Source organism: Actinoplanes ianthinogenes (assembly GCF_018324205.1).
In the GTDB taxonomy this organism is placed as follows: domain Bacteria; phylum Actinomycetota; class Actinomycetes; order Mycobacteriales; family Micromonosporaceae; genus Actinoplanes; species Actinoplanes ianthinogenes.
Genome location: NZ_AP023356.1, coordinates 1,879,680 through 2,105,742, shown reverse-complemented (window position 1 = coordinate 2,105,742; position 226,063 = coordinate 1,879,680). Strand labels below are relative to the sequence as shown.

The window sequence follows — 226,063 nt, the reverse complement described above, 5'->3', positions numbered from 1 at the left end:
CAAGGCCCTCGGCCGGGAGCTGGGCCCGCGCGCCATCACGGTCAACCTGGTCCACCCGGGCCCGACCGACACCGACCTGAACCCGGCCGGCGGCCCGATGGCCGCCACCATCAACGGTTTCACCGCCCTCGGCCATTACGCGCAGCCGTCCGACATCGCGGCGGCGGTCGCCTTCCTGGCGTCCCCGGAAGCCCGATACGTCACCGGCGCGACCGTAAACGTCGACGGCGGTTTCACCGCCTGAGACCGTCCTCGTTGTGGACGGTGCCGGGTCACCGGTGCAGCTCGTCGCGGATCGTCTCCAGGTCGTGAATCCGCGCGGGCGGCTGGCCACGCCCGGTGCCGTGCCACAACTGCGCCGGCCGAGTCGCCATCAGCACCGCGCGCAGCTCCTCGTGCCGCCCGAACTTCGCCGACATCGCGTCGCGCATCACCGCGTTCTTACGCTCGTCCCACCGGCGCAGCTGAACGTCGTCCAGCAGCACGAGTTTGCGCTGCTTGCGCGCCGCGGCACCGTCGCCGGCCGACAGGCCGGACCCGCTCTCCAGCGCGAACCGCTCCGCCAGCACCGGATCCACCAGCGCGATCTTCGCCGCCTGAAACGCGTGCTCAACGGTGCGGTAGGTGCGCTCGCCGAGCCTGAACTCGGCGGGCCAGAAGTTCGACAACATCCGCCGCCAATGCCGCACCCCCGCCAGCGCCGCGTAGCCGGCCGGATCGGCGACCCGCTCGTGCACCCCTCCCCGGGCGGCAGGTCAGCCGACCCGGAGAAGAAGTACAGGCGATCCTCCATCATCGTCACGACCGGCACGCTACGGCCCGGGTACGACACAAACCCGCGGCCCGCTGATAGACAAAAACCATTTTCCGGTACGGGCTGACCCCTCCCCGTCCCGCCGTGATCGGGTCCGTGAGTAGGCCGTACCGTTCCGCCCGTGGGTGCGAAGACAGCGCTTCTGATGTACGCCGACGGCGAGGTGGCGCAGGCGTTGCGAGATGCCGTCGAGCTCGATCGCGCGGCGACCGAAGCGCTGGTGGCGAGGCTGCTCCCAGGGCTCGAACTGGTCACCGTCGAAGACGGCAGCCTGGGCCAGAACCGCAACCCGCCGGACGGCTTCCTCTACGCCGGAGTGTTCCGCGGTCTGACAGTGATCTGCTCTCCCGAGCTGGCCGAGATCCCGCCCGCTCTTCTCCGCCCCGGTTGGCTGGCCGAGGGCGCGGGCCGACGCGTCATCCTGCACTCGATGCACAGCGTCTCGGACTTCCTCGGCTTCGCAGTCTGGGCCGCGGACGGATCGCTCGAACGAGCGCTGTGCCTGAGCCCCGGCCAGGGAATCGTCGAGGACCGTGGTGACCGGCTGTCGTTCGAGCAGCCGTACTGGGCCGGCGAGCACCCACTCGACGACGAGGACGAGGACGACGAGCCTTATCCGCTGCTGTTCCATCCGCTGGATCTGGGCGAGGACGTGCTCGCGGCGCTGTGCGGCTTCGTCCTCGAAGGCATGCCGGTGAGGGAGATGCCCGACGTGTATCGGGTGCCGCTTGCCGGGTTCCGACTCGGCGCACCCACCATCGAGCTGCAACGGTCGCCGGGCCGCCCGATCATCCAGCCGTCAGCCCTCGACGTAGCCTCCGAGGTTGCCCGCCTCGGCAACGGTCTCCATCACCTGATCCTCGACAGAAGCCGGGAGAACTATCTCCAGGCAGCCGCCGGCGGCCGATACAACATCCCGCTCGGCAAGTTCTTGGTCGAACGCCGCGAAGGTAGCGAAGACCTACATTTCCGGTGCGAAGTCGACTCCATCGAGGAGGTAGCCGAAATCTTCGAGGGCTACCTCCTCGACCAGGACGGCTGGGGCGACCGCCACTGGGAGCAGATGTGGCCTTGACCCGGCACTAAGCGTCCTCGCGCTCTTCTCTCGCGATGAGCATTTCGGACAGCGTGACCGTTGTCTTCCAGCTTCGGATGGTCATCGACTTGTAGAGGGGCGACGTCATCATCGCGCTCAGCCGGCTCTTGGTGCGCTGGGCGCTGAGGCGCTGCGAATAGATGACACCATCGCCGGGCCACACCCTGTCGACGCCCTCGCGGGGATTGAAGATGGGCATCACCTCGGCGGCCTCCACGCCCATCAGGAAGATGGCGTCGCTGTGGTACTTGTCCGGCTGATCGCCGAAGCCCTCCGGCCGGTCCCGCACGATCGCGTGGAGCCGATCGCTCGGGAGGACCAGGACTTTGACGATCTCGCTGTCCAGCGTGAAGTGTTCGGGGAGCGCGGCTTCGATCCGGGCCGCTGTCTCGTCCGGGCTCCGGTCCGACGTCAGCATGACGTTTCCACTGGCGATGAAGGTGGAAACGTCGCGGAACCCGCACTCCTCGAGACATTTCTTGAGCTGCGCCATCGGAACCTTGTTCTTGCCGCCGACATTGATGCCGCGCAGGAGGACCACGAATGTCGTCACCCGCGCATGCTACCCACCGAGGCGGGACTCACCAGTTCGGGAACAGGTAGTGCAGGGATTGACCGGTCTCCGTGTCGACGATGCGGAACGTCTCCCACGGCCCGATCTGCTGACCCCGGGCCCGCAGCATCCGGTTGGTGGAGCCGGTGTAATCGCGCTCGACCGAGACATAGCCCTGCGAACTGGCGATGACCACGTCACCGTTGCCCAGACTCCGCATCTTGAACGTCTCCCAGGGCCCGATCTGGTCGGCCCGGGCGCGCAGCATGGCGTAGCGGGAGCCGGTGTAGCCGTACTCGGCCGACACCCATTTGCCCGCGGCCAGGGAGCCGATGATGACCTCGGCCGAGTTCAGGTGGTACGGGAAATTGAATTCCTTCCAGCAGATCACGAACTGCTCCCACGGCCCGAAGCGGTCGCCGGCGCGGGCCCGGAGCATGTTCGCATTGCTGCCGGTGTAGCCGAGTTCGGCCGACACCACCTCGTCCGAGGACGAGACGATCACGAGATTCTGCTGGCAGTGGGAGTATTCCGGCGCCGCGGCCTGCGCCACCGCCGGCGACACGACCATCGTGGTGACGGTGAGCGCGGCAGCCGTCAGCGCCGCGAACGCATACCTGAACCTATTCACGGCGATCGAGACTACCGGCCACGCTCATCACGCGTTTGCCCATGATGTGCCGCGTGATCAGGAGGTGGACCGCCACTTCTGATTCCGCCGCCAGGTGCAGTCACGCAGCCGGACCGTTCCGGAACTGTTCTCTTCGGTCAGGCACGGGCCGTAGCGGCCGCTGCGAATCACGTCGACGAACCACCACTCCTGCGCCGGATCCGTTCCGTCGCAGGCCGCCACCCGCACCACGGCACCCTCGGCCCGGATGCAGTTCTCCCCGTTGTAGAACTTGCCGGTGCTCGCCTGGAACCAGTTCTGACCCGGCGTCTCGTTCGAGCACGGCAGGACCCGCAGAATGCTGCCGATCGCCCCGCCGGTCAGACATCGGGTGTGATCCGCCTTCGTCACGATCCACCCCTGATGCAGTGGCGGCGGCGCCGGAAGGGGCGCGGCCGCCGCGAATCCGGCGGTGAGTGTGGCGATGACCCGGGCGACGCGGCGCATAAGCAAGCACTCTAGGAATTCCCGGCGCACTGCCGCAGGAAAACGGGCGGGGTGGGCACCAAAAGGCCCACCCCGGTTTCCGTACGTTCAGCGCATCACTTCTTGGCAGCCGGAGCCGCACCGGCCTCCCCGGCGTCGCCGGCCGCGCCCTGCTCGTCAGCCGCACCGGCGGCATCGCCCGCGCCCTGGTCACCAGCGTTCTGATCGTCCGCCGCACCCTGGTCACCGGCACCCTGGTCCCCGGCGCCCTGGTCACCAGCACCCTGATCCCCGGCGCCCTGATCGTCGGCACCCGCGCCGGCCGCCCCGGCCACCGCCTTGGCGTCGGCAAGCGCCAGACACGCCTGAAGGAGCGTGGCCTGCGCCGAGGTCACCGCCTGAGCAGCGGCGTCGTTACCCGCCGCCCCCTGCTCGCCGGCCGCCCCCTGGTCGCCCGCCGCCTCTTGCTCGCCGGCCGCGCCCTGCTCGTCAGCCGCGCCCTGCGAGGCCTCCGCGCCCTTGCCGCCCGCGCCCTTCCCGGCCGCACCCTTGCCGCCCGCGCCCTTGCCGGCCGCGCCCTTCCCCGCCGCCTTCTTCTTCAGCGCCTTGAGGTACTTCTTGGCCAGCTTCTTGTTCGCCGCCTTGTTCTCCGCCGCGCTCTGATCCGCGGCCTGCCCGGCCTGCTCCCCGTTCGCCGCCGCGGCATCCGCCGCGAACTGGTCACAAGCCGCCTCCAGCGCCTGCGCCGAAGCGACCGCCGCCGCCCCCGCGTCCTGCGCCGCCACCGGCTGCAACTCCTCGCCGTCGCAGATCACGCTGCCCGCGTTCACCTGCAACTGCTTGCATTGCGAGACGTCGAACTGCTGACCGTCCACGCTCACCAGGTTGGCGGCCTTGGGCTGGGTGCTCGCGTTCGCCAGCTGGACACCCGCCACGCCGGTGGCCACCAGTACTCCCGCGACCACCGCCGCGCCGATCGCCTTCCGCCGGTTTCCCGGATTTCCCTGGACTCGTCGGTACGCGCGCGACCTCATGAAGCACTCCTCGTCGTTGGACGTCGATGTTCACCGGTTGGGGGGCCATACGGGAGCCGCCGGGCGGGCGGTTCAATGCCTGTCGCCCGCAAGGGGTCCCCGGGAGCGTGGAGCGACCCGGATAACCGCAGGTCAGCGTGCTGTTCCGAAACGCTTGAAAAAGTTTGCCGGAATCCGGCGTTCGGGTGATCATCGATCCAGCGTTCTGCGCGGCGTGGCCGATATCGGTCAGAGAGGAAGCAACCCGTGGATCCGGTGGATGTCGCCCGCGAGCTCGTCCGTGATCGTTTTCCGGATGCCGAGTGGGCGATGCTGACCGGCAGCGTGCTCGGCCCGCACCGCACCGCGGGCTCCGACCTGGACATCGTCGTGCTCGACGAGACCGACCCCGGCCACCGGGAGAGCCTGACCCTCAGCGGCTGGCCGGTCGAGTTCTTCGTCCACACCCGGGAGAGGCTCGCCGGGTTCATGGCGAGCGAGCGGTCCCAGCGCAAGCCGAGCACCCACCGCATGCTGGCGCACGGCGTGGTCCTCGTCGGCGACCCGGGTGACCTGCCGGCGCACTGTGCCGAGGTGCTCGCCGCCGGTCCGGGCCCGCTCACCACCGCCGAGCGGGATTGGCTTCGGTACGCCCTGACCGACGGTCTCGACGACCTCCGCCACGCCACCGACCCGGGTGAACGCACCGTGATCGCCGCGTCCCTGTGGACCGGCGCCGCCGAGGCCCGCCTCACCCTGGCCGGCCGCTGGCTCGGCAGCGGCAAGTGGCTGCTGCGCGAACTGCGCGACCACGATCCCGCCTTCGCCGACCGCTGGCTCGCGTCCCGCGACGACCCGGCCCCACTGGTCACCGAGATCCTCCGGAGCGCGGGCGGTCCCCTCTTCGACGGCTACCGCGCGTAGTCCCGGCCGCGCGTCGGCGGATGATCGGCGTGACATCATGGCGCTCCGAGGGCGGTCGCGTGCCCGCCGCCCGGCCGGTCGGGAAAGATGGGGATCATGGCGACCATCTATGACGTCGCGCAGCGAGCGCAGGTCTCCCCGGCCACCGTCTCCCGGGTGCTCAACGGGCAGGCCACCGTCGACCCCGACCTGGCCGCCCGGGTGCAGACCGCGGTCCGCGACCTCAACTACCGGCCCAACAGCGTGGCCCGCAACCTGCGCCGCAGCCGCACCACACTGTGGGCGGTGATCATCTCCGACGTCGGGAACCCGTTCTTCACCGCGCTGGTCCGTGGCGTCGAGGACGTGGGCCAGCGCGCCGGTTACTCGGTCGTGCTCTGCAACAGCGACGAGGACCCGGCGAAGGAGGCGCGGTATGTCACGGCCGCGCTCGAGGACCAGATGGCCGGCGTGATCATCTCCAGTTCCGGCCGGTCCGCCAACGTTCAGCGGCTGATCGAGGCCGGCACCCCGGTGGTCGCGATCGACCGGCAGATCAGCGGCACCCGGGTCGACAGCGTCCTGGTCGACAACGAGCACGGCGCCGAGCTGGCCACCGCGCACCTGGCCGAGCACGGCTACCGGCGGATCGCCTGCATCACCGGCCCGCGCACGGTGTCCACCGCCGTGCAACGCCTGCGCGGTTACCAGCGGGCGCTCGCAGCCGCCGGCCTGGAGGCCCCGGACAGCCTGGTCCGGCACGCCGACTTTCGCGAGGACGGTGGCTACGCCGCGATGGCGTCCCTGCTCGACGCGGGCGACCCGCCGGACGCGGTCTTCGCCGCCAACAACCTGATGACCGTCGGCGCCGTCGAGTGCCTGGTCGACCGGGGCGTCGCCATCCCCGCCGAGATCGGCGTGGTCGGCTTCGACGAGATTCCCGGGGCACGGTTGTTCCGCCCGTCACTGACCACGATCGCCCAGCCGACGTACGAGCTGGGCCGCACCGCCGCGACGCTGCTGGCCGAGCGGATCGCCGAACCCGACCGGCCCCCTTCGACGGTCACGCTCCAGACCGACCTGAAGATCCGCGAGAGCAGCCAGCGCTAGGGCGCGCGTCCGGGGTGGACGCGCGCCCCGCGGGGTCGTCAGGCGATCGTGCAGGTGGCGCCGTTGAGGGTGAACGCCGCGGGACGCGGGTTCGTGCCGGTGGAGGTGCCGTTGAAGCCGAAGCTGGTGGAGGCTCCGGGCGCCAGGGTGCCGTTGTAGCTCAGGTTGGTGGCGGTGACCTGGGTGCCGGACTGGGTGACGGTCGCCGACCAGGCTTGGCTGACGCGCTGGCCCGCGGCGTACGCGAATTGAAGGTTCCAGGTGTTGATCGTGGTCTGGCTCGTGTTGGTGAGCGTGACGGTCGCGGTGAAGCCGCTGCTCCAGTCGGTGGTGCTGTAGCCGACCCGGCACGGGCCGCTCGGTGTCGGGCTGCTGCTGGGGGAGGTCGACGGCGACGGCGAGGTCGAGGGTGAGGCCGACGGCGAGGGCGAGGTCGACGGGGACGGGCTGGAAGTGGGGCCGCCGTCCGGTTCCTGACCCCAGACGAGCGTCGTGCCCTCATAGAGCGGCACATCCGGGTTCTGCCCGGCCGCGGCCCGGTAGGACGGGTCGTTGGCCGGATCCCACTTCCCGCCCTCGGCCACGCCGATCTTGAGCTGGACCTCCATCCGGTGCGCGGACTGCCCGGCCGGCGCGATCGTGTACCCGGTGCAGTCGACCTCGACGTACCAGAGTGAACCCGACGCCTGCTTCGCGGCCGTCGGCCCGGGACACCCCTGGGTGTAGGGCGAGGACACAGTCACCGCCGAGTCGTCGTCCCGGGTGAAGTAGTAGCGGAACCTCGCGTGCGTCAACGCCCGTGCCGGGAACGCCGACTTGTTGTAGACGACCACCTTGATCCCGGTGCTGCGCGTCTCGTTCTGCATCACCGTGGTCTCCACCGACATCTCGGCCAGGTCCGGCTTCTCGGCTTGCGGGAAGCCGGTCAGCGGGGTGCCGCCGAACTCGCCGTAGAGCGCGACCAGCGCCGAGGTGAACCCGGCGTTGTAGTCGTCGGCGACCTCGTTCATCACATAGTCGCCGCGGCTGTCGGTGTACTTGTCGTCCGGCGCCGACGGCCCGCCGACCAGCGCGCCGTACAGGGTGTGCCGGGTCTGCTCGGGCACCTGCTGGCTGTCCCACCAGGACCCGTGCGCGGTCCGGTGATGCGGGTTCTTCGGCGGGTTCGCGCCGAACCCGATGACGTAGCTCGCCTTGCGCGGGTTGTCGCCGAGCGCATAGTTGATCTGCCGGACCGCGAAGTCGTGGTACCGCGCCTTGCGCGTCTGATCGGTCAGGTAATCGCTGTAGACCAGCGCCGCGAAGGCGGTGTTGGCGGCATAACGCAGCGAGCCCCAGCTGTCCACGAAGACCTCGCCGCCGGGGGAGGTGCGCACCTTGTCGCCGTTGACCCCGACGGTGAACCAGTCCAGCCACCGGTTCGCGTCGTCGAGGTACTTCTGCTTGCCGGTCAGCTGGGCGAGCAGCACGTAGTTGCCGAACTGCTTGTTGTCCCAGGAGATCGTCCACTTGTAGGACTTGGTGGTCGTCTGCGGCTCGTTGCCCTGCGCGTCGTACCCCGCCTCGGCCTTGCTCAGATAGGTCGTGTCGCCGGTCGCCCGGTACAGCCAGATCGCGCCCCACACCAGCTCGTCGCTGTAGCCACTCCACGACTTGTAGTAGGCCGCCGCGTCGGTGATGCAGTCCGAGTAGTTGCGGCGCACCGTGTCCGCGAACGTGTACAGCTGCTTGGCGTGCGTGAGCAGCTTGTCCGCGTAGGCCGCGTCGGTCGGCCGGAAGACCATCGAGCTGGCGGCCATCGCGGCCGCCGTCTCACCGGCCAGGTCGCTGCCACCACAGGTGGCGTCGATTTTGTACGCCGGACGCGCCATCGGCATCACCTCGGCCGGTCCCCACCACTTGTGGTCGGCGTCGCCGTTGCCGACCTGCCCGTAGAGCACGGTGGCCGAGGGGTGCGCCTTGATGAAGTAGTCGTTGGGCACCCGCAGGTTGTTCAGCAGGTGGGTGAGCTGCCCGGACGCCGCGTAGGCGGCCCGGTTCTGCACCGCGCCCCAGGCCAGCATGGTGGTGCTGAACGCCATCGGCAGCCCGAACTTGACGTGGTCGCCGGCGTCGAACCAGCCGCCGGTCAGGTCGAGCCCGGCGTCGGCGCCGTCGGTCATCGCCGAGTCGCCGCGCCAGGACACCCGGTTCCAGTCGGGCTTCTTGCCGGAGACCTGTGCCTCGTAGAAGAGCAGCGACTTCTGCAGCGCCTCGCCGTAGTTGTAGGCCGGCTCGGCGGCCTGCGACGGCCGGGCCAGGACGATGATCCCGGTCATCAGCAGCAGCGCGAGTACGGCGTTGCGATACGCCCGTGGCATGGCCCCGCTCCCTTCATGGTTCGGATGGGAGCGCTCCCACCTCGTAACGTCGAGTTAATACATTGATGCCTTTCTTGTAAAGATGCCTTTCTCGATGTGGTGGCGCTCCGGCGCCCGGGCTCGACGTGCGGGCACTGTCCGGGTCGAGGCGGGCGCGGACGGCGGGCATGGTTACGACATTTCGGGAACGGGCGCGTGCTCCGGGCGTACCGAAAGCGTGTCCGCCGGAAGCCGAAGCGGACCCGGCGCGTGCCCGCGGATCGGCGGACGGATCGATGGCGATGTCCGCCCGATGGGACGAATGGGCAGGTCAACCTGGGTCTTCTGGCGATCGGCGCGGGCGCTTCGGGTTGGGTAGGGTGGAATGGGTCGCGTCTCTGCCCACGGATCGGGCACTTTTTCGATGCCGAGCCGGCGTCCGCGGGTGGCCGGGGTGCCCCAGGTTCGCCGGGTGGGGCGGCGGTGGGCACAATGGGAGGGTTGTTGGTCCGGGGACATCAGGAGGAACGGTGGCGCTAGAAGCACGGCCCACGAAGTGCGTCGTGGCGGTCGACGGCCCATCGGGCTCCGGTAAGTCCACCGTCTCCCGCCGGCTCGCGAGCGCGGTCGACGGGGTCTACCTCGACACCGGCGCGATGTACCGGGCGGTGACCTGGGCAGTCCTGCAGGCGGGCGTCGAACTGGCCGACCAGGACGCGATCGCGAAGATCGTGCTGGAGACCGAGCTGTCGATCGGCACCGACCCCACCGCGCCGCATTTCGCCGCGAACGGGACGAATGTCGACGCGCCCATCCGCGGGCCCGAGGTGACCGGCGCCGTGTCCGCCGTCGCCGCGGTGCCGGCGGTCCGCAAGCACCTGGTCGCGCTCCAGCAGGCGATCATCACGTCGCACCCGCGGATCATCGTCGAGGGCCGCGACATCGCCTCCGTGGTCGCGCCGGACGCCGACCTCAAGGTGTACCTGACCGCCTCGGCCGCCGCCCGCGCCGCGCGGCGCAGCGCCGAGGACGCCACCGAGGTGGCGGCCACCGAAGCGGACCTGGCGCGCCGCGACAAGCTGGACAGCACCCGCGCCACCGACCCGCTGCGCCAGGCCTCCGACGCCATCGAGGTGGACACCACCGGAATGGGCATCGACGAGGTCGTGCAGCACCTCCTGAGTCTGCTCGACAGCAAGGTAAGTAAGTGACTGAGTTCCCCGCCGGCCTCGATCTCAACGACTTCGAGGGCGGGTTCGATTTCTCCAGTTCTTCCGAGGACCCGTCGTCCTCCGAGGATTCCTTCTCTGGCCCGGTGCCGGTCGTCGCCGTCGTCGGCCGCCCCAACGTCGGCAAGTCGACGCTGGTCAACCGGATCATCGGGCGCCGGCAGGCGGTCGTCGAGGACGTCGCCGGGGTGACCCGGGACCGGGTTCCCTACGACGCGCAGTGGAACGGGCGGCGCTTCACCGTCGTCGACACCGGCGGGTGGGAGCCGGACGCCCGGGACCGCGCGGCCGCCATCGCGGCGCAGGCCGAGATCGCGGTGCAGACGGCCGACGTGGTGATCTTCGTGGTCGACGTGACGGTCGGCGCCACCGACGTCGACGAGGCCGCGGTCAAGATGCTGCGGCGGAGCAAGAAGCCGGTCATCCTGATCGCCAACAAGGCCGACAACCAGAACCTCGAGCTCGAGGCGGTCTCGCTGTGGTCGCTGGGACTCGGTGAGCCGCATCCGATCTCGGCGCTGCACGGGCGGGGATCCGGCGACCTGCTCGACCTGATTCTCGACTCGCTGCCGCCCACCCCGCCGGTGGTGGAGGGCGGCCCGCGCGGCCCGCGGCGGATCGCCCTGGTCGGTCGTCCCAACGTCGGGAAGTCCAGCCTGCTCAACCGCCTCGCGAACGAGGAGCGGGCGGTCGTCGACTCGGTGGCGGGCACCACCGTCGACCCGGTGGACAGCCTGGTCGAGATGGACGGCGAGATCTGGCAGCTGGTGGACACCGCCGGCCTGCGCAAGCGGGTGCACCAGGCGTCCGGCACCGAGTACTACGCGTCCCTCCGCACGGCCGGCGCCGTCGAGGCCGCCGAGGTGGCGGTGGTGCTGCTCGACTCCGGCGAGGTGATCAGCGAGCAGGATCAGCGGGTGATCTCCCAGGTCATCGAGTCCGGCCGGGCGCTGGTGATCGCGTTCAACAAGTGGGACCTCGTCGACCCGGACCGGCGGTTCTACCTGGACAAGGAGATCGACCGGGACCTCAAACGGGTGACCTGGGCGGTCCGGGTGAACATCTCGGCCAAGACCGGCCGGGCGGTGGACAAGATCGCCCCCGCGGTACGCCGAGCGCTGGCGTCGTGGGAGCAGCGCATCCCGACCGGCGCGCTGAACCAGTGGCTGACCGCGCTGACCCAGGCTACGCCGCACCCGGTCCGGGGTGGGCGGGCTCCCCGGGCGCTCTTCGTGACGCAGGCCGGGGTGGCGCCGCCCCGGTTCGTGCTGTTCACCACCGGGCCGTTCGACGCGGGGTACCTGCGGTTCATCGAGCGGAAGCTGCGGGAGGAGTTCGGGTTCGAGGGGACTCCGATCGAGCTGTCGGTGAAGCCTCGGAAGAAGACGGGGCCGGGGGGCCGGGGGAAAGCTCATGGGTGAGGTTGGTAAGCTTTAGGAGATGTCGCGCCGGGCTGAGGTTCGGGGCGGGATCGGGCTGTAGCGCAGCTTGGTAGCGCACTTGACTGGGGGTCAAGGGGTCGCAGGTTCAAATCCTGTCAGCCCGACGCAGGTCACAGGGACTTTCCCGCTTTACGCGGAGCAAGTCCCTGTTTGCGTTTGGGGGCAAGAATTCAGGCGGCGTTCTTCACCCGCCCGGTTCAGATGCCCTGTGTCCATCGCGACTTTCCTTCGCCCGTGCGGGGGCGGGTTGCCGACCGGCTGTTCCGGCCGGTCACCGTTTCCGGTGGTCGCGAGGCCCGTCGCAGCGTGGCCGTGGAAGCGCGAAGACGCAATCTCTGCGGTCGATGAGCAGCCTGGCGCGCTGGGTTCGGCGTCTTGGGGTCTTGCAGCCGACGGCCGACGCTGCTGTTCGGCGTCCTGGGTGGACGGCGAGGGGTGCTGCGTTTGGGCCTGGCGCTCCTCATAAGCGGCTCGCACTGCTTCCCGGCGGTCGCAGCCGGCTCGGCCGCAGGACCGTGACTTCTACGGCGGGTGGATCACCGCAGGCATCGTCGGCTGTTCAAGGGCAGGCGCGGGACCCTCGGCTGGTGACGGCGCCGCGCCAGCGCTGGCTCATCCGGTACGCCACCGCGCGGGACGCGTGGATGAGACCCGTCGGGTGCAGGTCGGCCGTGGTGTTGCGGACCGGGTCGAAGGCGAGCGCCTCGTCCACGGCCGGCGGCAACTCATGGCCGAGGGTGAGCCGGCCGACCGTGTGGTCGCTCGCGCGCAGCAGCAGCGTCGCGCCGGACGGCACCGTGGCCAGCGACCTGCCCAGCGATCGGCCGTCCGGGTCCGGGACCGTCTCCAGGTACAGCTTGCGGGTCGCGGAGCGGTACGGGGTGATCGCGCCGTACACGGTGTCGAAGCTGCGCCGGGGGACCGGCAGGCGTTTGGTCACCGGTGTCGTGCCGGTGGAGGAGAGCAGCAGGTCGATGCCGTCGACGCGGATGGCGACACCGCGGATGTCGCCGCGGGCGCCTTTGGTGCCCACCCCCTTGGAGATCCGGACGGTGACGCCGTAGACGGCCGGCTGGTCCAGGAGAGCCGCGCCGAGCAGCTCGCCAGCGCCCCAGATCTCCAGTGTGCCGGTGAACGAGCGGCCGGCCGGATGCAGGAAACGCCGGTGGCGCGAGCGGACGACGCGGACACCCAGCCCGATCACCAGGGCCGTGCTCAACAACCTCATGGGCGGTCATTACCCGCTCTTCGGAATATGAATCGACGCACGAATCGACGCAACTTGTTTGGCTCCCTCGCTCCCGGGTAGTCGACCGGTACCCGGAGCGAAGGAGAAGATCGTGAGCACCGTGACCGAGTCCGTCGATGTGAACGTGCCGATCGGTACGGCGTACAACCAGTGGACCCAGTTCGAGGACTTCCCGAAGTTCATGGACGGCGTCGAGTCGATCACCCAGGTCGGCGACACCCGCACCCACTGGGTGACCAAGGTCGCCGGGCAGACCCGGGAGTTCGACGCGGAGATCACCGAACAGCACCCGGACGAGCGGGTGGCGTGGAAGAGCACCGGCGGGGACACCCGGCACGCCGGCGTCGTGACGTTCCACCGCCTCGCCGACAACGAGACCAGGGTGACCATCCAGCTCGACTGGGAGCCGGAAGGGTTCGCCGAGAAGGTCGGCAGTGCGGTGGGCGTGGACAGCCACCAGGTCAAGGCAGACGCCAAGCGGTTCAAGGAGTTCATCGAGAGCCGTGGCATCGAGACCGGCTCGTGGCGCGGGGACGTCGACCACCCCGGCGCCTGACGTTTGTTCGTGGCGGACGGCGCGGATCCTCGCGCCGTCCGCTGCCGTGTTCCCTGGCGCAGACCCCGCGAGAGCGTCCGGCCCGGCGGATCGATCGTCGCGCGCGATGTGACCGCAGGACGGCTGTGCGACCGGTCACCCACCTCGCCCGAGGCGGGTGAAGGACACCGCGAAGACGGTCGAGGCGACCCAGCCGAGGATCGTGCAGAGGTTGAGCGCCCACGCCAGCAGCACGCCGTCGCCTTCGGCCACCAGGTACCAGGTGGACCGCTGATGCAGGTCGATCAGCGGCACGACGGTGTCGACGGCGTAGAAGAAGGGACTCAAGCACCGCACCCGGCAGTGGCCGAGCCCCGGCCGGGCTGAAGACCAGGGCGTTCTGGTCGGTGGCCCGCATCTGCCCCTGCACGGCGGGCAGGCTCAGCCCGGCGGTCACCGCGGCGATCAGGGCCAGCAGCAGATACAGGGCCCGAGGTGGCCGGTCCGCGGCGCCGAGGTTATCCGGCCGCGGAGTCGGCCGACTGGCGGTCGGTGTTGACCCGCAGGAGTCCTTCGATCCCGCGCAGGAAAGTCTCGACGACCAGCGCGGGGTCGAAGAGGCAGCCGGCCGCCATCGCGCCGTCGCGGAGCATGACGAAGTGGCGCGCGGCGGGGTCGGCCGTCTCCCGGTGCACCTGGGCCATCAGCGTGGTGAGCGTGTCCAGGAACCACTGCCGGTGGGCGATGATCTCCCAGTGCACGGGGTGGGCCTCGTCCGGGTATTCCGCGGCGGCGTTCAGGAAGGCGCACCCGCGGAAGTCGGGCGACTGGATCCCCGCGGCGATGGTGCCGGCGATGGCCAGTGCCTGGTCGACCGGGGACGAGCCGGCGGCCGCGACGGCCGCTTCGATCTGGCCGCGGTCCATGGCGTGAACTTCGCGCAGGTAGGCGAGGATGAGATCGTCCTTGCCGGGGAAGTGCCGGTAAAAGGTGGCCCGGGTCACCTTCGCCTCGGCGATGATCCGGTCGACGCCGACCGCGTGGATCCCCTCCGCGTAGAAAATCCTGGTGGCGGTGCTGAGGAGCCGGGTTCGCGCCTCGGAGGGTCGGATGTCGGTCGCACCGCGCGTCATGAATTCAGCCTAAACGACAGATCGTTCACTCTGCTACGAGCAGAGAGGTAGAACGTTCTGTCTTGACAGTGCCGGTTCAACGCTGCAGTCTTTGGGAGACAGAACGTTCTCCCCCTGTGGAGGCATCGACTGAAGGGGTCACCGTGACCACCACCGCTGCTTCGCCCGGCATCGCCCAGACGGCTTCCGCGCTGCGCCGGCTCTACTTCATCCGCTTCGCGTTCGCCATCGTGTGGGCCGTCGTCGCGATCACCACCGCGAAGGAGATCAACCCGCTCACGGTGACCCTGTTCGTGCTCTACCCGCTCTTCGACGTCGGCGCCGCCGTGTACGACCTGCGCACGTCACGGACGGCCACCTCGCCGGCCCTGCTCTCCGGGAACATCGTGGTCAGCCTGCTCACCGCGGTCGGCCTGGGCGCGGCCGCCGCGTCCGGCATCCCGGCCATGCTGCGGGTGTGGGGCGCCTGGGCGATCGTCGCCGGTCTGGTGCAGCTCATCGTGGCGATCCCGCGCCGCAAGCTTGGCGGCCAGTGGCCGATGATCATCAGCGGTGGTATCTCGGTGCTCGCCGGCGGCTCGTTCATCGCCGGCGCCTCCGCCGCCGACCCGGCGCTGACCAACGCGGCCGGCTACGCCGTCCCCGGCGCCATCTTCTTCCTCATCGCCGCCATCCGGCTCGGCCGCGTCGCGAAGGGCAACTGATCATGACCACCACGGAGTACGACGTCATCGTGATCGGTGCCGGCCCGGTCGGGGAGAACGTCGCCGACCGCGTGATGCAGGGCGGTCTGACCGCGGCGATCGTGGAGCGTGAACTGGTCGGGGGCGAGTGCTCCTACTGGGCGTGCATGCCGACGAAGGCGCTGCTGCGCAGTGCGGCGGCGCTGCGGGCCGCCCGGCAGCTGCCCGGCGCCCGGGAGGCGGTGACCGGCGAGCTGGACGTGGCCGCGGTCCTGAGCCGGCGCGACTCCTTCGCGTCCAACTGGAAGGACGACGGCCAGGTCTCGTGGCTGGAGTCGGCCGGGATCGACCTCTTCCGCGGCCAGGGCCGGATCAGCGGCGAGCGGACGGTCGAGGTCACCGGCGGTGGCACGGTGACCACGCTGACCGCTCGTCACGCGGTGGTCGTGGCGACCGGCAGCAGCGCGCTGGTGCCGGACATCACCGGCCTGCGCGACGCCCGGCCGTGGACCAGTCGGGAAGCGGCGTCGGCGAAACGCGTGCCGGCCCGGCTGGTGGTCATCGGCGGTGGGGTGGTCGGCGCCGAGATGGCGACCGCGTTCACGGCTCTCGGCTCGTCGGTGACGCTGCTGGCCCGCGACGGCGTGCTGCCCCTGGCCGAGCCGTTCGTGGGGGAGCGAGTCATCGCCTCGCTGCGGGCCGCCGGCGTATCCGTGCGGGTCGGCGCGGAAGCCGTCGAGGTCCGGCGAAACCCTGACGCGACGGTACGCGTCACCCTGGCCGAGGGCGGCCAGGTCGAGGCGGACGAGGTGCTGGTGGCGATCGGCCGGACGCCGAACACCCGGGACATCGGGCTGGACACGGTCGGGCTCGAACCGGGTGACTGGCTGGCGGTCGACGAGGCCCTGCGCGTCGTCGGCGCCGGGGACTGGCTGTACGCCGCCGGGGACGTCAACCGCCGGGTGCTACTCACCCACCAGGGCAAATACCAGGCACGCAACCTGGGTGACGCGATCGTGGCCCGGGCCAAGGGCGAACCGGCCGACACCGGCGCCTGGGGCCGGCACGCGGTGACCGCAGACGAACGAGCGATCCCGCAGGTCGTGTTCACCGATCCCGAGGTCGCCTCCGTCGGCCTGACCGCGGCCGCGGCCGAGGCGGCCGGGCTGCGTACCCGGGTCGTCGATTACGACCTGGGCCGGGTGGCCGGCTCCTCGTTGCACGCCGAGGGTTACCAGGGCACGGCCCGCATGGTCGTGGACGAGGACCGCCGGGTGATCGTCGGGTTCACCCTGGTCGGCCCGGATGTCGCCGAGCTGGTCCACGCGGCGACGATCGCGATCGTCGGCGAGGTTCCGCTGGACCGGCTGTGGCACGCGGTGCCGTCGTTCCCCACGGTCAGCGAGGTCTGGCTGCGGCTGCTGGAGACCTACGGCCGCTGACCGCGAGTGCACCCTCGACCGCGGGCACGCGGCACCTCCCCGAGGGGTGCCGCGTACCCATCCGCCGAGGCACCTGAGCCGAGGCGCTCGTGTGGCCGTCGGCAGCCGGTTCCCGCATGATCTATTTGCGGCGAACGTGTGTACGACCACCGAAAGGGATCAGTGCATACTTACCGCCGACCGTCGCGCCTGCCCCGGCCGTGACGGGGTGACGACGAGCGGTGGAGAGCATCCTGTGAGCAACGATGTGCCCATGCACGATTCCGCGGCCGGTGTGGTGGCGAGTCCGGCGGTGGCCGACCGTGACCTGCGGCAGTTGCTGGCTGGGCTGACCGCTGTCCGCGACGGTGACTTCGGCACCCGTCTGCCCGACGACGGTGACGGCCTGCTCGGGGAGATCGCCACGGTTTTCAACGGCATGGTGGACCAGCTGTCGCTGTTCACTTCCGAGGTGACCCGGGTCGCCCGGGAGGTCGGCACGGAAGGCCAGCTCGGTGGGCAGGCGGAGGTGCCGGGGGTCTCCGGCACCTGGAAGGACCTCACCGACTCGGTGAACGCGATGGCCGGCAACCTCACCGACCAGGTCCGCGACATCGCGCAGGTCGCCACCGCGGTCGCCCGCGGCGACCTGTCGCAGAAGATCACCGTCGACGTACGCGGTGAGATCCTCGAACTGAAGAACACCATCAACACGATGGTCGACGAGCTGTCGAGTTTCGCCGACGAGGTGACCCGGGTGGCTCGCGAGGTCGGCAGCGAGGGCCGGCTCGGCGGGCAGGCCGAGGTGCCCGGCGTCGCCGGGACCTGGCGTGACCTGACCGACTCGGTGAACTTCATGGCCGGCAACCTCACCAACCAGGTCCGCAACATCGCCCAGGTGACCACGGCCGTGGCCCGCGGTGACCTGTCGCAGAAGATCACCGTCGACGCGCGCGGCGAGATCCTCGAACTCAAGAGCACCATCAACACGATGGTCGACCAGCTCTCCAGCTTCGCCGACGAGGTGACCCGGGTGGCCCGCGAGGTCGGCACCGACGGCCGGCTCGGCGGGCAGGCCCAGGTCAGCGGCGTCGCGGGCACCTGGCGCGACCTGACCGACTCGGTGAACTCGATGGCCGGCAACCTCACCGACCAGGTCCGCAGCATCGCGCAGGTAGCCACGGCGGTGGCTCGTGGCGACCTGTCGCAGAAGATCACGGTGACCGCCCGGGGCGAGATCCTCGAGCTGAAGAACACCATCAACACGATGGTGGACCAGCTCTCCAGCTTCGCCGACGAGGTGACCCGGGTGGCCCGGGAGGTCGGCACCGAGGGCCGTCTCGGTGGCCAGGCCGACGTCAAGGGTGTCTCCGGCACGTGGAAGGACCTCACCGAGTCGGTCAACGTCATGGGTGACAACCTGACCGCTCAGGTGCGCAGCATCGCCGAGGTGACCACCGCCGTGGCCCGCGGTGATCTGACCCAGAAGATCCGGGTCGACGCCCGTGGTGAGATCGCCGAGCTGAAGGAGACCATCAACACGATGGTCGACCAGCTGTCCGCGTTCGCCGACGAGGTGACCCGGGTGGCCCGCGAGGTCGGCACCGAGGGCCGTCTCGGTGGCCAGGCACGGGTGCTCAACGTCGGCGGCACCTGGAAGGACCTCACCGACAACGTCAACGTGATGGCCTCCAACCTGACCAACCAGGTGCGCTCGATCGCGCTGGTCGCCACGGCGGTGGCCCAGGGCGACCTGAGCCGCAAGATCACCGTCGAGGCCAAGGGCGAGGTCGCCGTCCTGGCGCAGACGATCAACACGATGGTCGACACCCTGTCCGCGTTCGCCGACGAGGTGACCCGCGTGGCCCGTGAGGTGGGCACCGAGGGGCAGCTCGGCGGCCAGGCTCGGGTGCCGAACGTGGCCGGGACGTGGAAGGACCTGACCGACAACGTCAACTCGATGGCGAACAACCTCACCGGCCAGGTCCGCAACATCGCCCAGGTGACCACCGCCGTCGCGCAGGGTGATCTGACGAAGAAGATCGACGTCGACGCGCGCGGCGAGATTCTGGAACTCAAGACCACCATCAACACGATGGTCGATCAGCTGTCCAGTTTCGCCGCGGAGGTCACCCGGGTGGCCCGGGAGGTCGGCAGCGAGGGCCGGTTGGGCGGTCAGGCCGAGGTCGAAGGCGTTTCCGGTACGTGGAAGCGGCTCACCGAGAACGTCAACGAGCTCGCCGGGAACCTGACCCGTCAGGTCCGTGCCATCGCCGAGGTGACCAGCGCCGTGGCCACCGGCGACCTGACCCGCTCGATCACGGTGGACGCCTCGGGTGAGGTCGCCGAGCTCAAGGACAACATCAACTTCATGGTGGAGTCGCTGCGCGAGACCACCCGGGCCAACCAGGAACAGGACTGGCTCAAGACCAACCTGGCCCGCATCTCGTCCCTCATGCAGGGCCACCGGGACCTCGAAGTCGTCGCCTCCCTGGTGATGAACGAACTGGTCCCCCTGGTCGGCGCGCAGCTCGGCACGTTCCTGCTGGTCGACGACATCGGCCCGAGCGCGGACCTGCGTGTGGTCGGCACTTACGGACACCAGGGGGCCGGCCGGCGATACGCCCTCGGCGAGTCCCTGGTCGGTCAGGCCGCCGTGGCGAAACGGCGCATCGTGGTCGACGAGATGCCCGCGGAGTACTTCACCGTTTCCTCCAGCCTCGGCTCGCTGGCTCCGATGCAGGTGGTCGTGGTCCCGATCCTGGTCGAGGACCAGGCGCTGGGTGTCATCGAGCTGGCCGCCATGACGCCGTTCCTGCAGGTGCACCACGATTTCCTGGACCAGCTGATGGAGATCATCGGGGTCAACGTGAACACGATGGTCGCCAACGCCCGTACCGACGTGCTGCTCACCGAGTCACAGCGGCTCGCCGCCGAGCTGCAGGCCCGCTCGGAGGAGCTGCAGGCCCGCTCGGAAGAGTTGCAGCGCTCGAACGCCGAGCTGGAGGACAAGGCGTCGCTGCTGGCCCGGCAGAACCGCGACATCGAGACGAAGAACTCCGAGATCGAACAGGCCCGCCAGGAACTCGAGGCCCGCGCCCAGCAGCTCGCGCTCGCCTCGAAGTACAAGTCGGAGTTCCTGGCCAACATGAGCCACGAATTGCGTACGCCGCTGAACTCGCTGTTGATCCTCGCGCAGTTGCTGGCGCAGAACCCGAACCGGAACCTGACCGCCAAGCAGGTCGAATACGCGACCGTGATCCACTCGGCCGGCACCGACCTGCTGCAGCTGATCAACGACATCCTGGACCTGTCGAAGGTCGAGGCCGGCAAGATGGACATCGCGCCGGAGGCGTTCGAGCTGCGCAACCTGCTCGGCTACGTCGAGGCGACGTTCCGGCCGCTGACCACCTCCCGCAACCTCGACTTCGAGGTGACCACCGCCGCCGACGTTCCGGCCGGGCTGTTCACCGACGAGCAACGGCTGCGCCAGGTTCTGCGTAACCTGCTCTCCAACGCGGTCAAGTTCACCGAACAGGGCGGTGTCCGGCTACGCATCGACCGCGCCCGGCCCGACGAGCTGTCCCCGGCGCTGGCCGAGCAGGACACGGTGATCGCCTTCCGGGTGACCGACACCGGCATCGGCATCGCCGAACAGCAACTCACCGCGATCTTCGACGCCTTCCAGCAGGCCGACGGCACCACCAGCCGCCGCTACGGCGGCACCGGCCTCGGCCTGTCCATCAGCCGCGAGATCGCCTGGCTGCTCGGCGGTGAGATCGCCGCCCAGAGTGTGCTCGGGCAGGGCAGCACCTTCACCCTCTACATGCCGGTCCAGCGGGCCACCGTGCCCGCGGCGCCCATGGCGCCGGCGCTGCCCGCCTCGGAGATGGCGCCGCTCGTCGAACTGGACGGCCCCCGGCGGCTGTTGGTCGTGGAGAACAATGCCGAAGGGCTGCTGACACTGATCGCTCGGGGCGCCGCTGCGGCGGTGACCCAGACCCAGGGACCGATCGACGTGCTGACGGCGGTCGACTCGGCCGAGGCCATCGGACAGCTACGCGCACAGCCGTTCCACGCGGTCGTGATGGATCTGAACATGCCGGCCGACAGCGGCCCGAATTTCCTCAAAGCGCTGCACGACGAGGCGGAGCTGCGTGAGCTGCCGGTGCTGGTGTTCCGTAACCAGCAGGCGCCGCCGGGCAACGACACCCTGTTGCAGGCGCTCGCGCAGACCCGGCCGCTGGAGTCCTTGTCGAGCCTGGACGAATTGCGCGAGCGGATCACCCTGCACCTGTCGACCGAGGCCGGCTACCCGGTGATGCCACCACCGATGCGCATCGACACGATCGCCGGCGTCTCCGGCATCGCGCAGAACCTGGCCGGCCGCAAGGTCCTGGTGGTCGACGACGACGCCCGCAACGTGTTCGCGCTGACCAACATCCTGGAACTGCACGGGATGGAGGTCGTCTACGCCGAGAACGGCCGCAAGGGCATCGACGTGCTCGCCCAGCACGACGACATCGACCTGATCCTGATGGACGTCATGATGCCCGAGATGGACGGCTACGCCGCCACCGCCGCCATCCGCGCCATGCCCAAGTACGCGAACCTGCCGATCATCGCCGTGACCGCGAAAGCGATGCACGGCGACCGGGAGAAGAGCATCTCGTCGGGCGCCAGCGACTACGTGACCAAGCCGGTCGACGCCGAGGATCTGCTCGCCTGCATCGAGCGGTGGCTCACCCAGAGCGCCTCATCCGGTCAGTGAGTTGCCGACCGGGGGAGCACCGTCGCGTCGTACCTGATCAGGGGTTCCGGAAAGCGTCGAAACAGCTGTGAGGGTGCCGCCGCCGCTCGGCTTACGGCCGGGCGGCGGCGGCCAGCTTGGCCGGGACGTAGAGGCCCTCCCGCGCGGCGCGCAGGGCGGCCGTGATCCGGTCCGGGACGGCGAGTTTGATCCGGATGCTGTCGAGGTGCGCGTCGACGATCGGGACCGGGATGCCCCTCGCGACGGCGATGGACGCCGCTGTCGCACCGTCGATGAGCGCGCCCAGGATCTCCAGCTCGGTTCCGGTCAGTCCACGCAGGTCGCCCGGTGGGCTCACGGCGACGACGGCTCGCAGATGACGCGGGGTCCGGCTGTCGCATCCGAAAATCGTGATCCGGGCATGTCCGGCTTCGGCCGGCGGCTGGTCGTACGGTGTCAGGAATGTGGCGTAGTCCGGCTTTCCGCCGAGGTGCGCGACCGCCGTCTGGAGGACGGCCGGCTTCGCCGTCAGTAGCGGATGCGTCGGCAGCCCGGGAAGGGCCAGCGTCCCGCCGGACATGGTGAGCACCGTGGCGGCGGTCATTCCCCGGACGATCCGGGCCAGCACCGCGAGTGAGCGGAGCGGATCCACCGCGTACGCGATGGTGGGGGCCAGCAGCCGCACCAGATTGCACGCGGCCGGGCTGGGGTGTGCCGGACTGTCGGTGTTGAGTCCCAGGAAGCCGACCTGCCGGCCCTCACGGGTGATCAGACCGACACCCACACCCTCCACGAATCCGGCCGGCCGGAACAGCTCCACCCAGCTGCGGATCTCCTCCGCGGGCACCGGGAAGTCGTGGACACGGAGCGGCGTAGTCCCGTGCAGGCCCAGCGACTCGATCTCGTCGTAGTCCTCCGAGGTGGTCATGTAGGCACGGATGTGGTCGTCGTACCCATGACAGCTCAGCAAGTCGTGCCGGCGCGCCTCGGGATCGAGCAATGCGATCCGGACGGCCTGGAACGGGATCACTCGGCGAAGCGGGTCCAGGATCGCCTCCGCGCGCTCCGCGGGGCTCGCCGGCAGATCCGCCAGTGCGGTCACCTCCATGGCGACCTCGGCGGCATGTGGTGGCAGGTCCAACACCATCGGGCCCCATTCGCGGCGGCTTGATCCAGATTCACCCTACCTGTCGTGAACCGGTCCGGCACGTCTAACCGGCGCTGACCGGCACCGCACGCGACGTGCCAGTCCGTACATCGATGATCCGGTACGGGATGTACAGCCCACGGCGCATCGCCAGCACCGCGGCGGCGGTACGCGTGGGTGCGCGCAGCTTGGTCCTGATGTGTTCGAGGTGAGCCGCGGCGGTCCGTGCGGTGATGAACAGGCGCGCGGCGATGCCTTGGTTGGCGTGCCCCTCGATCACCAGGCCGAGAACGACCAGTTCCCGGAGCGTCAACGCGCAGAGGTCGTCAGCCGGCGAGATCACCACGAGTCCTACGAGGTCGTCCGACGTGCCCGGCGGACAGGCGAGACCGGTGACCCGGACGTAGCGCTCCCGGCCGTCATCCTCCCGGATCGGGCAGAGGAACGCCGTGTATCGGACCCGCTCCGTCAAACCGTCGACCGCTGTGGGCACGACGTCGGGACATCGGGTGAGCAGGGGATCGGTCTCCATCCCGGGCAGCGGGGTGACGGCGCCTCGGCAGTCGACGGCGACGGCGGCGGTTGCGCCGTGGATCAGCCGCGCCAGCCCGGCCAACGAGTTCATCGGGTCCAGAACGGCGGTGACCGTGGGCGCGATCGCACCCATCGCGTCCCGGGCCTCGGCGGTCGGCTGGCTTGCCGTGTCCGTGTGCAGCCCGAGGACGCCCAGGTGGCGGCCGTCCGGAGTGACGAGCGGGACGGCGACGCCTTCGCGGAATCCCGCCGGCCACCAGTGCTCGGACCAGCACGGCAGCTCCACCGTGCGCGGCGGAGCGTCCTGCAGGCGCATGGGTCGGTGTCGCTGCAGCAGACCCACTTTCTTCCTCAGTTCCGTCAGTTCCTCCGATCCCATGTACGCGCGGCTCACCCGGTCGTGGCCGACCGAGGTGACCGTGGTGTAGCGGCTCTGATCCCCGTCGAGCGTGCCGACCCACCCGGCTGCGAACGGAACGAGCCGTTTCATCGGATCCCACATGAATGCCAGATCCTCTGCCGGATTGTCGGTGGCCGGTGTCACCCGGTTGATCGCTGCCGCGAGCTCCAACGCCACCGCTAGCAACTCGGTCACGGCGCTCACCTCCTCACGCCGGGACGGGCGGTGCCGGTGCGGCGTACCCGCCGATGACAGCGGCAAACCGTGGGGACCGGAGCCGATTGGCGGAGCGACAGAGCGGTCCGTTCGTCGCCACCACTGATCCGCGGCATTGGCAATGATGCCAATCGACGGTGACCGCCGGACACGGTAATTCTGAGGTACCGGATGTGCCGCGGGTGCGATCACACCCCCTGACGGACCGCGTTATGCGTCACCCACGATCGGTCATAGCTGACAGGAGGTTCGCGGTGGTCGGGATCGAACGTGTCCAGGAGGGCGTCCCGCGGCAGACAGGCCGGACGTGGCTGCGGATCTTCCTCGTCGGCCTGGCGCTCTGGCTGGTCACGGTGGTGGTCACCTTTCTCACCGGCAATGCCAATCTGATACCCACCCTGGTCCTGCTCGGCAGTTTCCTCGTGCCGGTGACCTTCGTCGCGTGGGCGTTCGAACGCCGGGACACCGGCGAACTGACCGCGGGCCTGGTGCTCTCGACGTTCCTCACCGGCGGCGTCCTCGGTGTGCTCGGCGCGTCGGTGCTCGAGGCGTACCTGCTGTACCCGTCGCCGTGGTTGTTCCTCGGCGTGGGGCTGATCGAGGAAGCGGTGAAGCTCGTCGCGTTGATCGTGCTGACCCGTCACCTGCGAACCCGGTCGCTGCGCGACGGGATGATCCTCGGTGCGGCCGTCGGATTCGGCTTCGCCGCCTTCGAGTCCGCCGGTTACGCCTTCACCGCCCTCTTCACCGTCGACGGGCTGTCCATCGTCCAGCTGGTGCAGACCGAGCTGATCCGGGGCCTGCTGGCGCCGGTGGGACACGGCCTCTGGACCGCGATTCTGGGCGGGATCCTGTTCGCCACTTCGCGGCACGGCCGGATCGCCATCACGGGCAAGCTGATCCTGGCGTACCTCGGGGTGTCCGTCCTGCACGGTCTGTGGGATTCGATGGACAGCATCGCGTTGTACCTGACCATGCTGCTGACCGAGGGGGAGCGGCTGGTCCCGTCGCAGCAGGGCTGGCTGGTCGAGCCGAGCACGGAGCAGGTCAATCTGTTCTCCGGCATGCAATGGGCCGGCCTGGCGGTCATCTCGCTCATCGGGATCGTCTGGCTGGTCGTCCTGTGGCGCCGGTCGGCTCGGTTCGAGCGCGTCGCCCCGCCGATCCCCGTCCCGCCGTCGTGGCACGGCGCCGGACGCTGAGAAGGGACCACCCGTATGCCCGACCCACACCTCGACATGATTCAGTCGGTTGTGCCGCAGACGCCGGAAGGCTGCGGTGAATGCCTGCGCCTGAACACCGCGTGGGTGCATCTGCGGCTGTGCCTGACCTGTGGGCAGGTCGGCTGCTGCGACTCGTCACCGCTGCGGCACGCGCGGGCGCACGCGCACGCCGTGGGCCATCCGATCGTCCAGTCGTTCGAGCCCGGCGAGAACTGGCGCTGGTGCTACGTGGACGAGACGTTGGTCTGACCGGAACGGCACATCCAGGCGCCGCGGTGCCCGCCTCCGACGAGCACCGCGGCGGACGTACGGATCACGGGTTGACCGCGATCAGGTTCTCCACATCGGTGACGCCGGGCGCCGACCAGGCGACGCGTTCGGCCTCGCGGCGCTCCGCCCATGACCGTACGCTCCCGGTCAGGATCACCTTGCTGCCCTCGGCGGTGACGTGGATCCGTTCCGCGTCCGTCTCGGCCGTACGGATCAGGGCGTCCTCGATCCTCGTCCGGAGGTCCTCGGGCGACGGGCCGCTACTCGGCCGCACGGTGATGTGGTTGCCGACGCCGATGACGCCGGTGAGGTACCGGACCACCCGTTCCGCCTCCTGCCGTTGGTAGTCCCAGTCCACCTCGCCGCGTAAGGTGACCCAGCCGCCGGACACCGAGATCTTCACCCGGTCGTCGGGTACGAGGGAGTCCATCTCGAGCGCCTGCGTGATGGATCGGGCCAGGGCGACGTCGGTCTGCTCGTGACCGGGGCTCAGGCGTACCTCGATGTTGTTGACAGCGGCCTTGACCCCGCGGACACGAAGCGCCGCGCGTTCCGCGGCCCACTTCCTGCTGAACGTGTCCACCGAGCCGGTCAGCGTCGTCACCCCGTCCCGGACGGACACGCCGATCTCGTTCGGCGCGATCCCGGCGTCCCACTTCAGCTCGAGGAGCACCTCACGCTGGATGTCCTCATCTGTATGAGGGGTTACTGTGCTGGTCATCCCGGTCCTCCGACTCTCATCCGAGCGCACTCGCCCACGTCGTGGGGTCGTGTTCTGTCTCGATCCCACCAACGCGGCCGGGGATTTGTCGATTGGCAGGACTGCCGATCCGTGGCCGTAGCCGGGCTGCCGAGGGGTGTCGATTGGCAGATCTGCCAATCGACACCCGTAGCGGCTGCTGGTGTGGTGAAAACAGGGAGCCGGCGATCACGTGTGCATGCCGGGCGACACGGCTCCCGGATATCTCAAACCCACCCGCGATGTTGGAGGAGAGAGAGTCATGCCCAAAGCAGTCGGCATCGATCTCGGCACCACGAACTCGGTTATCGCGACCGTGGAAGGCGGGCAGCCGACCGTCATCGCCAATGCGGAGGGCGCACGGACGACCCCGTCGGTGGTGGCCTTCACCGAGCAGGGCGAGCGTCTCGTCGGTCAACTGGCACGCCGCCAGGCGATTCTCAATCCGAAAGGCACCATCTATTCGGCGAAACGTTTCATCGGACGCCGCTTCGACGAGGTGTCCAGCGAGCTCACCACGGTGACGTTCGACGTGGTTTCCGGCCCCGACGGTGCGGTCCGGTTCGAGGTCCGCGACAAGCTCTACGCGCCTGAGGAGATCTCCGCGCTGGTGCTGCGCAAGCTGGTCGAGGACGCGTCGAAGTTCCTGGGTGAGCGGGTCACCGAGGCCGTCATCACCGTGCCGGCCTACTTCAACGACGCCCAGCGCCAGGCGACGAAGGATGCCGGCCGCATCGCCGGGATAGAGGTGCTGCGGATCATCAACGAGCCGACGGCGGCGGCGCTCGCGTACGGCCTGGACAAGAAGGAACACGAGACCGTCCTGGTCTTCGACCTCGGTGGGGGTACCTTCGATGTCAGCATTCTGGACGTCGGTGACGGCGTGGTGGAGGTCCGCTCCACCGCCGGCGACACTCATCTGGGCGGCGACGACTTCGACCGCCGGCTCGTCGACCACCTGGCCGAGGAGTTCCAGAAGACCGACGGCGTCGACCTGCGTCGTGACCCTCAAGCCCTGCAACGGCTCTTCGAGGCCGCCGAACGTGCCAAGGTGGAGCTGTCGTCGGTCACCCAGACGATGATCAACCTGCCGTTCATCACGGCGGACGCCAACGGCCCCAAGCACCTCAACATGACCATGACGCGTGCGAAGTTCGACGACCTCACCAGCGATCTCGTCGAGCGGTGCCTGAGTCCGGTGGAACGCGCCATGTCGGATGCGAAGGTGACCGCGAACGACATCGACGAGGTCATCCTGGTCGGCGGCTCGACCCGGATCCCGGCCGTGCAGAAGCTGGTCCGCCGGCTCACCGGTGGCAAGGACCCGAACATGACGGTCAACCCGGACGAGGTCGTCGCGCTCGGCGCGGCGTTGCAGGCCGCGATCATCAAGGGTGAGGTCAAGGACGTCCTGCTGCTCGACGTCACCCCGCTGTCGCTGGGCATCGAGACCATGGGCGGCGTGATGACGAAGGTCATCGAGCGCAACACCACGATTCCGGCCCGGCGGACCGAGACCTTCAGCACCGCGGCCGACAACCAGCCCGCCGTCGACGTGGTGGTCCTTCAGGGCGAGCGGGAGAAGGCGGACGACAACCGGGTGCTCGGCCGGTTCCGGCTGGAGAACATCCGGCCCGCGCCCCGTGGCGAGCCGCAGATCGAGGTCACCTACGACATCGACGCGAACGGGATCCTGAGCGTGTCGGCCCGGGACAAGGACACCGGCACCGAGCAGCGCATCACCATCAGCGAGAGCTCCAACCTGGACAAGGCGGAGATCGACCGGATGGTCCAGGACGCCGAACGCCATCGTGGTGAGGACGCCCGGCTGCGCGAGATGATCGACGCCCGCAACGAGCTCGACTCGGCGGCGTACCAGGTGGAACGACGGCTGACCGAACTGGGCGACGCGGTGCCCGTGCATGAGAAGGGCCGCGCCGAGATGCTCGTCAGCGACGCACGCCAAGCGATCAAGGACGACGCGCCGCTCGACCGGCTCCGCTCGCTCACCTCGGAACTGCAACAGGTCTACCACGGCCTCGGCACCGGTGCCGGCGGCGGCCCGTCAGCCGGTGGCTCATCCGCACCGGGCGACTCGCCGGGGAGACAGGACGACGACGTGATCGACGCCGAGTTCACGACCGGATGACCGGCGATGACCGATCAGGAACGGGAGCCGGCAGCAACCGGTGCGGCCGCACCGTCCGGCCCGCCGGAACCGGCCGCTGACGGTACGGCCCCGCAGGCCCGTGACGAGACCGCGGAGCTGCGTGCCCAGTTGGCCCAGTCGGACGAGCGCTACCGGCGGGCGGTGGCCGACTACGACAACCTGCGTAAGCGGATGGCGCGCGACGTCGACCGGGAGCGCGAGGACGAGCGGGCCCGGGTGGCGGCCCGATGGCTGCCCGTCCTCGACAACCTGGAACTCGCCCTGCAGCACGCCACCGCTGAACCGGCGTCGATCATTTCGGGATTGGAGGCCGTCCGCCAGCAGGCACTCTCCGTCCTCGCCGACCTGGGTTATCCGCTGCGCGCCGACCTGAACGAGCCGTTCGACCCGAGCCGGCACGAGGCGGTGGCGGTGCTGCCGGCCACCGGCGCCGCGCCGGGCACGATCCTGCAGGTGGTCCGGCCCGGTTACGGCACCGACGAGCGTCCGCTGCGGCCCGCCGCGGTGGTCGTGGCTAAGGGATCCTGAATGGCGCCGGCCCGCGACTTCTACGACACGCTGGGCGTCGCCAGAGATGTCAGCACCGACGACATCCAGCGGGCGTATCGCAAACTGGCCCGGACCTATCACCCGGACGTCAACAAGGATCCGGGCGCGGAGGACCGGTTCAAGGACATCTCCGAGGCGTATGACGTGCTCTCCGACCCGGAGCAGCGGCGGCGTTACGACGCCTTCGGCCCGGACTTCCGCCAGGTGCCGCCGGACATGGATCAGCAGGCCTGGGCACGCGCGCGGGCGGGCGCCGGGGCTCGCGGCGGTGGACAGACACGCCGCGGCGGCGGTCCTGCGGAGCAGGCCTACACCTGGTCCGGTGGCTTCCAGGACATCGACCTGGAGAGCATGTTCGGCGGCATGTTCGGCGGTCGCGGCGGCGGCCGCTTCGGCCCTGTGCCGGGCGCGGACCAGGAGGCCGAGATCGAACTGCCGGTCGAGGAGGCGTACGCCGGCGGTCACCGGACCGTCACGCTGTCCGGCCCGGACGGCAGCCGCACGCTCGACGTGACGATTCCGCCCGGGGTCACCGACGGCCAGCGGATCCGGCTGAGCGGCCAGGGCGGCCGCGGCAGCGACGGCGCCACGGCCGGTGACCTCTACCTTGTGGTGCGGCTGGCACCGCACCCGCGGTACCGGGTCGACGGACGGGACATCACCGTCACCCTGCCGCTGGCGCCGTGGGAGGCCGCACTCGGCGCCTCCGTCGCCGTCGACACACCCGGCGGCGAGGGAAAGGTCCGGGTTCCCCCGGGCACGTCCAGCGGCCGGCGGTTGCGGCTCAAGGGACGGGGCCTGCCCGACCCCCGCGGCCGGCCGGGTGACCTGTACGCCGAGGTCCGGATCCTGGTCCCGCCGAAACCGTCCGACGAGGAACGGCGGTTGTTCGAGCAACTCGCCGCGGTCTCCACCTTCGACCCGCGGAGGCAGCAATGACCTACCCCCTCGTCCGGGCGTCAGGGCAGACGCTCGGCCGTCAGAGCTTGACCGCGTTCTGTCATTCCGGCGACGTGCACCCGGAGATGGTCCAGCGGCTCGTCACGCTGGGCATCCTGGACCCCGAACGCGACGACGCCGGCAACCTGTGGTTCGGCCGTGATCAGGTGCTCGCTCTTGCCCGCGTCCGCCGCCTGCGCGCCGGCCTGGGCGTCAACTATGCCGCCCTCGGCCTCGTGATCGACCTGCTCGACCGCGTGGCCGCCCTCGAGCACGAACTTCGTGTCACGACCTCTCGACGCACCGGAGGCAGATCGTGGACCTGAACCGGCTGACCCAGAAATCGCAGGAGGCCCTGCACGATGCCCAGACCAAGGCGCTGCGGTACGGCCACGCCGAGGTCGACGGCGAGCACCTGCTGCTCGCCCTGATCGAGCAGCCGGACGGGCTGGTGCCCAGGCTGCTCTCGGCGACCGGCGTCGACCCGGACAAGCTACGGGACCAGGTGGAGGCGGAACTGGACCGGCGTCCCCGGGTCAGTGGACCTGGCGCCGCACCCGGTCAGGTATTCGTCACCCAGCGGCTGGCCCGGCTGTTCGACGCCGCCGAGCGCGAGGCGAAACGGCTCAAGGACGAGTACGTCTCCGTCGAGCACCTGGTGATCGCCATGCTGCAGGAGGGCCGAAGCTCCACCGTCGGCCGGTTGCTCAGCGACGCGGGGCTCACCCGGGACGGCTTCCTCCAGGAGCTGACGAAGATCCGAGGCAACCAGCGGGTGACCTCGGCGATGCCGGAGGTCGCGTACGAGGCGCTGGCCAAGTACGGCCGCGACCTGGTCGCCGACGCCGCCGCCGGCACCATGGACCCGGTCATCGGGCGCGACGGCGAGATCCGCCGGGTGATCCAGATCCTGTCCCGCAAGTCCAAGAACAACCCGGTGCTCATCGGTGAACCGGGCGTCGGCAAGACCGCCATCGTGGAGGGCCTGGCCCAGCGGATCACCAACGGCGACGTGCCCGAGGGACTGCGGGACAAGGTGGTGTTCGCGCTGGACATGAGTTCCCTGGTGGCCGGCGCGAAATACCGCGGCGAGTTCGAGGAACGGCTCAAGGCCGTGCTGTCCGAGGTGAAGGCCGCCGAGGGACGGATCCTGCTGTTCATCGACGAGCTGCACACGATCGTCGGCGCCGGGGGTGGCTCCGAGGGCGCGATGGACGCCGGCAACATGCTCAAACCGATGCTCGCCCGCGGCGAACTGCACATGATCGGCGCGACGACGCTGGACGAGTACCGCAAGCACATCGAGAAGGACGCGGCGCTGGAGCGCCGCTTCCAGCCGGTGCTGGCCGAGGAGCCGACCGAGGAGGATGCCATCTCGATCCTGCGCGGACTGCGGGAACGGCTGGAAGTCTTCCACGGCGTGAAGATCCAAGACGCGGCGCTGGTCGCCGCGGTGGTCCTCAGCCGCCGGTACATCTCCGACCGTTTCCTTCCGGACAAGGCGATCGACCTGGTCGACGAGGCGTGCGCCATGCTGCGTACCGAAATCGACTCGATGCCGGCCGAACTCGACGAGCGCACCCGGCGCCTGACCCGCCTCGAGATCGAGGAAGCGGCCCTGTCCAAAGAGGAGGACGCGGCGAGCCTGGCCCGCCTCGACCAGCTCCGCAAGGAACTGGCCGACCTGCGCGCCGAAGTGGACGCGCTGCGCGCCCAGTGGGACGCCGAGCGGCAGGCCCTGCGCAGAGTCCAGGACCTGCGCCGGGAGATCGAACAGATCCGGCACGAGGCGGAACAGGCGGAACGCGACTACGACCTGAACCGGGCCGCCGAGTTGCGGCACGGCCGGTTACCGGAGCTGGAGCGCCGGCTGCAGGCCGAGGAGGAGCGGCTCACCGCGAAGCAGGGCGGCAAGCGGCTGCTCCGCGAGGTCGTCACCGAGGCCGAGATCGCCGGTATCGTCTCCCGGTGGACCGGCATCCCGGTCAGCCGGCTGACCGAGGGTGAACGCCAGAAGCTGCTGCGCCTGGACGAGATCCTGCACGAGCGGGTGATCGGACAGGACGAGGCCGTGCAGTCGGTCACCGACGCGATCATCCGCGCCCGGTCCGGCATCAAGAACCCGCGCCGGCCGATCGGGTCGTTCATCTTTCTCGGTCCCACCGGAGTCGGCAAGACGGAGCTGGCCCGCACGCTGGCCGCGGCGCTGTTCGATACCGAGGACAACATGGTCCGGATCGACATGAGCGAATATCAGGAGCGGCACACCGTGAGCCGGCTGGTCGGGGCGCCGCCCGGATACGTCGGCTACGAAGAGGGCGGGCAGCTCACCGAGGCGGTCCGGCGCAAGCCGTACTCGGTGGTGCTCTTCGACGAGATCGAGAAGGCGCACGCGGACGTGTTCAACACGCTGCTGCAAGTGCTCGACGACGGGCGTCTCACCGATGCGCAGGGCCGTACCGTCGACTTCCGCAACACCGTGATCATCATGACCTCGAACATCGGCTCCCAGTATCTGCTCGAAGGCATCTCCGACGCCGGTGAGATCAAGCCCGAGGGCCGCGAACTGGTCATGGGCGAGCTGCGGCGGCACTTCCGGCCCGAGTTCCTCAACCGTGCCGACGACATCGTGCTGTTCAAGCCGCTCACCCAGCCGGAGATCGAGCGCATCGTCGACCTGATGTTCAGCGAATTGCGCGAGCGGCTGGCCGAGCGGCGGATGACGCTGCAGGTCACCGACGAGGCACAGCGCTTCATCGCCCGCCAGGGATTCGATCCGGTGTACGGCGCCCGGCCGCTGCGCCGCTTCATCGCCCGTGAGGTGGAGACCCGTATCGGCCGGGCGCTGCTCGCCGGGGACGCCCGGGACGGCGCGGTGATCCGGGTGGACCTGATCGACGATGAGCTGACCGTCACCTACGAGCAGGCGCCGGAGGAGTGACGTGGGCAGCAAGGTGATCGAGTGCCCGAGCTGCGGGCAGAAGAACCGGGTCCTCCCGGCCGCCGAGGGCATCCCGCACTGCGGCAACTGTCACAAGCCGATGCCCTGGATCGCCGAGGCGGGCGACGACGACTTCGGTGACGTCGCCGAGCGGGCGACCATCCTGGTCCTGGTGGACATGTGGGCGACCTGGTGCGGCCCGTGCCGGCAGGTCAGTCCCGCGCTGGAACAGGTGGCCCGCGACCTGGCCGGCAAGGTCAAGCTGGTCAAGGTCGACGTGGACAAGGCGCCCAAGGTGTCCGAGCGGTTCACGATCCAGGCCGTACCCACGCTGATCCTGATGCGCGACGGCAAGGTGGTGGCGCGCCGGGCGGGCGCCGCGCCCGCCGCGGTCCTGCGCAGCTGGACCGACGAGTTCTTGCGGAGTGCGGCGTGAACCCGGACCAGGAGCGGCTCGCCGAGACGCCGGATGTGGCCGGGGCCTATCCCCGCCTGTCCGACGAACAGATCGGCCTGCTGAGCCGCCGCGGCGAGAAGCGGCCGGTGCAGGCGGGCGACGTGCTTGTCGCCGAGGGCCGGCGGGACCGCGACTTCCTCGTCGTGCTGTCCGGCACGGTCGCGGTGATCGAGGGGTACGGCACCCCGAAGGCCCGGACGGTCCGGGTGCACGGCCCGCGCCGGTTCCTCGACGAGCTCGGCCTGCTCACCGGCCAGCCGTCCTTCGTCTCGATGGTCGCGCAGGAACCGGGCGAGATTCTCGCGGTGCCCCTGCCCGGGCTGCACGAACTGGTCCGCGAGGAGCCCGACCTCGGGAACCTGATCCTGCGCAGTTTCCTTACCCGCCGGGAACTGCTGATCGGCAGCATCACCGGCATCAAGATCGTCGGCTCGCGGTTCAGCCCGGACACCCGCCGCCTGCGCGAACTCGCCGCCCGCAACCGGGTGCCGCACACCTGGATCGACCTGGAGGAGGATCCGGACGCCGAGGAGCTGTTGCATCGGCTGTCCATCAGGCCGACGGACACACCGGTGGTGATCTGGCGGGACAAGGTGCTGCGCAACCCCTCGAACGCGGAACTGGCCCGGGTCGCCGGCCTGCGGCGCTCCGGCCACGACGAGAGGATCTGCGACGTCGTCGTGGTCGGCGCGGGACCGGCCGGCCTCGCCGCCGCCGTGTACGGCGCCTCCGAGGGACTCGCGACGATCGTCCTCGACGCGGTGGCCACCGGCGGGCAGGCCGGTACCTCCTCCCGGATCGAGAACTACCTGGGTTTCCCGGCCGGTATCTCGGGTGCCGACCTGGCCGACCGTGCCGTGGTGCAGGCGAAGAAGTTCGGCGCCGAACTCAACGTGCCGGCCGAGGCGGTTCGCCTCGAATGGCACGACAGCGACCAGATGGTGCACCTCGACGACGGGGCACGGTTGCGGACCCGGACGGTGGTGATCGCCACCGGCGCGCGGTACCGGAAACTCGACGTGCCGCGCCTCGCGGAGTTCGAGGGCACCAGCGTGTACTACGCCGCCACGTTCATGGAGGCGGTCTTCTGCGAGCGGCAGCCGGTGACGGTCGTCGGCGGCGGCAACTCGGCCGGCCAGGCCACGGTCTTCCTCGCCCGGCACGCCGCGCGGGTACGGCTGATCATCCGGCACGACGACCTGAACCGCGACATGTCCCGGTACCTGGTCGACCAGATCGAGCGACTGCCCAACGTCGAGCTGCTGCGCCGCACGGAGGTCACCGAGCTGATCGGCGACGACGGCCGGCTGGAGGCGCTCGGCGTACGCGACACCAGAACCGGTGAGCGGCAGGAGTTCCCGACGACGGTGTTGTTCGTCTTCATCGGGGCGCAGCCGTGCACCGGCTGGCTGGCGTCCAGCGTCGCCCTGGACGAGCGCGGTTACGTCCTGACCGGAGCGCAGGTGCGCACCGACGCGCCGCAGCCGGTGATGCTCGAGACCAGCCGGCCCGGGGTCCTCGCCGTGGGTGACGTCCGCAGCGGCTCGATCAAACGGGTCGCGTCCGCGGTCGGCGAGGGATCCATGGCCGTTCGCCTGATCCATGACCACCTGGCCAGGTTCGGACACGCTGCCGAGCGGTAGCGGTTCCGCACCTGACGCCCGGAAGGAACCATCATGTTGGAGACACTCAGCCGTCACTGGTGGGCGGTGGCCCTCCGCGGCGCCGCTGCCACCGCCTGATCGCGTACGGCCAGGGCCCGGACGTGCGATCGGCCGCTGCCGAACCCGCCATGGAGCCGCCGCAGCGTCCTGAGGACGACCGTGCGGTCGGTGCCCTGGAACTGTTCTTCGACCTGGTCTTCGTCTACGCGATGTCGCAGGTGACGCATCTGATCGAGGAACACCGCTCGTGGGCCGGGTTCGGTCACGGGGTGCTGGCGCTGATGGCGGTCTGGTGGGCGTGGGTCTGTTTCACCTGGCTGACGAACACCTCGGCGGAGTCGGGCACCCTGGCGCGGACGCTGATCTTCCTCGCCGTGTCGGCGATGCTGGTCGCGGCGAGTTCCCTGGTCGAGGCGTTCGGCGAGGCAATGGTGTTCGCACTGGCACTGCTCACGGTGCGCCTGCTGCACGTCGTTCTGCTGATCTACTCGGCGCGCCGGGACACACGGTGGCGACGCGCCCTCGTGCGGCTGCTGCCGGTCCTGCTCATCGGCCCGGGGCTGGTCGTGCTGGCCGCGACTCAGGAGTCGCCCCTGCGAGAGGCGTTGTGGCTTAGTGCGGTGCTCGTGGATTTCGGCGGCCCGGCCGTGTTCGGCATGGGCGGCTTCCACGTGCGTCCCGGGCACTTCGTCGAACGCCACGGCTTGATGGTCATCATCGCGCTCGGCGAATCCATCTACCAGATGGGCCGGGCGGCCACCGGCGATGTGCGCAGGGCCGACGTCCTGGTCGCCGTGGTGCTCGGTGTTCTCGTCTCGGCGGCGATGTGGTGGGCGTACTTCGGGCTGAAGCACGGTGCGGCGGCCCGGCTGCGCCGGGCTCCGGCATCCGAACGCGCCCGGCTCGCCCGGGACGCGTACAGCTATCTGCACCTGCCGCTGATCGCCGGCATCATCTGGTACAGCCTCGGGGTGGGCGAGTCGATCGCCCATCCCGACGAACCGCTGCCACCGCTGTCGGGGTTGGCCCTCTGCGGCGGCGCGGCGTTGTTCTACGCCGGCGAGGTGTGGTACCGATGGCGTGATCATCACGAGATCGCGACCGACCGCCTGGTCACCGCGGTCGTCCTGATCGCGCTCGTCCCGATGGCGACGGCAGTGCCCGCGCTGAGGATCCTGGCCGCCGTCACCGCGGTCAGTGTGGCGTTCGTGGGGTGGGAGGTGTGGCGGCAGCCGGAGATCGGCGGCGCACGTCCGCAGCCGGACTGACCGCGATCCGTGACGCGTTCCCGCGCCGTCACGAGGAGGCGCTGCCGTGGCCCGCGTTGTCCACGAGGCCGTACGGGACGTAGAGGCCGGAGCGCAGTGCGAGCACAGCGGCGGCCGTACGCGTCGGCGCGCTCAACTTCGCTCGAATGTGTTCGAGGTGAGCGGCGGCGGTCCGCGCGGTGATGGACAGCCGGCTCGCGATGCCCTGGTTGGCGTACCCCTCGATCACCAGTCCGAGGACGACCAGTTCGCGAAACGTCAGACCGCGAAGGTCCCCCGCCGGCGAGAGCACGACGAGCCCGACGGGTTCCTCCGACGTGCCCGGTGGGCAGGCGAGTCCGGTGACCCGGATGTAGCGCTGCTGGCCCCCGTCCGCCGGGATCGGGAAGAGGAAGGACGTGTGCCGCACCTGGTCGCTGAGATGGCCGACCGCTGTGGTGACGATGTCGGGGCGTCCGATGAGCAAGGGATCGGAGGGCATCCCGGGCAGCGGGACGACGGTGCCCCGCCGGTCGACGGCAGCGGCGGCGACAGCGCCCTGCACCAGCCGAGCCAGCCCGCTCAACGAGTTCATCGGGTCCAGGACGGCCGTCATCGCGTGCGCGATCACCACCATCGCGTCCCGGGCATCCACGGTCGGTTGGACGGCGGTGTCGGTGTGCAGGGTCAGGACACCCAAGTGGCGGCCATCCGGTGTGACGAGCGGAGCCGCGACGACTTCCCGGAAGCCGATCGGCCACCACTGCTCGGACCAGCACGGCAACTCCATCGCGTTCGGCACGTCCTGCAACCGCACGGGCCGGCGTCGCCGCAGCAGACCGGTCGTCTTGCGCTGCGCGGTCAGATCCGCCGATTCCATGTACGCCAGGCCATCCAGGTCGTGACCCGCGGACGCCACCGTGGTGTAACCACAGTGATCCTCGTCGAGCGTGCCGATCCAGCTCGCCACGAACGGCACCAGGCGGCTCATCGGATCCCACACGAAATCCAGGTCTCGCGCCGGATCACCGCTCGGTGTCAGCCGGTGGATCTCCGCTGCCAGGTCCAATGCCATCCCGAGCGACTCAGTCACTGCCTGCATCTCCTCGAGAGGCCTGGTGAAGATGCGGCGCATACCCCTCGCGAGCGAAACCAAACCTCCATGACCCACCCGGATCAGAAATGACAGAGCACGCGAACGACCCCGGACGCGAGGGGCAGCCCGCGTCCGGGGTCGTTCCTGGCGGTGAGGCAGGTCAGGGCAGGTTGATCGGGCGCAGGACGCGGTCGATGCCGTGGGCGATCTGCCGGTTGCCCTTGTTGATGTCGAACCGGACCACCCGCGGGTTGCGGTCGCTGCGGTCGGCGTCGATCAGCGAGATCCGCTTGTGCCAGCGCGGCCCGTACACGTTGACCTTGATCGTCGAACCCGCCGCGGTGGTCAGCCGGGCGTTGTCCGACTTCAGCGCCGCCTTCTTGGTGATCGTGGCGCCCGGCACCACGTGGTAGAGCAGCACCGCCTCGACCGTGTCGATGCCGAGACCGGCGACGGCGGTGAACGCCTTCTTCTCACTCGGCAGCTTCTTGGCCTTGGTGATGTCCTTGACGAGCAGCTCGAAGGCCCGGTCGTTGGGCAGGAACGCGGTCAGGGCGGTCTTGCCGTCGGCGAGCACAGCGACCTTGCTGCCCGGCTTCGCCTTGAGCACGGCCTGCACAGCGGCGGTGAGGATGTCGTAGTCGTGACCGTTGTGGTCGAAGCCGCTCTTGTCCGCGGTCAGCACCGCGGCCAGCGACTTGGTCTTGAGCGGCTTGCTGCTGGCCTGAGCGGGTGCGGCCCCCAGGGCCGAGGCGACGACAGCGGCGGTGACGACAGCGGCGGCCTGCTTGCCGAGACGGGTGAACCTCATCGGTGAGCCTCTTTCCGATCGGGAACGGGTGGTGGCTGCGATCGCCACCACCCGTACTTCGACCCGAGCCCGCCGGATGGATGCATGACGTTCTCGGCATCGGCCCGATTCCCGGCAGGTTGCGGGTGCCCTGTTTTTCGGTGGCCCGCATCCAACCGCCGCGACCGTGGCGAAGGACATGACGTAGCCAGTCAATGAGGACGACCTGGAGGAGATCCGATGCGCATTCTGCCTTTCGGCCGCGCCGCCGCTGTCGGCGCCGTGTCCCTGCTCGCGTTCGGCGGCTTCGCGGGGTTTGCCGCGTCCCCGGCGTACGCCAAGGCGAACTCGAAGGTCACGGTGGTGCACGGGATTCCCGGCCAGCCGGTCGACGTCTATGTCAACGGCAAGAAGACCATTCCGGACTTCCAGCCCGGTAAGGTCGCCGGCCCGCTGAGCCTGCCGGCCGGGGAGTACGACATCGCGCTCACCAAGCCCGGTGACGCGATCGGTGAAGCGCTGCTGACCGTCAACGATGCCAAGGTTCCCGGTGACGCCGACATCAGCCTGGTCGCCCACCTCGACGAGGGCGGCAAGCCGGCCCTGACCCCGTTCGTCAACGACACCAGCAAGCTCGGCGCCGGCCAGGCCCGGCTGATCGTGCGGCACACCGCGGCGGCTCCGGCCGTCGACGTCCGCGCCGGCGGCAAACCGGTCTTCACCGGCGTGACCAACGGCAAGGAAGGCAAAGCCGACCTCGCCGCCGGCACCGTCTCGGCCGACGTGGTGCTGGCCGGCACCGACGACCGGGTGCTCGGCCCGGCCGACCTGGACCTCGAGGAAGGCACCGCGACCATCGTGTACGCGGTCGGCTCCGCCCAGGACAAGTCCCTGGACATCGTCTCGCAGAGCATCGAGGGACTGCACTCCGCGCCGGGCGGCGTGCCCAGCGGGGACGGCGGCGCCGCCGACGGCAACGGTTCGCTGCCCTGGTACGGCGCCGGCGGCGTCGGCATCCTGCTCGCCGTGTTCGGGCTGACCCGGCTGGTCACCGCCCGCCGATGAGTGTCACGCCCGCGGACCGCACGCCCCGGCGCTCGCCGGGGCGTGCCCTGCTGCTGACGGCACTGGGTGTGGTGCTCGCGGTCTCGGCCGCCGTGGTCATCCACCGCGCGCAGCCCCGCGAGGACTTCGGCGCCCCGGCCGTCACCGTCCTGGCGTCGTCGGCGCCTTCCGAGGCGGCCACGAGGGTGCCGGTCGTCGACGGCACCGTGCCGGCGATCACCGCCGTCGACCGGCCGGCTCGGTTACGCATCCCGGATCTCCGCCTGGACGCGGCGGTCGACGCCGTCGGCATCGAGCCGTCGACCGGCGAGTTCGCCGTTCCGCCCAGCGTGGACCGGGTGGGCTGGTACCGATACGGACCGGGCCTCTTCGCCACGGCCGGTTCCATCGTCATCGCCGGCCATGTGGACAGCGCCGCGGAAGGCAAGGGGGCCTTCTTCCGGCTCGGTTCCCTGGACAGCGGGGACCGGATCATCCTCACCGGCGACGGCGGCGAGGAGCGACAGTTCGAGGTGGTGGCCCGGGAACGCTATCGGAAGACGGCCATCCCGTTGCCGAAGTACTTCGCTCGCGACGGCGCCGTCCGGCTTACCCTCATCACCTGCGGTGGCCCGTTCGACGCGGAAACCCGTCACTACCGCGACAACGTCGTGGTGACGGCCGCGGCGCGCCCCTGACGACCGGATCCCGGATCCGGCCGCGACTGTCCTATGAGATCATCCGGCCATGGCAGAGATGGTCGTCCGGCAGATGACGCAGACCGAGTTCGACGACTGGCGCAGCAGGGCGATCAAGGTCTACGCCGAGGAACAGGTGGCGGCCGGCAACTGGGCGGCCGGTGAGGCGGAGCGGCTCGCGGCGGAAGGGCATGACGCCCTGCTGCCGGACGGCTTCGACACCCCCGGGATGCTCTTTCTCCTCGCTCACGACCCGGACGGGAACCGAGTCGGCATCCTCTGGCTCAGCCTCACTCACCCGCGCGGCGTGCCCGACTGCGGCTTCATCTACGACATCGAGGTCGACGAGGCGTACCGCGGGGCGGGTTACGGCCGTGCGCTGCTGACCGCGGCCGAGAACGAGCTGCGCTCCCGTGGGGTGAGATCGCTCGGCCTGAACGTGTTCGGGGACAACACCCCCGCGGTTCGGCTGTACGAGAGCTCCGGCTACCGCGTGGTGACCCAGCAGATGGTCAAGCCCCTCGACTGAGGCTCACGGTGCCTCCTGGAACAGCGCCGGCGGTTGCAGCAACGGTGAGGGCTCCGGGCCCGGGTCGGCGCCGGTGACGATCCCGGCGGCCTGGACGTCGAAACCGGCCGGCCAGCGGGTTTGATCACTGGCCACCGCACCGTCCAGCCGGGCGCCGTCCAGGTCGGCCGCGCTCAGGTCGGCGCCGCGCAAGTCGGCGTCGCGCAGGTCGGCGTCGCGGAACACCGCTGTCCCGGCCCGCGCTTTCCGCAACTGCGCTTTCCGCAGGTCGGCCCGGGTGAAGTCGGCGCCGGTCAGCAGGGACTCGACCAGCAGGGCGCCGCGGCAGTCGGCCAGCACACAGCGTGCCTCGGTGAGGACGGCCCGGCGCAGGCTCGCGTGCCGCAGGTTCACCGACACCAGCGAGGCCCTGGTCAGGTTGGCGGCGAACAGGCTGGCCGACTCCAGGCTCGCCCGGTCGAAGTTCATCCGGTTCAGCCACAGGCCGTCGAAATCGGCTCGGCGCAGGTCGGTCAGGCTCAGGTTGAGCCACGGGTCGGCGCGCTCGAACCGGCCGAGGACGCCGACGCAGGTCAGGGCGAGCTGGCTGTCCGGCGCGCGGGTCTCCAACGGCAGGATCTTGTTGATGTCGGGTTCGGCGGTGGACGACCAGGGCTGGTGGGTGCGCAGGAACGCGGCCATCGTCGAGATGACGGCGTCCCGGTCCCGTTCCGAATGCTCGGCCAGCCGGCGCAGAGCGAGCAGGCCCCCGATCCGTACGTCCTGCTTGTCACTGCCGAGTTGGTCGACGGCCCGGCTGAACTGCCCGGTCAGGTGCCCTTCCTGGGTGATCCGCAGGGTGGCCTGGCTGACCCTCAGCTGACGCCAGGTGGCCAGGGCGCCGAGGAACACCACGATCCCGGCGGTGGTCTGCAACAGCGTGCCCCGCACGTTGTTGATCGCGGTGAGCCGCTCCTGCGCGGTGACCGGCCGCCCGCCCAGGTCGTGGTCGACCACCATGCCCGGCAACAGCACCAGCGCGGCACCCAGCAGTACGACACCCAGCACACCCAGCGGCCAGGCGACGAGCCGACGCCAGCCGTGATCCCCCGCTGTCACGCGGTGAGCCTAATCGATTCCGCGTACGGGTGACGGGCCCTGGCGTGCTCGGCCAGGACCCGTCACCGTGCGTGGAACGGCTCCGCGTCAGCTGACGGTGAGCGCGGTGTCGTCGATGACGAACGACGTCTTCAGCGAGGCGTCCTCGACCCCGGTGAACTTGAGGGTGACGGTCTGCCCGGCGAAGGCGGCCAGGTCGTACGAGCGCAGGGTGTACCCGCCGGCGTTGAGGTTGGAGAACACCTGCAGCGTGGTGGTGCCGACCTGCACCGTCAGCTTGTCGTACTGGCTGGTGGTGGTCGTCTCCGCCGTGCTGATCTTCAGGTAGAACGACAGCGCGTAGGAGCTGCATCCGCTGGGCAGGGTCACCGACTGGGACAGGGTGTCGGTGTGTGACGAGCCGTAGCCGTCGAGATAGGCGTCGCGGGTGCCGGTTCGCGGCGATCCGTCACCGGTGTTCGCGCCGATGACTCCGGACGTGGCGGTCCACGGTGTGGTTCCGGATTCGAAGCCGGGATTGCCGAGCTTCTGTCCGGCGCCGGTGCAGCCGCCGGTCCCGGTGACCGTCAGTGTGTACGAAGCGCTGTGGGTCACCGAGCCCGCTCCCGTCACCGTGATGGTGTACGAGCCGGGAGCGGCGGCCGTGGTGGTCGCGACGGTCATGGTCGACGATCCGCCGGAGGTGACCGTCGCCGGGCTGAAGCTCACCGAGACACCCGCGGGAGCGCCGGAACTGGTCAGCGTGACGGTCTGCGCGCTGCCCGCGGTGGTCGCGGTGTTCACGGTGGCCGTGGCCGAGGAGCCCGGGTTCACCGAGCCCGCGCTCGGGCTGAGCGACACCGAGAAGTCGTTGGCCGTCGGCGTGCCGGTGGTGAGGGTCCAGAGGGCGTATTCCTCGGCGTTGGCCCACCGGCCCAGCGACGTGCTGTTGACGTTCGACGGGTACGAGTCGCAGGCCTTGTGGTAGCAGGAGTCGTACGCCTGCCCGGCGGTGCCGCCCCACTTGGTCACCTGGGCGCTGGTCTTCGTGTAGCTGGCCCCGGTGGAGTTGATCGACGACGGGATGCCGGCGTTGCGGAACGAGCCGTCGTCGCTGCAACACTCGGTGGACGTCTCGGTGGGTACGTTGATCGAGGTGAAGTACTCGCGCAGCTTCACGGCGATCGCGTCGGTGCCCGTCACGAAGTAGCCACCGTTGGTGGACGCGACCATGTCGAAGGTGCCGTACGCCTTGATCGCGGTCTTCTGGGCCGAGGTCAGCGAGTTGACGTAGAACTTGGAGCCGATCAGGCCCTGCTCCTCGCCGGCCCACCACCCGAACCGGAGGTGGTTGGTCATGGTCGGATTGTTCGCGGCCAGCGTGAGCGCGGCCGCCAGGAGGGTGGCCGAACCGGAGCCGTCGTCGTTGATGCCCGGCCCGGCTGACACGCTGTCGGAGTGGGCACCGAACATGTAGGTCTTGCTGGTGTCGCCGCCCGGCCAGTCGGCGATGATGTTCTTCGCCGAGCCGCTGCAGGTGGTGCAGGTCTGCACGGTGACGGTGAAGCCTGCCGCTTGCAGTTTCTGCTGGAGATAGGTCGTCGTCGCGGTGTGCCCCGACGTGCCGGTGGCCCGGTTGCCGCCGTTGCTGGTGGCGAAGGTCTGTAGTTGTTGCAGGTGGGCGTTGACGTCGGCGACATTGACGGTCGGCGGTGCGGCCAGCAGGGAAGTGTCGGCCGAGGCCGCCGCCGGCAGAGCGCCGACCGCCATCGTTGCCGCGACGAAAACAGCTAGGGCAGGTCTTGCCGTCACCGTTCTGAGTCTCATGAGGGGCTCCTAGGGTCGAGGCCGATGTGCGGCCCGCCGTAGGAGAACAGGAGTTCACCACCCAGCACAAGATATTGAAACACTTATATCTTTAGTTACAGGCGGTGCCGTCACCGTCGGGGTCGAGGTTTTGCACGTCGCGACCGGCCACCTTCAGGTCGGTGAAGCCGTGCGCCGCGAGCCAGGAGCAGGCATCCGTGACGCCGGCCGGAAAGGTCAGCGGGACGCATTGGGTGGGGGTGCCGTAATTGTGGTCGCAGCCGTCGGCGAAGGCCGGGACCTTCACCGGAGCGGTCGGCGACTTCTTCGCGGGCAACGGACTTGCGGTGGCCCCGTCCGCGAAATGCTGGACGAACGGGGCCGGCGAGGCGGCGGGCGCGACAGCCGGCGGCGTCGTCCCGGCCGGCTCCACGGCCGGCTTCACGGCCGGGGCCGCCGACCGTGAGGCCGCGGTGGGCGAGGGGAACGGCCACGTCGAATCGGTGATGGCGGGCGCGGCGGCAGCCACCGGTGACGGCGTGTCGAGGCCCGCCCGGACGAGCGCCACCAGCACCGCCGCGGCGGCCGCCACCAGGGCGGCCACCGCGGTGAGCGTCGTGATGCGTCGGAGGGTCATCCGACGTGGACCCACTGCGCGACCGACGGGACGCCGTTCGTGCCGACCACGAAGAGCATGTACCAGCCGGGTGGGGCGATGTTCGGGTTCGAGGTCAGGTTGAGGCCGATCGTTGCGCCGTTCACCGACATCGGCAGGTCGACGAAACGCTGGTTGGGGTCGCTGGAATGGGTCACCGCCTCGGGGCGGATCAGCTCCGCCTTGAGGATCGGGCCGTCGACCGTGATGGTCCGGGTCGACCCGTACGCCCACTGATTCGAGGACACGCTCAGGATCTGCGGCCGGGCGCCCTGGAACAGATACGGCGGCGAGTAGACCGACAGGCGCATGTCGAACGAGCCGTTGCCCGGGTTGTCGCCGACCGCCATCACCCGCCCGTCAGGCAGCAGGAACGCCGACGAGTGATAGGTCCGCGGCACCGGATCGGTGGCCATCCCGGGTGTGAACGTGTTGGTGGCCGGGTCGTACATCGACGCTTCGTACACCGGGTCGGCGCGGTTGTGCAGGCCGCCGCCGGTCTCGAAGACCTTGCCGTCCGGCAGCAGCACGGCCGAGACATACATCTTGCCCGTCGGAAGCGGCGGGCCGGCCGTGTAGACCGGGTTGGCCTGCTTCAGATCGATCACGTCGGTGAGCGCGTTGGCGTCCGGGTTGCTGTCGATGTTCCCGCCGCCCATCGTGAGCACCTTCTGATCCTGCGCGGGCGGGAGAAGCACGCTCATCGACTGATCCCGCTCGTCCTTCCTCTGCAACCCGCTGACCGGCGTAATGGAAGAGGTGTCGTAGTTGTAGATCGACGCCCCGGTCCCCGGCAGCCCGTTCCCGAACACGTGACTGCCCGAATAGAACAACCGCCCGTCCTGCATCAGGATCATCGACGGATACAGGCCCCAGAAGTTCCACGTCTGGTGCGCCTCGTCGAGCCCGAGCCAGCGCTGCTCGGCGTTCGAGAAATACTGGGTGGCCACCGTCCCGGACGAATCCTCGCCGAGCCCACCCAGCGAGATCACGTCCCCGTTCCCCATCACCGTCGCCGACGGATACCACGAGCCGGCGGTCATGTCGTTGACCCGGGTGTACGCATTGGTGGCCGGATCGAAGACGTACGAATTCCTCAGTCCCTCATAACCGTGGCTGCCGTCCGCCGCCGGATAATCCTTGTTCCCGCCCATCACCAGCACCCGCCCGTCCGGCAGCTGCACGTGCCCGGAGCAGAACAGATCGGCGGGTGTCGCCACATTGGTGAACGTCCCGCTGCTCGGGTGATAGACCGCCGTCTTGAAGGTCTTGGCGGCGAAGTCGTCCGGATTGTTGCCGGACCCGGCCACCAGCAGCACGTCCCCATTACGCAGCACCACCGAGTGAATGCCGCGCACCGGAGAATCGAACGGCATGACCGCCCAGGTGCCCTTGGTGCACGCCGCTCCCGCGCTGCACGACGTCCCGGCCGCCGGGGCGGTCACGTCGTTCACCGCGTAGTCGTCGGTCTGCAAGGTGCCGACCCCGTAGATGGTGACGCCCCAGACGATCTGGTCCGTGCCGACCGGCACCTCCGGCGTCCGGACCGTCTTCTGTGTCCAGGCCGAGGTCACCGGCAGCGTCGCCAGGTCGGTCCAGTACACCCACCCCTGCGCCACGTCGTGCCGGAACATCGTGATGACCGTGTTCGCGGTCGTCGTCTTGTACCAGACCGACAGGTCGTATTGATGGTGCGGCGTGACGTTCGGCGCGCACGACGGGTTCTCCAGCATCATCGCCTTGCGGTCGCCGTTCGGCGCGGTGGCGAGCGTGATCTGCATGGCGTTGGCGCCGGTGTGTCCGGGACCGGTCAGCCCGAAGGTGAAGCTCTGGTCACCCCACCCCGACTTCTCCCAGCACACCGGGAACCCGTTCGCGTCGAGTTTCTCCAGGCCCGGGTTGGCGATCAGGTTGGCGCTCGCCTGCGCCGCGGCCGGCACGGTCGCGGCGATCACCGCGAGGAGAACGACGATGAGGGTACGAGCGATCTGCTTGCGGTTGGTGTCACTCAGCAATGGTCGTGGGGCGGTCACGCCGTCACCGTCTTCAACACCCGCGCCCGATAGATGACCTTGTCGGAGATCAGGAACCGAGCCACGAACGAGATCACCAGCGTGATCAGGCTCGCCCAGAGCACCCCGAGGTGCGCGCCGTCGACCAGCAACGCCAGCAGCGGGATCCGCAGCAGCAGGTCCACGTTGCCGAGCAGGAAGAATCGGCTGATCCGGCCCCAGAAGCTGCGGTGCGCCCGGCGCGAGCGGTAGAGCAGCGTGTCGGTCAGGGTGAAGTTCCACCCGACCGCCACCTGGTTCGCCAGCACCGCCGCCGGCAGGTAGTGCACGCCGGCCAGGTCGTTGAGCACCCACAGCGCGATCAGGTTGGGCAGCAGTCCGGAGACACCGATCAGGCCGAACATCAGCATCCGGGCCCGCTGGGTGCCGAACCGCAGCATCCCGAGATGCTTCATGAACCGGACGCCCTCGGCCATCGACGACTTGGACTCGCCGGCGTGCCGTGGCTGGAAGGAGTACGGCACCTCGACGATCCGGCCGGGCCGGTTGCGGACCACCAGCTCCAGCAGGATCTTGTAGCCCAGCGGACGCAGCTCCTCGACCTCCAGCGAGCTGGTCCGGATCGCGAACAGCCCGCTCATCGGGTCGCTCACCTGCAACAACGAGTTCCGGAAGATCAGTTTGGTCACCGCGGTCGAGCCACCCGAGACGAGCCGCCGATACCCGCCGGACAGGCCGTCCCGGTTGCCGCCACCCGCATAGCGGCTGCCGACGACCAGGTCGGCGCCGTCCCGGGCGCCCGCCCCGATCAGGGTGGGCACGATCTCCGGCGGGTGCTGGAGGTCGGCGTCCATCACCACGATCCACTCGCCGCGGGCCAGCCGCATGCCCTCGACCACCGCGCCGCCGAGCCCGCCGACGCCGTCCTCACGGTGGTGCACGGTCACCGGGATCGGGCAGCTCAGCGCCGCCTCGGCGATGACCTCGGGGGTGTCGTCGGTGCTGTCGTCGACGAAGACGATCTCGGTCTCGTCGGCCGGCAGCGCCGCGGTGAGCCGGGCGAGCAGGGTGACGATGTTGTCCCGCTCGTTGAAGGTCGGCACCACGATGGTCTGCCGCAACGCGGTCCGCACGGGCAGCTCGCCGATGGTCCCGCGCATCGTCGCGCGCACCTTGCCGGCCCGGGCCTGAGCCGCCGAATCCGACGCCGGCGAATCCGAAACGGGCGAATCCGACACGGGGGAGGCCGACACGGGTGAGGCCGAGGCGAGCTCGGCTGGGTCGCTGGTGACGGTCATGCGGTAGCTCCCTTGTCCACACGGCGGATCTCGATCTGGCCGTCCTGTGGGCCGAACGAGGCGATCACGGTCGAGTTCGTCAGCAGGGTCCGTACGGTGGGAAGGCTGTTCGGGTCCTGGCGCATGGCCGGCGTCGACACGACGTAGTCCACGTCCCGCCAGCCACCGGGCAGCCGCTCGGCGACCGCCGAGTCAAGATCGATCTTGTAGAACCAGATGACCCGGTCGGGCGGGTATCCGGCGTCCACACAGTCGAGCCAGAGCACGTCGTCGACCACCACGGTCGCGCCCTCCCGGCCCGGCAACCGGTCGCGGATGTAGTCGGCGGCCTGCGCGTACGGCGCGTTGTCGTTCGTGGTCAGCGCCCGCTGATCACCCACGTACCAGCGCGGCGCCACCACCGCGACCGACAGCGAGATCGCCGCGCCGAGCACCGCCCACCGCCACCAGACCTGCACCGGAGGCAGGGCGGCGACGACACTGCCGATCACCCCGGCGATCGCGATCGCGAAGAACGGCAGGACCTGAACGACGTACATGGCCGGGAGGTAACCGCCCGGCCGCAGGGCGACCACGACGAGGACGGCGCCGGCCAGGGCGATCGGCCGCACCTGGCGCAGCGCGAGACCGGCGAAGCTGGCCACCGCCCCCGCGATCAGGATCACCGCGTCGTAGTAGAGCCACGAGTGCAGCAGCGACGACGCCCCCGAACCGGCCGTGAAGACGCTGCCCGACCCCGAGCGGGACCCGAGCTGGAACTGCCACGCGCCGATCAGCGAGACGTGCCCCGGACCGGGGAACAACTCGCCGCGCAGCACCGCGTAGAGCGGATAGAAGCAGCCGACCAGCACGAGACCGCTGGCGAAGGCGCCGATCGCCCACGGCCGGGTCGAGCTGCGGGCCGCGTTCTGCCACAGGGCCAGGATCACGGCCGGCAGGATGACGAGGATCGTCTCCTTCGACAGGACGGCGATCGCGGCCGCGGCGCCGGCCGCCGCGAAGTGCCACAGATGCTTGCGCGGCGACAGCGCCAGCGCGAACGCCCCGAGCATCCAGACGACCGCGAACGAGTCGAGGTAGATCTGCCGCCCCATGGTCAGGTAGAGCGGCGACAGACCGTAAGTGATCAGGGCGAGCGAGGCCGCCCAGCGCGGCAGGCCGATGCGCCGGCTCACCAGGTAGACCAGCAGCAGCCCGGCCGCCTGGACCGGCAGCATCGCGATCCGCCCGGCGGCCACCGCGGTCAGCCCGGGGGCCAGCCAGGCCGGGATCCACGCGAGTCCGGCCAGCTGGATCCAGGCCAGCGGCGGATGGTCGTACCAGTAGGTGTAATGCGCCAGCCCGCGGCCGTGCTGCACGGCCCAGGCCTGCGCCAGATAGGTGCCCTCGTCGTCGCTGGCCGTCGGGAACCCGGTGATGTTCCAGGCCAGCAGCGCCACGATCACCGCGGTCAGACCCAGCGCGATGACCAGGTCCGCTTTCGGCTTCCGGTCCTTCTTGCGTACGCCGTCAGCCGCGTCCGGGACGGCGGGCAGTGGCGCGGCGAGCTCGATCGTGGTCATGCGGGCGTCACCTCACGCAGGTGGGCGCCGACGTGGGAGGTCAGCTCCCAGTTGCGCCGGCCGGTGTACTCGCGCCAGACGGCACGCAGCGCTGCCACGGCCAGGACGATGGCGTACGGAAAAGCTCCGATGATCAAACGGGCGTAGTGGTGCCACTTGATGGACAGCCGGTATTCCTTGCCGAAGTCGCGCAGGCCGATCACCTGGAACATCAGGGTGGCCACCATCGGCAGCACCGGCAGGAACGTGAACAGGGCGACGAGCACGGGCAGCTCCGCCCAGATCGCGATCGCGACGCCGATCGGGATGACCACACCGGAGAAGGCCTGGATGAACGGGCCGGTCAGCGTGTACCGGGCCAGCAGGCGCTGGCGCATCGCGGGCAGCCGCCGCCACTCACCCTTGCGCAGCACCTGGAGGAAGCCCTGGTGCCAGCGGGTGCGCTGCTTGAGCAGGCCGTGCAGCGAGTGCGGCGTCTCCTCGCGGGTGACGATCGTCGAGTCGTAGGCGACGACCACCTTGGACCCCCGGCTCGACAGGCGCACGCCCAGGTCGCAGTCCTCGGCCAGGCAGGTGCCGTCCCAGCCGTTGGCCTTGCGCAGCACGTCGGTGCGGACGAAGACGGTGTTGCCGCCGAGCGGGATGAAGCCCTTCTTGGCGTGCAGGTGCAGCCGGCTGCGGAACCAGAAGAAGTACTCCAGGCAGTTGTGCAGGCTGTACCAGCTGGAGTGGAAGTTGATCAGCTGGACACCGCCCTGCACCACGTCGGCGCCGGTCGCGCGGAACGCGTGGTCGACGTGCTCCAGCAGCTCGGGGTGCACCTGGTCCTCGGCGTCGAACACGCCGACGACGTCACCGCGGGCGTACGGAAGTGCGGTGTTGAGCGCCCGGGGCTTGTTCTTCACCTCGTTGTGGTCGGTGACCACCAGGATCCGGCCCGGCGCCGTGCCCGCCACCCGGTGGGCCACCTCGGCGGTCTCCGGGTCGTCGTGCCCGACGATGATGATGATCTCGAAGGCCTCGTGTGTGGACTGGAGCAGCCGCTCCACTGTGTGCTCCAGGACAGCCTGTTCGTGCCGGGCCGGAACCAGGAGCGAGAAGGTCAGGTGTTGTTCCCCGTCCGGCGGCGCGAATCGCGTGGCGGCCAGGGTCTCCGGCGTGCGCCAAGCGTGCATCGTCCACCACAGCGTGACCGCTGCGAATGCCGAGAGAACCACCGAGACGAAAACCATGACGGCGGCAGCCAATGTCCTATGCCTCTTCCCGCAAATCGGCGGGCCCCACCCCCGCCGTTCGGAAAGGACCCTAACTGTCGGAGGACCATGCCTTTCAAGTCCGCTGTCGACTATTTTGCAGTGCGCGCTGAAGCGTTTTCGAAGCCGAAACGCTGCGGCAACACCAACTCGGACATGCCGGAAATGGCAGGCCAGGAGTGTTTTTCGAGTCCGAGAAGGACGGTTGATGTCAGGAATGTTTCGGATGGTGCCGCGCGCTATTCCTGCCGAAACATTCCGCCATTGTGGAACGCATCCCGCCGGACGGTCGACCGGAAGTGGTGTCCAGCGAGTCAGCCGGCCGCGGGTCGCATGTGGTGCGCGGCGACGCGTGCGGGATATCGTCGCCTTCGTTCACGTCGCGCCACGCGGTGGCTTGGGAGGATCGGTGCATCCGTTCGACCTGCACGGCCGCCGCGCCGTGGTGACCGGCGCCGGCCGTGGCCTGGGACAGGCCATCGCGCTCGGGCTCGCCCGGGCCGGCGCCGACCTGCTGCTGCTCGGCCGGCCGGGGAGCCAGTCGGGCACCGTCGAGCAGGTCGCCGGCCTCGGCCGCGACGTGGTGGCCGTCGACCTCGACGTCAGCGATCACGATGCCGTCGAGCGGGTCGCCGCCGGGATCAACCGCGACCACCGGGTGGACATCCTGGTCAACAACGCCGGCATCATCGAGCGCGAGGACTCGGTGGACGTCAGCCGGCACTCGTGGAACCGGGTGCTGGACGTCAACCTGAGCGGTCTGTTCCTGCTGTGCCAGGCGTTCGGGCGGCCGATGACCGAGCGTGGACACGGCAAGATCGTCAACGTCGCCAGCCTGCTCTCCTTCCAGGGCGGCATCCGCGTCGCGTCGTACGCCGCCAGCAAGCACGGCGTCGCCGGGATCACCAAGGCCCTGGCGAACGAGTGGGCGCCCCTCGGCGTGCAGGTCAACGCCATCGCGCCGGGCTACATGGCCACCGACAACACCACCGCGCTGCGCACCGACCCGGACCGGGCCCGATCCATCCTCGAACGCATTCCCGCCGGTCGCTGGGGAGAGGGCGCCGACATCGCCGGTGCGGCCGTCTTCCTGAGTTCCCCCGCCGCCGACTACGTCAACGGCCACGTCCTGGTCGTCGACGGTGGCTGGATGGCCCGCTGACCGAGCTGTCCGGCTCAGGCCGAGGCGGCCTCCCACACGAAGCCGTCCGGGTCGGCGCCCGGCGCGCCGCCACCGATCACCACCCGGTGTGACCCGGTGCCGTCCACCGGCACTCCGGCGGCCTTGGCCAGCGCCTTCCGCTTCAAGAGCGACATCTTTACGGTACGCGCGGGGGCCTTGAACTCGACGTACCTGCTCCCGAAGCTCCGGCCGACGGTGAAGCCGCCGGCGACGTAGTGGCGCTTGGCGGCGGCCACGTCGGCCACGCCCAGCTGGAGGACGATGTCGTCGATCTCCGTGGAGGCCGGGGCGGTGTTCTTCTTCGACGGGGACGCGACCGTCACGACAGTGCCGTCCGGGGCCCGGACGACGCCGCCGTATCCGAACAGGGACTTCTCAGCCGGCTTCACGATGGTGGCGCCGGCGGCCAGGGCGGCGTCGACGAGTGCGTCGACGTTCGCCGGCTGGGAGACGACCAGCGACAGGGTGAAACCGCGGAACCCGGTGGTCGGCGCGTCCGAGGCGCGGACGCGGACCCAGGCGCCCAGGCCGAGGACGTCGGTGTAGAAGGTCTCGGCGGCGGCGGGGTCGGCGACTTCGAGGGTGATGTGCTCGATGCTTGTCATGACGTGGTTTCCTCTCGGTGGGTGGTGGTCAGCGCTGGAGGAGGCCGAGGACGTTGCCGTTCGGGTCCTCGACGATGGCGGCGAGCCGGCCGGCGCCGACATCCTTGGCGCCCTGCCGGGTGAGCCAGCCCGCCGCGACGGCCGCGTGCAGGGTCGCGGGCACGTCGTCGACGTGGCAGTAGTTCACCGGGCCGGTCATCCCGTGGTTGTGGCCGTTGGGGTCCAGGCCGATCTCCTGGTCCCCGACCCGGAAGCCGACGTAGTACGGCTCGTCCGCGTAGGGCTCCACGCCCAGCACCGCCCGGTACAACGCGCTGGCAGCCGGCAGATCGCGTACCGGAATGATGATCGTCTTGATGGACATGCGGAAAGCTTGCCGCCGGTGGGGTGCCGCGAACATCCGTGCTGACCACGGAGACCACCCCGTAGACGCGGTACGCGAGAATGACCCGCGTGTCGAAGCAGCCAGCCACGCCGGGGATCTCGCCCCGGGAAGCCGAGATCCTGGCCCTGGTCGGGGAGCACCGGACCAACGCCGAGATCGGCGCCCAGCTGTTCATCTCGGTGCGCACCGTGGAGACACACGTGTCGTCGCTGCTGCGCAAGCTCGGCGCGGCCGACCGTCGCGAGCTCGCCGACCGTGCCCGGCCGGCACAGCGGTCCGCCGTCCTGCCGGCGCCACTGAGCGCGTTCGTCGGCCGCGTCCGGGAACGCGAGGCGCTGCGCGCGGCGGTCACCACGCGTCGCCAGGTCACCGCGGTCGGGCCCGGCGGGGTGGGCAAGACCCGGCTGGTGCTGTCGGTGGCGGCCGATCTGGGCGGGGCGTTTCCGGACGGGGTGTGGTTCGTCGACCTGGTGCCGGTCACCGACCCGGCGATGGTGGCGGCGGCGGTCGCGACCGCGCTCGGCGTCGGGGAGCAGCAGGGCCGGAGCCTCGGTGACTCGGTGGTGGCGGCGCTCGCCGAGCGGCGGGCGCTGCTGGTGCTGGACAACTGTGAGCATGTGACCGACGGGGTGGCGCCGTTCCTGGAGCGGCTGCTGGCGCGGTGCCCGCAGGTGAGCGTGCTGGCCACCAGCCGGGCGCGGCTGATGGTGCCGTTCGAGTGGGTCTACCCGGTGCCGCCGCTGTCTCTTGGCGGGGCGCCCTCCCGCGACGGGTCGCCCTCCCGTGACGGGTCGCCCTCCCGTGACGGGTCGCCCTCCCGTGACGGGTCGCCCTCCCGTGACGGCTCTCCGTCCCGTGACGGCTCTCCTTCCGGCGACGGCCCTCCTTTCGGTGACGGCTCGCTCTTTCCCGAGGGCGAGCCGGACGCGGTCGCGCTGTTCCGGGACCGGGCTGCGGCGGTGGGCTGGACCATCGAGGGTGAGCAGGTGGCACAGGTCGCCGACCTGTGCCGGAAGCTGGACGGCGTGGCGCTGGCGATCGAGCTGGCCGCCGCGCGGCTGCCGACGCTGGGGCTCGACGGGCTGGTGGCCGGCCTCTCCGACCATCTGCGGCTGCTCGTCGGTGGATACCGGGCCGACGATCGGCACCGGTCGGTGCGGGCGATGCTCGACTGGAGTCAGGCGCTGCTCAGCGGGGACGACCTGGCGCTGCTGCGGCGGATCTCGGTCTTCGTCTCGCCGTTCACCGCCGCCGCCGCTGCTGCCGTGGCCGGGTTCGATCCGCTGGCGCCCGGGCACGTCGCCGACGGCCTGGCGCGTCTCGCCGATCAGAGCCTGCTGAGCGTGACCGCGTCGGCGGGTGGGACCCGCTATCGGGTCCTGGAGACGATCCGGCAGTACGGGACCGAGCAACTCGCCGCGGCCGGCGAGCGGGAGGCCGCGCCGGCCCGGCACCTGCGCTGGTGCCTGGAAGTCGCCGAGGAGCTGGCAGCCTCGGGGGAGGAGGGCTGGCGAGTCAGGTTCGACGCGGTGGCCGACGACTTGCGGGCGGCCCTGAGCTGGGCGGCCGAGCGGCCCGACCGGCGTGCCGACGCGCACCGGCTGGCTCTGCTGCTCGGGCGGCTGGCCTTCGACCGCAACCTGATCGGCGAGTCCCAGCAGCGGTACGAACAGGCCGCCGCCCTCACCGAGGACCCCGCGGCGCTGCGTCTGGCGGCGAGCGTGGCCGCGTGCCGGATGCGCGGCGACGACGCCTACCGGTTGTGGCGGGCCGCTGCCGAGGCGGCCGGCGAGACGCCCGGCGCGGCGCGGGATCTCGCGACCGCGACCACCACGTTCTTCCGGAAGTCCGGGGCCTTCGTCCAGCGCCCGCCGCGCGAGGAGGCGGCCGCGCTGCTCGACCGGGCGCGGGAGCTGGCCGGGGACGACCTCGCCGCGCAGGCCGCGATCGCTCTCGCCGACTGCGCCGCCGCAAGCTACGCGTTCTTCGCCGAGCGGCCCGCGGCGACGCCGAACCAGGGAGAGCGAGCCGCGGCGACGCCGACCGAGGGGGAGCGGGCTGCGGAGGCCGCGGCACGGATGACCGCGCTGGCCGAGCGTGCCGTGGACCTGGCCCGCCGCCTCGACGATCCGCTCGCCGAGTGCGCCGCCCTGTTCTCGCTGATCGGGGCGCGACGCCGCGTGGGCGACGAGGCCGCCGCCGCAGCCGTCGCCCGTCGCCGCGTCGAGCTGCTGGAGCACCTGCCGCTCACCCCGGACATCGCGGACGAGCTGATCGACGCGCTCCTGATCGCCACCGCCACCAGCATCGGCACCGGCGACCTGGTGGCGGCCCACCGCTGGGGGCAGCGGCTCCGCGACCTGCCACTGCTGGCCGAGGCCGGGCACGTCGCGACGTCCCGGCTCCTGATGGCCGACGCCCTCGCCGGCCACGACACCGACGTGCTCGCGGCGAGCGGCCGGTTCCTCGACGGCTGGACGCGGGCGGGCCGCCCGCAGGCCCGCAACTTCGGCCCGGCGGCCGCCGCTGTCGCCCTGGTCCACGATCTGCGGGGCGACCGGGCGGCCCGGGACGAGTGGTTCGCCGTCCTGGACCGGATGGGCGTCACTGCCGAGGACCGGGCCGGTTACAGCCCCGCCTTCGAGGCCATCGCCCTGCTCCACCACGGGGAGCCGGCGCTCGCCCTGGAACGACTGGACGCCCCGGGCGCGTGGCGCATCGGAATCCTGAAGCAGTGGCACGTCGCCCTCCGGGTGGAGGCCGCCGTGCTGTCCGGCCACCCCAAGGCCGCCGACCTGCTGACCGAGACCCGCCCGATGGTCGCCGGGAACCCGATCGCCGGCGCGCTCCTCGACCGGGCCGCCGCCCTGCTCGACGACGATGGGGAGGGCATCCGCGCCACCGCCGCCGCGTTCGAGGCCGCGGGCTGTCCCTACCAGCAGAAACGGGCGCTCCTGCTGGCGGATGCCGGCTGAGAGGGAGGCACCGGCAGGAACGGATGCTCCCGCCGGTGGTCTCGGCGGGAAGGACTACGAAGCGTCCTTCTTCTGGTAGTTCTTCCAGGCGCCGTTGGCGTAGCCGCCGGACGCGAAGCCGCGGCGGACCGTGACCTTGATCCGGTCGATGCCGCCGACCAGGTCCGGGTCGCCGATGGTGAAGCCGAAGCAGCGGATCCCGAAATCGTCGACGGTGTCGTTCGCCGAGCGGGTGGTGCTGTCGATCTTGGTGCTGCCGGCGTAGGCCTCGAAGACGACGCCGGTGAAGTCGGCGCCGGCGAAGTTGTCGTAGACGCAACCGTCGATGCCGGCGGTGCGGTTGTACCAGGTGATCGTGGCGGCGACGTAGTTGGAGCAGGTGCCGTCCCCGATCGGCGGACCGCACTGGTCGACCTCGGAGGTGGCGGCGAAGGCGGCGGTGGGGGCGGCGAACACACCCAGCGCCGCGGCGGCGACACCGGTGGCGACGAGCGTGTGGAACTTCTTCATGCCGAAGGCTCCCTTCGAGGGGAAGAGATGATCTTCCCCGTGAGTGGGCCCATCGGATCATGACCGTCCACCGTGGTCAATGGCCGGACCCCCGGAGAGGGTCCGGCCACCTCAAGGTTTACGGGAAGTTCACGAGGTACGAATTGGTGTTGCTGGAGTTCGCCGCGGCGCCGGTGTTGTTGATGATGTGCGAGATGGTGCCCACCCCGCCCAGCGACACGATCGCCATGTTGTGGAACTTCACCCCGGCGACCGCGGGGACCTCGAAGGCCCGGGCCGACGCCACCGAGTTGTTGACGTTGAAGTAGCAGTAGCTGCCCAGGCCCCAGGCCTCGAACGTGGTGACCCCGGAGGCCACCTTGATCGCCGGGTAGCCGTTGGCCGACCCGTTCATCCAGGCGGCCTGGTTCGGCGGGTCGTACGGCATCTCGTTCTGGAAGAAGATGATCTTCCCGTTGGCGCCGTTCCAGACCACCTCGTTCTTCTGGTAGTGCTCGACGAACAGGCCGGTGGCCAGCACGTTGTCACCGTTGACGGTGAGCCCGTTGTCGGCGGTGTTGACCGTCCAGCCGATCCCGGCGCCGTGGTCGGCCCGCCACGCCCAGGTGTGGTCGACGATCGTGTTGTTGGTGTTCACCACCAGGCTGTTGGTGGCCTTGCCGGCAACCATGCCGCCGATCCGGAAGAACACGTCCTGCACCGTGGCCGGGTTCGCCGCGTGCGACACCGCGGTCTTGGCGAGGCCGACCTTGAGCAGCGTGTCGCTGTTGGTGGTGCCGGCGTCGAAGAGCAGGCCCTTGAGCCGCACGCCGTCGACGTCGGCGACGTCCATCGCGTTGACCCCGTTGTCCGGGATGATCGTCGGGTAACCGATGCCGAGCACGACCGTGTTCGCCTTGGTCACGTGCAGGGTCTGGTTCACGTGGTAGATGCCCGGCGTGAAGAAGACGTTGCAGCCGTTGGCGAGCGCGGTGTTGATCGTCGCGGCGGAGTCGCCCGGCTTCGCCACGAAGAAGGTGCTCATCGGCAGCGAGCTGCCGGGCGTGCTGCCACCCGCCCAGCTCGGCCCGCTGGCGTTGGTGCGCAGCGAGGGCAGGAAGACCCGGTACTTGCCGGCCGAGTCGAGGTACAGGTACGGCACGTCCCGCGAGATCGGCGTGGTGCCCAGCGTGGTGTACCGCGGCCCGGCGGCCGGGTTGGTGTTGAAGTTGTTGGCCGGGGCGCCGTTGGTGCCGGAGAACACCATGTTCCAGTTCGAGCCGCTCCACGAGCCGAGCGTGCTGTCCTTGGTGTACCACTGCTGCTGCGAGGCCGACTCGGCGTTCCCGTCGATCTTCGAGTCGGAGATGTACCCGCCGCTGGCCCAGCCGTAGCTGGCCGGGAAGAGGTTCAGGCCGCCGATCACGTGCATCCGGCGGTACGGCGCGGCCTGCGCCACCGCCCAGCGGTTCGTGCCGCCGAGCGTGTTGATCGACAGGTTCTCGGCCGACCGCCAGAAGTTCTGCGTGGCGTTGCCGGCGTCGCTGGCGTTGAACGCGTCGACGGTGACCGCGCCGTTGATGCGTACGTCGTCGGGGTTCTGCCCGAGCCCGAGGATCGAGGTGTTGAAGCCGATGTTCGCGCCGACCGCGTACGGCGTGGTGCTCGGCTTGAACACCAGCGCGTCGCGCCGGGTGCCGAACTGCGCCGACTGCGTGTCCTTCTGCGCGTTGAACACGCTGTCCAGCGACGACTGGATGGCGGCGTCCGACATCGAGTGGTCGTAGATGTGCACGTTCGGCCCGAAGTCCGGGGTGTCGGAGTAGGTCGGGCAGGTGCCCGGCGTCGTCGTCGTGACGGTGAACTTCTGCGCGCCGGTGCCATTGCAGTCCCAGATCTGCAGGCGGGTGCCGTTGGCGGTGGCGCCGCTGGGTGAGTCCATGCAGCGGCCGGACTGCGGGTTCTTCAGGCTGCCGTCGGCCTGCTGGGTCCACTGCTGCGCGCCGGTGCCGTTGCAGTCCCAGAGCTGGAGCTTGGTGCCGTTGGCGGTGCCGCCGCTGGTGATGTCCAGGCAGCGGCCGATGGTGGTGAGCGCGGTGCCGCTCCACGTCCAGTGCTGGTCGGCGGCGGTGGCCTGGCAGTCCCAGAGCTGGACCGCGGTGCCGTTGACGCCGGTGTCGTCGCCGCTGACGTCGACACATTTGCCGCCCGGCCCGGCGATGGTGTTACCGGCGACGGCGGCTGCCGAGGCGGGGGTGCCGACGCCGAGGGCGGCGATCACCAGCAGCGCCGATGCCGCGATGAGCACGCGGCGGCGTGGTCGAAGGACAACGTTCATGTGCCGTCCTGCCTACGAGGAGGGGAGGGCGCCCTGGGAGAGGGAGAGAGCGCTCTCAGGAAAGTTTCATCAATGTTTCATCGACGTGAATTGCTGTCAAGCAGGGAGGCGCTCATCCGGACGGGGTGGTTCCGGGACGGCGCCGCTCGGGCAGCCTGGACGGATGGGCGGCGAGCGGATGGGACGAGCGGCGGCGGCCCTCGTGCTCGCGATCGTCCCCGGGTTCGGCACCATCGACGGCGGCGGCCAGCACCGGGAACACGAGCGGATCACCCGCGCCGCGGTCGCCTGCCGGACCGCCGCCGAGCACGGCGCCGCGTGCTTCGCGCCACGGTCGATGGACCAGCTCGCCGGCCACGAGCGCAAGTTCGGCGGCGTCGGTTCCCCGGACAGCACCGAGATCTCCGACCCGGCCGCGCACTGCGACGACGCCGACTACCTCGCCGGTGGCTACCCGCGCACCCGCGACCAGGCCACCGCGGCGCTGCTGCGCTGCGTCGACCACCTGCGCGGCCGCTTCACGGAGGCGGTCCGGGCCGCCGGCGGCGTGCTCGACGACGACGGCCGGATCATCGACGCGCAGGTCGATCTCGGCACCGACTGCGAGCTGTCCCCGAAGGCCGAGCCGCGGGCCAAGTGCAAGGCGCTGGAGGCCTTCGGCCGCGCGCTGCACGGCGCCCAGGACTTCTACTCACACAGCAACTGGTCCGACGAGGCCGACCCGGACCGGCAGCCCGGCGCCGACAACCCGCCGGGTCTGGACCTGCCCGCCCCGAGCGCGGTCCTCGACCTGCGTGGCACCGGCAAACCCACGGTGCCCGGCGAACTGTCCACCGGCTGCTTCGTCCTCGACGACAGCATCCCCGGCACCGGAGCCTGCGCGAACCGGATCACCCACGCCGCCCTCAACAAGGACAACGGCATCGTCGATCCGGACACCGGCGACACGACCGATCCCACCACCCCGCGCGGCATCGTGCGCACCAACTTCGCCAAGGCGGTGACGGGCGCGATCGTCGAGACCCGGCACCAGTGGGAGGAGCTTCAGGCCGCCCTGAAGCAGACCTACGGCGCGAAGGAGGGCGCTCTGATCGCGTGCGCCCTGACCCACGACGACCCGGCGGAGTGCCGCGCGCAGAACTCCACCACTGTGCGCCGGGTCCTCGCCGGCAGCGGGATCCTCCTCGCCGGCCTCGGCATCGGGGTCTATCAGCGCCGGAGATCGCGGCGGTGAGCGCGGTCCGGTAGGGTGCTCAGCGCACCTGCGGGATGCCGTACCCCTGCTCGACGATCCGGTGGGCCATCGGCGTGTAGTCCTCGGGCGCCTGGGGCGCGAACGTGCCGAGCCCGTCGACGTAGCGGTTGAACATGCAGAACGCGGCCGCGATCAGCACCGTGTCGTGCAGCTCGACGTCGGTGGCGCCGGTCGCCCGGGCGGCGTCGACCAGCTCCGGGGTGACCGCGCGGCCGGTCTGCTGGACGGCGCCGGCGATCCGCAGCAGCGCCTTCAGCTTCGCCGGGATCGGCGCGGTGTCCAGGTCGGCGCGGGCCTGCGCCACGATCGAGGCGCCGTCGGTGACGTCCGCGGCGGCGTATTGGGCGACCGCGAACGCGGTGTGCGAGGAGCAGCAGAAGACGCACTCGTTGAGGCCGGACACGTACGCCGCGATCAGCTCGCGCTCCGCGGCCGGCAGCGAGTTCGGCGCCCGCAGCAGCACCTCGGCCAGCTCGTTGAGTGGCTTCGCGGTCTCCGGCCGGAACGCCATCGGCCCGGTGATGCCCGGGAAGCTCTTCTCGTCCACGCCGAGATCGATATAGGCCATGCCCCCAGGGTGGCAGCCACCCACCCGGCCGTACATCTTCATCCGTGCTGCCTAGGCTGGGGATATGAAGGTTCTGTCCATCCAGTCGGCGGTCGCCCACGGGCACGTCGGGAACTCCGCGGCCGTCTTCCCGCTTCAGCGCATCGGTGTCGAGGTCGTGCCGGTCCACACGGTGAACTTCTCCAACCACACCGGCTACGGCGCCTGGCGCGGGCCGCTCATCCCGCCGCCGGACGTGGCCGAGGTCCTGCTCGGCGTCGAGGAGCGGGGCGTGTTCCCGGAGATCGACGCCGTGCTCTCCGGGTATCAGGGCGGGGTGGGCATCGGCGACGTCATCATCGACGCGGTGCGCCGGGTGAAGGCCGCCAACCCCGAGGCGGTCTACGCCTGCGACCCGGTCATGGGCAACGCCAAGTCCGGCTGTTTCGTCGCGCCGGAGATCCCCGAGCTGCTGCGCGACCGGGTGGTGCCGGTCGCCGACATCATCACGCCGAACCAGTTCGAGCTGGGGTTCCTGACCGGCACCGAGCCGAGCACCATCGAGTCGACCCTGGCGTCGGCCGACCTGGCCCGGGCCATGGGCCCGTCGACCGTGCTGGTGACCAGCGTGGAGCGGCCCGACCGGCCGGCGGGCACCATCGAGATGCTGGTGGTGGACGGCACGGGCGCGTGGCTGGTGAGCACGCCGTACCTGCCGTTCAAGGCCAACGGGTCGGGTGACGTCACGGCCGCCCTGTTCACCGCGCACTACGTCGCGACCAAGGACGCCGCCCTGTCGCTGGAGCGGACCGTCTCCAGCGTGTTCGACCTGCTCGACACCACCCACCGCTCCGGCGAGCGCGAGCTGCGGCTGATCCAGGCGCAGGAGTTTTACGCCACGCCGCGCATGCAGTTCAAGGCCGAGCGGGTGCGCTGACCTGGCCGAACAAACGCTGGACCTGGTCGGCGCGCAGGCCGACGAAGGTCCCGGTGGCCGTCACCAGGGCGGTGCCCGGGTCGGCCTCGGTGGCGATGACACCGGTCGCGGTCACCCGGCGGCCGTCGACGTCGCGCACGTCGGCGGTCAGCCGCAGCGGCGTCAGCAGCGGCACCGGCGCGTGATAGCCGGTGTCCAGGCGCACGGTCATGCCGGGGTTGCCGGAGGCGACCACGGCATGCCCCAGGATCTGGTCGAGCAGCATGGCGCTGACGCCGCCGTGCGCGAACATCGGCGGGCCCTCGAAGGCCATCCCGAGCGTGCACCGGCCGATCGCCGTCCCGTCCACCACCTCGATGTGCAGCGGCGGCGCGAGGGCGCTGCCCGGGCCGATGACCGGGTTGTACATCCGGATGCCGCCGAGCAGGTCGTCGGCGCGGGACAGGGTGGCGTGGCCGCGCACCCGCTCGCCCAGCCGGTCGATGACGTCGCGGATCTCGGCGGCGGCGCGCAGCAGCTCGCCGGTCGGCGCCTCGGTGGTGGTGGCGTGCTCGACCAGTGTCCGCAGCGCGTCGCCGAGCTCGGTGATGGCCTCACGTCGATGGATCAGAGCCTGTCCCTCCATGACAACAGCATCGCTGCCCACGGCTCGCTGAGCTAGTGAATCAAGTCACACTGCTATAACCTGTTCTAGTTGCTCTACTGGAGGAGGAGCGCGATGGCCAAGGTGACCGTTGAGGCCGATGCCAAGGCGGATCCGCAGCGGGTGTGGGATGTCGTCACGGACCTGTCCCGGGTCGCGGAATGGAACACGATGCACGAGGGCTTCACCGGCGACGTGCCGGCGAGCCTCGGTACCGGCACCACGTATCGGCAGAAGGTCAAGCTGATGGGCATGCCCGCCGAGATGGCGTGGCGGGTGGTCGCGGCGGACGCGCCGGGCCGGCTCGAACAGAACGGCGACGGCCCGATGGGCGTCAAGGCGACGAACCTCTTCGTGATCGCGGCGACCGACACCGGCTCGCACATCACCTACGAGATGGAGTTCGTCGGCCCGGCACTGAAGGGCCCGATGGCCGGCATGCTGGAGAAGCAGGCCGGCGCGGCGGGTCAGCAGGCGCTGGCGAAACTGGTCGCGCTGACGGAGTGATCAGCGCAGGAGCAGACGGCTGGCCAGCTCCAGGTGGTTGATGACGTCGTTCGCCGAGGCGCGGCGGGTCACCCAGGCCACCAGGTTGGACAGCCACACGTCGCCGATGACCCGTGCCTTGGCCCGGTCGTCGGCGGTCGGCTCGCCGTCGTGCATGGCCCGGGTGAACATGTCCTCCATCAGTTGCGCGACCGCGTTGACCTCGGCGCTCGCGGACGGATCGGCGAACATGAAGGCCCGGGTCATCGCCTCGGTGAGCTGCGGCTCGCGCTGCATCGCCCGGGTCACCCGGCTCAGCACGAACTGCATCCGCTCGTGCGGGGTGTCGCCGGGGATCGGCTTGCGCTCCAGTTTCTCCCGGGTCTTCTCCAGCTCCAGGGCCAGGGCGGAGACCAGCAGGTGAATTTTCGAGGGGAAGTAGCGATAGAGCGTGCCGAGGGCGACCTCGGCGCGCTCGGCGACGGTGCGCATCTGCACCGCGTCATAGCCGCCCTTCGACGCCAGCAGCAGGGTGGCCTCGAGGATCCGGCGGCGCCGGTCGCGCTGCGCGGCGGAGCCCTGCTCGGTGTCGAGCGTGCTGCGCGCGGCGCCAATACTGGTATTCGTTCTCGGTGCTGCCATGGTTTACCCCTCGCGGCGCTGTGGTCCTACTCAGCCTAGCAACGGGATGTTGACGGTCTGTTGCGGCCGTCGATGTTCATCCGGAAGTGAAACGTGTTCTAATGGCGGCATGGGTCCGGACTTCGCGCTCGACGACGCGCAGGAGGCGATCGTCCGCCTCGCCGGCGAGGTGCTGAGCGACGATGACGGCTCCCCGCGGCGACTGTGGAAGTCGCTCGGTCAGGCCGGCCTGCCCGGCCTCGCGGTGCCGGCCGAGCTCGGGGGCGCCGGGCTCGGCGCGGTGGCGACCGGCCTGCTGCTCACCGAGATCGGCCGCCACGCCGCGCCGGTGCCGGCCTGGTCCACGTTGTCCCTCGGGGTGCTCCCGGTGGCCCGTTTCGGCAGCTCGCGCCAGCAGCGGGAGCTGCTCCCGCCGGTCCTGGAGGGTCGCGTGCTGACCGCAGCCCTCGGTGATCCGGTGACGGCCACCGACGACTGGCGGCTCACCGGAACCTGCCGCGCCGTCCCCGACGCCGACCAGGCCTGCCGCATCCTGGTCCCGGCGGGCGGGGAAGGAGCCGTTGCCCTGGTGGATCCTGCCGCTCCCGGTGTCACGCTGGAACGCACCCCGACCTCGGCCGGGACTGCCGAGTTCGCGCTGCGCCTGGAGGACGTCGCCGCCGAACCGCTCGGCGACGGCCCGGCCGACATCGAGCGGTTCGCCGTCGCGGGGGCCTGCGCGCTCGGTGACGGCGCTCTGGCCGGCGCGCTCCGGATGACCGCCGGCCACGTGCGCGACCGCCACCAGTTCGGCCGCCCCCTGGCCACCTTCCAGGCCGTCGCCCAGCAGATCGCCGACGTCTACGTCGCCTCCCGCACGATGCATCTCGCCGCCCTGGCCGCCAGCTGGCACCAAGATCAAGACCACGATTCCGGTACGCCCGCAGCCACCGACCTGTGGACCGCCGCCTACTGGCTGAGCAGCGCGGCCCTCCCCGCCCTGCGCACCTGTCACCACCTGCACGGCGGCCTCGGCCTGGACGTCGCCTACCCACTGCACCGCCACACCGCCCTGGTCCGCGACCTGGTCCGGCACCTCGGCGGCGCGGAGTACTGCCTCGACCGGCTGGGAGGCCACGGTGTTCATCGACCTGACTGAGGACCAGCTGGCATTGCGGGCGCGGCTCCGGGCGTACCTGAATCGGGTGCTGGATGAAGCGGACCGTGCGGTGATGCTGCGGCAGAGGCACGGCGAGGTTTTCCGCGGTCTGGTCCGGCGGCTGGGCCGCGACGGGTGGCTGGGCCTGGGGTTTCCGGAGCGGTTCGGGGGCGGTGGGCTCGGGCCGGTCGAGCAGCAGATCTTCGTGAACGAGGCGGCCCGCGCCGACGTGCCGCTGCCCGCCGTCACGCTGCAAACGGTGGCGCCCACGCTGCTCGCGCACGGCACGAGCGAGCAGCGGGAGTTCTTCCTGCCGCGGATCCTGGCCGGGGAGATTCACTTCGCGATCGGCTACACCGAGCCGGAGGCCGGCACCGACCTGGCCGCGCTGCGGACCCGGGCGGTGCGCGACGGCGACGCCTACCTGGTCAACGGGCAGAAGGTGTTCACCACCGGCGCGCACGACGCCGACTACCTGTGGCTGGCCTGCCGCACCGACCCGGACGCGCCACGGCACAAGGGGCTGTCGATCCTGATCGTCGACACCACCGATCCCGGCTACTCGTGGACGCCGATCATCACCTGCGACGGCGCGCACCACGTCAACGCGGTCTACCTCAACGACGTGCGGGTGCCGGTGAATCGCCTGGTCGGCGTGGAGAACGAGGGCTGGCGGCTGCTCACCGCGCAGCTCAACCACGAGCGGGTGATGCTCGGTCCGGCCGGGCGGTTCGGCGCGTTCCTCGATCGGGTCGGTGCCTGGGCCGTCGGGCACGACACTCCGGACGTGCGCCGCGCGCTGGCTCGCGCCGAGGCCTGCCGCCGGGTGAACGAGCTGCTCAACTGGCAGGTCACCGGCGGCGAGCCGAACGTGGCGGACGCCTCCGCCACCAAGGTGTTCGCCTCGGAGCGGCTGCTGCGGATCGGCCAGGAGCTGGAGGAGGTGGTCTGGCGGCACGGCGACCCGGCCGACCCGGCCACCGCCGGCCTGCTGACCTGGCTGGACGTGCAGGCCAAACGCAACCTGGTGCTGACCTTCGGCGGCGGGGTCAACGAGATCCAGCGGGAACTGATCGCGTCGGCGGGCCTCGGCCTGCCCCGGGTGCCCAGGTAGGGGGGCGGGATGTCCGAGACCATCGAGGCGGCCGCGCGGCGCATCGCCGAGGCGGGGCTGTCACCGGCGCGGCCGGCGCGGGACCCGGTGAACCGGACGGCGATCCGGGACTGGCTGGCCGCGATCGGGGACGCCAACCCGGTCTACGAGCGGGACGGGGTGGCACCGCCCGCGATGGTGCAGGTGTGGACGATGCGGGGCCTGCGACCCTCTACTCCCTCCCCCGATCCGTTGCACGACATGTCGGCGGCGCTGGACGAGGCCGGTTTCACGTCGGTGGTGGCGACCGATTGCGCCCAGACCTATCACCGCTACCTGCGCGACGGGGAGACCGTCGCGGTCCGCAGCCGGCTGACGAGTGTGGCCGGGCCGAAGCGGACCGCGCTGGGGGAGGGCTGGTTCGTCACCACGACGAGCGTCTGGGAGGTGGCCGGTGAGCCGGTGGCCGAGATGAGCTTCCGGGTGCTCAAGTTCCGCCCCGGCGTCGCCGACCAGGTGCGATCGGCGCCCCTCCGGCCGGTGATCAGCCCGGACACGTCGTTCTTCTGGGCCGGGGTCGAGGCCGGTGAGCTGCGCATCCAGAGCTGCGGTGAGTGCGGGACGCTGCGCCACCCGCCCGGCCCGGCCTGTCCGGCGTGCGGCGCCCTCAAGCCCTCCTACGTGGTGGCGGCCGGCACCGGGACCATCCACAGCTACGTCGTGCACCACCATCCGCCGCTGCCCGGACGCCGGTCACCGGTGACGGTCGCGCTGGTCGACCTGGACGAGGGGGTGCGGATGGTGGCCGAACTGCGCGGGCTCCGGCCGATCATCGGGGCGCGGGTCCAGGTGGGGTTCGCCGACGGGCTGCCGGTGTGGCGGCCGGTCGGTGTGGACCTGCCGTCCTGGGAACTCGTGGTGACCCCGACGGTGATCATCAGTACCGCGCTGGCCACCCGGGACTTCCAGGACGTGCACCACGACCGGGACGCGGCGGTGCGGCGCGGCAGCCGGGACATCTTCCTGAACATCCTGGCCACGACCGGGTTCGTGCAGCGCTACGTGACCGACTGGGCCGGGCCGGAGGTGACGCTGCGCGGCATCGCGATCCGGCTCGGGACACCGTGCTACGCCTACGACACGCTGACCTTCAGCGGGCACGCGCGCGGCGACGAGGTGACGGTCGCCGGGCGGACGGCGGCGGGCGAGCACGTCTCCGGCGTCGTGCGGATGGCGTCATGATCGCCCGGGCCGCGGCGATCGCGGGGATCGGGGCGACCGAGTTCTCCAAGGACTCCGGGCGCAGCGAGTTGCGGCTCGCGGTGGAGGCGGTGCGGGCGGCGCTCGACGACGCCGGCCTGCGGCCGTCCGACGTCGACGGGCTGACCACGTTCAGCATGGACGACACCGCGGAGATCGCGGTGGCCCGGGAGATCGGCGCGGGTCCGCTGACCTTCCTGAGCCGGATAGCGTACGGCGGGGGAGCCGCCTGCGCGGTCGTGCAGCAGGCGGTGCTCGCGGTGACGGCCGGAATCGCCCGGACGGTGGTCTGTTACCGCGCGCTGAACGAGCGGTCCGGCCGCCGGTTCGGGCGGGCCTCGGTGCCGCCCGGGCCGGACGCGAGCTGGCATCACCCGATGGGACTCGCCACGCCGGCGGCGCAGGTGGCCATGGTGGCCCAGCGCTATCTGCACGACTACGGCGCGACGACCGACGACTTCGGGCGGGTCACCGTGGCGGCGCGGCGGCACGCGGCGACCAATCCGGCCGCGTGGTTCCACGGGCGGCCGATCACCCTGGCCGACCATCGGGCGTCACGCTGGATCGCCGAGCCGCTGCGGCTGCTCGACTGCTGCCAGGAGAGCGACGGCGCGGTCGCGCTCGTGGTCACCTCGCTCGAGCGCGCTCGTGACCTGCGCCGGGCGCCCGCCGTGGTGTGCGCGGCCGCGCAGGGCAGCGCGCCGGACCAGTTCGTGATGACCAGTTATTACCGGGACGACCTCGCCGCGCTGCCGGAGATGGGGGTGGTGGCGCGGCAGCTGTGGGAGCAGTCCGGGTTCGGGCCGGCGGACGTGCGGGCCGCGGTGCTGTACGACCACTTCACGCCGTACGTCCTGATGCAGCTGGAGGAGCTCGGCTTCTGCGGCCGGGGCGAGGCGCGGCACGTGATCGCGGAGGACCGGTTGCCGATCAACCCGCACGGCGGGCAGCTGGGGGAGGCGTACATCCACGGCATGAACGGGATCGCCGAGGCGGTCCGGCAGGTCCGCGGCACCGCCGTGAACCAGGTCCCGGGCGACGGCCCGGTGCTGGTCACGGCCGGCACCGGGGTACCGACCAGCGGCCTGATCCTCAGCGGAGTTCGCCCTCCAGCAGGCCCATGATGTGCACGTCGCGCCACTGCCCGTCGCGGCGGGACGCCTGGCGCAGCCGGCCCTCGTCGACGAAGCCGACCTTCTGGTAGACGTGGTGCGCGGCGTCGTTCCCGACCACGACGGTCAGCCAGATCCGGTGCAGGCGCATCTTGTCGAAGCCGTACCGGCAGGCGGTCCGCATCGCGTCGGTGGCGTATCCCTGCCCCCAGTACTCCTTCTCGCCGAGGTAGATGGTGAGTTCGGCGTTCCCGGTCTCCGGCTCCGCACCCTGCAACCCGACCAGCCCGATCAGCTTGCCGTCCTTGCGGCTCTCCACCCCGAACAGCGTGTCGCCGTAGGCGTTGCGCCCCCGCTCGGCGAGGAACTTCTCGACGGTCTCCGGCGTCTGCGGATAACCCTCCACCATGAACCGCATGACGTCCGGGTCGTGATTCCACCGCCACAGCGAGTCGGCGTCACTCACCCGCATCGCCCGCAGAACCACCAGTTCACCCAGCACGTTCACAAACCCTCCCGGAACCACCATGATCAACCGACGCGCCAGCGTATCGACCCGGAGCCGACCCGTCGCGGCAATTCCGCCCGCGCGTGCTCACCGCCCGCCGTCCCGGTGACAGCGGCGGACCGGAAGGGGGATCAGCGGAGGGTGACGACGGCGTCGGAGAGGGCCGGGGCGTCGTTGCGGTCGGCGACGGTGGCGGTCAGCAGCAGGCGGTCGTCCTCGTACCAGATCCGGGTGCGCAGCGTCTCGCCCGGATGGACCACCCCGGCGAAGCGGGCCTGATAACCGGCGACCCGGTCCGGCTCCCCGCCGACGGCCGCTTTCAGGACCATGCCGTAGGTGCAGAGGCCGTGCAGGATCGGGCGGCCGAACCCCGCGCGGGCCGCGAACGCCGGGTCGACGTGCAGCGGGTTGCGGTCGCCGAGAAGCCGGTACCAGAGGGCCTGCCGCGGGTCGGTCGGCGTGAGCACCTCGGCGTCCGGCTCGCGGTCCGGCATCGGCACCCGGGTGTCCGGGCCGCGATCCCCGCCGAATCCGCCCGCGCCCTTGACGAAGATGCTGATCCGGCTGGTGAACAGCTCGGTGACCGTCTCGGTGACGACGACCGCCGCGCTGCCCTTGTCGTGCACCGCGACGATCCGGGACCGCGCCACGCACCGGCCCTTCACCGGGATCGGCCGGTGGATCTCCAGCTCCTGGCGGCCGTGCACCACCCGGGTCAGGTCGACGTCCACGCCGGGCATCGTCACCGACGGCGGCGCGGTGTCGCGCAGCGTGGTCGCCACGGTGGCGAAGGTGGGCAGCACCCCGCACAGCGCGTCCTCGTAGACGTAGGACAGCTCGTCCGCGCCGATCGCCAGGTGGTAGAGCAGCACGTCGGTGCTGTCCCAGCTCAGGTCGCGGCTGGGCAGCTCGGCGCCGACCGCGGTGTCAGGGTCGATGGGCATCAGTTCTCCCCGGCGAGGTCGAGGGCCGCGAGGTAGCCGAAGGTCAGCGCCGGCCCGAGGGTGGCGCCCGCGCCGGCGTAGCTGCGCCCCATCACCGCGGCGCTGACGTTGCCGGCCGCGTACAGCCCGGGGATGGCCGTGCCGTCCGGCCGCAGGACCCGGGCCCGTTCGTCGGTGCGCAGCCCACCCTTGGTCCCCAGGTCCCCGGGCACCATCCGGAACGCGTAGAACGGCGGCCGGGCCACCGCACCCAGGCACGGGTTGGGCCGCTGGCGCGGGTCGCCGTAATACCGGTCGTACGCCGAGTCCCCGCGCCCGAAGTCGTCGTCGTGCCCGCGCGCCGCGAACTCGTTGAACCGCCGCACCGTGTCCCGCAGCGCCTCGGCCGGCACGCCGATCCGCCAGGCCAGTTCGTCGAGGGTGTCCACCCGATGCGCGATCCCGGCCGCCAGCCATCGCTTCGGCAGCGGTGTCCGCGGCCCCCGCCCGGCGAACAGATATCGGTCCCGGTAGGTCTGGTCGGCCACCAGCCAGGCGGGCAGCCGCACCCCCGGGCCGAGCATCGCGTGCACTGCGTCCACATAGGGCGCCGCCTCGTTGACGAACCGCCGCCCGCTGCTGTCCACCATCAGGCAGCCCGGCTGGTTGCGCTCGGCGAGGCAGAAGTACGGCCCGCCGGTGAGCGGTATCGACGGTCCCCACCACGCCTCGTCCATCAGGTCGAGCGCCGCCCCGAGCCGCTCACCCGCCTCGATGCCGTCCCCGGTGTTCCCGGTCGCCCCGACGGTCCACTCCACCCCGAGATCGTGATGTTTCCGGCGCATCGGCTCGTTGTGCTCGAACCCGCCGCAGGCCAGCAGCACCCCTCGCCGCGCGCGAACGACCCGGGAGCCCGCGTGCACCCCGGCCACCCGCCCGTCCTCGACGAGCAGCTCGGTCATCGGCGTCCCGAGCCGGACCTCGACGCCCGCCGCGCGCAGTCCGGCCCGCAGCCCGGCCGCGAGTGCCTGCCCCATGGTCAGCGTCCGCCGCCGCGACACCCGGGCGAGCAGCCCGCGGACGGCGAGCCGGGCCGCGGTGCGGACCGCCCGCGGATGCCGGGTGCCCAGTGCCAGCCAGCGATAGTCCACCTGGGTCACCGACACACCATCAGGAGCTTTCCGGTACGGCGCGGCAAGCGTCCCGAGGTCCGCCCCGACGAGCCGGGTGTCCAACGGCCGCGGCTCGATGCTGCGCCCTCCCGCCCGTCCCCCGGGCGCCTCGGGGTAGTAGTCCGGATAACCGGGCACCCAGGCGAAGTCGAGCGGCGTGTGCGCCCGCACGAACGCCAGCATCGCCGGCGCCGCCGCCAGGAAGGCGTCCCGCCGCTCCGGCGCCACGTCCGGCCCGGCGACGTGGGCGAGATAGTCCCGCGCGTCCTCGGCGCTGTCCCGCACCCCGGCCCGGCGCAGCACCTCGTTGCCCGGCAGCCACAGGCCACCACCCGATCGCGCGGTAGAACCACCATACGTTCCGGCCTTCTCCAGCACGATCGCCCGCAGCCCGTGGTGCGCCGCCGTCAGCGCCGCGACCAGGCCGGCGCCGCCACTGCCGACCACGACCAGGTCGAACTCGTCTTCCGTCACGGTCACTAGAACAGGTTATAGTTATCGAGCATTGAGCACCACTGATCGGAGGTGCGATGACGTCATCCGCGGCCGAGACGGCCGACGTCGTGGTGGTCGGCTTCGGCGCGGCCGGGGCGTGCGCCGCCATCGAGGCCGCCGACGCGGGCGCCCGCGTGCTGGTGCTCGACCGGTTCGGCGGCGGCGGGGCCACCGCCATCTCCGGCGGGGTCGTCTACGCCGGTGGCGGCACCCGGCAGCAGCGGGCGGCCGGGGTGGCCGACACCCCGCGGGAGATGGCCGACTACCTGCGTGAGGAGGTCGGTGACACGGTCTCGGCCGGCACCCTGCGGCGGTTCTGCGAGCAGAGCGCCGGGATGCTCGACTGGCTGGCCGGGCTCGGGGTGCCGTTCGACGCGCGGCTCTGCCCGTACAAGACGTCGTATCCGACCAACCGTCACTACCTCTACTTCTCCGGCAGCGAGACGGCGTTCGGCCAGTCGGCGCCACGCGGTCACCGGGTGCTGGCGCGGGGGACGTCCGGGCGGGTGCTCTTCGCGCGGCTCGCCGACGCCGTGCGGCAGCGTGGCGTCGTGGTGCTCGCCCAGACCCGGGCCGAACGGCTGATCACCGACGCCGCCGGGCGGGTCACCGGGGTCGAGTGCCGCACCCTGGCGGGATGGGCGCGGCCCGTGCATCGGGTGCTGCATCGCTGGTCGGTCAAACCGGGCCTTTACCTGCCGGGACTGGGACGCGCGCTGCATCGGCCGGTCGCCTGGCTGGAGAGGCGGTACGCGCGCCCGCTGCGGATCGCGGCCGGCCGCACCATCCTGTGCGCCGGCGGGTTCGTCTTCGACCGCGCGATGATGCGTGAGCACGCGCCGGACTACCGGGGCGGGCTGCGGCTGGGCACGCCCGGCGACGACGGCTCGGGCATCCGGCTCGGCGTCGCGGCCGGCGGCTCCACCGCGCACCTGGACCGGGTGAGCATCTGGCGGTTCCTGAGCCCGCCGGCGGCCATGCTCGACGGGCAGCTGGTCGACCGGGACGGCAGGAAGGTCGGTGACCTGTCCCGGTACGGCGCCGCGGTCGGCGAGGCGATCCTGCGCTCACCCGGGGCGCGGGCGTGGCTGCTGCTCGACGCCGCCACCCTCGCCCGGGCCCGCCGTCAGCTGTGGTCGCAGACGCTGTGGTTCCAGCGGTGGCAGGCCCTGTGGCTGCTCACCTTCGGCAAGGTCACCGGGGCGACGCTGGAGGACGTCGCCCGGCGGGCCGGCGTCGACCCGGCCGGGCTGATCGCGACGGCCGGGGCGGCGACCGGGCTCCCGCCGTACGCCATGCTCGATGTCTCGGTCCGGAACCGGACCGCCCTCCCCGCGCCGATGCTCACCCTCGGGGGTCTGCGGGTCGACGAGGAGACCGGGCGGGTGCTGGGGGTGCCGGGCCTCTTCGCCGCCGGGCGGACCGCGGTCGGCATCTGTTCGCGCAGCTATGTGAGCGGCCTGTCGCTGGCCGACTGCGTCTTCTCCGGACGCCGGGCCGGGCGCGCCGCCGCCGCTGCCGTCCTCTCCGGGCGCCCCGGCGCCGCGGCCCACGACCTGGGAGGTCACCATGCTGACCGAGGCTGACCGGCTCGCGCTCGCCGACTGGCTGCGGGTCGCCGAGCGGGACCGCAAGCCGATCCCGCCGCTGGTGCGCGAGTGGCCGGACCTGACCGTCGCCGACGCCTACGCGATCCAGCTCGCCAACATCCGCCGCCGGGACAGCGAGGTGGTGGGGCACAAGGTCGGGCTGTCGTCGAAGGCGATGCAGCAGATGATGGGCGTCGACGAGCCGGATTACGGGCACCTGATGGCCGACATGCGGCTGTCCGAGGACGAGCCGGTCGACGCGTCGCGCTACTGCTACCCGCGGGTCGAGATCGAGGTGGCCTTCCTGCTCGGCGCGGACCTGCCCGGCGCGGACTGCACCGAGGCGGACGTGCTGGCGGCGACCGAGTTCGTCGCGCCGTCGATCGAGCTGATCGACAGCCGGATCGAGGACTGGACCATCAGCCTGGCCGACACGATCGCGGACAACGCCTCGTCGGCCGGGTTCGTGGTCGGCGCCGGGCGGGTGCCACCGGGGGAGATCGACCTCCGGGGGATCGAGGCGGTGCTGCTCGCGGACGGCACGCCGGTGGCGCGGGGGCGGTCCGACGCGGTGCTCGGCGATCCGGTGACCGCGGTCGCCTGGCTGGCGCGGACGGTCGCCGGTTTCGGGGTGCGGTTGCGCGCCGGCCATCTGGTGCTGCCGGGCGCGTGCACCCGGGCGATCGACGTGCACCCGGGATCGTCCTACCGCGGGATCTTCGCCGGGCTCGGCGAGGTGCGGCTGTCCTTCGCGGGCGACCGATGCTGACGGCCGCCATCGTCGGTTCCGGCAACATCGGCACCGACCTTCTGCACAAGCTGAGGCGCTCGGCGACGATCGAGCCGCGCTGGATGGTGGGCATCGACCCGGACAGCCCGGGACTGCGCCGCGCAGCCGATCTCGGCCTCGCCACCAGCGCGACGGGCGCCGACTGGCTGCTCGCCCAGGACCCGCTGCCCGACCTGGTCTTCGAGGCCACGTCGGCGGCGGTGCACCGGGCGGCCGCGCCGCGATACGCCGAGGCCGGGATCCGCGCGATCGACCTGACGCCGGCGGCGGTGGGGCCGCTCGTGGTGCCCGGGGTCAATCTGCGGGACCATCTCGGCGCGCCGAATCTCAACCTGATCACCTGCGGCGGGCAGGCGACGATCCCGATCGTGCACGCCGTCTCCCGGTGCACCCCCGTCAGCTACGCCGAGATCGTCGCCACCGTCGCGTCCCGCTCGGCCGGGCCCGGGACCCGCGCCAACATCGACGAGTTCACCCGCACGACCGGCCGTGCACTGGCGGTGGTCGGCGGTGCGGCCCGGGGCAAGGCGATCGTCGTGCTGAATCCCGCCGATCCGCCGCTGGTCATGCGGGACACGGTGTTCTGCGAGATCGGCCCGGACGCGGACGCCGACGCGATCGGTGAGTCGATCGTGGCGATGGTCGCGGCGGTGGCCCGTTACGTACCCGGATATCGCCTGCTGAACGAGCCGCAGTTCGATCATGGAAGGGTGGCGGTGTTCCTGGAGATCTCCGGTGCGGGAGACTTCCTCCCGAGATATGCCGGCAACCTGGACATCATGACCGCGGCAGCGGCTCGTGTGGGTGAGGAGCTGGCGGCATGAGCATCGACATCCGGATCACCGACTCCTCGCTGCGGGACGGCTCGCACGCCAAGCGCCACCAGTTCACCGTCGGCGAGGTCACCGCTGTCGTCGCCGCCCTGGACGCGGCCGGCGTCCCGGTGATCGAGGTGACCCACGGCGACGGCCTCGGCGGTTCGTCGTTCACCTACGGCCTCTCCCGCACCCCGGAACAGGAGCTGATCAAGGCGGCCGTCGCGACCGCCTCGCGCGCCAAGATCGCCTTCCTGATGCTGCCCGGGATCGGCCTGTTCGACGACATCCGCGCGGCCGCCGCCAACGGCGCCACGGTCTGCCGGATCGCCAGTCACTGCACCGAGGCCGACATCACCGAGCAGCACTTCGGACTGGCCCGCCGGCTCGGCCTGGAGACCGTCGGCTTCCTGATGATGGCCCACTCCCAGCCGCCGGAGGCGCTCGCCGCCCAGGCCCGGATCATGGCCGACGCCGGCTGCCAGTGCGTCTACGTCGTCGACTCGGCTGGGGCGCTCGTGCTCGACCAGGTCGGCGACCGGGTCGCCGCGCTGGTGGCGGAGCTCGGCGAGGACGCCCAGGTCGGCTTCCACGGCCACGAGAACCTCGGCCTCGGGGTGGCCAACTCGGTCCTCGCCGTGCGGGCCGGCGCCAGGCAGATCGACGGCAGCACCCGCCGGTTCGGCGCCGGCGCCGGCAACACGCCGGTCGAGGCGTTCGTCGGTGTCTGCGACAAGCTCGGCATCCGCACCGGCGTCGACTTCTTCGCCATCGTCGACGCGGCCGAGGAGGTGGTGCGGCCGGTCATGCCGGACGAGTGCAAGCTCGACCGGCTCGCCCTGATCATGGGGTACGCCGGGGTCTACTCCAGCTTCCTCACCCACGCCTTCACGCTGGCCGAGCGCTATCGGGTCTCCGGCGCCGAGATCCTGGTCCGGGCCGGACAGCGGCGACTGGTCGGCGGCCAGGAGGACCAGCTGATCGACATCGCGGTCGAGCTCAGCGCGTCGGCAGCCGGCGCCACCCGGGACCCGTCCTGAGCGGCCGGCGGCCGGCGTGCGGCCACCACGGCGCGAGCTGCTCGAGATGCTGCTGGAAGGCGTCGGTGTAAGCCTTCTCCAGCGGTTTGAGGGCGTCGAGGTCGACCAGGTCCAGCGGGAGGTTCATGCCGGCGTCGTCGGTGAGCGGCGGGCTCTTCCAGGCCTCACGCATCGCGCCGCCCGCGACCCGGCGCAGCTCCGCGATCAGCTTGCTGTAGGCGACCCCGACGGTGGCCGACTCGGCGTCGATCCAGGTCTCGTAGAAGGTGAGCTTGCTCTGGATCTCGCGCAGGATCTCGGAGAGGCGCACCCGCTCGGCGGCGGCGTCGTCGTGGCGGCGCCGGCGGATCGCGTACGGCATGTTCTTGTACTGCGAATACGCCTGGAACGCCTCGGCGAACAGGGTGCGCTGCCGGGCGCGCTCCTCCTCCCGGCTCTTGCGACGGGCGGTCCAGACGGCGAGCAGGGCGCCGGCCGCCGCGGTGACGATGGCGGCGATCAGGGCCCACGGGATCGTGGCGGCCGCCCCGTCCGCAGCCTCCGGCACCGGGAGGGAGATCGGATTCATCGACACCATTGTGCCGCCTCAGTAGTACGTGACCGACACCGTCTCACTGCGGGCCACCGACTGGCAGGCCAGGACGTAGCCCTCGGCGAAGTCCTCTTCCTCCAGGATCTGGTTGTCGATCATCTCGACCTTGCCGCTGAGCAGGCGGCAGGCGCAGGCGCCGCAGTGGCCCTGGCGGCAGGAGAACGGCGGGTTGAGCCCGGCCTCGATCACCACGTCGAGCATCCGCTTGCCGGTCGGCCAGGGCAGCCGGTGGGTCCGGCCGTCCAGCTCCACTTCGAGCGTGGCGTCCACGGTGCGCACCTGATCGAGCGCGAAACGCTCGATCCGGACGCGATCCCGCGGGACTCCGGCCCGGTGCAGCGCGTCGCGGGCGATCGCCACGAAGGGATCCGGACCGCAGACGTACGCCGTCCTGTCGCGCTCGCCGGTGACCAGGGCGGCGAGCGCCGCCGGCGTGGGAGCGCCGCGTTCGCTGTCCAGCCAGTGGGTGACGGTCAGCCGCTCGCCGTGGCGCGCCACGAGATCGGCCAGCTCGGCCGCGAAGATGATCGAGGCGGTGTCCCGGTTCGCGTACACCAGGGTGAGCCGCCCGCGGCCGTGCGCGAGCACCGACTTGACGATGGCCATCACCGGGGTGATCCCGCTGCCCCCGGCCAGCAGCAGCAGGTCGTCGTCGAGTGAGGCGGGGACGAACTCGCCCGCCGGTGGGAGCAGGTCGAGCATCGCGCCGGGGCGGACGTGGTCGCAGATCCAGTTGGACGCCTGCCCGTCGCGTACCCTCTTGATCGTGATCTTCAGGTCCTTGTCGGTGTGCGGGGAACTGGCCAGCGAATAGCACCGGGCGACGCCCTCGACCAGGACGGTCACATACTGTCCCGGCCGGTAGGCGAAGGTCTCGGCCAGTTCCGGCGGCACCGCGAGCACCAGCGAGCACGCGTCAGCCGTCTCGGCGATCACCTCGGTGACCCGCAGCCGGTGGTCCATCAGGCCACGTCCAGGCGTCCGGCGCGCACCGCCTGGTCGATGCTGGCGCGCAACCCGGGGCAGGTCGGCACCAGCGCGCCCAGTTCGGTGGCGCACTGCCGGACGGCCGCGGTGCTCCACTGCACGCTGGTCTGCCGCGGGCTCGACTTGCGGACCCGGACCAGGGCGGCGCAGCTCTCACAGACCAGGTCCGCCAGGCCACCCTCCAGGTACTGCTGCCGCTCGGTGCGGCTCATGACTGCTTTTCGAGGTTCGACCGCACTTCCGCGGTCCACGTCTCGACGGCCCGGGTGGTGTCGACCTCGAACTCGTAGCGCGCCACCATGTCCTCGGTGACGTCCTCGACGTCGACGTAGAACTGCTCGTACCACCGGCGGAGCTGATAGACCGGGCCATCCTCGGCGCAGAGCAGCGGGTTGTCGATCCGGGTCTTGTGCTTCCAGATCTCCACGTCCTGCTCGAAGCCGATCCCGATGCTCTGGGAGAACTTCGCCGCGGCCTTGGCGGCCTGCTCGCTGGTGAGGCCGGGCAGCCGTTTGACGATGACGCCCCACTGGAGCACGAACGCGTCCGGCGCGACCGGGTAGTGGCAGTTGATCAGCACCGACTCGACGGTGATGCCGCGGTAGTCGTTGTACAGGTAATCGATCATGTACGACGGCCCGTGGTACGCCGCCTCGGAGCGCAGCGTCGCGTCGCCCGACTGCCGCGCCGCGATCGGCACGTCCGGCCGCGGCCGGGTCTGGAGGAACTGCGCCGCCACGTGCCCCTCGAGAACGTTCTTGAAGAACGTCGGGAAGGCGAAGTGGATGTAGAAGAAGTGCGCCATGTCGACCACGTTGTCGATCACCTCGCGGCAGTTGGCGCCGTCGATCCGGAGCGAATCCCAGGTCCAGTCGCTCCACTCGTCGGAGAACGCGCCCTCGATCCGCGGGATCGTCACGTCCGGCGGGGGTGGGGCGCCCTGCGGATCGTTCCAGATGAACAGCTGCCGGTTCTGCTCCATGGCGTGCCAGGACCGGGTGCGGGCGCGGAGCGGGACGCGGTGCGCGTACGGCACCGCGGCGCACCGGCCGTCGCCGCGCCAGCGCCAGTCGTGGAACGGGCAGGCGATCTCGTCGCCCTTGACCGTGCCCATCGTCAGGTCACCGCCCATGTGCCGGCAGTACCCGTCGAGCACGTGCAGGGCGCCCGCCGAGTCGGCGAAGACCACCAGCTTGGTGCCGAACGCCTCGATCGCGTGCGGCCGCCCGTCCCGGAAGGAGTCGGCCAGACCCAGGCAGTGCCAGCCCCGCGCGAACCTGGTCGGCAGGACCCCGGTATCGATCGTTCGTGCTGTCTCACCGACCATGCCGATTCCTTAGCTAGCTCAGCAAGTAGAACGTGTTCTAGTATAGGTGCCGTCCGGTGAGCCGGCCAAGCCGATGAAGAGGTGATCGCATGGAGAGCGCCGCGGCGGTCCCGTCCCGGGTGACAGAGTTGTTACCCGTTCTACGGGACCGGGCACAGGAGGCGGAGGACCGCCGGACGATCTCCGCCGAGACGATCAAGTCGCTCGCCGCCACCGGTTTCTTCCGGCTGTTGCAGCCGGCCCGGTTCGGCGGTTACGAGGCCGATCCGGTGACGTTCTTCGGCTGCGTGCGCGACATCGCCGCCGCGTGCGGGTCCACCGGCTGGGTCGCCTCGGTGGTCGGCGTGCACAACTGGCAGATGGCGCTCTTCCCGGAGCGGGCCCAGCAGGACGTCTGGGGCGACGACCCGGGCACGCTGATGTCCTCGTCCTACGCCCCGACCGGGAAGATCACGGCGGTCGACGGGGGTTACCGGGTGAGCGGCAGGTGGAGCTTCTCGTCCGGCAGCGACCACGCGAGCTGGGTGCTGCTCGGCGGCATCGTGCCCGGCGAGGGCGACACCCCGGCCGACTTCCGCACCTTCCTGCTGCCCGCGGCGGACTACACGATCGAGGACGTCTGGCACACCATCGGGCTGCGGGGCACCGGGAGCAACGACATCGTGGTGGCGGGCGCGTTCGTCCCGGCGTACCGGTCGCTCAGCTTCGGGGACACGGCGCGCTGCGTCTGCCCCGGCCAGGAGGTCAACCCGGGGCCGCTGTACCGGATTCCGTACGGGTCGATCTTCCCGAACACGATCACCACGCCGATCATCGGGATGGCGGCCGGGGCGTACGACGCGCACGTCGGCTACATGCGCGACCGGGTCCGGGCGGCGTATGCCGGGGTGCGCGCCGCCGAGGATCCGTACTCGCAGGTGCGGGTCGCCCGCGCCGCCGCCGACGTGGACGCCGCCTGGCTCGCCCTGACCGCCGACATGACCGAGCTGATGGCGCTGGCCGCCGCGGGGGAGAAGCTGCCGATGCGGCTGCGCCTGCGAGTACGCCGTAACCAGGTCCGCGGCACCGAGCTGGCGATCCAGGCCGTCGACCGGTTGTTCGAGAACTCGGGCGGCCGGGCGATCTACACCAGCCACCCGATGCAGCGCTACTGGCGGGACGCGCACGCCGGCCGGGTGCACGCCATCAACGATCCCGAGCGGGCCCTGTCCATGTACGGGCGGGGCGAGTTCGGCCTGTCCGTCGCCGACGCCATGGTGTGAGGCACTCATGACTCTCTCGTTCCACCGGGCCGGTCCGTCCGGCGCGCGACCCGTCGTCCTGCTGCACGGCGGCGGGCCGGGCGCCTCGGCCATGAGCAACTTCGGGCGGACCGTCCCGGTCTTCGCCAAGACGTTCGACACCATCGCCGTCGACCAGCCCGGGTACGGCGAGTCGGAGCTCGGCGAGCTCACCGGGCAGTACTTCACCCACGCCGCCGGGGCGCTCGCCGCCCTGCTCGACGAGCTCGGCCTGGACCGGGTCGACCTGATCGGCAACTCGCTCGGCGGCGGCACCGCGGTCCGGTTCGCGCTGAACCACCCGTCCCGGGCCGGAAAACTGCTGCTGATGGGCCCCGGCGGGCTGAGCCTCAACGTGTTCGCCGCCGACCCGACCGAGGGGGTCAAGCGGCTCGGCGCGTTCGGCGCGGCACCGAGCCGCGAGCGGATGGCGGCGTTCCTGCGCACGCTCGTCTTCGACCCGGCGCTGATCACCGACGAGCTGATCGACGAGCGGCTGGCCGCCGCCCGGGACTCCTCGTTCCTGAGCGCCTCGTTCACCGGTCCCGCCTTCGAGGAGGGCCTGCTCTGGCGCGACGCGCACCGGCTGCGCAACGAGGTGTTGCTGGTCTGGGGACGCGAGGACCGGGTCAACCCGCTCGACGGCGCGCTGGTCGCGCTCAAGCTGATCCGCCGCTGCCGGCTGCACGTCTTCGGGGGCTGCGGCCACTGGGCCCACCTGGAGAAGTTCGACGAGTTCAACCGCCTGGCGTTCGACTTCCTGGAAGGGGACCGGCGATGAGTCTGATCCGTTCTCTCGGCTACCTGCGGGTCGAGGCCACCGACGTGCCGGCCTGGCGGCAGTTCGGCGTCAAGGTGCTCGGCATGGTCGAGGGGCGCGGCCCCGACCCGGACGCCGCATACCTGCGCATGGACGACCTGCCCGCGCGCATCGTCGTGGTGCCCGGCGACCGCGACCGGCTCGCCGCCAGCGGCTGGGAGCTGTCGTCGTTCTTCACGATGCGGGAACTCTGCGGCGTCCTGGAGTCGGCCGGGGTCGGTTTCAAGCAGGCCGGGGCCGACGAGCTCGCCGACCGGCGGGTGGCTGAGATGATCAGCGTCGACGACCCGTTCGGCAACCACCTCGAGTTCTTCTGCGGCGCCGCCCTCGACACCCGCCCCGCGATCAGCCTGTACGGGACCAGGTTCGTCACCGGCGAGCAGGGCATGGGCCACGTGGTCCTGCCGGCCTTCGACGACGAGGCCGCGCTGCGCTTCTGGACCGAGGTGCTCGGCTTCCGGCTGCGCGACTCGATGCGGCTGGACCCGGCGACGGTCGGCCTGCCGCCCAGCGACAAGCCTCTGTGGATGCGTTTCCTCGGCTGCGGGCCCCGGCACCACAGCGTCGCGCTGGCCCCGATCCCGGCGCCCACCGGCATCATCCACCTGATGACCGAGACGGCGTCGATCGACGACGTGGGCCGGGCGATCGACCGCTGCGCCCGTGCCAGGGCCCCGATGATCTCCACGCTCGGCCGGCACGCCAACGACAACATGATCTCCTTTTACGTACGCACGCCGAGCGGTTTCGACATCGAGTACGGCACAGCGGGCCTGACCGTCGACGACGAGTCCTGGGTGGCCCGGCAGACCACCGCGCACAGCGTCTGGGGTCACCGGTTCTTCCCGTCCGAACGCGGGTGAGCCGCGAGTTCCGCCGGGTCTTCGGTCACTTCTGCACCGGCGTCACGATCATCACGGCGGACGGGCCGGCCGGTTTCGCCTGTCAGGCCTTCGCCCCGCTGTCGCTGGACCCGCCGCTGGTGCTGTTCTGCCCGCAGGCCGGCTCCCGCACCTGGCAGCGGATCCGGCAGCGCGGGGTGTTCTGCGTCAACGTGCTGGCCGAGGGCCACGACGAGCTGTCCCGCGCGTTCGGCGCGAGCCGGCTGGACAAGTTCGACGGTGTGGCCTGGAGCCCGTCCCCGCTGGGCGCGCCGATCCTGCACGACGCGCTGACCTGGGCGGAGTGTTCGGTGGAGGCGGTCCATCCGGGCGGCGACCACGCGATCGTGGTGGGCCGGGTCCGGACCCTCGGCGACTGCCGCGACAGCGGTCCGTTGCTGTTCTTCAAGGGCCGGTACCGGTCCGCCGCCCCGCCACCCCCGTCCGCCGAGACGGAGGTGGTCGACACGCTGCTCGCCTGGCCCCGCCACACCGACTGGATCTAGCGGCGTCTCAAAGACCGGAGACCGCCGCCTCCACCTTCTTCGCCAGAGACGGCTTCACTTTGCCGGACACCCGCACCAGGCCTCGTTCGTCGCCGGTGAAGTAATGCCACTCGGTGCCCAGGATCGGGTTCTCCTTCTGCAGGCCCTGGATGTAATCCGAGCGACGCTTGGCGCCGTCCGCGTCGGCGAACACCTCGACGACCAGGCCGCGCTCGACGGAGTACTTCTCGCCGCTCTTGTCGCCGCCCGGCAGGTCGGCCGAGGCGCGCGACGTGTAACCGTTGGGCCGGCCGAGCAGATCGTTCGGATCCGTGTCCTCGTTCTGCTCGGCCGCGGCGGTCAGGCCGAGGCCGGCAGCCGAGAGCTTCTTCATGATGGCGCCGGCGTCCAGCGCGGTAGCGGCTTCGGTCTTGTCGACGGCCGTGGTGGCCACAGCCGCCGGGGACGGCGGTGCGCCCGTCGGGGACGGCTCGGCAGTGGACGAGCAGGCTGCCAGGACTACAACAGAGGCCGCGAGGCCGAGGATTGCGATGCGACGACGGAGCATCCCCGCACGCTAACGGCAGCCCCAGCGAGCGGAACGAACGAACCCCGCTCGGCCACGCGGGTGGCTGGAATGCGGTGGACGGTGGTTGCGCGGGTGGGGCACAGTCGACGCCGTGACTGACTCGATCGCCGTGCGCCACCGTTCGCTGGACGAGATCATGGCGGGTCTCGACGTCGTGCGGCAGGCGCCGCAGAGTGTCGGCAGCCTGGCGCTGGCCGTGCGCCGGCCGGAGGTCGGCACCCGGGAGGTGCTTGCCCGGGCCGAGCTCGATGCCACCGCCGGGCTGGTCGGCGACAACTGGAGTCAGCGGCCCAGTTCCCGGACGCCGGACCGGTCGCCGCACCCCGACATGCAGCTGAACGTCATCAGTTCCCGCTTCGCCGAGTTGATCGCCGGTGACGACCGGAACGCCTGGGCTCTCGCCGGCGACCAGCTCTACCTCGACTTCGACCTCAGCGTCGACGCCCTGCCGGCCGGTTCCCGGCTGGCGATCGGTGACCGGGCGGTGATCGAGGTGACCGACCAGCCGCACACCGGCTGTGCCAAGTTCGCGGCCCGGTTCGGGCGGGACGCGCACAAGCTCGTGTGGACCGAGGAGGGCAAGCTCCTGCGGCTGCGCGGGCTCAACGCCCGGGTGATCGTCGGCGGGCCGATCGAGGCCGGTGACACCGTCCGCCGGGTGGCGTGACCCGGACGACTCAGGCGACGCCGTAAATGCTGCGTAGCCACACCACTGCCAGCGCCTGCGCCCGGAGCCGGTCGGCCGGGTTGTCCTCAGGCCCGAGGTGCTCCAGCATCCGGTCGCTGAGCTCCAGCAGCAGCCTGGCGAGCGTCTGACTGTCCGGCCCGGCGGGAGCCCGACCCGCCGCCCGCTCGCCGTCGATGTGCTGAGCCACCGGCGCCACGAACGACTCCAGATAGCCCGTCCACATCTCCCGGATGCCGCTGCTCGTCCGGCGCGCCTCCAGCACCGCCCGGAACAGATAGTGGCGTTCCCGCACCGACGCGATCAGGTCGTCGACCATCCGCTCGATGCGCCGGGCCGGCGGCACCCCCTCGTCCGCGAGGTGACCCGCCGCCGCGAGCCCGCCCACGTAGACGTCCGCGCAGAGCGCCGCCACGCAGGCAGCCTTGTTCTCGAAGTAGAAGTAGAACGCCGACCTGGTGACGCCGGCCCGCGCCGAGATGTCCGCGATCGCGATCGCGTCCAGGGGTGTCTCGTGCAGCAGCTCGTCGAGGGCGCGCAGCAGCGCCTCGCGCCGCTGGTCGCCGGCGCCCACCGGCCGCCGGTCCATGGTCCTCTGTGGTCCGGCCATGAAGTCTCCCCGGCCCCCTGGACAACCCGTCGGGACCGAGCCTATAAAGGGGTTTGACACGCGTCAAATTTTCCAGACGCGTGTCAACCATAGGGGGCTCCGATGACCCACCTGCAGATCCGGAAGATCGACTTCGGTTTCGACGACACGATCCCGTTCCAGTGGCTGCCCAGCCATCCGAAATTCGGGCTGATGGCCAACGCGATCAGCATCATGGCGATCGCGTTCGAGAAGTTCATCGTCATCAACACCCGGGCGGCGATCCCGTTGATCCGTGACCCGGCCGCGGCCGGGGAGGCGGAGGCGTTCCTGCGTCAGGAGGCGCAGCACGCCAAGAACCATCGCCGGCACGTCGCCGCGCTGGTGCGGCGGTATCCCGGGCTCCAGGAGACCGTCGACGAGGCGTACGCGGCCTTCGACCGCCTGGTCGCGACCCGGTCGTTGAAGTTCCGGCTGGCCTACACCGCGGACCTGGAGTCGACGTTCACGCCGATCTTCAAGGTGATGCTCGACCACGAGGACGAGCTGTTCCGCCCCGGTGACGAGCGGGTCGCCTCGCTGTTCCTCTGGCACTTCGTGGAGGAGGTGGAGCACCGCAGCTCGGCGCTGGTGGTCTGCGACGCCGTGGTGCGGAACCGCTATTACCGTGCCGGCGTCGCTCGTGCCGTCTTCCGGCACATCATGAAGGTGTACCGCGACATCCTCCAGGGCTTCGAGAAACACGTGCCGGAGGCGGACCGCCAGGCGTGGTATCGCAACGTGTCACCGGACGGGGTGCGCCGCGAGGAGGTGATCTCCCGGTTGCCGCTGCGGCCGTCGTGGCGTACCCGGCTCGGGATCCGGCCGCCGTCGCCGTTCGCCCCGGCGTCGAACCGGGAGATGCTCGTCATGGCGTACCGGCTCCTGCTCTCCCAGCTGCCGCACCACCGGCCCGCCCGGCAGCCGCTGCCGCGCTTCGCCGACGTCTGGTTCCGGTGTTACGCCGACGGGCGGGACGTCACCCGGTTCTACACGGCGACCCGGTGACGGTCGTGTGCACGCCCGGATACGCGGAGGTCGCCCGGACCCTGGGTGCCATCGACTGCGCGCACGCGCCGGCCGTCGTGTCGGTCCGCCCGCCCACCGCCCTGGCCGACGGCACCATGCTCGTCGTCGAAGCGCTCATGATCATCGGTGCGATCGCCGCCGTGGTCCACGCGGTGCTCTGGTGGCGCCGCCGCGGCGACCCGACCAACCTCGGGCTGTGCTGCGCCACGGTCGTCTACCTGCTGATCCTGGAGCCGCCGCTGTACTTCCCGGACCGCTTCGGCCTCCAGGACCGGGTCGGCCTGATCTTCGTGCACAACCTGTTCTCGGTGCAGCTGCTCGGCGACCGGCTGCCGCTCTACATCGTCGCGGTCTACCCCGCGCTGACCTATCCGGCCTACGTCCTGGTCCAGCGCACCGGCCTGCTGGACCGGCACTCCCCGGTGGCGGGCGCCGCCTGCGTGGCCGTGGTGTTCCAGTGCTTCTACGAGGTCTTCGACCAGATCGGCCCGCAACTGCGCTGGTGGGCCTGGAACCCGCAGGCGCCCTCGAACTCGCCGGCGCTGGCCGCCGTCCCGCTCAGCAGCGTGACCATTTTCGCCGCAGCGGCTCCGTTCGGGATGGTGCTGCTGACCCGCCTGCTGCTCGCCCGGCGCGCCGCTCGCGGGCCGATTCCGCCGCTGTCGATGGCCCTGCGCGTCGTCGCGGTCGGCGCGCTGACGCCGCTGGCCATGGTGGCGTTCTCGATTCCGTACTTCCTGCTGACCGGACGGCCCGACCCGGTCCGCGCGCTGTCGCTCTGGGCGGTGCTCGCGGCCCTCGTCATCGCTGCCGCCGTCACGGTGCGCCGCGACCGGGGACATCCCGCGCCGCGCGAGGCGGGCGGTTTCCTCGATCGCTACGCGATCGTCGCGGGCGCGACCTTCCTGCTGGTGTTCGCCGGACTCTGGGCGGTGGCGCCGGCGAGGACCGCTTCCGGCAGTTTCCCGTACGCCCTGAGCTGCGCGCTCACCGCCGCCGTCATCCTGGTGCTGGCGGCGAGGCGGCAAGCTCTCACCCCGTCCGCCGCCGGGCGGCCTCGGTGACCCGGGTGAGCAGCTCCTTGAGCGTCGTCACCTCGTCCGCCGTCAACGCCGCGGCCAGTGTCGCGTCCAGCGCCGCGACCTGAGCGTCCGCCCGGTCGAACAGCTCTCGCCCGGCCTCGGTGGTCCGGATCTCGATCAGCGTGCCGTGCATCGGGTGCGCCGCCCTGGCGATCAGGCCGGCCTTCTCCAGCCGGCCCAGGGTGCTGTTCATCGTCTGCGGCGTGACCGCGCACTTCCGGGCGAGCTGGGCCGCTGTGATGCCGGGGTGGTCGGAGAGGATGGCCAGCGCGCTCTGCTGCGCCGGCGTCAGCCCGAACTCGCGCAGCACCAGCTCCTTCGCCGCCTGGCTGGTCTGCTCGGCGCGCTTGACATATCCGAGCAGCCGTTCCGAGTAATGCACGCCACTAAGCCTAGCTCAACGCGTAAGGATGCTGTTGGCTATCAGATATCGAATACCCGGCAGCATGCTTAAGGAGGGTCGTGATGGCGACCGATCGGCGGCGTTGGGTGGTCCTGGGGGTCGGCATGCTCGCCATGACCGCCGCGTGCACCTTCCAGTTCGGACTGCCGTTCCTGATTCCCGCCTTCCGCGACGCGGGCATGTCCCTCACCGAGGCCGGCCTGCTCGCCGCCGCGCCGACCGCCGGGCTGCTCCCGACCCTGATCGCGTGGGGCGCCGCCGCCGACCGCTGGGGTGAGCGCGTCGTGCTGACCACCGGACTCACCCTGGCCGGCGGCATCCTGCTGGCCGCCACCCAGCTCGACGACACGGTCGCGCTCGGCGTCGTGCTGCTGCTGGCCGGTGCGGCGGGCGGGTCCGTGCACGCCTCCAGCGGCCGGCTGATCCTGGGGTGGTTCGCGGCGCGGGAGCGCGGGCTGGCGATGGGTCTGCGGCAGACCGCGCAGCCGCTCGGCGTCGCGGTCGGGGCGCTGCTGCTGCCGACCCTCGCGGTCACCGGCGGGCTGCTCTTCATGGGCCTGTTCTCCCTGGTCGCGGCGGCGCTGGTCGGCATCCTGGTGCGGGACCCGGCCCCGAGCGGCGCCGCCGCCGGCGCGGACACCGGCTCGCCGTATCGGACGCCCGTGCTGTGGCGCATCCACGCGGCCAGCACGCTGCTGGTCGTCCCGCAGTTCACGGTGGCGACGTTCGCCCTGGTCTTCCTGGTGGAGGAGCACGGGTGGCGGCCGGACGCGGCCGGTCGCGTGCTGGCGATCGGCCAGGCCGCCGGCGCGGTGATGCGGCTGGTCGCCGGCTGGTGGTCCGACCGGGCCGGCTCCCGGACCCGCCCGATGCGCGTGATCACGCTGGCCATCGCGGCGGTCATGGCGCTGCTCGCCGCCACCAGCGGCGCGGCGATCTCGGTCGTCGCGCTGATGGCCGCGTCGGTGCTGACCGTCGGGCCGAACGGTCTGGCGTTCACCGCCGTCGCCGAGTACGCCGGGCGGAGCTGGGCCGGCCGGGCGCTCGGCATCCACAACACCGCGCAGAACACCGTCGCGAGCGCCACCCCACCCGCCATGGCCGCCCTGATCGGCGCCGCCGGTTACGGTGCCGCGTTCGCCGCCGCGGTGGTCTTCCCGCTGCTGGCCGCGGTCATCATCCCGATGCGGACCAGCCGGGCCGAGGAGCCGGCGCCGCGAACGATCAAGGTCCCGGCGACAACTCCAGGGCCGCGGCCAGGCGGTTGAGGTGGACGCCCGGGGAGCCGAAGAGCTCGGCGTCGGCGTACGCGCGGCGCAGGTAGCGGTGGGCGTCGTGCTCCCAGGTGATGGCGATGCCGCCGTGCATCTGGACCATCTCGGCGGTGATCGCCCGCTGCGCCTCCGAGCAGCAGACCTTGGCCATCGCCGCCGGTGTCGCGGTATCGGGGGCGCCGGCGGCCACGGCCTCGGCGGCGGTCCAGGACGCGGTGGTGGCGGCCTCCAGGCTCAGGTACGCCTCGGCCAGCCGGTGCTGGATCACCTGGAAGGAGCCGATCGGGCGGCCGAACTGGACCCGCTGCCGCACGTACTCGTGGGTCAGCTCGAAGGCCCGGGACGCGGCACCCACCTGCTCGGCGCTCAGAGCCACGCAGGCCAGGTCGCGCAGCCACGGCAGCAGGCCCGGGTCGTCGCTCAGCCGCCAGGCGGGCACGTCGTCCAGGTGCACCACGGCCAGCGGGCGGGTGGCGTCCAGCACGTCGCAGGGCAGCACGTCGACGCCGCGCGCCGTGGCCGCCACCTCCCACAGCCCGTCGCCGGTCACCGCCAGCAGGACGTCGGCCGCCGCGGTGTCCAGGACCTGGCTCGCCTCGCCGGTCAGCCGGCCCGCCACGGAGACTGTGTGATCGTCGAGGAACAGCAGGGTGGCCACGCGGTCGCCGGCACACAACGACGGCAGCAGGTCGGTGGCCCCGGCCCGCAGCAGGGCCTGGGTGGCCAGCACCGCGCTGCCCAGCATCGGGGACGGGGTGAGCCGCCGGGCCAGCTCGGTCATCACGACCTGGGACTCCAGCAGGGTCGCGTCCGCCCCGCCGTGCGAGGCCGGGACCGCCAGTCCGGCGACCCCGATCTCCTTGCAGAGCCTCGGCCACAGCGGGTCCGGGCGAGAAGCCAGCAGTCCGCGTACGGCGTCGCGCAGCGCCCGGCGTTCGTCGGTCAGTGGCATGTGCCCTCCTCGGCGAGTTCCGCCATCAGTCGTGCCCGGTGGCCGGCCGGGGTGCCCCAGGACAGGCTCAGCGCCCGCACCCTGGTCAGCAGGCGGCCGAGGCCGTGCTCCCGGGTGTAGCCGATCGCGCCGTGCACCTGGAGTGCCGCGCGGGCGGCCCGGTTCGCGGCGTCGGAGCAGGCGACCTTCGCGGCCGAGACGTCCCGGGCGGTGACGGTCACCGCGGCCGCGTAGAGCAGCGGCCGGGCGAACTCCAGCCCGACCGCGACGTCGGCGAGGCGGTGCTGCACGGCCTGGAACCGGCCGATCGGCCCGCCGAACTGCACCCGGGTCCGGGCGTGCGCCACGGCCGCCTCCAGCAGCGCCCGCGCGGCGCCGAGCAGCTGGGCCGCACAGACAAGCGCGCCGAGATCCAGCGCCCGGCCGATCGCCGGGCAAGCCTGGGGTGGCCCGCTCGGGAACACCTCGAACAGCCGCCGCGCGCGGTCCAGGGAGACATGCATGCCGCCGGCCCGGGCCGGCCCGGCCACGCCGCGATCGGCGAGCAACACCACGCCGGCGGCGTCCGCGTCGAGGGCGTAGGGCAGCCACGGCGGCGCCGCGAGGGTGCCCAGCAGACTCCCGCCGGCCAGCGCGGGCAGCCACCGGCCGGGCTGGTCGAGCCCGGCCAGCAGGGTCGGCACGGCGGCGAGGCTCTCGGCCACCGGACCGGGCACCGCGTGGTGCCCGAGTTCCTCGCCCGCGATCACCAGGTCGGCCGGGTCGGCGGCCAGACCGCCCCAGCGGACCGGCACGGCGAGACCGGTGACCCCGGCGTCGGCCAGCCGGGACCAGAGCCGACGGCCAGGGTCATGGTCACCGGCGGCCCAGCTGTCCGCGGCCGCCGGCACGTCAGCCGCGGACAGCACATCGTGCAGCGTGGCCGCGAACGCGACCTGCTCCGGCGACGGGACCAGCATCATCGCGGCCATCCCCGCGTCCGGGCGGCGACGAGCGCCGGGACCGGCATCATCGTTGCCTTCCCCGCGTCCGGGCGGCGACGAGCGCCGGGACCGGCATCATCGTTGCCTTCCCCGTGAGCGGGCGGCGACGAGCGCCGGGACCGGCATCATCGCGGCCATCCCCGGGTGCGGGCGGCGACGAGCGCCGGGACCGATCTCATCGGGGGAGACCCAGGACTCGGGTGGCGACGATGCCGCGCTGGATCTCGTTCGTCCCCGCGTAGATCGGCCCGGCCAGCGCGAACAGATATCCGTCGGTCCACGACCGGTCGACCTCGGCGTGCGGCCCGAGCAGGTCCAGGGCCGTCTCGTGCAGGGCCACGTCCAGCTCCGACCAGAACAGCTTGACCATGCTGGGCGAGCAGGGCGCCCCGGCGAAGGCGTGCATCCGATACGCCCGGGCCGCGATCCAGGCGTCCGCCACCCGATCCCGCAGCCCCGGATCCGCACCCTCCTGCCACCGGGCCACCAGCCGCCCCGCCGCCGCGGTGAATCGCCCCGGGCTGCGCAGCCCCACCCCACGCTCGTGCCCGGCCGTGCTCATCGCCACCCGCCACCCGTCACCGGGCGCGCCGATCACGTCGGCGTCCGGCACGAACACGTCGTCCAGAAAGATCTCCGCGAAACCCGCCGCACCACCGAGCTGCCGGATCGGCCGCACCGTCACCCCCGGCGCCCGCAGGTCCACCATCAGGTAGGTCAGCCCCCGATGCCGCTCCGCCGCCGGGTCGCTGCGGAACAGCCCGAACGCCCGATCCGCGACCACCGCCCGCGAACTCCACGTCTTCTGCCCGGAGAGCGCCCAGCCACCCTCGGCCCGCACCGCCCGGGACCGGATCGCGGCCAGGTCGCTCCCCGCTTCAGGCTCCGACCAGGCCTGGGCCCACACCTGCTCGGCACGGGCCATCCGGGGCAGGATCCGGTCCCGCTGCTCCGCCGTCCCGTGCGCGAGCAACGTCGGGGCGAGCAGGAACAACCCGTTCTGCCCGATCCGCACCGGCGCCCCGGCCGCGTGGTACTCCTCCTCGAACAGCAGCGCATGCAGCGGTGGAGCGTCCCGCCCGCCGTACCGCGCGGGCCACGAGACCACCGCCAGCCCGGCGTCGGCGAGCCTGCGCTCCCAGGCTCGGTGCGCCGCGTCCCCGGCCGGGGTGTCCACACCGGGCAGTGGCTCGGCGGGAACGTTCGCGGCGAGCCAGTCGCGCACCTCGTCACGGAACGCCCGCGCGCCGGGTGGCAGGTCGAGGTTCACCGCTTCATGGCCTTCGGATCCAGCCCGGCCAGCGGGTCGCCGGTGACCTCGGCGTTGTGCGCGTGGGCCAGGTGGTGCAGGCCGAAGACCGCGTCCATCCCGGCGCGCATCCCCATCAGGTCCTCGCACTGGTTCAGCGCGCGCTTGGCCAGCGCCAGCCCGAACGGGGGCATCGCGGCGACCCGCTCGGCGAGCGCGATCACCGCCGGTTCCAGGTCCGCGCGGGGCACGACCCGATTGACCATGCCTATTTCGTACGCCCGGAGCGCGTCGAAGCGGTCGCCGGTGAACAGCACCTCCCGGGCGAGGCGAGGCCCCAGCATCCACGGATGCGCGAAGTACTCCACCCCGGGAATGCCCATCCGCAGCACCGGATCGGCGAAGAACGCGTCCTCGGCCGCCACGATCAGATCGCACACCCAGGCCAGCATCATCCCGCCGGCCACGCAGGCGCCCTGCACCATGGCGACGAGCGGTTTCGGGATCTCCCGCCACCGCCGGCACATGCCCAGATAGACCTCCATCTCGCGGGCGTAGCGCCGGTCCGCCCCGGCCCGCTCGGTGTGGTCCCACCAGATCGTCGCCCGGCGCGGGAACGAGGTGTCCGCGTCCCGCCCGGGCGAGCCGATGTCGTGGCCCGCCGAGAAGTGCTCACCCGCCCCGGCCAGCACGATCACCCGTACGCCGGGGTCGTCCACGGCCCGGCTGAACGCGGCGTCCAGCGCGTAGGTCATCGCCGAGTTCTGCGCGTTGCGGTACCGCGGCCGGTTCATCGTCACGACCGCGATCCCGCCCCGGCGTTCGTAGAGCACCTCGTCAGCCATCGCCCGCCTCCGCGCGCAGCAGATATTTGAGGACCTTGCCCGACGCGTTGTGCGGCAGCTCGGTCCGCAGCTCGACGGCGCGCGGCACCTTGTAGCCGGCCAGCCGCCCCCGGCAGAACTCGATCACCTCGGGCTCGGTCAGCGACCGTCCCGGGCGGCACACCACGAACGCCCTGCCGACCTCGCCGAGCCGCCGGTCCGGCACCCCGATCACGGCGGACTCGGCGACCTGCGGCAGCCGGGCCAGGGTGCGCTCCACCTCGGCCGGATACACGTTGAAGCCGCCGCAGATGTACATGTCCTTGAGCCGGTCGGTGATCGTCAGGTAGCCGTCCTCGTCGAGCCGGCCGACGTCGCCGGTGTGCAGCCAGCCGTCGGCGTCGATCGCCTCGGCGGTGGCCTCCGGGTCGTCGAGGTAACCGAGCATCACGTTCGGCCCGCGCAGCAGCACCTGGCCGTCGGCGTCGTCGATCCGGACCTCGAACCCGGCCGCGGCGCGCCCGCAGGTCTCGGCCACGGTCCGGGCCGCGTCGCCGGGACGGCACATGGTGGCCACGACCGCTTCGGTCAATCCGTACGCCGTGAGCACCTCCGCGCCGAGCTCCTTGCGCATCCGCTCGACCAGCGCGGGCGGCACCGTGGCCGCCCCGGTCACCGCGAGCCGCAGGCTGGACAGGTCGTGGCGGCCCGCCTCCGGATGGTCCATCAGGCTGGTGTAGAGCGTGGGCGGGCCGGGCAGCACGGTGATCCGCTCGGCGCCGATCCGCTCCATCACCCGCGGCACGTCGAACACCGCCTGCGGCACGATGGTGGCGCCGCTGACCAGGCAGGCGAGGATGCCCGCCTTGAGGCCGAAGCTGTGGAAGAACGGGTTGACCACCAGGTAGCGGTCGTCCGGCCCGAGCCCGGCGATGCCGGCCCAGGCCGCGGCGACGGCCAGCGACTGCCGATGCGCGCTCATCACGCCCTTGCTCCGCCCGGTCGTCCCGGACGTGAACAGGATGTCCGCGACGTCGTCGGGCGACACCGCCGCGGCCCGCGCGTCAGCCTCACTCCCGGGCACCGACTCACCCGCCGCGAGAAAGGCAGCCCAGCCGTCAGGCGCCGCCGCGTCTCTGCCGGTCCGGGCATCGCGGTCTGCCGGGTCTCTGCCTGCCCGGGGATCGCGCTCGGCCGCGGACGACGGGGTGCGGCCCTCCGCGTCCACGGGCAGGGTCACGATCAGCCGGGGGAGGGCCACGCCCTCCTCGGCCGCGGCAGCGACCAGCGCGGCGAGCCTGTCGGTGCCGAGGAACGGCCCGACGACGACGAGCGCCCGGGCGTCGCTGCGCCGCACCACGTCGAGCGCCTCCACCCCGGTGAACCGGGTGTTGACCGGGACCAGCGTGCCGCCCGCACAACTCACCCCGAGCGCGGTCAGCACCCACTCCACCGAGTTGGGCGCCCAGAGCGCGAGCCGGTCGCCGGGCCGCAGCCCGCCCGCGATCAGGGCCCGCGCCACCCGCCGCACCTCACCGAGCAGCTCCCGATAGCTGAGCGGACCGAGGGCCGCCGCCGAGCCGAAGGAGGCGGCCGCGCGCGCCAGGGCCGCCGGGATCGTCGAGGTCATCGCACCTCCCAGACCGCTGCCGAGGCTGTGGTGACCCAAGCAAGTGCTTGGTAGGGTGAGCCTACGCGCGGAGCGGGAGGCAGACCAGTGGAGGACGACCGGGAGTTCAGACGCGAGATCCGGGACTGGCTCGCCGCGAACGTGACCGACGACCTGCGGGGCGCCGGCGGCGCGGGCCGGGAGAGCGAGGCTTTCGAGAGACGTCTCGCCTTCACCCGCCGGCTGGCCGCCGCGGGCTGGAGCACGCTGGCCTGGCCGGTCGAGCACGGTGGCCGGGGCGCCTCCCTGCACCGGCAGGTCATCTTCCACGAGGAGTATGCGATGGCCGGCGCCCCCGGCCGGGTCGACCACATCGGTGTCACCATGGTCGGTCCCACCCTCATGCAGCTCGGCACCGACCGGCAGCGGGCGCGGTTCCTGCCCGGCATCGCCGCGGCCACCGAGCTGTGGTGCCAGGGTTACTCGGAGCCCGGCGCCGGCTCCGATCTGGCCGCCGTCACCACCCGTGCCGAGCTCGACGGCGACCACTGGGTGCTCACCGGGCAGAAGGTGTGGACGTCCCTGGCCCACGTGGCCGACTGGTGCTTCGTGCTGGCCCGCACCGCGCCGGTCCCGGAGGGCGCCTCCCGCCACGCCGGTTTGTCGTACCTGTTGGTGCCGATGCGCCAGCCCGGCGTCACGGTCCGGCCGATCCGCCAGCTGACCGGGGACAGCGAGTTCAACGAGGTGTTCTTCGACGGCGCCCGCACCGAGCGGGACCTGGTCGTCGGCGAGCCCGGCCAGGGCTGGCGGGTGGCGATGGCGACGCTCGGCTTCGAACGCGGCGCGGCCACCGTCGGCCAGCAGGTCGGCTTCCAGCGTGACCTGGACGACCTGGTGGCGCTGGCCCGGCGCACCGGCGCGACCGCCGACCCGGCCGTCCGCGAGCGGCTGACCCGGGCGTGGATCGACCTGACCGTGCTGCGGGCGCACACCCTGCGGCTGCTGTCCGGGCCGCCGTCGGCGGGTGCGGCCACGGTCATCAAGCTGCTCTGGTCGCGCTGGCGGCAGGGGCTCGGCGAGCTGGCCATGACCGTGCTCGGGCCGGCCGGCGTGGCGGCGGCCCCGGGCGACGACGCGCCCGCGACGCCGGGGCGGGCCCGGGACACGACCCGGCCCACCGCCGGTGAGGTGGATCGCTGGCGGCGGTTGTTCCTGTTCAGCCGGGCCGACACGATCTACGGCGGGTCGAACGAGATCCAGCGCGGCATCCTCGCCGAGCGAGTCCTCGGCCTGCCCCGGCAGGACCGCCGATGACGCCGGCCGCGCCGGCCGGATCGCCGAGGGCGCCGGCCGGGCATGACCTGCTGACCGGCAAGGTCGTGGTGGTGACCGCGTCAGCCGGCACCGGGATCGGCGCCGCCATCGCCGAGCGCTGCCTCGCCGAGGGGGCCCGGGTGGTGCTCAGCGACCGGCACGAGCGGCGTCTGGCCGAGGCGCACGAGCGCTTGACGAAGGCGTACGCAAATCGGGTCTTGTCCCTGGTCTGTGATGTCACGGACGACCGTGACGTGCGGGGTCTCGTGAGCGGCGCGGCCCGGGAGTTCGGGCGGCTGGACGTCATGATCAACAACGCCGGGCTGGGTGGCGAGCGGGCCGTCGACGAGATGACCGACGACGAGTGGGGCCGGGTGCTGGACGTGACGCTGACCGGCACGTTCCGGTGCACGCGGGCGGCGCTGCGGCAGATGATCGCGCAGGGCGGCGGGGGAGCGGTGGTGAACAACGCCTCGGTGCTCGGCTGGCGCGCGCAGGCCGGGCAGGCACATTACGCGGCGGCGAAGGCCGGGGTGATGGCCTTCACCCGGTGTGCCGCGCTGGACGTCGCCGCGCACGGCATCCGGGTCAACGCGGTGGCTCCCAGCCTCGCCATGCACGCCAACCTGAGCAGGGTGATCGGTGAGCCGGAGCTGGCCGGGCTGGCCCGGCGCGAGGCGTTCGGCCGGGCCGCGCAGCCGTGGGAGGTGGCGACCGTGGTGGCGTTCCTGGCCAGCGACTACGCGTCCTACCTCACCGGCGAGGTGATCTCGGTGAGCAGCCAGCACCCCTGATCGGCCCGGTCGGTCAGGGCGCGCCGAGTTCGCGGGCCAGCGACTGGGCCTCGTCCTGGGACATCCGGCCCCCGATCATCGCCGTGCCGCTGGGGATGCGCTCGATGACGGTCGGGTTGCTGAGCATCTTGGACCCCATCACGATGGCGAGTTGGTTGCGCGGCTCGGGCTGGGCGCTCACCTGGGCGGTCAGGTCGCTGAAGTGGGCGCCGTCCTGGTCGGCGAAGGTCACCGAGACCGTCCAGCCGCCGAAGTCCGGATCGTTCTGCACCCGGATCTGGTCCAGCTGCCGCACCGAGAACCCGCCGGCGGCCGACACCTTCAGACAACTGCTGCCGTCGGCCGCGGTGTACTGCTGCCCCGGCGTCTCCGCCGTGCACGCCCCCGGGGTGACCTCCTGCACCACGTAGAAGTCCAGCGGCGTCTTCGCGGCCCCCGGCTTGACCTGCTGGTCGTCCTCGTCCGACCACGGGTGCGCGATCAGCAGCCCGGCGACCACCGCCACCGCGACCACGACGCCGCCCCACACCCAGAACGTCGACGACCCGCTCCGCGCGGCACGCGGCGCGGCCGGGCCGGAGCGTGCGGTGGACCGTTGCGCGATCACCAGCCCCGGCACGCCCACGACGGTCAGCACGCCGCCGATCAGGGCCAGCACGGGGATCTGTCCGATCAGGCCGATCGCAGTTCCGGCCGCTCCGAGGAGAACGACCACCCTCCAGACCGGAAGACTGCCATTACCCGACCGCGCCATGCCGCCCCCACCCTCGTCGATGGATCAAACCGCACGCAGCTTAATCCGAAGGCACAAGGCTCAGACACGTTCGAGGATGGTGGCGGTGGACATCGCGCCGCCGGCGCACATGGTGATCAGGGCGGTGGCGCCGCCCGAGCGTTCCAGCTCGTGCAGGGCCGTGGTGAGCAGCCGGGCGCCGGTGCTGCCGACCGGGTGGCCGAGGGCGATGGCGCCGCCGTTGACGTTGACCCGGTCCGGGTCGGCCTGGTGCACGCTCAGCCAGGAGAGGACCACACTGGCGAACGCCTCGTTCACCTCGACCACGTCGATGTCCTCGATCTTCATGCCGGTGCGGGCCAGCACCCGGTCGGTGGCGGCGATCGGCCCGTCCAGGTGGTAATACGGCTCCGCGCCGATCAGGCACTGCGCCCGGATCCGGGCCCGCGGCCGCAGCCCCAGCTGCCGGGCCAGGCCGTCGTCCATCAGCAGCACGGCCGCGGCGCCGTCGGAGATCTGCGAGGAGGTGCCGGCGGTGTGCCGGCCGTCCGGCAGCACCGGGCGCAACCCGGCCAGCCCGGCCAGGGTGGTCTCGCGCAGCCCCTGGTCGCGGTCGACGGTCCCGACCGGCGTCACCTCGCGGTCGAAGCGCCCCTCCCGCCACGCCCGGGCCGCGTTGGCCTGCGAGCGCACACCGAACCGGTCCAGATCCGCCCGGGTCAGCCCGCGCCGGTCGGCGATCCGCTCGGCCGCGACGTACTGGTTCGGCAGGTCGAGGTCCCACGAGCCGGGGCGGGGCAGGCCGGCGTCGCCGAGGTTGGCGCGCAGCGGGACGCGGCTCATCGACTCGACGCCGCAGGCGACGCCGGCCTCGATGGCGCCGGCCGCGATCAGTCCGGCGATCAGGTGGGTGGCGTGCTGGGCGGAGCCGCACTGGGCGTCGACGGTGGCGCAGCCGGTGGTGTGCGGCAGGCCGGCGTGCAGCCAGGCGGTACGCGTCACGTTGTTCGACTGCTCGCCGGCCTGTGTGACGCAGCCGCCGATGGCCTGCTCGACCCGGGCGGGGTCGAGCCCGGCGCGGTCGAGCAGCGCGCGCTGGGTCGTGCCGAGCAACTCGGCGGGGTGCAGGCCGGAGAGCACGCCGCCGCGGCGGCCGATCGGCGTGCGGACCGCCTCGACGAGCACTGGAGCACCCATGACGCCCTCCCGGGTGGAGACGACAAAACTAGAACGTGTTGCTATATCGAAGCACAGGAGTTTGAATCGGTAGAACCTGTTATCGAGGAGGAGCCGTGCTGGACTTCACCGACCCGGAGATCTATGTCCGCGGCATCCCGCACGCCGAGTTCGCCGAGATGCGCCGCACCGCGCCGGTGGGGTGGATCCCGCAGGCGCCCCGCAGCGCGGGGTTCGACGACGAGGGCTACTGGGCGGTGACCCGGCACGCCGACGTGATGACCGTGTCCCGGGACAGCGAGACGTTCTCCAGCTGGGAGAACACGGCGATCGTCCGGTTCCAGGCGGACATGCCCCGGGACCGGATCGAGATGCAGCGGGCGGTGATGCTCAACATGGACCCGCCGCAGCACACCCAGCAGCGCGCGATCGTCTCCCGCGGCTTCACCCCACGGGCGATCAACAGCTTGCGTACGGCCCTGACCACCCGTGCCGAGCGGATCGTCCGGGAGGCCCGGGGCGCGGCCGCGGGCGACTTCGTCACCGAGGTCGCCTGCGAGCTGCCGTTGCAGGCGATCGCCGAGCTGCTCGGCGTGCCGCAGGAGGACCGGCGCAACGTCTTCGACTGGTCGAACGCGATGATCGGTTACGACGACCCGGAGTACCGTGGCGCCGCCGACCCGCTCGAACCGGCCATGGAGCTGCTCGCGTACGCCATGAAGATGGCCGAGGACCGCCAGGTCTGCCCCCGCGACGACATCGTCTCCACGCTGGTGCACGCCGAGATCGGCGGGGAGCACCTGTCCGCCGACGAGTTCGGCTTCTTCGTGCTGATGCTGGCCGTGGCCGGCAACGAGACCACCCGCAACGCGATCTCGCACGGCATGCTGGCCCTGCTCGAACACCCCGAGCAGTGGGCGGCCTGGAAGGCGGACCGGCCGCGCACCGCGGTCGACGAGATCGTCCGCTGGGGCACCCCGGTGAACGTGTTCCAGCGCACCGCGACGCGGGACACCGAGCTCGGCGGCCAGCGGATCCGCGAGGGCGACCGGGTCGCGCTCTTCTACGGCTCGGCGAACTTCGACGAGGACGTCTTCGACCACCCGGAACGGTTCGACATCACCCGCAGCCCCAACCCGCACCTGGGCTTCGGCGGCAGCGGCGCGCACTTCTGCCTCGGCGCCAACCTGGCCCGGCTGGAGATCGATCTGATCTTCCACGCGATCGCCGACCACATGCCGGAGATCAGCCTGGCCGGCCCGCCGCAGCGGCTGCGCTCCGGCTGGCTCAACGGCATCAAGCATCTGCCGGTGCGGTACTGCTGACCACCCACATCGAGAAGAACTGCGAGCCACCGCCGTACGCGTGGCCGAGCGCCGTCCGGGCCCCGGCCACCTGGTGCTCGCCGGCCCGGCCCATCACCTGCATGGCAGCCTCGGCGAACCGCAGCATCCCGGAGGCGCCGATCGGGTTCGAGCAGAGCACCCCGCCGGACGGGTTCACCGGCAGCCGCCCGCCGATCCGGGTCTCGCCCGCCTCCACCAGCTTCCAGCCGTGCCCGGCCTCGGCGAAACCCAGGTTCTCCAGCCACATCGGCTCGAACCAGGAGAACGGCACGTAGATCTCCGCGACATCCACCTCGTCGAGCGGGTCGGTGATCCCGGCCGCCTGCCAGAGCGCCCGCGCCGCCTCGGCGCCGGCCCGCGGGTTCACGTGGTCCTTGCCGGCGAAGAAGGTCGGCTCGGTGCGCATCGCGGTCGCCCGGATCCACGCGACCGGCCGTGCCGACGCCTCGGCGGCGGCCTGGTCCCCGATCACCACGGCACACGCGCCGTCGGAGGAGGGGCAGGTCTCGTCGTACCGGATCGGGTCCCAGAGCATCGCCGACGCCTGCACCGACTCCACGGTGATGCCGGGTTGCCGCAGGTGGGCGTACTCGTTGAGGGCGCCGTTGCGGCGGTCCTTGACCGCGACCAGCGCGCCGATGTGGGCCGGCGCGTGCGAGCGCCGGATGTAGGCGCGCAGGTGCGGCGCGAAGTAGCCGCCCGCCCCGGCCCCGATCGGCGCGGTGAACGGCGGCTGGATCGACAGCGCCCACATCGCGTTCGACTCGGACTGCTTCTCGAACGCGACCGCCAGCACCCGGCGGTGCACCCCGGCCTTGACCAGCGTGGTCGCCACGTTCGCGGTGGCCCCGCCGACCGAGCCGGCGGTGTGCACCCGCAGCAGCGGACGCCCGGCCGCGCCGATCGCCCCGGCCAGGAACAGCTCCGGCATCATCACGCCCTCGAACAGGTCGGGCGCCTTGCCGAGCACCACGGCGTCGATCTGCGGCCAGTCGACGCCGGCGTCGATCAGGGCCCGGTCGATCGCCTCCCGGCACAGCCCGGCCATCGACACGTCGGTCCGCCGCGTCCGATGGTGCGTCTGCCCGGTCCCCAGCACGGCCGCTCGCACCGTTCGCATCACGACGCCTCCAGCACGCAGACGAGATTCTGTTGCAGGGCCGGCCCGCTGGTGGCGTGCCCGGCCGCCGTGCGGGCCCGGCCGGACATCACCTGCTCGGCCGCCGTGCCGATCCGGGCCAGCCCGGCCGAGAACATCGGGTTCCCGCAGAGCGCGCCACCGGACGGATTGATCCGGACCCGCTCACCGAGCCCGAGCGCGGCGCGCAGCAGCAACTCCTGGTGGGTGAAGGGAGCGTGCAACTCGGCCACGTCGAGATCGCCGGGCAGACCCGCCGCCTCGGCCGCGGCCGTCGCCGACGGCGCCGCGGTCAGGTCCCGCTCGCCGAGACCCTGCGGATCGATCCGGTGCGCCACCCCGCTGATCCAGGCGCGTCGCGGATGCCGCCGGGCCCGCTCCCCGCAGGCCAGCACCAGCGCGGCCGCACCGTCCGAGACCGGCGCGCAGTCGTGCGCCCGCAGCGGTTCGGCCAGATAGGGCCGGGCGAGAAGATCATCAAGATCAAGGACACCGGACAATTGACTGTACGGATTGGCGCTCGCGTCCGCGCGGCTGCGCACCGCCACCTCGGCCATCGCGCGCTCGGTGACCACACCGGCGTCGAGCGCGCACCGTGCCTGCAACGCGGCCACGCTCACCGAGTCCGGCCACAGCGGCGCGACCGTGTACGGGTCCAGTTGCAGGGCGAGGACCCGGCGCAGCAGCCCGGCCGAGGCCTTGCCGAAGCCGTACACCAGCGCGGTCTCCGCCTCGCCGGCCAGAATCTTCACGTACGCCTCGTAGAACGCCCACGCCGCATCCATCTCCACGTGCGACTCGCAGATCGGCGGGTACGCCCCGATCGCGTCCACGGCGTTGACGAACGAGAACGCCCGCCCGGCCAGGTAGTCCGACGAGCCGGAGCACCAGAAGTCCACCTCATGCCGGTCCAGCCCGGCCTCGGCCAGCGCCCGCCGGAACACCGGCACCAGGGTCTCCACGCCGCTGGTCGTGCCCGCCGAGGGCAGGCACGGCGCCTGCGCGAAGCCGATCACCGCGACGCTCACAGGTGTTCCCGATACGACTCGTACGGCGCGTCCGGCTCGCCGGTGGGGCGGAAGTGCACGATGTTCTCCGGGGTGGTCGTCCAGCTCTCCGGGTCGCGCCAGACCGCGGCCACCCGCATGCCCATCCGCACCTGGTCGGCGGGCAGGCCGAGGATCAGGTGCGGGATCGGGATGTCGGCGCCGTCCAGCAGGATCTGCGCCACCACGTACGGCGGGTCCAGGCGCTGCCCGGCGAACGGGACGTTCACCACGCAGAACGTCGTGACCGTGCCGTGGTCGCGGATCGCCACCTCCTCCTCGGTGGGCACGCCGTCGGCGGGGCAGACCCGGGGCGGCACGTAGACCTTGCGGCAGACCGGGCAGCGCTGCCCGAGCAGGCGGCCGTCGGCGAGGGCGTACAGATAGCGGCTCTCGTCGGCGGAGGTGGTGTGGGTGTACGACAGCCGGATCGGCGTGGTCATGACCGTGACCGGCTCGTCGTCGCGCCGGTCGGGACCGTCGGTGACCTCGCCGGGCTGGAAGCACGCGATGTCGCGGATGTGGCCGGTGCGGTCGGCGGCCCAGCGGATGCTGACCCGCATGCCGGTGCGCATCAGCTCCCGGGAGCCCGCGTCGACGGCGTGCAGCAAGGCGGTGTCGGCGCCGTCGAGCCGGATCAGCGCCCAGGCGAACGGCCGGTCCAGCGGCTGCCCGTCGAGCGGCCGGTCGGTCCAGGTCCAGCTGGTCACGGTGCCGGTGGGGCGCACCTCGACCAGGTCGATCACCGGGGCGTGGGTCGCCGGGTCATATTCGAGCGGGGGCACGTGCACCCGGCCGTCCGCGGTGCGGCTGCCGAGCACCCGCCGCTCGCGCAGAGCGGTCATGAACCGGCCCAGCACCGGCCCGAGCGACCGCGTGTAGTCGAAGCTGATGGTCAGCGGGGCGGAGAGCACGAACACAGTGAAACACGTTCTAACTCTGCGATTCAAGGCTGCTTCTGTGCGCCTGTTCCATAACTGGAACGCGTTATAGAGTGACGCTCGTGAGTGACATCGGGTTGTGGAACATCGCGCGCCGGGACCCGGACCGGGTCGCGGTCGTCGACCCGGACGGCCGCATCGTCACCTATGGCGAGCTGGCCGCCCGCGCCGACCGGATCGGGCGGGACTTCCAGGAGCGGGGGCTGGTGCCCGGCGACACCGTCGCGATGCTCCTGCCCAACGGCGCCGACCTGCTGGCCGTCGAGTTCGCGACGCTGCAGACCGGGCTGTACTCGGTGCCGTTGAACTGGCACCTGACGGCTGCCGAGATCGGGTACATCCTGCGGGACAGCGGGGCGAAGGTGTTCGTGGCCGACGAGCGCTTCACCGTCGGCGCGGCGGCCGGGCCGGGGGTGCCGGCGCCGGTGAGCGTGCGGGAGTTGGGCGGCGGCGGATCGGGGCGGCCCGAGCCGCGGACGACCGGGGCACTGATGGTCTACACGTCCGGCACGTCGGGGCGTCCCAAAGGGGTGCGGCGGCCGTTGACCGGGGCTGATCCTGACGTCGTACCCCAAGTGTCGTTGTGGTTCTTCGGTCTTTTCGGTCTGCGGCCCTTCGACGGGCACGTTCATCTGTGCTGCTCGCCGCTCTACCACACGGCGGTGATGAACTTCGCTGTCATCTCGCTCCAGTTCGGGCATCCGGTGGTGGTGATGGACCGGTGGGAGCCGGAGGAGATGCTGCGGCTCATCGAGCGGCATCGAGTCACCCACAGTCACATGGTGCCGACGCAGTTCCGGCGGTTGCTGGCGCTGCCCGCTGCGGTTCGCGACCGCTACGACCTGAGTTCGATGCGGGTGATGATCCATGGCGCCGCGCCCTGCCCGCACGAGGTCAAGCGGCGGATGCTGGAGTGGTGGGGCCCGGTGGTGGTCGAGTACTACGCCGCCAGCGAGGGCGGCGGGACACTCATCACCGCTGCTGAGTGGCTTGATCGACCGGGTTCGGTGGGACGGGCGTGGCCGGGGTCGCGGGTGCGGGTGCTCGGCGAGGACGGCGAGGACGCTCCGGTCGGGCGGCCCGGGACGGTCTACCTGCAAATGGGCGACGCCACGTTCGAATACCTGGGCGACGAGGAGAAGACGCGGCAGTCGTGGCACGGGCGGATGTTCACGGTCGGTGACATCGGATATCTCGACGCCGACGGCTATCTCTATCTATGTGACCGCAAGAGCGACGTGATCATCACGGGCGGTGTGAACGTCTATCCGGCCGAGATCGAGAACGAGCTGGCCACCCACCCGGCGGTCGCCGACGTCGCGGTCTTCGGCGTCCCGCACGACGAGTGGGGCGAGCAGATCAAGGCGGTGGTGCGGCCCGTGCCGGGGGTGAAGACCGGTCCCGAGCTGACCGAGGAGCTGCTGGCCTTCCTCGGCGGCCGGCTGGCCCGCTTCAAGCTGCCGCGCAGCGTGGACTACGCCGACGAGCTACCTCGCGACCCGAACGGCAAGCTCTACAAACGGCTCCTCCGCGACCCGTACTGGTCCGGCCGCGAGCGCGCCATCTGAATCAGGAAAAGGTGTTGTTCTGGGTGGTGCCGTCACCGATCTGCACGCCGCGTCCCCCGCGGGCGTCGACGTGATATTTGCTCGAGGGTATCGGCGTTCCGGTCAGTTCCAATAGTTTCCGGGCGGCAGCCAAGACCTGCTCGTCTTTGTCCGCGCCGGTTGAGGTCACCCATTTGCTGAGGCGGGCGTTCCACGCCGCGCTGTCGGTCTCGTCGACATCCAGCGCCTGCACTGCCTCGTCGTTGTTGCCGCCGAATATGTGCTTCAGTCGATTCTTGAGTTCGTTGTACGCGTCGCGGACCGCTGCCGAAGCCGAGTCCTGCAATCCGGCGCCTGCCCCGGCGGCCAATGCCGCTGTGATGACCTCTGTCGCAGACAAGAGCCACTCCCGTCGAACGAAACGATGCCGATGAATGATCGTAGGCGGATCCAGTGGCCGCCGGCGGTCGAATCTCGGACAGCGCGTGGCCCCCGGCCGCTTCACATTGGAGGGTGTCTACATTGAACGAGCGGACGGGAGTGGACGTGGAAAGTTCTACGGTCTCCGTATATATCTTCTGGCTACCGTTCGGTGAATCGTACGGCCGCATCGTGGCGCTGCGACGTGTTCGTCAGGAGGATGTCGCCGTCGATCTTTGGGCGTCGGATCTCACGTATCCCGTCGAGTCGGGCGATCTGCGCGAAAGGTATTCGGCCGATATCTGGAGGCGTCTGTTCTCCAATGAATGGATGCGGGTGATCGAAGGTCCGGTGCCGCTGTGGGAGTGTCTGGCCGGGACGACGGTTCGCGCGGAGATCGAGGAAAGGCTGAACGCCGGCGAGGGTGCCGCAAAGTTCATGTTCGGCGTCACGGTCGAACTCGCCGATCTTGGCTGGGGCGCGGAAGAGCGCATCCCGCCGCGGTTCACCCAATTCTTCCGTCTGAAGGACGGCGGGTTGAGCGAACTGTTCGAACGCTCGTTGTCGGAGGCGGCGGAGGAAGCCCACGCCTGGTACCGGGACGCGGAGAGGGGGGTTCCCGGCTCGAGCGAGCGGCTCGATCACGAGATCGCTGACATGATCCGGTTCGAGGGCTCCCGGGGTGCGCAGGTCGGGCGTTACAACGTCCAGATCAACACCTTCACCGCCACGTATGAGGGCGGCAGCATGGATTTCCACGAAGTCTTCCAGCGTGCTTCCGTGCGCATGGCGATTGCCAGACTCCAGCTCAGTCCTGGTGATTCACGGTTGCGGTCGGCATTGGTGAGTGCTTTCAGCCACGAGGGTTGGGGGCTGTTCGCGTCGCCTCGTTACATCACTGTCGAACGCCAGCAGCGCGGCATACTCGACTTTCTCTGCGGCCTGATCGGCATCGGCGTCGAGGGTGTGCGAGGCCTTCAGGTCGGAGATGAGAACAAGCAGATCAACTCTTTCCTCTACCAAGTGACTGCCACGCCCACGGCCGCGCAGATCTTGTCTCGCAATCACGGACTCGCCACCGCTCTTGCGGACTTCTTCTTCCCGCGCCCAGGAAACAATGTGAGTTTGGGTGAGTTGCGAGACACGGTCACCGCTCAGCTTGAGCAGATGCCCATTTCCTGGAAGGACGACATCACGCGCGGTGCCACCTATCCGCTCGGGGCTGTCCGGGTGGTCCGGGGGCACGACGGCGTCTCTGTCGGCGAGGACATCACGGTATTCAACACCGAAGCCGTATCTGTTTCTGAACTTGAGGTGGAGCTCCCCGACCTGGTTCCCTTCGTGGAATCCGACCCCCTTCCCGGCCTGCTTCTCTCCCCGCCGCTCCCTCCGGTGAGAGAGGCTCGCAAGAGGGATGTCGCCGGCCGGGACGGAGCCGATGGGCTCGATCACCCGTTTCCCGACCCGAGATCGGACACGAATCCGAGAGATCCTGATGAGATTCCAGGGCCCGGTGATGGGCTCGGGCTCTGAAAGGACCGGCTGTCAGTCGTAGAGGGCGGACACCCACAGGTGGGTCAGCGTGTCCACCAGCACCGTCCGGTCGTCGAACGGCGGGACACCGCACGCGGCCAGGTAGTAGAGGCGCTCGCCGGCCCAGGTCAGTGACGCGGCGAGGGCGTGCACGTCCACGCCGTCGAGGCGGGCCGGGTCGGCTTCGATGCGGGTGACCGCGGCCTCGGTGAACGTCGCCATCTGGGTCAGCCACAGCTCGCGCAACTGCGGGTCGGCGGCCCAGCTCTCCACGATGGCGCGCAGCACCGGCGCGTTGGACAGCCACAGATCCGCGCCCGCGTCGACCCCGGCGCGCAGGGCCTCGCGGGGATCCGACGTGCGCTCCACCCACGGCTGCGCCGCCTCGTGGCCGGCGCTGACCGCGCGGCGCACCAGCTCGGCCAGGACCGCCTGCTTGCCGGCGAAGTAGAAGTAGAAGCTCGCCCGGGACACCCCCGCCGCGGTGATGATGTCGGCCACGCTGAGGGTCTCGAAGGTGCGCTCGCGCAGCAGCTCCCGGAGTGCGTCGAGGATGCGTTCGCGCAGGCCGGCGGCCTCCTGCTGGGGTTCGTCGCGGCGCGGTGTCACGGGACGCAGCCTACCGCACAACAAATCTGGACGGTGTGACCAGACAGGTTGTATGGTCGGTCGCATGAGATATACGACGTTCGGGCGTACCGGTCTGCGGGTGTCCGAGTTGGTGCTCGGTGCGATGACCTTCGGTGAGCAGGGTGGCGTCGGCGCGCCGCTCGAGGAGTGCCGCCGCATCCTTGACGCCTATGCCGACGCGGGCGGCAATGTCGTCGACACCGCCATCAACTACCGCGGCGGCGCGAGCGAGGAGATCCTCGGCGAGCTGCTGGCCGGCCGGCGGGACAGGTTCGTCGTGGCCACGAAATACACCGTGACCCGTGACCCGGCCGACCCCAACGGCGGCGGCAACCATCGCAAGAATCTCCGGCTGTCCCTGGAGACCAGCCTGCGCCGGCTGCGCACCGACCACGTCGACGTCTACTGGGTGCACATCTGGGACCGGCACACGCCGATCGAGGAGACCATGCGGGCCCTCGACGACGCGGTCACCGCCGGCAAGGTGCTCCATGTCGGGGTCTCGGACACCCCGGCCTGGGTGGTCTCCCGGGCGAACACCCTGGCCGAGTGGCGCGGCTGGACCCCGTTCGCCGGCCTCCAGGTGTCGTACAACCTGCTCAACCGCGACGCCGAGCGTGAGCTGCTCCCGATGGCCGAGGCCTACGGCCTCGCCGTGACGGCGTGGAGCCCGCTCGGCGGCGGCGTGCTGTCCGGCAAGTACAGCACTACCCCCGCCGGGCCGACCCGGTTGGACCGGGAGGCGATCAGCGATCGGGACCTCGCGGTGGCCGGTGTCGTCCAGGAGGTCGCCGCCGAGCTGGGCGTCACCCCGGCCCAGGTCGCCCTGGCCTGGACCCGGCAGCGCACCGGCGTCCTCCCGATCATCGGCGCCCGCACCGTCGACCAGCTGCGCGACAACCTGGGCTGCACGGCGGTCACCCTGACGCCGGAGCTGGTCACCCGCTTGGAGTCGGCGACCGGCTTCAGCCTCGGCTTCCCGGCCGACTTCATCACCCAGACGACACCCTGGGTGCTGGGCGCTGCCGCGCTCTGACCAGCGGCGGGCGGTCAGCGCGCCCGGTCGTACAGCAGGCAGACCGCGCCGGAGTCGGTGCTGGACAGGTCGGCGAGGATCCAGTCGCCGGCCGGCAGGCCGTCCTCGAAGAGCCGGGCGCCGCCACCGGCGACGGCCGGGCACAGCGTGATGCTGAGCCGGTCCACCTCGTCGGCGGCCAGCAGCGCGCGGATGATGCTGGCGCTGGCCAGGACCACGATGTCGCCGCCTTCCCGCGCCCGCAGCCGGCGGATCTCGGCGGCTGGGTCCGCCGCCACGACCCGGGTGCCGGCCCAGGCCGGCGTGGTTTCGGTCAGGGTCGTGGAGAAGACCACCTTCTCCACCTCGTTGAGCCAGGCGGAGAACGCCCGGTCCCGCGGATCGGCGTTCTCGTCGGCGGCCACGGCGGGCCAGAAGCCGCCGAAACCCTGGTAGTTCTTGCGGCCCAGCACGGCCGTGGTGGCCCGGCCGGTGACCGCGACCATGTGCTCGCGGGCCGCGTCGGTCACCGCGTGCGGGACGATCCAGCCCATGTCGTAGTCGCCACCGGGGCCGTTGACCCGGCCGTCGAGCGAGAGGGAGATGTTGGCGACAACCCGTCGTGAATTCATGGGACAAGCGTCGCGGCCGACGGGCCACGGAACATCTGCCACCTGGCAGAGATGCGGAATACTCCCTCGGGTGAGATCGATCCGGCACTCTCCACCCGAGCTGGCCGCCTTCGTCGGCCGGGCGGAGGAGCTGGCCGCGCTCGACCGCCTCGCGGTGCCCGGACGGCTGCTGACCCTGGTCGGGCCCGGCGGCTGTGGCAAGACTCGCCTCGCGCTGCGGCTGGCCGCCGGACACCGCCGGGACGATCCGGACGACGCCTGCTGGATCGGCCTGGAGGACCTGTCCCATCCGGACGACGTGGCCGGCCACCTCCTCGCCGCGCTGGAGGTGACGGACGTGCGGGAGCTGCGCGACCGCCGGCTGCTGATCGTGCTGGACAACTGCGAGCACGTGCTCGACGGGGCGGCCGCGGTCGTCGCCGCGGTGCTCGGCGCCGGTTCCGGGGTGCGCGTGCTGGCCACCAGCCGCACCCCGCTCGGGGTGCCCGGTGAGCGGACCTGGCCGGTGCCGCCGCTGTCCCTGCCGGACGCGCTCGCGCTGTTCCTGGCGCGCGCGGAGCATCCGGTCGGCCAGGACCAGCGGGCCGCCGCCCGGCGCATCTGCGACCGGCTGGACCGGCTGCCCCTGGCGCTGGAGCTGGCGGCGGCGTGGACCGCGACGCTGACCCCGGCCCAGATCGCCGGCTCGCTGACCGACCCGTACGCACTGCTGGACGGCGGGCACCGGACCGCGCCGTTCCGGCAGCGCACCCTGGCCGAGTCGATGCGGTGGAGTCACGACCTGCTCGGCGCCGGCGAGCGGCTGCTGTTCCGCCGCCTCTGCGTCTTCGAGCCGGGCTTCGATGCCGGTGCGCTGCCCGCGGCAGCCGCCGGCGACCTCGACGAGCCGGCCGCGCTGCATGCTCTGCGCGGCCTGATCAGTGCCTCGCTGGTGGTGGCGGACCCGACCGGACCCGCGGCGCGGTACCGGATGCTCGCGACCGTCCGCGACTACGGCCTGGCCCGGCTGGACGAGGCCGGCGAGACCGTCGCCGCCCGTGACGCCCACCTGGAGCGGCAGCTGGCCACCCTGACCGGGCTCGCGCCGCTGCTGGACACCGATCGGGAGGCGTGGCGTTCCCGGATCGCCGCCGACTATCCGAACCTGCGCGCCGCGACCGAGTGGGGCCTGTCCCGGGACGACCCGGCCGGCGGTCGCCGGCTCGCGGCGGGCCTGGCCTGGCTGTGGCACGACGAGCAGCATGGCCGGGAGGGGCTGCGGCTGATGCGCCGGGCAGTGGAACGGGGCCGGGACGAGCGGGGCCGCGACGAGCGCACCCCGCTGCAGGCGCAGTGCCTGGTGGGTCTGGCCATGGTCGAGACGACCGCGGAGCCCGGCGGCCCGTCCTACCAGTCGGTGCGTGCGGCACTGGACCTGGCCGAGGAGGTCGGTGCCCCGGCGGCGAGCCGGCTGGCCAGGTCGATCACCGCGGTCGGTCTCCTGCCCCTCGACCTGGACCGGGCGCGGGAGCAGGCGCTGCGAGCCCGGGCCGAGGCCGACGCGGCTGGTGACGTGTTCGTCGCCGGGGCATCAGCCGCCCTGCTGGGCCTGCTGCACCTGATGCGGGACGAGCACCACGCCGCGGCGGACCTGCTCGCCCCGGCCGCGGACGCGCTCCAGGCCCTGGGCGACCGGGGCGTGGCCTCCTCGGCACTGACCTGGCTGGCCCTCGCCACCGCCTGTCTCGGACACCTCGACCGTGCCGCCGGCCTCGCGGCGCGGGCCGTGACCACCGCGACGCCACTGCGCGAGATCCACCGCGTCGGCCTCGCCCGGGCCGCGCTCGCCGAGATCCAGGTCCGACAGGGCCGGCTCGCCGCCGCAGCGGCGACACTGGCCCCGCTGGACCCGCTCACCAGCGGAGCGGACGCGGTTTTCGTGCCCGGCTGGGGCCGGGTCCACGCGCTGGTCGCCCTGGCCGGCGACGAGGTGGCCGAGGCGCTGGACTGGCTGGACCGGGAACAGGCATGGGGTGCTCCGCCCATCCCCGCCACCCAGCTCACCCGTGCCGAGGCGCTGCGCCGGGCCGGCGACCTCGGCGCCGCCACCGAGATACTGGCCGCCTTGCAGACGTCCCCGCTGCCGGCGATCCGTGCCGGAGTGCTCACCCAGCAGGCGGCTGTTCTCGCCACGGGCGGGGAGGCTGCCCTGCGACTGCAGCACGAGGCGCTGCGCGTGCGTGCCGCGCACGACCTCGTGCTGGACTGCGTGGACAGCCTGGAGGCGATCGCCGCGCTGCTGGCCGACCGCAATCTGGCCGGCGTGCTGGCCGGCGCCGCCGCACGGGCCCGCGACGAGGCCGGATACCACGGCGGGGCGGCGCGACCCGAGGAGCGGTATCCGGTCGAGGCGGTCGAGAAGGGCCGGACGACGGGTCTGGGGGACGCGGCGGCGCTGGCGCAACGCGCCCGCGGTCCACGAGGCAGGCCGGCCTCGGGCTGGGACAGCCTGACCCCGACCGAGCGATCCGTGGTGGCCCTGGCCGTGCAGGGGCTCACCAACCCGGACATCGCCACCCGGCTGTACATCGGCCGTGGCACGGTCAAGACGCACCTCGCCCACGTGTACGCCAAGCTCGGCGTGGCCAACCGCACGGAGCTGGCCCGGCTGGCCGCCGCCCGGCCGGTCAGCGGCCCTGGAAGCGGGGAGGGCGTTTCTCGGTGAAGGCTCGCGGGCCCTCCTTCGCGTCGTCGCTGCGGAACACCGCCGTGCCGATCTTCGACTCGATGGCGAACGCGTCGTTCTCGGCGAGGCCCTCGGTCTCCCGGATGGTGCGGAGGATGGCCTGGACCGCGACCGGGCCGTTCGCCGCGATCGCCCCGGCCAGGGAGAGGGCCTTGTCCAGCGCTTGACCGTCGGGTACGACGTGCCCGATCAGGCCGGCGGCCCGCGCCTCGGCCGCGCTCAGCTGCCGCCCGGTCAGCAGCATCTCGGCCGCCACCGTGTACGGGATCTGCCGCACCAGCCGCACCGCCGAACCTCCGAGCGGGAACAACCCCCACCGCGCCTCGGACACCGCGAACCGCGCACTCTCGCCGGCCACCCGCACATCGGTGGCCTGAAGGATCTCGGTGCCCCCGGCCACCGCCGGTCCCTCCACCGCGGCCACCAGCGGCTTGCTCAGCCGCCGGCCCTTCAGCAGGGCGTCGATCCGCGAGAGGTCGGCGTCCTCGAAGGTGTCGCCCGGGTGCGACGCGGTCATCGCCTTCAGGTCGGCGCCCGCGCAGAACGCGCCACCGGCGCCGGTCAGCACGGCGACCCGGATCGACGGATCGCCGTCCACCCGGTCCCAGGCGTCCCGCATGATCGCCATCATCTCGGCGGAGAGGGCGTTGCGGACCCGCGGCCGGTTCATCGTCACGATCAGGATCGGTCCGCGTTGCTCGACGAGCGCGTGCGGTTCCACAGGGCCACCTCCCGAAGTGCTTGCCACGCACGATAACAGGTTCTACTTTCGTTTGATGGCGGCAAATATTGCGGACCTGTTCGAGCACGCGGTCGACGCCTTCGCGGACCGGATCGCGGTGTGCTTCGGCGAGCAGGAGATCAGCTACGCCGAGCTGGAGCAGCGGGCCAATCGTCTGGCCCACTTCCTGCAAGATCGCGGGGTGCGCCCGGGTGATCGCGTCGGGCTCTACGCGGGCAACTCGATCGAGGCCGTGGTGGCCATGATCGCCATCTACAAGCTGCGCGCCGCGATGGTGAACGTCAACTTCCGGTATGTCGAGAACGAGTTACAGTTTCTGTTCGCGGACGCGGGGCTGGCGGCGCTCGTCCACGACCGCCGTTTCGCGCCCAGGGTGGCGGCGGTCATCAAGGAGCTGCCCGAGGTGCGGGCGGTGGTGGTGCTGCCGGACGGCACCGATGCGGCAGCCGACGGCGTCGACTACGCGGCGGCGCTGACAGCCGGCGCACCCCGGAGGGACTTCGGTGAGCGGTCCGGTGACGACATCTACCTGCTCTACACCGGCGGCACCACCGGATATCCCAAGGGTGTGCTCTGGCGGCACGAGGACGTCTGGCGCACCCTCGGCGGCGGCGTCGACTTCATGACCGGCATCCCGCTCGAGGACGAGTGGCAGCAGTCCCGGCGTGGCGCCGCCGCGGACGGCATGGTCCGGCTCTGCCTCGCCCCGCTGATCCACGGCAACGCGCAGTGGGCCGCGCTGATGGCGCTGTTCGCCGGCGACACCGTGGTGATGCTGCCGCACTTCGACGCCGACGAGGTCTGGCGCACCATCGACCGGCGCCAGGTCAACGTGGTGGTGCTGATCGGTGACGCGATGGCCCGCCCGATCATCGAGGCCTACGCGGGCGGCGGCTACGACGGCTCCTCGGTCGTCGCGGTCTCCTCCAGCGGCGCCCTGTTCTCCCCGGTGGTCAAGCGGCAGTACCTCGACCTGCTGCCGAACGTGCTGGTCACCGACGCGGTCGGCGCCTCGGAGACCGGGTTCACCGGGCTCGGCGTGGTCGCCGACGTGCCCGGCGGCGCGATCGAGGACCCCCGGGTCATGCCCGGCCCGACCACCGTGGTGCTGGGCGACGACGGCCGCCCGGTGGCGCCCGGCGAGGTGGGCCGGCTCGCCAAGAGCGGCTACCTCCCGCTCGGCTACTACAACGACCCGGAGAAGACCGCCGCCCTGCTCACCGAGGTCGACGGGGTGCGCTACGCGTTTCCCGGCGACTACGCCCGGCTGGAGGAGGACGGCACCATCACCCTGCTCGGCCGCGGCGCCACCTGCGTGAACACCGGCGGCGAGAAGGTCTTCCCGGAGGAGGTCGAGGGCGCGCTGAAGACCTGCCCCGACGTCTTCGACGCGCTGGTCATCGGCATCCCGGACGAGCGGCTCGGGCAGCGGGTGGCCGCGCTCGTGCAGCCCCGGCCCGGAGTGAAGCTGGACCTGGCCGGGGTCGAGGGGCACCTGCGCGAGCTGATCGCCGGTTACAAGGTGCCCCGGTCGGTCTGGCTGGTCGACGAGATCCATCGCACGATCAGCGGCAAGGCCGACTACCGCTGGGCACACCAGCACGCCGCCGAGGAGCCCACCCATGCGGACTGAGCTGTGCGAACGCCTCGGCATCCGGCATCCGGTGGTCGGCTTCAGCCCGTCCGAGCAGGTGGTCGCGGCGATCAGCCGGGCCGGTGGGCTCGGCGTGCTCGGCTGCGTGCGTTTCAACGACGCCGACGAGCTCGACGCGGTCCTGACCTGGCTCGACGATCAAACCCAGGGATTTCCGTACGGCGTGGACGTCGTCATGCCCAGCCACGAGCCGACCGAGGGAGTCCCCGCCGACCTCGACCGGCTGATCCCACCGGGCCATCGCGACTTCGTCGAGCGGACCCTGCAACGCCTGGGCGTTCCCCCACTGGGTGCCGGCGCGGAGAAGCGGGACGGCGTGCTCGGCTGGCTGCACTCGGTGGCCCGCTCACACGTCGAGGTGGCGCTGAACCACCCGGTGCGGCTGATCGCCAACGCGCTCGGCCCGCCACCGCCGGACGTGATCGCCCAGGCGCACCGGCACGGTCTCCAGGTCGCCGCCCTCGCCGGCCGCGCGGATCACGCCCGCGGTCACGTGGCGAGCGGCGTCGACATCGTGGTGGCCCAGGGCTACGAGGCGGGCGGGCACACCGGTGAGATCGCCAGCATGGTCCTGGTGCCCGAGGTCGTCGACGCGGTGGGGGAGGGTGTGCCGGTGCTGGCGGCCGGCGGGATCGGCAGCGGCCGGCAGGTCGCGGCCGCGCTCGCGCTCGGCGCCCGTGGCGTCTGGATGGGCTCGGTCTGGCTCGGCACCGCGGAGTACCGGAGCGCTCCCGCGCTGCGCGAGGCCCTGCTCAAGGCCGGATCGTCGGACACCGTCCGGAGCCGGATCTACTCCGGCAAGCCGGCCCGGCTGCTGCGCAACCGCTGGACCGACGCCTGGAACGCGGAGCAGGCGCCGGCGCCGCTGCCGATGCCGCTCCAGAATCTGCTGGTGTCCGAGGCGCACCTGCGGCTGATGGAGTCCGGCGACCCGACCGTGGTGCCGATGCCGGTCGGCCAGATCGTCGGCCGGATGAACGAGGTGCGCCCGGTCGCCGACGTCCTGGCCGACCTGGTCGCCGAGGCCGACGAGACCCTCGCCCGCCTGGGGAAGCTGGCCGGTTAGACGACGAGGCGGCCGCTGGAGAGGACGACGACGGCGCGGCCGGTGAGGGTGCCGGCCGCGAGCCGGTCGTAGGCCTCCCCGGCCTGCTCGAACGGGAACTCCCGCACCTGGTTGCGGATCAGCCCGGCCGCCGCCAGCGCGATCACCTCCTGGGCGTCGGCGATCGACCCGCCCTGGAACGTGAACACCTCGCCGTCACGGGGCAGCACCCCGAACCACGGCCGGTCGAGGCGCCCGCCGCCCGAGCCGATCAACCCGTAGGCTCCGCCGGGCCGGACGGCCGTGACACCGGCCGCGACGGTCTCGTCCGTGCCGACGAAGTCGAGCACCACGTCGGCCGGCTCCGTCACCGCCGCCGCCACCTCGTGCGCGCCGACCGACTCGGCGTAGGCCCGGCGATCGGGGGAGACGTCGACCGCCACCACCCGCGCGGCGGTCAGCACCCGCAGGAACTGCACCGCGAACGCGCCCAGCCCGCCCGCGCCGAGCACCACCGCTACGCTGCCCGGCGCCAGGTGCGGCAGCGCCCGCCGCACCGCGTGGTAGGCGGTGGCGCCCGCGTCGGTCAGCGGCCCGGCGTGCCGTGGATCCAGCCCGCCCAGCGGCAGCACGCTGCGCCGATCGGCGACCACGTACTCGGCCAGCCCGCCGTCCCGGCCGTACCCGCGCCCGGTCGTCCCGTCCGGGCAGGCGTTGTCCAGCCCGCGCACGCAGAGCCGGCAGGCGCCGCACGACCGCGCCGCGACCAGCGCCACCGGTGTCCCGTCGCTCAGCCAGCCGGCCGTCTCGTGGCCCAGCGTGAACGGCATCCGCCAGCCGAGCCGCTCACCGGCCGCGCGTGGCATCCGCCGCATGGTCAGGTCGGACCGGCACAGCCCGCACCCGGCCACCCGCACCAGCACCTGCCCCGGCCCGGGCACCGGCTCCGGCATCTCCCGGTGCTCCGGGGCGGCGCCCCACTCCGTCATCCGATACGCGCGCATGCCCCTCAGAATGAAACGCGTTCTACCTGACGGCAAGGATCCGTTGACGCTAAATTAGAACGCGTTCTAGCATGAGGCGTGCTCACTCAGCCGTTCGCCGACGCCATCGCGCACGCCGAGCGCGTCATCACCGAGGCGCCACACCTCCGTGGCGAGCAGGACCTGATCGAGGGCTACGACTACCTGGCCGGTGGCATCCGCGCCTCGATCCAGATGGCCTGGGCCTACGACCGCGACTTCCCCTACTTCGTGCGGTCCACCGGGCCGTACACGAAAATGGGTCTCGACAATCCGGACACGCTCTACTTCCACGCCTGGCTGCGCGACGACGCCGAGTACGTGGTCACCGGCCGCCGCGGCAGCACCGCCGACCTGAGCTTCCAGATCCTCGACGGCTCGTACTCCCCGGTCAACGTCCCGGACAGCCTCGCCGCCTTCGACGACCGCGAGATCGACATCGCCGCCGACGGCACCTTCGAGATCCGCTTCGGCCCCGGCCTGCGCGGCCGCAACGCGTTCCCGCTGGCGCCCGGCTCGGCCATGCTCGTGGTGCGCGAGGTGTTCAGCGACTGGACCCGCGAACAACCCGGGATGCTGCGCATCCATCGGGCCGACCGGTCCGGCACCGGGCCCGCGCCGCTCACCGAGCAGATCCAGAGCCGACGGTACGCGATAGCCGGCAAGATGCTCGTCGGCCGGATCCGCACCTTCCTGGCCTTCGCCGAACGCTTCTACCTCAACCTGCCGGTCAACACCCTGACCCCGCCCCGACCGACTCCCGGCGGCCTGGCCACCCAGTACTCCTCGGCCGGCCACTACGCGCTCGACGACGACCAGGCCATGGTGGTCACCGTCCCGGTCGCCGGCGCCCCCTACCAGGGCCTCCAACTCGGCAGCATGTGGTACGTCTCGCTGGACTACAGCAACCACCAGACCAGCCTCACCGTCCCGCAGGCGAGGGTCGATCCGGACGGCATGATCCGCTACGTGATCAGCGAGCGCGACCCCGGTGTGGCGAACTGGATCGAGCGCACCGGCCACGACCGCGGTTACGTGCAGTTGCGCTGGCAGCGGCTGTCCCGCGCGCTGACCGAGGCGGACGGCCCCCGGGTGGACCTGGTCGCCGTCGACGACCTGCCCAAGCAGTTGCCGTACCACGAGCCGATCGACCCGGCCGCCTGGCGGGAACGGATCGCCGCCCGGCAGGCCGCCACCGCGGCCCGGATGCTGGGCTGAGCCGTGCTCGCCGACAAGGTCGTCGTGATCGCCGGGGTCGGGCCCGGCCTGGGGCAGGCGCTCGCGGTGCGGGCCGCTCACCACGGCGCCGACGTGGTGCTCGCCGCCCGCACCGAGTCCTACCTGACCGAGGTGGCCGGGAAGGTGACCGCGGCCGGCCGCCGCGCCCTGGTGATGCCGGCCGACCTCACCGACGACGACGCGAGCGCGGCCCTGGCCGAGGCCGCTCTCGCCGAGTTCGGCCGGGTGGACGGGCTGGTCAACAACGCGTTCGCGATGCCGCCGATGCGCAGCCTCGGCAAGGTCGGCCTGGACGACCTGCGGTCGAGCTTCGAGGTGAACGTGCTCGCGGCACTGCGCCTGACCCGGCTGCTGACCCCGGCCCTGGTCGAGTCCGGTGGCGCGGTCGTGATGGTCAACTCGGCGGTGCTGCGGCACTCCCGGCGGCCGTTCGGGCCGTACAAGCTGGCGAAGGCGGGACTGCTCGCGGTCGCCCAGAACCTGGCGAGTGAGCTCGGACCGCGGGGTGTGCGGGTCAACTCGGTGGCGCCCGGCTGGATCTGGGCGGACAGCCTGCGCCTGTGGTTCGACTACCAGGCCGCGCAGCGCGAGGTGCCGCCACAGCAGATCTACGACGAGATCGCCGCGACCGTCGACCTGCGCCGGCTGCCCGAGCCGGACGAGGTGGCCGACGCCGCGTTGTTCCTGCTCTCCGGGCTCGCCCGGGGCATCACCGGGCAGTGCCTGGACGTCAACTGCGGCGAGTTCCACCACTGAGGAGGCGGCATGCGCAGCACGCGCACCGACGTCGGCACCGTGGCGGATCTGCACGCGTCGGCGACCCGGCTGACGGGACTCGACGACTTCGGGGCGGACGACTATCGCGAGGGCATGGGAGTGCTGCTCCGGGCGTACGCGAAGCAAGCCACCCTGACCCCGGACGGCAGCAGGATGAGCAGGGGCCTGGTGCGCGCAGCGCTGGTGTCACGGCTGCTCAGCGAGGCGGCGTGGAAACAGTTCCCGGAGCATGCCTCCGTGCCGATCGTGCGGCCGGTCTTCGTCACCGGGCTGCCGCGGACCGGGACGACCGCGCTGCATCGGCTGCTCGCCGCGGACCCGGCGCACCAGGGTCTGGAACTGTGGCTGACCGAGGCGCCGCAGCCGCGGCCGCCGCGGGAGTCGTGGGACGAGAATCCGGTCTACGCGATGCTGCGCGACGGCTATGCGCGGGCGGATCCGTCGCTGCTGGGGGCGCATTACATCGCGGCTGATCAGGTCGAGGAGTGCTGGCGGCTGTTGCGGCAGTCGATGATGTCGGTGTCGTTCGAGTGCCTGGCTCACGTGCCGGAATATTCGGCGTGGCTGGCCGGGCAGGATTGGACGGGCGCCTATCTCCGGCATCGGCGGAATCTGCAACTGATCGGGTTGCACGATCGGGAACGCCGGTGGGTGCTGAAGAATCCGAGTCACCTGTTCGCGCTGGATGCGCTGCTCGCGGCCTATCCGGACGCGGTGGTGATCCAGACGCATCGGGCGCCGCGGACGGTGATCGCGTCGGTGTGCAGCCTCAACGCGCGGGCGTGCGCCGGATGGTCGCCGCTGTTCCGGGGCGAGGTGCTCGGGCGGGCGCAGGTGGCGTTGTGGTCGCGGGGGTTGCGGACGTTCGCCGTGGACCGGGCCCGCCACGACCCGGCCCACTTCATCGACGTCGACTACGACGACCTGACGTCCGACCCTCAGGGGACGGTCGAGATGATCTACGACCGGCTGGGGGCGCCACCGCCCCCGGTGGCCACGGCTCCGCCGAGAGGACCGGCGCATCGGTACGACCTGGCCGACTTCGGCCTGACCGCGGCGGAGGTGGACGCGGCGTTCACGGGCTGGGCTCGTCCAGGTCCGCGGCCTTGAGGCGGGCGGTGAGCTGCTCCAGCGCGGCCAGCTCGGCGCGCAGGGCGCGGCGGCCGTCGCGGGTGAGCTTGACCCAGGTGCGTGGCCGATTGCCCTCGTAGCCCTTGGTCAGGGTGACCAGGCCGGCGTCCACCAGGACCTGCACGTGCCGGTTGAGGTTGCCGTCGGTGAGTCGCAGCTCGGTCCGCAGGGTGGCGAAGGCGACCTCGGGTATCTCGGCCAGCATGACGAGCACGCCCAGGCGCACCCGTTGATGGATGACGTCGTCGAGCCCGACAGCGGGGTGTGGCAGCGCCTCGCTCATGTCAGCCATTCGTCCGTGACCTTGCGGCATGGTAGAGACCGGCGAGGGTCAGCGGCAGCGCCATGATCAGCAGAGCCGGGGCGGGCCGGTCCAGACCGAGCACCGTCAGCTGACCGCCCAGGGCGGGCCCACCGCCCAGCACCCAGGACTGCCAGCCGAGGAGCCCCCCGACCTGGCCGGTCGCGCAGAACTGCCAGGCCAGGGCCGCCATCCAGACGCCGGCGACGGTGATCCCCTTGCTGCGCTCGACGATCCCGAGGGCGATCGCGGCGAGCGCGACGCCGAGCAGTGGCGTCAGCAGACCCTGCCACCAGGAGGTCTCCGCGCTCGCCCGATGTCCCGCCGGGGCGGCGAACAGCGCCAGCAGGCAGAGCAGTCCGGCCGCTCCCGCGACGACCGGAACGCGCCAGGGCACCCGGACACCGGCCGTGCTCTCCCGGCGGCGATACCAGAGCGCGACCAGGGCGAACGCGAGCGGCGTCGCCAGCAGCCAGAAGAGGTAGGAGCCCAGGCCGGCGCGTTGCTGCTCCGGCAGCCCGGCCCAGTAGGGGTACTCGATCACGCCGTTGCCGGTGTGGGCGGCCGGGTCCTGGTAGAGCGCGATGCTCGCCAGCGGCAGGGCGGCCAGGACGAGGGCCGGGAGCCAGAGGCCGCCGTGCGCCAGCCTCCGGCTCCGGGCTTTCAGGGTGTCCAATTCGGCCAGCATGGCGGCGGCGTCGGGTGCCTCGGTACTCATGGATCTCCTCTGCATCACAGGAAACTCTGGATTACAGAGTGGAGTGCCGGCGCGGCCGCGTCAAGTCCGGACCGCCCACTCCAGGCGGAGCAGCCACAGTTGCGGGTCGTCGGCGGGCTGTGCGGTGGCCTCGATCAGCAGCTGCCGGGACGGGGCCTGCTGGCGGACCGCCGTGATCGAGCAGTGTGGGCACTGCCAGATCCGGTCCACCGCGCCGGTCGTCGCGTCCCAGCTGTAGAGCACGTCGCCTCCGGCGTTCGGGTCCGGGGAATAGCCCGCGGTCTGCGCGAGGTGCTGGAAGAGCACGGCGTGGTCGTCCACCACGGCCTGGGCCACCGGCAGCACGCGCTTGGCGTCGGTGACCGGGACCTGGTTCACCAGGCGGCCGGTCGAGGTGTCCAGCAGGCCGATCGTGCCGTCCATGGTGGCCGCGCCCGCGGTGCGGCCGCCCGCTCCGAAGATCGCGTTGTAGGCGATCCGGCATCCGCACGGCAGCCGGGTCAGGACCGCCCGGGACTGGGAGACGTCCCACTTGTCGAGGTGGCCGGCGGCGCTCGCGTGGGTCAGCACGGTGTTCCCGGTGAAGAGCGCACTGTCGTAGAACGATCCGTCGTCGTCCGGCCCCGGTGCCGGCCTGTCCCCGGCCGACAGGCGGTGGCCGGACGCCAGGTCGTAGACGGTGACGCCGCTGCCCAGCACGGCCAGCCGGGTGCCGGTGTCGTCCAGCACCGCGGCGGTCGGGAAGGGGACGGCCGGGCCGGTGCGCCACGCCGGGCCGGCGATCGGGCGGAGGTAGACGCGGGCGTCCCAGAGGCCGGCGGCGACCAGGACGATCTGGGCGGCGGTCGGATCCGCCGGGATCAGCACGGTGGCGGTGCTGTCCATCCGGCCGCTCAGGCGGATCGCGCCGGAGGCGAGGTCGATCAGCTCCATGGTCTCGCCCTCGTCGACCTCCCGGACCACCGTGACGGCGTCCGGGCCGGACCACTGCGCCCGGAAGGACGGGCTGAGGTGGACCCCGGTGAGCTGCCGGGCCTCGGCCGCGCGCAGGTGCTGCGGGGGCGGTGGCCGCGGCTCCGAGCGGCACGCGGTCAGGGCGGTGACGAGCAGGAGCAGCGCCGCGGCCCTCAGCATGACGACTGGGTGGTCATCGTGAAGGCGGTGCCGTCGGCGCCACCGGACACGGTGCGGACGTGGTCGTAGTGCAGGGCCGGGGCGCCCGCCTGGCACAGGTCGGCGGCCACCCGGTAGGGACCGCCGGGCAGCTCCTGCGTGTAGGACCGGCCGCCGGTGGTGTAGTCGATCGCGACCCCGAAGTCGTATGCCGCGCGCAGCGTCGTGAACTCCAGCAGGAGCACGGATCGCGCGCCGGCCTGCGGCAGCGGCACGGTCTGCACCTCGAAGAACGGGCGAGCCTTCGCCGCCGCGGCCGGATCGGTGCCGGTCAGTTTCCGGGCGACCGGCTGCGGACTGTCCAGGTCGAACGCCATGCGCTCCAGCGGGGCGCCCTGATTGAGCACCGACACCACGGCGCCGTGCGGGATCGGCCGGCGGTGCAGGCGGACCGGCCGCACGTCGAAGACGGTGATGTCCTGGGTGCGGCGGCTCTCCAGGGAGACGGTGAGCTTGAGGCCGCCGCCCGCCCAGCCGCCCGCCGTCAGCAGGGCCGCCATCGTCGGCAGGTCGGGGCTCTGGAAGAACGGCTGCCAGGCCGAGGCCGGTTCGGCGGGGAAGGCGGCCACCTGTCCGTAGGAGCCGTCGACGTCGAGCACGTCGACCCGCAGCGCCGATCCGGCGGCCGGATCGGCGGCGCTCTCCTCGTCGTCGCCACCGAAGAGGCGATCGCTGAGGGCGCGCAGCCGGTCCTGGGCGGCCGGGACGTCGACGATCTGCCCGGCGGCGCCGGTGACCACCAGCACGAGAAGGGTGGTCAGGACCGTGCCGGCGGTGGCCAGCAGCGCCTTCCGGACCCGGTGCGGCCGGGGCGGCTCCGGCGCCGGTGGCGGGGCCGCCGGTGGTGGGGCCGCTCGGGTGGGGCGTCGTTTTCGTGACTTGCCCATGCCTGCCTCCGGGGCGAGCTTAGGCTCCGGGGCGTCCCGCGGGCGTGCAACGTCGCCAGTCCGACTCTTGTCAGGTGAACCGGGAGATCACCTCGTCGGCGAAGCGGCGCAGGCCGTCGCGCTTGGCGTTCAGGTCGCCGTCGAAGCCGGTGCCGTAGAACCGCCACGGCACCACGATCGCGTCGGTCACCCCGGCCTCGGCCTGCTGCCGGAAACCGTCCGGTCCGAAGCGGTCGATGCACACCGCCTGGATCTCGAAGGGCTGGCCGGCGCGGCCGTACTCGCCGCGCAGGACGGCCAGACGGTCGATCGTGGCACGCAGGTCGTCGAACCGCATCATCGCCGACGACCAGCCGTCGCCGACCCGGGCGGCGCGGCGCAGCGCCGCCTCCGCATGCCCACCCACATAGATCGGGACCGGGGCGGTGGGTGCCGGACTCATCTGGAGGCGGCCGAAATCGAAGTGCTTCCCGTGATACTCGACCATGCCACCCCCAAGAATCAATTTGAGTACGTCGATAGCCTCATCGCCGCGGGCACCCCGGTCCTCGAACGGCGCGCCGCACCACAGCGACTCCTCCGGCGACCAGCCGAGCCCGACCCCGAGGCCGAAACGGTTGCCGGTCAGGTGGGCCACCGAGCCGACCTGCCGGGCCAGCAGCACCGGGTTGCGCGGGCCGAGCTTGAGCACCTGCGTGTAGAACCGGATCCGCGACGTGGCCGCACCGAGCGCGGCGGCCGTGACGAGCGGGTCCGACCAGGGCGTCTCCGCGGTCCAGAACCGGCTGCCGTCCGGCGTGTACGGATACTTCGCGCTCACCTCCTCGGAGTAGAAGAGCGAGTCGGGCAGGGCGATGGACGCGAAGCCGCACTCCTCGGCGGTCCGCGCCAGGTCGATGAGCTGGTCGAGGGGGCTGAGCGCGATGCCGAGGCTGAACTTCATGCTTACCTCCGAACGGGAACGGTGGTGTCGGCCAGGGCCAGCAACTGCCGGGTCGCGCCGCCCAGGAGGAACTCGTGGTGCTTCGCGGCCAGGAAGTAGCGGTGCAGCGGGTAGTCGAGATCCAGGCCCACGCCGCCGTGCACGTGGACGGCGGTGTGCAGGACGCGGTGGCCGGCCTCGGCGGCCCAGAATCCGGCGGTGGCGACGGTGGCCCGGTCCGGCTCGCAAGCCGCCTGCCAGAGGGCCAGGCGCAAGGCCTCGACGTCGATGTAGGCGTCGGCGAGGCGCTGCGAGACGGCCTGGAAGGAGCCGATCGGGCGGCCGAACTGGGTCCGCGAGCGGGCGTGCCCGGCGGTCATCTCCAGGGCGCGTTCGACGACGCCGAGTTGGGTCGCGCAGACGCCGACCGTGGTGTGCGCGGCGAGCCAGGCGGCGACCTCCGGGCCGCCGATGGTGGTGTGCTGGGCGAGCCAGGCGGCGATGTCCGGGCCGCCGGGTGCCTGCTCCGAGGTCAGCACGACCCTGCCGCGTCCGGCCGGGACGGCCCAGGTGGCGACCTCCTCGTCGGTGCCGAACCGGGCGATGGCCGACGCCGCGCCGACGATCGACGGGAGGTAGGGCACGTCGGCGGCGGCGCGACCCAGTTCGATCAGGATCGCGCACTGCTCGATCAGGCCGCAGCCGTCGCCGCCCGCTCGTTCCGGCAGCGCGGCGGCGAGCACACCGGCCTCGGCGAGCGCCGGCCAGAGGGGGCGACCGGACGCGGCCAGGTCGCGGGTGAGCGTGGCGAGACCGGTCGCCTCGTCGCTGAGGGTGAAGTCCATCGAGTCCCCTGACCGTGCTCAGGACGTACCGAAATCGGGTTTTCTATCTTGTGACCGGCAGCTGGAGCGCGCCGGCCGCGATGATGTCGCGCTGCACCTCGTTCGCGCCGCCGCCGAAGGTGAGGATCAGCGACGCCCGGTGCATCCGCTCGATCCGGCCGTGCAGCAGTGCGCCGGGCGCACCGCCGCGGATCGTGGCGGCCGGGCCGAGCACCTCCATGAGCAGCCGATACGCCTCCACGGCCAGCTCGGTGCCGTACACCTTGCCGGCCGAGGCGCGCACCGCGCCGGGCGAATCGTCCCCGCCGGCCGCCACCCGCCAGTTCAGCAGCTTGAGCACCTCGGTCTTGGCGTGCACCCGGGCCAGGTGCAGCCGCACCCACTCCCGCTCGATCGCCCCGGTCTCGACGGCCCACTCGGTGACCTCGTCGAGCGAGCGGCGCAGCGGGGCGGCCGAGGTGAGCGCGACCCGCTCGTGGTTGAGCTGGTCGGTGATCAGCTGCCAGCCCGCGTTCTCCGCGCCGACCCGCGCCGACACCGGCACCCGCACGTCGGCGTAGTAGGTCGCGCTGGTGGTCGGCCCGGCCACCGTGCGCACCGGCGTCCAGGAGAAGCCGGGCGCGTCGGTCGGCACCACCAGGATCGACAGGCCCCGGTGCCGGGGCGCGTCCTGATCGGTGCGGCAGGCCAGCCAGACGAAATCGGCGTACCGGATCAGGCTGGTCCACATCTTCTGCCCGTTGATCACGTAGTCGTCGCCGTCGCGGACCGCCCGGGTGCGCAGCGCCGCGAGGTCGGTGCCGGCCTCCGGCTCCGAGTAGCCGATCGAGAAGTGCGCCTCCCCGGCCGCGATCCGGGGCAGCAGCTCGGCCCGCTGCTCGGGGGAGCCGTGCCGGGCGATGGTCGGCCCGACCGTGTAGATGGTCAGGAACGGCACCGGCACCCCGGCCATGGCTGCCTCGTCGGCGAAGATCAGCTGGTCGACGCGGGACCGCCCGCCGCCGCCGTGCTCGACCGGCCAGCCCAGTGCCAGCCAGCCGTCCCGGCCCAGCTGCCGGACCACCGCCCGGTACGCCTCGCCGTCCCCGTACTCACCGTCGTCGTCGGTGAGCGCGGCGCGCAACTCCGGCGTCATCAGACCGGCGAAATAGGCCCGCAGCTCCTGGCGGAGCTTCTCCTGCTCCGGCGTGTATCCCACGTGCATGGTGGCCACCCGATGCCATAGATTAGAACAGGTTCTAGCTTGGTCTCTCGATGAGGGGGCGTCAACCGGTGGAATCGGCATACCTCGTGTCGGCGGTCCGCACCCCGGTCGCCCGACGCGGCGGCGGCCTGTCCGGGGTGCATCCGGCCGACCTGGCCGGGCAGACCATCGCGGCCCTGCTCGACCGCGCGGGTGCCGACCCGGCGGCGATCGACGACGTGGTGCTCGGCTGCGTCGACACGCTCGGTCCGCAGTCCGGCGACATCGCCCGGACCGCCTGGCTCGCGGCCGGGCTGCCCGAGCACGTGCCGGGGGTGACCGTCGACCGGCAGTGCGGGTCCGGCCAGCAGGCCGTGCATTTCGCGGCGCAGGCGGTGATGAGCGGGACGGCGGACCTGGTCGTGGCCGGTGGGGTGCAGAGCATGAGCCAGGTGCCGATCGGCAGCGCGATGGCGCCCGCCGGGCCCTACGCCGGCTCCGCCGGGTGGGCGGCGCGTTACGGGGACTCGGAGGTCGACCAGTTCCGCAGCGCGGACGCCATCGCCGCCACGTGGGGCCTGTCCCGTGGGGAGCTGGAGGAGTGGGCCCTGACCAGCCATCGGCGGGCGGTCCAGGCGATCGACGAGGGCCGCTTCCGGGCCGAGATCGTGCCGATCGGCATCGACCAGGGCCCGTCCCGGACCGGGATCGCGCCGTCCGGTGCCGACGAGTCCCGGCGCCCGGCCGGGATCGCGCCGGTCGGCGTCGATGAGGGTCCCCGCCGGGACACGAGCGCCGAGCGGATGGCCGCGTTGGCTCCGCTGCGGCCCGGCGGTGTCACCACCGCCGCGACCGCGAGCCAGCTCGCCGACGGCGCCGCGGCCCTGCTGGTCGCGTCGGACCGGGCACTGCGCTCGCATGGCCTGCGGCCGCGGGCCGTCATCCGGCACCTGTCCGCCCGTGGCGGCGATCCGGTCCTGATGCTGACCGCACCGATCGAGGCCACGGCACACGCCCTGGCCAGAGCCGGTCTGCGCCTGGCCGACATCGACCGTTTCGAGGTCAACGAGGCCTTCGCCAGCGTGCTCCTCGCCTGGCTGCGCGAAACCGGCGCGGATCCGGCCCGGGTCAACGTCAACGGCGGCGCGATCGCCCTCGGGCACCCCCTCGGGGCCACCGGCGCCCGTCTGCTCACCGGCCTGCTCCACGAGCTGGAACGCTGCGCCGGCCGCTACGGCCTCCTGACCATGTGCGAGGGCGGTGGCCAAGCCAACGTCACCGTCATCGAACGCCTCTGACCGGTCACCCGTGCAGCACGTCCGCCAGAACGGCGCCGAGCGGGCCGGTGATGCTGTCCGGTGGGATCAGCCGATCGCCGCGGACGCGCAGGTCCTCCTCGTCGTAGCCGGAGGTGCCGGATCCGCCGAACTCGGCGCAGGAGCCGTCGAGGCTGTGCTGAGCCCACACCTCCCACATCATGGCCCCGCCCTCGCTGTCGTTCTTGGTGCCGTACGCGTCAGAGCCATGACTGCTGAGTACGGCGATGAAGTCATGGTCAGCGATGGCGCCGAGCGTGTACGCCCGCGCCGCCACACCGGCGACCACGCTGTGGAAATCCAGCCGCGGCCGATCGCCGATCTCGGCGGTGAGCTGCTCGACCAGGCGCTCCTCCGCCGCCGGGACCGCCGAGCACCCGGCGGCCAGGTCGGCGACGGCGGGCCAGTCCCCACCGGCCGCGAGCACCAGCGCGGCGACTCGCCGCCACTCGTCCGCGGTGAGCCAGCCCGACTCCGTCGCGATCGCCAGGATGACCCGGGCCAGCCCGGCTCGATCCACCCGCTTCGGTTCCTCGTCCACGACCAGCAGCCTAGGTCTGGTCATAGGTCTGGTCACCGGAGGTGGGCGAGGGCGGCCAGGCGGGCGTCGGCGTCGGCCATGATGCGGTCGATCAGTTCGGCGCAGGACGGGAGGTCGTCGATCAGGCCGGTGACCTGGCCGGCGGACATCACGCCGGACGGGCGGCCCTCGACCATCGACGCGTGCAGCATCGCCGGGGTGTTTGCGGCCATCAAGGTCTGGGACCAGGACCGGTTGTGGTGGGCGGTTCGGGCGGCTCGCAGCAGGTCGGGCCAGGACAGACCGGACTCGCGGCGGAACGAGGTGGCGCTGCGGATCGCGCGGAGCAGGGATCTGATCCGGCCGGAACGTTCCAGGGCGTCCACCAGCGGGGTGCGCAGGACGCGGTGCGGGACGCCGTCGATGCGGGTGGTGACCACCGTGCCGGTGACGTCGGCGGCCAGGTATCGGCGCTTGACGTCCAGGGCGACCGGGCTGTCCGACGTGAGCAGGAACCGGGTGCCCATGGCGATGCCGGACGCCCCGTAGGCGAGCGCGGCGACCAGGCCGCGCCCGTCGAAGAAGCCGCCGGCCGCCACCACCGGGAGATCGACCGCGTCCACGACCTGCGGCACCAGGAGCGTGGTCGGGACCGGGCCGGTGTGCCCGCCGCCCTCGCCACCCTGGACCAGGACGGCGTCGGCGCCCCAGGCGGCCACCTTTTCGGCGTGGCGGCGGGCGCCCACCGACGGCATCGTGAGCACGCCGCCGTCGGCGCAGCGGCGGAGCAGATCGCGGTTCGGGGCGAGGGCGAACGAGGCGAGACGGACCTGTTCGCGTACCAAAAGATTGATCTTGTCGGTGGCATCCGGGGCGTCGGCGCGGAGGTTGACGCCGAACGGGGCATCGGTGCGGGCGCGGATCTTGCGGACGGTGTCGCGGAGCTGGTCGAGGGTCATCGTGGCGGAGGCGACGATGCCGAAGCCGCCGGCCGCCGAGGTGGCCGCGACCAGGCCGGCGCCGGCCACGTAACCCATACCGGTCTGCACGATCGGATACGGACAGCCGAGCAACTCGGTGAGCCGGGTCCTCACCGCAGGCCGTCCGGGTCGAGGTGCTCGATGATCTCCAGTTCCGCGGGCGTCGGCTCCCGGGTGACCTCGACGAAAGCGGGCACGGTCAGCGGAAACCCGGTGGCGGCCTGGACTTCTGCCACCGACACCCCGGGGTGCACCGAACGCAGTCGCATCGAGCGGTCCGGGGTGGCGAAGTCGAGCACGGCCAGGTTCGTCACCACCACCCGGATCTCGGCGGCGCCCCGGTCGTGACCGATCCCGGACACCATGTCGACGTGCTCGACGAAGACGCGCGGTTCGTGCCGGGGCACCCAGTAGCTGGTGGTGTGGTTGACGGTGTTGCCCGGCGCGCCGCGCACGCCGAGCAGCTGGCGGGTCGGCCGGTGCCAGTCGCCGATGCAGGAGATGTTCTGGTTGCCGAAGCGGTCGAGCTGGCTCGCGCCCATCATGACGTGCCGGGTGCCGGCCGCGACCACGCCGAACACCGCGCGGTAGGGCAGCCATCCCTCCGGCTCGTCGTCGTGGAGCAGGGTCGCCTCGCCGTCGGTGAGCAGCAGGTCCGGAGCGAAGGTGAGCTGGGCGAGGCGCGCGCCGAGCCGGGGGACGACGCCGGTCGTCGAGGCCAGCACCGCGCCGTCCCCGCGCCAGGCCTCCGCGCACGCCACCACGCAAACGTCAGCTTGGCTCACGGGCCGCCACCGCCTTCTGATAGTCGTCCTCGTCGCCGTCCAGGTAGGTGGCCCGGAACGTCGCCCAGTCGGCGGTCGCGTACTCCCGCTGGAACGACTCGTCCCGGCCGTAGTCGGGGACGCAGCTGGTGAAGTGCGCGCCGTGCGGCGTCTCGACCACCCCGTCGACCATCATCCGGTTGAGCAGCAGGCCCTGCGGCGGCCCCTCGTTCACCAGCTCAGCGGTGCTGACCAGCCGTTCGCAGGAGACGAAGCGACGGCGGGCGGCCAGGCAGAACAGGTCGTCGAAGTAGGGGTCCGGGCCGAGGTAGCGCGCGTTGCCGCGCCGGTCGGCGCGATTCAGGTGGACCAGGGCCGCGTCGAGGGTCACGGCGGGCATCGCCACCAGGTCGGAGCTGTCCGCGTACGGCGACCGCACCGTGCGCAGGTGAGGGTTGACCCGCAGGACGTCGGACCCGAGCCCGGCCCGGATCGGCAGGAACGGCAGCCGGTTGGCGGCGGCGAGCAGGCCCCAGTAGAGCATGCCCTCGTCGTACTCCAGCAATGCGATCTCGCCGTGCTGCCGGGCCCGGGCGAAGTGTGGCTCCAGCGGGATGCTGTCCAGCGACACGAACCCGGTGACCACCCGTCGCACGCAGCCCGCCGCGACCAGCAGCCCGACGTCCGGCCCGCCGTAGGAGACCAGGGTCAGGTCCCGCAGCCCGGCCCGGCAGATGGCCCGGACCAGCGCCATCGGCTTGCGGCGCGACCCCCAGCCGCCGATGCCGACCGTCATCCCGTCGCGCAGCTCGCCGACCACCTCGTCGACGGACATGACCGTCATCCGCCCTCCACGAAACGCTGCCGGGCCCGGTCACCCGCGCCGTTGAGGTTGAGCTCGAAGGTGAAGCCCTGCTCGAACCGGTACGACCGCTTCACGTCGACCGGGTCGATGCCGTTGAGCGCCTCCTTGGCCCGGCGGATCACCACCGGGTCCTTGGCCGCGATCTCCTCGGCCACCGCCCGCGCCGCCGCGGGCAGCTCGGCGGCCGGCACCACCTCGTGCACGGTGCCGAAGCGGTGCAGGTCGGCGGCGGTCACCGGGCGGCAGGTGTAGACCATGGCGCGCATCAGCTGCGGTGGCACCAGCCGGGCCAGGTGGGTGGCGGCGCCGAGCGCGCCCCGGTCGACCTCGGGCAGCCCGAACGTGGCGTCGTCGGCGGCCACGATCAGGTCGGCGTTGCCCACCAGGCCGACGCCGCCGCCCAGGCAGAAGCCGTGCACCGCGGCGATCACCGGGACCGGGCAGTCGTAGACGGCGGCGAACGCGGCGGCACACCCCCGATTGGCGGCGAGCAGCACCTGGTGGCCCTCGCCGCGCTGCATCTCCTTGATGTCGACGCCGGCGCAGAAGCCGCGGCCCCGCGCCGAGAGCACCACCACCCGGGTCGCCGGGTCGGCCCCGGCCGCGGTGATCCGGTCGGCGAGGGACTGCCACCCGGCCGCCGGCACCGCGTTGACCGGCGGAAAGTCGATCACCACGTCGGCGATCCGATTTTCGCCCATGGCCCGAGGCTAACCTAGCGCTTGCTTGGTGAGCTAGCCTCGCGGCATGGACCCTCTCGACTTCGCCGGCCGCGGTGTGATCGTCACCGGCGGGACGCGGGGGATCGGCGCGGCGATCGCGGCGGCGTTCCTCGCGGCCGGGGCGCGGGTGCTGGTCTGCGGCCGCGGCTCCTACGACGGGCCGGCCGACTTCGTCCGCGCCGACGTCCGCGACCCCGGCCAGGCCGCCGCGCTGGTGGCCGCCCTGGACGGCCGCCTCGACGTGCTGGTGAACAATGCGGGCGGCGCGCCGCCGGTCGCCGCCGCCACCGCGTCGCCACGCCTGCACGCGAAGATCGTCGAGCTCAACCTGCTCGCCCCGCTGCACGTCGCCCAGGCGGCCAACGCGGTGATGCGGGCGCAGCCCGGCGGCGGCGTGATCCTGATGGTGGGCAGCGTCAGCGGGACCCGCCCGTCGCCCGGCGGCGCGGCCTACGGCGCGGCCAAGGCGGGCCTGCACCACCTGGCGACCAGCCTGGCCGCGGAGTGGGCGCCGGCCGTGCGGGTCAACAGCGTGGTGCCCGGTCCGGTCGCCGGCCTGCTCGACCCCGAGGCGGTGGCGCGGACGGTGCCGATGGGCCGGCCCGCGACACCCGAGGACGTGGCCGGGGTCTGCCTGCTGCTGGCCTCCCCGCTGGCGGCCTACGTGACCGGGGCGTCGGTGGCGGTGCACGGCGGCGGCGAGTGGCCGGGGTATCTGGCGGACCTGCGCGATGCGGCGTACCGTGCGCAGAAATAGAACCTGTTTCAGTTGGAGAGGTGCCCGATGGTTCTCTCGATCAAGACGAGGCGGGACGCGGTCGGCCTGGCCACCGGCGAGCTGCTGATCGGCGGCACGTGGCGAGCCGCGGCCGACGGGCGCACCTGGACCCATCGGCACCCGGCCACCGGCGAACAGGTCGGCGACTTCGCGGTCGCCTCGCCGGCCGACGTGGACGCGGCGGTGCGCGCCGCGCGGCAGGCGTTCGACGAGGGCTCCTGGCCGGGTTCCCGGGCCAAGCAGCGGATCACCGTGCTGCGCCGGGCCGCCGAGCTGATCCGGGCACACACCGACGAGCTGCGGACGTTGCAGGCGCTCGACAACGGGGTGCCGCTCACCTTCGGCGACGAGTACGCGATGTCCGTCGAGTGCGTCGCCGACGTCTTCGACCACCACGCCGGCTGGGTCGACAAGCTGGCCGGCGAGACGCTCCCCGGTTACCAGGGCGGCGACCACCTGGTGCTGACCCTGCGCGAGCCGGTCGGCGTGGTCGCCGCGGTGGTCCCGTGGAACGGGCCGCTGCTGCTCACCGCGCAGAAGGTCGCACCGGCCCTGGCGGCCGGCTGCACCGTCGTGCTCAAGCCGTCGGAGTTCGCCACGTTCGCGACGCTGCGCCTGGCGAAACTGCTGGAGGAGGCCGGGCTGCCGCCGGGCGTGCTCAACGTGGTGACCGGGCCGGGCGACCCGACCGGCGAGGCGCTGATCACCCACCCGCTGATCGACAAGATCACGTTCACCGGCAGCCGGGCGGTCGGCAAACGGGTGCTGGCCGCGGCGTCCGAGGGGATGAAGCGGGTCAGCCTGGAACTCGGCGGCAAGAGCCCGTCGATCGTCTTCCCGGACGCCGAGGTCTACGCGGCGGCCACGCTGACCATGGGCACGGTGACGCTCGGCCTGTCCGGCCAGGCGTGCGTGGCGCACTCCCGGGCGCTGGTCCACCGGGACGTGTACGACGAGTTCCTGGCGATCGCGCAGGGCATGACGACGCTGGTCACCTACGGCGATCCGTTCGACCCCACGGTGACCGCCGCTCCGCTGATCACCGAGCGGCAGCTGGACCGGGTGCTCGGCTACATCGAGCGCGGACAGGCCGAGGGGGCGCGGCTGGTGTGCGGCGGCGGGCGTCCGGACGGCGAGCTGTCGGCCGGCAACTTCGTCGAGCCGGTCGTCTTCGCCGACGTGCCGAACAGCGCGACCATCGCCCAGGAGGAGATCTTCGGGCCGGTGCTCGCGGTGGTGCCGTTCACCGACGAGCAGGAGGCGATCCGGCTGGCCAACGACACGTCGTACGGGCTGGCCGCCACGGTCTACACCGCGGACGTGAAGCGGGCGGTACGGATGGCCCGCGCGGTCCGAGCCGGCACCGTCGGGATCAACGGGTACCAGCTCGAACCACACGTGGCGTTCGGCGGGTTCGGGCAGTCGGGGCTCGGGCGCGAGGGCGGGCGTACCGCGATCGAGGCCTACACCGAGCTCAAGACGGTCCTGATACCGACCGGGGACGAGATGATGTGACTCAGGAGCAGAACGAGTCCATCGGGGTGAACCAGACGGTCATCTCGGTCTCCAGCGCCTTGCTGATGTCGGCCTCCGTCTTGAACTTCGCGAAGAAGGTGTCGTCGGCGGCGCTGGCGTTCATGTTCTGCTGAATCTTCGCGCCGGCGGCCTTGAGCTCCGGGTCCTGGGCCTTCGCGGTGATCGCGTTCAGCTCCGTCGCGGCGGCCTTGAGCCGGGTGCCGGCGTCGGTGCGGGCCTGCTTCGCCTTGGCGGTCGCCTTCGCCTGCTTGTACGCGATGAGCTTGCCCAGCTCCTCGCCGAACTTCTTCATCTTGTCGCCCCCGAGCAGGGTGGTGACGTCGGTGCACACCTTCTTGGTGTCCGCGGTGTAGTCGGCGGCCGGGGTGGCCGACACGGTCGTGGCCGCCGTCGTCGCCGCCGGGGTGGCGGTGGTGTCCGACTTCGAACCGCAGGCGGCGCCGGTCAGCAGCAGGGCGCCGGCGGTAACGGCCAGGATGGTGCGTCGCATGAGATGAATCCCCGTAAATAGAAAAAACCAGACGTCGTAGGGTAGCCACTCAAGATCAGCGCTGCCAGCCCGCCGTTCGGCCCGATACGGCGGCCCGATCGGGCGTTCAGGCGAGCAGACGGCGGTGGTCCCAGCTGATCACCCGGCGCGGCTCGACCAGGTAGGCGATCCGCTTGGCCGCCGTGTGGGCGACGTAACCGTCGAGTGCGGCGGCGACCTCGTCCGGCGCCAGGTCGCCGGCCACCGGGCTGGGCATCCGCGCGGCCACCAGCCGGCCGACCCCGGTCACCCCGGCCAGGTCGTCGATCGCGGTGACCACGCCGTTCACCTGCACGCCGCGCAACTCGAAGTACTCGTCGCCGTCCTCGACCAGGCACGTGACCCGTGGATCACGAGCCAGGTTGCGGGCTTTCTGCGAGGCGCGATAGGTCCAGAACGCGATCCGCCCGTCCGTCATCCCGTAGAACATGCTGACCAGGTGCGGCGTCCCGTCCGGGTTGATCGTCGCGAGGTGCAGCTTGCGGCTGCCCGCCAGCAGCGCCGCGACCTCGGCGTCCGGCATCGACACGGTGTCGCGCTGCTTCACGAGGCCTCCCGGAAGGTCTCCGCACAGACGAAGCCGGGGCTCGGCGGATCCGCCGTGAACACCTTGCCCAGCGTCGCGTCCAGCTCGTCGAGCGTCCACTGATCGCCGGCGGAGTGGAAGGCCGCCCGGACCGTCGGCGGCCCGAGCACCGCCACCAGGTCGCCGTAGGCCACGAACACCTCCCCGGTGATCCGTTCGCCACCCGGCCCGGCCAGATAGGTGACCAGCGGCGCGACCCGCGCCGGGTCGAGGGGATCCGCCCCGGACTCGGGCGCCGGACCCATCAGCTCGGCGGTCATCGCGGTCCGGGCACGCGGGCAGATCGCGTTCGCGCGCACGCCGTACCGGGCGCAGCCCCGGGCGGTGGCCAGGGTCAGCCCGACGATCCCGGCTTTGGCCGCGGCGTAGTTCGGCTGCCCGGCCGATCCGAGCAGGAACGCCTCGGAGGAGGTGTTCACGATCCGGGCGTACACCGGCCCGCCGGTCGCCTTGCTCCGCTCCCGCCAGTACGCCGTGGCCAGCCGGGTGGTCACGAAGTGTCCGCGCAGATGCACCCGGATCACCGTGTCCCACTCCTGCTCGGACATCGAGAAGATCATCCGGTCGCGCAGCACCCCGGCGTTGTTCACCAGGATGTCGATGCCACCGAACGCCGCCAGCAGCGCCTCCCCGGTCGCCCACTCGGCGATGTCACCGGGACGGACCGCGGCCTCCGGAAGCGACGCGGCCACCTCGTCGAGGCCGGGCCCGGGCAGGTCGTTGAGCACCACGCGCGCCCCGGCCGCGGCCAGCGCGCGAGCCTCCGCCGCGCCGAGACCCCGACCGGCCCCGGTCACCACCGCGATCTTGCCGTCCAACGGCCGGGCGCCCATCTCAATACCCCGGCCCGGCCAGCAGGCCGCCGTCGGCGAGGAACTCGGCCCCGGTCGTGTAGGACGACTCGTCCGAGGCCAGGAACGCCACCAGCCGGGAGATCTCGATCGGCTCGGCGAACCGGGAGATCGGCAGCGATTTCAGGAACGCCGCCGGGTCGACCTCGGTCAGCTGCCCGGCCGCCGCGAGCGTCATCGAGGTCATCACCCCGCCCGGGTGCACCGAGTTGACCCGGATCCCGGACGGCCCCAGCTCCTGCGCCGCCGACCGGGTGATCCCGCGGATCCCGAACTTGCTCGCGCTGTAGGCGGACAGCCCGGCCGCCCCGGCGAACCCCTCGATCGACGACACGTTCACGATCGACCCGCCACCGGCCGCGATCATCGCCGGCGCCACGAAGTGCACGCCCAGCCAGCACCCCACCAGGTTCACGTCGAGCACCCGGCGGAACTCGGCCGGGTCCATCTCGGCGATCCGCCCGTGCCGCAGGATCCCGGCGTTGTTGATCAGAACATCGATTTTCCCGTACGCGCTGAGCACTGTCTCCACCGCGCCGGCCCAGTCCGCCTCACTGGTCACGTCATGGTGCACGTAGACCCCGCCGACCTCGCCCGCGACCGCCGCGCCCTTGTCGTCGAGCACGTCCCCGATCACCACCCGGGCGCCCTCGGCGACGAAGTGCCGGGCGTGCGACTTGCCCATGCCCCGGGCACCGCCGGTGATGAGAGCGACCTTGCCGTCCAGCCGGCCCATGGCTACCTCCCAAGCGCTTGCTTGGGAGGGTAACACCGTCAGCGGTCGATGATGCCGTCGAAAAGCAGGCGCAGCAGACCCTCGACGATCTCGTCGGTGGTCCACGACCTGCCCCGCGCCTGCTTCCACGAGGTGGGGATCCAGAGGATGTCGCGCAGCAGCCGATAGACCAGCCGGGCGTCCAGATCGGCCCGGAACTGCCCGCTCTGCTTGCCGCGTTCCAGCTGGTCGATCCAGGTCTGCTCGATCTCCTTCATCGCCGTGCGCAGGTAGGCGAAGCGTTTCTGGGCGCTGAAGTATGCCCAGTCGTTCTGCAGCATGGTCAGCGCGGCCCGGTGCCGGCTGAGCGCCGCCGTGCTGAACCGCACCATCCGCTCGATCGCGGCGCGCGGGTCGTCGACGCCCGCCACCGCCTCCCGGTAACCACCCAGCACGTCGTCGAGGAAGCCGCGCAGGATCTCGTCGCCGATCGACTCCTTGGAGTCGAAGTGGTGGTAGAGGCTGCCGGAGAGGATGCCGGCGGCGTCCGCGATCTCCCGGACCGTGGTGGCCCGGAAGCCCTTCTCCGCGAACAGGTCGGCGGCCAGCCGGATCAGGTGGGCCCGGCGCTCCGACGGCGGCGCGGCCTTCTTCGTGGTCGTCACCTGCTCGATTATGGCCCACTCCCGGCCAATCGCTTGCTCGGGTGCGGGCTCGCGCCGTAGCCTAGAACGCGTTCTAATTTCTGAGGGAGGTGGCGAGGTGCGGGCCGCGGTACTCCACGATCTCGGCGAGAAACTCGACGTTCGCGACGACGTGACGGTGCTCGGGCCCGGCCCGGGCGAGATCCGGATCCGCGTGCGCGCGGCCGGCGTCTGCCACTCCGACCTGTCCGCCCGCGACGGCGGCCTGCCGCAGCCGGTGCCCGCGGTGCTGGGCCACGAGGCGGCCGGCGACGTCCTGGAGGTCGGCGACGGGGTCGACGACCTGGCCCCCGGCGACCGGGTCATCGTGAACTGGCTGCCCTCCTGCGGCACCTGCGCCGAGTGCCGGCGCGGCGAGCCGTTCCTGTGCATGACCCACGTGATGACCGGCTACGCGATGCCCCGCTTCCTCGCCGGTGACCTGCCGGTCTTCGGGATGGCCGGGTGCGGCGCGTTCGCCGAGGAGATGGTGGTGCCGCGGATCGGCGCGGTGCCGATCGAGGCCGACGTGCCCTACGAGGTGGCCGCGCTGGTCGGCTGCGGCGTGATGACCGGGGTGGGCGCCGTGGTCAACACCGCGCGGGTCCGGCCCGGTGACACGGTCGTGGTGATCGGCTGCGGCGGCGTCGGCATCTCCGCGATCCAGGGCGCCCGGGTGGCCGGCGCCGCGCTCATCGCCGCCGTCGACACCGTGCCCGCCAAGCTCGACGTTGCCCGCCGCTTCGGCGCCACCCACGCGGTCGCCCCCGAGCACCTCAGTGGCCTGGTCACCGAGGTCACCGGCGGCGAGGGCTTCGACTACGCGTTCGACGTGGTCGCCCTCCCGCAGACGCTGCGGACCGCCTGGAGCGCCGCCCGCCGTGGCGGCACGGTCGTCGTGGTCGGCGCCGGGCGGGCCGAGCACCAGGTGGAGTTCAACCCGTTCGAGCTGCTCTTCGAGGGCAAGCGGATCATTCCGTCGCTGTACGGCTCGGCCTACCCGCCCCGGGACTTCCCGAAGCTGATCGCGCTGTGGCGGGCCGGCCGGCTGGACCTGGACGGCATGATCTCGCACCGGCTGCGCCTGGAGCAGGTCGACGAGGCGCTCGCCGCGCTCGGCCGGGGCGACGTGATCCGGCAGGTGATCGTTTCCGACCCGGCGGCCTGACGTGCGGCTGGGCATCCAGCTCGGCTACAGCGGGGAGGGCTTCGCGCAGGCCGTGGACGAGGTCGCCGAGTGCGAGGCGGCCGGCGCCGACCTGGTGGTGGTGCCGGAGGCGTACAGCTTCGACGCGGTCAGCCAGCTCGGCTACCTCGCGGCCCGGACCCGGACGATGTGCCTGGCGTCCGGGGTCATGCAGCTCTACACCCGGACGCCGACGCTGACCGCGATGACCGCGGCCGGGCTCGACTACGTCTCCGGCGGGCGGTTCGCGCTCGGCCTCGGCGCCTCCGGCCCGCAGGTCGTCGAGGGCTTCCACGGGGTTCGCTACGACGCGCCGCTGGCCCGGACCCGGGAGGTCGTGGAGATCTGCCGATCGGTGTGGCGCCGCGAGACGCTGGTGCACGAGGGGGCGCACTACCGCATCCCGCTGGCCGGCAAGCCGCTGAAGCTGATCAACCGGCCGGTACGGGACCGGATTCCGATCCTGCTGGCGGCGATGGGGCCGCGCAACGTCGCCCTCGCGGCCGAGATCGCCGACGGCTGGCAGGCGCTGTTCCTGGACCCGGAGGCGCTGCCCGAGGTGTTCGGGCCGGCGCTGGCGCAGGGGCGGGCCCGCCGTGACCCGGCGCTCGGCCCGCTGGACATCATGGTGCCGATGCCGTTCGCGGTGGCCGAGCCCACCGAGCGGCTCCTGGCCCGGCATCGCGCGCAGCTCGCTCTGTACATCGGCGGGATGGGCTCCCGGCAGCGGAACTTCTCCAACGACCTGGTCCGCCGCTACGGCTACGCCGAGGAGGCGGCGCGGATCCAGGAGTTGTTCCTGAGCGGGCGACGCGGTGAGGCGGCTCAGGTCGTACCGAAAAAGCTCTTGGAAGCGACCGCTCTGGTCGGATCGCTGGGCGAAGTGCGGGATCGGGTGGCCGCGCTGGCCGCCGCCGGGGTGACGACGCTGCTGGTGTCGCCGCTCGCGGCGACCCGGGCCGAACGGGTCGAGGACGTGGCGAAACTGAAACGTGTTCTCGCCGAAACAAACCTTTGACATCAGGACGAGTGTGGTCGGATAGTGGAACGCGTTATAGCTCCAACCACCGAGGAGCTCCGATGTCCGCCCACCTCAATCGGCGCCAGCTTCTGGCCGCCGGCCTCGTCGTCGGCTCGGCCGCGCTCGGCAGTCCCGCGCAGGCAGCCCAGCCCTCCTACGATGTCGTGGTCATCGGGTGCGGCGCCGCCGGGATGACCGCGGCGCTGCGGGCGGCCGTGCGCGGCCTCAGCGTCCTGGTGGTGGAGAAGGCGCCGACCTTCGGCGGCTCGGCGGCCCGCTCGGGCGCCGGCATCTGGATCCCGAACAACCAGGTCATCCTCGCCGCCGGGGTGCCGGACACCCCGGCCAAGGCCGCCGCGTACCTGGCCGCGGTCGTCGGCGGCGACGTGCCGACCGCCAAGCAGCGGGCGTTCCTCGACAACGGCCCGCCGATGATCTCGTTCGTTCAGGCGTTCAGCCCGCTGCGCTTCCGCTACATGGACGGCTACTCCGACTACTACCCCGAGCTGCCGGGCGGCATCGCGCGCGGCCGTTCGATCGAGCCGGACCTGTTCGACGGCAAGCTGCTCGGCGCCGAGCTGGCCCACCTCAACCCGCCGTACCTGCCGACCCCGGACGGGCTGACCGTGTTCAGCGCCGACTACAAGTGGCTGAACCTGGCGCTGGTCAACGCCAAGGGCACCGCTGTCGCGGCCGAGTGCGTGGCCCGGTACACCGCGGCCGTGCTGGCCGGGAAGACCCCGCTGACCATGGGACAGGCGCTGGCCGGTGCCCTGCGCGCCGGGCTGGCCGCGGCCGGGGTGCCGGTCTGGCTGAACACCCCGCTCACCGACCTCCAGGTCGACACCACCGGCCGGGTCACCGGCGTCGTCGTCACCCGCGACGGCGTCGCGACCGGCATCACCGCCACCCGCGGCGTGCTGGTCGCGGCCGGCGGCTTCGAGCACAACCTCGCGATGCGCCTGGCCTACCAGCGGCAGCCGATCGGCGTGGACTGGACGGTCGGCGCCAGGGAGAACACCGGCGACGGCATCCGGGCCGGGCTGCTCGCGGGCGCGGCCACCGACTTCCTCGACGACGCCTGGTGGGGGCCGGCCATCCCGTTGCCCGGGGAGCCGTACTTCTGCCTGGCCGAGCGGACCCTGCCGGGCAGCATCCTGGTGAACAGCGCCGGCAAGCGGTTCGTCAACGAGGCCGCGCCGTACAGCGACGTCGTGCACGTCATGTACGACTTCAACGGCGTCACCCCGGACATCCCGTCCTGGCTGATCTTCGACCAGAACTACCGCAACCGGTACCTGTTCCGTGACGTCGCGCCCGGACTGCCGTTCCCCGACTCCTGGTACTCGTCCGGAGCGGTCGTCAAGGACCTCACGCTCGGCGGGCTGGCGGCGAAGATCGGCGTCCCGGGCCCGGCGCTGGCCGCGACCGTGGCCCGGTTCAACGGGTTCGCCTGGACCGGCCGGGACACCGACTTCCACCGCGGCGACAGCGCCTACGACCACTACTACACCGACCCCGCGGTCGTCCCGAACTCCTGCCTCGCACCGCTCTGGCTGCCGCCGTTCTACGCCTGCAAGATCGTGCCGGGCGACCTCGGCACCAAGGGCGGCCTGCGGACCGACCCGCGCGCCCGGGTTGTGCGGGCCGACGGCTCGGTCATCCCCGGGCTGTACGCGGCCGGCAACTCCAGCGCCGCGGTGATGGGGCACAGCTACGCGGGCGCCGGCTCCACCATCGGCCCGGCCATGACCTTCGGTTACATCGCGGCGAACGAGCTCGCGGGGGTGTGAGATGACCAGTCGGCGCACCCTGCTGCGTGCCGCCCTGCTCGGCGTCCCGGCCGCCCTGCTCGCGCTCGACGACGGCGACCACGTCCCCGCCCTGGTCATCGGCAGCGGCTACGGCGGCGCGGTCGCCGCGCTGCGCCTGACCCAGGCCGGCATCGCCACCGCCGTCGTCGAGATGGGCATGGCGTGGACCACGGCCGGCGCGGACGGCAAGGTCTTCTGCGACATGCTCGACCCGGACCACCGGTCGTACTGGTTGCGCACCCGCACCGACCAGCCGGTCGGCTACTTCCTCGGCATCGACGCGAACAAGTCGATCAGCCGGTACACCGGGGTGCTGGACTCGGAGAAGTTCGCCGGCATCCGGGTCTACCAGGGCCGGGGCGTCGGCGGCGGCTCACTCGTCAACGGCGGCATGGCGGTGGTGCCCCAGCGCGACTACTTCGCCCAGATCCTGCCGTCGGTCGACGTCACCTCGATGTACGACACCTACTTCCCGCGCGCCAACGCGGCCCTCGGCGTCAACGCCATCGACACCGCCTGGTTCGAGACCGCCGCTTGCTACCGGTACGCCCGGGTCAGCCGCGACCAGGCCAAGGCGTCCGGTTATCGCACGACGTTCCTGAACAACGTGTACGACTTCGGTTACATGCGGCAGGAGCAGGCCGGCACGGTGACCCGGTCGGCGCTGGCCAGCGAGGTCATCTACGGCAACAACTTCGGCAAGCGGTCGCTGGACAAGACGTATCTGGCCGCCGCGGCCGCCACCGGACGGCTCACCATCAGCGCCCAGCACGTGGTCACCGCCGTCGCTCCGGCGTCGCCCGCCGGCTACACGGTGACGATGAACCAGATCGACACCGCGGGCCGCACGGTCGCCGTCAAGACCGTCCGGGCCGACCGGGTGTTCTTCGCCGCCGGCAGCGTCGGCACCAGCAAACTCCTGGTCGCGATGCGCGCACAGGGCCAGTTGCCGAACCTGCCGGCCGCGGTCGGGCAGGGCTGGGGCAACAACGGCAACGTCATGGTCGCCCGGGCCCAGCACCTCTGGAACACCACCGGCGCCCTGGAGTCCGGCATGCCCGCCATGGGCATCGACAACTGGTCCGACCCGGCCGGCCCGGTCTTCGCCGAGATAGCGCCGTTCCCGGCCGGCACCGAGCTGTGGATCAGTCTCTATCTGGCCATCACCAAAAACCCCAACAGAGCACAGTTCGCGTACGACGTGACGACCGGTTCCGTGGGCCTGAGCTGGCAGACCGCCCAGAACCAGCCGGCGGTCACCGCGGCGAAACGGCTCTTCGACACCATCAACAGGGCGCAGGCCACCGTTTACCGGAGCGACCTGTTCGGGGTGAACAAGGTCTGGGGCGACGACTTCACGTACCACCCGCTCGGCGGCTGCGTCCTCGACCAGGCCACCGACAACTACGGCCGGCTGCCGGGTTACCCGGGCCTCTACGTCGTCGACGGCTCCCTGATCCCGGGCAGCACCGGCGTCAACCCGTTCGTCACCATCACCGCCCTGGCCGAACGCAACCTGGAGAAGATCCTCACCACCGACGTCAGCTGACGCCGGGCGCGCTCGAGGCGTACCGAAATGGTCAGACCCGCGGACCGCAACCGGCCTCGGTTCGGTCGGCAATCGGTGACGTCCAGCCGAGGCTGTTGCACGGCGGGCAGTACACGAACGATCGGGGTCCCTCGGGGGAGGTGGCCAGTCTGCCCGAGCCTCGGCACAGATCGCAGGTCACCGCGGTCCGCGGCCGCGCCGGCCGCAGGTGAGCGAGTTCCGCGTACAGCTCGGCCGCCCGGGCGAGCGCGAAGTCCCGCTCGGCGGCATCGGCGGCCCGCAACGGCCCGGCCTCCTCGTCGTTCAGCACGACGTCGCCGGTCGAGGTCAGGTAGGAGACGGGTCCCCAGTTGTTGAAGATCGGGAGGTGACCCGGCCGGGCATGGTGGCGACGCCAGTCCGGCGCGTGCGCGACCTCCGCGATCAGCCGATCGACCAGTTCAGCGTCCGCCACGCGCACCTCCTGCGGCGCAGCCTACGCATCAGCCGCCACCGTGCCGCTCTCGTGCGGAACCGTGGGCGGCGGCGCCGCGTCCATGAACAGGTGGACGACGAAGTGGCAGTGCGGATGAGACGGCGGGTGCGGTGGTGGTTGCCGGTCGGTGCGGCGGGACTGATCGGTGTCGCGCTGGCCGGGGGCTGCGCGTGGTCGGCGGATCCGGCGGACAGCTCGGACGGGTCGGGCAGCCGGAGCCTGCCGGGGGTGGTGGCGTGCGCGGAGACGATCGCCGTGGGGGACGTGACGGCGGTGAGTGAGCAGGGTGATCGGGTCACCGTGACGCTCGGGGCGGTGCGATATCTGAAGCCGGAGACGGGCGCGGCCACCCTCACGGCCACCGCGGCACGGCCGCCGGGCGCGCCGGTCAAGGGCGACCGTGCGCTGGTGGTGGTGCACGACGCCGGCGACGTCGACCTCTTCACCGGTGCCGACGTCGACGCCGAGTGGGCCTGGATGGAGCGGGCCTTGCCCGACTCGCGCGGGATCGACACCGGCGGGTGCGGCGGCGAGTGAACCGAGCGCGATCCGCGTGCGCACGTAGGGAGTTGGCCGGGGATTTCGGTACCCCTGACGATCGAAGGGACCCCCTATTCACACCCCTATTCCGAGGAGCAGGCATGACCATCGAGGCGAATCCGCGGGACTTCGCGCGGCAGGTGCACGGCGCGTCCGACGCCGAGCTGGAGCAGTTGGCGCGCGAGTCGGAGGGGACGTCGCTGCTGGACGGGATCTTCGCCGGGATGCCCGACGTGTTCCGGGCGGACCGGGCCGCCGGAGTGGAGGCGGTGGTGCACTGGCACGTGCTGGGGCCCGGCGACGCGGAGGGCGTCTACCAGGTGACGATCTCGGACGGCACGTGTGTGACGACGCCGGGGACGACCGGGCCGGCGCGGCTGACCCTGCGGCTGGACATCGCCAACTTCCTGCGGATGACCACCGGGAACGCGGCGGCGTGGACGCTGTTCCTGCGCGGGCGGCTGAAGGCGCGCGGTGACCTGGGTCTGGCCCGGACGTTCCCGCAGTACTTCGACGTGCCGAAGGTGTGAGCGCCGCGCGTCGAGGGCCCGTCATCACCTGGTGGCGGGCCCTGACCGTGTGCGTGACCCATGACGAGAGGCCCGTCACCGGAAGGTGGCGGGCCTCTCGTCCTGGTCAGACGCCGAGCGGAATCCGGATCCGGCTGCTGGTGGCGTGCGCCGGCGGGCGGTCGACGTAGCGGACCGGGACCCCGCGGGCGGCGGCCGCCTCGACGATGCCCGGGACGGCGCGTTCGGCCAGGGCGGCGATGGTGAAGGCCGGGTTGACGGTCAGGCCGGCCGGGACGGACGAGCCGTCGGTGACGAAGATGCCCGGGTGGCCGCGCAGCTCGTGCCGGTCGTCCAGGGCCGAGGTCTCCGGGTCGTCGCCGATCCGGCAGGACGAGAGCGGGTGCACGGTGTACGCCCCGATCGGGTCGTTGGTCCACGGCATCACCCGGGACAGGCCGTCGCGTTCCAGGATGTCCCGGACGTCGGCGTCGGCCCGTTCCCACCCGGCGAGAGTGTTCTCGGTCGGCCGGTAGCGCAGCGCGCCGCGGCTGAGCAGCTGCTGCGAGATCCGGTCGCCGTTGCCGGTCGGCGGGGGCGGCCCGAAGACGCCCTCGTTGTCGTCCTCGCTCATGATGAAGATCGTCAGCCAGGACTGCCAGCGGCGCAGGATCTCCTTCTTCTCCAGGCCGAACCAGCTGGGGCCGGTCGCGTCCGGCACCTGGGCGAGGATGGTGCCGAAGCCGGGCGGGAAGTACAGCTGCTCCAGCGAGTGCCGGCTGAACTCGGGCAGGTTGCCGTCGAGCTTGTCCCAGCTCGCGGCGACCGGGCCCTTGCCGATCTGATAGGCCTCGTACGCCTTGCCGTCCGGCCGGCTGAGCCCGAGCACCTCGCGGACCTTGTCCTCGTTGACGATCGCCGTGTTCAGCCGCTCGCCGTTGCCGGAGAAGTGCCGCCCCACCGCGGACGGCATCGCGCCCAGCGCCTCCTCGGACCGTTGCAGGATGACCGGCGTGGCCACCGCGCCGGCCGCCACGATGACGATCTTCGCGTCGATCGTGCCGCTGCCGGTCACCTCCCGGTAGTCGACCTCGTCCACGGTGTTGAAGTGCACCCGGTACCCGTTGTCCGGGGTCCGCGAGATGTACTGCACCTCGTGCAGCGGCCGGATCTGCGCGCCGTGCTCCACCGCGGCCGGGATGTAGTTGAGCAGCAGCGACCGCTTGGCGTCGAACCGGCAGCCGGACATCATCCAGTTGCAGTTGGTGCACTTGGACTTGTCGATGGCGGCCGGCACCGGGTTCGCCGTACGGCCCGCGTGGTTGCAGGCCGCGGCCCAGAGACCGCCCGAGTACGTGACGTCCGGCCAGTCGTTCTGGGTGATCGGCAGGGACTCGGCGACGGCGTCGTACCAGGGGTCGAGGGCGGCCCGGTGGACCGCCGACGGCCACAGGCGCTTGCCGATGCTGCCCTGGCGTTCGAAGGTGAACCGCGGCGCCCGGGGCATGGCCGCGAAGTAGACGACGCTGCCGCCGCCGACGCAGTTGCCGCCCAGCACGTTCATGCCGTCGCCCATGGTGAACTCGAAGGCCCGGCTGCTGGAGCTGCCGAACTTGAAGTCGTGGTCGAAGTCCTCGCCGCTGAGCCACGGGCCGCGTTCCAGGACCACCACCCGGGCCCCGCCGGCGGCCAGCCGGTACGCCGGGATCGAGCCGCCGAACCCGCTGCCGATGATGACGACGTCGGTGCTGTCGGTCGTGGTCATGCCGGATCTCCCGTCGGGGTGGTGTCGGGGTGGGACTTGGCGAGGACGCGCCCGTACGAGAAGTTCGGGAAGCGCCAGAGGCCGTCGGCGTCCGGCGGGGTGAACCCGATCTGGACGAGACCGGGATGCCCGGCGGCGAGCGCGTCGACGGTGTGCTCGGCGGCGCCGGTGTCCCAGGCCATCACGCTGAACATGGCCAGCGCCACCCACAGCTCCTGCTCCGGGTGGGCCGGCGCGACGAGCTCGCTGGTCAGCGCGGTGCGGTCGGCGAACGACAGGGCCACGAAGGGCGGCACCGCCGGGTCCAGGGTCAGGCCGGTCCGCCGCGCGTACTCGGTGGCCTGGTCGTCGAGGCCGACGGCCAGGGTGTCGAGCATGCCGGCCATGCCGCCCTCCACGGACACCAGCAGGTCCAGCGCGCCGGAGGCGACCGCGCCGCCGCCGGTCGCGGCGCCCGCGACCGCCCGGTCGCCCGGCCAGCGCCGCTCGCCCGGGATGATGGTGTCCGCGAAGGCCTCGAGTGTCATTACCTGATCCGGATCGAGCTCTACGGCGATCTCGAGCATCGGGGTACCCCTTTCTCGGGTAGGGGAGGCTCGGATCTCATCGTTGGCCGACCCCTATTTCCGGCGCATCTTCCCGTTTGCGCCCCCGGACGCCGCCGCACGTTGGGAGACGCTGCCGCCGGTCCGCCGCCGCCAAGATGGACGTCAATCGCCCGGCCGCCGGGAGAGCCGAGGCCGCTGACCGAAAGCGGGAGAAGATGACCACTACTACCGAGGCGGCCGGCGCGGCCGCACAACTCCAGGCGGAGATCGCCGCGGTCCCGGCACGGATGGTGCGGGCCTGGGCCGCGCACGACGCCGACGCGTTCGCGGACCTGTTCGCCGAGGACGGCACGCTGATCCTGCCGGGTGTGCACCGCACCGGCCGGGCCGCGATCCGGGAGTACATGGCGGACGCCTACCAGGGGATCTACCGCGGCACCACGGTCACCGGTTCGCCGATCGGGATCAAGCCGCTCGGCCCCGGCGCGGTCGCGCTGCTCACCGAGGGTGGCGTGCTGCCGCCCGGGCAGGACGAGCTGACCTCGGCGAACGCCATCCGCGCCTCGTGGATCCTGGTCAAGCGCGACGACCGGTGGGTGCTGGCGGTCTATCAGAACTGCCCGCGCGACCCGGCGGGGGCACCGGCATGACCGACGCCGCGCAGGTGACAGCCGCCCTGGCGGCGTCCGGCGACGAGGTCGACCGGATGGTGGCCGGCCTGGGACCGGACGGCTGGGCCACGCCCACGCCGGCGCCCGGGTGGACCGTCGCCCACCAGATCGCGCATCTGGCGGCGACCTTCCGGATGGCCGGGCTGGCCGCCGCCGACCCGGGCGCGTTCGGCGCCCTGGCCGGCACGCTCTCCCCGGACTTCGACGCCAACGTCGAGCGGGCGCTGAGCCAGTTCGTCAACGACCCGCCGGAGGTGCTGCTGGCCCGCTGGCGCCAGGAGCGCGCCACGGCCGGCAAGGCGCTCGACGCGCTGCCGCCGGACCAGCTGGTGCCGTGGCTCGTCCGGCCCATCCCGGCCGCGACGCTCGCGGCGGCCGGGATGATGGAGCTGTTCGGGCACGGCCAGGACATCGCCGACGCGCTGGGTATCGAGCGCACGCACACCGACCGGCTGCGGTACCTGGTCACCTTCGCGGTGCGCACCTGGGACTTCGGCTACCTGGCGCGCGGGTTGCCGGTGCCCGAGCAGCCGTTCCGGTTCGAGATCACCGCGCCCTCGGGCGCGCTGTGGGAATTCGGCCCGGCCGGCGCCGCGGCCCGGATCACCGGGCCGGCCGCGGACTTCTGCCTGCTGGTCACCCGCCGCCGCCATCACCGGGACTTGACGGTACGCGCGGACGGCGCCCCGGCCGAGCAATGGCTGGAGATCGCCCAGGCCTACCGGGGTCCCGCCGGTGAGGGCCGTCGACCCGGGCAGTTCGCGTAGGTCACGAATCCACCGGCTCGTCGGGGAAGTGCCGCTCGGCGTGGTGCTCCACGGCGAGCCGGTGGATCGCCGCGAACGCCTCCTCCAGCAGCAGCCCGCGGGCCAGCGCCGCGGCCCGCTGCACGCCGTCCAGCGGCAGCCGGCTCACCTCCTTGCGGGCCAGCCGGTCGGCGGCGACCACGTAGTCGTCGAAGAACGACAGGCTGGCGTCGCAGTCGAGCCGGCGCATCGCGGCCAGCACGATCGCCAGCTGCGAGCGGGTGGCCGCGTCCGGCCGCACCCGCCAGCCGGCGCCCGCGATGAGACGGTCCACGTCCTGGCGGGCGGTCGCCACGGCCGGCCCCTCGTCCGGGGTCAGGTCCCCGGTGGTGACCCGGACCCGGTTGAGGGTCTCGTAGAGCCCGGTGACCGGCAGGCTCTCGTCGTCGATCGCGGTCAGCAGGCGGCGCACCGAGGTCAGGTCGAGCTGGCCGATCGTGGTGAACACCTTGATCAGCTGGAGCCGGCGCAGGTGCTCCTCGAAGTAGGTGGCCTGGTTGCGCCCGGTCGCCTCGCCGGGTGGCAGCAGCTGCTCGCGCAGATAGAACTTGATCGTGGCGACGGGGACGCCGGACTGCCGGCTCAGATCGGATATGCGCATCATGCTTTTCCCGTCATGGGGGAGAGACCGACCTTAGAAGATCTAAATAGGACTCGCAATAGAGCGCTCTCCTGGGCCTCGGCGAGCTGGAAGGGGACCCCGTGGCGTCGATCTTCGCGCTTGCCGTGCGCCGTCTCGTGCTTCGCCAGGTCCGGCACCTGGGGCCGGTGCGTCCCGGGAGGGCCCCGGATCGGGTGGCCGCGGTCTGCCGCCAGATGGAGGCGGAGTTCGGCATGCCGGCGCCGCCCGTGGCGCTGCACGCGGCCGCCCCCGAGGTGCTGGACGCGGTCTGGCTGGTGCTGCGCGAGACGCTGCTCGCCGGCGACCCGGCCGACCGGGCCGCGAAGGAGGCGGTCGCGGCGGCCGTCTCGCTCGCCAACTCCTGCCCGTACTGCGTGGAGGTGCACGGCGCGACGCTGATCGGCACCCGGCGCGACGACGACGCCCGGCGGATCGCCGAGGGCCGCCTCGACGAGGTGCGGGACCCCGCATTGCGGGCGCTGGCCGGCTGGGCCCGGGACGGTGCGCCGATCCGGCTCCGGGCCGACCGGGCGGCGATCGTCACCGGTGTCGCGGTCACCTTCCACTACCTCAACCGGGTGGTGAACGTCTTTCTCCCGGAGACCCCGCTGGCCGACGTGCCGGTCGGTGGCCGGGACGCCGCCCGCCGGGTGGCCGCATCTGTCTTCGGCCGCCTCGCCCGCGCGGTCGTGCCGCCCGGGCGGGCGGTGACCGGTCTGCCGCCGCGCCCGCTGCCGGACGACCTGGGCTGGGCCGCGCCGGTCGCCACGATCGCCGACGCGCTGGCCCGCGCCGCCGCGGCCATCGACGAGGCCGGCGCCGCGGTGCTCCCGGCGGCCGTCCGCGACCTGGTGCTCGCCCGGCTGGCCGATCCGGCGGAGACGGGGCCCGGCCTCGCTGTCGACCCCTGGATCGCGGTAAGGGTGGCACCCCTGTCGCCCGCCGACCGCCCCGCGGCCCGGCTGGCGCTGCTCGTGGCGTTCGCGTCCTACCGGGTGACCGACCGGGACATCGCGTCGCTGCGCGCGGCCGGGCACGGCGACGACGCGCTCGTACGGGTCGCTGCCTGGGCCGCCATGGCCGCCGCCCGCCGCGCCGCATGCCTGCTGAGCGGCCGCGTGCGCCCGGTAACGGATATCGAAGCTATCCAAAGCGAGTAGTGCCGGTATCCATTCCTACTTCTCGATTGCTGTGCGGGCCCACCCCCAGGTATAGGGGTGGTTGCCCCACCTGGGGATCGATAGCCTTTTCAGCAGGCCGAATGAATACACGGAATTGAATGCAAGGCATATTCCCGGAAGCAGGTTTCGGCCCATTCCTCAGTCGCACGGTGACGCGTGAGCGCCACCCGTTGGGAGGTGTCATGCAAGACGTTTCGGAACGGGCGGTCCTGCGCGCCATCGAAGCCATGGAAGAGCGCATGGGCGAGCAGCTGACGGTCGACGACCTGGCCCGGGCGGCCCTGTTCAGCAAGTTCCACTTCACCCGGATCTTCCAGCGGCACACCGGCGTCTCGCCGGCCCGGTTCCTCTCCGCTCTGCGTCTGCAGCGGGCCAAGGACCTGCTGCTGTCCACCACGATGAACGTCGCGGACATCAGCGTGCAGGTCGGTTACAACAGCGTCGGCACGTTCAGCTCGCGGTTCAGCCGCAGCGTCGGGATGTCGCCGACCACCTACCGTCGGCACGACGGTTTCGCCCCGGCCATCCAGCCGGGCGGCGACCGCCGCGCCACCTGGCCGTCCAGCAGCCGGCTCTCCTGTCACGTGAGCCTGGCGGAGCCGGACGAGAACGCGGTGATCTTCCTGGGCATGTTCGCCGACCGGATCCCGGAGGGGCGTCCGGTGCGGTGCGCGGTGCTGCACCGGCCCGGCTCGGTGCGCTTCGACGCGGTGCCGCAGGGCAGCTGGTACCTGCTCGCCCAGTCGGTGTCGGCCGAGGCGGGCTGGCCCGGCGACAGCGAGGACCGGGCGGACCGGGCGGTGGCGGTGGCCAGCTACGGACCGTTCACCGTCCAGCCGGACAGCATCCTGTCCGCCGACATCGTGCTGCGCCGCGCCCGGGCCCTCGATCCGCCGGTGCTGCTCGCCCTGCTGGACGCGCGCAAGCAGGCGATGGGCGTGCTGCGGACCGCGCCGAGCTGGGCCGACCAGGCCGCCGCCTGACTGTCCGGCCGCGGGCCGCGGGCGTACCGAAAGCAGATCTGAGAGAGGGAAAGCGATGTCGATCTTGGGTGCGCTCCGTCGGCTGGTCCTGGCCCCGGCGCTGCGGTCAGTGACGTTCTCCTCCCGCGGGTTCCCGGTCGCGCCGACCGCCGCGACCCAGCGCATGGAGGCCATCCCGCAGTCGGTGATCTGCGGCTTCGAGTGGGGGATCGAGGCGCGCGACCGGTGGGAGCTGGAGCGCCGGTTGGAACTGGTGGAGCCGGAGATGCGCGGTTTCGCCTACGAGGGCGCGGCGATGGCCTGCACGGTGCGTGACGTGATGGCCGGCGGGCGCGGGCACCGGTCGCGGGACCTGCTGTCCGGGCCGGGCGTGCCGCACACCTTCCTGACCTACATCGGGGTCGGTTTCGCGATGGCCCGGCTGCCCCGGATCGCCTGGAAGCAGGTGCTGCCGGACCTGACCGGCACGCCGTACTACCCGACGATGAGCTGGCTGGCCGTCGACGGATACGGCTTCGACCTGGCCTACTTCCACACCCGCGAGTACGTCGACCAGCAGCGGATCCCGCCGCCCTACCCGTGGCTGGGCCGGCCCGACTACTTCCCGCGCGCCGTCGACCAGGGCATCGGCCGGGCGCTGTGGTTCATCCACGGCGGCGGCGTGGCGGCGGTCGGCGTGGCGGTCGGCCGGTTCGCCCCGGAGCGCCGGGCGGACCTGTGGAGTGGCGTCGGCCTGGCCGCCACCTTCGCCGGTGGCGCCGGCGCGGACGACCTGGCCACGCTCCGCGACCTGGCCGGCGAGCACTGGCCGCACCTGGCGCAGGGCGCGCTGTTCGCGGCCAAGGCCCGGGCGTTCGCCGGGTACACGCCGCCGCAGACCGAGGCCGGCACCACCGCGCTGGCCGGGCTGCCGGTCGCCGAGGCGGTCCGGCTGGCCGACGAGGTCACCGGTGACGGCCTGACTCCCGCGCCGGGCGACTACGAGGACTGGCGCGCCGGAATTCGCGAGCGCCTGGTGGCCCGGAACTCGGTTCCCGCCGCGCAATAAGGAAGATGACCGAGACCTTCCTGTCGAGTGAAAATTTATCAACCTACGTCGATAGGAATGGAAATGGGAATCGTCGCGGGAATACGTCGTCGAATTCTTACCCCGAATGTCTCGCAGACCAGCATGGCGGTGCGTGGCTTCCACGTGAAGAGCGACACCGCCCGGGACCGGCTGGAAACCGTCGGCCGCACGTTCCTGGAGGGTTACGCGCTGGCCGCCGAGGCGCGCCGGCCCGGTGACGCCGTGCCGGGGCTGGAGGAGATCCCCACCGAGTTCAAGGGCTTCGCGTACGAGGGCGCCGGCATGGCGTTCGCGGTGCGCGACGGCCTGCCCTTCGGTGGCAAGCACACGCAGCGGTTCCTCGAGGGACCCGGTGAGCCGCACATCTACATGGCGTACGTCGGGGTGGGCTGGGCGATGGCCCGCCTGCCCCGGGCCCGCTGGTCCACCCTGTACGCCCCGGATCCGCTGCTGCGCTGGCTCGTCCTCGACGGCTACGGGTTCTACCAGGCCTACTTCAAGACCGACAAGTACGTGGCCGGGCAGTACCGCTCGGACCGGTCCCCGTGGCCGGACGACGACTACCGCCGGTACGCCGCCCACGCCATCGACCAGGGGGTCGGCCGGGCCATGTGGTTCGTCGCCGGCACCGACGCGCGGCGGCTGCACGCCATGGTGCAGGCGTTCCCCGAGCACCGGCGGGCGGACCTGTACGCCGGCACCGGCCTGGCGGCGACCTACGCCGGCGGCGCCGACGAGGCGGAGTTGCTCTGGCTGCGCGAGGCCGTCGGCGAGTACGCCGGCGACCTGGCACAGGGTGCTTCCTTCGCGGCCGGGGCGCGGGTCCGGGCCGGCCTGGTGGTGCCGCACAACGAGGTCGCCACCCGGGTCTTCTGCGGGCGTACCCCGGCCGAGGCGTCGCGGATCAACGACGACGCGCTGATCGACCTGGACCACCAGGGCACCGTGCCCGCCTACGAGCAGTGGCGGCAGCGGATCAAGCAGTCGTACCGGCCGGCGGCCGTGACCTCGGGGGAGTCGGCATGACCAGGATCGCCGTCGTCGGCATGGCCTGCCGGTATCCGGACGCCGCCACGACCCGGGAACTGTGGGAGAACGCGCTGGCCGGGCGCCGGGCCTTCCGCCGCCTGCCGGACCAGCGGATGCGACTCGACGACTACTGGAGCGCGGACCCGGCGACGCCGGACACGTTCTACGCCCGCAACGCCGCCGTGATCGAGGGATATCAGTTCGATCGGGTCGCCTACAAGGTGGCCGGCAGCACCTACCGGTCCACCGACCTGACCCACTGGCTGGCCCTGGACATCGCGGCGAACGCGCTGGCCGACGCCGGGTTCCCGCAGGGTGCGGGGCTGCCGCGGGAGCGCACCGGGGTGGTCGTGGGCAACAGCCTGACCGGTGAGTTCTCCCGGGCCAGCCAGATCCGGCTGCGGTGGCCGTACGTGAAGCGCACGGTCGCCGCGGCGCTGAAGGCGGAGGGCTGGGACGACGAGCAGCTGGCCGGCTTCCTGGCGGACCTCGAGGTCACCTTCAAGAACCCGTTCGCGCCGGTCGACGAGGACACCCTGGCCGGCGCCCTGTCGAACACCATCGCCGGGCGGATCTGCAACTACTTCGACCTCAAGGGCGGTGGCTACACGGTCGACGGCGCCTGCTCCTCGTCGCTGCTGTCGGTGGCGACGGCCTGCAAGGCGCTGCTGGACGGGGACATCGACGTGGCGATCGCCGGCGGTGTCGACCTCTCCATCGACCCGTTCGAGATCATCGGCTTCGCCAAGACCGGCGCCCTGGCGACCGGCGAGATGCGGGTGTACGACCGGCTCGCCAGCGGCTTCTGGCCGGGCGAGGGCTGCGGCATGGTCGTGCTGATGCGCGAGGACGAGGCGCTCGCGGCCGGGCACCGGGTGTACGCCTCGGTCGCCGGCTGGGGCATCAGCTCGGACGGCAAGGGCGGCATGACCCGGCCCGAGGTGAGCGGATATCAGCTGGCGCTGCGGCGGGCGTACGAGCGCTCCGGCTTCGGCCCGGAGACCGTCTCGCTCTTCGAGGGCCACGGCACCGGCACCAAGGTCGGTGACGCCACCGAGCTGGGCGCGCTGTCCGCGACCCGCCGGGCCGCCGACCCGGCCGCGCCGCCCGCCGTGATCACCTCGATCAAGGGCATGATCGGGCACGCCAAGGCCGCGGCCGGCGTGGCCGGGATGATCAAGGCGGTGCTCGCGCTGCACCACGAGGTGCTGCCGCCGAGCATCGGCTCGGTCGAGCCGCACGAGATCCTCACCGGCCCGGACCCGGCGCTGCGGCTGCTGCGCAAGGCCGAGCAGTGGCCGCAGGACGCGCCGCTGCGCGCCGGGGTCACCGCGATGGGCTTCGGCGGCATCAACACCCACGTCGTGCTGGAGAACTCCCAGCCCCGGCGGCGGGCGAAACTCGACTCGCGGACCCGGCTGCTGGCCGGCTCGGTGCAGGACGCCGAGCTGCTGCTGCTCGACGGCGCCTCGGCCGAGGACCTGCTGGGCCGGATCGACCAGGTGCTGACGCTGGTGCCGTCGCTGGCGTACGGCCAGCTCGGCGACCTGGCCGCCACCCTGCACGACGAGCTGCGCGACCGGCCGCTGCGGGCCGGCGTGGTGGCCCAGTCACCGGCCGACGCCGAGGAGCAGCTGCGCAAGCTGCGCGACGCGGTCGCGGCCGGCGAGACGCGGCTGCTCGCCGGGGACAGCCGGATCCTGCTGAACCGGGTGACCGGCCCGGCCCGGATCGGCTACCTCTTCCCCGGGCAGGGCTCCGGCACCGGGGTCAGCGGCGGCGCGCTGGGCCGGCGCTTCACCGAGGCGGACGCCGTCTACACCGCGGCGAACCTGCCGACCGGCGGTGACGTGGTGGCCACCGAGGTGGCCCAGCCGCGGATCGTCACCGGGTCGGTGGCGGCGCTGCGGGTGCTCGACGAGCTCGGCGTGAGCGCCTGCGTCGCGGTCGGGCACAGCCTCGGCGAGATCGCGGCGCTGCACTGGGCCGGCGCGCTCGACGAGACCACGCTGCTGCGGGTCGCGGCGCTGCGCGGACGGACCATGGCCGAACACAGCTCGTCCGGCACGATGGCCGGGATCGGCGCGTCCGCCGAGGTCGTCGCCGGGCTGCTGACCGGGCTGCCGGTGGTGATCGCCGCCTACAACAGCGACGCGCAGACCGTGGTCGCGGGCAGCGTGGACGACGTCACGGCGGTCTGCCGGCGCGCCTGGGACCAGGGTCTGGCGGCCACCGTGCTGAATGTCTCGCACGCGTTCCACTCCCCGCTGGTCGCCCCGGCCGCGGACACCTTCGTGGCCGCGCTCGCCGGGGAGCGGCTGGGCCCGGTACGCCGTACCGTCCTCTCCACCGTGACCGGCGCGGCCCTCGCACCGGACACCGACGTCGCCGCGCTGCTGCGCCGGCAGATCACCGACCCGGTGCTGTTCCGCCAGGCGGTCACGCAGGCCGCCGCCCAGGTCGACCTGCTCGTCGAGGTCGGGCCGGGCCGGGTGCTGAGCTCGCTGGCCGGGCAGCTGACCGACGTTCCGGCGCTGGCCGTCGACACCGACTCGGAGTCGCTGACCGGGCTGCTGCGGGCGGCCGGCGCCGCGTACGTGCTCGGCGCCGCCACCCTCGACTCGTCGCTCTTCCACGGCCGCCTGGTCCGGGACCTGCCGCTGGACGCCGAGTTCGACTTCTTCAGCAGCCCGTGCGAGCAGGCCCCGGTCGTTGCCGTCGAGGAGCGGCGCGCGACGCCGGTCGAGGACAAAGCGGCCCCGGTGGTCGTGGACGGCGCGGAGTCGACCCTCGACCTGCTGCGCCGGCTGGCGGCGGAGCGGGCCGAGCTCCCGATCGAGCTGGTCCGCGACGACAGCCTGCTCCTGGACGACCTGCACCTGAGCTCGATCACGGTCGGCCAGGTGGTCAACGCGGCCGCGGCCGCGCTGAAGTTGCCGCCGTCGCAGGTGCCCACCAACTTCGCCACCGCACGGGTGGCGGAGCTGGCCGCCGCGCTGGACCAGATCCGGTCCACCACGACGGCGGGGGACGAGGTCGCCGCCCCGGTGGTGGCCGGCGCCGCGGCCTGGGCCCGGCCGTTCCGGCTCGACCTGGCCCCGGTCCCGCTCGGTGCCCGCACGGCGCCCGAGCCCTCCGGCGCGTGGAGTCTGCACGCGCCGGCCGGCCACCCGTACGCCGAGCAGCTGCGCCGCGGCCTGCAAACGGCGGAGACCGGCGCCGGCGTGCTGGTCTGCCTGCCCGAGGCGTGCAGCGAGGACGACCTGGAACTGGCGCTGACCGGCGCGCGGGAGGCCCTGGCGGCCGCCCCGCAGACCCGGTTCGTGCTGGTGCAGCACGGTCGTGGCGCGGCCGGGCTGGCCAAGACGCTGCGGCTGGAGGCCCCGCACCTGCGGGTCACCGTGGTGCACCTGCCGGCCGGCTCGCTCGCGTTCGACCGGGTGGTGGCGGAGGTCGCGGCCACCGCGAGCTTCACCGAGGCGCACTACGACGAGGAGGGCACCCGCCGGGTGCCGACGCTGCGTCCGATGCCGGTCCGCCCGGCCCGCACCGAGGCGCCGCTGACCGGCACCGACGTGCTGCTGGTCACCGGCGGCGGCAAGGGCATCACGGCCGAGTGCGCGCTGGCGATCGCCGGGGACACCGGGGCCGCGCTGGCCCTGATCGGCCGCTCCGACCCGGCCGACGACCGGGAGCTGGCCGCGAACCTGGACCGGATCGCCGCGGCCGGCGTCCGCTGCCACTACGAGCGGGCCGACGTCACCGACACCGGCCAGGTACGCCGGGCCGTCGACCGGTTCACCGCCGAGCTCGGGCCGGTCACCGCGATCCTGCACGGCGCCGGGCGCAACGAGCCGGCCGCGCTGACGAACCTGGACCGGGACGCGTTCCGGCGCACCTTCGCCCCGAAGGTGGACGGCCTGCGCACGGTGCTGGACGTGGTCGACCCCGGGCGGCTGCGGCTGCTGGTGTCGCTGGGCAGCATCATCGGCCGGGCCGGCCTGCGCGGCGAGGCGCACTACGCCACCGCCAACGAATGGCTGGCCGACCTGACCACCGAGGTGGGCCGCACCCACCCGCACTGCCGGAGCGTCTGCCTGGAGTGGTCGGTCTGGTCCGGCGTCGGGATGGGCGAGCGGCTCGCCGTGGTCGAGTCGCTGACCCGCGACGGCGTCACCCCGATCACCCCGGACCAGGGCGTCGGCATCCTGCGCCGGGTGCTGGCCGACCCGCAGGCGCCGGACGTGGTGGTGATCAGCGGGCGGACCGAGGGGATCGACACGGTGCGCCGGCCGCTGCCGCCGCTGCCGCTGTCCCGGTTCGTCGACCGGCCGCTGGTCCGCTACCACGGCGTCGAGCTGGTCTGCGAGGTCGAGCTGAACGTCGGCACCGACCTGTACCTGGCCGACCATGACCTGGACGGGAACCTGCTGCTGCCGGCGGTCTTCGGGATGGAGGCGATGGCCCAGGTGGCCGCGGCCACCACCGGGGTGGAGACGCTGCCGGTGATCGAGCAGGCCGAGTTCCTGCGGCCGATCATCGTGCCGCCGAACGGGCGGGCGACGATCCGGGTCGCCGCGGTGGTCACCGACGACGACACCGTCGAGGTGGCGATCCGCAGCGTGGACACCGGGTACGCCGCCGACCACTTCACCGCCCGGCTGCGGCTGGGCGCGACCGAGGTGCCGCAGGGCGAGCCGGAGCAGGTGCCCGCCGAGGTGCCCCCGGTGGAGCTGGTTCCCGCCGACGACCTGTACTCGGGCCTGCTCTTCCAGGGCGCCCGGTTCCAGCGGCTGCGGCGCTACCACAGCGCGGCCGCCCGGTACGTCGACGCCGAGGTGGCGGCCGAGCCGGACGTGCAGTGGTTCGCCGCGTTCGTCCCGGACCACCTGCTGCTCGGCGACCCCGGCGTGCGGGACACCCTGATGCACGGCAACCAGGTCTGCGTGCCGGACGCCACGCTGCTGCCGGTCGGGGTGGACCGCATCTACCCGGGCGGCGAGAAGCTGACCGCGGCGCAGGGGTTGCGCTACTGCGCCACCGAGCGGTCCCGCGACGGCGACCTGTACGTCTACGACGTCGCACTCCGCTCGGACGCCGGCGAGGTGCTCGAACGCTGGGAGGGCCTGCGCCTGCGGGCGGTCCGCAAGCAGGACCCGGCCGGCCCGTGGGTGCCCGCCCTGCTCGGGCCCTACCTGGAACGGGCCGTGGACGACCTGCTCGGCAAGCGGGTGGCGGTGACGGTCGTGCCGGACGGCGGCCTGAGTCGCCGGGAGGCCACCCGGCTCGCCGCGACCCGGACGTTCCGGCGGCCGGTCGAGCCGCGTTACCGGGCGGACGGTCGTCCCGAGGTGGACGAGGGCGTCGTCTCGGCGGCGCACGCCGCCGCCCTGACGCTGTTCACCGCGAGCAGCGGCGTCCTCGGCTGCGACCTGGAGGTCGTCGCCGCACGGGACGCCGGCACCTGGTCCGGCCTGCTCGGGCAGCACGCCGAGCTGGCCCGGCAGGTGGCCGCCGCCACCGGGGAGAGCCACGACGTGGCCGCGACCCGGGTGTGGACGGCGCTGGAGTCGTTGCGCAAGGCCGGCCGGTCGCTGGACGGGCCGCTGACCGTACTGCCCGCGGTCCGGGACCGCTGGGTGCTGCTGCGCGCCGGTGACCTGCGGGTGGCGACCTTCGCCACCGCCGTACGGGACCTCGCGGAGCCGATCGTCGTCGCCGTGCTCGCCGAGACGGGGGAGTGAGATGGACAAGTACTACGAGTACCCGCACACCGTCGGGTTCGAGGAGACCAACATCGTCGGGAACGTCTACTACGTCAACTACCTGCGCTGGCAGGGCCGTTGCCGGGAGATGTTCCTCAAGACCCACGCGCCGGACATCGTGGCCGACCTGCAGAACGACCTGAAGCTGTTCACCCTCAAGGTCGACTGTGAGTTCTTCGCCGAGATCACCGCGTTCGACGAGCTGTCCATCCGGATGCGGCTGGTCGAGCTCGGGCAGACGCAGATCGAGTTCGGCTTCGACTACGTGCGGCTCGACCCGGGCGGCGGCGAGACGCTGGTCGCCCGGGGCATGCAGCGGGTGGCCTGCATGCGCGGGCCGAACACCCGCACGGTGCCCACCCGGGTGCCCGAGGGCCTGGCCGCGGCGCTCGAACCGTACATGCTCGCCGGAGCGGGTCTCCGATGAGCACCCGGGAGGCACCGTCCTTCGACTCGAAGGCCCTGCGCCGGGCGTTCGGCACCTTCGCCACCGGAGTGACCGTCGTGACGGTCGGTGGCGCGGCGCCGCACGGGATGACCGCGAACTCGTTCACCGCGGTCTCGCTCGACCCGCCACTGGTGCTGGTCTGCATCGAGCACAACGCGGTGATGCACCAAGCCCTGCGCGACGCCGGCCAGTTCGGCGTCTCGGTGCTGGCGGCCGGGCACGCCCCGGTCGCCAGGTACTTCGCCGACCGCCGGCGCCCGCTCGGCGGCGAGCAGTTCGTCCCGGTCGACTGGCACGCCGGGGAGCACACCGGCGCGCCGCTGATCACCGGGGCGCTGGCGCACTTCGAGTGCGCGCTGTGGCGCTCCTACGACGGCGGCGACCACACGATCTTCCTCGGCCGCCTGCTCGGCATGGGCGGCGGCACCGAGGACGACGCCCTGCTCTTCCACCGTGGCCGGCTGTGCGAGGCCGACCGCAAACCGACCGAGGTAGCGGCATGAGGCGGATCTCGATGCCGGGGCCGCCGCGCACCGCGGCCCTGCGCATGCTGATGGTGATGGGCCGGGACCGGCTCGGCATGATGACCGGCGCGGCGGCCCGCTACGGCGACGCGGCCAAGCTGCCGGTCGGCCCCAAGACGCTCTACTTCTTCAACCACCCGGACACCGCCAAGCACGTGCTGGCCGACAACGCCGGGAACTACCACAAGGGCATCGGCCTGGTGCACGCCCGCCGCGCGCTCGGCGACGGGCTGCTGACCAGCGAGGGCGACCTGTGGCGCAAGCAGCGCAAGGTGATCCAGCCGGCGTTCCAGAGCCGGCGGATCGCGGCACAGGCCGACATCGTCGCCGAGGAGGCGGTGAAGCTGGTGGCCCGGCTGCGCCGGCACGCCGGCGGCGAGCCGGTGGACATGCTCCAGGAGCTGACCGGGCTCACCCTCGGGGTGCTCGGCCGGACCCTGCTGGACGCGGACCTGACCCGGTTCGAGACCGTCGGCGACGACTTCGCCGCGGTGCAGGACCAGGCCATGTTCGAGCTGGAGACGCTGGGCGCGGTGCCGCACTGGGTGCCGCTGCCCCGGCAGCTGCGGTTCCGCAAGGCGCGCAACAATCTGGGCCGCACGGTCGACCGGCTGGTCGCCGACCGGGGTGACGCGAGCGGCGACGACGTGCTGTCCCGGCTGATCACCTCCACCGCGGCCGAGGCCGACCCGCGGGTGGGCCGGGACCGGCTGCGGGACGAGCTGGTCACGCTGCTGCTCGCCGGGCACGAGACGACGGCCAGCACGCTGAGCTGGACGCTGCACCTGATCGACCGGCACCCCGAGGTGCGCGAGCGGCTGCGGTCCGAGGCGGTGTCGGTGCTCGGTGACCGGGCGCCGGTCTTCGAGGACCTGCACCGGCTCACCTACACCTCGATGGTGCTGGAGGAGGCCATGCGCCTCTTCCCGCCGGTCTGGATCCTGCCGCGCAAGTCGCTGGCGGCCGACGAGGTCGGCGGCTACTTCGTGCCGGCCGGGTCGGACGTGCTGATCTGCCCCTACACGCTGCACCGGCACCCGGAGTTCTGGCCGGAGCCGGACCGCTTCGACCCGGAGCGGTTCCACCCGGACCGGCGCGGTGACCGGCCGCGGTACGCACACATCCCGTTCGGCGCCGGGCCCCGGTTCTGCGTCGGCAACCACCTGGGCCTGATGGAGGCCGCGTTCGTGCTGACCACGCTGGTGCGCGAGCTGGACCTGACCGGGGTGCCGGGACGGGCCGTGGTGCCGGAGCCGATGTTGTCGCTGCGGGTGCGCGGGGGTCTGCCGATGACCGTCGCTGAAGCCGGCTGACGGCGTACCGAAATCGATCTTGTCAAAAACTCGGGAGAGGGAAGCCATTGCCACCCAATGACGTCAGCCGTGTGCGCCGCCTCGTGCCGGCGCTGTTCGTCCTGGTTCTCGTCGGCGCCGCATACCTGACGGCGCGGCTGCCGTCGGCGTCGGCGGCGACCCGGACCGAGATGGCCGAGCGGTTCAAGTTCACCGAGCTGCCCATCGCCCTGCCGCCGGGCCTGCCGGAGCACACCGTCCGCACGGTCAACCCCAAGTACGAGCACATCCGCTCCTGGATCTCGTCGGTCGGCGCCGGCATCGCGGTCAACGACCTCGACGGCGACGGCGCCTCCGACGACCTCTGCCTGGTCGACACGCGTACCGACAGCGTGATCGTCACGCCGGCGCCGCAGACCGGCACCTACGCCCCGTTCGTGCTGACCCCCGGCCCGCTGCCGACCGGCCCGGCCATCGCGCCGATGGGCTGCACGCCCGGCGACTTCAACGGTGACGGCCGGATGGACCTGCTGGCGTACTACTGGGGCCGGACGCCGGTGCTGTTCCTGCACCGGGCGAACGTCAGCGACCTGAGCCCGGCCTCGTTCACCCCCACCGAGCTGGTCCCGCAGGCGCGGACCACCGACGGCGTCTACCGGGGCCCGCTGTGGAACACCAACGCGGTCGCGGTGGCCGACTTCGACGGGGACGGCAACGTCGACGTCGGTGTCTTCAACTACTTCCCGGACACCGCGGTGCTCGACCCCCACGGCGCCCCGAACGTGTCGATGAACCACTCGATGTCGCACGCCCGCAACGCCGGCGGCGCCCACGTGCTCCGTTTCAAGTCCGCCACCGCCGACTCGGTGAGCTACGAGGAGCAGGCGGCGCTGCCGCCGGCGGTGTCCAGCGGCTGGACGCTCGGCTCGTCCACCGCCGACCTCGACGGTGACCTGCTGCCGGAGCTGTACCTGGCCAACGACTTCGGCAACGACCGCTTCTTCCACAACGTGTCGACCCCCGGGAAGATCTCGTTCCAGCTGGCCGAGGGCAAGCGGGACGCGACCACGCCCAAGTCGATGGTGATCGGGCACGACTCGTTCAAGGGGATGGCCGCCGACTTCGGCGACCTGGACCACGACGGCAAGTTCGACCTGTTCGTCAGCAACATCACCCAGTCGTGGGGCCTGGAGGAGAGCAACCTCGTCTGGCACAACACGGCCGCCGACAACGCCGACGCGCACCAGCTGCTGTCGCAGGGCGTGGCGCCGTTCCGCAACGTCGCGGCCGACAAGAACCTGGCCTGGGTCGGCTGGGGCTGGGACGCCAAGATGGCCGACTTCGACAACAGCGGGCAGCTCGTCATCGTGCAGACCGCCGGCTTCGTGAAGGGCGAGATCAACCGGTTCAACTGGTTGCAGGAGCTGGCCATGAGCAACGACCTGATGCTCCAGGAGCCGAACATGTGGCCCAAGGCCGAGCCGGGTGACGACATCGCCGGCTCCAACCACGTCGCCTTCTGGGCCAAGGAGGACACCAACGAGCGGTACGTCGACCTGAGCCCCCAGCTCGGCCTCGACGCCCCGATCCCGACCCGGGGCGTGGCGGTCGCCGACGCCGACGCCGACGGCGCGCAGGACTTCGCGGTGGCCCGGCAGTGGGGCGCTCCCGCGTATTACCGCAACACCCGGGGCACCGACGGCAACTTCCTCGGCCTGCGCCTGTTCCGCCCGGCCACGCAGCCCGGCACCACCGCGGTGCCCGGCAGCCCGGCCTACGGCGCCCAGGTCCGGATCACCACGGCCGACGGCAAGGTGCAGCTGGCCCAGGTGGACGGCGGCGGCGGCCACTCCGGCAAGCGCAGCTTCGACGTCTACTTCGGCCTCGGCGCGGCCGGCGCGAAGCCGGTGGCCGCGGAGATCAGCTGGCGGGCCGTGGACGGCAGCCGGCACACCCAGACCGTCGACCTCGCGGCGGGCTGGCACAACCTCGTGCTCACCGACCGCGCCACGGAGGTGCCGAACCGATGACCGACATCCTGGAACCCAAGACCCGCAGCACCCTCGCGCCGGCCGGTGCCACGATCACCCCGGCCACCGGGACGCCGCCGCGGATCGACAAGCGGGACCCGCGTTACCTGGCGCTGCGCAACTTCGCGATCTCCATGTCGGTCTTCAACATCCTCGGATACACCGTCCTGGGCTTCGAGCAGCCGTGGCTGTGGCCGTTCCTCGCGCTGGCCGTCGGTTACTCCGCCGAGCTCAGCATCGAGCTGGTCACGGCGGCCGCGCTGAAGCGGCGCCCGGCGTTCCTCGGCAACGGCGCGTGGGGCGTCTACACGTTCCTGCTGCCCACGCACATCACCACGCTGGCCGCGAACATGCTGCTCTACGCGAACGACAAGTTCTGGCCGATCATCTTCGCGGTGCTCGTCTCGATCGGGCAGAAGGCGCTGTTCCAGGCGCCGATCGCGGGACGGATGCGGCACTTCATGAACCCGTCCAACTTCGGGATCACGATCACCCTGCTGACCTTCGGCTGGGTGAACATCGCGCCGCCGTACCACTTCACCGAGAACGTCCCCGACGTGATCAGCATGATGGTGCCGTTCATCATCCTCACCGCCGGCACCGTGCTGAACGCGATGCTCACCAAGAAGGTGCCGCTCATCGTCGGCTGGGTCGGCGGGTTCGTCATCCAGGCGCTGCTGCGGCACTTCATCTGGGACGTGGCGGTCTGGTCGACGCTGGTGCCGATCACCGGGGTGGCGTTCGTCCTGTTCACCAACTACATGATCACCGACCCGGGCACGACGCCGTCCAAGCCGCGCTGGCAGTTCATGTTCGGCGCGAGCGTGGCCATGGTCTACGGCGTGCTGATGGTGTTCAACGTCGTCTACACCCTCTTCTTCGCCGTGACGATCGTCTGCGCCGCTCGCGGCCTCTTCTGGTGGAGCCGGTGGCTCCTCGACCGGCGTCGCCGGCTCGCGACCGCTTAAGGACTGGGGAGACCCGCCATGACACAACAGCTTCTCGCCGAACCCGCCATCACCCCGGCCGCCACCCGGCCCCGCACCGGCCGGATCGTCGCGGCCTCGGCCGCCGCCGGCGTGCTGCTCGCCGTCCTGTGGTCGTACAAGTTCGTCGACTCCGTCATCGGTGACAACGTCGCCAACACCCTGCTGGACCACGACGCCAAGCACACCGCCATCGCCGGCACCGTCGCCGGCCTGATCTTCGCCTTCGTCTCCGGCCTGGCCGGCACCTTCACCGCCTGCAACATCGCGATGGCCGCCGCGGTCGGTCCGCTGAGCCAGACGGGTTCACGCACCGTGCTGCGCCCGATCGGCTGGCTGGCCGTCGGCATGATCAGCGTCTCCGCCGTGTACGGCTTCGTCGGCGTGCTGCTCGGCGACCGCCTGCCGCAGCTCTCCACCGCCACGGCCGCCGGCCTGCCGGTCCGGCTCATCCAGGCGTCGGTGGTCTTCGGCGTGATCGGTCTCGCCCTCACCTACCTCGGGCTGGCGTCGCTCGGCGTACTGCCGGACGTGTTCCGCAACCGGCCGGTCGGCCGGGTCGTCACGCTCGGCGCGCTGATCGGCGGCTTCCTGATCGGCCGGCCGTACCCGCTGTTCAACAAGCTGTTCCACTGGGCGGTCGAGACCGGCAACCCGCTCAACGGCGCCGCGGCCTTCGTCCTCCAGTCGCTCGGCAACATCGTGGTCGTCAGCGTGCTGTTCGCGCTGCTGACGCTCGCCACCCGGGGCCGGTTCACCCGCTGGCTGGCCCGCGACCACCGCCGGGCCGCCGTCTTCACCGGGGTGCTGCTGATCGCCCTCGGCGTCTTCACGGTCGTCTACTGGGACGTCCGGCTGCCCTCGATGTTCGGTTACGGCTGGTTCCCGACCATGCCTTACAACGGCTAGGAGACCGGAGATGAGTTCGCTCAACCACCGCAGGCACCGGGCCGCGCTCACCGTGTTCCTGGCGGTCACCCTGGCGCACTGGGCCGAGCACCTGGTGCAGGCGTACCAGATCTGGGTCCTGGGCTGGCCTCGCCCGCAGGCCCGCGGCGTGCTCGGGCAGTTCTACCCCTGGCTGGTCAAGTCCGAGTGGATGCACTACGGCTACGCCATCGTGATGCTGGTGCTGCTGTTCGCGCTCCGCCCCGGGTTCGTCGGCCGGGCCCGGACCTGGTGGACGGTCGCCCTGGTGATCCAGTTCTGGCACCACATCGAGCACTTCCTGCTGCTCGTCCAGGCGCAGACCGGTCACGCCTTCTTCGGCAAGCCGGTGCCGACCAGCCTGTTGCAGCTGCTCTACCCGCGGGTCGAGCTGCACCTGTTCTACAACTCGATCGTGTTCATTCCGATGATCATCGGGATGTACCTGCATCTGCGGCCGAACCGCCGGGAGCTGGCCGCCGCGCAGTGCGACTGCGTCCGGGTGCCCGCGCGTCCGGTCGCCGCGGCCGTCTGATGTCCGCGCGTGGCCGGCGGCTGACAGCCGTGCTGGTGGTGCTCGCCCCGCTGGTCCTCTGGCTGGCGAGCACCCACCGGCAGGCGCCGCTGAACCTGGTGACCTGGACCGAGGGGCCGGGGGAGGTCCGGCTGACCTTCTCGGCGGACGCCGACCCCGCCCTGTCGCACGTCGCGGTCGCCGCGGCGGACGGCCGGCAGATCGAGGCCGGCCCGGTCGGCGCCGAGCCCGGCCACGTGCTGCGGGTGCCGGTGCTCGGGGACGGCGGCTACACCGTCGCCTACCACGTGGTCGGGGCGGCCGGGGACGAGGTGAGCGGGGTCCTCGGCACCGGCGAGATCGCGGCGCACGAGCACGGCATCGATCCGCTCAGCGCCGTCTTCCTGGTGCTCGACCTGATCGCCGTGCTCACCGTGGGGACCCTGCTGCTCCGTCGTCCGGTGAGGACCGTCGATGACCGTACGTAAGGCTTGTCTCGTCCTGCCCACCCACCGTGAGTGTGCCGCGACCATCACCGCCGTGGCGGCGGAAGCCGCCTACGCCACCGAGCGCTTCGGTGTCGAGACGGTGGTGCTGATCCTGGACTCGACCGATCCGGACACGTTCGCCCGGCACGCCGCGGCGGTCACCGCCCTGCCGCCGGGCAGCACGGTGGTGCACCTCGACGAGGACGCCCAGCGCCGGTTCCTGCGCCGGGTGATCAGCCGGGCGGCGACCCCGAAACCGGAGCTGCTGCTCGACCTGATGCTGCCCGGCGCGGTCTCCTACGGCGCCTGCACCAACCGGGCGTTCCTGATCGCCGCCGCGCTGGGCTGCGAGTCCGTGCACCGCCGCGACTCGGACATCGAGTTCCAGGTGCACGACGGCGAACCGGTCTTCCCGATCCACCACGAGCTGGCCTCGCTCGGCAAGCCCGCGGGTGAGGCGGCGGCCGGTGTGACCCGGGTCGAGCTCGACCCGGCGCACGCCGGCAAGCCGGTGGTCAGCGTGGGCGCCTCCTACATCGGCGCGATGTCGGTGGACATCGACGAGATGCGGCAGCTCGACCCGGAGGCGTACCACGACGTGGTCAGCCTCTGGGCCGCCGAGGGCACGCCGGAGCAGGAGCTGCGCGAGCTGGTCGCGGAGTCGTTCCTCGGGTCCGGCGACGACGCGTTCCGCGCGGACGAGTCGACGCTGTGCCTGGTCGATCCGATGCGGGTGGACATGGGCAACATCAGTTACTACCGGGTGCACGAAGAGATCCCGCTGCCGCCGATGACCGAGACGATCGGCAGCGACTACTTCCTGATCCACCTGGTGCCGGACAGCCGGCTGCCCGGGGTGCTGCACAACCGGCACGTGATCAACAAGCACACCCCGGACCGCAAGAGCGACGCCGCGTTCCACCCTTACCAGCTGCGGTTCACCAAGTTCTTCCTGTCGATGCTCTACCTGCACCCGATCTACCAGCGGCTGGGGGAGGAGGGCGAGCGGTTGCTGGACGAGCGGCACCGGCTGCGGCCCGGCCTGGTCGCGGCCATCGTCCGGGAGAGCACCACGCTCGACCGGGCCCCGAACGTCCGGCGGCTCGACCAGCTGGACCGGACCTATCGGCGGCTGGGCGGGCGCTACGCGGAGTACGCCGACCGGCTCGCGACGGTCCGGGACCGGCTGCTGGCCGAGGCGGCGCAGGACATGGCCGACTACGCCGTGCTGATCGAGGCCTGGTCGGCTTTGGTGGGCGCGGCCCGGGCGGTCGGACTTTGATGCGGATCTCCCGGACCCTGCGGGACGCGCTGGCCGCGGCCGGCGAGGACCAGATCGTCTTCGACCTCGACGCCGTCGAGGAGAGCCACGCGCGGCTGCTCCGGGACCTGCCCGGGGTGGCGGTGCGGTTCGCGGTGAAGGCCTGCCCGGTGGACGAGGTGCTGGACGCGCTGGCCGGGGGCGGTGCCGGCTTCGACACGGCCGGCCTCGGCGAGATCCGGCAGGCGTTGCGCACCGGGGCGGCACCGGACGTGATCCACTACGGCAACGCGGTGAAGTCGGACCGGGACATCGGCATCGCCCATCGCCTGGGTATCCGGGACTTCGCCACGGACAGCGTCGCGGACGTGCGGGCGGTCGCCGAGCACGCGCCCGGTGCCCGGGTGTTCTGCCGGATCAGCACCAGCGGGGCCGGCGCGCTGTGGGGGTTGCAGGGCAAGAACGGCTGCTCGGTGCCGGAGGCGGTGACCGTCCTGGAGACGGCCCGGGATCGCGGGCTCGTCCCGGCCGGGCTGTCGCTGCACGTCGGCTCGCAGCAGATGAGCACGGCCGCGTGGCGGGCCGCCGCCGACGACCTGGCGCACGCGATCGCCCTGCTCCGGCGGCGCGGCATCCGGCTCGACCACGTCAACCTGGGCGGCGGCCTGCCCGCCCTCGGTTATCTCGACCGGCGGGGCGTGCCGCTGCGCCCGCCGATCGACGGCATCCTGGCGGAGATCCGCGACGGCGTCGGCAGGCTGCGGCGGGTAGCCGGGACGCCGCTCGAGTTCGTCCTGGAACCGGGCCGGCACCTGGTCGCCGACCACGGTGCGATCCGCGCGCACGTCGTCCGGCTCACCGCCCGCCGGCAGCGCTTCGGGCGCCGGCCACACTGGCTCTACCTGAGCTGCGGCAAGTTCAACGGCCTCTACGAGATGGACCAGCTGCAATACCGGCTGGAGTTCCCCGGCCACCGGGGCGGCCCGACGGTACCGGCCGTGATCGCCGGTCCGACCTGCGACAGCGACGACGCGTTCGACGCCGGGCACCCGATGCTGGTCCCGGCCGATCTGCGCTCCGGCGACCCGGTCTGGATCCTCGCGGCCGGCGCCTACTCGGTCAGCTATCGGACGGTGGGCTTCAACGGCTTCGACCCGCTGCCGCACCGGGCCGTCCGCGCCCACCTGCCGGCCCTGCGATGACCCGGAAGCCGCAGCACCCCACGGACCGCGACAGCTCGGCGCCGCGGCACCCCACGGACCGTGACGGGCCGGAGTTGCGGCGCTTTGCGGACCGCGGCGGGTCGGCGCCGCGGCGGGCCGCGGACCGTGACGGGGCGGAGTTGCGGCGCGTTGCGGACCGCGGCGGGTCGGTGCCGCGGCGGGCCGCGGACCGTGACGGGGTGGAGTTGCCGCTCCCCACGGACCGCGACGGGCCGCAATCGCGGCGCTTTGCGGACCGCGACAGCTCGGCGCCGCGGCAGGCCGCGGACCGTGACAGGCCGGAGTTGCGGCGCGTTGCGGACCGCGGCGGGTCGGCGCCGCGGCAGGCCGCGGACCGTGACAGGCCGGAGTTGCGGCGCGTTGCGGACCGCGACTGGCCGGGCATCGTCGCGCTGGAGGCCCGAACCTATGCGGCCAAGGGCGTCTCGGAGGATCCTGACGTGCTGCGGACCCGGATGAACCCAGCCACCTCGTATGTCCTCGCCGACGGCCCGGAGATCGCCGGATACCTCCTGGCGCTCCCCTATCCGGACCGCCGCAGCCCGGACCTGGCCCACCCCGAGACGACCAGGCACGTCTCCTCGAACCTGCATCTGCACGACCTGGCCATCGCCCCGGGCCGCCGCCGCGCCGGCCTCGGCGCCCGCCTGGTCCGCCGCCTACTCACCGAGGCCGCGACGCAGGGCTACACCTCGGTCTCCCTGGTCGCGCTCGGCGAAGCCGCCGGATTCTGGCAGTCCCAGGGCTTCCGCCCCCGCCCGGACGTCACACCCCCGGCCGCTTACGGCCCGGCGACCTATCTGACCCGCCGCCTCTGAAAACCATCCCTCCACCGCCGGACCGCTGCGGCTCCTTCTCCGACTTTTCAGTACGACTCGGAGCCCCGTGGCAATCGGCTCGCCAGGCCGCGGTCCCTCCGGACCGCCACGCGTGTCGTGCGGGTCCGCTGTCCCCCACCGGCTGGTCCCCACGGCCCTTTCCAGACGTCACTTAGGGCCGTGGGAGCCAGCCGGAGTTGCGGGGCTGGTCTTGGCGGCCCTGTTCCGAGGGTGGATAGGGCCGTGGGAGCCAGCCCGAGTCCCGGGGCTGGTCGTGGCGGCCCTGTCCCGAGCGTGGATAGGGCCGTGGAAGCCAGCCCGAGTCCCGGGGCTGGTCTTGGCGGCCCTATTCCGAGCGTGGATAGGGCCGTGGGAGCCAGCCGGGGTTTCGGGGCTGGTCCTCACGGCCCTGTCCCGGGCGTGGATAGGGCCGTGGGAGCCAGCCCGAGTTCCGGGGCTGGTCTTGGCGGCCCTTGCCGGACGTCACATAGGGCCGTGGAAGCCAGCCGGGGTTGCGGGGCTGGTCTTGACGGCCCTGTCCCGAGCGTGGATAGGGCCGTGGGAGCCAGCCCGAGTCCCAGGGCTGGTCTTGGTGGCCCTTTCCGGACGTTACTTAGGGCTGTGGGAGCCAGCCGGGGTTTCGGGGCTGGTGTTGGCGGCCCTATTTTGAGCGTGGATAGGGCCGTGGGGGCCAGCTGGGATGACGGGCCTGGGGCGCGTTGCGGTCGTGAGTGGGGCGAGCGTCGCGTGAGTCGAGCGGACCCGCACGACACGCGTGGCGGTCCGGGGTGGCCGCGGCCTGGCGGGCCGATTGTCACGGGACTCCGAGTCGTACGAAATAAAGGGTTTCGGGCGCATCGGAAAAGCCGACCGGAATCCCGGCCGGCTTTTTCGGCGAACCTCTCAGGCGAGGTTTTCCTTGAAGGCGCGGAGGTCGTCGACGAAGAGGTCCGGCTGTTCCAGGGCGGGGAAGTGGCCGCCTTCCGGGAATTCGTTCCACTGGACGATGTTGGGGAAGTTCGGCTCGGCGAGTTTGCGGATGGCCAGGCTGGCGTCGTGGGCGTAGACGGCGACGCCGAGCGGGACCGGGTGCGGCGGGGCGGCCGGCGGCGGGGTCGGCGCGATCGGCAGCAGGTCGGCCATCTCGTAGTAGAGCTGCGCGGACGATCCGGCGGTGGCGGTCAGCCAGTAGATCGAGACGTTCGTGAGCAGCTGGTCGCGGGTGACCGTGTCCTCCGGGGACTTCTCGGCGCCGGTCCACTCGAAGAACTTCTCGGTGATCCAGGCCAGCTGGCCGGCCGGTGAGTCGGTGAGGCCGTAGGCGAGGGTCTGCGGGCGGCGGCCCTGCACGTGCATGTAACCGCCCTTGGTCTGCATGAACTCCGCCATCTGCTGCAACCGGCCGAGGTCCTGCTGGTCGAGGGCGGCGAGCTCGGCCGGGTCGCCGGACGGCGGGGTGAGCAGGAAGGTGACGTGCGCGCCGGCGACCGCCTGCGGCCGCATCCCGGCCAGCGTGAGGGACGTCCAGACGCCGAGGTCACCGCCGTGCACGAGGTAGCGGTCGTAGCCGAGGCGGTCCATCAGCTCGCCCCACGCCGCGGCGATCCGGAAGACGTTCCAGCCCGGCTCGGTGGTCGGCGGGGAGAAGCCGAAGCCCGGCAGTGAGGGGATGACCAGGTGGAACGCCTGGGACGGGTCGCCGCCGTGGGCGCGCGGGTCGGTCAGCGGGCCGATCACGTCGAGGTACTCGGCGAAGGTGCCGGGCCAGCCGTGCGTCATGAGCAGCGGGACCGCGTCCGGCTCGGGGGAGCGGACGTGCAGGAAGTGCACGCCGGTGCCGTCGATCTCGGTGATGAACTGCGGGAACTGGTTGATCCGCGCCTCCACGGCCCGCCAGTCGAACTCGGTGCGCCAGTACTCCGCCAGCTCCTTGAGGTAGTCCAGCGGCACGCCCCGGTCCCAGCCGCTGCCGGGCAGTTCGCTGGGCCAGCGGGTGTCCGCCAGGCGGCGGTGCAGGTCGTCGAGATCCGCCTGCGGGACAGCGATGGTGAACGGTCGCATCTCGGGGCTCCTTTTTAGGGGGCGGAATTGTCGATAGGGGTAGCGGTATCCATCGACGCTAGCAATGCTGGCCAGCGTTTCGAAAGGACCTCTGGCAGGTAGCGCACGCTGGAAGAAGAAAAAGCTCTCAGCATTTCTAAGATTGAACTCAGAACGTCCTTACCGGGATTACTCCGCTTGGAGGATACATTGACTACCATCACTTCCGTCGTCCTCGACCCGACCGGCCGCGACGTTCACGCCGAGGGTGACCGGCTGCGCGCGCAGGGCCCGATCGCCCAGGTCGAGCTGCCCGGTGGCGTACGGGCCTGGTCCGTCGTCGGCTACGACATGGTCCGCCAGGTGCTCGGCGACAACCGCTTCGCCAAGGACGCGCACAAGCACTGGACCGCGTTCATCAACGGGGAGATCGGCGACGACTTCCCGCTCATCGGCTGGGTGCTGATGGACAACATGACCACCGCCGACGGCGCCGACCACGCCCGGCTGCGCAAGCTGACCGCGGCGGCGTTCACCATGCGGCGCAGCGAGGCGATGCGCCCGCAGATCGAGCAGATCACCACCGAGCTGCTCGCCGACCTGGGCACCGCGGCGCCGGGCGAGGTGGTCGACCTCAAGGGCCGGTACGCCTACCCGCTGCCCACCCGGGTCATCTGCGACCTGTTCGGCGTGCCGGAGGACATGCGCCGCGAGGTGATGCGCGGCGGCGAGGTCAACGTGGACACCACGATCAGCCACGAGGAGGCGGTCGCCAACGTCGAGCAGTGGCACCAGGCCATGCACGACCTGGTCGAGACGAAGCGGCAGCACCCGGCCGACGACCTGCTCAGCATGCTGATCAAGACGAAGACCGAGGACGGCTCGGTGCTCAACGACTCGGAGCTGGCCGGCACCCTGCACCTGATGCTCGGCGCCGGGTCGGAGACCACCACCAACCTGATCAGCAAGGCCGTCGTCATGCTGCTCACCCACCCGGACCAGCTGGAACTGGTCCGCTCCGGCCAGGTGCCGTGGAAGGACGTGATCGAGGAGACGCTGCGGGTGCAGTCGCCGATCGCCCAGCTGCCGTTCCGGTTCACCACCGAGGACGTGGAGATCGCCGGCGTGACCATCCCGAAGGGCGACCCGGTGCTGATGGGCTTCGCGGCCGCCGGCCGGGACCCGTCGCGGCACGGCGACGCCGCGGACGAGTTCGACATCACCCGTGCCGACAAGGACCACCTGTCCTTCGGCTACGGCGTGCACCACTGCCTGGGCGCCCCGCTGGCCCGGCTGGAGGCGGCCATCGCGCTGCCCGCCCTGTTCGAGCGCTTCCCGGACATCGCCCTGGCCGTCCCGGCCGCCGAGATCGTGCCGCAGAGCACCTTCCTGCTCAACGGCACCGAGACCCTGCCGGTGATCCTCGGCGAGCCGGCTGCCTGAGACCGAAGGTCCCCGGCCAGAGCGCAGTTCAGAAGATGAATCGGCAGCCCTGGCCGGGACAGGCTGAACCTATGTCTGACGCGATCGAACTCATCATCCCGAACATGGCCGAGTACCACCTGCGCAACCCCGCCCTCCAGCTCAAGGGCGAGGAGCGGGCCCGCGTGGTGCGGTTCGGCGGCACCTACGAGTGCGAGCACTCGGTCTTCTGGACCGACGCCCCGCGGGTGCTGGTGCTGCCGAAAGGCTGGAGCCAGGCCTGGTTCGACGACATCCACAAGGCCCTGGACCTGGCCGCGCCGCCGGTGGTCTCCCCGGTGATGCGCTCCGGCCTGCTCGTCGACGACCTGCTGCACGACGGTGACGCCCAGCGCGAGCTGCGCAAACTCGTCACCGGGTACGACGTGGTGAAACTGACCATGGTCGGGCCCACCGCCGAGACCTACCTGCTGGCCGCGCTGGTGAGCGGCTGGGGCCACCAGGTCGAGCTGGACTCGGTCCCCGAGGAGGCGTTCTGGGCCAGCCTCTACCTGGACTCCAAGGTGAGCTGCCTGGACCTGGCCCGCACCCTGCCGGCCATGCGGGTGGCGCCCGGTGTGGTGGTCGGCAACTGGGTGGAGCTCAAGGGCGCGCTGCGCTCGCTGGTCGCCAAGCATGGCCGGGTCATCGCCCGGACGCTGTTCGGCGTGGCCGGGGACGGCTCCCGGGTGGTCACCGACCAGCCCGGCAACGTGGACGCCTTCCTGGACGAGGCGAGCGCCGACTCGTTCTTCGCCTTCCCCATCCTGATCCAGGAGTTCGTCGAGCACGCCGCGGGTGTCGGCTGCCCGGCCGCGGACATCCTGGTCGGCCCGGACGGGGTCGAGGACGTGGTGCTCTGCGCGCTGACCGTGGAGCACGGGTATTCGTTCCGCAGCGTGGACGTGGGCGAGGGCGCGCTGCCGCCGGTCTGGGCCGAGCGGCTGCGGGCGGCGGCGTACGAGGTCGGCGAGGCGGCGCGCCAGCTGGGCTACGTCGGCTGGATGTGCATCGACTGCGTGGCCGGCGCCGACGACCAGCTGTACATCACCGAGATCAACGCCCGGCGCAGCGGCTCGCTGCACGCCGGTGGGCTGCTGCGGTACTGGGGTGCGGAGAAGGAGCTGACGCTGTCGGCGCACTTCATGCTGCCGGTGCTGGAGGGCACGTCGTACGAGGAGCACATCCGGCCGGTGTTCCAGCGGCTGTGGGACGCCGGGGTCAAGGCGTACCCGACCAGCATCCGGGCCCTGGGCTGGACCGACCCGATCATCGCGGTGATCGCGGCGGCGCCGACCGCGGCCGAGGCTCAGAAGATCATCGCGGGGATCCGCGACGACATCTACGCGGTGGCGGGCGCTCCCGGCCCGCGCCAGTAGGTGTGCGATGAACTCGCGCCTGAAGCAGACGACGGCGGTCCGGCAGGCGGTCGCCCGGCTGGAGATCGCCCGGCTGACCGGCCTGGCCGGTGCGCCGCTGATCGCGCTCGCCGTCCTGGTCAACCTGGTGCTCGGGGTGCTGCCGATCGCCTACGTGGTCAGCTCGTCGCTGGTGCTCGGCAAGGTCCCGGCCGCGACCGCGGCCGGGCTCGGCTCGCCCGCGTACCACACGCTGATCGCGGCCTTCCTGGTCACCACCGTCGTCTCCATCACCGAGATGCTGGTCGCGCCGTTGCAGGAGCTGGCCGGGCAGCTCATCGCCCGGCGCGTCGACGGGCGGGTCAGTGACAGCCTGATGGCCGCCGCCACCAGCACCCCCGGCATCGGCCCCCTCGAAGACCCGCGCCTGGTCGAGGACCTGCGCACGGCGGCCCGGGAGCTGGAGACCTGGGCGTTCAGCCCCGGCGAGGCCTGCGCCGGCCTGTTCGCCCTGCTCGCCCGATACACCAAGCTCGCCGGGTACGCCGTCCTGGTCGGCGTGGTCCTGAACTGGGCCGCCTCGGCCGGCCTGGTGGTGGCGGTGCTGCTGCTGCGCCACGGCCAGCGGGGCGGCCTGCGCAAGTTCGCCCAGGTGCGGTTCGACCTCGACGACGAGGAACGGCGCAACGACTACCTGCGCGAGGTCGCCACCGACGCGGTGGCCGCCAAGGAGATGCGGGTCTTCGGGCTGATCGAGCACTTCCGCGACCTGTGGCACCGCGAGTACATGGAGTGGCTCAAGCCGGTGTGGGAGGCGCGGCGGCGGATCTACCTGTGGCCGTTCCTCTGGATCCTGGCCTGGGGCCTGGTGGTCAGCGGGGTGGTGTTCGCGCTGACCGGGGTGGCCGCCGCGAACCCGGCCACCGGGATGACCCTGACCACCTTCGTGATGGTGATGCAGGCGGCGATCTTCGCGCTGCGGCTCGGCGAGTTCTACCCCGAGGCCGACCTGCACACCGCGATCGGGATGCACGCGTACGAGGCGGTGCGGCGGTTCGTCGACGGGCTGACCGGGTATCGGGCCGAGCCGGCGCCGGCGGCGGTGGCCGCCCGCCCGGAATCGCCCGGCACCATCCACTTCGACCGGGTCAGCTTCCACTACCCCGGCGAGCAACGGATGATCTTCGAGGAGCTCGACCTGACCATCCCGCTCGGCCGGTGCACCGCCCTGGTCGGTGTGAACGGCGCCGGCAAGACCACGCTGGTCAAACTGCTCGCCCGGCTCTACGAGCCGACCTCCGGGACGATCCGGGTGGACGGCGTGGACATCCGCTCGATCCCGCTGGAGCAGTGGCGGGCCCGGCTCGGCGTGACCTTCCAGGAGTTCGCCCGCTACGAGGTGTCGGTCGCCGACAACGTGGGCTTCGGCGCGGCCGGGCACCTCGACGACCGGGACGGCATCCGGGACGCGATCGAAGCGGTCGGCCTGCACGAGCTGATCGACGCGCTGCCCGAGGGGATGGACACCCCGCTGGCCCGGCACCTGGCCGGGGGAGCGGACCTGTCCGGCGGGCAGTGGCAGCGGATCGCGCTGGCCCGGGCGCTGTTCGGGCTGCGCCACGGCGCCTCGATCCTGGTGCTGGACGAGCCCACCGCGAGCCTCGACGTGCGCGCCGAGGCCGGCTTCTTCCAGGACTTCACCAGCCTCACCGAGGGCGCCACCACGCTGCTGATCTCGCACCGCTTCTCCACCGTCCGGCAGGCCGACCGGATCGTCGTGCTGACCGGCGGCCGGGTGGCCGAGCAGGGCAGCCACGAGGAGCTGATGGTCCGGGACGGCGTGTACGCCCGACTGTTCCGGTTGCAGGCCGACCGGTTCACCGACGCAGAGACAGTGAGGTTGCCGGCATGAGGCAGACCCTGAAGGGGTCCTGGCGGCTCCTCACGATCGCGTGGCGGCTGAACCCGCGCAAGACGGCGTCCGCGATCTTCCTGATGTTCGGGCACGTCACCATGGGCCCGGTGATGGCGGCCGGGCTGGGCGTGATGACCGACGCCGTGGTCGGCGGCGACGGCGCCAAGGCGGCCTGGTGCGGGGTGCTGGTGGCGATCCTCGTCATGATCACCCTGACCTTCGGCAACTTCGCGCACATCGCGTACACCGAGCTGTCCGAGATCGCCGAGCGGGACCTGGTGGAGGAGCTGATGCTGCTCTCCAACGGCTCGGAGGGCATCGAGCACCACGAGCGGGTCGACTACGCCGACGAGCTGACCGTGCTGCGCCGTGACGTGCGGCGGCTGACGCTCGCCTTCGAGGCCCTGTTCGGCACCCTGGGCCTGGTGCTGTTCGGGCTGCTCACCGCGATCCTGCTGGGCCGGGTGAACCTGGTGCTGCTGCTGCTCATGCCGGTCGCCGCGCTGCCGCCGCTGCTCAGCGGGCGCTGGGCGGAGCGGCGCATCGACGACGCCAAGACGAGCACCGCCGAGTCGACCCGGATCGCACTGAACCTGTTCCGGCTGGCCACCTCGGCGCGGTTCGGCGGCGAGCTGCGGGTCTTCGGGCTGCGTGACGAGCTGCGCCGGCGGCACCGGCAGGAGTGGGGGCGGACCAGCCGGGGACTGGCCGGGGCGTACGGGCGGGGCGGGGCGATCCGGGCGACCGGGCAGGTGCTGTTCGGACTGGCGTACACCGGGGCGGTGCTGCTGGTCATCCGGGACGTGGTGGCCGGGCAGGGCACCATCGGCGACGTGGTGCTGGTGATGGTGCTGGCCAGCCAGGTGAACCACCAGGTGATCACGGCGATCACCCTGCTCGGCACCCTCCAGCGGGTGGGCAGCCTGCTGCAACGCTTCCGGAACGTGCGGAAGCTGGTCACCGTGACGCATCCGGAACCGGTGGACCAGGCGCCACCGGCGCGGCTCACCGGCGGCATCGTGGTCGACGGCGTCGACTTCGCCTACCCCGGCACGGACACGCCGGTGCTCAGCGGGGTGTCGCTGACGCTGCCCGCCGGCGCCAGCGTGGCCATCGTCGGGGAGAACGGGGCCGGCAAGAGCACCCTGGTCAAGCTGCTCTGCGGGCTGTACCAGCCGTCCGGCGGGCGGATCCTGGTGGACGGCACCGACCTGCGCCGCATCCCGGCGCCGGCGTGGCGCGAGCAGGTCTCCGCGGGCTTCCAGGACTTCGCGCGGTTCGAGCTGCGGACCGGCGACGTCGTCGGCCTCGGCGACCTGCCCCGGATCGGCGACGACGGCGCGGTCGCCACGGCGCTGGACCGGGCGCAGGGCGCGGACGTCGTCGCGCGGCTGGAGCAGGGCCTGGACACCCAGCTGGGCAAGAGCTACACCAACGGGGCCGAGCTCTCCGGCGGGCAGTGGCAGAAGCTGGCCATCGGCCGGGCGCTGATGCGCGAGACGCCGCTGCTGCTGGTGCTGGACGAACCGACGTCGGCGCTCGACCCGCAGGCCGAGCATCGGCTGTTCGAGCTCTACGCGGAGCAGGCCCGCCAGGTGCGGGCCGGGCGCGGCGCGATCACGCTGTTCGTGTCGCACCGGTTCTCCACCGTGCGGATGGCCGATCTGATCATCGTGCTGCGCGACGGCCGGGTGGTCGAGACCGGTGATCACGACAGTCTGATGGGACAGGGCGGGCTTTACGCCGACCTGTTCGACCTGCAGGCGAAGGCGTACCGATAATTGATTCTGCATCGGGGCGCGGGCGGGGTGAGACCCCGCCCGCGCCTTTGTCAGCCCTGCCAGAAAGGACGCAATTCGAGTACGCCGTGCGGCGCTACCGGATGCGCGGCCGCCACCTCGACGGCCTCCTCCGGGGTCGCGCACTCGAGCACGTCGAAGCCGGCGATCTGCGGCGTGGTGGCGGCGAACGGCCCCTCCTCGACCAGCACGGCGCCGTCGCGCACGCGGACCGTCCGGGCGGCGCTGACCGGCTGCACCCGGCTGCCGAGCACCCGCACGTCCCGCCCGTCCACATCGGTCGCCCAGCGCTCGGTGCGTGCGGGCATCTGCGCCTCCTCGGCCGGCGGCAGGATGAACGACTCATCGACGCAGACCAGCATCAGATATTTCACGGGGATCTCCTTCTCTCGTGACCGATCCCCATTTTCCAATGTGGTTAGGAACCGATCCTTACGCGGGATTGCTCGGTTTCTTGACACCCCTGTGAGCGGCCTTTGACGATGAATTGCCACCCCTATTCCGAGGAGCCCGTCATGGCCGTGTTGGAAGCCGCCGCCCCGACGCTGGATCGCCGGGGGACCGGGCTCCGCGATCCACAGTTCCTGCGCGGCACCGTCCGCCGGATCACCTACGTCACCGAGCACGTCAAACGGATCACCATCGTCGGCGCGGCGCTCTGCGGGCTGCCGGTGCCGCCGCCCGCGGCCAAGGTCCGGTTGTTCCTGCCGCCGGCCGTCACCGCCCTGCCGGAGTTCCCGCTCTGGACGCCGCGCGGGCTGCTCTGGGCGCCCGGCGCCAGCACCGCGATGCGGTCCTACACGGTACGGCGCCACGATCCCGGCACCGGCGAGATCGACGTGGACATCCTGCTGCACGGCAACGGGCCGGGCTCGCAGTGGGCGGCCACCGCCCGGACCGGCGCCCGGGTCGGCTTCCTGCGCCCGGAGTCGGGCTACCTGCCGCGGCCGGACGTCGCCCGGCACCTGCTGATCGGCGACGAGTCGGCGCTGCCCGCGATCGCCGCCATCCTGGAGTCGCTCGCCCCGGCCACGTCCGCCCTCGCGATCGTCGAGACCGGCGACCGCTGCTACCGGCGCTATCCGGGCGCCGGGCCGATCCGCTGGCTGGACCGCGGCGACCGGGCGCCCGGCGCGGCGCTCTGGGAGTACGTACGGGAGCTGCCCGCACCGGACGCCGCGGTGCAGGCGTTCGTCGCCGGGGAGGCGACACCCACCCGGCTGATCCGCCAGCACCTGCGGGACGTGTGGGGGCTCAGCACCCGGGACGGGACGTTGCAGGCCAAGGGTTACTGGGCCGCCCGGCCGCGCTGAGCAGTCTGGGAGATGCGGCGCCCGCTGTCCGGTTGGGACCCTCGCTGGAGACCTAGGAAGCGGAGGGACGCAGGTGTTCGTACATGTCGGAGATCGGGCCGTGGTGCTGGGCGGCAGCGTGGCCGGACTGTTCGCCGCCCGCGTGCTCGCCGATCACTTCCGTGAGGTCGTCGTGGTCGACCGGGACCCGCTGGAGGGCGTGACCGGGCCGCGGCGGGCGGTGCCGCAGGGCCACCACATCCACGGACTGCTGGCCCGGGGCCAGCAGATCCTCGAGGAACTCTTTCCCGGCTTCACCGCCGAGCTGGCCGGCGACGGCGTGCCGGTCCGTGACTTCGCCACCAGCCTGGGCTGGCACTTCGCCGGCCGGCGGATCCAGCAGTCGCCGAGCGACCTGATCTGCGTCTCGGCCGGCCGCTGGATGCTGGAGGACCGGATGCGGGCGCGGGTCGCGGCCCTGCCGAACGTCTCGTTCCGCCACGCCGACATCGTCGGGCTGGCCTTCAGCGACGATCACCGCGCCGTGGCCGGCGCCCGGGTCCAGGGGGCCGGCGACGAGCATCCGGTGCTGGAGCCCGCCGACCTCACCGTGGACGCCACCGGGCGGGGCACGCGGACACCGCGCTGGCTCGCCGACATCGGCTACCCGGCGGTCCAGGAGGAGAAGGTCAAGATGGACCTGACCTACACCTCCTGCGACTTCCGCGCGCCGCTGCCGGTGGACCCGATCGGCGACGGCATCGCGGTCATCTCGGTCGCCACCCCCGGCCACCCGCGCGGCGCGACCCTGGCCCGGCTGCCGGACCGCTACTCCGTCTCGCTCAACGGCGTCCTCGGCGATCGCGCCCCGACCGACCTGCCCGGCTTCCTGGAATACGCCAGGAGCCTGCCGGTCCCGGCGATCCACGAGGCCATCAAGGACGCCGAGCCGCTGGGCGAGCCGGTGCAGTTCCGCTTCCCGGCCAGCGTCCGCCGCCGCTACGAGCGGATGTCCCACCTGCCGTCCGGCCTGGTCGCGCTCGGCGACGCGGCGTGCGGCTTCAACCCGATCTACGCGCAGGGCATGACCGTCGCGGCGGTCGGCGCCCTGGTCCTGCGTGACTACCTCAAGCAGGGCGCGGGTGATCCGTTCCGCTACTTCACCGCCCTGGCCAAGCAGCTGGACGGCGCCTGGGACATGTCCGCGGGCGGCGACCTCGCCTTCCCGGAGGTCGAGGGGCGCCGCACGCTCCAGGTCCGGATGGGCAACGCGTTCATGCGCCGGCTCCAGGTCGCCGCCACCCGCGACAGCGCCGTCGCGGCGGCGTTCGTCCGGGTGGCCGGCCTGGTCGACCCGCCGCAGGCGATGATGCGCCCGCGCGTGCTGTCCCGAGTTCTGTGGCCGCGCGACGTTCCCGTCGTGGCCGAAACCCCTCTTCAGCACACCACAGGAGGAAGAGCATGACCCTGGCTATCCCGGTTCAGGCCGGCACAGACCTGGTGGACCGCGCGGCCCGGGCCGTACCGGTGCTGCGCGAGCACGCGCTCTGGCAGGAGGACCACCGCGAGCTGCACCCCGAGACGCTGGCGGCGCTGCGCGAGGCCGGCATCCTGCGGATGCGCGTGCCGCAGCAGTACGGCGGGCACGCCGCGGACGCCACCACGATGCTGCGCGTGATCACCGAGCTCGCCCAAGGCGACGGGTCCGCGGCGTGGCTCGCCGCGGTCTGGTCGATGTGCAACTGGCTGACCGGCCTGTTCCCGGACGCGGTCCAGGACGAGGTGTTCGCAGACCCGGACGGCGGCGTGTGCGGGGTGCTGAGCCCCAGCGCCATGGCCACGCCCGCCGACGGTGGCCTGGTGATCTCCGGCGAGTGGCACTTCATCAGCGGCGCCCGGCACAGCGGGTGGCAGCTGGTGCTGGCCATGGCGCCCACCCCGGACGGTGCCTCGCTGTGGCCGGTGATGGCCCTCGTCCCGCTGCGCGACCTGACCGTGATCGACGACTGGCACACCAGCGGCCTGCGCGGGACCGGCAGCGTCACCACCGCCGCCCGCGAGGTCTTCGTCCCGGCCGAACGGGTCCTGCCGATGGTCGCGATCCTCCAGGGGCAGTACGCGTCCGCCCGCAACGCCGGCACCCCGCTGTTCCGCGCGCCGATGATGGCGACCGGCTGCGCGTCCTTCACCGGAACCGCGATCGGGCTGGCCAAGGCCGCCCTGGAGGACTACCGCACCCGGCTCGACAACAAGATCACCTACACCGAGTACGCGAGCCGCCGGGAGGCCCCGGTGACCCACCGGCAGCTCGCCGAGGCGACCCTGCTGATCGACGAGGCGGAGTTCCACGCCACCCGGCTGGCCGCGCAGATCGACGAGCGGGCCGCCACCGGCCAGGAGTGGACGCCGCTGGACCGGGTCGCCGCCCGGGCCGCCCTCGGCCGGGTCTTCCAGCTCGCCAAGAACGCGGTGGACCTGCTGGTCACCGGCAGCGGCGGCTCGTCGATCTACGCCTCGGTGGCGATCCAGCGGATCCAGCGCGACATCCAGTCGCTCAACCTGCACGCCCTGATGCACCCCGACACCAACCAGGAGCTGTACGGCCGCCTGCTGGCCGGGCTCGCGCCCAACACCATGTACTTGTAAGCACTTTTAGGGGGGTCGTAGGGGTCGTAGGGGTCGGCCCGATCATATTAAGGTGTATTTCCAGCTCCCGATTCAGAAAGAAGGATGCGGCACGTGATCAAAGGGCTGAACAAGGTCGAGGTAATCACGTTCTTCGTCGAGGATCTCGCGGCCACGCGAGCATTCTACGAGGAGATTCTCGGGCTCGAGGTGGTCTACTCGGACGACGCCTCGGCGGTCGTCAAGCTGGAGAATCTGATGATCAACATTCTGGTCGTCGCGAACGCCGACACGCTCGTCCAGCCGCGGCCGGTGGCCGCGCCGGAGGCCGGCACGCGCCAGCTGTTCACCTTCGAGGTGTCCGACGCCAAAGCGGTGTACGAGGAGCTCAAGGCGCACGGCGTGACGATCCTGAACGGTCCCGTCGACCGCCCGTGGGGCCGCCGCACGGTCTCCTTCGCCGACCCGGCGGGCAACGTTCTGGAGATCGCGCAGGTGCTCTGACCGGCGCTGAGGGCCGGCACCGCGTAACCGCGGTGCCGGCCTTTCTTCTATTGTGCTCATCGATGTCCGGTCCATTCTTGGTCCATTGCCGTTCTGCTAGCGTCGAATGCGGCCGGCTGCATTCTTCGATCGAGGCCGAAAGGACAGTCGTGAGCAGATTTCCACTTTCCAGCCCGCAACAACTGTGGTGTTCCGGGGACCAGGGCGACCACGCGGGGTTCTTCGCCGGCGGGTTCGTCATGGCGACCGCGCTGCGGATCACCGGCCCGATCGACGTCGCCGCCCTCCAGGGCGCCCTGGACGACCTGGTCCGGCGGCACGAGATCCTGCGCACGGTGGTGGCCCGCACCGATGAGCCGTACCAGGAGGTGCACGAGGCCGCCCCGGTGCCGCTGGTGGTGCGCGACGTGCCGGCCGACCGGCCCGGCTCCCGCGACGAGATCGCCGAGGAGCTGCTCAACGAGGCCGAGCGGAGCACCCTCGACCCCCGGCGGGTCCCGCAGCTGCGCGCCGTGCTGAGCCGGTTCGACGCCGGGGACGCCGTGCTCGCCCTGATCACCCACCACACCGGCGCCGACGAGTGGTCGAACCGGGTGCTGGTCCGCGACCTGGCCGCCACCTACCGCGCCCGGGTCACCGGCACCGAGGCCGCGCTCCCGCCGGTCCCGCAGTACCGGGACTTCGCGGCCGCGCAGCGGGCGGCCGCCGACGGCCCGGACGGCGAGACCGCCGCGAAGTTCTGGCGGGAGAAGCTCAGCGGCGTCCAGATCTTCGCGGTGCCCACCGACCGGGAGGTGCCGGAGCGGCACCACGAGCCGTACTCGGCGAGCAACTTCGTGGTGGACCGGGACGTCATGAGGGCCGTCGGCGAGCTGGCCGCCGAGGCGCGCACCGACGTGCCGACCGTGCTGCTGGCCGCCTTCAACGTGCTGGTCCACGCGATCGCCGGGACCACCGACCAGGCGATCGACACGCTGACCACCGGGCGTACCGATCCGCGGTTCGACGACACGGTCGGCCCGGTGATGAACTTCGTGGTGCTGCGGACCGACCTGGCTCGGTGCCTGAGCTACCGGGACGTGGTCGCGGCGACCCGCGACGTGTGTCTGGAGACCTACGCCAACGAGATCCCGATCCAGCACATCGAACGCGCCGTGCCCGAGCTGATGCAGCCGAACGACGAGCCGCGCAAGACCAACTGCATCGTCGGCGTCTTCCCCCGCCCGTCCGGCGCCGGCACGCCGCGGATCGCCGACGGCTGCACCGAGATCTACAAGCGCCCGTCGGTCAGCCCGATCGGCCCGTGGATCCCGCACGGCGTCGCCTGGGGCATGCACCCGCACCCCTCCGGCGAACTGAGCGGCTGCGTCCAGTTCAACGCCGAGGACCTGGACGCCGACACGGTGTCCGGCTGGACCGGCGAGTACCAGCGGATCCTGGCCGCGATGGCCACCGATCCCGGCCGGAGCTGGACCGCGCCGCGATGAGCCGGCCGCGGATCTCGGTGGTCGTGCCCACCTACAACCGCAGCGAGCTGCTGGACCGGACGCTGCGGCAGCTGACCCGGCAGACCGTGCCGGTCGACGAGTTCGAGGTGATCGTCGCGGACGACGGGTCGTCCGACGACACCCGGCAGGTGGTGGCCTCCTACGCCGACCGGCTGCGGATCGGGTATCACTTCCAGGAGGATCTCGGGTTCCGGGCGGGGACCGCGCGGAACGCCGGGGCGCGGCTCGCGGCAGCGCCGCTGCTCTGCTTCCTCGACACCGGGGCCATTCCCGGTCCGGACTTCCTGCGCCATCACCTCGCCGAGCACCGGGATCCCGCGGAGCCGGTGGTGGTCGTCGGTTATGCGTACGGCTACCACCCCGAACACCCCGTGCACGAGCTGGACCGGATGCGGGAGCTGGAGCCCGAGGAGATCGTCGCCGAGCTCGGTGACGACCCGTCGTTCCGGGACATCCGGCACCCGCACTTCGACGACTGCGGCTTCGACCTGCACCGCCGGGCGCTGCCGTGGAACCTGCTGTTCACCATCAACGTCTCGATGCGTACCGGGGACTTCCACGCGGTCGGCGGCTTCAACGAGACGATGACCGGCTGGGGCGGTGAGGACCTGGAGCTCGGCTACCTGCTGCACCGGCGCGGCTTCCGGTTCCGGATCAGCCGGGACGCGTGGGTGATCGAGTCGCCGCACGAGCGGCCGGACATCCGCACGCTGCTGGACACGTTCCGGGACAACGTGGAGCGGTCGCTGCGCCGGTATCCCGACCCGGCCCTGGAGGTCGGCTGGGCGCTGATCGGCATGAACCGCCCGTTCCTGACCTGGAACGACGAGTACCGGAAGGTCGAGTTGTGGCGCGACAAGGTGCGCGGCCAGAGCGTCGAACAGGAGATCGCCGACGCCCTGCGCGAGGCCGCCCCGGGTGACCGGGTCGTGGTGTTCGGCGCCGGCGACGCGCTGCCCGCTCACCCGGGCCCGCTGACCGCGTTCGACTTCGACAACCCTTCGGCGTACGCGATCGGCCTGCGCACCCCACTCCCCGCCGGATCCGCCGACCTGGTCGTGATCACCTCCCGGCTGGCCGGGCTCTGGGACCGCTGGAGCGCCGATCTGCTGGCCGAGGCGCACCGGGTGGGCCGCACGGTCCGCTGCACCTTCCCCGCTGACTTCGACCCCGAGGAGCGCCGATGACCGTCAGCCGTGAGATCCACCTGATCGCCCGCCCACCCGGCCGGCTGCCGGTCCCGGGCAAGCTCGCCGTGGTCGAGGTCGAGGTGCCCGCGCCGCGCCCCGGCGAGGTGGTGGTCCGCAACACCTACCAGGCCGTCGACCCGGGCCTGCTCCAGCGGATGCAGGACATCGACGGCCCCGGCGAGCCGGACTTCGCGCTCGGAGGGCCGCCCTGGGGTCACGCCCTCGGCGAGGTCGTCGAGTCGGCGGACCCCGGCCTGCGTCCCGGCGACACCGTGCTGCACAACCTGGCCTGGCGGGAGTACGCGGTCGCCCCCGCCGACCGGTTCCGGGCCGTCCCGGTCGACCGCTACCCGTCGGTCACCCACCACCTCAGCTCCGCGGTGGTCGCCTGGGTCGGCCTGAGCCTGGTGGAGATCCGCCCGGGCGACACCGTCCTGGTCTCCAGCGGGGTGGGCGCGGTCGGCAGCATCGCCGGGCAGCTCGCCCGGGTCCGCGGCGCCGGCTACGTGATCGCCAGCGTCGGCTCCCCGGCGAAGGCCAAGCTCGCCACCGAGGAGGTCGGGTACGACCGGGCCTTCGACTATCACGACGGCTGGCCCGCGGACCTGCCCGGCATCGACGTCTACTACGACAACGCCGGCGGGCGGCAGCTCGAGTCGGCGATCAACGCGATGAACACGCACGGGCGGATCGTCAAGTGCGGCGGGACCGACCAGATCCGGTACGGCGAGCCGTACGGCATCCGTAACATCGAGCAGTTCGTGCACCGCCGGCTGAGCATGCACGGCATGGCGACGATGGATCACGAGGACCAGTTCGCCACGTTCGACGAGGAGTTCCCGAAGCTGGTGGCGGACGGGCGGGTGGTGCTGCCGGAGACGATCGTCGAGGGCGGCCTGGACCGGCTGGTGCCGGCCGCGGAGGCGCTGCTGACCGGGGCGTACTCGGGGAAGGTCCTGCTGAAGTTCTGAGACGACCGGAAAGGGGGCGGCGGTCCGGTTGGACCGCCGCCCCCTTTTCTCAGTGCCAGAGCACCGTGGTGCGATGCAGCAGCCGCTGGTGCCGGTGCCGGTCACAAGCGGTCCGGGTGTGCATCGTCGCCTCGTTGTCCCAGATCACCAGGTCGCCCGCGGCCCAGTGGTGCCGATAGACGTACCGGTCGGCGGTGGCGTGCTCGTGCAGCTCGGCCAGCAACTCGGTGGTCTCCGCCTCGCCCAGCCCCACGATGCCACTGATGATCATGCTGCCCAGCAGCAGCGACCGGCGGCCGGTGACCGGGTGCACGCGGACCAGCGGGTGCGCGACGTCCGGCATCTTCGCCCGCTCCTCGGGCGTCAGCGAGGCCTTGTGCGGGTTGATCTTCCGTTCCGTCTCCACCAGGTGGTTCATCGAGTGGATCGCCCGCAGCCCGGCGATCCGCTCCTTCAGCGTCGCCGGCAGGTCGTCGTAGGCGGCGGTCGAGTCGGAGAACATGGTGTCGCCACCCTCGGCGGGCGCGATCAGCGAGTAGAGCAGCGAGGCGCGGCTGGTCTTCTCCTTCCACGAGTAGTCGGTGTGCCACTCCTCCTGCTCGTCGCCGTCGTAGAGCCCGATCGGGTGCCCGTCCCGGAAGATGTTGCTGATCTTCAGGACCTCGGGGTGCTCCGGGACGACGTAGCGGGACACCGGGTAGACGTCGAGCGGGCCGAACCGCCGGCTCACCGCGACGTGCTGCTCGTTCGTGAGCTGCTGGCCCGGCAGGACCAGGACGCGGTGCTCGGTGAGGTCGGCGACCAGCGAGTCGACCGTCGCCTGGTCGGCGGTCCGCAGGTCGAGATCGGTCACCGTGGCGCCGAAGGTCTGGCCCAGCGGCTCCAAGCGGTAGGCGGTGGAGGTTGTCGTCATCGTCGGCTCCTGTTCGCTAATGGACGACCGCGTAGGCCCGGATCGGGAAGCTGCCCATGCCGGACACCGGCACCGGCGCCCCGTGGAACCGGAACTCCCGGTCCTGCAACTCGTGCAGGTTGTGCAGGTGCTCGACCACGGCGATCCCGGCGCCCAGCAGGCCGGTGTGCGCCGGCCGGGTCAGGTCGGCCATGTCGTCGATGTTCACCGAGTCGATGCCGACCAGCGCCGGGCGCCGCTGGATCAGCCAGTCCACCAGGTCGGCGGTGACGAACGGGTGCTCGGCGGCGCCGTACTGCGGGGTACGCCAGTGCCGGTCCCACCCGGTGTGGATCAGCACCGCCCGGCCGGTGACGTCGACGCCCTCCAGCAGCTCCGGACCGACCGCGCGGCTTCCGTCGGTCGCGTCGATCACCACACCGGGGACGTCGGCGAGCCGGCTGAGATCGATCGCGCTGAGGTCGGCTCCGTCCGGGTACCGGTGGAACGGGGTGTCCAGGTACGTGCCCGTGTTGGCGACCAGGGTGACCGAGCCGATCTGGAACTCGGTGCCCGCCGGGTAACGGTCCCGGGAGTCCGCGCGGGACATGTGGTCGCTGATCACCGGTCCGGGCAGTCCCGGATAGGTCACCATGCCCGCCTCGATGAGGTGCGACAGGTCGACGATGTGGCTCATGGTCCCTCCTCGGTCGCCGTGCGGGCCGGCAACAACTGGTCGTATTCGGGCTTCTGCTTCCAGGCGGGCTCCGGCGGCGTGTAGCCGGGGCGCGGGCAGTGCGCGGAGTGGGCGCCGGTGGCCGGGTCGTGCAGGTAGCGGGGGCAGTTCTCGAAGACCTGCTCCACCCGGATCCGCAGGACCGCCTCGGCGCCCTGAAGGCCGGCCGCGTCGCGGGTGACCGAGCTGATGCCGTTCACCCGCAACTTCGCGGGCAGCTCCGGGAAGAGGAAGAGCAGGCCCACCCGGCTCGACGCGGCGGCGTTGCCCAGCGTCCGGTACATCCCGTTGCCGTCATAGCTGGGGATCTCCAGGGTGCGATCGTCGAGCACCCGGACGAAGCCCGGCAGGCCGCCCTTGTACGAGCACTCCGGCTGCCCGTCCGGGCTCACCGTCGCCACGAACACCGCGTCCGCCCCGCGGATCCAGCGCACGTGGTCGTCCTCGAGGGCCTCGGTGACGTACCTCCGGGCCAGGTGGGCGGCGAGCTCCCGGGTGCCGAACGCCTCCTGGAGGGTCTCGCTGCCGCCGTGGTAGAAGGCGTCCGGCTCCATGACTAGCGCAGCGCCTTCATCTGCTGCCACACCCGCTGGTAGTACGCGTTCGCCACCCGCTCCCGGGTCAGGATGCCCAGGCAGACCTCGCGCAGCATCGCCGGTGACGTCTCGACCAGCGGGGTGAGCACGTGGTCCAGCCACTCGGCGCCGTGGTCCTCGTCGACGTGCACGTGGATCCGCTGGTACGTGATCACGTCCTCCGGCACGCCGAGCCGGGTGCAGCCCTCGACCATCGCGGTGAAGCGCGGCGGGGCGCTGTGCTCCATCAGCCCCAGCGCGCCGACCGAGCGGGGGATCAGGTGCCGGTGGATGCCGTACATCAGGGTGAGGCAGGCGTTCTCGAAGATCTCCGAGCAGATCACCTGGCCGGCGTCGTAGCCGCGCTCGGCGAGCCGCTCACGCATGTACCTCGCGGAGTGCTCGAACAGCACGGTGTGCATCCGCTCCAGGGCGCCCTGGCCCATCTCGTCCCAGTAGTTCTCCCCGATCACCAGCTTCATGGCGCCGGTCGAGCCCAGCTGGGCCAGCGCGACGAGGTCGTCGAAGCGGCCGTCGACCAGCTCCTCGGCCAGGAAGAACAGGGCCAGCTCGGCGATCGTGGCGTCCTCGGCGAGGTAGCGGCAGAACTCTTCCTGCACGTGGTTGGCGCTCAGCGCGCGGAACCAGTCCGGGAACTCGGCCGCGGTCTTCGGCAGGCGCTCCGGGTCAACCTGGGCGTCCTCCCAGTCGAGCCAGGTCTGCTCGATGGCCGCGATCTCCGGGTCGGTGTTGAGCCGGGGGATCCGCTGGAAGTCCTCCGGCGGGGACAGGTAGGCGGCGTAGTGCGCGTGCAGCGTCCGGAAGAGTTCGAAGCGAGCCGTCTCCACCGCCGCGGTGGGGACGAGGCCGGTCGGAAAAGCGATGGCGAGATCGGTCGAAGTCATTTCTTTCCCACAATCAATTGGTGGTCAACGGGGTGAGCGCGCGCGGTTCCGGTTCGGCCAGGAAATCGGGCCGCGGATCGGTGACGTCGTGCGGGATGTTGTCGACCGCGTTGTACACGAGAATCACCATCGCGCGGCGGCCCGGCGACATGTTGCGGGTCGACGCGTGCAGCAGATTCGGGTCGAAGAAGAGCACGCAGCCGGCCGGGCCCTTGGGGCTGACCATGCCGTTGCGCCCCGCCAGGTCGGCGATCACCTCGTCGCTCACCTGGAACTTCTCGTCGGCGGTGAGGGTGGCGATCCACTCCGGCGCGTCCTCGTAGCCCAGCGGCATGCCGTCCCGGCCGGTGGCGGTCAGCACCCCGTCGCGGTGCGAGCCGGGGATGAACGTCAGCGGGCCGTTGAACTCGTTCACCTCGTCCAGGAAGATGGCGACGTTGACCAGGTCAGGACGGGTGATCCCGTCGTCCTGGAGCCAATAGATGTAGTCCTGGTGCCAGTCCCACTGGTCCCCGGCGAACGCCGCCTTGATGTTCACCTTCGACTGGTGGACGTAGACGTCGTCGTGCAGGATCTGCTGCACCGCGCCGAGCAGCGCCGGGTGGCGCATCAGGTCGGCGAACACGCCCTCCCGGTGGTGGATGCCGTACACGGAGCGGGGCGTGACGCCGTCGCGCTCCATGACCCGGGCCGGGCTGTCGGTCTCCAGCAGCCCCGGCACCGCGCGGGTGATCTCCGCCAGGGTCTCCGCCGGCAGGAAACCCGGCGGCATGAGCAGGAATCCATCCTGCTGATACTGTTCCAGCATTACCGGATCGAGAATTCCGGGAATGGAGGTTCGGTCCATAATCGCCTCCTGATTCAGCCTGTCGAATCACTAAGGCAATCCTGTCCTCTGTCCCGGAAGGCAGGCATCTCCCAGGATGCGCTCCCCTATCCGCCGTATCGCAACCCCTAACCGAGGCGTGCGGCGAAGCCGTCGAGCAGGGCGTCGAGGCCGAACCTGAAGGTGTCGTCGGGGGCGGCGGCGTATCCGGTCCCGGCGGTGGTGTCGAGCCGCGCCCGGACGTGCGGGAAGTCTCGGCCGATCACCTGAGCCTCGCGGACCGCCTGGTCGAGGGCCTCGGGGGAGAGGCGGCGGGTGAGCGACACCTGCGCGGCCGGACCGAGGGCGCTGCCCAGCACGTAGACGAAGACGGCCGCGGCGGCCCGGTCGGCGTCGGCGGGGGAGAAGCCGGCCCGCTCGTAGACCGCGAGGGTCCGGTCGTCGAAGCGGGTCTTGCCCGGCCCGAAGATCAGGTGGCTGCCGATGGCCTGGCCCACCCACGGGTGCCGCCCGCACATCTCGTGCATCCCGGTGGCCAGCCGGGTCGCCGCCGCGCGCCAGTCCGAGGCGGCCGGGTCGGGCAGCGGCACCTCGTCCCAGATGGCGTCGCCGGCCAGCCGGACCAGGTCGTCCTTGGTCTTGATGTGCCAGTAGATCGCGGTGGCGGCCGAGTCGAGCCGCTGGCCGAGGCTGCGCATGTTGAGCCCGTCCAGGCCCTGCTCGTCGAGCAGGTCGATGGCGGCGCGGACGATCTGGCCGGGAGTCAGGGTGTTCCGGGGCATGCCGGAATCCTACTTGAACTTTGTTCAAGCCGGGGCTAGCTTGAACTTAGTTCAAGTCATGGGAGGGCATCATGCTCCAGCAGAAGCTGACCGAGATCGCACAGGCGCACGGCGTGCCCGGCATGGCCGCCGGGATCCTGCACGGCGACCGGATCGCCTATGCGTCACACGGCGTCACCAACCTGGCGAGCCCCCAGCCGGTCGACGAGCACACCCTGTTCCACCTTGCCTCGGTCACCAAGACGTTCACCGCCACCGCGCTGGTCCGGCTCGCCGCGGCCGGCCGGCTCGACCTGTCCGCGCCGGTCCGCGACCACGTGCCGGAGCTGCGGCTCGCCGACCCGGGCAGCGCCGCCGAGATCACCGTGCACCAGCTGCTCAACCACACCGCCGGCCTGGAGTGGAACCTGGTGGACGGCGAGCAGACCACCCTGGCCGGGTTCGTCGCCGAGCTGGAGCGGCTGCCGATCATCGCCCGGCCCGGGACCCGCGCGTCGTACAGTCAGGCCGGCTACAACCTGGCCGGGCTGGTCATCGAGAGGGTGACCGGGTTGGCGTACGAAAAGGTGGTCGACGATCTCGTGCTGCGGCCCGCAGGCTTGGAGCGGACCTGTTTCGGGCTGGACGAGGTCGTCCGGCACCGGTTCGCGATCGGGCACAACCCCGACGCCGACGGCACCCTGCGACCCGCCCGGCCGTGGGGGTCGTGGCCGGCCGGCGCCCGCGCCAACAACCCCGGCGGCGGCCTCGCGTCCAGCGTGAGCGACCTGCTGCGCTGGGCCCGGCACCACCTCGACTCGGCCGACCTGCGCGCCATGACCGAGCCGACCGTGACGCTGCGCGCCAGCACGCTGGGTGACGCGTTCGGGATCTGCTGGTTCCTGCGCGACATCGACGGCGTCCGCGTCATCGGGCACGGCGGGTCCGGAAACGGTCAGTTCGCCGAGCTGCTGATCGTGCCCAGCCACGACTTCGCGGTCGTCAGCCTCGCCAACGCCGGCCCGGCCGGCTATCCGGCGAACCAGGAGATGCTCGCCTGGGCCCTGGCGGACCGCCTCGGGTTGCGGCCGCGAGAGCCACAACCGCTTGCGTACGACGAGAGCCGCGCCCACGAGATCGCCGGTCGCTACGAGCTGGACGCCATGGACCTGGAGATCGCCACCGACGGCGCCGGACTGACCCTCGCCGTGGGGATCAAACCGGCCATCCGGCAGGCGTCCGAGGTGGACATGCCACCGGACTATCCGGCCGCCGCGCTCGGGCTGCTCCCCGACGACGAGTACGTGATCACCGAGGGCGGCCTGGCCGGGCAGCGTGGATACCTCACCCGGGACGCCGACGGCACGGTGATCGGCGCGGACCTGGCCGGGCGCCTGTTCCGCCGGGTGCGGTGACGGTCACCAGACGTCGCCGTCGCGCCAGTCGCAGATCAGCAGGGCGGCCTCGTTGAGCACGGCGCCGCCCGTCACCGGGCGTACCAGCGTGCTGTCGTCGTCCTCCTCGGTCCGCATCACCCCGGCCGGCGCGAGCACCGCGGTGCCGCCCGGCCAGCGCCGCCAGCCCCGCCCGAGGTAGAGGTTGAGGGCTGCGGCGGAGGCGGACAGGGCGCCGAGGGCGTACCCGTGGTCGATGATCCGCTCGGCCTCGGCCATCAGCGCGGTGGCGAACCCGCGCCGCTGATGCGCCGGGTGCACGGCGACCGCCTCCACGTAACCGCACCGGTACGACTTGCCCTGGTGCAGGATCCGCCGCTGCACCACCGAGCCGTGCGCGATCATCGTGCCGTCCACGGTGACCAGGATGTGCAGTCCGCCGAGCGCGTGCTCCCAGGCGTGGTCGTCGAAGTCGCCGCCGAACGCGTCGTCGAGCAGGTCCCGAAGCCGGGTGCGGTCGCTCGCGGTCAGGTCCGCCGTGGCGATCGTGCGCACAACAGTCATGCCGCATGATCGCAGCTCGCGCCCCGGATTCTTGGGAAGCGCCACGGTATTGCGGCGGCGGCCGAACTGTCGCCCCTCTACGGTGACCCCCATGTCCGTCTCTGCCGTCCCCGCCGACCGCGTCCGCCCCGCCCTGCCCGTAGTCGCCGCCGTCGTGGTCACCGTCACCGCCTGGGCCTCCGCCTTCGTGGCGATCCGCGCCGTGCACGCCCACTTCGCCGCCGGCCCGCTCGCCCTCGGCCGCCTGCTCACCGGTGCTGTCGCGCTCACGATCGCCCTGCTCGCCACCCGCACCTGGGTTAAGCCGACCGCCCGGGAGTGGGGTCTGGTGGCCGGCTGCGGGGTCGTCTGGTTCGGCCTCTACAACGTCGCCCTGAACGCCGCCGAGCAGCGCCTGGACGCCGGAACGTCGGCCATGCTGGTCAACGTCGGACCGATTCTGATCGCGTTGCTGGCGGGCGCGTTCCTCGGTGAGGGCTTCCCGCGCAGCCTGCTGCTCGGCGCCGGGGTGGCCTTCGGCGGCGTGCTGCTGATCGGGTTCGCCGGGGGCGGGGCGACCGCGGCCGACCCGGTCGGGGTGGCGCTCTGCCTGCTCTCCGCGGCGGCCTGGGCGGTCGGCGTGACCCTCCAGAAGCCCGCGCTGCGACGGCTGCCCGCGCTCCAGGTCACCCAGATGGCCTGCGTGATCGGCATGATCACCACGCTGCCGTTCGCCGGTGGTCTGGCGCACGACCTGCGCTCGGCGACGGCCGGGTCGATCGCCGGGGTGGTCTACCTGGGCCTGGTGCCGACCGCGCTGGCGTTCGGCACCTGGGCCTACGCCCTGTCCCGGATGAACGCCGGTCGCCTCGGCGTCACCACCTACCTGGTGCCGCCACTGACCATCCTGCTGGCCTGGCCGATCCTGTCCGAGACGCCCCAGGCGCTGGCGCTGGTCGGCGGCGCGATAGCCCTCGGCGGCGTGGCCCTGTCCCGCCGCCGCTGACGCCCCGCCGGGCTCTGCCGTGCTGGGGTCTGCCGCGCTGGGGTCTGCCGTGCTGGGGTCTGCCGTGCTGGGGTCTGCCGTGCCGGGCTCTGCCGTGCCGGGCTCTGCGGCGCCCGGGCTCTGCCGTGCCGGGCCCTGCCGAGCCGAACCTGCCCTGCCGAGCCCTGCCCTGCCGTGTGCCCTGCGCGGCCGGGCTCTGCTCCGCCGGGCTGTGCCGTGCGCTCTTAGCGGCCGGGCCCTACCCCCGGCCGGACACCGCGCCGTGGGACTCTCCGCTGCGTGCGCCCTGCCCCGCCGAGCTCTTCCGTGCGCCCTGCTCGCCGGGCGCTGCCCTGAGGCGCGCCCTTTCTTGCCCGTCGTGGTCGTGCGCCGGGCCCTGTCGTGCGTCGGCCCTTTCTTGCCCGCCGCCCCGGTCGTGCGCGCGGCCCTGTCGTGGGCCGGCCCTTTCTTGCCCGCCGCCCCGGTCGTGCGCGCGGCCCTGTCGTGCGCGGGGCCCTGCCGTGCGCCTCGCTCCGCCAGGCCGTACCGTGCGTCTACCCACCCGCGCTGCTCTGAAAAGCCCGCCCTTTCTTGTCCAGCTCTACCCCGCTGGACCCTGCCGTGCGCCATGCCCTGCCAGTCCCTGTCCTGAAGCGTGCCCTGCCGTGCCAGGCCCTGCCCCGACGCGTGCCCTGCCGTGCCAGGCCCTGCCCCGACGCGTGCCCTGCCGTGCCAGGCCCTGCCCCGACGCGCGCCCTGCCCTGCCAGTCCCTGCCCCGACGCGTGCCCTGCCAGTCCCTGCCCCGACGCGCGCCCTACCTTGCCCGGCACTGCCCGGCCGACCCCTCCGCAGCCGTGCGCCCTGCCCCGCTCCTCACGCCATCCCGGCCTCCTTCGCCAAGATCGCGGCCTGCACCCGGGACGTGCAACCGAGTTTGCCCAGCACCCGCGAGACGTGCGTTTTCGCGGTCGCCTCGCTGATCGCCAGCGCGGCGGCCAGGTCGGCGTTGGACAGGCCTCGGCCGAGCGCGGCGAGTACGTCCCGCTCCCGCTCGGTCAGCTCGGCCAGGGCCGGAGCCGCCGTCACCACCGGCGGCGCCGGCGTGGCCGCGACGAAGGCGGTGAGGAGCCGCCGGGTCACCTCCGGCGCCAGGAACCCGTCGCCGCTCGCCACCCGTCGCACCGCGTCGATCAGCACGGACGGCTCGACCGATTTCAGCAGGAACCCGGCCGCCCCGGCACGCAACGCCCCGAACAGGTAGTCGTCGAGGTCGAACGTGGTCAGGATCAGCACCTCGGCCGTCCCGGCCTCGGTGATCGCCCGCGTCGCGGTGATCCCGTTGGTGTGCGGCATCCGGATGTCCATCAGCACGACGTCCGGACGCAGCGCCGCCGTCTGCCGGATCGCGATCACCCCGTCGGCGGCCTCACCCACCACCACGATGTCGTCGGCCTGCTCCAGCATGAGCCGCATCCCGGACCGGATCGCCGCGTGATCGTCGGCGAGCAGCACGCGGATCACGACCTGGCCCCGGCCGGATGGCGGGGGAGTGTCGCCCGCACCGTGAAATCCGTCCCCTCCCGGCCCGCGGTCAGCTCGCCGCCGAGCAGCGCGGCCCGCTCGCGGATGGAGGTCAACCCGGTCCCCGCACTGAGCGCCTGATGATCGAGCGCGCCCGGCCCGAGCACGGTGTTGGTCACCGTCATGATCACCAGGTCACCGGCCGGGCGCAGATCGAGCCGCACGTCCGAACCGGGAGCGTGCTTGGCCGCATTGGTCAGCGCCTCGCGTGCGATCCCGTAGACGGCATGCCCCACGACCGCCGGCAGCCCGGGGACCTCGCTCAGGTCGGCGTCGATCCGCAGGCCTCCGGCCTCCGCCGAGGCGACCAGATCGGGTAGCCGGTCGAGGCCGCCCGGCAGGGTCGGATCGGCGGCGGCCGGGTCGTCCGCCCGCAATAGCATGATCATCGAGCGCATCTCCTCCAGGGCGGCGAGGCTGCTGGTCCGGACCGCTCGCAGGGTGTCCCGATCCCGGTCACTGTCGGGTGGGCGGGCCAGCGCCGCACCGGAGTGGATCACCGTGGTGGACAGGTGCGCGGCGATCACGTCGTGCAGGTCACGGGCCATCGCGGCGCGCTCGGCGACGACCGCCTCGCGCGCGGTGCGCTCCGCGTCGAGCAAGCCGAGCTGCCGCTGCTGGCGCACGTTGGCCGACCACCACAGCGGCACGAAGAGCAAAGTGGTCAAGTTGAGACCGATGAAGACAGCCACCCGGAACTCGCCGGTGGCCAGACCACCGACCACCCCGGCGGTGCCGATCATCACGAAGACGGCGGTGGTCACGGCGGTCCGGGCGCGGGCCGAGGCGTGCTGCCCGACCGCGAAAAGGACGTCGAACAGCACCAGGACCAGGGCGACGCTGCCGCCGATCACGCCGTCGGCGACCGTCGCGGCCGTGCCGACGCCGAGGGCGGCCAGCGGGTGGCGGCGCTTGCCGAGCATGCCGAGACAACCGATCGCCAGCAGCACGGTGTGCCACCACGACGGGACGTCGCCGATGCGGGGCGCGTTCGTCCAGATCCCGGTCAGGCCGATGAGGTTGAACGCCAGTCCCGCCACGAACGTCGCGACGGCGGTGCCGACGTCCTGAAGGCGGGTGTTGCGCCGCCAGCGATCCCGGATTTCCACGGGACTCATCCCATCATGGACGGAGGCTCCTGGCGTACGCCAAAGGATGTATGAGGTCCGCGCAGCGGACATCTTTCGGCGGACGCGCCGCGACCCGCGCGGCGGCATCGTGGCGGCATGGACCTCGCGCTTCTCGGCTCGCTCGCTGCGCTCGCCTTGATCGATTCCACCAGCTTCGGCACGTTGCTGATCCCGCTCTGGTTGCTGCTGCATCCCGGGTCGCTGCGGGCGGGCCGCATCCTGGTCTTTTTGGGTACGGTCGCCGCCTTCTACTACGCGGTCGGCGTGGCCGTGGCGCTCGGCGCCGACGCGGTCCTGCCGCAGCTCAGCCGGGTGCTCGCCACCCCGGCCGCGATGTGGACGCAGCTGGTCGCCGGGGTGGCGCTGTTCTTCTGGAGTTTCCGGATGTCCCCCGGCGGAGGCCTGCCACGCTGGCGGGACCGTGCCCTCGCCGACGACCGCGGCGCCACGGGACTGGCGGTGCTGGCCCTGGCCGCGGCCGCCGCGGAGCTGACCACGATGCTGCCCTATCTGGCCGCGATCGGCCTGCTGACCACGTCCGGCCTGCCGACCGCCCAGGTCGCCGTGGTGATGGCCGGCTATTGCGTGCTGATGATCGTCCCGGCCCTGGTCCTGCTGGCCGCCCGGCTGGCTGCCGGTGACCGGGTGACCAGGCTGCTGACCAGGTTCAGCGACCGGATGGCGAAGAGCAACACGCTCGCCTGGATCGTCGGCATCGTCGGCTTCCTGCTGGCCAACGACGCCGCCGCCCGGTTGGGCCTCACGTCGTGACCGGGCCGGTCGAGTCGCGGACCACCAGCTCGGTGGCCAGTTCCACGTGCAGCGCGTCGAGCTCGTGCTTCTCCAACAGCCGGACCAGCAGGCCGACCGCCATCCGGCCCATCTCCAGCAGCGGCTGCCGGACCGTGGTCAGCCGGGGGCTGGTGGCCTGGGCCAGGTCGATGTCGTCGAACCCGGTCACCGACAGGTCAGCCGGCACCCGCAGCCCGCGCTCGGCGGCCGCGGCCAGCGCGCCGACCGCGGCCTTGTCGTTGAAGCCGACCAGCGCGGTCGGCGGGTCGGGCAGCCCGAGCAGCTCGGCGGCGGCCCGGTGACCGAATTCGACGGTCGGCTCGGCCGAGCGGACCAGCGCGGGGTCGGGCAGCACGCCGACGTCGGCCAGTGCCGACGTGTGCCCGGCCAGGCGAGCCCGCCCGGCCAGCCAGTTGTGCGGGCCGGCCAGCACGCCGATCCGCCGGTGCCCGAGGCCGACCAGGTGCTCGCTGACGCTGCGCGCGCCGGCGAAGTGGGCGGCCGAGACCGCCGGGATGTCGCGCGGCATCGGCGTCCGGGGGTCGATCACCACGAACGGGAATCCGGAGTCGCGCAGCGCCTCCAGATCCTCGCCCTGCTCCGGCGGCAGGATCAGGATCGCGCCGTCGACGCCGGGACGGCCGGGCAGCCGGGGCAGCACCGGCTCCGCCTGACCGGCCTCACCGGCGTCGAGGAGCACCTGGTGGCCGTGCCGCTTCACGGTCTCGGCCACCGCCGACACGATCAGCCCGAAGTAATCCGTGAGCTGGTACGGGCACCGCAGATAGATGGTCGTCGACCCGCTCGTGCCGTGCCGGTCGATCGCCTGCCGGACCAGCTCCCGCGTGTGCGGGGCGACGTGCGCGTGGTTGTTGAGCGCCCGCGACACCGTGGCGATCGACAGGCCGGTCGCCGCCGCGATGTCGCGGACCGTGGCCCGCCGGCGCGGCAGCTCAGGCATAGAGACGCAGGTCGGCGACGCTCCACCAGTTCCCGGCCGCGGCGGTGGTGGTGACCCGCAGGTAGCGTGCCCGGGTCCGGCCGAGGTCGACGGTGGTGAGCTGGCCGGTCCCGGTCCCGGTGGCCAGGGTGTGCCAGTGCACGCCGTCCAGGCTGCCGGTCAGCTGCCAGCCGCGGGCGTAGTCGCCCAGGTTGCCGCCGCTGTCGATGGCCACCCGCCGGAACGACGCCGCGCGCGCCAGGTCCACCTGGAGGTACTGGCCCGGCTCCTGGGCCTGGCCGCTGCTCCACCGGGTGGACGCGTCGTCGTCGACGGCGGCCGCCGGGGACTCGCCGGCCGGGGTGGCGGTGACGGTCGCCCCGGTCAGCGGCACCTGTCGCAGCCGCGGCTCCAGCGCCGGGTCGTACGGCCAGGTGAAGGTGGCCAGCGCCCCGCCGGGCAGGGTGTACTCGAACGCCCGGTCACCGGCGGCGACGGCGAAGGTGCGCGGCTCGTCGTTCTCGTTGTGCACCACCAGCGCGGTCGACCCGTCCGGGTTGCGGAACGCCACGTCCATGATCTGCCCGTTCCAGCCGGTGGTGCCGAACGAGGTGCTGGCCACCCGGACCGCGCCGGGCCGGACGAACTTCGACAGGTGCCCGACGGTGTAGTACTCCGCGTTGGTGGTGACCGCGCCGTCCGGCTGGGCGGTGACCAGGCCGGTGCAGGTGTCGCAGCCGCCCAGGTGTGGCCCGCCGGTGCTGTCCAGCGCGATGTTCCAGTTCACCACCGACTTGGCCCAGTGGCGCGTGGTGCCGATCGCGATGGTCCGGGCGTGCCAGACCAGGGTGTCGCGGAAGAACTTGGCCGGCGGGTCGGTCGCGCCGTGCGAGCCGGAGCACTCGGTGAACCAGATCCCCTTGTCCGGGAACGCGTCGTGCAGGGCCGTCTGCGCGCTCGGGTCACCGGAGTAGCAGTGGTACGCGGTGCCGGCGATCCACCGGGCGGCCGGTCCGGACAGCAGCTGATAGGGGTAGTCGGTCTCCGGGCTCTCGCCGGGCGGGGTGCCGGCCACGTCACCGGGGTGGGTGGTCCAGTTGTGGTCGTAGGCGAGGATCCGGGTGCGCTGGCCGGCGGCGCGCAGCAGGGGACCGAGACGCTCGATCACCGCGGCCTCCTGGCGTACCGGCAGGTCGGTGCCGGGGTAACCGGACGGCGTGCGGTTCTGCGGCTCGTTCTGCACCGACAGGTAGTCGATCGGCACGCCCGCGGCGGCGTACGCGGTGACGAACCTGACCAGGTAGCGGGCGTACGCGTCGTAGATCTTCGGGTCGTCCTTGAGCCGACCGCCGACCAGCGAGCCGGTGGTCTTCATCCAGGCCGGCGGGCTCCACGGGGTGGCCATCACGGTCAGCCGCGGGTTGAGCCGCCGTGCCTCGCGCAGCAGCGGCAGGATCCGCTCCCGGTCGTGCCGGATGCTGAACTGCCGCAGCGCGTAGTCGGTCTGCCCGGCCGGCACGTCGTCGTAGGTGTAGTGCTGGGCGGCCGCGGTGAAGTCCGACGAGCCGACCGGTTGCCGCAGGAAGCTCACGCCGATCCCCTGCCGCGGGTCGAACAGCGAGCGCAGGGTCTGCTCGCGGACCGCGGGAGCCAGTCCGGACAGCACCGCGGCCGACGAGTCGGTGATCGACGCGCCGAAGCCGTCCATCCGCTGGTAGGTGCGGGTCGGGTCGACCACGATGGTCGGCTGCTGCGAGGCCTGCCGTCCGAAGGTGACCGGCGCCCGCTGGTGCAGCAGCTCCGACCGGTCCACCGTGGTGACCCAGACCTGTGCCGCAGGCGGGCCGCCGGGGCGGTGGGCGGAGGCGCTCGCGGCGCCGGTCGTCAGGCCGAGGGCGGTGGCCAGGACCGCCGTCCCGAGCCGGTAGCTGACTCTCTTCATCGTCGTCTCCACCCGGTCGAGGGGTTGTAACACAATGAAACAGACCGAAACGCCGTGGTCAACGCAGAGAAACACGCCATTCAACGACTGTCAATAAGTTACATTTTGTTACAGGGGGCCCTCAGACGTCGGAATACTCGAATGCGGAGAGGCCGTACGTGGTGGCGATCGGGTTCCAGAGCGCGACGAATTTCTTCTTCTCGGCGGTGGCCGCGGTGGATTCCCGGTCGGCCGCGGTGAAGTCGCCGGTGACCGTGTCACCCTTCTCGCAGGTGCCGCCGGCCAACGCGGAAGCCCATTTGGCGAAAGCGCGATCGGCGCGCTGGGAATGGTCCAGCGCCCGCAGCAGGGTGGCGGTCAACTCGGCGCCGGACGGCAGGCCGGAGACATCGAGGGCGGCGGCCCGGGCGCGCTGATCGCGGCGGGCGTCACCGGCGGCGGTGAAGGTCGCGGCGTTGGCCCGCAGCGAGCGGCAGGCCTTGGTGGCGATCACCGCGTCCTTCACCGCGGTCCGGCTGCGGCTGGAGTCCTGGATCAGGGCGGCCAGCGCACGGGCCTGGTCGCGTGGGGCGGCGGCGGTGGCCGACGAGCCGGCCGGGCCACCGGGGTCCATCCGGGCCACGAACGCGGCCACCATCGGCACCCCCACCAGCACCGCGATGAACAACCAGCCGATGCGCAGGCCGCCACGGCGCGGCACCCGCACCCGGGTGGGCGGCCGCGGCGCCGGGCGCGGCGCGGGGATGTGGCGAGGAGGCGCCGGCCGGCGTGCGGTCGGCACCGAGGGCCAGGCCGCGGTGACGAGGCCGGCCGGTGGCGCGGGCCGCGGGACGGTCGGCCGTGGGGCCGTGCAGACCATGCAGGCGGACGACTCGGCGACGTTCTCTGTGTCGCAATCGGCGCACTGCCACATTCGGCCCTCCCGTTCTTCACCCGGCAGATTCACATGCGGATACCGGATCGGCAATGTCAACAATCTGCGGGCGCGAGGAACTAGCCGGAACGATTAGCCCGTTCGGAGGAATCGAACCTGCTCCGCCGAATTCCGCGACTTCCGTCTTCGGATCAACGTGGAATGCGTCGTCCGTACGGGCAATGTACTAATCAGTTTCTCCCGGGCACGGTGGTCCCGGGAAGGAGCCGAACCTTGCGTCTCGAACGTGGTGCGGAGCCGAGCGGCAGCCAGCAGGCGGTGTGGGCGGGCGAGACCAGCCGGGCCGACGTGCAGTGCCTCGGCGTCTGGACCGAGAAGCGCGCCGGCCTGGGCGAGGACGCCGAGCCGACGCTGCTGCTGCGGCAGAGCGGCAACGCCGGCGTGCTCGGCGTCTACGACGGGATGGGCGGCGCCGGCGCCCGGCTGCTCGGGCACACCCCGGACGGCCGGCCGGTCAGTCACGCGTTCGCCGCGTCCCGGCTGGCTCACCTCACCGTGCAGGAGCACTTCACCGGTGGCTACCACAGGCAGCCGTCGCTCGAGGCGCGGCTGCGCGAGGTCTTCGACGCGGCCCGCCCGCCCGGCGGGCTGAAACTGCGCGGCACCATCACCAAGCAACTGCCGACCACGCTCGCCGTGATCGACTACTCACGTCCGCACAAGTCCGGGCCGCGGTACGCCGCCGCCCGGTGGGCCGGCGACTCGCGGTGCTACCTGCTCACCCCGGAATGGGGCCTGCAGCAGATCAGCCGGGACGACTCGATCGTGGACGATCCGCTGGAGACCCTGATGGCCGACCAGCCGCTGACCAACCAGGTGGCGGCCGGTCTGCCCTTCCGGATCCGCGAGGAGCCGATGGGTCCACTGCCCGAGCCGTGCGTGCTGCTCTGTGCCACCGACGGCTTCTTCGGCTACGTGCCCAGCCCGGCGATATTCGAGTTCGAGCTGCTGCGGGCGCTCGGGCCGGCCGCCGACGCCGGAGACTGGGGCCGGAAGCTGGCCGCGTGGCGACGCCGGACGGCCGGCGACGACGCCACGCTCGCGCTCGTCGCGATCGGCTTCGGCGGCTTCCGCGGGCTGCGGTCGGCCTTCAAGCATCGCTTCGACCAGCTCTATTACGAGCACGCGGAGCCGCTGCGCGATCTGGAGAACGCCGAGCTGGACGACGCCGAACGCCGGCACCGGCTGGCGGAGTACCGGCACCTGTCCTGGACGAAGTACAGCGGAATGTATGTGGCACGGATGGCCGGGAGGGCCTCGTGAAGCTGGGCGAGAACATCGGCGGTTACACCGTCGTGGCGGAGCCGACCAACAGCGGCGGTGGCCGCTGCGTGTGGTCGTTCGCCGAGCGCGGTGGCCGCGACTACTTCATCAAGCAGTTCCTCGACCCGAAGTGGCCGACCGACGAGTCGATGGGCAGCCCGGCCAGCAAGGCTCGCCGGCGCGCGGTCTGCCTGGAGTTCGAGAAACGGCACAAGGAGGTCAACCGCCGGATCAGCGGCAAGGTGGCCGGCGGCGGCAACCTGGTCACCGCGACCGCGTTCTTCCGCGAGGGCACCACGTATTACAAGGTGACCGACCGGGTCGCGGCCGAGGCGGCGAAGGACCTCACCGAGCTCAGCGACCGGCAGACGCTGGTGGTGCTGCGCACCCTGTTCCAGAGCATGAAGCTGCTGCACCGGGCCGGGATCGTGCACGGCGACCTGAAGCCGGCCAACGTGCTGCTGCAACGCTCCAGCACCGCGGACCTGTACACGGCCAAGATGATCGACTTCGACGACTCGTACCTGACCGGCGAGCCGCCGCCGCCCGACCAGATCGTCGGCGACCAGCTGTACGGCGCGCCCGAGTGGCTGCGCTACGTCAAGGAGGACCCCGAGGTCGCCGCCGACCACCTGACCCTGGCCTCGGACGTCTTCGCGCTCGGCCTGATGACCCACGTCTACCTGGTCGGCGAGCTGCCGGGGTACGACCGCGGCCGGTTCGGCGCGCCGTCGCAGGCGGTGTGGGCGGGGGAGCCGCTGGTGCTCTCCGGGCAGCTGCACCCGAAGACCCGGGACCTGATCGCGCGCATGGTGTCCGCCGACATCGCGGCCCGACCGGCGATCGAGGAGGTCATCACCGTCTTCCAGGACGAGAAGGTGGTCCAGATCGGCGGCGACACCCCCGCCGCGCCACCGCCATCGCGACCGTCGCCGTCCGGCGCGACGGCGCCGGCGGGCGGCCGCGTGAAGATCAACCTCGACGGTGCGCCGAGGCCCGCCGTTCCGTCGCCGGCCCGTCCCGCGGACGCGCCGCCGTCCCGCGTACGCATCAACTTCGACACCAAGTGAACCCGAGGGGATCGTGATGGACGCGAACAGCACAAGTCTCAAGTACGCGGTGGACATCGTGTTCTGCATCGACGTCACCGGCAGCATGTACCCGGTCCTGGACCAGGTGAAGGAGGGCGCGCTCACCTTCCACAAACGCCTCGAGGAGTCGATGTCCCACAAGGACAAGGCGATCAGCAAGCTGCGCCTGCGGGTGGTGGCCTATCGCGACTTCCGGGACAACGCCTCCGACGCGCTGGAGCAGTCGCCCTTCTTCAGCATCCCGGAGCAGGTCGGCGAGTTCGAGTCGTTCGTCCGCGGGCTACGCGCCGGCGGTGGCGGCGACGAGCCGGAGTCCGGCCTGGAGGCGCTCGCGGTCGCGCTGAACTCGGACTGGGAGCGCGGGCAGGACCGGCGCCGGCACATCGTCGCGCTGTTCACCGACGCGTCCGCGCACCCGCTCGGCGTGGGCAGTGCGGCCGGGACCTATCCGCAGGTGGCGCCGGCCAGCATCGACGACCTGATGGAGGTCTGGGGCTACGGCGGCAGCCAGTCGGCGGTGATGGAGAACGCGGCCAAGCGGCTGCTGCTGTTCGCGCCGGACACCACGCCGTGGAACGAGATCGCGGCGGACTGGAACAACACCATCTACGTGCCGTCGCGGGCCGGTGAGGGGCTCAACGAGTTCGAGTTCACCGAGATCATCGACGCCATCGGCAACAGCATCTGAGCGGGAGGCCGTGGTGGTGAGCCGGGACGGTGCCGGGCCGAGGCACGCGGCCGAGTGGGCGGAGTTCACGCTCACGAGGGAGGCCGGCCTGATCCGGATCGTCGGCCCCGGCGAGTTCGTGCTGCAGCTGTCGATGGACCGGGTCCGCGACCTGCTGCCGAAACTGCGCGCGGCGACCGAGCCGGGCGGCGCCTGGCTCGAACTGGTCGGCATCCGCTTCTCCGGGGCCGCCTGGGAGGACCTGCTCAGCCAAGTCGAGGCCGCGGCGAGCCCGGCCCGCGGCGACATGCCGACGCCGCCTCCGCCGGAGCGGACGAGCTGGGTCCCGGCCGAGCCGCGGCCGGAGCCGGTGAGCCGGATCCACCCCGAGCCTCCACCGGAGAGGACGAGCTGGGTTCCGGCCGAGCCGTTGGCGGACCCGGCAGGTCAAGTCCACACCGAGCCGCCACCGCTGACGATGACGATGCCGTCCGAGCCGGAGACGCCCGCCGCGAGCCGGGTGAAGGTCTTCGGCCCGGAGCCTGCTGAAGAGGCACCACCTCCGCCGCCGATCCGGGGACCTGAGCTCTCCCCGGACGCGCTGGACAGCGGGGACTGGCTCATCCTCTGCCCCCTGCCCGACACCTTGGCGCTGTCGAGGGGAGAGCTGCTCAGACCCCCGGACAGTCGCTGATGTCCGCCTGGACCTGCGTCGCCTGCGCCACGCACAACGACCCGGCCGGCCGGACCTGCTTCGTGTGCGGCGAGGCCAGGCGGGCCGGGTCACCGGACGCTCCGACCACCCGCTTCACCCCGATCCCACCGATGCCCCCACCCACCGCGCCGCCGTACCGCCCCACCACACCCCCGGCCGCCCGCCCTCCGGCCGTCCCGAGGCGCCGCGGCACCCGAGGCCCGGCGATCGCCCTGCTCGCATTCCTGCTGGCCGCCGGGACCGGCACCGTCATCGCGACCACCCGAGGCGGCGACGCCGGGGGAGCACACCCACGACCCCGGCCACCACCACGACGACGGAGACCACGACCACCACAGTGACCACCACCGCTGCCACCGCCGGCCCAGCCGGCCTGGTCGCCATCGATCAGCCCGGCGACCTGGCCGCCCGAGTCGCCGCCATGTTCGAGACCTACTTCTCCGGCATCAACGCCAACGACCCGGAACAGGCCCTGACCGTCGTCGAGCCCACCGACCGGATGGACCCCACCGACCCGGCCGACATCGCCGCGTTCGGCAAGGCCATCGCCACCACCCAGGACGACGACGTCCAGCTCGGCACGGTCACCGACAACGGCACCACGGTCACCGCCGAGCTGAGTTTCCGCAGCCGGCAGGACGCGGGTTACGGCCCGGCCGACGATCCGGACCAGACCTGCACCCGGTGGACGATGGTCTACACGCTCGCCGACAGCGCCGGCGGCCTGCGGATCCGCGACGTCGACGCCACCCACCAGGCTTGCTGAGGATGCCGATGCCGCAGCAGTACCGGCCGTCGAGCCTGGCCGCCCACCGGCGGCTCCGCGAGTCGCTGCAGCCCGCCGCCGGCGCCGACCTCGACGAGGCGGTCGCCGAAGCCCGCCGGCAGGGCAACAAGCTCACCCTGGCCCGGATCCTGATCCGCCGCTCCACCTTCCTGGACCGGCCGGACGACCTGGTCGAGGCCACCGACCTGCTCCGGGCGGCCTCCGCCGAGCTGCCCGAGGACGACCTGGTCCGCCTGTTCGGCGTGGCCTACGACCTGGTCGCCGTGATGCAGGCCAAGTACAACCGCAGCGACGACCTGGCCGGTTACACCCAGGCGCTGCACACGTTGCAGATGGCCGTCACGCGGCTGCCCGGCGACCGCGACGCGCACGCCATGGTGGCCGCCGCCTGCGCCGATTACCTGCTGGCCCAGATCTCGACGGCGGACGAGCAGGCCGAGGAGATCCTGATCCGGGATGCGCTCTGGCAGCTGGACCACGTGCTCCACCTGGCGAGCCCGGCCCTGCTGCGCCACCTGGGCAACATCCATGGGACCCGGGCCGAGCTGGCCTTTCACGCCGGGCAGATGACCGCGCCGGAGGCGGTTTTCCTGTGCCGTGCCGGGCGGCGCGCGGCCGGCTGGCGTCCGGCCCGCCGGGCACCCGCGCTGGCGTCCCAGGCGTCGGTGCTGCTGGCGTCCGCGACCCGGCAGTTCGAGGTGCGCTGGGCGGTCAAGCTGTTCCGCAAGGCGGCCCGCCACGGCGAGCCGAAGACCCGGCTCGACGCGCTCACCGGCCTGGCCCGTGCGGTCACCGCCGCCGACCTGTCCGGCGCCCGGCCCCGGCCCGCGCCGCGGATCGCCGCCGCCTGGGACCGTGCCTGGCAGGCGAACCTGGGCGGCACCTCGGACAGCCTGTTGCAGGTCAGCGACGAGTGGGTGACCTGGGCCGAGTCGACCGGCGACGCCGCGCTCTGCGCACCGGCCTACCGGGCGATGATGGCCGCCGTCCCGCTCGCCACCGGCCCGCAGTACGAGAGCAAGGTGCGGGACCGGCTGCTGGCCCGGGTGCGGCATCGCGCCGCCGAGGCCGGCTGGTGGCTGCTGCGGGCCGGTGACCCGGCCGGCGCGGTGGTCGCCCTCGAGCTCGGCCGGGCCGTCGCGATCCGGGAGACCACGGGCCGCGACGATCCGGCTGTCCAGAGCGCGTTGCGCGCGGCCGGGCGCGCCGATCTGGCCGACCGGCACCGGGACGCGGCGCAGGCCCTGGCCCGGGCCGAGCGCGGCTGGGCGCACAGCGACGCGTTCACCACGGGCCTGCACCGCGCCGCCACGACCCTGGCGGAGGTGCGCCGGGAGATCAGCACGCTGGGGCTGGACAAGAGCCTGGACAACAGCCTGGACGAGATCCGCCTGGCCGCCGCCGACGGCCCGCTGGTCTATCTGGCCGCCGCCGAGGCCGGCGGCTACGCCCTGATCGTCCGCGCCGACGGCGACCCGCAGGCACTGGACCTGCCGGACCTGACCCGGGACGCGGTCCGCCGCGAGGCGCACACCCTGGAGAACGACGACGACCCCCGGCGGGTGGAACGGCTCGCCGAGTGGCTGTGGCGGCACGGGATGCGCGACCTCGACGGACGCCTGGGCGACGGTGAGCTGGTGACGATCGTGGCGGTCGGGCTGCTCGGCCTGCTGCCGGTGCACGCCGCCGCGATCAAGGACCCGCTTTCGGCGTACGGATGGAAGGGTCTCGCCGATCGCAACGACTTCCGTTACGCGCCCAGCGGCCGTGTCCTGCGGATCTCCCTGGCGCGGGCCGCCGAGTTCGCCTCGGCGCGGCCCGCCGTGCTCGCGGTCGCCGCCCCGGCGAGCGACCTGCTCAACGTCGGTCCGGAGGTGGCCGTGGTGACCCGGCTCTGGCAGGAGCGCGCCGCCGCGGTGACGACGCTGCCCCGGGCCAGCCGCGACGCGGTGCTGGAGCAGCTGCCCCGGCACGCGGTCTGGCATCTGGCCTGTCACGGGCAGGCGGCGCCGGACCGGATCCTTCAGAGCCGGCTGCTCCTGGCCGACGGCCCGGTGACGCTGCACGACCTGCTGCGCCTGCCGCCCGGTCCGCGGCGGCTCGCGGTGCTGTCGTCGTGCGAGAGCCACCGGATCGGACACGACCTGCCGGACGAGGTGATCGGGCTGCCCGGCGGCATGCTGCAGCTCGGCCTGGCCGGCGTGGTGGCCGCGCACTGGGAGGTCGACGACCGGGCCGTGGCGCTGTTGATGGCCCGGTTCCACGACCTGCTCGCGGCCGATGCGGCGAGCCCGGCCCGGGCGCTCAGCGAGGCGCAGCGCTGGCTGCGCGAGACGGACCGGGAACAGCTGCGGGTGGCGTACCCGGAGCTGGCGGGCGGCCGGCTGCCCCGGTTCGGCAATCCGTACTACTGGGGAGCGTTCACGCTGACCGGGGCTTGAACGTGCGCCGGTACGCCTTCAGGCTCTGGAACGGCCGGGTGTCCAGCCAGTCGGTGCCCTTCCGGTTGACCGCGCAGCCGACCAGCTCCAGCCGCCCGGCGATCTTGTTGAGGCTCTCCGCGGTGCCGTTGAAGCGGATCACGTTGATCCCGGCGATGTCCGAAACCGGTCGCAGGTCGCCGATCTCCACGATGATCGTCCGTTCCGGCTGCAGGGCCAGCGCCATGCCCATCTCGAGCAGCACGTTCGGCCGGACCTGGCCGGTCAGCTCGGTCTCGTACGCCTGCTCCCGCCGCCCGCGCAGCTCCTCGTGCAGGATCGCGCCGTCGTCCGGAGTGCACAGCACGATCGCGGCCTGGTTCTCCTCGAACGCCTTGGTCAGCACCTGGGTCATGTGCGGGATGCCGCGGCCGGTGCGCTCGACGACCTCCTCCCAGTCCAGCGGGTGCAGGTCGATCGCCTGCAGGAAGCGCCACAGCGCGAGGCGGGCCTGCTCGTCGCGGCCGTGGATGACGAAGACTTCGCGGGGGTCCGGCATGTGACCGATGCTAATCAGGACAGTCTCGGAACGGGTCGTTTGGTCGGTGGAGGGCGGAACGTCCCCCTGCTGGATACAGTGCCCACCATGGACCTCCCGAAGCACTGGGACACCGAGTCCGTGACCCAAGCCCTCGACGCGCTGAGCGACCTGGTTCTGTGGGAGCTCACCCCGCAGCGCTGGGAGCAGGTGGCGGAGGTGCTCCACCAGATCGAGACCGCGCTCGACACGCACGACCTGGACGACCTGCGCGACGCGACGTCCGCACTGGAGCTGTACGGGCCGTATCGGAAGATCCCCCGGATCGGCAGCGCCGGTGCGGCCGGGATCCCGCCGCAGGTGCTGGAGCGGCGCAACGAGCTGGTGCACCGGCTCACCGGTGACCCCAAGCACGGCAAGCCGGAGGAGGCCCGGGACGATGACGACCAGCGAGCTTCTTGAGCAGGAGTTCGTCGCCCACCTTTACGCGCCGCTGGACGGGCCGGACGCCGCCGCGGCGCTGGCCTGGATCGGGCGGTTCTGGGAGCGATGCCGTACCCAACTGGGTATGACGGACCCGATCCTGGACGCGGACCTGGGCGCCGGACTGCCCGCCGATCCGGCCGCCGGGCCGGAGGGCGCGCTGGCCGGACTGCAGGACCCCACCGTGCGGTTCCAGGCGATCGTCCGCCGCGAGCACGACGTCCTCAACCTCTCCTTCGCGATCGCGTCGCCGGAGGCGATGCAGGGTGCCCGCCCCCGCCTCGGCGCCGCGGCCCCGCCCGGCTGGCACGAGTACACCCGCTGGTGGGACAAGCTCTGCGGATCCGAGCCGGGCGGGTTGCTCGGCAGCACGGTCGTCTACCTGGCCAAGACCGGCGATCCGGCCGCCGCCGAGCTGCGGGACGCGGTGCCGGGCCGGGACGGCGACGGCGCCCGCTGGTGGGCGCGGCCGGGCACGCTGGACGAGTTCGCCGCCTGGGAGGTCACGCCGGTCGGCATCCACGCCGACCGGCGGCTGGTGCTGCTGGGTGACCTGGACCAGGATCTCGCCCTGGGCACGTTCGCCTGGAGCGACGGTGGCACCGCGCTGCCGCCGCTGGGCCGCTACCTGCTGCACGCCACCAAGTTGCGTTACCAGGCCCGGGTCCTCGAAGCCGGCGGGCTGCGGGAGCTGCGCGCCCGGGTGAGCGCCCGGATCGACCAGGTCGGCAGCCGGCTGCGGGCCGCGGACCCGGCCGGCCCGATCGACCTCACCGCGTTCGCCGCCGACGAGGCCGATCTGGCCGCCGCGCTGAGCGGCCTGCGCCGGATGCGGCAGAGCGTGGAGATCGCCCGCGCCAACATGGGCAAGGCGCTGCCCGTGCCGCTGCCCGCGGACGCCGAGGTCGCCGAGTGGCTGGCCGCCCGGATCGACGACGACGTGGTCTACCTGGACGCCACCCGCGAGGAGGCCGAGCGGGTGGAGAAGCTGGTGCCCGTGCAGCGCGCCGCGGCGGCGGCCCCGGCCGCGAAGTCCGACATCGAATATCGCGTCGGCTTCGGCATCGACGTCGTCGACTACAGCTCCCGGACCGGGCCGCAACGCCGCGAGGTGCAGCAGCGCGTCGCGGGCCTGGTCGAGCGGGTGATCGCCGGCCTCGGCCTGCGGCTGCACGAGACCGACCGGCAGGATGCCGGCGACGGCATGATGGTGGTGCTGCCGGCCGGCGTGCCGGCCCACCTCGCGTTGCCGAAACTGCTGCACGGCTGGCGGGCCGAGCTGGCCGCGGACAACGCCGCCTACCCGGCTGACCGGATCCGGCTGCGCCTCGCGGTCGGCTCCGGCCCGTTCGCGGTCGCGGCGATCGGCTTCAGCGACAGCACCATCATCGGCATCGGCCGGCTGCTGGACAGCAAACAACTGCGCCGGGCGATCGCCGAGCGGCCGGACGCCGACCTGGTCGCGCTGGTCAGCGACCGGACCCACGAGGACGTGGTGGGTGAGGGCCACGAGGGACTGGCCGCGGACGAGTTCCAGAGCGTCGACGTGCAGGTCAAGAAGTTCCACCGGACCGCCTGGCTGTGGACCGGCGGTGGCGCCCCGGCGCGTCCGGCGGACCCGGTCCGGCCGGAGCCGGTCACCCGGGAGATCTTCGTGATCCACGGGCGGAACCGGCCGGCCCGCGCCGCCGTGTTCGGCCTGCTGCGCTCGCTCGACCTGCACCCGCTGGACTGGGAGGAGGTGGTGGCCCGCACCGGCAAACCGATGCCGTACCGGGAGGAGGTGCTGCGGGCCGGCTTCGCCCTCGGGCCGGCGTCGCTGGTGCTGCTCACCCCGGACGACGTCGACGGCAGTTACCCGGACACGCTGATCCGGGCGGGGCGGGCCCTCGCGCTGCACCCGGACCAGACGATCGTGGTGCAGATCGGCGAGGCCGGCCGGATCGCCGAGCTGGACGGCCGCGAGACCGTGCAGCTGACCGGCGCCTCGCCGGCGGACCGCGAGCTGTTCGTGCAACAGGTCGCTCAGCGGTTGCGGATCGCCGGTTTCCCGATCGACACCTCCGGCGCCGACTGGCTCGATCCCGCCCGCTTCACCGGCCTCATGTGAACCCCATTCTTTCGGTACGACCCGAGCCGCCCCACGCTAGAACGCGGAGCCGGCCAGGGCGCCGGCCAGCGCGCCCCCGCCCAGCAGCAGCTCGATCATCCGCAGCTCGGGCAGGCGCCGGCCCTGCGGAAGCGGGTCGAACATGCGGCGCAGCTCCTGCACCACCGCAATCCGGCGATCGGTCCACGGCGGGTCGAGCAACGCGGTCAGCTCAGCCTTCGTGTTGGTACGCATGGCTCCGGTGATCACCGCCAGCCGCGACCGGTTGTAGCCCGCCACCACCACTCGGAAGACCACCAGCACGACCAGCGCGATCAGCAGCACCGGCGTCCAGCCCGGCGCGGACCCGATCAGCAGGCCGAGGGTGACCCCCAGCGCCGCCGCCACCGTCCGGTTGGTGGCGCGGACGGCCGGCTTCATCGGGCGCGGCGGCGGTCCGGCCGCGCGCAGCGCCGCCATCCCGGCGGCCAGCTGTCCGGGGTGTGCGGCCAGCAGCCGCGAGGTGGGCGCCCCGGCGCTGGTCCAGTGCTCGCACAGGTGGTCGTTGACGGCGAACTGCCGGACGATCCGGTCGGCGGCCCCGGCCACCACGGCGTGCCCGTAATACTGGGCGAGCGTGGGGGAGAGGCGCTCCACGTTCCACGAGCGGTACCCGACGATCAGCAGCGTTGCCGGGACCAGCATCAGGTACAGCCGCTTGTCCTCGACCGTGAACCAGAGCAGCCCGGCGGCGGCGAGCGCCACCAGGACGTACTGGATCCGGGCCGTGCGCCGCTCCGTCGGGCCGTCCACAGTGATCATCGAAGGGTCCTTCCGGCGCTGAGGTCGATCAGGTTGAACGCCGCCCACTCCCGCGGATGCGGCTGGCGGCGCCGGATCTGCAGGGCCGCCTCCCGAGCCGCCACCGCCGGCGGCTTCCCGCCGGCCAGGCCGCCATAGAACGCCCGCATCTGCCGGACCGCCACCGTGTCGAGGACGTTCCAGCGGCTCACCAGCACACCCCGCGCACCCGCCGCGAACAGCGCATAGGCCAGCCCGACCACGCCCTCGCCGGCCCGCGACTCACCCTGCGCGGTCTCGCACGCGGAGCAGACCACCAGATCCGCGACAAGATCAAAACCGGCTATGCGGTACGCGTCCAGAAACGTCCCGCCGGCCAGCGGAAAGCCGGAGTACAGCGGCTGGCTGTCGCTGATCTGCCCGTGCATGGCGAAGTGCACGTACCGGGCGTCGCCCGCCTCGGCCTCGACCGATTCCGGGGTGGGCGTCAGGTCGATCGCGTCCGGATCGCCCATGATCTCGGCGGCGGCGCGCACCTCCCGTTCCGCTCCCGGCAGCGCGCCCAGCCCGGGCGTCGCCGCCATCGCGAAGCCCGCGAACGGCCGCCCCGAAACCCGCCGTCGCACCTCCCCGAACCGGGTCAGCACGGTCGCCGACGGTATCGACCACACCACCGAGTGCTCCAGCAGCGTCGCCCCGTCCAGTTCCAGCGCCTCGAACGGCAGCAGCGCCAGCACCCCGCTCGCACAGATCGCGAGGGTGCCGAGCCGATCCGCGAGCGGGCGCAGCAACCACTCGCCCAGCTGCCGCAGCTCGTCCACCGGAGCGGCACTCTCCGGGTCGGCGCAGGCCGCGGCGACCGCCTCGACCGCCGCGACGACCCGTTCGGTGCTCGGATCGAGCCGGTGGAAGGTGAAGCTGTCCCGGCGCACCGCGAACAGGAAGACGCCGTCGTCGGTCACCTCGTAGACCGCCACGGTCACGCCCTCGGCCAGCTCGCGCTGCACCTCGGTGAGCGTGCCGGCCCGGGGCGCCTCGCGGTCGGCGGTCCGCGGGTCGAGGGCCCGCAGGCGCAGCCGCAGCCACTCGGCGCGCTCCTCCAGCGGCGCCGGATCCCCGGTCCCGGTCCGATGGATCGTGCCGAGCGCCCACCGCGTCTCGTCCAGCTCGCGGACCAGCTGCGCGGCCTCCGGCGGTGGCGCCGGCAGCGGACCGGTGAGCAACTCGGCGAGGGTGCGGGCGCGGAAGCTCTCCGCCGCGTGGAAGGCGATCGCGTCCCCGGCCGGGGTGCGCTCCCGCCAGGCCGCCTGGATCCGCCCGTGGTACGCCGAGCGGGCGGTGCCGAAGAGACGTTCCAGGCCGGGCTCGGCGGCGGACCCCGGCCGCAGGCTCTCGGCCACCGCGATCGCCCGGTCGAAGCAGCCCGCCGCCTCGGCTGTCGCGCCGTCGTCGAGCAGGTGCCGGCCCAGCGCGGTCTCCACCCAGCGCAGCTCGGGCAGGAGTGGGGAGATCTTCGTACCGAGGTCTCTGGCTCTGTCGAAGTGGGCGCGGGCGCGGTCGCGCCGGCCGAGGCCGGTCTCGGCGAAGCCGAGCGCGAGCAGCAGGCCGATGGTCTTGCGGGTGAGCGCCGGGAGCGCGGCGAGCGCCTGTTCGCCGACGGCGACGGCGGCCGCCGGATCGCCCTCGGCGTGCAGCTGCCAGACACGGGTGGCACGCATCGCGGCCAGCTCCGGGCCGTGCGGGGCGATCGCGGCGGCCAGGCCGGCGGCCTCGGCGAGCAGTCCGTCCGCCTCGGCGGCCCGTCCGTGCGAGGCGAGCGTGTCGGCCAGGTTGTGCAGGGCGATGGCCAGCGGCAGCGAGCCCGGCTGCCACCGCCGGCGCAGCTGGACGGCGCGCTCCTGCCAGCGCAGCGCTTCCGGCAGCTCCTGCAGTTCGGCGTACGCCTGAGCGAGGTTCCCCGCGGCGTAGGCGGCGTCGATCGGATCCCCGGCCCGCTCGAAACGCTCGGTCAGCCGCACCAGCGCCGTCGCGTAGTCCCCCCGATGCATCAGGTGGAAGACCCGTTCGCCGTCGAGCACCCGGCTGACCTCGTCGGCCGGCCCGGGGAACGCCGCCGCCCGATCGAGCGCGTCCATCGCCGCGTCCGGATAGCCGGCCGCCTGCAACGTGAGCGCCAGGTTGGTGAGCGACGCCCGCGGGTCCGGGCTGATCTCCACCGCCCGCCGCAGCGCCTCCGCGGACTCCGGCAGCAGGCCCAGCCGCTCGTAGACCACCCCGAGGTTGTTGAGCACGATCGCGAAGTCCTCGGACGCCTCGTGGACCAGGTCCTGATAGCGCAGCCGGGCCTCCTCGAAGGAAACGCGGGCCAGGTCGGGCCGCCCGCGCGTCATGTCGATCTCACCGAGCACGGACAGCGCGTCGGCCAGCGCCTGCGCCCAGAACAGCTTGGTCAGCGGCGAGTGCCACCAGGACGGCCCGCGCCGGAGCCGGGCGACGATCCGGGCGTACCCGTCCCGGGCCGTCGCGTAGTCACCCGCCGCGCGATCCCGCTCGGCCGCCTCGACCTGGCGGCCGAGCAGCCGCGCCACTTCAGTGCCCGGCCGTCGCGTTCCGGACCACCTCGGTCAGCTGGTTGGCCGCCTGGGTGCCGGACAGCCGGCGCCCGTGCAGCACGGTGAGGTCCTCCACGGCGCACGCGGGCGGGGTGTCGTCGTTGGCGTGCGCCAGCGCCGGCCGGCGCCGGGCCCAGGCGGTCACCTCGGCGATCAGCTCGTTCTCCAGCTGATCGGTGGTCATCCGGGCGGTCAGCCGCCGGGTCAGCTGCTGCCGGTGCAGCCAGAACGACCACACCTTCGCCTCGTCGATCAGCTGCTCCACCGCGTCCGCCCGCAGGTAGCGCAGCGCGATCTGCAGCGAGTCGGCGCCACCGTCGCCGATCAGGTCGTCGATCATCCGGTGCCGCGCGTGCGCGCCGGCCACCTCGTAGAACGTGCTGCGGCAGCCGTGCGGCTGGGCCGCGGCGACGACCGACTTCCAGGTCACCGCGGTCCGCGGAGCGGTGTTGAGGACCGTCACGGCGGCCCGGTAATACGTGGTCCGGGTGTTCCAGTGGTTCCGGCGCGGCGACGCGTTGCCGGCGAGCCGCCGTACCCATCCGCCCACGACGGTGTTGTTCAGATCCGCGATTGCCGTCGTCATCGTCCCAGTCCTTTTCCGGTCGGCGTAGTCGCCAGATGAGCGTGTCCGGAACGGCCCCGGGCACACATCACGTGTTCACGTGATCCTGGGCGGACAGCCGGTCACCCGATCGAGCACGCTGTCCCAATCGGACGCGTCGCCGGCCGACTGCCACGCCACGAGTTGATCCGGCCGGACCAGTAGAAGCCGGCCCGGGACGCGGTCCCGCAGCGGCGCGTCGTCCGCCGCGAGATAAGTCATCGGGATGCCGCGGGCCCGCGCGGTGTCCACAAGTGATCGCCCGCGTCCGGAGCCGGTCACGTCCACAAGGGTGAACTGCGGGCCGAGCCGGTCGGTCGGCAGCCGGGGCGGCGCCCCGGAGCCGGCGTTCCGGAGCTGGTCGCGCAGCAGCACCCCGGCGAGGCGTTCCCGGGACGCGCCGGCCGCCGCCAGCCGGCCGAACCGCCGCCGGGTCGCCAGCTCCCGGGAGAGCAGCCGGCGATCCCGGACCGCGTGCGGGCGGCGGTCCTGCTCGTAGCTGTCGAGCAGGGCCGGTCCGGCCCACCGGCCGAGGGTGGCGGCGAGCTTCCAGCCCAGGTCGACGGCGTCGCCGAGGCAGGTGTCCGCGGCGACGCTCGGCGGGTGCAGGGTGTGCGCGGCCTGCCCGGCCAGGTACGCGGCGCCCTGCCGGTAGGTGCGGGCCACCCCGAGCGGGTCGGGCCACTGCGACACCTCGAGGATCTGCGAGGCGGCCAGCGCGGCCGGGAGCTTGCTGTGCAGCAGCGCGATCGGGTCGGCGGTCTCCGCGTCGCCCCGGTCCAGCGGCAGGTGGCCGAGCCACATCCCGGGTCCGGAGCAGCGGGTCAGCGAGATCCCGTCGGCGACCAGCGTGGCCGGCTGCGGGAACCGGCGCGCCAGGTGGTCGCTGCGGAACTGGATGGTGTAGTAGTGCGCGGTGGTCAGCGTCTCGTCCATCGGCACGCCCAGGCACCGGCGGACCGTGCTCTGCGCGCCGTCGCAGCCGGCCAGGTGGTCGGCCGGGACGCTGTGCCGGGTCCCGGTGTGCCCGTCGAGCAGCGTGGCCACCGCACCGCCGCCCTCCAGCCGCAGGTCGGTGAAGATCCAGCCCTCGCGCAGGTCGATCAGCGGGTGGGCGCGGGCCGCGTCGCGCAGCCGGACGGCCAGGTCGGTGCCGGTGACCAGGACCCGCGGATCGTCCGGCCGGGGCCGGTCCGGGGCGGTCGCCACCGGGCGCCGGCCGATCGACCGGCTCCAGACGGTGGTGTCGTGACCGTCCGGGTCGAGGCCGGCGGCGAGGAGGGCCTCGGCCACGCCGAGCCGGCGCAGCAGGTCCAGGGTGTGCCCGCCGACCAGGTTGAGCTCGGGATGCCGGGGTGGCCGGGAGGCCCGTTCGACGACCAGGCTCGGGACGCCGTGCCGGGCGAGTTCGAGGGCGAGCACGGCGCCGGTCGGTCCGGCGCCGACCACGAGCACCGGCGTACGGGGAGTCGGCATTGTCAACAATTGCGGTCCTTCCCGGACAATCGGCGACACCTACCGTCATCGTGAGCCGCGGCGGACGCCGGGCACATCACGCATGTACGGGATCAGCAGCGGCACTCGCGGGCCACCAGGGCGGCCAGCTCGACGCGGCTGCGGATGTCCAGCTTCATGAAGATCTTGCGGAGGTGGCTGTCCACGGTGTGCGGGGACAGGTTCAGCTGCCGGGCCACCACGATGTTGGTCATGCCCTGGGCGACCAGCAGCGCCACCGGCCGCTCCGCCGGGGACAGCCCGGGCAGGCAGGCCTCGTGGGGGTCCGGCGGTCTCTCCGGCCGGACCGCGCCCAGCGAGGCGCCGAGCCCGGCCTCGAGCTGCCGGCGCAGCCCGTGCGCGCCGGCCGAGGCGCACCGGCCGAGCGCCTCGTCGTACCAGCCCCGGGCGGCGGCCCGGTCCTCGGCCGCGCCGGTGGCGCGGGCCAACTCGGCCGCGTCGGCCAGCGCCGCGGCCAGCGCCAGCGGCCGCCGGCTGAGCCGGAACCGCGCCACGGCGGCTTGCAGGCGCCGCGGGTCGTGGCCGAGCACCCCCATGGTGTGCTCGGCCGCCCCGGCCGCGGCGTGCGACTGCGGGTTGCGCCGGGCCAGCCCGGCCGCGCTCGCGGCGATGGCCTCGGCCCGCCCCGGGTCCCCGGACGCCACCGCCAGCCGGACCAGGGTGGCCGCGATGCCGGGGTGCTGCACGATCAGGGTGGGCCGGTCGACCGCCGTGTCATAGAGACCGGGCAGCAGGGCGAACGCCTCCCGGGTGGCGCCCTCGCCGAGCAGCAGGGCCGCCTCGGGCCAGAGCACGTCCTCCGGCGCCGCGGTGATCCCGGTGCCGAGCAGCTCCCGCATCCGGTCCAGCAGCGCCCGGCCCTGGTCCAGGTCACCGCGTAGCACCGCCAGCTTGATCAGCGTGCCGAGCAGCGGCACCGCCAGCTGGTACGCGGTCAGCTGCTCCGCCGTGGTCACCCCGGCATCGGCCTCGGCGACCGCGTCGTCGAGTCGCCCGCGCGCGGTGAGCAGCGCCGCCCAGTAGTAGTGCCAGAGCGGCTGCGCCCACGCGGTGCCCAGCGCGTCCGACTCCTGCCGGCCGTGCCGCAGCGCCTGCTCCGCCTCCTCGAACCGGTCCAGCGCGGTCAGCGCGTTCGCCAGCCAGATCCGCGGGTGCCGGTGCAGGGCCGGGCCGCGCACCGTGTCGGCCAGCTCGGTGGCCTCGGTCGCGTGGGTGAGCGCGTCCTCCAGCCGGCCCTCGGCGCCGGCCACCAGGCTGCGCGCGGTCAGGCCGAACACCGCCGCGCCCGGCTCGTGCTCGCGCCCGATCCGGCCGGCCTCGGCGCCGGCCGCGTCCGCGACGGTGAGATCGTCCAGATAGAACGCGGCGTGCGCGCGGATCGCGTGCAGCCAGGCCCGCACGTCCTCGGCGATCTTCGGCTGGTTCAGGCCGTCCTCGGCGTAGGCCGCGGCCTTGGCGTTCTGCCCGGCGTGCTTGAACGCCTCGGCCAGGCCGAGCTGGACGGTCGCCCGGGTGGCCGGGTCCAGTTCGGCACGAAGCGCTTCGATGCCCAGCTCGTGGGCCTTGGTCACCCGGCCGGCCGAGGCGAGCAGCCCGACCGTGTCCGCGATGATCCCCGGCCGGGCCGGGTCGTGTTCACCGATCGCCTGCAGCGCCTGCAGCATCAGGTCGGCGGCGGTCGCCGGGGCCGTTGCCGCGACCCCGGCGGCCGTGCCGCGCAGCATGTCGACGGCCGCCCCGGCGCCGACCCGCCCGCTGCGCAACAGATGTCCCGCGATCTCGGCGGTCGGCCGGCCGTGCTCCCGGGCCAGCACGGCCGCCTTGCCGTGCAGCAGCTGCGCCTGCGAGTTGCCGAGGCTGTTCTGCACGGCCTGGTGCACCAGCGCGTGCCGGAAGGTCAGCCCGTCCTGGTCCTCGACCAGCAGCCCGGACGTGGTCACCTCGTCGATCAGCCCGAACAGCTCGGCCGGGTCCTGGCTGCCCATCAGCCGCGCCCCGCTCTCGATGTCGAACGGCCGGTCCAGGACCGAGACCGAGCGCAGCAGCCGCTGGGCGTCCGCGGACAGGCTGCCGACGATCTCCCGGACCGTGGCGACGAAGCTGGACGGCAGGTCCTCGCCGACCACCGTGGCGATCCCGTCGGCGATCATGATCTGCTTGGTGGCGACCAGCGCGTCCAGCAGCTGCTCGATCCGCAGCGGGTATCCGCCGCACCCGGCCACCAGGGCCAGCACGGTGTTGTCCACCCGGGCGCCGATCCGCTCGGTGCACAGCTGCTCGGTCGCCTGCTCGTCGAGCACGTCCAGGTGGATCGGGGTGCCGCGCTGCGACAGCCAGCTCAGCGTCTGCCCGCCCGGGGTGTCGGCCGGCTGGGTGCGGCTGGCCAGCAGCCAGCGGACCGGGAACGAGGCGAGGGCCGGGACCAGCTCGCGGACCGCGAGCGCGCTCAGCTCGTCCATCCAGTGCGCGTCGTCGATCACGATGAGCAGCGGCTGCGCGGCGGCGAACCGCTCCAGCGAGTCACGCAGCCGGTGGATCTTGGCGTAGTTCCCGGTCGGGTGGTCGTCCGCCCCGGCCAGCCAGGCGAAGTCGCCGGTCGGCGGGCTGCACGCGCGCAGCGCACCGGCCAGGGTGACCAGCGGCGCGGCCAGATCGTGCCGGAACGCCTCCCGGGCGGCGACCGCGATGTCCCGCTCGTCGGCGTGGTCACCGGCCGCCAGCAGCAGCCGGGACTTGCCGATCCCGGGCGGCCCGAAGATCACGTGGCAGCCGCCCCGGCCGTCCTTGGTGTCGTCGAGCGCCTGGTGCAGCACCGCCAGCTCGCGGGCCCGGCCGACGATCCGGCCGCTCACGACGGCCCCCCGCCGCGTACGTGGGTGTCCAGTGTGTGCTCCCTCGCGTGCTCGCCGTGTTCCGAGGGTGGACTGCCGATTGTGGTCCGCTGGAGTGATCACGGTAATTGCCTCAAGGGGTTTACCCACTCGTCGTCCGGCGCATCACTCTTGCCGGGATGACATCGGTTATCGGCCGGTTGTCCGGTTCTGCAAACCGGCGCCGCGACCCTCATCGCTCGATAGTGGAGCCACCCGGGCGGCCGGATCTCCTACTAATAGGGGATCCGGAGGAATTCGACGTCACAGTTCGGCGGCGAGCCGCAGCTTCTCCAGGTCGGTGATGACCAGCCGGCGGTATCCGGTCGCGATCAGCCCCCGGTCACGCAGCTCGTGCAGGGCCTTCTGCACGGTGGCCTGGGCGATGGCGATCATCGAGGCCAGGTCCGGCTGGCTCAGCGGCACGGCGATCTCCACGCCGCCGTCCGGCCGGGGCCGCCCGCACACGTCGGCGATCTCGGCGAGCAGCCGCGCCAGCCGGATGTGCGCGGGGAACGCCGCGAAGTCCACCCGCCGCCGGTTGGCCCACCGCAGTTGCCGGGCCATCGCCGCGGCGATCAGCGCGGACGCGTCCTGCCGCTGCCGCAGGAACGCCTCGAAGTCGGCCCGGCTGACCTGCCCCGCGGTGACCGGCCCGCAGGCCGTCACCGTCGCGGTGCGCGGCTCACCGGTCAGCGCGCCGATCTCGCCGACCACCTCGCCGGGGATCCGGATGCCGAGCAGCGTCTCCACCCCGTCGACCGCGGTGGTCGCCTTGACGAACCCGCGGACCAGCAGGAAGACGTGGGTGTCGCGGGTGCCCTCACGGAGCAGCGGCCGCCCGGCGGCGAACGGGCGTTTCACACTGCCGGCGACCAGCGCCAGCGCGACGTCGGCGGGGAGGCTGCCGAGGAACGTGCCGGCCGCCCAGGGGTTCGGCCGGCGCGGTGCGGTCGCGGTCACGAGAACCCCCAAGGATGTCGTGGCCTGTCCACTCCATCACGGTCCGGCTCAGATCGCATCGAGGAACGCCTTCAGTTCGGCCCGGTTCACGTCGGCGAACTCGTCCGGGCGCAGCACCACCCGGAGCCGGGTGGTGACCAGGTGATCGCGGGAGGCGGCCACGAAGGACAGCAGGATCAGCCGCAGCAGCGCCTCCCGGTCCAGCGCGTCCACCCGGGCCAGCGTGGCGCCCACCACCGGCATGGCGAGCGGCCGCCGCTGCCCGTGCTCGTGCGCCGCGGCCCAGAGCCGGCTCAGGCTGTGCCAGAGCTGGTCCGCCGACGACTGGGCCACCAGGTTCGGCCCCATCCGGCTGTAGGCGACCGCGAAGAAGTGCCGGCGCGGGTCACCGAGCACCAGCACGGTCCCGACCAGATGACGACGACGTTTTCCGTACGGCTTCGTGGCGCGCGTCAACTCGGTCACCACCGGCTCGGCGGCCAGCAGCTTGTCCAGGTCGGCGTCGAGCCGTACCCGGTCCCCGCCGTAGACCCGCTCCAGGAACTGCCCCTGCACACTCCCGGCCTGCACCACCCGGTCGTCGGTGACGTCGGTGTCGAAGGTGTCGGTGAACCCCACGACCAGGTGCGAGTCGTCCTGCTCGAACAGGTCGCCGGGCACCACCTCGATCCGGCACGCGGGTCGCTTCAGGTCCCGGACCACCGCTTTCGCCGGCCGGACGCGGATCAGGCCGTACAGAAAAGAGGCCAGCGCGACCGCGACCGCGACCTGCCCGGCGTGCCCGGGCCACAGCGGTCGGTCCCAGATGGCCTGATAGGACTGCAACAGCAGGGCCACCACCCCGAACGCCGCGAACGAGTGGAACGCCCACCGCCGCAACCCCCGCCCCGTCATCACCCACCGCATCCCCGGATCCTGACCGGTCCCGGCAACCCTGTCCACGCCACGACGTGACCGGACCGGGCAGAATCAACGGAACGGGGGTGCCCATGATGCGGATCGCGGCCGGTGACGGCACCGAGGTGCTGGCGGCCAGTGACGGGACCGGGCCGGGGATCGTCGTCCTGCACGGCGGGATGAACGACGAGTCGGCGTGGCGCCGGGTGGCGGAGCGGCTGACCGGGCGGTTCCAGGTCGTACGGATGAGGCGCCGCCGGTATCGCGCGGACCTGACGCCGCCACCGGGCCTGGCCGCCGAGGTGGCCGACACGGTCGCGCTGGCGCGCTCGCTCGGGCGGCCGGTGCTGCTGGTCGGGCACTCGTCCGGTGCGGTGGTGGCGCTGGAGGCACTGCTGGCCGAGCCGGCGGCGTTCGCCGGGGCGGTGCTGTACGAGCCACCGGTGGTCACCGAGCAGCCGCTCGGCGGCGAGGCGATCCGCCGGGCGCAGGCGGCGCTGGCGGCGGGCAGCCCGCGGCGAGCGATCCAGATCTTCCTCCGGGACGTGGTGCGGCTCCCGCCGCGGACGGTCTGGCCGATCGCGGCGCTGCTGGCGATGGTGCCGCGGTGGCGGTGGATGATCCCCCGGCAGATCGACGACAACCTGGCCATCGACGCACTCGGCGACCGGCGGGCGGCCTATGCCGGGATCCGGGTCCCGGTCCTGCTGCTCGGCGGCGACCGCAGCCCGGGCCACCTGGCGGACCGGCTCGCCGCCCTGGAAGCGGCGATACCCGGCGCCGAGCGGACCACCATGCCCGGCCAGGGGCACGGCGCCAACCTCGCCGCCCCGGCGGAGGTGGCCCGCATCGTCGCCGGCTTCGCGGACCGTACGATCTCGCATTGATCTCGGTCAGCGGGGGAGGGAAAGCCATGCGCCGTTTCTGGGGTGCCGCCGCCGCTGCCGTGGTGCTGGCGGCGGGCGGGTGCTCCGGGGAGCCGGAGCCGTTCGAGCCCACCGACGTGGTGAAACTCGACGAGGGCACGATCGGCGGCGCCGGGTGGACGCTGGTCACGTTCCACGACGAGCAGCATGAGATCTGCCTGGAGCTGCGGGACGCCGGGATGCGGACCGACCCGGAGCTCAGCGGCGGCTGCGGGCCGTGGGACGACCGGCCCTCCGGGGGACGTTACCTGGACGGCAAGGGGCCGGGGCGGAGCGAGTTCGCGTACGGCCTGCTGACCGCACCGGCGGCCGCGGTGACCGCGACCGCGCCCGGGCACGACCCGGTGACCGTGGCGGCCAAGCCGATGCCGGCCGGCACCGGAGCGGCGAAGTTCTTCGTCATCACGTTTCCGGACCCGGGCGGCGCCTGGACGTACACCGCACAGGACGCCGCCGGCGCGCCGGTCCCGCTGGGCCCCGGCTGACCGTCAGGTACGGCCGTCGCGTTCCTGGGCCTGGCGCAGCGTCTTCTCGTGCGGGACCCAGTCGGCCAGGCGGACCGGGAAGCCGTCGCGTTTCAACCGGCGCACCACGTCCGGGTCGTCGTCGACGATCACCGCGATGGTCCGGTCCGCGGCCAGGCCGTGCAGGCGGTCGGCCTTGTAGTCCTTGGCCGGTCGCCGGTCGTGCTCCGGCCGCATCAGCAGCCGCCCGGCCGGCAGGCCGTGCCGGGCGAACCAGCGCTCGGTCACCGGCCGCAGGTGCTCGGGCCGCCCGGTGAGCCAGACCAGATCGTGGTCCCGGGCGAACTCGTGCACCAGCTCGACCCCGTCACTCAGCGCCGGGTCCCGGTCGGCGGCGGCGAAGAAGGCCGCCCAGTTCTTCCGCCCGTTCGCGATGTGCCGCAGCCGGTGCCGCACGTCGGCGACCACCCCGTCCACGTCGAACACGGCCAGCGACGCCTCAGACATCCACTCCCCATTCCGCTACCTGCACTAGATCATGCACCCCGGTAATGGCGTCGACACCGATCGGGTGCCCGGCCACGATGGGGCGCGTGGATGTCGACGGATTCGTGCGGGACGGCTACACCGTGGTGCGGGGCGCGTTCGACGCGGACACCGCGGCCGGCTGCCGGGAGATCATCTGGGCGCGGCTCGGTGAGCACGGGGTGCGCGCCGCGGACCGCGGCACCTGGCGACCCCCGCTGATCAGGATCAACACGCCCGAGGGCGAACCGTTCCGGCGCGCGGCGTCCTCGCCGGAGCTCGGCGCCGCCTACGACGAGCTGATCGGTCCCGGTCGCTGGGCCGCGCATCCCCACGTCGGTGGCACCATCCCGGTCCGGTTCCCGTCCGAGGAGTATCCGGGCGAGGTCGGCTGGCACATCGAGGGTTCCTGGTGGGGCGGCAGCGAGTACTGGGCCAACGTCCACTCGAAGGCCCGCGGCCTGCTCGCCCTCTTCCTCTTCTCCGACGTCGGCCCGGACGACGCCCCGACCCGGCTGATCCTCGGTTCGCACCGCTACGCCGCCGCGGCCCTGGCCACCCGCGGCGAGCCCGGCATGCCGGGCGGCGACGTACCGTCCCTGCTCCGCCCGTCCACCTTCTGCCGCACCACGGCCGAGGCGACCGGCGCGGCCGGCGACGTCTACCTGTGCCACCCGTTCATCGTGCACACCGCGACCTGGCCGCACCGCGGCGCCGAACCCCGGATGATGGCCCAGCCCGCGGTTCTCACCGAGGGGTTCGCCATCGACGGCTCCGATCCGTCCCCGGTCGCCCGCGCGATCGTCGACGGCCTCGCCGACACCAGCCAGCTCCGCACCGCCGGCTGACCGCTGTCACCGCTTGACCGCGGTGACCACCCGCGCCGGCGGGTACATCGCGAAACTGCGGCCCGACCGCCGCACCTCGGCCAGCCCGGCGTCCCGGGCATCGGCCGCGTACTCCGCGGTCCTGCTGAAATCGATCAGCAGCAGCCGTCCGCCGGGCCGCAGCACGCGCTGCACCTCCTCCATGGTCCGGCGGCGGGCCGCCCGGTCGGCGATGTTGTGGATCGCCAGCGAGCCGGTGACCAGGTCGAAGGACTCGTCCGGGAACGGCAGGTCGCTCATGTCGCCGTCGACCAGGGTCACCCGGCCGGTCACGCCGAGGCGTGCGGCGTTGGCCAGGCAGTTCGCCCGGCTGGTGCCGCCCTGGTCACCGGCCCGCCACAGGTCGATGCCGGTCGCGGTGCCGTGCGGCGCCCGCACGGCCGCGCCGAGCAGCATCAGGCCGCGGCCCGGTCCGAGGTCGAGCACGTCCGCGTCGTCGGCGAGCCGCTCGCGGTCCAGCAGCCGATCCCGCAGCCGGATCTTGCCGATCCGGGACGAGAGGACCATGGCGGTCGCGGTCAGGGCCCCGGTCGCCAGCCAGAGCACGCCGAGCGCGGTCAGCGGCCAGAACGAGACGCTCACCCCGAGCACGGCGACCAGGGCGCCGGCCACGGCGAGCCCCGCGAACCCATAGACCACCGGCGGCGCGTCCAACCCGTAGTCCGGCCGTCCCTCCACGTTGTCCATCGCGATCACCACCATCCTCGCTGCCGCGGCGCCGCCCGCAGGTTTCCGGTTCCTTTTCCGGTACGACGAGGGGCCCCGTGGCAGTCGGCTCGCGAGGCCCGGCCCCCGCACGACCGCACCGCGACTCGTGCGGGTCCGCCGACCCGCACGGTAGTCCCGGCCGTCGACCAACCGTTCCCACCAGCGAACCCGCACGACACGCGCCACGGTCCGGACCGGTCGCGGCCTCGCGAGCCGGTCGCCAGGTGCTCCGGGTCGTACCGGAAAATGACGATCCGCATCCCCGGCGAACCTCGCCCGTCCTCGCGGCCCGGCGACCCGCGCGAAGCGGCGGACCTCGCGGTCACCCGCGGTTCTGTGGTCAGGAGTGGTTTTCGCGCAGGGGGCGGACGGCGGCCGGGACCGGGGCGCCGGCCGGGGCGTAGGCGGCGGTGAAGCTGCCGTAATAGCCGAACAGCGGGCCGAAGCGGCGGTTGGTGACCGTGACCTGGATGCGGAAGCGGTCCGATTTCTCGTCCCACCACTCGTGGACCTCGGCGTCGCCGGTGATCGCTCGCGGACAGGGGAGGCCGCCGCGGAACGTCTGTGCGCCGCTGCGGAGGTGCAGGCCGCCGCTGCTGTCGACGGAGACGTCCAGGTCGACGGCGATGTGCTGGGTGGTGCCCAGGTAATCGATGATCACGTCCCGCCCCGGGTGGTAGACCATCGTGGCGTCGAAGCGGCGGCGGCGGTGCGGGCGGACCTGGAAGGTGCGGACGAAGGTGAGCGTCGGGCGGTCGTAGGTGTCGCGGTAGGCGTAGTTCTCGATGGTGAACGGGATGCCGGTGCCGGTCTCCGGGAACAGCACGTGCCGCAGCGTGCCGAGGTGCAGGAACGGCGCGGTGAACCCGGGGCCGCGCCAGACCCGGTTCATCACGCCGGTGCCGACGCAGCCCTGGTCGCGCTCGCCGTCGACGCCGAACCGGCGTTGCAGCCGCGGGTGCAGGCGACCGAAGTCGTCACCGAGAGCTTGTTCGAAGACCGAGGTCACGACGGTTTTCCTTTCCTGGCCGCCGGCGGCACCGGCGGGCCGCGGGGGTGAGCGGGTGTGGCGGAATTGCGAGCGCGAGTGCCGTCGCGAGCAGCACGGCCGGCGGGCCGCCGCCGGAGGCCGACGCGACGGCGATCAGCGAGGCGCGGAGCAGCAGCTCGGCCACGGCGTGCCGGCGGGCCCGCTCCGGGGTGACGCCGTGCTCCAGCCAGATCCGCAGCCGGTCGAACGACCAGGCGGTGGCCCAGCCGAACGCCGGCCCGAAGACCAGGTCGGCCAGCCGGCCGGCGGAGCCCCACCGGGTGCGGTAGGCATAACCGGTCAGGAAGCGGACACCGCCGGGAACCGGAACGTACCGCCAATAGCCGGAACCCTCCCGGATCGGCGAACGCCGGTCGGCGGAGCCGAACCGCAGCGTGGACACCGCGCCGCCGCCATGCCGGTGCCGCTCACCGCTGTGCACGCCGTGACCGGCGATCCCCGCCGTGGCGTAGGTGAAGGTGGCCGGGACGCTGCCCGGCACCGGGTCGATGCGGCCGAAGCGGGCGTCCCAGCGGGGATGCAGGCGGTGGTCCTGCGTCGCGTGCCAGACACGATCCAGCGTGGTGGCGATGGTCGTCTCGACATAGATCCTGGCCACCGCACCTCCCTCCGAGTTGAGCGACTGCTCAAACCTAGCAGTTTTGAGCGATTGCTCAAGAGGCTGGATCGAGGACAGAAGGCTGCCGATCTCGCGCGGGGAGCGCCGAGAGTCGGGGGATGGCGCAGCTTCCCGGGTTCTCGACGACCTGGCCGCTGCCGGGCGGGCACTACTTCGGTCCGCTCGGCGGTCCGGCGCAGGCGCACGGCGGCACCACGGCGGACGAGAAGGTGTGGGTCAGGGAGATTCAGCGGCAGCTGATCCGGAAGGGGTACGTGCCGGGGGTGACCGACCCGGGTGCGTCCTGGGCGGACGGGCTGTTCGGCAAGCTGACGGCCGACGCGGTGACCGCGTTCCAGCGGGCCGAGATGCCCGGCGCCGCGTCCTTCGGGGAGATCCGGGCCGACGACTTCGCCAAACTCTTCAAGGCGGCCACGCTGGCGCCCGGCGGCGGGTTCGTCTTCGGGTGGGACGCGTCCGACTTCGACTACGGGCGGGGGATGCGCACCGGGCATGTCGGGGCGGCCTACGGCGAGGGGATCCGCTTCTTCACGCACAAGGTCAGCGAGTGGGGTCCCGGCGGCCGGACGGTGCACAAACGCTGCGGGGACATGCTGAAGGCGGCGCGCGACGCGGGGATGGTGTGGTTCGGCGCGTACGTGGTGGCCCGGTCCGGGCGGCCGGTCGCCGACCAGGCCGAGTTCGCCATCGACACGCTCAACGCGCAGGCGTCCGGGCTGATCGGGCACGACCGGTTCCGCTGGCAGGTGGACACCGAGATCTGGAAGGACTCCAAGGGCGTCGTCTACGACCACGTCAGCCCGAAGACCGGGGCGGCGCTGCTGGCCGAGCTGAACCGGCGGACCGGGAAACCGGTCGGGTTCCACTACGCGCCGAAGTGGGCGTACGGGGACAGCATCCCGGGCACCGACCCGCTCTGGGCGTCCGACTACCGCGGATCCGGGGCGCCGGCGCACTGGCGTACCGAGTGGCAGCGCACCCAGCAGGGGAAGCATCCCGGGTGGGGGGCGTACAGCGGGCGTACCCCGGCCATCCTCCAGTTCTCCTCGGACGCGGTGATCGGCGGACAGCACACCTGCGACGGCAACGCCTTCCGCGGCAGCGAGGCAGACCTCGCCACCCTGATCGGCTGACCCCGGCGGGCAGCGCCACGGCCGAACCCTGCGGCACGAGCCGGGTGCGGCGGGCGTCGCACCTCGGCCGCCGACCCGGAAGGCCTCAACGCGCCGGAGGTGCCCAGGCCTCTCCGGCCCGCTGTGCGTCCCTGCGGAGCTGCCGGCGAACCGCAACCGTGCAGACGAAGGTCGTCACCGACTCGATGACGGTCAGCATGATGGCCATGAGATTGCCCGGGCCGTCGATGCCGAAGCCGACGGCGATCATGAACACGAAGACGGGCAGGTTGAGAAGCCGGATCCAGGCCAGTCCCCAAGCGAGATCGCCGGCGCCCCGGGCGGCCCGGCCCACGAGGCTTGCCCGCAAGCTCAGCCCGAGCGTGACGACCCCGACCGCGGAACTGACCGCCCACAGGTTGAACGGCGCCACCTCGGCGGTCCGCATGAACCCGTCCTGCTGGTCGTACAGGAACAGGAAGCCGATGACGGCGACCGCGGCGTCGTAGCAGAGCAGTACGACGAGGCCGGCACGGGTCAACGGGTGCGAAGGGCGAGTCCTCGATAATTCGGTCATCGCGGTCGGGTCTCCTGTCCTCTCGTCATCGAAGGGGCGGCCCGCCGGTCGCGGTCGGCGGCCAGCCGCCCCCGAAAACCGTGTCCTCACCGAGCTTCTGACGCAGTTTCGTGGTCCTCGAGTCGACCGACGACTTGAGGATCATGATGGCCACATTCAGCGCCACGGCCGCGGTCGCCGCGGTGCCGAGCGCGATGAAGACGCCGACGGGAATGCCGATCACGGTCGACGAGGTGGAGATCGCGCCGGCGATCCCGGCGATCAGGGGCACGATCATGACGATCAGCGCGGTCCAGAAGACGACGAGATCGTTGGCGATGCCGTCGAGCGCGTCGGTGATGCTGTCGGTCAGCGTCGTCTTGATCTGCGTCAGGGCATCCTTCTGCGCCGGGAGCAGCGCACGGTAGGCGGTTGCGGCGTCACCGTCCCAGTTGTCGTCGACACTCAGGCGTCCGGCATCGACCGTCGGCACCTCGCCGCTGACCGGGCCGCCGACCCGCTCGGTCCAGGCGGCCGCCAGATCCCTGAGCCTCGACGGCGAACCGGGATTGACGGCGACCTCTCGCCAGAACCTCCACCAGTCCGCCATCTCGTCGCAGAATCGCTGCCAGCCGGAGGTGGCCTGCATCCGCATAGGTGGCGGCAGGAACGGCAGCCCTCGCTCGACAGCCTGATGCAACAGCCGGGTCTTCTCTTCGATCTGGTCCACCAGCCGCAGGATCTTCCCGATCAGTTCGGCCTCCATGGTGGCCAGTGCCGCGTCACTCATGGACCTCCCACACTCCCTCCAGTTCCTGACCCGGATTCGGACGACCGGCAGACGGTCAGGCGCCTGCCAGCCGCATGCACTGGCGGCGCACGGCGCCCGCGCAGACCAGCGTCGTGGCGGCCTCGGCGATGGCCACGACGACGACGAAGCCACCGCTCAGGCCGTTGAGGCCGAAACTCGCGGCGATGCTCACCGCGACGACGGGCAGGGCGATGAGCCGCAGCCACGCCACCCCCCAGGCGATGTCACTCATGCCTCGACCGGCCCGGCCGGCGAAGCTCGCGACCAGTGCCAGCGCCACCGTCACCACGCCGATCGCGGCGCTGACCCCCCACATCTCGAGTGCGCCGGTGTCGGGAGTCGTCCCGGAACCGTGCCGCTGCTCGTTCAGGACCTGCAAGCCGATGGCGGCGATGGCGAGGTTGCTGAGCAGCAGCAGGACCAGCCAGGCACGGGTCAGGAGTCGCGGGTGGCGGATCGTCGGCGCTCCGGTCATCACGATCGGTTCTCCAATGCTGTCGTCATCGCAGGGGCGGGCCACCGGTGGCGGTCGGCGGCCACTGACCTCCACCGAAGGCCGTGTCCTCACCGAGTTTCTGGCGCAACTTCGAACTGGCGGACTCCGACGAGGACTTGAGCATCGCGATGGCGATGTTCATCCCGATCGACGCGGTGATCACGGCACCGAGCACGGCCACGACGGCGGCCGGGATGCCGATGATGGTTCCGGAGGCGCCGATGGCGCCGATGAGCCCGCCGACCAGGGGCACACACGTGGCGATCATCGTGCCCCAGAAGACCCGGATGGCGTCCGCGATGCTGTTGAGCGAATCCCCGATGGCATCGGTGAGGGTCGCCTTGATCTGGGTGAGCGCGTCCTTCTGCGCCGGAAGCAAGTCGCGATAGGCCTTGGCGGCGTCGCCGTCCCAGTTGTCGTCGACGGTCAACTGCCCGGCGTCCACGGCTTGCACCTGACTGCTCACCGGGCTGCCGACTCGATCGGACCAGGTGTAGGCGATCGTCTTGAGCTGCGACGGCGAGCCCATGTTCGCGAAGACATCGCGCCAGAAGTTCCAGTAGTTCGTCATCTCGTCGCAGAACTCCTGCCACGCGCCGGTGGCCTGCATCCGCATCGGCGGCGGCAAGAACGGCAAGCCGCGCGCGACCGCCGCGTGCAACCGCTGCGTCTTCTCTTCGATCTGGTCCAC

At 71.9% G+C, this 226,063-nt stretch carries 214 protein-coding genes, 1 tRNA gene and 1 pseudogene (2 of these 216 only partly in view); 111 read left to right on the top strand and 105 right to left on the bottom strand.

From position 1 onward, the window contains the following. On the top strand, positions 1-244 hold the 3' end of the coding sequence (locus Aiant_RS09695; RefSeq protein ID WP_189336639.1) for a 3-oxoacyl-ACP reductase family protein. The gene continues 500 nt to the left of window position 1, outside the view; only the last 244 of its 744 coding nucleotides appear in the window; its start codon lies off the left edge, out of view; it ends in the stop codon at positions 242-244. Between the two features lie 28 nt (positions 245-272). Here Aiant_RS09695 and Aiant_RS09690 read toward each other — a convergent pair whose 3' ends face one another. Next, the gene (locus Aiant_RS09690) at positions 273-737 is read right to left on the bottom strand and encodes an NADAR family protein (RefSeq protein WP_189336640.1); all 465 of its coding nucleotides are present in this window, start codon (positions 735-737) and stop codon (positions 273-275) included. A gap of 198 nt (positions 738-935) precedes the next feature. Here Aiant_RS09690 and Aiant_RS09685 point away from each other — a divergent pair, with 198 nt between their 5' ends. Then, on the top strand, positions 936-1,889 hold the full coding sequence (locus tag Aiant_RS09685) for a DUF6928 family protein (RefSeq protein ID WP_189336641.1): 954 nt from the start codon (positions 936-938) through the stop codon (positions 1,887-1,889). Between the two features lie 7 nt (positions 1,890-1,896). On the opposite strand, the gene Aiant_RS09680 is transcribed toward Aiant_RS09685, so the two are convergent. From Aiant_RS09680 to Aiant_RS09665, 4 genes are all read right to left on the bottom strand, one after another. Then, positions 1,897-2,463 (bottom strand): DUF1697 domain-containing protein, encoded by a 567-nt coding sequence (locus Aiant_RS09680; protein WP_189336642.1) that lies wholly within the window; start codon positions 2,461-2,463, stop codon positions 1,897-1,899. 28 nt (positions 2,464-2,491) lie between these two features. Beyond that, positions 2,492-3,094 carry a fascin domain-containing protein gene (locus tag Aiant_RS09675; protein WP_189336643.1) on the bottom strand — a complete coding sequence of 201 codons (603 nt, stop codon included), beginning with the start codon at positions 3,092-3,094 and terminating at the stop codon, positions 2,492-2,494. A 57-nt stretch (positions 3,095-3,151) separates the two neighbouring features. Continuing rightward, positions 3,152-3,580, bottom strand: a complete 429-nt coding sequence (locus Aiant_RS09670) for an RICIN domain-containing protein (RefSeq protein ID WP_189336644.1) — start codon at positions 3,578-3,580, stop codon at positions 3,152-3,154. Between the two features lie 95 nt (positions 3,581-3,675). Next, positions 3,676-4,593 (bottom strand): hypothetical protein, encoded by a 918-nt coding sequence (locus tag Aiant_RS09665; RefSeq protein WP_189336645.1) that lies wholly within the window; start codon positions 4,591-4,593, stop codon positions 3,676-3,678. A gap of 246 nt (positions 4,594-4,839) precedes the next feature. Here Aiant_RS09665 and Aiant_RS09660 point away from each other — a divergent pair, with 246 nt between their 5' ends. Then, the gene (locus tag Aiant_RS09660; protein ID WP_189336646.1) at positions 4,840-5,496 is read left to right on the top strand and encodes a nucleotidyltransferase domain-containing protein; all 657 of its coding nucleotides are present in this window, start codon (positions 4,840-4,842) and stop codon (positions 5,494-5,496) included. Between the two features lie 96 nt (positions 5,497-5,592). Next, positions 5,593-6,585: a LacI family DNA-binding transcriptional regulator gene (locus tag Aiant_RS09655; RefSeq protein ID WP_189336647.1), complete on the top strand. Its 993-nt coding sequence runs from the start codon at positions 5,593-5,595 to the stop codon at positions 6,583-6,585. 38 nt (positions 6,586-6,623) lie between these two features. On the opposite strand, the gene Aiant_RS09650 is transcribed toward Aiant_RS09655, so the two are convergent. Then, positions 6,624-8,945: a glycoside hydrolase family 9 protein gene (locus tag Aiant_RS09650; RefSeq protein WP_189336648.1), complete on the bottom strand. Its 2,322-nt coding sequence runs from the start codon at positions 8,943-8,945 to the stop codon at positions 6,624-6,626. 509 nt (positions 8,946-9,454) lie between these two features. Between Aiant_RS09650 and cmk the strand changes: the two genes are divergently transcribed. From cmk to Aiant_RS09635, 3 genes are all read left to right on the top strand, one after another. Next, positions 9,455-10,135 carry a (d)CMP kinase gene (cmk, locus tag Aiant_RS09645; RefSeq protein ID WP_189336649.1) on the top strand — a complete coding sequence of 227 codons (681 nt, stop codon included), beginning with the start codon at positions 9,455-9,457 and terminating at the stop codon, positions 10,133-10,135. 104 nt (positions 10,136-10,239) lie between these two features. Continuing rightward, on the top strand, positions 10,240-11,574 hold the full coding sequence (gene der, locus Aiant_RS09640) for a ribosome biogenesis GTPase Der (RefSeq protein ID WP_229831459.1): 1,335 nt from the start codon (positions 10,240-10,242) through the stop codon (positions 11,572-11,574). Between the two features lie 51 nt (positions 11,575-11,625). Continuing rightward, a tRNA-Pro gene (locus tag Aiant_RS09635) sits at positions 11,626-11,699 on the top strand. A gap of 455 nt (positions 11,700-12,154) precedes the next feature. On the opposite strand, the gene Aiant_RS09630 is transcribed toward Aiant_RS09635, so the two are convergent. After that, positions 12,155-12,823 (bottom strand): hypothetical protein, encoded by a 669-nt coding sequence (locus Aiant_RS09630; RefSeq protein WP_189336651.1) that lies wholly within the window; start codon positions 12,821-12,823, stop codon positions 12,155-12,157. A gap of 112 nt (positions 12,824-12,935) precedes the next feature. Between Aiant_RS09630 and Aiant_RS09625 the strand changes: the two genes are divergently transcribed. After that, entirely contained in the window at positions 12,936-13,400 is a 465-nt protein-coding gene (locus Aiant_RS09625; RefSeq protein ID WP_212847030.1) for an SRPBCC family protein, read from the top strand. Between the two features lie 135 nt (positions 13,401-13,535). Here the strand turns inward: Aiant_RS09625 and Aiant_RS09620 are convergent, their stop codons facing one another. Together Aiant_RS09620 and Aiant_RS09615 are read right to left on the bottom strand one after the other, a co-directional pair. Continuing rightward, complete coding sequence (locus Aiant_RS09620; protein ID WP_189336652.1) at positions 13,536-13,727, bottom strand: hypothetical protein; 192 nt, start codon at positions 13,725-13,727, stop codon at positions 13,536-13,538. A 170-nt stretch (positions 13,728-13,897) separates the two neighbouring features. Beyond that, positions 13,898-14,512 carry a TetR/AcrR family transcriptional regulator gene (locus Aiant_RS09615; RefSeq protein ID WP_189336653.1) on the bottom strand — a complete coding sequence of 205 codons (615 nt, stop codon included), beginning with the start codon at positions 14,510-14,512 and terminating at the stop codon, positions 13,898-13,900. 143 nt (positions 14,513-14,655) lie between these two features. Here Aiant_RS09615 and Aiant_RS09610 point away from each other — a divergent pair, with 143 nt between their 5' ends. The 3 genes from Aiant_RS09610 (at position 14,656) to Aiant_RS09600 (ending at position 21,387) form a co-directional block, all read left to right on the top strand. Continuing rightward, on the top strand, positions 14,656-15,216 hold the full coding sequence (locus tag Aiant_RS09610; RefSeq protein WP_189336654.1) for a hypothetical protein: 561 nt from the start codon (positions 14,656-14,658) through the stop codon (positions 15,214-15,216). A 2-nt stretch (positions 15,217-15,218) separates the two neighbouring features. Next, positions 15,219-16,637, top strand: a complete 1,419-nt coding sequence (locus tag Aiant_RS09605; protein ID WP_189336655.1) for a dihydrolipoyl dehydrogenase family protein — start codon at positions 15,219-15,221, stop codon at positions 16,635-16,637. A gap of 253 nt (positions 16,638-16,890) precedes the next feature. After that, positions 16,891-21,387 (top strand): HAMP domain-containing protein, encoded by a 4,497-nt coding sequence (locus tag Aiant_RS09600; RefSeq protein WP_189336656.1) that lies wholly within the window; start codon positions 16,891-16,893, stop codon positions 21,385-21,387. A 91-nt stretch (positions 21,388-21,478) separates the two neighbouring features. On the opposite strand, the gene Aiant_RS09595 is transcribed toward Aiant_RS09600, so the two are convergent. Next, complete coding sequence (locus Aiant_RS09595; RefSeq protein ID WP_189336657.1) at positions 21,479-22,513, bottom strand: helix-turn-helix domain-containing protein; 1,035 nt, start codon at positions 22,511-22,513, stop codon at positions 21,479-21,481. A 64-nt stretch (positions 22,514-22,577) separates the two neighbouring features. Continuing rightward, the gene (locus Aiant_RS09590; protein WP_189336658.1) at positions 22,578-23,651 is read right to left on the bottom strand and encodes a response regulator transcription factor; all 1,074 of its coding nucleotides are present in this window, start codon (positions 23,649-23,651) and stop codon (positions 22,578-22,580) included. Positions 23,652-23,917: 266 nt separating this feature from the next. On the opposite strand from Aiant_RS09590, the gene Aiant_RS09585 reads away from it, so the two are divergent. Then, the gene (locus tag Aiant_RS09585; protein ID WP_229831456.1) at positions 23,918-24,865 is read left to right on the top strand and encodes a PrsW family intramembrane metalloprotease; all 948 of its coding nucleotides are present in this window, start codon (positions 23,918-23,920) and stop codon (positions 24,863-24,865) included. Positions 24,866-24,901: 36 nt separating this feature from the next. Then, positions 24,902-25,135, top strand: coding sequence for a UBP-type zinc finger domain-containing protein (locus tag Aiant_RS09580; protein WP_229831457.1), 234 nt, complete (start codon positions 24,902-24,904; stop codon positions 25,133-25,135). 64 nt (positions 25,136-25,199) lie between these two features. On the opposite strand, the gene Aiant_RS09575 is transcribed toward Aiant_RS09580, so the two are convergent. Beyond that, the gene (locus Aiant_RS09575) at positions 25,200-25,877 is read right to left on the bottom strand and encodes a BON domain-containing protein (RefSeq protein ID WP_189336661.1); all 678 of its coding nucleotides are present in this window, start codon (positions 25,875-25,877) and stop codon (positions 25,200-25,202) included. A gap of 280 nt (positions 25,878-26,157) precedes the next feature. On the opposite strand from Aiant_RS09575, the gene dnaK reads away from it, so the two are divergent. From dnaK to Aiant_RS09535, 8 genes are all read left to right on the top strand, one after another. After that, the gene (gene dnaK, locus Aiant_RS09570) at positions 26,158-28,044 is read left to right on the top strand and encodes a molecular chaperone DnaK (RefSeq protein ID WP_189336662.1); all 1,887 of its coding nucleotides are present in this window, start codon (positions 26,158-26,160) and stop codon (positions 28,042-28,044) included. Positions 28,045-28,050: 6 nt separating this feature from the next. After that, positions 28,051-28,593, top strand: a complete 543-nt coding sequence (locus Aiant_RS09565; protein WP_189336663.1) for a nucleotide exchange factor GrpE — start codon at positions 28,051-28,053, stop codon at positions 28,591-28,593. Beyond that, entirely contained in the window at positions 28,594-29,553 is a 960-nt protein-coding gene (locus Aiant_RS09560) for a DnaJ C-terminal domain-containing protein (protein WP_189336664.1), read from the top strand. Beyond that, positions 29,550-29,879, top strand: a complete 330-nt coding sequence (locus Aiant_RS09555) for a chaperone modulator CbpM (RefSeq protein WP_189336665.1) — start codon at positions 29,550-29,552, stop codon at positions 29,877-29,879. Before Aiant_RS09560 ends, Aiant_RS09555 begins: the two co-directional genes overlap by 4 nt. Then, positions 29,870-32,494 carry an ATP-dependent chaperone ClpB gene (gene clpB / locus Aiant_RS09550; protein WP_189336666.1) on the top strand — a complete coding sequence of 875 codons (2,625 nt, stop codon included), beginning with the start codon at positions 29,870-29,872 and terminating at the stop codon, positions 32,492-32,494. The genes Aiant_RS09555 and clpB overlap by 10 nt, the downstream gene beginning before the upstream one ends. A 1-nt stretch (position 32,495) precedes the next feature. Then, a complete protein-coding gene (gene trxA, locus Aiant_RS09545) occupies positions 32,496-32,930 on the top strand; it encodes a thioredoxin (RefSeq protein ID WP_189336667.1) in 435 nt (144 codons plus the stop codon). Then, a complete protein-coding gene (locus Aiant_RS09540) occupies positions 32,927-34,594 on the top strand; it encodes an FAD-dependent oxidoreductase (RefSeq protein ID WP_189336668.1) in 1,668 nt (555 codons plus the stop codon). The genes trxA and Aiant_RS09540 overlap by 4 nt, the downstream gene beginning before the upstream one ends. A gap of 122 nt (positions 34,595-34,716) precedes the next feature. Next, the gene (locus Aiant_RS09535; RefSeq protein WP_212847029.1) at positions 34,717-35,883 is read left to right on the top strand and encodes a low temperature requirement protein A; all 1,167 of its coding nucleotides are present in this window, start codon (positions 34,717-34,719) and stop codon (positions 35,881-35,883) included. Positions 35,884-35,911: 28 nt separating this feature from the next. Here Aiant_RS09535 and Aiant_RS09530 read toward each other — a convergent pair whose 3' ends face one another. After that, the gene (locus Aiant_RS09530) at positions 35,912-37,018 is read right to left on the bottom strand and encodes a response regulator transcription factor (protein WP_212847028.1); all 1,107 of its coding nucleotides are present in this window, start codon (positions 37,016-37,018) and stop codon (positions 35,912-35,914) included. Positions 37,019-37,118: 100 nt separating this feature from the next. Continuing rightward, positions 37,119-37,769, bottom strand: a complete 651-nt coding sequence (locus Aiant_RS09525) for a fasciclin domain-containing protein (protein WP_212847027.1) — start codon at positions 37,767-37,769, stop codon at positions 37,119-37,121. Positions 37,770-37,988: 219 nt separating this feature from the next. Between Aiant_RS09525 and Aiant_RS09520 the strand changes: the two genes are divergently transcribed. From Aiant_RS09520 to Aiant_RS09510, 3 genes are read left to right on the top strand one after another with little or no spacing between them, the layout of a single operon-like run. Then, the gene (locus tag Aiant_RS09520) at positions 37,989-38,813 is read left to right on the top strand and encodes a DUF4397 domain-containing protein (RefSeq protein WP_189332366.1); all 825 of its coding nucleotides are present in this window, start codon (positions 37,989-37,991) and stop codon (positions 38,811-38,813) included. Continuing rightward, positions 38,810-39,490, top strand: a complete 681-nt coding sequence (locus Aiant_RS09515; RefSeq protein ID WP_189332367.1) for a class F sortase — start codon at positions 38,810-38,812, stop codon at positions 39,488-39,490. The genes Aiant_RS09520 and Aiant_RS09515 overlap by 4 nt, the downstream gene beginning before the upstream one ends. A 49-nt stretch (positions 39,491-39,539) precedes the next feature. After that, on the top strand, positions 39,540-40,019 hold the full coding sequence (locus tag Aiant_RS09510; RefSeq protein WP_189332368.1) for a GNAT family N-acetyltransferase: 480 nt from the start codon (positions 39,540-39,542) through the stop codon (positions 40,017-40,019). A 3-nt stretch (positions 40,020-40,022) separates the two neighbouring features. Here the strand turns inward: Aiant_RS09510 and Aiant_RS09505 are convergent, their stop codons facing one another. From Aiant_RS09505 to Aiant_RS09475, 7 genes are all read right to left on the bottom strand, one after another. Continuing rightward, positions 40,023-41,117 (bottom strand): pentapeptide repeat-containing protein, encoded by a 1,095-nt coding sequence (locus Aiant_RS09505; protein ID WP_212847026.1) that lies wholly within the window; start codon positions 41,115-41,117, stop codon positions 40,023-40,025. Between the two features lie 87 nt (positions 41,118-41,204). After that, on the bottom strand, positions 41,205-42,923 hold the full coding sequence (locus Aiant_RS09500) for a M28 family peptidase (RefSeq protein ID WP_189332369.1): 1,719 nt from the start codon (positions 42,921-42,923) through the stop codon (positions 41,205-41,207). Positions 42,924-43,014: 91 nt separating this feature from the next. Next, positions 43,015-43,539, bottom strand: a complete 525-nt coding sequence (locus tag Aiant_RS09495) for a hypothetical protein (protein ID WP_189332370.1) — start codon at positions 43,537-43,539, stop codon at positions 43,015-43,017. Next, on the bottom strand, positions 43,536-45,590 hold the full coding sequence (locus tag Aiant_RS09490) for a galactose oxidase early set domain-containing protein (RefSeq protein ID WP_189332371.1): 2,055 nt from the start codon (positions 45,588-45,590) through the stop codon (positions 43,536-43,538). The genes Aiant_RS09495 and Aiant_RS09490 overlap by 4 nt, the downstream gene beginning before the upstream one ends. Further along, on the bottom strand, positions 45,587-46,729 hold the full coding sequence (locus Aiant_RS09485) for a glycosyltransferase (protein ID WP_189332372.1): 1,143 nt from the start codon (positions 46,727-46,729) through the stop codon (positions 45,587-45,589). Before Aiant_RS09485 ends, Aiant_RS09490 begins: the two co-directional genes overlap by 4 nt. A 134-nt stretch (positions 46,730-46,863) precedes the next feature. Next, positions 46,864-48,429, bottom strand: coding sequence for an ArnT family glycosyltransferase (locus Aiant_RS09480; protein WP_189332373.1), 1,566 nt, complete (start codon positions 48,427-48,429; stop codon positions 46,864-46,866). Then, entirely contained in the window at positions 48,426-49,604 is a 1,179-nt protein-coding gene (locus Aiant_RS09475; protein WP_229830465.1) for a glycosyltransferase, read from the bottom strand. Before Aiant_RS09475 ends, Aiant_RS09480 begins: the two co-directional genes overlap by 4 nt. A 487-nt stretch (positions 49,605-50,091) precedes the next feature. Here Aiant_RS09475 and kduD point away from each other — a divergent pair, with 487 nt between their 5' ends. Continuing rightward, positions 50,092-50,844 (top strand): 2-dehydro-3-deoxy-D-gluconate 5-dehydrogenase KduD, encoded by a 753-nt coding sequence (gene kduD, locus Aiant_RS09470; protein ID WP_229830468.1) that lies wholly within the window; start codon positions 50,092-50,094, stop codon positions 50,842-50,844. Between the two features lie 14 nt (positions 50,845-50,858). On the opposite strand, the gene Aiant_RS09465 is transcribed toward kduD, so the two are convergent. Next, positions 50,859-51,470 (bottom strand): VOC family protein, encoded by a 612-nt coding sequence (locus Aiant_RS09465; protein WP_189332376.1) that lies wholly within the window; start codon positions 51,468-51,470, stop codon positions 50,859-50,861. A 28-nt stretch (positions 51,471-51,498) separates the two neighbouring features. After that, positions 51,499-51,834 (bottom strand): VOC family protein, encoded by a 336-nt coding sequence (locus Aiant_RS09460; RefSeq protein ID WP_189332377.1) that lies wholly within the window; start codon positions 51,832-51,834, stop codon positions 51,499-51,501. An 89-nt stretch (positions 51,835-51,923) separates the two neighbouring features. Here Aiant_RS09460 and Aiant_RS45560 point away from each other — a divergent pair, with 89 nt between their 5' ends. Then, complete coding sequence (locus tag Aiant_RS45560) at positions 51,924-54,830, top strand: LuxR C-terminal-related transcriptional regulator (RefSeq protein WP_229830470.1); 2,907 nt, start codon at positions 51,924-51,926, stop codon at positions 54,828-54,830. A 54-nt stretch (positions 54,831-54,884) separates the two neighbouring features. On the opposite strand, the gene Aiant_RS09450 is transcribed toward Aiant_RS45560, so the two are convergent. Together Aiant_RS09450 and Aiant_RS09445 are read right to left on the bottom strand one after the other, a co-directional pair. Beyond that, entirely contained in the window at positions 54,885-55,340 is a 456-nt protein-coding gene (locus Aiant_RS09450) for a hypothetical protein (RefSeq protein WP_189332379.1), read from the bottom strand. A gap of 118 nt (positions 55,341-55,458) precedes the next feature. Then, a complete protein-coding gene (locus Aiant_RS09445) occupies positions 55,459-57,657 on the bottom strand; it encodes a ricin-type beta-trefoil lectin domain protein (RefSeq protein ID WP_189332380.1) in 2,199 nt (732 codons plus the stop codon). Positions 57,658-57,820: 163 nt separating this feature from the next. On the opposite strand from Aiant_RS09445, the gene Aiant_RS09440 reads away from it, so the two are divergent. Beyond that, positions 57,821-58,891 (top strand): CinY protein, encoded by a 1,071-nt coding sequence (locus Aiant_RS09440; protein ID WP_229830472.1) that lies wholly within the window; start codon positions 57,821-57,823, stop codon positions 58,889-58,891. A gap of 19 nt (positions 58,892-58,910) precedes the next feature. On the opposite strand, the gene Aiant_RS09435 is transcribed toward Aiant_RS09440, so the two are convergent. Continuing rightward, positions 58,911-59,480 carry a carboxymuconolactone decarboxylase family protein gene (locus Aiant_RS09435; protein WP_189332381.1) on the bottom strand — a complete coding sequence of 190 codons (570 nt, stop codon included), beginning with the start codon at positions 59,478-59,480 and terminating at the stop codon, positions 58,911-58,913. 64 nt (positions 59,481-59,544) lie between these two features. Here Aiant_RS09435 and pdxY point away from each other — a divergent pair, with 64 nt between their 5' ends. Next, a complete protein-coding gene (gene pdxY, locus Aiant_RS09430; protein ID WP_189332382.1) occupies positions 59,545-60,396 on the top strand; it encodes a pyridoxal kinase PdxY in 852 nt (283 codons plus the stop codon). Here pdxY and Aiant_RS09425 read toward each other — a convergent pair. Then, complete coding sequence (locus Aiant_RS09425; protein WP_189332383.1) at positions 60,374-61,021, bottom strand: PaaI family thioesterase; 648 nt, start codon at positions 61,019-61,021, stop codon at positions 60,374-60,376. The two genes, pdxY and Aiant_RS09425, sit on opposite strands and share 23 nt — an antisense overlap. A 93-nt stretch (positions 61,022-61,114) precedes the next feature. Here Aiant_RS09425 and Aiant_RS09420 point away from each other — a divergent pair, with 93 nt between their 5' ends. Then, the gene (locus tag Aiant_RS09420) at positions 61,115-61,546 is read left to right on the top strand and encodes a type II toxin-antitoxin system Rv0910 family toxin (protein ID WP_189332384.1); all 432 of its coding nucleotides are present in this window, start codon (positions 61,115-61,117) and stop codon (positions 61,544-61,546) included. Here Aiant_RS09420 and kstR read toward each other — a convergent pair whose 3' ends face one another. Then, the gene (kstR, locus tag Aiant_RS09415; protein WP_189332385.1) at positions 61,547-62,167 is read right to left on the bottom strand and encodes a cholesterol catabolism transcriptional regulator KstR; all 621 of its coding nucleotides are present in this window, start codon (positions 62,165-62,167) and stop codon (positions 61,547-61,549) included. Between the two features lie 109 nt (positions 62,168-62,276). Between kstR and Aiant_RS09410 the strand changes: the two genes are divergently transcribed. The 5 genes and pseudogenes from Aiant_RS09410 to Aiant_RS09395 all read left to right on the top strand — a co-directional run bounded on the left by Aiant_RS09410 (position 62,277) and on the right by Aiant_RS09395 (position 66,782). Next, positions 62,277-63,305, top strand: a complete 1,029-nt coding sequence (locus tag Aiant_RS09410; RefSeq protein WP_189332386.1) for an acyl-CoA dehydrogenase family protein — start codon at positions 62,277-62,279, stop codon at positions 63,303-63,305. Further along, the gene (locus Aiant_RS09405; protein ID WP_189332387.1) at positions 63,286-64,419 is read left to right on the top strand and encodes an acyl-CoA dehydrogenase family protein; all 1,134 of its coding nucleotides are present in this window, start codon (positions 63,286-63,288) and stop codon (positions 64,417-64,419) included. Before Aiant_RS09410 ends, Aiant_RS09405 begins: the two co-directional genes overlap by 20 nt. A gap of 9 nt (positions 64,420-64,428) precedes the next feature. Continuing rightward, positions 64,429-65,280: pseudogene (locus Aiant_RS45555) on the top strand (bifunctional MaoC family dehydratase N-terminal/OB-fold nucleic acid binding domain-containing protein); the annotation flags it as partial. Further along, on the top strand, positions 65,272-65,640 hold the full coding sequence (locus Aiant_RS45550; protein ID WP_229830540.1) for a hotdog family protein: 369 nt from the start codon (positions 65,272-65,274) through the stop codon (positions 65,638-65,640). The pseudogene Aiant_RS45555 and the gene Aiant_RS45550, both read left to right, overlap by 9 nt. Continuing rightward, a complete protein-coding gene (locus tag Aiant_RS09395) occupies positions 65,637-66,782 on the top strand; it encodes a lipid-transfer protein (protein WP_189332389.1) in 1,146 nt (381 codons plus the stop codon). The genes Aiant_RS45550 and Aiant_RS09395 overlap by 4 nt, the downstream gene beginning before the upstream one ends. Here the strand turns inward: Aiant_RS09395 and Aiant_RS09390 are convergent. From Aiant_RS09390 to kstD (Aiant_RS09380), 3 genes are all read right to left on the bottom strand, one after another. Then, positions 66,751-67,272 carry a GNAT family N-acetyltransferase gene (locus Aiant_RS09390; RefSeq protein ID WP_229830474.1) on the bottom strand — a complete coding sequence of 174 codons (522 nt, stop codon included), beginning with the start codon at positions 67,270-67,272 and terminating at the stop codon, positions 66,751-66,753. The two genes, Aiant_RS09395 and Aiant_RS09390, sit on opposite strands and share 32 nt — an antisense overlap. Before the next feature lie 137 nt (positions 67,273-67,409). Then, a complete protein-coding gene (locus Aiant_RS09385; protein WP_189332390.1) occupies positions 67,410-68,222 on the bottom strand; it encodes a MaoC/PaaZ C-terminal domain-containing protein in 813 nt (270 codons plus the stop codon). Beyond that, entirely contained in the window at positions 68,222-69,853 is a 1,632-nt protein-coding gene (kstD, locus tag Aiant_RS09380) for a 3-oxosteroid 1-dehydrogenase (RefSeq protein ID WP_189332391.1), read from the bottom strand. Before kstD (Aiant_RS09380) ends, Aiant_RS09385 begins: the two co-directional genes overlap by 1 nt. Positions 69,854-69,903: 50 nt before the next feature. Here kstD (Aiant_RS09380) and Aiant_RS09375 point away from each other — a divergent pair, with 50 nt between their 5' ends. From Aiant_RS09375 to dmpG, 4 genes are read left to right on the top strand one after another with little or no spacing between them, the layout of a single operon-like run. After that, positions 69,904-71,454, top strand: a complete 1,551-nt coding sequence (locus Aiant_RS09375; RefSeq protein ID WP_189332392.1) for an FAD-binding protein — start codon at positions 69,904-69,906, stop codon at positions 71,452-71,454. After that, positions 71,438-72,226 carry a 2-keto-4-pentenoate hydratase gene (locus Aiant_RS09370; RefSeq protein WP_189332393.1) on the top strand — a complete coding sequence of 263 codons (789 nt, stop codon included), beginning with the start codon at positions 71,438-71,440 and terminating at the stop codon, positions 72,224-72,226. The genes Aiant_RS09375 and Aiant_RS09370 overlap by 17 nt, the downstream gene beginning before the upstream one ends. Then, positions 72,220-73,071, top strand: coding sequence for an acetaldehyde dehydrogenase (acetylating) (locus Aiant_RS09365; RefSeq protein WP_189332394.1), 852 nt, complete (start codon positions 72,220-72,222; stop codon positions 73,069-73,071). The genes Aiant_RS09370 and Aiant_RS09365 overlap by 7 nt, the downstream gene beginning before the upstream one ends. Continuing rightward, complete coding sequence (gene dmpG / locus Aiant_RS09360; RefSeq protein WP_189332395.1) at positions 73,068-74,102, top strand: 4-hydroxy-2-oxovalerate aldolase; 1,035 nt, start codon at positions 73,068-73,070, stop codon at positions 74,100-74,102. Before Aiant_RS09365 ends, dmpG begins: the two co-directional genes overlap by 4 nt. Here the strand turns inward: dmpG and Aiant_RS09355 are convergent. The 4 genes from Aiant_RS09355 to Aiant_RS09340 are packed head-to-tail and all read right to left on the bottom strand — an operon-like array spanning position 74,062 to position 77,008. Then, positions 74,062-74,670, bottom strand: a complete 609-nt coding sequence (locus tag Aiant_RS09355; protein WP_189332396.1) for a hypothetical protein — start codon at positions 74,668-74,670, stop codon at positions 74,062-74,064. The two genes, dmpG and Aiant_RS09355, sit on opposite strands and share 41 nt — an antisense overlap. An 18-nt stretch (positions 74,671-74,688) precedes the next feature. Continuing rightward, positions 74,689-75,657, bottom strand: coding sequence for a ferredoxin--NADP reductase (locus Aiant_RS09350; protein WP_189332397.1), 969 nt, complete (start codon positions 75,655-75,657; stop codon positions 74,689-74,691). Continuing rightward, positions 75,657-75,893, bottom strand: coding sequence for a hypothetical protein (locus Aiant_RS09345; protein ID WP_189332398.1), 237 nt, complete (start codon positions 75,891-75,893; stop codon positions 75,657-75,659). Before Aiant_RS09345 ends, Aiant_RS09350 begins: the two co-directional genes overlap by 1 nt. Then, entirely contained in the window at positions 75,890-77,008 is a 1,119-nt protein-coding gene (locus Aiant_RS09340) for a 3-ketosteroid-9-alpha-monooxygenase, oxygenase component (RefSeq protein ID WP_189332399.1), read from the bottom strand. Before Aiant_RS09340 ends, Aiant_RS09345 begins: the two co-directional genes overlap by 4 nt. Before the next feature lie 89 nt (positions 77,009-77,097). Between Aiant_RS09340 and hsaA the strand changes: the two genes are divergently transcribed. From hsaA to hsaB, 4 genes are read left to right on the top strand one after another with little or no spacing between them, the layout of a single operon-like run. Next, positions 77,098-78,270 carry a 3-hydroxy-9,10-secoandrosta-1,3,5(10)-triene-9,17-dione monooxygenase oxygenase subunit gene (gene hsaA, locus Aiant_RS09335; RefSeq protein ID WP_189332400.1) on the top strand — a complete coding sequence of 391 codons (1,173 nt, stop codon included), beginning with the start codon at positions 77,098-77,100 and terminating at the stop codon, positions 78,268-78,270. A gap of 7 nt (positions 78,271-78,277) precedes the next feature. Then, the gene (gene hsaD, locus Aiant_RS09330; RefSeq protein WP_189332401.1) at positions 78,278-79,069 is read left to right on the top strand and encodes a 4,5:9,10-diseco-3-hydroxy-5,9,17-trioxoandrosta-1(10),2-diene-4-oate hydrolase; all 792 of its coding nucleotides are present in this window, start codon (positions 78,278-78,280) and stop codon (positions 79,067-79,069) included. After that, complete coding sequence (gene hsaC / locus Aiant_RS09325) at positions 79,066-79,971, top strand: iron-dependent extradiol dioxygenase HsaC (protein ID WP_189332402.1); 906 nt, start codon at positions 79,066-79,068, stop codon at positions 79,969-79,971. The genes hsaD and hsaC overlap by 4 nt, the downstream gene beginning before the upstream one ends. Continuing rightward, entirely contained in the window at positions 79,968-80,495 is a 528-nt protein-coding gene (hsaB, locus tag Aiant_RS09320; RefSeq protein ID WP_189332403.1) for a 3-hydroxy-9,10-secoandrosta-1,3,5(10)-triene-9,17-dione monooxygenase reductase subunit, read from the top strand. The genes hsaC and hsaB overlap by 4 nt, the downstream gene beginning before the upstream one ends. A 7-nt stretch (positions 80,496-80,502) precedes the next feature. Here hsaB and Aiant_RS09315 read toward each other — a convergent pair whose 3' ends face one another. After that, positions 80,503-81,042, bottom strand: a complete 540-nt coding sequence (locus tag Aiant_RS09315) for a hypothetical protein (RefSeq protein WP_189332404.1) — start codon at positions 81,040-81,042, stop codon at positions 80,503-80,505. 112 nt (positions 81,043-81,154) lie between these two features. Between Aiant_RS09315 and Aiant_RS09310 the strand changes: the two genes are divergently transcribed. Further along, entirely contained in the window at positions 81,155-81,730 is a 576-nt protein-coding gene (locus Aiant_RS09310; RefSeq protein WP_189332405.1) for an MOSC domain-containing protein, read from the top strand. A gap of 10 nt (positions 81,731-81,740) precedes the next feature. On the opposite strand, the gene Aiant_RS09305 is transcribed toward Aiant_RS09310, so the two are convergent. Beyond that, positions 81,741-82,358 (bottom strand): TetR/AcrR family transcriptional regulator, encoded by a 618-nt coding sequence (locus tag Aiant_RS09305; protein WP_212847023.1) that lies wholly within the window; start codon positions 82,356-82,358, stop codon positions 81,741-81,743. A gap of 102 nt (positions 82,359-82,460) precedes the next feature. On the opposite strand from Aiant_RS09305, the gene Aiant_RS09300 reads away from it, so the two are divergent. After that, positions 82,461-83,384: a metal-dependent hydrolase gene (locus Aiant_RS09300; RefSeq protein WP_189332406.1), complete on the top strand. Its 924-nt coding sequence runs from the start codon at positions 82,461-82,463 to the stop codon at positions 83,382-83,384. After that, on the top strand, positions 83,381-84,469 hold the full coding sequence (locus Aiant_RS09295; protein WP_189332407.1) for a DUF7802 domain-containing protein: 1,089 nt from the start codon (positions 83,381-83,383) through the stop codon (positions 84,467-84,469). The genes Aiant_RS09300 and Aiant_RS09295 overlap by 4 nt, the downstream gene beginning before the upstream one ends. Here the strand turns inward: Aiant_RS09295 and Aiant_RS09290 are convergent. Beyond that, complete coding sequence (locus Aiant_RS09290; protein WP_189332408.1) at positions 84,438-84,869, bottom strand: MarR family winged helix-turn-helix transcriptional regulator; 432 nt, start codon at positions 84,867-84,869, stop codon at positions 84,438-84,440. The genes Aiant_RS09295 and Aiant_RS09290 overlap by 32 nt on opposite strands. A gap of 83 nt (positions 84,870-84,952) precedes the next feature. On the opposite strand from Aiant_RS09290, the gene Aiant_RS09285 reads away from it, so the two are divergent. After that, the gene (locus tag Aiant_RS09285; RefSeq protein WP_189332409.1) at positions 84,953-86,158 is read left to right on the top strand and encodes an MFS transporter; all 1,206 of its coding nucleotides are present in this window, start codon (positions 84,953-84,955) and stop codon (positions 86,156-86,158) included. Here the strand turns inward: Aiant_RS09285 and Aiant_RS09280 are convergent. From Aiant_RS09280 to Aiant_RS09260, 5 genes are all read right to left on the bottom strand, one after another. Continuing rightward, positions 86,115-87,110, bottom strand: a complete 996-nt coding sequence (locus Aiant_RS09280; RefSeq protein WP_189332793.1) for an acyl-CoA dehydrogenase family protein — start codon at positions 87,108-87,110, stop codon at positions 86,115-86,117. The genes Aiant_RS09285 and Aiant_RS09280 overlap by 44 nt on opposite strands. After that, positions 87,107-88,078 (bottom strand): acyl-CoA dehydrogenase family protein, encoded by a 972-nt coding sequence (locus Aiant_RS09275; RefSeq protein WP_189332410.1) that lies wholly within the window; start codon positions 88,076-88,078, stop codon positions 87,107-87,109. The genes Aiant_RS09280 and Aiant_RS09275 overlap by 4 nt, the downstream gene beginning before the upstream one ends. A gap of 196 nt (positions 88,079-88,274) precedes the next feature. After that, a complete protein-coding gene (locus Aiant_RS09270) occupies positions 88,275-89,369 on the bottom strand; it encodes an acyl-CoA dehydrogenase family protein (RefSeq protein WP_189332411.1) in 1,095 nt (364 codons plus the stop codon). Then, positions 89,366-90,193, bottom strand: a complete 828-nt coding sequence (locus Aiant_RS09265; RefSeq protein WP_189332412.1) for an enoyl-CoA hydratase — start codon at positions 90,191-90,193, stop codon at positions 89,366-89,368. Before Aiant_RS09265 ends, Aiant_RS09270 begins: the two co-directional genes overlap by 4 nt. Further along, a complete protein-coding gene (locus Aiant_RS09260; RefSeq protein WP_189332413.1) occupies positions 90,186-91,802 on the bottom strand; it encodes a FadD3 family acyl-CoA ligase in 1,617 nt (538 codons plus the stop codon). The genes Aiant_RS09265 and Aiant_RS09260 overlap by 8 nt, the downstream gene beginning before the upstream one ends. 87 nt (positions 91,803-91,889) lie before the next feature. Here Aiant_RS09260 and Aiant_RS09255 point away from each other — a divergent pair, with 87 nt between their 5' ends. Both Aiant_RS09255 and Aiant_RS09250 read left to right on the top strand, forming a co-directional pair. After that, on the top strand, positions 91,890-93,098 hold the full coding sequence (locus tag Aiant_RS09255) for an acyl-CoA dehydrogenase family protein (RefSeq protein WP_189332414.1): 1,209 nt from the start codon (positions 91,890-91,892) through the stop codon (positions 93,096-93,098). Then, positions 93,095-93,892, top strand: coding sequence for an SDR family oxidoreductase (locus tag Aiant_RS09250; RefSeq protein ID WP_189332415.1), 798 nt, complete (start codon positions 93,095-93,097; stop codon positions 93,890-93,892). Before Aiant_RS09255 ends, Aiant_RS09250 begins: the two co-directional genes overlap by 4 nt. A 13-nt stretch (positions 93,893-93,905) precedes the next feature. Here Aiant_RS09250 and Aiant_RS09245 read toward each other — a convergent pair whose 3' ends face one another. Together Aiant_RS09245 and Aiant_RS09240 are read right to left on the bottom strand one after the other, a co-directional pair. Further along, positions 93,906-94,607 carry a SecDF P1 head subdomain-containing protein gene (locus tag Aiant_RS09245; RefSeq protein WP_189332416.1) on the bottom strand — a complete coding sequence of 234 codons (702 nt, stop codon included), beginning with the start codon at positions 94,605-94,607 and terminating at the stop codon, positions 93,906-93,908. Between the two features lie 99 nt (positions 94,608-94,706). Continuing rightward, positions 94,707-95,822, bottom strand: coding sequence for a steroid 3-ketoacyl-CoA thiolase (locus tag Aiant_RS09240; RefSeq protein ID WP_189332417.1), 1,116 nt, complete (start codon positions 95,820-95,822; stop codon positions 94,707-94,709). Between the two features lie 95 nt (positions 95,823-95,917). On the opposite strand from Aiant_RS09240, the gene Aiant_RS09235 reads away from it, so the two are divergent. Further along, positions 95,918-97,126, top strand: coding sequence for a cytochrome P450 (locus Aiant_RS09235; protein ID WP_229830477.1), 1,209 nt, complete (start codon positions 95,918-95,920; stop codon positions 97,124-97,126). Here the strand turns inward: Aiant_RS09235 and Aiant_RS09230 are convergent. The 3 genes from Aiant_RS09230 to Aiant_RS09220 are packed head-to-tail and all read right to left on the bottom strand — an operon-like array spanning position 97,098 to position 100,251. Then, positions 97,098-98,267: a thiolase domain-containing protein gene (locus Aiant_RS09230; RefSeq protein ID WP_189332418.1), complete on the bottom strand. Its 1,170-nt coding sequence runs from the start codon at positions 98,265-98,267 to the stop codon at positions 97,098-97,100. The genes Aiant_RS09235 and Aiant_RS09230 overlap by 29 nt on opposite strands. Beyond that, positions 98,267-99,313 (bottom strand): thiolase domain-containing protein, encoded by a 1,047-nt coding sequence (locus tag Aiant_RS09225; RefSeq protein WP_189332419.1) that lies wholly within the window; start codon positions 99,311-99,313, stop codon positions 98,267-98,269. The genes Aiant_RS09230 and Aiant_RS09225 overlap by 1 nt, the downstream gene beginning before the upstream one ends. Beyond that, positions 99,310-100,251 carry a Zn-ribbon domain-containing OB-fold protein gene (locus Aiant_RS09220; RefSeq protein ID WP_189332420.1) on the bottom strand — a complete coding sequence of 314 codons (942 nt, stop codon included), beginning with the start codon at positions 100,249-100,251 and terminating at the stop codon, positions 99,310-99,312. Before Aiant_RS09220 ends, Aiant_RS09225 begins: the two co-directional genes overlap by 4 nt. An 83-nt stretch (positions 100,252-100,334) precedes the next feature. Between Aiant_RS09220 and Aiant_RS09215 the strand changes: the two genes are divergently transcribed. Continuing rightward, on the top strand, positions 100,335-101,840 hold the full coding sequence (locus Aiant_RS09215; protein WP_189332421.1) for an acyl-CoA synthetase: 1,506 nt from the start codon (positions 100,335-100,337) through the stop codon (positions 101,838-101,840). 1 nt (position 101,841) lies between these two features. Here Aiant_RS09215 and Aiant_RS09210 read toward each other — a convergent pair whose 3' ends face one another. Next, positions 101,842-102,219 carry a hypothetical protein gene (locus tag Aiant_RS09210; protein WP_189332422.1) on the bottom strand — a complete coding sequence of 126 codons (378 nt, stop codon included), beginning with the start codon at positions 102,217-102,219 and terminating at the stop codon, positions 101,842-101,844. Between the two features lie 122 nt (positions 102,220-102,341). On the opposite strand from Aiant_RS09210, the gene Aiant_RS09205 reads away from it, so the two are divergent. Beyond that, a complete protein-coding gene (locus Aiant_RS09205) occupies positions 102,342-103,772 on the top strand; it encodes a hypothetical protein (protein WP_189332423.1) in 1,431 nt (476 codons plus the stop codon). A gap of 12 nt (positions 103,773-103,784) precedes the next feature. Here the strand turns inward: Aiant_RS09205 and Aiant_RS09200 are convergent, their stop codons facing one another. Then, positions 103,785-104,381, bottom strand: a complete 597-nt coding sequence (locus Aiant_RS09200; protein ID WP_189332424.1) for a TetR/AcrR family transcriptional regulator — start codon at positions 104,379-104,381, stop codon at positions 103,785-103,787. A 64-nt stretch (positions 104,382-104,445) separates the two neighbouring features. Between Aiant_RS09200 and Aiant_RS09195 the strand changes: the two genes are divergently transcribed. Further along, positions 104,446-105,438, top strand: a complete 993-nt coding sequence (locus Aiant_RS09195; RefSeq protein WP_189332425.1) for an aldo/keto reductase — start codon at positions 104,446-104,448, stop codon at positions 105,436-105,438. A gap of 14 nt (positions 105,439-105,452) precedes the next feature. Here the strand turns inward: Aiant_RS09195 and Aiant_RS09190 are convergent, their stop codons facing one another. Next, positions 105,453-106,049 (bottom strand): dihydrofolate reductase family protein, encoded by a 597-nt coding sequence (locus tag Aiant_RS09190; RefSeq protein WP_189332426.1) that lies wholly within the window; start codon positions 106,047-106,049, stop codon positions 105,453-105,455. 70 nt (positions 106,050-106,119) lie between these two features. Between Aiant_RS09190 and Aiant_RS46450 the strand changes: the two genes are divergently transcribed. Beyond that, complete coding sequence (locus tag Aiant_RS46450) at positions 106,120-108,753, top strand: helix-turn-helix transcriptional regulator (protein WP_280528264.1); 2,634 nt, start codon at positions 106,120-106,122, stop codon at positions 108,751-108,753. Here the strand turns inward: Aiant_RS46450 and Aiant_RS09180 are convergent. Then, a complete protein-coding gene (locus tag Aiant_RS09180) occupies positions 108,716-109,444 on the bottom strand; it encodes a crotonase/enoyl-CoA hydratase family protein (protein ID WP_229830542.1) in 729 nt (242 codons plus the stop codon). The genes Aiant_RS46450 and Aiant_RS09180 overlap by 38 nt on opposite strands. A 106-nt stretch (positions 109,445-109,550) precedes the next feature. Here Aiant_RS09180 and Aiant_RS09175 point away from each other — a divergent pair, with 106 nt between their 5' ends. Then, complete coding sequence (locus Aiant_RS09175; protein ID WP_189332428.1) at positions 109,551-111,149, top strand: acyl-CoA synthetase; 1,599 nt, start codon at positions 109,551-109,553, stop codon at positions 111,147-111,149. Then, on the top strand, positions 111,139-112,236 hold the full coding sequence (locus Aiant_RS09170) for an NAD(P)H-dependent flavin oxidoreductase (protein WP_189332429.1): 1,098 nt from the start codon (positions 111,139-111,141) through the stop codon (positions 112,234-112,236). The genes Aiant_RS09175 and Aiant_RS09170 overlap by 11 nt, the downstream gene beginning before the upstream one ends. Here the strand turns inward: Aiant_RS09170 and Aiant_RS09165 are convergent. After that, positions 112,233-113,219 carry an alcohol dehydrogenase catalytic domain-containing protein gene (locus tag Aiant_RS09165; protein WP_189332430.1) on the bottom strand — a complete coding sequence of 329 codons (987 nt, stop codon included), beginning with the start codon at positions 113,217-113,219 and terminating at the stop codon, positions 112,233-112,235. The genes Aiant_RS09170 and Aiant_RS09165 overlap by 4 nt on opposite strands. 78 nt (positions 113,220-113,297) lie before the next feature. Here Aiant_RS09165 and Aiant_RS09160 point away from each other — a divergent pair, with 78 nt between their 5' ends. Genes Aiant_RS09160 through Aiant_RS09150 form a run of 3 tightly spaced genes read left to right on the top strand, consistent with a single transcriptional unit; the run spans position 113,298 to position 116,363 of the window. After that, positions 113,298-114,455, top strand: coding sequence for a hypothetical protein (locus Aiant_RS09160; protein WP_189332431.1), 1,158 nt, complete (start codon positions 113,298-113,300; stop codon positions 114,453-114,455). 3 nt (positions 114,456-114,458) lie between these two features. Continuing rightward, complete coding sequence (locus tag Aiant_RS09155) at positions 114,459-115,232, top strand: SDR family oxidoreductase (RefSeq protein ID WP_189332432.1); 774 nt, start codon at positions 114,459-114,461, stop codon at positions 115,230-115,232. A 9-nt stretch (positions 115,233-115,241) separates the two neighbouring features. Beyond that, complete coding sequence (locus Aiant_RS09150; RefSeq protein ID WP_189332433.1) at positions 115,242-116,363, top strand: sulfotransferase family protein; 1,122 nt, start codon at positions 115,242-115,244, stop codon at positions 116,361-116,363. On the opposite strand, the gene Aiant_RS09145 is transcribed toward Aiant_RS09150, so the two are convergent. The 7 genes from Aiant_RS09145 to Aiant_RS09115 form a co-directional block, all read right to left on the bottom strand. Further along, positions 116,329-116,676, bottom strand: a complete 348-nt coding sequence (locus tag Aiant_RS09145) for a transcriptional regulator (protein ID WP_229830479.1) — start codon at positions 116,674-116,676, stop codon at positions 116,329-116,331. The two genes, Aiant_RS09150 and Aiant_RS09145, sit on opposite strands and share 35 nt — an antisense overlap. After that, entirely contained in the window at positions 116,669-117,403 is a 735-nt protein-coding gene (locus Aiant_RS09140) for a hypothetical protein (RefSeq protein WP_189332434.1), read from the bottom strand. Before Aiant_RS09140 ends, Aiant_RS09145 begins: the two co-directional genes overlap by 8 nt. Positions 117,404-117,463: 60 nt before the next feature. After that, positions 117,464-118,537, bottom strand: coding sequence for a hypothetical protein (locus tag Aiant_RS09135; RefSeq protein WP_189332435.1), 1,074 nt, complete (start codon positions 118,535-118,537; stop codon positions 117,464-117,466). Then, positions 118,531-119,463, bottom strand: coding sequence for a hypothetical protein (locus Aiant_RS09130; protein WP_189332436.1), 933 nt, complete (start codon positions 119,461-119,463; stop codon positions 118,531-118,533). Before Aiant_RS09130 ends, Aiant_RS09135 begins: the two co-directional genes overlap by 7 nt. A gap of 70 nt (positions 119,464-119,533) precedes the next feature. Beyond that, positions 119,534-120,406, bottom strand: coding sequence for a TIGR03619 family F420-dependent LLM class oxidoreductase (locus Aiant_RS09125; protein WP_189332437.1), 873 nt, complete (start codon positions 120,404-120,406; stop codon positions 119,534-119,536). A 2-nt stretch (positions 120,407-120,408) separates the two neighbouring features. After that, positions 120,409-121,230, bottom strand: a complete 822-nt coding sequence (locus Aiant_RS09120; RefSeq protein WP_189332438.1) for an acyl-CoA dehydrogenase family protein — start codon at positions 121,228-121,230, stop codon at positions 120,409-120,411. Positions 121,231-121,273: 43 nt separating this feature from the next. Next, entirely contained in the window at positions 121,274-122,434 is a 1,161-nt protein-coding gene (locus tag Aiant_RS09115; RefSeq protein WP_189332439.1) for an acyl-CoA dehydrogenase family protein, read from the bottom strand. A gap of 68 nt (positions 122,435-122,502) precedes the next feature. Here Aiant_RS09115 and Aiant_RS09110 point away from each other — a divergent pair, with 68 nt between their 5' ends. After that, positions 122,503-123,711: an acetyl-CoA C-acyltransferase gene (locus Aiant_RS09110; protein WP_189332440.1), complete on the top strand. Its 1,209-nt coding sequence runs from the start codon at positions 122,503-122,505 to the stop codon at positions 123,709-123,711. 4 nt (positions 123,712-123,715) lie between these two features. On the opposite strand, the gene Aiant_RS09105 is transcribed toward Aiant_RS09110, so the two are convergent. The 5 genes from Aiant_RS09105 to Aiant_RS09085 are packed head-to-tail and all read right to left on the bottom strand — an operon-like array spanning position 123,716 to position 127,559. Continuing rightward, positions 123,716-124,270 (bottom strand): hypothetical protein, encoded by a 555-nt coding sequence (locus Aiant_RS09105; RefSeq protein ID WP_189332441.1) that lies wholly within the window; start codon positions 124,268-124,270, stop codon positions 123,716-123,718. Between the two features lie 32 nt (positions 124,271-124,302). After that, complete coding sequence (locus Aiant_RS09100; RefSeq protein WP_189332442.1) at positions 124,303-125,343, bottom strand: NAD(P)H-dependent flavin oxidoreductase; 1,041 nt, start codon at positions 125,341-125,343, stop codon at positions 124,303-124,305. Continuing rightward, positions 125,340-126,014 carry a CoA-transferase subunit beta gene (locus tag Aiant_RS09095; RefSeq protein WP_189332443.1) on the bottom strand — a complete coding sequence of 225 codons (675 nt, stop codon included), beginning with the start codon at positions 126,012-126,014 and terminating at the stop codon, positions 125,340-125,342. Before Aiant_RS09095 ends, Aiant_RS09100 begins: the two co-directional genes overlap by 4 nt. After that, complete coding sequence (locus Aiant_RS09090) at positions 126,001-126,837, bottom strand: CoA transferase subunit A (protein WP_189332444.1); 837 nt, start codon at positions 126,835-126,837, stop codon at positions 126,001-126,003. The genes Aiant_RS09095 and Aiant_RS09090 overlap by 14 nt, the downstream gene beginning before the upstream one ends. Further along, positions 126,834-127,559, bottom strand: a complete 726-nt coding sequence (locus tag Aiant_RS09085) for an enoyl-CoA hydratase family protein (protein WP_189332445.1) — start codon at positions 127,557-127,559, stop codon at positions 126,834-126,836. The genes Aiant_RS09090 and Aiant_RS09085 overlap by 4 nt, the downstream gene beginning before the upstream one ends. 46 nt (positions 127,560-127,605) lie before the next feature. Between Aiant_RS09085 and Aiant_RS09080 the strand changes: the two genes are divergently transcribed. Together Aiant_RS09080 and Aiant_RS09075 are read left to right on the top strand one after the other, a co-directional pair. Further along, complete coding sequence (locus Aiant_RS09080; RefSeq protein ID WP_189332446.1) at positions 127,606-128,337, top strand: SDR family oxidoreductase; 732 nt, start codon at positions 127,606-127,608, stop codon at positions 128,335-128,337. A 27-nt stretch (positions 128,338-128,364) separates the two neighbouring features. After that, on the top strand, positions 128,365-129,873 hold the full coding sequence (locus tag Aiant_RS09075; RefSeq protein ID WP_189332447.1) for an aldehyde dehydrogenase family protein: 1,509 nt from the start codon (positions 128,365-128,367) through the stop codon (positions 129,871-129,873). Between the two features lies 1 nt (position 129,874). Here Aiant_RS09075 and Aiant_RS09070 read toward each other — a convergent pair whose 3' ends face one another. From Aiant_RS09070 to Aiant_RS09050, 5 genes are all read right to left on the bottom strand, one after another. Next, positions 129,875-130,384 carry a hypothetical protein gene (locus Aiant_RS09070; RefSeq protein ID WP_189332448.1) on the bottom strand — a complete coding sequence of 170 codons (510 nt, stop codon included), beginning with the start codon at positions 130,382-130,384 and terminating at the stop codon, positions 129,875-129,877. Positions 130,385-130,490: 106 nt separating this feature from the next. Beyond that, a complete protein-coding gene (locus Aiant_RS09065; protein ID WP_189332449.1) occupies positions 130,491-130,970 on the bottom strand; it encodes a pyridoxamine 5'-phosphate oxidase family protein in 480 nt (159 codons plus the stop codon). Continuing rightward, entirely contained in the window at positions 130,967-131,842 is an 876-nt protein-coding gene (locus Aiant_RS09060) for an SDR family NAD(P)-dependent oxidoreductase (RefSeq protein ID WP_189332450.1), read from the bottom strand. The genes Aiant_RS09065 and Aiant_RS09060 overlap by 4 nt, the downstream gene beginning before the upstream one ends. Position 131,843: 1 nt before the next feature. Further along, positions 131,844-132,596 (bottom strand): glucose 1-dehydrogenase, encoded by a 753-nt coding sequence (locus Aiant_RS09055; RefSeq protein WP_189332451.1) that lies wholly within the window; start codon positions 132,594-132,596, stop codon positions 131,844-131,846. Between the two features lie 38 nt (positions 132,597-132,634). Further along, complete coding sequence (locus tag Aiant_RS09050; RefSeq protein ID WP_189332452.1) at positions 132,635-133,240, bottom strand: TetR/AcrR family transcriptional regulator; 606 nt, start codon at positions 133,238-133,240, stop codon at positions 132,635-132,637. A 97-nt stretch (positions 133,241-133,337) separates the two neighbouring features. Here Aiant_RS09050 and Aiant_RS09045 point away from each other — a divergent pair, with 97 nt between their 5' ends. The 4 genes from Aiant_RS09045 to Aiant_RS09030 all read left to right on the top strand — a co-directional run bounded on the left by Aiant_RS09045 (position 133,338) and on the right by Aiant_RS09030 (position 138,828). Beyond that, the gene (locus tag Aiant_RS09045) at positions 133,338-134,426 is read left to right on the top strand and encodes a Zn-dependent alcohol dehydrogenase (protein ID WP_189332453.1); all 1,089 of its coding nucleotides are present in this window, start codon (positions 133,338-133,340) and stop codon (positions 134,424-134,426) included. Between the two features lies 1 nt (position 134,427). Then, a complete protein-coding gene (locus Aiant_RS09040) occupies positions 134,428-135,462 on the top strand; it encodes an LLM class F420-dependent oxidoreductase (RefSeq protein ID WP_189332454.1) in 1,035 nt (344 codons plus the stop codon). A gap of 194 nt (positions 135,463-135,656) precedes the next feature. Next, entirely contained in the window at positions 135,657-137,258 is a 1,602-nt protein-coding gene (gene kstD, locus Aiant_RS09035) for a 3-oxosteroid 1-dehydrogenase (RefSeq protein ID WP_229830544.1), read from the top strand. Position 137,259: 1 nt separating this feature from the next. Next, on the top strand, positions 137,260-138,828 hold the full coding sequence (locus Aiant_RS09030; RefSeq protein ID WP_189332456.1) for a GMC oxidoreductase: 1,569 nt from the start codon (positions 137,260-137,262) through the stop codon (positions 138,826-138,828). A gap of 31 nt (positions 138,829-138,859) precedes the next feature. Here Aiant_RS09030 and Aiant_RS09025 read toward each other — a convergent pair whose 3' ends face one another. Continuing rightward, complete coding sequence (locus tag Aiant_RS09025; protein ID WP_189332457.1) at positions 138,860-139,282, bottom strand: hypothetical protein; 423 nt, start codon at positions 139,280-139,282, stop codon at positions 138,860-138,862. A gap of 114 nt (positions 139,283-139,396) precedes the next feature. On the opposite strand from Aiant_RS09025, the gene Aiant_RS09020 reads away from it, so the two are divergent. Beyond that, positions 139,397-139,840 (top strand): hypothetical protein, encoded by a 444-nt coding sequence (locus Aiant_RS09020; RefSeq protein ID WP_189332458.1) that lies wholly within the window; start codon positions 139,397-139,399, stop codon positions 139,838-139,840. A 104-nt stretch (positions 139,841-139,944) separates the two neighbouring features. Continuing rightward, the gene (locus Aiant_RS09015) at positions 139,945-140,373 is read left to right on the top strand and encodes an SCP2 sterol-binding domain-containing protein (RefSeq protein ID WP_189332459.1); all 429 of its coding nucleotides are present in this window, start codon (positions 139,945-139,947) and stop codon (positions 140,371-140,373) included. A gap of 106 nt (positions 140,374-140,479) precedes the next feature. Here Aiant_RS09015 and Aiant_RS09010 read toward each other — a convergent pair whose 3' ends face one another. Both Aiant_RS09010 and Aiant_RS09005 read right to left on the bottom strand, forming a co-directional pair. Continuing rightward, entirely contained in the window at positions 140,480-142,117 is a 1,638-nt protein-coding gene (locus Aiant_RS09010; RefSeq protein WP_189332460.1) for a GMC family oxidoreductase N-terminal domain-containing protein, read from the bottom strand. After that, on the bottom strand, positions 142,114-142,644 hold the full coding sequence (locus tag Aiant_RS09005; RefSeq protein ID WP_212847021.1) for a DUF5987 family protein: 531 nt from the start codon (positions 142,642-142,644) through the stop codon (positions 142,114-142,116). Before Aiant_RS09005 ends, Aiant_RS09010 begins: the two co-directional genes overlap by 4 nt. A 236-nt stretch (positions 142,645-142,880) precedes the next feature. On the opposite strand from Aiant_RS09005, the gene Aiant_RS09000 reads away from it, so the two are divergent. Beyond that, positions 142,881-143,315, top strand: a complete 435-nt coding sequence (locus tag Aiant_RS09000) for an SgcJ/EcaC family oxidoreductase (protein ID WP_189332462.1) — start codon at positions 142,881-142,883, stop codon at positions 143,313-143,315. Beyond that, positions 143,312-144,103: a TIGR03084 family metal-binding protein gene (locus tag Aiant_RS08995; protein ID WP_189332463.1), complete on the top strand. Its 792-nt coding sequence runs from the start codon at positions 143,312-143,314 to the stop codon at positions 144,101-144,103. The genes Aiant_RS09000 and Aiant_RS08995 overlap by 4 nt, the downstream gene beginning before the upstream one ends. 1 nt (position 144,104) lies before the next feature. Here the strand turns inward: Aiant_RS08995 and Aiant_RS08990 are convergent, their stop codons facing one another. Continuing rightward, the gene (locus tag Aiant_RS08990; protein WP_212847015.1) at positions 144,105-144,746 is read right to left on the bottom strand and encodes a MerR family transcriptional regulator; all 642 of its coding nucleotides are present in this window, start codon (positions 144,744-144,746) and stop codon (positions 144,105-144,107) included. 98 nt (positions 144,747-144,844) lie between these two features. Here Aiant_RS08990 and Aiant_RS08985 point away from each other — a divergent pair, with 98 nt between their 5' ends. From Aiant_RS08985 to Aiant_RS08910, 16 genes are all read left to right on the top strand, one after another. Then, positions 144,845-145,924: a carboxymuconolactone decarboxylase family protein gene (locus Aiant_RS08985; protein WP_189332465.1), complete on the top strand. Its 1,080-nt coding sequence runs from the start codon at positions 144,845-144,847 to the stop codon at positions 145,922-145,924. 203 nt (positions 145,925-146,127) lie between these two features. After that, on the top strand, positions 146,128-146,928 hold the full coding sequence (locus Aiant_RS08980; RefSeq protein WP_189332466.1) for a helix-turn-helix domain-containing protein: 801 nt from the start codon (positions 146,128-146,130) through the stop codon (positions 146,926-146,928). A gap of 55 nt (positions 146,929-146,983) precedes the next feature. Next, positions 146,984-147,976, top strand: a complete 993-nt coding sequence (locus Aiant_RS08975; RefSeq protein ID WP_189332467.1) for a DUF1702 family protein — start codon at positions 146,984-146,986, stop codon at positions 147,974-147,976. 63 nt (positions 147,977-148,039) lie between these two features. Beyond that, entirely contained in the window at positions 148,040-149,023 is a 984-nt protein-coding gene (locus Aiant_RS08970; protein WP_189332468.1) for a DUF1702 family protein, read from the top strand. After that, on the top strand, positions 149,020-154,770 hold the full coding sequence (locus Aiant_RS08965; RefSeq protein ID WP_189332469.1) for a type I polyketide synthase: 5,751 nt from the start codon (positions 149,020-149,022) through the stop codon (positions 154,768-154,770). Before Aiant_RS08970 ends, Aiant_RS08965 begins: the two co-directional genes overlap by 4 nt. Before the next feature lies 1 nt (position 154,771). After that, positions 154,772-155,218 (top strand): acyl-CoA thioesterase, encoded by a 447-nt coding sequence (locus Aiant_RS08960; RefSeq protein WP_189332470.1) that lies wholly within the window; start codon positions 154,772-154,774, stop codon positions 155,216-155,218. Further along, complete coding sequence (locus tag Aiant_RS08955; RefSeq protein ID WP_189332471.1) at positions 155,215-155,742, top strand: flavin reductase family protein; 528 nt, start codon at positions 155,215-155,217, stop codon at positions 155,740-155,742. Before Aiant_RS08960 ends, Aiant_RS08955 begins: the two co-directional genes overlap by 4 nt. Next, positions 155,739-157,076: a cytochrome P450 gene (locus Aiant_RS08950; protein WP_189332472.1), complete on the top strand. Its 1,338-nt coding sequence runs from the start codon at positions 155,739-155,741 to the stop codon at positions 157,074-157,076. Before Aiant_RS08955 ends, Aiant_RS08950 begins: the two co-directional genes overlap by 4 nt. A gap of 71 nt (positions 157,077-157,147) precedes the next feature. Then, positions 157,148-159,085, top strand: a complete 1,938-nt coding sequence (locus tag Aiant_RS08945) for a CRTAC1 family protein (protein ID WP_229830482.1) — start codon at positions 157,148-157,150, stop codon at positions 159,083-159,085. After that, the gene (locus Aiant_RS08940; protein WP_189332474.1) at positions 159,082-160,053 is read left to right on the top strand and encodes an enediyne biosynthesis protein; all 972 of its coding nucleotides are present in this window, start codon (positions 159,082-159,084) and stop codon (positions 160,051-160,053) included. Before Aiant_RS08945 ends, Aiant_RS08940 begins: the two co-directional genes overlap by 4 nt. Positions 160,054-160,071: 18 nt before the next feature. Continuing rightward, a complete protein-coding gene (locus tag Aiant_RS08935; protein WP_189332475.1) occupies positions 160,072-160,980 on the top strand; it encodes a hypothetical protein in 909 nt (302 codons plus the stop codon). Positions 160,981-160,990: 10 nt separating this feature from the next. After that, positions 160,991-161,533: a hypothetical protein gene (locus tag Aiant_RS08930; RefSeq protein ID WP_189332476.1), complete on the top strand. Its 543-nt coding sequence runs from the start codon at positions 160,991-160,993 to the stop codon at positions 161,531-161,533. Then, positions 161,533-162,000, top strand: coding sequence for a copper resistance CopC family protein (locus tag Aiant_RS08925; protein WP_189332477.1), 468 nt, complete (start codon positions 161,533-161,535; stop codon positions 161,998-162,000). The genes Aiant_RS08930 and Aiant_RS08925 overlap by 1 nt, the downstream gene beginning before the upstream one ends. Then, positions 161,987-163,282, top strand: a complete 1,296-nt coding sequence (locus Aiant_RS08920; protein ID WP_189332478.1) for a DUF6271 family protein — start codon at positions 161,987-161,989, stop codon at positions 163,280-163,282. The genes Aiant_RS08925 and Aiant_RS08920 overlap by 14 nt, the downstream gene beginning before the upstream one ends. Next, positions 163,282-164,463: a type III PLP-dependent enzyme gene (locus Aiant_RS08915; protein ID WP_189332479.1), complete on the top strand. Its 1,182-nt coding sequence runs from the start codon at positions 163,282-163,284 to the stop codon at positions 164,461-164,463. The genes Aiant_RS08920 and Aiant_RS08915 overlap by 1 nt, the downstream gene beginning before the upstream one ends. A gap of 371 nt (positions 164,464-164,834) precedes the next feature. Beyond that, the gene (locus Aiant_RS08910; protein WP_189332480.1) at positions 164,835-165,302 is read left to right on the top strand and encodes a GNAT family N-acetyltransferase; all 468 of its coding nucleotides are present in this window, start codon (positions 164,835-164,837) and stop codon (positions 165,300-165,302) included. Positions 165,303-166,205: 903 nt separating this feature from the next. Here Aiant_RS08910 and Aiant_RS08905 read toward each other — a convergent pair. After that, the gene (locus Aiant_RS08905) at positions 166,206-167,363 is read right to left on the bottom strand and encodes an epoxide hydrolase family protein (protein ID WP_189332481.1); all 1,158 of its coding nucleotides are present in this window, start codon (positions 167,361-167,363) and stop codon (positions 166,206-166,208) included. Positions 167,364-167,552: 189 nt separating this feature from the next. Here Aiant_RS08905 and Aiant_RS08900 point away from each other — a divergent pair, with 189 nt between their 5' ends. The 4 genes from Aiant_RS08900 to Aiant_RS08885 all read left to right on the top strand — a co-directional run bounded on the left by Aiant_RS08900 (position 167,553) and on the right by Aiant_RS08885 (position 173,857). Next, on the top strand, positions 167,553-168,785 hold the full coding sequence (locus tag Aiant_RS08900) for a cytochrome P450 family protein (protein ID WP_189332482.1): 1,233 nt from the start codon (positions 167,553-167,555) through the stop codon (positions 168,783-168,785). 71 nt (positions 168,786-168,856) lie between these two features. Beyond that, on the top strand, positions 168,857-170,182 hold the full coding sequence (locus Aiant_RS08895; RefSeq protein WP_189332483.1) for an ATP-grasp domain-containing protein: 1,326 nt from the start codon (positions 168,857-168,859) through the stop codon (positions 170,180-170,182). 7 nt (positions 170,183-170,189) lie between these two features. Then, entirely contained in the window at positions 170,190-172,073 is a 1,884-nt protein-coding gene (locus tag Aiant_RS08890; RefSeq protein WP_189332484.1) for an ABC transporter ATP-binding protein, read from the top strand. Then, the gene (locus Aiant_RS08885) at positions 172,070-173,857 is read left to right on the top strand and encodes an ABC transporter ATP-binding protein (RefSeq protein ID WP_189332485.1); all 1,788 of its coding nucleotides are present in this window, start codon (positions 172,070-172,072) and stop codon (positions 173,855-173,857) included. Before Aiant_RS08890 ends, Aiant_RS08885 begins: the two co-directional genes overlap by 4 nt. 50 nt (positions 173,858-173,907) lie before the next feature. Here the strand turns inward: Aiant_RS08885 and Aiant_RS08880 are convergent, their stop codons facing one another. Continuing rightward, the gene (locus Aiant_RS08880) at positions 173,908-174,249 is read right to left on the bottom strand and encodes a YciI family protein (protein WP_229830483.1); all 342 of its coding nucleotides are present in this window, start codon (positions 174,247-174,249) and stop codon (positions 173,908-173,910) included. Between the two features lie 141 nt (positions 174,250-174,390). Between Aiant_RS08880 and Aiant_RS08875 the strand changes: the two genes are divergently transcribed. From Aiant_RS08875 to Aiant_RS08845, 7 genes are all read left to right on the top strand, one after another. Next, complete coding sequence (locus Aiant_RS08875; protein WP_189332486.1) at positions 174,391-175,188, top strand: siderophore-interacting protein; 798 nt, start codon at positions 174,391-174,393, stop codon at positions 175,186-175,188. Between the two features lie 73 nt (positions 175,189-175,261). Next, complete coding sequence (locus Aiant_RS08870) at positions 175,262-176,632, top strand: FAD-dependent oxidoreductase (RefSeq protein WP_189332487.1); 1,371 nt, start codon at positions 175,262-175,264, stop codon at positions 176,630-176,632. Continuing rightward, positions 176,629-177,813 (top strand): acyl-CoA dehydrogenase family protein, encoded by a 1,185-nt coding sequence (locus Aiant_RS08865; protein WP_189332488.1) that lies wholly within the window; start codon positions 176,629-176,631, stop codon positions 177,811-177,813. The genes Aiant_RS08870 and Aiant_RS08865 overlap by 4 nt, the downstream gene beginning before the upstream one ends. Positions 177,814-177,897: 84 nt before the next feature. Beyond that, positions 177,898-178,296, top strand: a complete 399-nt coding sequence (locus Aiant_RS08860) for a VOC family protein (protein WP_189332489.1) — start codon at positions 177,898-177,900, stop codon at positions 178,294-178,296. A gap of 149 nt (positions 178,297-178,445) precedes the next feature. After that, positions 178,446-179,783 carry a condensation domain-containing protein gene (locus tag Aiant_RS08855; RefSeq protein ID WP_189332490.1) on the top strand — a complete coding sequence of 446 codons (1,338 nt, stop codon included), beginning with the start codon at positions 178,446-178,448 and terminating at the stop codon, positions 179,781-179,783. Continuing rightward, a complete protein-coding gene (locus tag Aiant_RS08850; RefSeq protein ID WP_189332491.1) occupies positions 179,780-180,991 on the top strand; it encodes a glycosyltransferase in 1,212 nt (403 codons plus the stop codon). Before Aiant_RS08855 ends, Aiant_RS08850 begins: the two co-directional genes overlap by 4 nt. Continuing rightward, positions 180,988-181,965, top strand: coding sequence for an MDR family NADP-dependent oxidoreductase (locus Aiant_RS08845; protein WP_189332492.1), 978 nt, complete (start codon positions 180,988-180,990; stop codon positions 181,963-181,965). Before Aiant_RS08850 ends, Aiant_RS08845 begins: the two co-directional genes overlap by 4 nt. A gap of 49 nt (positions 181,966-182,014) precedes the next feature. Here the strand turns inward: Aiant_RS08845 and Aiant_RS08840 are convergent, their stop codons facing one another. The 6 genes from Aiant_RS08840 to Aiant_RS08815 form a co-directional block, all read right to left on the bottom strand. After that, positions 182,015-182,878: a TauD/TfdA dioxygenase family protein gene (locus Aiant_RS08840; RefSeq protein ID WP_189332493.1), complete on the bottom strand. Its 864-nt coding sequence runs from the start codon at positions 182,876-182,878 to the stop codon at positions 182,015-182,017. Between the two features lie 16 nt (positions 182,879-182,894). Next, positions 182,895-183,554, bottom strand: a complete 660-nt coding sequence (locus tag Aiant_RS08835; protein ID WP_189332494.1) for a cyclase family protein — start codon at positions 183,552-183,554, stop codon at positions 182,895-182,897. Then, a complete protein-coding gene (locus tag Aiant_RS08830) occupies positions 183,551-184,147 on the bottom strand; it encodes a pyridoxamine 5'-phosphate oxidase family protein (RefSeq protein WP_189332495.1) in 597 nt (198 codons plus the stop codon). The genes Aiant_RS08835 and Aiant_RS08830 overlap by 4 nt, the downstream gene beginning before the upstream one ends. A gap of 2 nt (positions 184,148-184,149) precedes the next feature. Further along, positions 184,150-185,073, bottom strand: a complete 924-nt coding sequence (locus tag Aiant_RS08825) for an iron-containing redox enzyme family protein (protein ID WP_189332496.1) — start codon at positions 185,071-185,073, stop codon at positions 184,150-184,152. A gap of 13 nt (positions 185,074-185,086) precedes the next feature. Continuing rightward, complete coding sequence (locus Aiant_RS08820) at positions 185,087-185,881, bottom strand: phytanoyl-CoA dioxygenase family protein (protein WP_189332497.1); 795 nt, start codon at positions 185,879-185,881, stop codon at positions 185,087-185,089. A 146-nt stretch (positions 185,882-186,027) separates the two neighbouring features. After that, positions 186,028-186,681, bottom strand: a complete 654-nt coding sequence (locus tag Aiant_RS08815; RefSeq protein ID WP_189332498.1) for a TetR/AcrR family transcriptional regulator C-terminal domain-containing protein — start codon at positions 186,679-186,681, stop codon at positions 186,028-186,030. A gap of 71 nt (positions 186,682-186,752) precedes the next feature. Here Aiant_RS08815 and Aiant_RS08810 point away from each other — a divergent pair, with 71 nt between their 5' ends. Beyond that, a complete protein-coding gene (locus Aiant_RS08810; protein WP_189332499.1) occupies positions 186,753-188,075 on the top strand; it encodes a serine hydrolase domain-containing protein in 1,323 nt (440 codons plus the stop codon). A gap of 3 nt (positions 188,076-188,078) precedes the next feature. Here Aiant_RS08810 and Aiant_RS08805 read toward each other — a convergent pair whose 3' ends face one another. After that, entirely contained in the window at positions 188,079-188,618 is a 540-nt protein-coding gene (locus Aiant_RS08805) for a GNAT family N-acetyltransferase (RefSeq protein ID WP_189332500.1), read from the bottom strand. A 91-nt stretch (positions 188,619-188,709) separates the two neighbouring features. On the opposite strand from Aiant_RS08805, the gene Aiant_RS08800 reads away from it, so the two are divergent. Beyond that, positions 188,710-189,603: a DMT family transporter gene (locus Aiant_RS08800; protein WP_189332501.1), complete on the top strand. Its 894-nt coding sequence runs from the start codon at positions 188,710-188,712 to the stop codon at positions 189,601-189,603. 853 nt (positions 189,604-190,456) lie between these two features. Here Aiant_RS08800 and Aiant_RS08795 read toward each other — a convergent pair. Both Aiant_RS08795 and Aiant_RS08790 read right to left on the bottom strand, forming a co-directional pair. Next, the gene (locus tag Aiant_RS08795; RefSeq protein ID WP_229830546.1) at positions 190,457-191,056 is read right to left on the bottom strand and encodes a response regulator; all 600 of its coding nucleotides are present in this window, start codon (positions 191,054-191,056) and stop codon (positions 190,457-190,459) included. Positions 191,057-191,100: 44 nt separating this feature from the next. Then, complete coding sequence (locus Aiant_RS08790; RefSeq protein WP_189332503.1) at positions 191,101-192,282, bottom strand: sensor histidine kinase; 1,182 nt, start codon at positions 192,280-192,282, stop codon at positions 191,101-191,103. 108 nt (positions 192,283-192,390) lie between these two features. Between Aiant_RS08790 and Aiant_RS08785 the strand changes: the two genes are divergently transcribed. Beyond that, a complete protein-coding gene (locus Aiant_RS08785) occupies positions 192,391-193,065 on the top strand; it encodes a GAP family protein (protein ID WP_189332504.1) in 675 nt (224 codons plus the stop codon). Here the strand turns inward: Aiant_RS08785 and Aiant_RS08780 are convergent. The 3 genes from Aiant_RS08780 to Aiant_RS08770 all read right to left on the bottom strand — a co-directional run bounded on the left by Aiant_RS08780 (position 193,055) and on the right by Aiant_RS08770 (position 196,668). Further along, complete coding sequence (locus Aiant_RS08780; RefSeq protein ID WP_189332505.1) at positions 193,055-194,047, bottom strand: LacI family DNA-binding transcriptional regulator; 993 nt, start codon at positions 194,045-194,047, stop codon at positions 193,055-193,057. The two genes, Aiant_RS08785 and Aiant_RS08780, sit on opposite strands and share 11 nt — an antisense overlap. Next, positions 194,040-195,968 (bottom strand): discoidin domain-containing protein, encoded by a 1,929-nt coding sequence (locus Aiant_RS08775; RefSeq protein WP_189332506.1) that lies wholly within the window; start codon positions 195,966-195,968, stop codon positions 194,040-194,042. Before Aiant_RS08775 ends, Aiant_RS08780 begins: the two co-directional genes overlap by 8 nt. Before the next feature lie 121 nt (positions 195,969-196,089). Next, positions 196,090-196,668 carry a hypothetical protein gene (locus Aiant_RS08770; protein ID WP_189332507.1) on the bottom strand — a complete coding sequence of 193 codons (579 nt, stop codon included), beginning with the start codon at positions 196,666-196,668 and terminating at the stop codon, positions 196,090-196,092. Positions 196,669-197,115: 447 nt separating this feature from the next. Between Aiant_RS08770 and Aiant_RS08765 the strand changes: the two genes are divergently transcribed. Genes Aiant_RS08765 through Aiant_RS08750 form a run of 4 tightly spaced genes read left to right on the top strand, consistent with a single transcriptional unit; the run spans position 197,116 to position 200,617 of the window. Beyond that, complete coding sequence (locus Aiant_RS08765) at positions 197,116-198,165, top strand: PP2C family protein-serine/threonine phosphatase (protein ID WP_189332508.1); 1,050 nt, start codon at positions 197,116-197,118, stop codon at positions 198,163-198,165. Continuing rightward, positions 198,162-199,235, top strand: a complete 1,074-nt coding sequence (locus Aiant_RS08760; protein ID WP_189332509.1) for a protein kinase domain-containing protein — start codon at positions 198,162-198,164, stop codon at positions 199,233-199,235. The genes Aiant_RS08765 and Aiant_RS08760 overlap by 4 nt, the downstream gene beginning before the upstream one ends. Before the next feature lie 16 nt (positions 199,236-199,251). After that, positions 199,252-199,944, top strand: a complete 693-nt coding sequence (locus Aiant_RS08755; protein WP_189332510.1) for a vWA domain-containing protein — start codon at positions 199,252-199,254, stop codon at positions 199,942-199,944. Between the two features lie 16 nt (positions 199,945-199,960). After that, on the top strand, positions 199,961-200,617 hold the full coding sequence (locus Aiant_RS08750; RefSeq protein WP_189332511.1) for a hypothetical protein: 657 nt from the start codon (positions 199,961-199,963) through the stop codon (positions 200,615-200,617). Here Aiant_RS08750 and Aiant_RS08745 read toward each other — a convergent pair. After that, positions 200,595-200,891, bottom strand: coding sequence for a hypothetical protein (locus tag Aiant_RS08745; RefSeq protein WP_212847010.1), 297 nt, complete (start codon positions 200,889-200,891; stop codon positions 200,595-200,597). The two genes, Aiant_RS08750 and Aiant_RS08745, sit on opposite strands and share 23 nt — an antisense overlap. A gap of 84 nt (positions 200,892-200,975) precedes the next feature. Between Aiant_RS08745 and Aiant_RS08740 the strand changes: the two genes are divergently transcribed. Together Aiant_RS08740 and Aiant_RS08735 are read left to right on the top strand one after the other, a co-directional pair. After that, positions 200,976-201,404, top strand: a complete 429-nt coding sequence (locus Aiant_RS08740; RefSeq protein WP_212847009.1) for a hypothetical protein — start codon at positions 200,976-200,978, stop codon at positions 201,402-201,404. Positions 201,405-201,406: 2 nt separating this feature from the next. Then, the gene (locus Aiant_RS08735; RefSeq protein ID WP_189332513.1) at positions 201,407-203,866 is read left to right on the top strand and encodes a CHAT domain-containing protein; all 2,460 of its coding nucleotides are present in this window, start codon (positions 201,407-201,409) and stop codon (positions 203,864-203,866) included. On the opposite strand, the gene Aiant_RS08730 is transcribed toward Aiant_RS08735, so the two are convergent. Beyond that, positions 203,847-204,404: a TIR domain-containing protein gene (locus tag Aiant_RS08730; RefSeq protein ID WP_189332514.1), complete on the bottom strand. Its 558-nt coding sequence runs from the start codon at positions 204,402-204,404 to the stop codon at positions 203,847-203,849. The two genes, Aiant_RS08735 and Aiant_RS08730, sit on opposite strands and share 20 nt — an antisense overlap. An 87-nt stretch (positions 204,405-204,491) precedes the next feature. On the opposite strand from Aiant_RS08730, the gene Aiant_RS08725 reads away from it, so the two are divergent. Together Aiant_RS08725 and Aiant_RS08720 are read left to right on the top strand one after the other, a co-directional pair. Then, the gene (locus Aiant_RS08725) at positions 204,492-204,845 is read left to right on the top strand and encodes a CATRA system-associated protein (RefSeq protein ID WP_189332515.1); all 354 of its coding nucleotides are present in this window, start codon (positions 204,492-204,494) and stop codon (positions 204,843-204,845) included. Continuing rightward, positions 204,823-206,976, top strand: a complete 2,154-nt coding sequence (locus Aiant_RS08720) for a CATRA conflict system CASPASE/TPR repeat-associated protein (RefSeq protein ID WP_189332516.1) — start codon at positions 204,823-204,825, stop codon at positions 206,974-206,976. Before Aiant_RS08725 ends, Aiant_RS08720 begins: the two co-directional genes overlap by 23 nt. A 36-nt stretch (positions 206,977-207,012) precedes the next feature. On the opposite strand, the gene Aiant_RS08715 is transcribed toward Aiant_RS08720, so the two are convergent. The 7 genes from Aiant_RS08715 to Aiant_RS08685 all read right to left on the bottom strand — a co-directional run bounded on the left by Aiant_RS08715 (position 207,013) and on the right by Aiant_RS08685 (position 217,226). Beyond that, on the bottom strand, positions 207,013-207,777 hold the full coding sequence (locus Aiant_RS08715) for a hypothetical protein (protein ID WP_189332517.1): 765 nt from the start codon (positions 207,775-207,777) through the stop codon (positions 207,013-207,015). Beyond that, positions 207,774-210,344 (bottom strand): CHAT domain-containing tetratricopeptide repeat protein, encoded by a 2,571-nt coding sequence (locus tag Aiant_RS08710; RefSeq protein WP_189332518.1) that lies wholly within the window; start codon positions 210,342-210,344, stop codon positions 207,774-207,776. The genes Aiant_RS08715 and Aiant_RS08710 overlap by 4 nt, the downstream gene beginning before the upstream one ends. A 1-nt stretch (position 210,345) precedes the next feature. Next, positions 210,346-210,954 carry a hypothetical protein gene (locus Aiant_RS08705; protein ID WP_189332519.1) on the bottom strand — a complete coding sequence of 203 codons (609 nt, stop codon included), beginning with the start codon at positions 210,952-210,954 and terminating at the stop codon, positions 210,346-210,348. 75 nt (positions 210,955-211,029) lie between these two features. Further along, positions 211,030-212,448, bottom strand: coding sequence for an FAD-dependent monooxygenase (locus tag Aiant_RS08700; RefSeq protein WP_189332520.1), 1,419 nt, complete (start codon positions 212,446-212,448; stop codon positions 211,030-211,032). Positions 212,449-212,540: 92 nt separating this feature from the next. Then, positions 212,541-215,339 (bottom strand): helix-turn-helix transcriptional regulator, encoded by a 2,799-nt coding sequence (locus Aiant_RS08695; RefSeq protein WP_189332521.1) that lies wholly within the window; start codon positions 215,337-215,339, stop codon positions 212,541-212,543. A gap of 282 nt (positions 215,340-215,621) precedes the next feature. After that, positions 215,622-216,320, bottom strand: a complete 699-nt coding sequence (locus Aiant_RS08690; protein ID WP_189332522.1) for a Crp/Fnr family transcriptional regulator — start codon at positions 216,318-216,320, stop codon at positions 215,622-215,624. A 48-nt stretch (positions 216,321-216,368) separates the two neighbouring features. After that, entirely contained in the window at positions 216,369-217,226 is an 858-nt protein-coding gene (locus Aiant_RS08685; protein WP_189332523.1) for a macro domain-containing protein, read from the bottom strand. A gap of 83 nt (positions 217,227-217,309) precedes the next feature. Here Aiant_RS08685 and Aiant_RS08680 point away from each other — a divergent pair, with 83 nt between their 5' ends. Together Aiant_RS08680 and Aiant_RS08675 are read left to right on the top strand one after the other, a co-directional pair. Beyond that, positions 217,310-218,104: an alpha/beta fold hydrolase gene (locus tag Aiant_RS08680; protein WP_189332524.1), complete on the top strand. Its 795-nt coding sequence runs from the start codon at positions 217,310-217,312 to the stop codon at positions 218,102-218,104. Between the two features lie 26 nt (positions 218,105-218,130). Continuing rightward, positions 218,131-218,628, top strand: coding sequence for a hypothetical protein (locus Aiant_RS08675; RefSeq protein WP_189332525.1), 498 nt, complete (start codon positions 218,131-218,133; stop codon positions 218,626-218,628). 3 nt (positions 218,629-218,631) lie between these two features. Here Aiant_RS08675 and Aiant_RS08670 read toward each other — a convergent pair whose 3' ends face one another. Beyond that, positions 218,632-219,114, bottom strand: a complete 483-nt coding sequence (locus Aiant_RS08670) for a phosphatase domain-containing protein (RefSeq protein WP_189332526.1) — start codon at positions 219,112-219,114, stop codon at positions 218,632-218,634. Positions 219,115-219,200: 86 nt separating this feature from the next. On the opposite strand from Aiant_RS08670, the gene Aiant_RS08665 reads away from it, so the two are divergent. Further along, entirely contained in the window at positions 219,201-219,980 is a 780-nt protein-coding gene (locus Aiant_RS08665) for a phytanoyl-CoA dioxygenase family protein (protein ID WP_212847008.1), read from the top strand. Positions 219,981-219,986: 6 nt separating this feature from the next. Here the strand turns inward: Aiant_RS08665 and Aiant_RS08660 are convergent, their stop codons facing one another. From Aiant_RS08660 to Aiant_RS08650, 3 genes are all read right to left on the bottom strand, one after another. Beyond that, positions 219,987-220,706, bottom strand: coding sequence for a class I SAM-dependent methyltransferase (locus Aiant_RS08660; RefSeq protein ID WP_189332528.1), 720 nt, complete (start codon positions 220,704-220,706; stop codon positions 219,987-219,989). A gap of 361 nt (positions 220,707-221,067) precedes the next feature. Next, positions 221,068-221,736, bottom strand: a complete 669-nt coding sequence (locus tag Aiant_RS08655; protein WP_189332529.1) for a DUF4166 domain-containing protein — start codon at positions 221,734-221,736, stop codon at positions 221,068-221,070. Beyond that, the gene (locus Aiant_RS08650; protein WP_189332530.1) at positions 221,705-222,376 is read right to left on the bottom strand and encodes a hypothetical protein; all 672 of its coding nucleotides are present in this window, start codon (positions 222,374-222,376) and stop codon (positions 221,705-221,707) included. Before Aiant_RS08650 ends, Aiant_RS08655 begins: the two co-directional genes overlap by 32 nt. Positions 222,377-222,495: 119 nt before the next feature. On the opposite strand from Aiant_RS08650, the gene Aiant_RS08645 reads away from it, so the two are divergent. Beyond that, positions 222,496-223,530 carry a peptidoglycan-binding protein gene (locus Aiant_RS08645; protein WP_189332531.1) on the top strand — a complete coding sequence of 345 codons (1,035 nt, stop codon included), beginning with the start codon at positions 222,496-222,498 and terminating at the stop codon, positions 223,528-223,530. Positions 223,531-223,615: 85 nt separating this feature from the next. Here the strand turns inward: Aiant_RS08645 and Aiant_RS08640 are convergent, their stop codons facing one another. From Aiant_RS08640 to Aiant_RS08625, 4 genes are all read right to left on the bottom strand, one after another. Then, positions 223,616-224,050, bottom strand: a complete 435-nt coding sequence (locus Aiant_RS08640; RefSeq protein WP_189332532.1) for a hypothetical protein — start codon at positions 224,048-224,050, stop codon at positions 223,616-223,618. Between the two features lie 61 nt (positions 224,051-224,111). Then, on the bottom strand, positions 224,112-224,855 hold the full coding sequence (locus tag Aiant_RS08635; protein WP_189332533.1) for a WXG100 family type VII secretion target: 744 nt from the start codon (positions 224,853-224,855) through the stop codon (positions 224,112-224,114). A gap of 55 nt (positions 224,856-224,910) precedes the next feature. Next, positions 224,911-225,351, bottom strand: coding sequence for a hypothetical protein (locus Aiant_RS08630; RefSeq protein WP_189332534.1), 441 nt, complete (start codon positions 225,349-225,351; stop codon positions 224,911-224,913). A gap of 25 nt (positions 225,352-225,376) precedes the next feature. Beyond that, positions 225,377-226,063, bottom strand: partial view of a WXG100 family type VII secretion target gene (locus tag Aiant_RS08625; protein ID WP_189332535.1) — the 3' portion only. It continues 60 nt past the right edge of the window; 687 of the gene's 747 nt are visible here — the last part of the coding sequence; its start codon lies beyond the right edge, outside the window; its stop codon occupies positions 225,377-225,379.

Coding starts and splice junctions, on each gene's coding strand:
- Aiant_RS09670 (WP_189336644.1), bottom strand. CDS start 3,580: ATGCGCCGCGTCGCCCGGGTCATCGCCACACTCACCGCCGGATTCGCG.
- Aiant_RS09665 (WP_189336645.1), bottom strand. CDS start 4,593: ATGAGGTCGCGCGCGTACCGACGAGTCCAGGGAAATCCGGGAAACCGG.
- Aiant_RS09655 (WP_189336647.1), top strand. CDS start 5,593: ATGGCGACCATCTATGACGTCGCGCAGCGAGCGCAGGTCTCCCCGGCC.
- Aiant_RS09650 (WP_189336648.1), bottom strand. CDS start 8,945: ATGCCACGGGCGTATCGCAACGCCGTACTCGCGCTGCTGCTGATGACC.
- Aiant_RS09630 (WP_189336651.1), bottom strand. CDS start 12,823: ATGAGGTTGTTGAGCACGGCCCTGGTGATCGGGCTGGGTGTCCGCGTC.
- Aiant_RS09615 (WP_189336653.1), bottom strand. CDS start 14,512: ATGACGCGCGGTGCGACCGACATCCGACCCTCCGAGGCGCGAACCCGG.
- Aiant_RS09605 (WP_189336655.1), top strand. CDS start 15,219: ATGACCACCACGGAGTACGACGTCATCGTGATCGGTGCCGGCCCGGTC.
- Aiant_RS09600 (WP_189336656.1), top strand. CDS start 16,891: ATGCACGATTCCGCGGCCGGTGTGGTGGCGAGTCCGGCGGTGGCCGAC.
- Aiant_RS09595 (WP_189336657.1), bottom strand. CDS start 22,513: ATGGTGTTGGACCTGCCACCACATGCCGCCGAGGTCGCCATGGAGGTG.
- Aiant_RS09580 (WP_229831457.1), top strand. CDS start 24,902: ATGATTCAGTCGGTTGTGCCGCAGACGCCGGAAGGCTGCGGTGAATGC.
- Aiant_RS09575 (WP_189336661.1), bottom strand. CDS start 25,877: ATGACCAGCACAGTAACCCCTCATACAGATGAGGACATCCAGCGTGAG.
- dnaK (WP_189336662.1), top strand. CDS start 26,158: ATGCCCAAAGCAGTCGGCATCGATCTCGGCACCACGAACTCGGTTATC.
- Aiant_RS09565 (WP_189336663.1), top strand. CDS start 28,051: ATGACCGATCAGGAACGGGAGCCGGCAGCAACCGGTGCGGCCGCACCG.
- Aiant_RS09560 (WP_189336664.1), top strand. CDS start 28,594: ATGGCGCCGGCCCGCGACTTCTACGACACGCTGGGCGTCGCCAGAGAT.
- Aiant_RS09555 (WP_189336665.1), top strand. CDS start 29,550: ATGACCTACCCCCTCGTCCGGGCGTCAGGGCAGACGCTCGGCCGTCAG.
- Aiant_RS09525 (WP_212847027.1), bottom strand. CDS start 37,769: ATGAGGTTCACCCGTCTCGGCAAGCAGGCCGCCGCTGTCGTCACCGCC.
- Aiant_RS09520 (WP_189332366.1), top strand. CDS start 37,989: ATGCGCATTCTGCCTTTCGGCCGCGCCGCCGCTGTCGGCGCCGTGTCC.
- Aiant_RS09515 (WP_189332367.1), top strand. CDS start 38,810: ATGAGTGTCACGCCCGCGGACCGCACGCCCCGGCGCTCGCCGGGGCGT.
- Aiant_RS09510 (WP_189332368.1), top strand. CDS start 39,540: ATGGCAGAGATGGTCGTCCGGCAGATGACGCAGACCGAGTTCGACGAC.
- Aiant_RS09500 (WP_189332369.1), bottom strand. CDS start 42,923: ATGAGACTCAGAACGGTGACGGCAAGACCTGCCCTAGCTGTTTTCGTC.
- Aiant_RS09495 (WP_189332370.1), bottom strand. CDS start 43,539: ATGACCCTCCGACGCATCACGACGCTCACCGCGGTGGCCGCCCTGGTG.
- Aiant_RS09485 (WP_189332372.1), bottom strand. CDS start 46,729: ATGCGCGGGACCATCGGCGAGCTGCCCGTGCGGACCGCGTTGCGGCAG.
- Aiant_RS09480 (WP_189332373.1), bottom strand. CDS start 48,429: ATGACCACGATCGAGCTCGCCGCGCCACTGCCCGCCGTCCCGGACGCG.
- Aiant_RS09475 (WP_229830465.1), bottom strand. CDS start 49,604: ATGCACGCTTGGCGCACGCCGGAGACCCTGGCCGCCACGCGATTCGCG.
- Aiant_RS09465 (WP_189332376.1), bottom strand. CDS start 51,470: ATGACAAGCATCGAGCACATCACCCTCGAAGTCGCCGACCCCGCCGCC.
- Aiant_RS09460 (WP_189332377.1), bottom strand. CDS start 51,834: ATGTCCATCAAGACGATCATCATTCCGGTACGCGATCTGCCGGCTGCC.
- Aiant_RS09450 (WP_189332379.1), bottom strand. CDS start 55,340: ATGAAGAAGTTCCACACGCTCGTCGCCACCGGTGTCGCCGCCGCGGCG.
- Aiant_RS09445 (WP_189332380.1), bottom strand. CDS start 57,657: ATGAACGTTGTCCTTCGACCACGCCGCCGCGTGCTCATCGCGGCATCG.
- Aiant_RS09440 (WP_229830472.1), top strand. CDS start 57,821: ATGGGCGGCGAGCGGATGGGACGAGCGGCGGCGGCCCTCGTGCTCGCG.
- Aiant_RS09435 (WP_189332381.1), bottom strand. CDS start 59,480: ATGGCCTATATCGATCTCGGCGTGGACGAGAAGAGCTTCCCGGGCATC.
- pdxY (WP_189332382.1), top strand. CDS start 59,545: ATGAAGGTTCTGTCCATCCAGTCGGCGGTCGCCCACGGGCACGTCGGG.
- Aiant_RS09425 (WP_189332383.1), bottom strand. CDS start 61,021: ATGGAGGGACAGGCTCTGATCCATCGACGTGAGGCCATCACCGAGCTC.
- Aiant_RS09420 (WP_189332384.1), top strand. CDS start 61,115: ATGGCCAAGGTGACCGTTGAGGCCGATGCCAAGGCGGATCCGCAGCGG.
- kstR (WP_189332385.1), bottom strand. CDS start 62,167: ATGGCAGCACCGAGAACGAATACCAGTATTGGCGCCGCGCGCAGCACG.
- Aiant_RS09410 (WP_189332386.1), top strand. CDS start 62,277: ATGGGTCCGGACTTCGCGCTCGACGACGCGCAGGAGGCGATCGTCCGC.
- Aiant_RS09395 (WP_189332389.1), top strand. CDS start 65,637: ATGATCGCCCGGGCCGCGGCGATCGCGGGGATCGGGGCGACCGAGTTC.
- Aiant_RS09385 (WP_189332390.1), bottom strand. CDS start 68,222: ATGCCCATCGACCCTGACACCGCGGTCGGCGCCGAGCTGCCCAGCCGC.
- Aiant_RS09375 (WP_189332392.1), top strand. CDS start 69,904: ATGACGTCATCCGCGGCCGAGACGGCCGACGTCGTGGTGGTCGGCTTC.
- Aiant_RS09370 (WP_189332393.1), top strand. CDS start 71,438: ATGCTGACCGAGGCTGACCGGCTCGCGCTCGCCGACTGGCTGCGGGTC.
- Aiant_RS09365 (WP_189332394.1), top strand. CDS start 72,220: ATGCTGACGGCCGCCATCGTCGGTTCCGGCAACATCGGCACCGACCTT.
- dmpG (WP_189332395.1), top strand. CDS start 73,068: ATGAGCATCGACATCCGGATCACCGACTCCTCGCTGCGGGACGGCTCG.
- Aiant_RS09355 (WP_189332396.1), bottom strand. CDS start 74,670: ATGAATCCGATCTCCCTCCCGGTGCCGGAGGCTGCGGACGGGGCGGCC.
- Aiant_RS09350 (WP_189332397.1), bottom strand. CDS start 75,657: ATGGACCACCGGCTGCGGGTCACCGAGGTGATCGCCGAGACGGCTGAC.
- Aiant_RS09345 (WP_189332398.1), bottom strand. CDS start 75,893: ATGAGCCGCACCGAGCGGCAGCAGTACCTGGAGGGTGGCCTGGCGGAC.
- Aiant_RS09340 (WP_189332399.1), bottom strand. CDS start 77,008: ATGGTCGGTGAGACAGCACGAACGATCGATACCGGGGTCCTGCCGACC.
- hsaA (WP_189332400.1), top strand. CDS start 77,098: ATGGAGAGCGCCGCGGCGGTCCCGTCCCGGGTGACAGAGTTGTTACCC.
- hsaD (WP_189332401.1), top strand. CDS start 78,278: ATGACTCTCTCGTTCCACCGGGCCGGTCCGTCCGGCGCGCGACCCGTC.
- hsaC (WP_189332402.1), top strand. CDS start 79,066: ATGAGTCTGATCCGTTCTCTCGGCTACCTGCGGGTCGAGGCCACCGAC.
- Aiant_RS09315 (WP_189332404.1), bottom strand. CDS start 81,042: ATGCTCCGTCGTCGCATCGCAATCCTCGGCCTCGCGGCCTCTGTTGTA.
- Aiant_RS09305 (WP_212847023.1), bottom strand. CDS start 82,358: ATGGCCGGACCACAGAGGACCATGGACCGGCGGCCGGTGGGCGCCGGC.
- Aiant_RS09300 (WP_189332406.1), top strand. CDS start 82,461: ATGACCCACCTGCAGATCCGGAAGATCGACTTCGGTTTCGACGACACG.
- Aiant_RS09285 (WP_189332409.1), top strand. CDS start 84,953: ATGGCGACCGATCGGCGGCGTTGGGTGGTCCTGGGGGTCGGCATGCTC.
- Aiant_RS09275 (WP_189332410.1), bottom strand. CDS start 88,078: ATGATGCTGGTCCCGTCGCCGGAGCAGGTCGCGTTCGCGGCCACGCTG.
- Aiant_RS09265 (WP_189332412.1), bottom strand. CDS start 90,193: ATGGCTGACGAGGTGCTCTACGAACGCCGGGGCGGGATCGCGGTCGTG.
- Aiant_RS09260 (WP_189332413.1), bottom strand. CDS start 91,802: ATGACCTCGACGATCCCGGCGGCCCTGGCGCGCGCGGCCGCCTCCTTC.
- Aiant_RS09250 (WP_189332415.1), top strand. CDS start 93,095: ATGACGCCGGCCGCGCCGGCCGGATCGCCGAGGGCGCCGGCCGGGCAT.
- Aiant_RS09240 (WP_189332417.1), bottom strand. CDS start 95,822: ATGGGTGCTCCAGTGCTCGTCGAGGCGGTCCGCACGCCGATCGGCCGC.
- Aiant_RS09230 (WP_189332418.1), bottom strand. CDS start 98,267: ATGCGAACGGTGCGAGCGGCCGTGCTGGGGACCGGGCAGACGCACCAT.
- Aiant_RS09195 (WP_189332425.1), top strand. CDS start 104,446: ATGAGATATACGACGTTCGGGCGTACCGGTCTGCGGGTGTCCGAGTTG.
- Aiant_RS09190 (WP_189332426.1), bottom strand. CDS start 106,049: ATGAATTCACGACGGGTTGTCGCCAACATCTCCCTCTCGCTCGACGGC.
- Aiant_RS09180 (WP_229830542.1), bottom strand. CDS start 109,444: ATGAACCGGCCGCGGGTCCGCAACGCCCTCTCCGCCGAGATGATGGCG.
- Aiant_RS09175 (WP_189332428.1), top strand. CDS start 109,551: ATGGCGGCAAATATTGCGGACCTGTTCGAGCACGCGGTCGACGCCTTC.
- Aiant_RS09170 (WP_189332429.1), top strand. CDS start 111,139: ATGCGGACTGAGCTGTGCGAACGCCTCGGCATCCGGCATCCGGTGGTC.
- Aiant_RS09165 (WP_189332430.1), bottom strand. CDS start 113,219: ATGCGCGCGTATCGGATGACGGAGTGGGGCGCCGCCCCGGAGCACCGG.
- Aiant_RS09150 (WP_189332433.1), top strand. CDS start 115,242: ATGCGCAGCACGCGCACCGACGTCGGCACCGTGGCGGATCTGCACGCG.
- Aiant_RS09145 (WP_229830479.1), bottom strand. CDS start 116,676: ATGGCTGACATGAGCGAGGCGCTGCCACACCCCGCTGTCGGGCTCGAC.
- Aiant_RS09140 (WP_189332434.1), bottom strand. CDS start 117,403: ATGAGTACCGAGGCACCCGACGCCGCCGCCATGCTGGCCGAATTGGAC.
- Aiant_RS09135 (WP_189332435.1), bottom strand. CDS start 118,537: ATGCTGAGGGCCGCGGCGCTGCTCCTGCTCGTCACCGCCCTGACCGCG.
- Aiant_RS09130 (WP_189332436.1), bottom strand. CDS start 119,463: ATGGGCAAGTCACGAAAACGACGCCCCACCCGAGCGGCCCCACCACCG.
- Aiant_RS09125 (WP_189332437.1), bottom strand. CDS start 120,406: ATGAAGTTCAGCCTCGGCATCGCGCTCAGCCCCCTCGACCAGCTCATC.
- Aiant_RS09120 (WP_189332438.1), bottom strand. CDS start 121,230: ATGGACTTCACCCTCAGCGACGAGGCGACCGGTCTCGCCACGCTCACC.
- Aiant_RS09115 (WP_189332439.1), bottom strand. CDS start 122,434: ATGCACGTGGGATACACGCCGGAGCAGGAGAAGCTCCGCCAGGAGCTG.
- Aiant_RS09090 (WP_189332444.1), bottom strand. CDS start 126,837: ATGACGGTCATGTCCGTCGACGAGGTGGTCGGCGAGCTGCGCGACGGG.
- Aiant_RS09085 (WP_189332445.1), bottom strand. CDS start 127,559: ATGGGCGAAAATCGGATCGCCGACGTGGTGATCGACTTTCCGCCGGTC.
- Aiant_RS09080 (WP_189332446.1), top strand. CDS start 127,606: ATGGACCCTCTCGACTTCGCCGGCCGCGGTGTGATCGTCACCGGCGGG.
- Aiant_RS09075 (WP_189332447.1), top strand. CDS start 128,365: ATGGTTCTCTCGATCAAGACGAGGCGGGACGCGGTCGGCCTGGCCACC.
- Aiant_RS09070 (WP_189332448.1), bottom strand. CDS start 130,384: ATGCGACGCACCATCCTGGCCGTTACCGCCGGCGCCCTGCTGCTGACC.
- Aiant_RS09060 (WP_189332450.1), bottom strand. CDS start 131,842: ATGGGCGCCCGGCCGTTGGACGGCAAGATCGCGGTGGTGACCGGGGCC.
- Aiant_RS09055 (WP_189332451.1), bottom strand. CDS start 132,596: ATGGGCCGGCTGGACGGCAAGGTCGCTCTCATCACCGGCGGTGCCCGG.
- kstD (WP_229830544.1), top strand. CDS start 135,657: ATGACCGCGGCGCTGCGGGCGGCCGTGCGCGGCCTCAGCGTCCTGGTG.
- Aiant_RS09030 (WP_189332456.1), top strand. CDS start 137,260: ATGACCAGTCGGCGCACCCTGCTGCGTGCCGCCCTGCTCGGCGTCCCG.
- Aiant_RS09020 (WP_189332458.1), top strand. CDS start 139,397: ATGAGACGGCGGGTGCGGTGGTGGTTGCCGGTCGGTGCGGCGGGACTG.
- Aiant_RS09015 (WP_189332459.1), top strand. CDS start 139,945: ATGACCATCGAGGCGAATCCGCGGGACTTCGCGCGGCAGGTGCACGGC.
- Aiant_RS09010 (WP_189332460.1), bottom strand. CDS start 142,117: ATGACCACGACCGACAGCACCGACGTCGTCATCATCGGCAGCGGGTTC.
- Aiant_RS09005 (WP_212847021.1), bottom strand. CDS start 142,644: ATGACACTCGAGGCCTTCGCGGACACCATCATCCCGGGCGAGCGGCGC.
- Aiant_RS09000 (WP_189332462.1), top strand. CDS start 142,881: ATGACCACTACTACCGAGGCGGCCGGCGCGGCCGCACAACTCCAGGCG.
- Aiant_RS08995 (WP_189332463.1), top strand. CDS start 143,312: ATGACCGACGCCGCGCAGGTGACAGCCGCCCTGGCGGCGTCCGGCGAC.
- Aiant_RS08990 (WP_212847015.1), bottom strand. CDS start 144,746: ATGATGCGCATATCCGATCTGAGCCGGCAGTCCGGCGTCCCCGTCGCC.
- Aiant_RS08980 (WP_189332466.1), top strand. CDS start 146,128: ATGCAAGACGTTTCGGAACGGGCGGTCCTGCGCGCCATCGAAGCCATG.
- Aiant_RS08975 (WP_189332467.1), top strand. CDS start 146,984: ATGTCGATCTTGGGTGCGCTCCGTCGGCTGGTCCTGGCCCCGGCGCTG.
- Aiant_RS08970 (WP_189332468.1), top strand. CDS start 148,040: ATGGGAATCGTCGCGGGAATACGTCGTCGAATTCTTACCCCGAATGTC.
- Aiant_RS08965 (WP_189332469.1), top strand. CDS start 149,020: ATGACCAGGATCGCCGTCGTCGGCATGGCCTGCCGGTATCCGGACGCC.
- Aiant_RS08960 (WP_189332470.1), top strand. CDS start 154,772: ATGGACAAGTACTACGAGTACCCGCACACCGTCGGGTTCGAGGAGACC.
- Aiant_RS08955 (WP_189332471.1), top strand. CDS start 155,215: ATGAGCACCCGGGAGGCACCGTCCTTCGACTCGAAGGCCCTGCGCCGG.
- Aiant_RS08950 (WP_189332472.1), top strand. CDS start 155,739: ATGAGGCGGATCTCGATGCCGGGGCCGCCGCGCACCGCGGCCCTGCGC.
- Aiant_RS08940 (WP_189332474.1), top strand. CDS start 159,082: ATGACCGACATCCTGGAACCCAAGACCCGCAGCACCCTCGCGCCGGCC.
- Aiant_RS08935 (WP_189332475.1), top strand. CDS start 160,072: ATGACACAACAGCTTCTCGCCGAACCCGCCATCACCCCGGCCGCCACC.
- Aiant_RS08930 (WP_189332476.1), top strand. CDS start 160,991: ATGAGTTCGCTCAACCACCGCAGGCACCGGGCCGCGCTCACCGTGTTC.
- Aiant_RS08925 (WP_189332477.1), top strand. CDS start 161,533: ATGTCCGCGCGTGGCCGGCGGCTGACAGCCGTGCTGGTGGTGCTCGCC.
- Aiant_RS08920 (WP_189332478.1), top strand. CDS start 161,987: ATGACCGTACGTAAGGCTTGTCTCGTCCTGCCCACCCACCGTGAGTGT.
- Aiant_RS08915 (WP_189332479.1), top strand. CDS start 163,282: ATGCGGATCTCCCGGACCCTGCGGGACGCGCTGGCCGCGGCCGGCGAG.
- Aiant_RS08905 (WP_189332481.1), bottom strand. CDS start 167,363: ATGCGACCGTTCACCATCGCTGTCCCGCAGGCGGATCTCGACGACCTG.
- Aiant_RS08895 (WP_189332483.1), top strand. CDS start 168,857: ATGTCTGACGCGATCGAACTCATCATCCCGAACATGGCCGAGTACCAC.
- Aiant_RS08890 (WP_189332484.1), top strand. CDS start 170,190: ATGAACTCGCGCCTGAAGCAGACGACGGCGGTCCGGCAGGCGGTCGCC.
- Aiant_RS08885 (WP_189332485.1), top strand. CDS start 172,070: ATGAGGCAGACCCTGAAGGGGTCCTGGCGGCTCCTCACGATCGCGTGG.
- Aiant_RS08875 (WP_189332486.1), top strand. CDS start 174,391: ATGGCCGTGTTGGAAGCCGCCGCCCCGACGCTGGATCGCCGGGGGACC.
- Aiant_RS08865 (WP_189332488.1), top strand. CDS start 176,629: ATGACCCTGGCTATCCCGGTTCAGGCCGGCACAGACCTGGTGGACCGC.
- Aiant_RS08860 (WP_189332489.1), top strand. CDS start 177,898: ATGCGGCACGTGATCAAAGGGCTGAACAAGGTCGAGGTAATCACGTTC.
- Aiant_RS08850 (WP_189332491.1), top strand. CDS start 179,780: ATGAGCCGGCCGCGGATCTCGGTGGTCGTGCCCACCTACAACCGCAGC.
- Aiant_RS08845 (WP_189332492.1), top strand. CDS start 180,988: ATGACCGTCAGCCGTGAGATCCACCTGATCGCCCGCCCACCCGGCCGG.
- Aiant_RS08840 (WP_189332493.1), bottom strand. CDS start 182,878: ATGACGACAACCTCCACCGCCTACCGCTTGGAGCCGCTGGGCCAGACC.
- Aiant_RS08835 (WP_189332494.1), bottom strand. CDS start 183,554: ATGAGCCACATCGTCGACCTGTCGCACCTCATCGAGGCGGGCATGGTG.
- Aiant_RS08830 (WP_189332495.1), bottom strand. CDS start 184,147: ATGGAGCCGGACGCCTTCTACCACGGCGGCAGCGAGACCCTCCAGGAG.
- Aiant_RS08825 (WP_189332496.1), bottom strand. CDS start 185,073: ATGACTTCGACCGATCTCGCCATCGCTTTTCCGACCGGCCTCGTCCCC.
- Aiant_RS08820 (WP_189332497.1), bottom strand. CDS start 185,881: ATGCTGGAACAGTATCAGCAGGATGGATTCCTGCTCATGCCGCCGGGT.
- Aiant_RS08815 (WP_189332498.1), bottom strand. CDS start 186,681: ATGCCCCGGAACACCCTGACTCCCGGCCAGATCGTCCGCGCCGCCATC.
- Aiant_RS08810 (WP_189332499.1), top strand. CDS start 186,753: ATGCTCCAGCAGAAGCTGACCGAGATCGCACAGGCGCACGGCGTGCCC.
- Aiant_RS08805 (WP_189332500.1), bottom strand. CDS start 188,618: ATGACTGTTGTGCGCACGATCGCCACGGCGGACCTGACCGCGAGCGAC.
- Aiant_RS08800 (WP_189332501.1), top strand. CDS start 188,710: ATGTCCGTCTCTGCCGTCCCCGCCGACCGCGTCCGCCCCGCCCTGCCC.
- Aiant_RS08795 (WP_229830546.1), bottom strand. CDS start 191,056: ATGCGGCTCATGCTGGAGCAGGCCGACGACATCGTGGTGGTGGGTGAG.
- Aiant_RS08790 (WP_189332503.1), bottom strand. CDS start 192,282: ATGAGTCCCGTGGAAATCCGGGATCGCTGGCGGCGCAACACCCGCCTT.
- Aiant_RS08785 (WP_189332504.1), top strand. CDS start 192,391: ATGGACCTCGCGCTTCTCGGCTCGCTCGCTGCGCTCGCCTTGATCGAT.
- Aiant_RS08780 (WP_189332505.1), bottom strand. CDS start 194,047: ATGCCTGAGCTGCCGCGCCGGCGGGCCACGGTCCGCGACATCGCGGCG.
- Aiant_RS08775 (WP_189332506.1), bottom strand. CDS start 195,968: ATGAAGAGAGTCAGCTACCGGCTCGGGACGGCGGTCCTGGCCACCGCC.
- Aiant_RS08755 (WP_189332510.1), top strand. CDS start 199,252: ATGGACGCGAACAGCACAAGTCTCAAGTACGCGGTGGACATCGTGTTC.
- Aiant_RS08745 (WP_212847010.1), bottom strand. CDS start 200,891: ATGACGGTGCCGGTCCCGGCGGCCAGCAGGAATGCGAGCAGGGCGATC.
- Aiant_RS08735 (WP_189332513.1), top strand. CDS start 201,407: ATGCCGATGCCGCAGCAGTACCGGCCGTCGAGCCTGGCCGCCCACCGG.
- Aiant_RS08730 (WP_189332514.1), bottom strand. CDS start 204,404: ATGCCGGACCCCCGCGAAGTCTTCGTCATCCACGGCCGCGACGAGCAG.
- Aiant_RS08725 (WP_189332515.1), top strand. CDS start 204,492: ATGGACCTCCCGAAGCACTGGGACACCGAGTCCGTGACCCAAGCCCTC.
- Aiant_RS08720 (WP_189332516.1), top strand. CDS start 204,823: ATGACGACCAGCGAGCTTCTTGAGCAGGAGTTCGTCGCCCACCTTTAC.
- Aiant_RS08715 (WP_189332517.1), bottom strand. CDS start 207,777: ATGATCACTGTGGACGGCCCGACGGAGCGGCGCACGGCCCGGATCCAG.
- Aiant_RS08705 (WP_189332519.1), bottom strand. CDS start 210,954: ATGACGACGGCAATCGCGGATCTGAACAACACCGTCGTGGGCGGATGG.
- Aiant_RS08700 (WP_189332520.1), bottom strand. CDS start 212,448: ATGCCGACTCCCCGTACGCCGGTGCTCGTGGTCGGCGCCGGACCGACC.
- Aiant_RS08685 (WP_189332523.1), bottom strand. CDS start 217,226: ATGCGGTGGGTGATGACGGGGCGGGGGTTGCGGCGGTGGGCGTTCCAC.
- Aiant_RS08680 (WP_189332524.1), top strand. CDS start 217,310: ATGATGCGGATCGCGGCCGGTGACGGCACCGAGGTGCTGGCGGCCAGT.
- Aiant_RS08675 (WP_189332525.1), top strand. CDS start 218,131: ATGCGCCGTTTCTGGGGTGCCGCCGCCGCTGCCGTGGTGCTGGCGGCG.
- Aiant_RS08670 (WP_189332526.1), bottom strand. CDS start 219,114: ATGTCTGAGGCGTCGCTGGCCGTGTTCGACGTGGACGGGGTGGTCGCC.
- Aiant_RS08660 (WP_189332528.1), bottom strand. CDS start 220,706: ATGGACAACGTGGAGGGACGGCCGGACTACGGGTTGGACGCGCCGCCG.
- Aiant_RS08645 (WP_189332531.1), top strand. CDS start 222,496: ATGGCGCAGCTTCCCGGGTTCTCGACGACCTGGCCGCTGCCGGGCGGG.
- Aiant_RS08635 (WP_189332533.1), bottom strand. CDS start 224,855: ATGAGTGACGCGGCACTGGCCACCATGGAGGCCGAACTGATCGGGAAG.
- Aiant_RS08630 (WP_189332534.1), bottom strand. CDS start 225,351: ATGACCGGAGCGCCGACGATCCGCCACCCGCGACTCCTGACCCGTGCC.